Source organism: Haloarcula sp. H-GB4, from assembly GCF_030848575.1.
GTDB lineage: Archaea > Halobacteriota > Halobacteria > Halobacteriales > Haloarculaceae > Haloarcula.
The window spans coordinates 1399666-1626766 of sequence record NZ_JAVDDX010000001.1 but is presented as its reverse complement, the minus strand read 5'-3'; the positions used below and the strand labels follow the sequence as shown (position 1 = coordinate 1626766).

Below are 227101 nucleotides of genomic sequence, written 5' to 3'. Positions count from 1 at the left end.
ATGACCTGCCGCGTGATGTCGGTCACGTCGGCCAGTTCGTCGTCGATTGTGGCCTGAATGTCAGATTCAACATCGCCGACCGCGATACCGTCTTCTGTGATTACTGTCGCGTCGGCGACGTGGGGCTCGTCAATCGGTGACCCGATCTGTGAGAGCAGACGCATCTGGACCTGTCGGATGCCGTCGACCTCATTTGCGACGGACTGTGCGATAGCTGTCGAGAGGAGATTGTAGATCTTCCCGATGTGGTTGACGGGGTTCTTCCCCGATGTTGCTTCCATGCTCATCGGGCGGTTCGGGGTAATAAGGCCGTTCGCGCGATTCCCGCGCCCGACAGAGCCGTCATCGCCTTGCTCGGCACTGGTCCCGGTGGTGGTGAGATAGATGGACTCGGCGTCGTAGTCGTCGGCCGTGTTGACGTGGACCGTTACGTCCCGGTCAGTGTACTCCTCGGCGAGATCGGTGACGAACGCCTGAACGTCCGAAACTGCGGTTTTGTACGCATCGAGGTCCGGAACGTGTTCATCAACCATCGCAACGGCCACGGTCACGTCGATGTGGTCGCCTTCGCGTTTGCCCATCACCTTCACGTCTTGGCCGACGACTGGGTTGGACTCTGCGTATTCGCCGGTCAATCGCTGTTCGGTGTTGCGGACGATCTGTTCAGTTTCGGTTAGCGGAGCGTGGCCGACGCCGTAGCTGGTATCGTTCGCCATCGGAATTGCTGCTTCCTCGCCGAACACGGTCTGGAGGTCGCCCGACCCTTCGCCGAACTGAACGTCGACGATGACATCGGAGCCGAGATCGAGGTGGGGGAATTGCTCGTCGAGGTAGTCGCGTGCGGCCCGGAGGGCGATACTTTCAGCCGGGATGCGTTCGCCGTCGAACTTCTTTGTCGCTCGGCCGACGACCAGGATGTAGATCGGCTCAAGCACTTCGCCGCCGCCGTACGCGGGGGCGGCAGTGCCGGCGACAAGCTGTGTCTCGTCTGTGTTATAGTGCAAGACTGTACCGAACCGGTCAATGTACGTCTGTGCCAGCGCACGCGACACTGTCTCCGCGATGCCGTCACAGATGGAGTCTGGATGGCCGATACCCTTGCGCTCTACGACTTCGATGTCCTGATCTTCTACGGCAAGCCCGCTCGCAGGTTGGACGTGGATGTTCCGCTCGGTCATTGCCTCGACTTCGTCTGGCCGGGTTCTATAACTTACGGGAACAGATAATAACGGAATGATTACTCGTTCGCATCGCTAAGTAGCATGCCGAGATAGGAGGTCCGCTGCTGGTCGTTGGGGTTCAGACCGAGGTCCTGAAGCACCTCGTAGGCTTCTTCTCGGACGGGTTCGATATCGCCGTTGGTTTCGCGCTCGACTTCGACGAACTCGCCGACATCGTCGACAGCGTCGAGCGTGACGTCGTACTCTCGAACTTCGTAGACTCGGCGGTTCTTCCGGACTGTCGCCGCGGGCTCGAAGCCGAGGTGCTGGACGATAGTGCTGATTTCGTCGCCGTCCTCGACGCCCGTTTCGAACTCTTCTCGGCTCTTCGACTCTGCTTCGAGGAGTGGCCCCTTGTAGGTGACTTTCGCGTTCGTTACTCCTTTTCTGGTTTCACGGCGAACCCGGAACGCCTCGTCTGTCTCAGCGAAATCCCGGTGGGGCGCATCGTAGTACGTGTCCGTCTGTATCACCGTATCGACCTGCTCGGATCCGAGTTCGTCGAGTCGCTCCGCGACAGCCTCGATATCCGCTGGCACTTTCACCTCGACTTCGTACATACTGTGGGGCTGGGCCGGGCTGCTGAAAAACGCTCCCGTCGACCGCGCCCTTTACTGTGTCCGCTCTCCCGGGTAGTAGTATGGCCGGTCGCTACGAACCGATCGACTCCCCGGATGAGACGACCCTCTTTCCGTATCACGACCTGACACCGCCGACAGTTGCAACGGTCGCGCGCGCCCGGCAACGCATCCGACAGCATCTTCCAGAGACACCCTTGGTCCGCAGCGAAGCCCTCTCAGAAGCCCTCGACGCAGATGTCTTGCTCAAGCGCGAGGACACGCTCCCGACTGGCGCGTTCAAAGTCCGTGGCGGCGTGAACCTCGTTGCGTCCCTTGACGAGGAGTTCCACGACGCTGGACTGCTCGCTGCGAGCACGGGGAACCACGGGCAGTCTATCGCGTGGGCTGGCCGCGAGTTCGGCATACCAGTCACCATCGGTGTCCCCGAAGAAGCCAATGCAGGAAAGGTCGATGCGTTGGAGCAACTCGGTGCAGAAGTTATCCAGTACGGGGAAGACTACGACGAGGCCCGCGAACACATCGAGGACTTGGCGACCCAGCGTGCGGCGCGCTACGTCCACTCGGGTAACGAACCGAAGTTGCTCGCCGGCGTCGGCACAGCAGGCCTCGAAATCCTCGATGAACGACCCGACGTTGACCGCGTGTTCTGTCCTGTCGGTGGCGGTACCGCCGCAGCCGGGTACTGCGTCACGCTCGGGGCGATGACCGACGCCGCTGTCGTCGGCGTGCAGGCCGCTGGCGCGCCCGCGGTGTACCACGCTTGGCAGGACGAGACGCTGGAGGCTCTCGACAGCGTCGACACCATTGCCGAGGGCGTCGCAACCCGGGTTCCGTTCGCGCTCCCGACCGAAATCCTGCAGTCGGGACTTGCCGATTTCCGGCTCGTATCCGAAGACGCCATTACCGACGCCGTGGCACGCCTGTTCGAGACAGACCGCATCGTCATGGAAGGGGCCTGTGCGACCGCTGTCGCCGCAGCGCTTCAGGCTGGTGACGAACTACGGGGCGAGACAGTCGTTCTCCCCATTTCGGGACGGAATATCGACCGAGAGAAGTTTGACCGACTGCTGGCAGAGAGCGAGTACTAGCTGGTCACTTCGGAAGTCTTTCGATCGCTGCTGACCGGGAAACGTTGTCCTTAAGAGTGCCACGACTGACGAACAGGGTATGAGCAACGAGTCTGAGACTGACGTAGACGAGGAGACCGCAGACGAAGAAGAACAGGCGGAGGGACTTCAGAAAGGCGATGTCGTCAAGCTCGCCTACACCGCCCGCACCGTCGACGGCGGCCAGCTTGTCGACACGACCGACGAAGAAGTCGCCGAAGACGACGGTATCGACACCGAACAGCAGGAGTTCGGCCCGCGCACCATCGTGCTGGGCGAGAACCACATCTTCCCGGATGTTGAGCAGGACATCTACGGCAAGGAGGTCGGCGACGAGGGCGACGTGACCGTCGCGGCTGCCGACGCCTTCGGCGAGTACGACGAGGAAGAGGTCCGGACGGTCTCGAAAGACAAGATCCCTGAGGACGACCGCTACCCTGGCGCACACGTCGACCTTGAGGGCGAACACGGCCACGTCGAGACCATCATTGGCGGCCGCGCGCGAGTGGACTTCAACCACCCGCTGGCCGGAGAGGACGTCGAGTACGACTACGAAGTCCTCGAAGAGGTCACGGACCGCGAGGAGAAGGCACAGGGCATCATCCAGATGATGCTCGACATGGAGCTCGACGTGTGGTTCGAGACCGACACCGTCGAAGAAGAACAGGTCGTCGAGAGCGAGGACGACGAAGACGAAGAGTCCGAGCCCGAATACGAAACCGTCGAAGTCGAGAAGGAAACGCTCTACATCGAGGCGACGCCGCAGTTGACGATGAACCAGCAGTGGATGATGGGCAAGCAGCAGATCGCCCAGCAGCTCACGCAGCTACTCGATATTGACCGCATCATCGTGCAGGAAGAGATCGGTGGCGGCGGCATGGGCATGCCCGGCATGATGGGCGGCATGGGCGGTGCCGGCGGCGCTGACATCGAAGATGCGCTGGAAGATGCCGACGTTGACGCCGAAGAGATCGTCGAAGAGATCGAAGGCGCCGAAGAGTAACTGCACAGCGAGCACGCGAGCGGTTCTACGGTGCTGAGCGACAGCGAATGGGGTTGCGGTATCGAGCGGTAGCGGGCGGTTTTACCGTTCTAGGCGCTAGCGACTGCCACTTTCTGACGGCCAATACGGGAGAACCGTTATACGCACGACACGTCATCACTACGCATGCGAGTGTCGTTGGTGTACCCGTCACTGCTCGCGCTCCCGCCGGGAATTGCGTTTGGCGTCGGCACGGTCGTGCTGACTGGAAGCACCGGCGCAGGATTGGCAGCAGGCGTCGGCGTTGGTCTCGGACTATTCTTGTTGATACTCGTCGGCACTGAGTTCGGCTCGACGGACAGAGAGCCACGGCCCGGCGGCGAATAGACTCAGGCGATGTCGCGGCTCGTATCGATGCTGACCTCTTCGACGAGATTGAGCTTGATGATGTCGGTGGGGGCGCGCCCGCCGCGGAACTTCGGAATCGCGAGCCGGTTTTCGACCTCATCACCGTTCGTTGTGGTGTTGAGCTGGAACACCACGTCAGCGAAGTGCTCGGTCGTATCCCGGAGCGGTGGCACGTCACGGCCATCGAGACAGTGGACAATAGCGAGGCTCCCAGTGTTGACGATGTGGTTCTGCAAGTCGTTCATGAACGCGCGAAAGCGCGAGTGTGGCTCCTGAGCTTCCAGCACGTCGAGTGGGTCGACGATGAGGTTCGATGTCTCCGGCAGCGCCGAGACGAGCTTGCCGGCGTTGTCGAGGGGCGCCTCACCGGAAATGTGCCGTACCGTCGGGTCCCCGGTGTTAGCCGGCGTCTGCTCAATGCTCGCAATGACTGATTCGGCGGTCCGGTCGAGCGACAGCCACAGCGTCCCGCGCGTGGCGGTAAGTTCGTAGAGGAACAGTTCCGCCTGGCTAGCCGGCTGGGCAGAGAGCACGACGATGCTCCCTGCAGGGATGCCACCATCGAGTTTTCTGTCGAGGACATCGATCCCCGTTCGCAACCGGTTGGCCATACCACCGAGAGATTATTTTCCCACGAGATTAAGTATTCCGCTTGGCGAGAACGTTCGCCATCTCGACGTATTTTGCTGCCGCCCGGTCCGATTCCAGTGGCTTCGACACCGACGGCACGTGAATTGTTTCTGAGCAGGACAGCAGGTCCGATGGGTCCACGGACCCGTCACTGCCAACAAGGACCGTGAGCGCCGGCGGTGCATCAAGCGCACGGGCCATCGCCGCGGTCTTGGCTGTGTCGGTGAGGCTCTGGCGGGTTGGTGCACTCACGAGTACTGTCCTGTCAGCCGCCCGTAGCGGCCGCGCGGCGTCCGGGCCAGCGCCGGCCGGACAGTCGAGTACTACAGGGCAAGCACGCCGGGACAGGCTGTCGATGGCATTGTCAACAGCGGCTTCGGTTGCGCTCTGACAGGGAAGCACCTCGACGTTTTCGACGGTCATGGCGGGCTGGGCAACTGTGGTCGGCTCAGCCGAGGTTGTGATATCAGCGATTCCGGGTGTCGGAGTGACCCCAGCGCGACGGTGGAGGTTCGGCATATCGCGATCGGTGTCTACGACCAACGACCGCTTGGTGGGCGTCCCCAGTACCTGACCGAGCCCGAGGGCGATGGTCGTTTTGCCACAGCCACCCTTGCCGCCAGCGATTGCGAGCATAGTGAGTGTGGCCTGTCTATCGGTTTTGAATCCTTGTACTATGAATCACGAACAGTGACCGCAAAACTGGGCCGGAAGGTCTGACTTACGTCGGTTGGCTGTTGCCTACTCTTACACGCTGGGTTCCGTTGCCGGGCATAGTTCGAGACTGTGACCGCTGTCAGCCGGTGTTAGCCCGGCTATAACAATACCGATGTACCCGAAGGGCTGGGACATGAACCTACACCACGAGCGCATCGAAGCGTCGCCGCCGGCGAGTACGATGAGCTTCTGTCTCACGACCGACCTCACGGGAAATGGTCGACCGGACGTCGTTGTCGGGGCGCTCGGCGACGAGCACGAGGTCCAGTTCCCACTCGTCGACAAGTCAGTCGACTTGCTGTCCGTGTTCGGCATGGGGCCACTGGCCCGCTGGCTCCAGACGAACGTGTTCTGGTATGAAAACCCCGGCTGGGAGCGCCATGACGTTGCCAGTGCACCGGAACTCTCTGTCGGCGGCTCGCTCGGCGACATCACGGGGAACGGCCGACCGGACATGGTTGCCGGCCAGAACATCCACCAGCACAAACTGTGGTGGTTCGAGATACCGAACGATCCGAGAGAACAGTGGACGCGTCGGCTCATAACCGACGACTTCGAGAAGTATCACGACACCGCGGTGGCGGACGTGGACGGCGACGGACAGAACGAGGTCGTCGGACTGTCTCAGGAGTCCAAGACGGTGTTCTACTACGATATTCCTGAGGACCCAACGAGCGAACCGTGGCCGGTGGCGAACCGCCATGTCGTCGCTGAGGACCTCGATGTCGAAGGTGTCGCTGTCGAAGATGTCGACGGGGACGGCGAGGTCGAAATCGTCGCCGGCCCCAACGTCTTCCACCGGACGGCAGACGGGTGGGACCGGGAACCAATCGTAGAGGACTGGCAGTGTACTCGTGTCGCTATCGAGGACGTCGATGGCGACGGCGACCTGGAAATAATCCTCGTCGAGGGTGACGAACCGTATCTCGACGACCGTCCGGCCAGGCTGGGCGTGTTCGACCCGCCCGAGTGGGACCTGACTCTGTTGCACGACGACCTCTCGAACCCACACAGCCTCGACGTGGCGGACTTCGACGGCGACGGCAGTCCTGACATCTTCGTCGCGGAAATGGGTCTGGAGGAAGGGCATGAACCGCGACAGCTCGTGTTCCACAACGACGGCGCGGGGAATTTCGAGCAGAAAGAACTGAACACCGGTATCCCTACCCACGAGGCGAAGGTCGTCGACCTCGACGGTGACGGCATCCCAGACATCGTCGGCAAGGCATACACCGAGCCCCGCGTCGATGTCTGGCAGAGCAATCCCTGACGAGTCGCCTCGTTCTGTTATTACGACCGCTACGCGCCTTCTGACACCGCTTTCGAACCCAGTTCCGCTGCTCTCGAAGCCGAACCTGACGATGTACGTGATTGTTCAATTCCCGTGTCGGGGGATTCAAGAGCGTCCGGAGCGCGGTATCGAGTGAAATGCGGCACGACCACATCATCAGCGCGAAACAACTCTCGCGGGGCGACATCGAGACGGTGCTCGACCACGCGGCTGACATCGCGGCTGACCCGGGAGCGTTCGCGGACCGGCACAGCGACACGCTGCTTGGCCTCCTCTTTTTCGAGCCGAGTACCCGGACAAAGATGAGCTTCACAACGGCGATGAAACGCCTCGGTGGCGACATCGTCGACATGGGCTCTGTCGAGTCCTCAAGCGTGAAAAAAGGCGAGTCACTAGCCGACACTGTCCGCGTCGTTGAGGGGTATACCGACGCGCTCGTGCTCCGGCACCCGATGGAGGGCTCCGCGAAAATGGCGAGCGAGTTCGTCGACGTGCCGCTCGTCAACGCCGGCGACGGGGCCGGCCAGCACCCGACACAGACGCTGCTTGACCTCTACACGATCCGTGAGAACGCGGGCTTCGACGACTTGACTATCGGCATCATGGGCGACCTGAAGTACGGACGAACCGTCCACTCGCTGGCCCACGCACTCACGACCGTCGACGCCAGCCAGCACTTCATTAGCCCGGAGTCGCTCCAGCTTCCACGGTCAGTTCGCTACGACCTCCACGAGGCCGGCGCGGGCATCCGCGAGCATACTGAACTCGACGAGATACTCCCGGAACTGGACGTGCTCTACGTGACACGCATCCAGGCCGAGCGATTCCCCGATGAGAGCGAGTATCGTGAAGTCGCTGGCCAGTACCAGATCGACGCCGACACGCTTGCGGCGGCCAAAGACGACTTGACCGTGATGCACCCGCTCCCGCGCGTCGACGAGATCGCCCACGACGTCGACGAGACCACCCATGCACAGTACTTCCAGCAGGCCCACAACGGCGTCCCAGTACGGATGGCCCTGCTCGACCTGATGCTCGGAGGCGACCAATGAGCGACAACGACCAGCAACTCCGCGTCTCGAAGATTCAGAACGGCACTGTTATCGACCACATCGCGGGCGGACAGGCGTTGAACGTCCTGGCAATTCTCGGCATCGACGGCACCAGCGGCGACTCCGTTTCCGTCGCGATGAACATGCCCTCGGACCGCCTGGGCCACAAGGATGTGGTCAAGGTTGAGGGCCGCGAACTTTCTCAAAACGAGGTCGACGTCCTCTCGCTCATTGCGCCCGCGGCGACGATCAACATCATTCGTGACTACGAGGTCGTGGAAAAAGGCCGCGTCGAGCGGCCGTCGGTCGTTGAGGGCGTCCTCGAATGCCCGAACCACAACTGCATCACGACCGAGAACGAACCAGTCGACTCACGCTTTGCCGTCGGCGACGACGGCGTCCGGTGTGAGTACTGCGATACGATCATCCGCGATGACCTGCCGGCACACATCCTCGCAGAGTAAGCTGACCCTGTTGCCGTCTGGCTACTGCAGCCAGATGCTCGCGAACGAGTCGAAGTAGTCTGCACCGGTATCGACCAGTACGTGGTCCGCACCCAGTGCAGTCACGCGGTTCGAAACCGAGTCGATGTGGGCGTCGAGCCGCGACTGGTACGTTTCTGCCAGCGAGCCGCTGAAGTACGACCGGCGTGTCTCGTCGCTTTCCGGGTCAGCGAACAGGACATCACCGACGACGCCGGGGTCTCGTTCCGCCGGAGCAACCACGCGGACCAGCAGCACGTCGGCGTCGTTGCGTGCGAGCGCGGCGATACCGGATTCGAGCGTCTCCGGGTCGGCCAGGCAGTCACTGAACACGACGACGAGCGAGCGCGACCGGATCCGTTCGGCGTACGCCTCCAGCGCGGATTCGAAATCTGCCGTCCCGTCGGGCGTCAGGTCGTTCAACTGGTCGATAAGCGAGAGGAGTTCGCCACGGTTCGACTGACCCGTATCGATACGGTTCACCCGGTCACGGAGGGTACAGAACTGGAAGTCGTTGTTCTCCTCCGCGGTGAGGTAGGCGAAGCCGAGCCCGAGCTTGGCAGCGTACTCGAACTTGTGACTCGCCGCGTCACCGTAGTCCATCGACGCGCTCGTGTCGACAAGCAGGTGGACGGTCAGGCTTCGCTCTTCCTCGTACTGCTTGATGAAGTACTCCTCTGTGCGGGCGAACAGCTTCCAGTCGATACGCCGCGTGTCGTCCCCCGGCGAGTAGCGCCGGTAGTCGCTGAACGTGAGCCCTTCCCCGACCCGCGGGGACTCCTGATCGCCCTGTCGAATCGAGGTCGTCTGGCGGTTCAGTGCCGCGGTGAACCGGCCGAGTTCGTCCAGAAAGTCCGGCTCGATAGTCACAGCTGTCCCCCCCGCTCTCGTTGGCCCGCCGCCGACTGAACCGCGGTCACTGGGTGCCTCATTCCAGCAGGGCCGCGATGAGGTCGTCAGCCGTCCGTCCCTCTCGCTCAGCCCGGAAGTCCACGATAATCCGGTGGCGGAGGACGGGCGCGGCCAGCGCCTCGATGTCCTCGCCGGTGACGTGCGAGCGGCCGTGGAGGAACGCCCGGGCCTTCGCTGTCTGAACGAGCGCCATGCTCGCCCGCGGGCTGGCCCCGAACTCAATGTCGTCGGCCTCGCGCGTCCGGCGGACGAGCTGGACTGCTCGGTCCCGCAGGTCATCCGCGATAGGCATCTCGCGGACCAGCTGCTGGATCTCCTGAATTTCCGAGCGGGTCAGCGAGCGCTCGACGGGGACCTGTTCCGCGCCGGCGGTGTACATGTCGACGATGGTCCGCTCCTCGTCGTAGTCGGGGTAGTCGACCAGCAGCTTCAGCATGAAGCGGTCGGTCTGGGCCTCCGGGAGCGCATAGGTTCCCGACTGGTCGATTGGGTTCTGGGTGGCCAGAATGAAGAAGGGGCGCGGCAGTTCGTAGGTCTCGCCCGCGGCAGTCACCTGTTTCTCCTGCATCGCCTCCAGCAGGGCGGCCTGTGTCTTCGGCGTCGCCCGGTTGATCTCGTCGGCCAGTACCACGTTGGCGAACACCGGCCCTTTCTCGAAGACGAACTCACGCCCGCTGTCGGTCTCGCGGATGATCTCGGTCCCCGTGATATCGGAGGGCATCAGGTCCGGGGTGTTCTGAATCCGGGAAAACTGGAGGTCAGTCACCTCTGCGACGGTCCGGACCATTGTCGTCTTTCCCAGCCCTGGGTTCGATTCGAGCAGGGCGTTACCGTCGGCCAGGATACAGATGAGCAGTTGCTCCAGTACCTCCTCCTGGCCGACGATCCGGGTGCTGATCTGTTCACGTGCGTTCGCGATCTTCTGCTGTAGTTCGTCGATGTCTTGCTCTGGGCTCATGGGTCGGTGTCCTCGTCGTCTGTGTCCTGATCTCGAATCCTGAGATTGTACTCGCGGATGAGGTCCGCGTCCTCAACGTCTTCCTGGCCGGCGAACCCGGCCTGCTGGCTGTCGACTGTGCCACTGCCGCTCCCCGGCCCCCCGGTGTCCGACGACGGGAACGACTGACTCCGGTCGATTTCCTCGTCGCCACCCGTCGAATCGATCTCAGCGGTAAGGTTCTCGTCGCCCGCCTGCACGTCCTCACTGTCACCGAGTATCGCGTCGCCGTCTTCGAGCCCCTCGTACTCGCGGGGACGGTCGTTTGGCGATTCCGTTTCGACTGTGCCGCGGTCGAGCAAGCCGATGTCGACGACGGCTACCTGTACTGTCGCCAGGCTCAGCAGAATAACAACGACGAGCGTCCCGAGCAGTCGCCGGCTATCGACAAGGGCGACGCTTGAACTCTGTTTCAGCCCATCAAGGACGTCCTCGTAGAGCCGGCCCGCCATCCGCGTTTCGGCTCCGTCTTCTACCGCATCCCGCGCCGTTCGGAGCGCGTCAGTGACGTTCGCGTTCGCCGCCTCGAACTGCTCGACGAGCGGCTGACGGACTCGGTACAGATACTCGCCGATGAGCCAGCACACTCCGACGACCATGCCGACAACTGCGCCCGTGGGGAAGGACAGCTCCGGTATCGAGCGGCCGACAGCCGCCCCGACCGGGTCCGTCACCGCCGTGGGAACCGACACCTGTGTCGGGAGTTCGGCCGGCGAAAGGACAGTCAGGAGGATGTTCGCCAGAAGAAAGACCAGCACCGCGTCGACGACGGCGTAGACGAACGCCGCTTTCTTGCCCTCGCGTCTGATCTCGTCGAGCGCGCTCGCCATCCGACGGCGCGAGTCTGACCTACCGGAGTCTCCCATAGACGTTGCCTCACTCTCGCTGCCGGCTGTTCCAGACGTGTCGGATGCGACTTCGTCTTTCATGGTCAGACTCCCTCGCAGGCGCTGGAGGTCTCGTTCGTGTTGTCCAGCGCGTTACAGGCCCGGTTGAGCCGGTTCCTGAGTTCCTGGTTCTCCGATTCGAGAGTATCGATCTCTTGGTTGAGGTCGTCAATCTCATTTTCTAGATTATCAATCTCTGTGTTGAGGTCTGATACCTGCTCCTCAAGGTCTTCATTCTCGCCTTCGAGGTCGTTGATTGTCGACTCAAGGTCATCGACTTCGTTCTCGAGCGTGTCGCGCTCATCCTGTAGGTCATCGACCGCCCCCTCCAGCTCCTCGACGCGGTCCTCGCTCTCGCGGAGCGACCGCCGGGTCTCTGCTAGCTGGCTCTCCGTGGCGTTCAACTGCTCCTCTGTCTGGTTCAGGTTGGTCGCGACCTGATCGACGTCCTCAGATCGCGTCTCTAGCTGGTCTTCGAGTTCCTCAACGCGGGTCTGTGTAGATTCCAGCTCACCTCTGGTGTCGTCCAGATTCTCCCGGAGGTCGGCGTTTTGTTGGCGGAGCTCCTGGTTCTGCGAGCGCAGTTCGCTCGCGGAGTCCTGATACAGCACCGTTGTTCCGCCGGTACCGACCATCGAGAGGACGACAAACACCACGAGTCCGAGGTTGATCCGACGACCGATTGCGCTCACGGGAGACCACTCTCCAGAGAGGTCCGGCCGCGGTATACTTGAATACGCCGGGCGACCACCTCGCCGGTGAACAGCAAGAGTGCACCGAGCAGGGCAATCCAGTCCCAAGTGTCCCGAACGGTGCGGACCCGGGCAGATTTTTGGCGTGCCTCACTGGCTATCTGCTCGCCCTGGTCTGGGCTGAATGTCTGCCCGCCCGTCGTTTCGACGAGCGCTTCAAGGCTCTCACTCGGGCCGAAGGAAGCGTATTCGACTGGGTAGTTCGCCGCGTATTCGGTGTCGAGTGCCGTCTGATACCCCGATTCTCTGGGCGTGAACTCGCCGCGATACCGGCCGTCGCCGACCTGACGGAAGGAGATATTCGCCGCGTCCGGGCGGCTATCGCCTTGGTAGGTCAGCGTCGTTGGACGTCCGACGCGGGCATCGCCGACCGCTATGACGCCGGTCTGGGTGCGCATGGGGTCACCCACCGCGTAGTTGACCGATTTTGTGACGACCAGCGAGTCCGGCCGGTCGAGCAGGCCGCCCATCGTGTTATCCGAATCGTAGGCGGTGATAGAGACCACGCGGCCCAGCCCGAACCGCCAGGAGGCGATGGCCGGCTTCCCGTCCGCGGTGGCGACCTGATAGTCTGCCCCGGGCTTGACCTGAACGTTGTTTGCTTGGCCGGGGTTTGCTGTCAGCTCCACACCCGAGGTGATGAACGTGTCTTCCGTGACAATGGTGAGGTTTTCACCCTGATAGCGCCGCGATGAGCCGCCAAAGAGGAGCCGAAGCCGCTCGGTTTCGTCGGCCGCGAAGTACGAGCCGCCAGACTCGCTGGCAATCTGGCGCATCGTTGCGACACCGACGCGCTTGCCGACACCGACCGAGACGACGCGGGTCCCCTCACGGCCCAGTTGGTTGGCAACGGCCGCCGGCGGGCCGAGCCGGTCCTGGCCGTCACTGAGGAGGATGATCGTCCCCTCGCGGTCGCCCAGCAGTTCGTCGGCGCCCTGAAGTCCGACAGCGATATCCGTCGCGCCACCGCTTTCAAGCCGCCGTATCTTATCGGCAGTCTCCGCCCGGTTCTGACCGAGTGCTTGCATCTCCGAGACGCGGTACGCGTTCTGGTTGAACGCGACGACACCCACCTGATTCTCGTCGCCGAGCTGGTCGAGTACGTCAAGCGCGACAGCTTTCTGTATCGAGAGGCCGCTTTCGGCGCTGCCGGACACGTCGACGAGGACGACGATGTTCGACTCGCCGCCGGTCGCGTTCCCGACGCGGACCGGAAGCATCGAGCCCACCGACGACGTTTCGTAGCCGCCGTTCTCGTAGGCGTTGTCGCCGCCCGCGACGACCAGCCCGCCGCCGTTGATCACGAAGTCCTGCAGTGCGGTGGTGTTCCCCATATTGCCCGACGGCGTGTCTTGCATGACGACGGCGGCGTAGTCATCGAGGTCCGCCGGAACCGACGAGGCCGTCGAGACATTGTACAGCGAGTCGAGATAGCCCCGCAGCGGATACTCGCCCTGTGAGACGTACAGCACGTCGGGCTGCTCGACAACGCGGACGCTCTTGTAGAACACGTCGTTTCGTGCGTACTCGTCGTCGCCAGACAGCGTCGCAGTCACCCGGTGTGACCCGAGCGCCTCGAACGTGTGGTCGACAGTGAGCGTCCCATTCGGTTGGAGTTCGCCCTCAGTGACTGTCTCGCCGTCGATGGTCACCTCGACGGGCACTGGCTCGAGGACGCTCACGCCCTGCATCGAGACGGTGTACTGCGACTGGACGCCGCGGCTCACTGTCGACGGCCCGGCTATCGCCACGGCGCGCTCGGTGCGTGGCGACTGGGGAGTGACGCTGTGGACGGTTGCGTTGAGGTCGGTGGCGTCCTCGGCGGCCATTGAGAGGCTCCGTCCCTCCGTGACGCGACCGTCGGAGACGACGACGACCGTCCCATTTTCTTGAAGGTTCGCTGCCACGCCGTCGCCAAGCCGCGAGTTCGAGCCGCTACCGATTGTCGCCCGCGTCACCGGGACGCCCTCGGCCTCGATGCTCTGTACCAGCGCGTCGGTCGTGTTCGGATAGATACACATGCTCGCGGAGTCATCTGTCAGCAGTGTCACGCCCGGTTCGCCAGGCGTCTCTCTGGTCTGGACGGTGTACGGTCCCATCGCGCCGAGGACGAGCAGGCAGACGATGAGCACGCGGCTGGCCAGCAGGAGCCGGCGGCTCCGGTTTGAGGCTGACCGCGGCCCGCCGTCGCCACGCCGGATGAGATACGCGAGGAGGCCGACGGCGACCGGCAGAACCACCAGCGGCCACAGATGCTCGACGCCGACGGTGAGTCCCTCCGCGAGGGTGTAGGAGACCGCCATCAGAGGTCACCCCGCCGGCGGAGATAGCCGACTTCGGCCAGCGCGAGTACCAGCCCAGCTAGCGCGAAGTACTCGGTCAACGGCTGTGGCACCGACCGTCGTTCGGTCCGGGTGAGGTTCCCAGCCGTCCCGGCGCGCTGGTCGAGTGCCTCGACGTTGGTGTTTGACTCGCTCTCGTCCAGCAGCGACGCACTCACCTGCCGGCTTTCGCTCCGGTAGAGACCGGCCCGCTGGAGCGGGACTGAGTTCCCGGAGATGGTCCCGTCTGGCCCCTCGACAGTGGTGTTGCCGAACCGGACGGTTTCGCCGGTCTCGTGGTTCAGCGCCGGGAGCGGTTCCCTGTCCGCGAGGTAGTACACTGCGCGCTTCCAGAACACGGGGTACTGGTAATTGAACTTGAAGCTGGACCGGTCCTCCATGTAGCCGTAGTACATGACGCGGCCACCGCTCCGGTCCTCAGTCGCGATGAGCGGCGTCCCGTCGCTCAGTTGTACCTGTGCTGACCCGGAGCGCAGCGAGCCCGAAACGTACTCATCGGGTGGCTGGAAGTCGATGCCGCGGGTGAGCTGTGTCTGTGCCGTTTGACCGACTGTCGCGCCCGTCCGAGTCTCGCCGGGTTCGATGAGGAGGAGGCTTTGGTACCGCTGTGGGAGATTGTCCTGTGCCAGCACCGCGACGCCGCCACCGTCTTCGACCAGCGCGCGCCCGCTCTCGACGTTGCCAGGGAGCAGTGAGTTCGGGTCGACGTTGCTGTACAGAATGACGTCGTAGTCGCCCTGAATCGTCGTCGGCGGCTGCCTGACCGTCACGTTCACCCGATCGACGACCGACAGCGCGGTAGTCAGGTACCGGTTCCGGTCGTTTGTCAGCACCAGCACGTCGACGGCTGCGTCCGCCGGTGCGGCGACGTAGACGCTATCATCCGTCGCGAAACTGTCGCCCGGGCTAAGCCGGGCTTCGCTCCCGCCGGCCGGGACTGGGAGCGTCACCGAACCCACGTCGTCGGGCCCAAGCTGGAGCTCTTGCTGGGTGTTCCCCAGCCGGACAGTCCGGGTAACAGTCGAGTCGCCGTAGTTTTTCACCGACAGCGTCACCGCCGAGCCGGAGAACCGGCGGTCAATGAACCCAACGTTCCCGTCGCCCCCGCCGTCGAACTGCTGGAGGTCGACGGAGAGCCCGCGCCCGCGAGCCGTCGTGACCGCAGTGGTCCATTCCTCACCAGCGAAGTCACTCAGAACGACGATTCTGGCGTTTTCGCCGGTCAGCGAAGCCGCCTGCGAGATAGCGCCGCTAAGCGCTCCCGGCGCATCCGTTGGGCTGAGTCCGTCCAGCGTTCCCTGGGCCGCTGTCGGCGTGCCGCGCTGGAGCACTACCTCGCCGCCGTTGGTCGTGGTGACGATAGAGGTCGTCCCCGTCACCTCCTCTCGGGCGGCCGCGACGGCCCGCTGGAAGCGTGTCTGGCCGTCGGCGTCGGTCTGCATGGAGGCGCTCGTGTCGACGACGATGACTGTCTCTTCAACCGTCGCCCGCTCGGAGACGGTAACATACGGTGTCGCCAGTCCGACCGCGAGCACTAGCACGACCAGCACCTGCAACAGCAGTAGGAGGCTCCGTGAGATCCGTTCGAGAAACGGCGTCGCTGACTGCTGGCGTTCTCCGGCGACGAGAAACTGGAACGTCGGCAAGGTGAGTTCTTGCGGGTCCGGTCGAATGAGATACAGCACGACGATCGGCACCGCAAGGAGGAGGGCGGCCAGTCCCAGGGGGGCAAGCAAAACGTCCGAGAGGACCATTGTCGATGTATCAGGCGGAGGCGGCATTTATCTTGTGAATCTGATGACACCATTGTGCGGGCACCAGACGACGCCGTCTATTTGCTTCCCGGCGTCGAATTCCGCGTATGCGTTTCAGTCGCGTCCGCACGGAGGAGGTTCTGCGGGCTCTTGTTCACGAAATCAGGGCGGAACGACTCACGTTCATGGCTGGTTCGATAGCCTACCACGCCTTCCTGTCGATTCTCCCGCTGCTATTGCTGGTGTTGACCTTCGTCCAGCAAACGGAGAACGTCACGCTACGGGCCTCTGTCGTTGGCATCATGGAGGCCGTTTTGACCACACAGGCCAGCGGCATCATCCAGCAGGGGCTGACCGAGGCCGACGCATCCGTATCAGTGCTGGGCGTTGGCTTCCTCCTCTGGGGCTCCCTGCGAATTTTTCGGGGGCTGGACACTGCGTTCTCCGACATCTACGAAACAGGCGCGTCGAACACCTTCCTTGACCAGCTCGGCGACGGGCTGGTACTGCTTGTGACCGTCGCGGTGGTGATACTCAGTGCCAGCGCGCTCGGCAGCGTCCTGCCCGAGGCCGGGAGCGGCCCGCTGTGGGCAGTCGCAAGTGGGCTGGTCCGGGCCGCCGGCCTGTTCATCGTCTTCTATCCGATGTACTACATCTTCCCGGACACGGACATCTCGCCGCTTGAGATCGTGCCGGGTGTGGCCTTTGCTGCCGGTGGCCTCACGATTGCACAGGTTCTCTTCACGGCGTTCAAATCCGGCTCAACGGGCGGGAACATCATCGCCAGCATCCTCGTCCTGCTGAGCTGGCTGTACATTATCGGCCTGCTGATTTTGCTTGGGGCGGCCATCAACGCCGTTCTCTCGAATCGCTCTGCGGACGTGGATATCGACCCTGTCGTTGGCGACCATAGCCAGCAGCACACCGCTCGGGAGACGACGATGTCCCGTGAGGCGTTACTGGAAGAGATCGATACACTTGCCGACCGTTTCCAGCAGGCACAGGGGACAGTCACCGTCGAAGTCGCAGATGAGCGTACCGAAATCGACTGCCCGGAAACCGCGACTGTCGACCGTTCGTCTGACGTGTTCGGTCTGGACCAGTCGGTCGCGCTCACGCTCAGATGGTGGCCGAACGAGAAATAACGCCGTCCTACTGTGCGTCGCGTCGCTCCCATGCCTGTACCGTCGGGAGCGACCACCCGCGGCCGATGCCCAGCCCCCGGGCCAAAAGCACCGCGAGTGCGCACCCGGCCGATGCCACGCTGACGCTGACGCCAATCTGTGCCAGCGCCCAGAAGGTGAGGCCGCCGATAACCGCACATGACGCGTAGAAGTCCTCGCGGAGGATAAAGGGCGTCCGGCCCAACAGCAGGTCCGAGATCGCGCCGCCGCCCGCCGCGTTGACTGTCGCCAGCGCGACGACGGCGAACACCGGGAGGCCGGCCTGCTGACCCAGCAGTGCTCCAGTAGTCGAGAAGGCCGCCAACCCGATGGCGTCGGCCGTCAGGACGACGGGGTGCTGGTGGCCGTCGTCGAGGAAATGCACGAACAGCACAGCGGCGGTGACACCAAGCAGCGACAGGGCGACTTCGCCGGGTGACTGCAGGGAGTTCGGAACCCTGTTCAACAGCAAGTCCCGCGTCGTCCCGCCCCCCAGTGCCGTCATCACGCCGACAACCGTGACGCCGAACACGTCGTAGCGTTTTTCGATCGCCTTTGCCGCGCCGACGAACGCGAACCCGATCAGTCCGATAGCGTTCATCACGGCAAACGCGTCGGTCACGCTGCCCCTCCGACTCGCCTGGACCTGACACGTACGCGACCGCGCGCGAGTCGACCCGCCGCCACGAGTATAGCGGTCATTACCGTACTACTACGGGTGCGGACAATTATGCCTTTACTCCTGCGCTGGCGGCATGCTACTATCTGTCACTGCTTACTGCCAGCGACCATACCTACGGCTTGATTGTCTCCAGCACCCAGGCCTCGGGCGTTTCCCGGCGGACCTCGAACGGGTCGAAGGCCTCGCGTGGGGCTTCCGCGAGCTGGCCTAGGAATTGTCCGACCGGCGTCGGATCGCGGTCGCTGACGAGGACAAACGGCTCGCCGCTGTCCAGCGCGATGAACCGTTCGCGAACCCGATCTTTGCGCTCCTGTGGCGGCAAGTCCCGGATATCAGCGGTTGGGTCGACACGTACCTCGCCGGCGGTGTCGAGGGCGGACTCGACGGCGTCCCCGAGGTCGCTGACAGTATCTGGCACGTCGCCGGGTGCTGGTGTTCCCTGCAGGTCGTGTGAGAACGGGAGTTCGGCCAGCACTTCCGCATCGAGGTCCCCCAGCGCGTCGCCGGTGAACAGGTCGTTCGGTTCGCCACAGCAGTCACAGACGTACTCGGCCATGTTGACGACGGTTCCCAGGACCGGAACGTCGTTGTCACGGAACAGTTCGACGGTTCGGCTGGTGTCGCTGACGCTCGCGTGAAACGGCGTCGTGACGACGACCACGCCGTCGACGGGGACCTCCTGCAGCGTCGTCAGTACCACGTCACCCGTCCCTGGCGGCAGGTCGAGCACCAGTAGTTCGTCGTTACGCCAGGCGGTGTTCTCGAATAAGTCATCGAGCGCGTCGTGGGCCATCGCGCCGCGCCAGGCCAGCGGCGCGCCGCTCTCCATCAGGCCGACGCTCATCACGTCCATCGGGCCGGTCCGGACCGGGAGCGGGTCGCCCTCTTCGCTGGAGTGGACCGGCCCGCTCACCTCCAGCAGTTCGGGCACGTTTGGCCCGTGGATGTCGGCGTCGAACAGCGCCACGTCGTTGTCCGCGGCCAGTGCACAGGCCAGGTGAGTGGCGACTGTCGACTTGCCAACGCCGCCTTTCGCGCTGGCGACGGCCACGATGTGGTCGAACGACGCGACACCGGCGTGGTCATCGCTCGTCGGTGTCGTCCGCTCGACGTGGACGCTCTCGACGCCGTCCACGTCGTCGACCGCGTGGAGCATCGCCTGAACGACCTGCGTGCTCGTCTGGCCGTCCAGTGCGGTCAGGTCGGCTTCGATTGTTACCTCGCCATCGGCCGCGTCGATGTTCTCGACGAACCCTGCGTCGAACACGGAGAGGTCGGCGTTCGGGTCGCGCACGTCTCGCAGTGCGGCTTCGATACGGTCGGTCAGTGTGGTGGGCGTTCCGTCAGTCATCGTCAGAGGTCGGGCATCCGATTGAGTCTGTCTTCGCCGGGCAAGAGCCGTGCGTCGTTCTCCAGCGCGCCGCCGAACTGCCTTCGGAACCGTCCGGGGTCCGCTTCGAGTGACCGCTCGGCGGTCTGGCGGACTACCGTGGCCGGGTCGTCAGCGAGTTCGCGCAGTCGCTCGCGGGCGCGGTCCTCGTCGACGCCGCCGAGCATGTGGGCGGCCCACTCGCGGACCCGCTCGCTGTCGTCGCGGCTCTGCTCCAGCAACAGGTCGGCCATCGCCTCGCCGCGGAGTTTGAACAGCGAGATGGCCGCGTTGCGCCGGACTGCGTGGTGGTCGTCGTCGATAGCGGCCGCGATGTCGTCCTCGTGGGCCTCGCGGTCGACATTGTCGAGCGTGACGACGGCTTCCGCCCTGACCCACGGGTCGGGGTCGTCAAGCAGTTCCACCGCCACCGCTGCGGCCCGCTCGCCGCCGTGGGCCGTCAGTGCCTCGACGGCGAACTGCCGCACGTCGCTGTCGTCGTCGGTCGTTGCAGCACGGGCTAGCGCCGCCACGATTTCATCCGTCGTCGCCCGGTCTTTGAGTTCGAGGGCGGCGCGTCGGCGGTCGGTCTTCTCGCCGTGTTCGATGTCCGAGAGCAGCGACGCCACCGCGTCGTCCTCGACCGGTTCCGTGTCGCTGGCGGCCAGTTCCTCCGGCGTGGCCTCGCCGATTGTCACGTCCTCGCGGGACACCTCGATGTCTTCCAGCGCTTCGATGTCGGTATGTAGACCCGGACTGCGCTCTGGGTCCAGTTGCGGGTCCGGGTCCTCTTCGAGGTGCTTCTCGAACTCATCGTCGTCGTGACAGCCCGTCATTGCGCTCCCTCCTGTGCAGTGAGCACGGCGATACCGAGTGCGAACGGGAGCGCCCGCGGCAGCGATGCCGGAACGCCGGCGAACGCGACCAGCGCAACGCCGGCGAGCAGCGGCCATTGCCGCGTTCGGCTGGCCGCGCTGGCCGTCGTCACCGCACCAGCAGCGGCCAGTGCGACGACCGGCAGGCTCGTCCCGACAACGCCGGTTCCCGTGAGCGTGACCGCGCCAGTGACGAACGGGACAGCGCGACCGACGCTCAGGACGACGGCGAAGGCGGCGAGGCCGCCGAGTACCGCGCCCCAGTCCGCCGTCGACAGCGAGCGCCAGTCCGTCGCGGCGAACGCCGGCGTCGACGCGATCCCGAGCAGCGCCACGGTCGAGGCGACCGGCCGGAGGCCCGTCAAGCCGCCGACGCCGCTTGCCAGCCCGATGCTCAGCGCCGCGACGAGCAGGGCGACAGCGGCGGCCGAGACAGGAACCAGCCGTCGGCCCGCGACGGCGGCGACAGTCGCCGTCCCGAGGACGATTGCGGCGGCCGCCGGGAGCGCCGCTGCACTACTGAGTAGCGACAGCAGGCCGAACACGCCGACGAACAGCAGGCCGATGCCGGTGAGCGGATCGGCGTCAGTGACGGCGACGACAACTGCTGCGGCGGCGACGACGGTCGTGGACACGCCTGTCGCCAGCCCGGGTGAGACCGGGACACCCGCGTATCCCGGCGCGTTGACGAACAGCACGGCGAAGTACCGGGCGGCAACCGCGACGGCCGCAACGCCGACCGATATGTTCGCCAGCGAGTGGCTTCCGCCGGCCAGTAGCGGTCTGACCCGCTGCTGTAGCGCCGCAGTCATCGCTGCTCCTCCAACCGTGTTGCGAGGTCGTTGCGGTCAGCTCGGACGAACGCCTCAAGCAGTTCGCCGAAGCCGCCGTAGATGTCGGTTCCCGGTTCGTCGGCCAGTCGGTCGGCCACACCCGTAGCCGCGTGGCCGAGGTGTCGATCGTGGAAGTCCAGCCGAGCGATCGCGGCGTCCTCGCCGACGGCGGCTTCACGGCGGGCCAGGTAGCCCGCGAACTCCAGCTCGTAGGTCAGCGCGTCGTGGTTGTCCCGCTGGTCCTGGTCGATCTCCAGGCCGTAGTGGCTGTAGGCCCGCGAGAGGTCAAGGTTCACGTCGTTCCAGGAATGGTCCGGCCGGTATTTGGACTCGTACAGCGGGACCGGCGGCCCCTCCGCCTCTAGCGAGCCGTCTGTCCGGTCCGTGTACTCGCTGTAGCCGAGTTCGAAGATGTCGTTGTAGCGGGCCGCGAGCGTCTCGTAGTCGTCGTCAGTGGTCAGCGCCGGGGTGGCCACATCAAGGCCTGACTGGTCGAGACACGCTCTCAGGTCAGCTTCCAGCGTCCCGTCGGCTGCCGCGCTATGGAACGATTCCTCGGGGTACTCGAACGCTTTCGCGAGCGTCGCGTACACTGCACCGCGGGCGGCGGCGTCCTCGTCGAGGTCGTCCATCGGGTCGGTTGGCGTGGTTGCCATTACTCAGCCCCCCGCGTGCGGTAGATACCAAAGCTGGTGACGCCGACGACGCCGACGATAGCGATGCCGGCGAGGGTCCACAGCAGCGTCTCGTAGGGCGGACCTTTCGGGCCGCCGCTGAACGGGTAGTAGTGCCACTCGCTGACCGCCTTCTGTCCCGACCGCTCGCCGTTGGAGCCGTTCCAGACGGCGAAGGCCACGTCGAGGTCGCCGTCGGTCCGCAGGTCGGTCCGGTTCTCGCTTGGTGCGTCAAGTTGGCGCGAGTAGACCACCGCCCAGGTGGCGTTTCCGCCAGTGCCGGTGTAACTCGCGTTCGTCCGGACGGTCGGGTTTTCGAACGGCGTGGTTGAGCCTGCGCCGCCGGCCAGCAGTTCCTGCGTCCCGGTTGATCCGCTCCAATACCAGACGTTGACCCGGTTATCCGGGCCGCCCATCGCTATCGGCGGCCGGGAACTCGTGTTCGCCGGGAACTGGACCGCGACCGCGTCGGCGAACTCCCGTGTGGCGCTGGCGTTCCTGTCCCGTGTCGCGTCGTGCCACTCCAGCCGGACGTACAGCCGCTCGTCCGTGCGAGCCGCTTGCACGTCGACCGTCTCAACAGACGTGTCGTCGGCGTTCGGGACGCTACTCGGGGCGCTCGCAAGCGGCACGTCCGAGGCCGGGACCTCCGCCCAGCCGCCGGCGTTCGGTTCGGCGAGGTCGGCCGTCGATACCTCCGAAACCGGGATTTCGTGTGCTGGCCGGGCGCTCACCATCGGTGCGGCCATCGTCGAAACAACGATGAGCGCCGAAAGCACCGCCGTGAGTGTGAGTGTGCGTCGGTGGTCAGCCATCGTTGACCACCTCCTGAGCACGCTCTGGCACAGTCAACTGGGGCCGCTCGCGGGCATCGCCCGCTCGCGTTTCCGAGCCGCGTAGCGGCTCGCTACTCATCGTCGAAGACCTCCAATCGGTACTGTTTGGCCGGGTTTTTGTCCTGTAGCAGTTCCATCAGTTCGCTGTCACCACCCTGACGAACGCGCTGCCGGTGGGCGTCGATAGTGTCGAGCGCTTCGTCGACGCCGTCGCCGAACAGGTTCCGGAGGTACTGGCGGGGAATCCGGTCGATATCGACCGTCTCTCCGTCCTCCGTGTGCTGACCGGGCGCGAAGGGTGGGATGTAGTAGACGTTGGGCTGGGTGCGGAACTCCGGATGGAGCGGCAGGGCCACTTCGTACTCATTGACGAGCTTGTGGATCGGGCCCTCTTCGTCGTCGAGGAAGCCGACTAGCCGGAGCTGTGGCGGACACTCCTCGGCACAGGCCGGGGCGAACGTCTCCCCCTCAGGGCCCTCACCTTCGATGCGGGGGTAACAGAAGATGCACTTCTCTGATTTCTTCGAGACGGTGTTGTAGTACACCTTCTTGTACGGACACCCCTCGACGCAGTACCGGTAGCCCCGGCAGCGGTCCTGATCGACGAGGACGATGCCGTCCTCCTGGCGCTTGTACAGCGCCGAGCGCGGGCAGGCCTCGACACAGGAGGGGTGGGTACAGTGGTTGCAGATGCGCGGAAGGTAGAAGTAGTAGCTGTTGGGGTACTCGCCGGCTCCCTGGTCCTCGTCCCAGTTCGGCCCCCACTCCGCGCCGTCGCGGGGCCGCAACGGCTCGTCACTGCCCTCGTACATGATTTCCTCGTGGTTGAACTCCCAGGCGCGGCCGTAGTCCTCCTCGTCGGGAATCTCGCCGGGCGAGCGGTCCGAGTGCTCGCCCGATTCCCAGCCACCGCCGGAGTCCTCCCAGCCGCGGGGGTAGCCCTCGCCGGGCTTGGTTTCGACATTGTTCCAGTACATGTACTCGCTGCCGCCGTCCTCCGTCCAGAGGTTCTTGCAGGCGATTGTACACGTCTGGCAGCCGATGCACTTGTTCAGGTCCATCACCATCGCGACCTGGTGGTCGACGCCGTCGGCGACGTTGACCAGCGTGTCCTCCTCGCCCTGTTCGTCCTGTTGGTCGGTACTCATTCGGTGTCACCTCCGCTCGGTCGGATATCGACACGAACGTCGCTGTTGACCCCGGTCGGCCCCCAGTAGTTCGGGAAGAAGTGCAGGTGTTCCCCGGTGTCTTCCGGATACTGGACCAGCTGGGTCGGTTTCATGTACATCGGGACGAGCGTGTTGAAGTTGTCCCGGTCGGGGTACTGGAACTTCTCCCAGGAGAAGAAGTGCCGGACCGTCCCCGGTTCGCTGGAGGGGTAGATCTTCGCCTGCACCTCGACGCTCCCGAGGTCGTTGTACACCTCCACGGTGTCCCCGTCCTCGATGCCCCGCTCCTCGGCGTCCTCGGGGTTGATATACACCACGGGCTCGCCACGCTGGAGCCTGAGCATCTTGGTGTCGTCACGCCACGTCGAGTGGATGGACCAGCGACCGTGGGGCGTGTTGTACGACAGCGGGTAGTCACCGCCGGTGTTCTCGGGCCCTTCCTTGTGGGTCGGCAGCTCCTCGCCGAGTTCGAGGTACCAGTCGTGGTCGATGTAGTACTGCTGCCGGCCGGTGAAGGTCGGCCAGGGGTTCTTGTCGTGGACGTAGTCTTGCCACGGAACGTACGCCTCGCCGTCTTTGATGTCGGAACTCCAGTGGTCGCCAGCTTCGAGGAACCGCTGTGGTTGCTCGTCGATGTCGTCGAAGGTTATCTGCTCGTCGCTGCCCTCGGGATTCGTCTCCTCCGAGTGTTCGAGGATGAACTCCGCCGCGGCTTTGTCCTCAACGAGCCCTTCTTCCTCACCGGTCTCCCAGTCCCGAACGTAGTCGTCGTAGATGGTCGTGAGGTCAATGGTCCGGTCGAACTTCCGGTCCTCGATGGGCTCGACATCGCGCTCTTGGGCGCGTTCCTGTATCTTCTCGGCAAGCAAGCGGAATATCTCCCAGTCGGTCTTGGCCTCGCCGAGCGGTTCGACGGCCGGCGTGAACGGATGCACGTACGTGTGCATATCCGTCTCCGAGAGGTCGTATTTCTCGTAGTGGCTGGCCGCCGGCAGGACGATGTCCGAGTACATCGCCGTCGAGTCCATCCGGAAGTTGATGTCGACGACGAGGTCGAGTTTGGGCCAGAGCTGCTCTTCGAGTGCGACGTTGCCCTTGGCCTGGTTGAAGTAGTTCCCCCGCCAGACGAACATCGTTGACGGGTCCGGTCGGCTCCCGTTGTCCCGCTCCTCGGGATAGACCGGCATCCATCCCTTATCGATGGACTCGCGTATCTTCTCTGCGGTGTCCGGGTCCGTGTTGTCGAGGATGCCCGCGTGGAAGTAGGTCCACAGTGTCGTCGGCACGCCGCGGACGTTCCCGGTCGGGAACGAGAGCACCTTCCAGCCATGGAACGACCAGATTTTCTCCTGTCCCACGTAGTGGTCCAGCCCGGTGCCGGGGTCGCCGAGATTGCCCGTCAGCGTCACGAGCAACTGGATGGCACGGTTGCCCAGGTCGTTGTGGTACCAGTCGTTGACGCCCTTGCCGTGGATGATTTTGGCGGCGTCGGCCTCGGCGAACTCGCGGGCGATCCGCTGGTAGGTGTTCTCGCCGACGCCGGTTTCCTCGTGGACGACTTCGGGCGTGTACTGGCTGAGTTCGTCGGTGAGGTTCTCCCAGACCGAGCGGACCGCGATACTACCCTCGTCGGTGTCGACGCTCCGCTCGACCGATAACTGCGGGTCGAAGTCGAGTTCGATGCTCTTCGAGTGGTCGTGCTGTCCGTCCCGCTCGCCCAGCGAGCCGGGCGCACGACGGAGGTTCCCGTCGGCGTCAACCATGACGAACACCTTGTCGGGGTCGTCGGCGTCCTCGGCAAGGCCGACCTCGCTTGCTCGGAGGAACTTGCCGGTGTCCTCCCGGACGAGCAGCGGCATGTCGGTCTGTTCTTTGAGATGATCCTCGTCGTGCAGTCCCTCGTCGACGATTGTCTGGGCCATACCTAGCGCGAGTGCGGTGTCGCTGCCGCCGTGGGGTGAGAGCCACTCGTCGGTGTGGATAGCCGTCTGTGAGTAGTCAGTGAAGATACCGACGCGCTTTGCACCCTCGTAGCCGGCGTCGAGGAAGTACTTCGCGTCGGGGATGCGCGTGACGTTGATGTTCGACCCCCAGGCGATGATGTAGTCCGAGTTGTGCCAGTCGGCGGATTCGGCGTTATCCGTCTGGGTGCCCCACGTAATCGGCTGGCCCGGCGGCAGGTCCGAGTACCAGTCGTAGAAGCTGTGTGAGACCCCGCCCAACAGGTTGACGAGCCGGCTCCCGCTGGCGAAGGAGACCGGTGACATCGCCGGAATTGGGGTGAACCCCGAAATCGCGTCGTACCGGCCCGCCTCCACCTCGTCGATGACGTGGTCGGCAATCTCGGTGAGCGCTTCGTCCCAGCTAATCCGCTCCCACTGGCCCTCGCCGCGCTCGCCGGTGCGACGCAGAGGGTGGAGCACGCGCTGGTCTGCGTTGACGTAGTCCGTGTAACAGGCCCCTTTCTGGCAGCCCCGCGGGTTCGGGTCCGGGAGGCTCTCGTCGAACGTCGGGTAGTCGCCGGCCTGTTCCTCGCGCCAGACCTGGCCGTCCTTGACGTAGACGTTCCACGAACAGGAACCGGTGCAGTTGACGCTGTGGGTCGAGCGGGCGACGGAGTCCCAGTCCCACTCGTCGCGGTAGAGGTCCTCCCAGTCCCGGTAGGGGTAATTCCCGATGGGGTCGTCGACCGCTTCGAGGCCGTCCATGCCGTCGTCGGCGAAGGACAGCCCCGTCGCACCCAGTAGCGACGCGGCACCGAGGCCGCGCACAAAGTCGCGGCGACTGATTCCCGCACTGTTCGTTTCGTCGTCGGTCAGGTCGTTTCTACTCATTGGTGATGAACACTGTCGCAGTCGCGCAGGCAGTGCCGGCCACGGCCAGCGCGATGCCGGCGAGCGTGCTACCCCCGACTTCGAGGCCGGCGGCGACCAGCACGAGGCCGACCAGCTTGCTCGTCGTATCCAGCAGGCGATACTGTCGCTCAGTCAGTTCGACGTTCGCAGTCATCCGTCTCCCTCCGAATCGGTTCGCTCCGTTTTAGCAGCGGCCGAGCCGCCGTCGGCGGCCACGTCGCCCTCCTGTGACGGCGTGGGCTCGCCGTCGCGCAACAGGAGGTACGTGATGCCGCCGAAGATGGGTGGGACGATGAGCAACGCGGCCGTCAGGATGGGGTTGACCACGTTCGTCGTCGTCCCAAGCACTTGGTCCGCGAGGATGTTGTTCATCCCCGCGATGGAGGCAATCATGATGAACGCGACGGCGGCCACGCCCACACCGGTCTGCCAGGCCCGATCCAGTGGGTCTGCGGTGAAGTGGACCGGCCCGGTCCGGTCGATGAACGGCCAGACGGCGACTGCGGCAAACACCAGCCCCGGGAGGACGATGCCGCCGATGAACTCCCCGTTGATGTGAGCCGGGCCGATGCTGAAGCTGATCTGTGGCAGGAGCTTCAGGAAGCCGTACACCCACATCAGGAACCAGTCTGGCATGATGAGTTCCGGCGTGGACGCGGGGTTGTTCGGGCCGTATTCGGCGACGTTGTGGACCGGCAGCAGGCCCGCAAGCGCCGATAGTGTCGCCGCCGTGACGAAGAACACCACCGCGGAGACGGCGGCTTGATTCGGGAACGCCGGCAGGCCGATGATGATGTCGTCGTTCTCTTCGTCGACGGACTGGCGGCCGGTCGTTACGTCCCCGTCCCGCGGGGCCTCGGTGTGTTTCTGCCGGATGAGGATGGCCATGTGGACGGCCAAGCCCACGGCGATGGCCGCTGGTATCACGAGGATGTGCAGGAAGTACAGCCGTGGGATAGTGGCACTAGACGGGAACTCACCCCCGAACACCACTTGGCCGAGGAAATCACCTAACAGGGGGATGGATATCGTGAGGTTGTAGCCGATGCCCGTCGCTGTGGCAGCGAACTCGTCGAACGGTAACGCGTAGCCGGTGTAGGCCGCGCCCATCGAGAGGGCCGCCAGGCCAGTGCCGACGATCCAGTTCGGCTCCCGCGGGTTGCGGTATGCGCCGGTGAAAAACACCCGTAACATGTGCAACCCTATTGAGGCGACAAAGAGGTGGGCCGCCCAGTGGTGGAGCCGGCGAATGAACATCCCGAAGGGCACGTCGTAGGTGATGTGCAGCACCGAGACGAACGCTTCGGGCATATCCTGGCCCTGGAACTTCTGGACGCTGCCGTCGTACTCTACGTCGGAGGTCGAGGGTTCGAAGAAGAACCCGAGGAAGACCCCCGACAGGATCAGGAGGAGGAAACAGAACAGCGCCACCTCGCCCAGCAGGAACGAGTCCTCTGCCGGGAACGCCTTGCCGAGGAACCTCTGGCCGTTCTCTAGGTCGAGACGCGTGTCGAACCAGTCGTAGACGGCTTCGGCGCGGGACATCACTCACCCCCCGGGCCGATTGGCCCTTCGAAGTCGCCGGTGGCGACGAGGAATCCGTCGCTGGTCACCGTAATCGGAAGCTGCGGGAGCGGTCGTCCCGGCGGGCCGCCGCTGACCGCCGCCCCTTCCAGAACGTTGAATTTCCCGAAGTGGCAGGGACAGACGACCAAGTCCTCCTCTCGGTCAGAGACCATACAGCCGGCGTGGGTACAGACCTTCGAGAAGGCGGCGTAGCCGCTGACGGTGAACCCCTCCGAGATGTCGCTGCCGTACTCGGACTCGGGATAGCGCACCAGCAGCGTCGGCGCGTCTTCAATGCCGGGCCGGGGCTCCGGGAACACGGTCATGTGCTCGCCTTCGGAAAGTCGGCTTTCCGTGATTCGCTCGCCCTTGCCGTCGACGAGGTGGATGCCGTCGGAGTACACCGGCCCCTTGTACCCTCGCTCGAACACCTGTGTAGTGCTGGCAAGCGGTGCGGTGAGGCTGGCGACGGCGGTCAGACCGCCGACGGTCGCGAGGAACTTCGCGAAGTCACGGCGGCGGAGTTCTGCGCGGGCGTCCCCATACAGTGTGGGAGACGTCCCGGTTGCCCCGTCACACGAGCAGTCGTCGCCCTGTTCCTCGTCGTCGTCGGGTTTCGGATACTCTATCATTCGTGCCCCCTGAGTTCGGCGACTTCGACGTGTGGCATGAACCAGGCATAGTACGCGACCGTCGAGAGCGCGAGCGAGAGGAACATCCCGGTCGCGTACAGCCCGAAGTACTGGGTGCGAGCGAGCGTGAGGTACTCGCCGGTGAACAACGCCGCGAAGACGATAGAGAGGACTGTCAGCCCGCTCATGGCGACGAGTCCCTCTATGGCGTCCGAAGCGTCGTGGTACTCGACAACCCAGCGGTGCTCCGTGTTGAGCCACGGCAGCGAAACGGTCCCGCCGTCGGTGACCGGCTCGGCCTCGTCAGGCGGCCGGACAGCTCTGTTCATGAACTGATGGGCGGCCGTCAGCACGCCCACGAGACCGAACAGGGCGACCCAGACGACGACACCGACCTGGCTCGGTGACAGTTTGTTCGGCGTCTCTACCGGGCTATCCAGCGGCCGGATGTCGCTGACGCTCTCGTCGATAGCGATCTCCTCCGACGGTGGTTCGCCGTGCAAGGCGACGTACCACATCGGCAGCAACACCGCTGTTATCAACAGACCGATGAGTATCGTGTTGCGTCTCATAATCTTGTAGTATCTCGGTTCGCCAGCGATTCGAACGGCTATCTGTGTCGCTGTATTCAGGGTTTGTCCCAGCACCCCGATGAACTGCCAGCCCGACATCTTAGGCCCATTATATGGCGGTTTTTTATACGAACATGTTCGCACAGACCTTCTTATGTCAGCCGGGGCAACTCTCAGACATGTCGGGCCGAATGCTCGCCGAGGTCGAAGTGTTCGGCCCCCGGTCCTGCCACGTACAGCCACACGCCGACGAGGAGTGGTCAGTGTCGTCGGTCTCCCGGAGCGTAACGAGTGTTGATGCTGACCCCGTTATCGAAGAGTTTACCCTCAAAGGCGGCGACGAGCCGCCATCAGTGCTACAGACTGATGAGTTGAACGTCGACCACGTGTTCGCCTACGAGCAGCGACACGTTTTCCAACTGTCCAGAGCGGCCGGGCAGGGCTGCGTGTGTGAACGTATCGAAGCAGCCGGTTGCGTTGTTCATGAGTTCTCGGCGGACACTGAATCCATCGTCGTCACGTTTCTCGTCGACGACGTTCCAACCCTGCGAGAGATTGTTGACGACCTCCAGTCGGAAGGTGATACTGTCAAACTCCGGCGGCTACTGGAAGACACGTCTACGGAGACGGACCGGCCGGTCGTGCTCGACCGCGCGAAACTGACTGGCCGCCAGCGCGAGGTACTGACTCGTGCCCATGAGATGGGCTATTTCGAACATCCGCGCGATGCGACCGCCGGTGACGTGGCCGACGCACTAGATATCTCCACCTCGACGTTTACCGAGCATCTCGCTGCGGCTCAGCGAAAACTCCTCGACGACCTGCTTGACTCCCGCTGATACGGACATCGCCGCGACTCACTGGTATGTGTCACTAAGTCTGATATATTTCATAGCAGTTATTCCAGCCGGAACGCGAGGTGTCACCGCCGCCAATGACACAGGAACTAGGTCCCCTTGCTCGAACACTGTCGCTGCCGTACTACGAAGACGCCCTCCCAGCGCACGACCAGTTTCACGCCAAGCGAGTTCGAGATATCGCGCTTCGCCTCGCGGGCAACTGCGACGGCTCGGTCGACCGAGATATTATCGCCGCGTCGGCGTGGCTCCACGACATTGGCCGGCCCCGAGAGCGGGCCGGTGAAATCGATGACCACGACGAATGGGCCACGCTGGAAGCCGCGCAACTACTCGCGGCCGAAGGCGTGGCACCCGACCGAATCGACCGTATCAAACACTGCATTCGAGCACACAGTATCCGCGCAAGTTCTCCGGAGCCGAAAACACTGGAGGCGAAACTCCTCTTCGACGCAGACAAACTCGACGCCGCCGGAGCACGCGGACTCGTCCGACTGGCCTGTATCGTCGGCGAGCGGTCTGGGCGGATGGGTGAGAAATACGCCGTCATCGATGACACGTCAGCGACCGACCTCGAATCGTCGGCGTCTCCGGATATCGCACTGCTTCAGAACTGGGCGCAGGAACGGTTAGACACGCTGTACACCCAACCCGGCCGGCGTCTCGGCCGGACGCGTCAGGAATTCATGGACGAGTTTTTCACGCAATTCGCCAATGAAATCGGGGTTATGGGGGAGTCGTAATCGGCGTCCACGGAGTCACAGAACCCTTTACCCTCGCCCCGACGACACTGCACCCATGACCGAGTTCCACGCCGAGAAGTTCGACGAGAAATATGTCCACTACTTCGAGGAGCTCGAAACGGCGTACTCGAACGCGTATCAAGAGTTACACGGGCAATACGACTCCGAGGTCCTCCGTGGGATCGACCGGCAGATTCTCAGCGAGAGCGAGCCGGTGTACGAGGGCGACGGGACGTTCAGCATCCGGCTGCCCGACGACACTGCGGCGCGTGCGCAGTCATTGCCGGGGGACGAAGCGACGTTCGACACAGTGCTGTCGGCGTTCACTGACGCTATCGAGCGCGAACTCCGTCGGCTGTTTGAATTCGAGTAATCGCCTCGTTCTGCTCGACGGCTTGCTCGATAGCGGGCGTGTACAGCCTGTTTACCACTCCTTCCAGCAGCGCTTGGTCCGGCGAATCGAAAACACCAGAATCAATGCAGTTCCGGTACTAGCCCAACCAATTATACTAATGGCGACCGATTCAGATCTTCACTGTCTCTTTACCGCACCCGTTGAGGAGCAGCATGACTCGTACGTGATCGAAATTCCGAAACAAGAGGTCGAACTGGGGACGCTGGCCCCTGAGACGCTGTACCGGATCGCACTGTTCCAGTCGGCGGCTGAAGCACCCACGTCCCAGTCACAGTCAAGTTCCCAATCCAGGCCTGATCCGCAGTCCAGTTCCAACTCCAAGTCAGAGCCACAGTCCGGTTCACAATCCGGGTCGCAGTCCGATTCGCGGTCCGACGAGCCAAGCAGGGAACCGGAGTTCGGACCGTCGTCCCCGCCCGTTGCCGAGGGTGAGACGCGCGTGGTCGAAATCGAGAACATCGGCGACAAAGGCGATGGGGTCGCGCGTATCGACGGCGGGTACGTCGTCATCGTCTCCGACGCGGACGTCGGCGAGCGCCTCCGCGTCGAGATGGACCAGGTCCGCGAGAACGTGGCCTTCGCGGAGATCGTCGAACGGCTCCCGTACTACGAGTAAGCTGCCGGTCCCGTCGGCCGGCTCCTGCCTTCGCACGCTGCCGGAGTTAGCGCGACTGTCGGTCACGCAGCCGAGGGTATATTTTTCCGCCGCCTATCATCTCCCGTATGGGACACGACCACGATGAAACGACCGGCCACGACGAGCATGAACACGGAGAGTCCGGCTACGACCATGAGGAACATAAACACGACAGTGGCCACAATGACCATCACGCCCACGACGCCGAAGGGGTTGACATAGGGGTTCTCACAGTTTCTACCTCCAGAACACTCGATGATGACCCGGCGGGCGACATCATTGCCGCGGCCTGTGAAGACGCGGGCCACGAGATCGCCGAGCGCCGCCTCGTCGCGGACGAGGTGGACGCTATCGAAGATGCCGTCGCCGCCCTACTAGATGAGGGTGTCGACGTGGTTCTGACGACCGGCGGGACGGGGCTCACGCCCGACGACGTGACCGTCGATGCTATCGAACCGCTGTTCGACCGCCCGATCCCCGGCTTCGGCGAACTGTTCCGCTGGCTCTCCTACGAGGAAGTCGGGCCGATGGCGATGGCGTCACGCGCTACCGCCGGCATCGTCGACGACCGTCTGGTGTTCTGTCTCCCTGGCAGCGAGAACGCCGCTCGGACGGGTGCAGAGAAACTCGTCGCGCCAGCCGTGGGCCACCTGCTAGGGCTCGTCCGACGGTAACGCGGACCCGCACGGTTTTGGGCCGGCGTCGGCTACGGACAGCTATGTCCGAGGAGTTCACGCACGTCGACGAGGATGGGGACGCACAGATGGTCGATGTCGGCGACAAGGCCGAGAGCCAGCGACGCGCAGTCGCGCGCGGACAGATTCGGCTCACCGAGTCCACGCTGGCGGCCATCGACGCCGACGAGGTGGAGAAAGGCGACGTGCTGGCGACGGCCCGCATCGGCGCGATTCAGGCGGTGAAACACACCTGGGAGACGGTGCCGATGTGCCACCAGATCCCCATCACCAACGTCGAAGTCGAGTTCACTGTCAACGACGATGCCGTCGAAATCACGGTCGCCGTCGAAACGGTCGGCAAGACCGGCTGCGAGATGGAAGCGCTGGAGGGTGTGACAACCGGCCTCAACGTCGTTTGGGACATGGTGAAGGCCAACGAGAAAGACGACAACGGCGAGTACCCCACGACGGCAATCCAGAACGTCCGCGTCGTCGAGAAAACCGTCGACCGCTGAGACGGGGCGACTGACGACAGCTGCGCCGCTGCTATGAACAAGGTCTATCTACGTCGCCCTGCTACTGGCGTGTATGCAAGTCCTCGGTATCGTCGGCCACTCCGAGTCGGGGAAGACCACGCTGGTCGAGCGGTTGACACAGCGGCTCTCCGGGACCGGCCGTGTCGCGACGGTGAAACACTGCACGCATCCGCCGGATGTCGACACGGACGGGAAAGACACGGCTCGACACCGCGACGCCGGCGCGGGCGAGACGGTCGCGCTTACCGACGACGGCGAGTGGTACGCGACGGGACAGTCGCGGACACTCGATGAGACGTTGGACGCGCTCGCGCCCGACTACGACTACGTACTTGTTGAGGGATATTCAGACGCGAGCATCCCCAAAGTCGTCCTCGGCGACCGCGAGGCCGCCGACCCGGTCGTCCATCGCGCGCCCCATGGCGCGGACGCTGACCTCGACGAGATCGTCACTGCGATGGAGGAGCGAGACCCCTACATCACGCTGGAAACACTCGTCGCCGACGTAAAGCGGGACCCGGACGAAGTCTACTCCGGCGCAATAGCGACGTTCACCGGGCGTGTCCGCGCACAAGAGGGGCCGGAGGACCCGCCGACGGAGTTGCTGGAGTTCGAGCGCTACGACGAGGTCGCCGCCGAGAAGATGGCCACGCTTCGCCGGGACCTCGAAGCGCGGGACGGTATCTACGCGGTCCGGCTTCACCACAAAACCGGCGTGGTCGACGCTGGCGAGGACATTGTTTTCGTCGTCATCTTGGCCGGCCACCGAACTGAGGCGTTCCGCGCCGTCGAAGACGGCATCAACCGGCTGAAAGAGGAAGTGCCGCTGTTCAAGAAGGAGGTCACTGTTGACGAGGAGTTCTGGGCACACGAGCGGTAAGCCGGCGGTGCGACTTTTTCTGCGGTGACCGCTATCGCCATGGCGCCGCCCGCAGTGCATGGACCACCAGCAGCGTGCCGAGTGCGACGCCGAGCAGCACTACTGCCACGGGCAGCGCCGCATCCAATCCGTCAGAGATGAACGAGGCCCAGATCTGCACGGGGAGCGTCCGCGGGTAGTACGCCAGCATCATCGTCGCGCCGAACTCCCCCATTGCGCGTGCAAAGGTCAGTACGAGTCCGGCGAGCAGCCCGGGCTTTGCGAGCGGGACCGTCACTGAACGCATTGTCCCGACCCAGTCGCGTCCGAGTGAGCGTGAGGCTTCTTCGAGTCGGTCGTCAATGCCATCGAAGGCGGCCTTAGCGGTGACGACGAAGAACGGCGACGCGACGAACGTCTGGGCGGCGACGACGCCAAGCAGCGACCGCGTCAGTGCTAGGTCGGTAAGTCCCCCGAGTCCGTTCGGGCCGACGACGGTCAACAGCAACATCCCGCTGACGACCGGCGGGAGGACGAGGGGGAGGACGACGACGCCCATCGCTGCGGTCGCCAGCACGCTGGTGTTTCGCGAGAGCCAGTAGGCAAGCGGGAGGCCGAACACGACAGCGATGGTCGTACTGCCGAGTGCGGCAACGAGAGACGTGATTGCAGCGTTGATGACGTACGTCTCTGTCAGACTCGTCAGCAGCGCTGTCGGGGAGTACGTGATAACGAGCACCAGCACCGGAACGACAAAATACAGGAGCAGCACCGCTCCCAGCACGGGAACGAGCTCGCGCACGCCGACCGTATGGCCGGCTCTGGTCTCACCGCGTGACAGTGCTCGGGACATCTCCCACTAGTCGAGGATACGCCTGGCGGAGGGTAAATCCGTGTGGTGCGAGCCAGTCACCGGACAGGACTGCCTCGAAGGCTGTACGCGTCGCTTCTTGATTATCTCGGCGGACAGCTCCGTACTCGATAGGGCTGCCAGTAATTGTCGTGCCGTTCGGCAGCTCGTAGCTGGTGGTCTGATACTGTTCGGCGTATGCGGGGTCGCCAAGATGTATCTCCGGCGGAAACTCCCGGAACGGGTAGTCCCGTTCGACCGCCATGCTCCGGTAGACGAAGGCGGCGTCGACGGCCCCCGTCTCGAACTGCGCGAGCAGTTGTGTCTCGGGATACGTCTGGTCGGGGGATAGGGCCGCATCGGCAAGGCCGGGTTCGTCGTAGTAGTCCGCCGCGAGGGACAGCACGAACAGCGTTCGATACCCAAGCGGGTCAAGCGCCGGGTCAGTCCGGCCGAGCGAGACACTGGCACGTTTGAGCGGGGCGTACCACGGCTCTGCGTCCGCGATGCGGGTCCCGGCGTCCGTCTCTGGGTTGTACGCAAGCACCATCTCGTTGCTGGCAATCACCGCGTGCCAGGTGGTATCCATGACCCGGTCGAACAGGGTCGGGTCCGCCAAGGCGACAATAGCCGGGTCGCGTTTCCCATCGGCGACCAGCCGGGCGGCCTGCACTGACCCGCGGGCTTCGACGGCGAGTTCGACACCCGTTTGGGGTTGAAGCGTCTCACTGGCCGCTTTTTGCAAACTCCCCGCGACCAGTACGTCTACCCGTTCCTGACCGAATGCCCCACACCCTGCGGTTGTGGCGACACCACTCCCCAGTGCCGCGAGTACTGCACGCCGGGTTTGCCGGGCCATTATTCGCTCATTTCTCGTTCGGGTACATCGGTGTTGGGGTTGTTCCCAGTATTGACAGGGTGTCTTTCACGCGTTTGACCACAGTGTTTTATAATCCGGTAGTATAACCTAGTGATTATGACGCAGATGGCAGCAGCGCGGAACGGAACTGTCACCGAAGAGATGGAGCGAGTCGCAGCGCGCGAAGGAGTCGACCCGGCGTTCGTCCGGCAGCAAGTCGCTGACGGACAGGCGGTGATCCCTTCAAACGTCGGCCACGACTCACTTGACCCGATGATTATCGGCCGGGAGTTTGCGACGAAAGTCAACGCAAACATCGGCAACAGCGAAGAGACAAGCGATATTGAGGGCGAACTGGAGAAGCTCCACACAGCTGTTCACTACGGTGCGGACACGGTGATGGACCTCTCGACTGGGAGTAACCTCGACGAGATACGGTCGGCCAACGTCGAGCATTCGCCGGTCCCCATTGGAACAGTTCCCATCTACGAGGCGGTCAAGCGCGCTAGCAACCCGAGCGAGATCACCCACGAACTGCTGCTTGACGTCATCGAGAAGCAGGCAAAGCAGGGCGTCGACTATATGACCATCCACGCCGGCGTCCGGATGGAACACTTGCCGTTGACTGACGGCCGCAAAACGGGGATTGTCTCCCGTGGTGGGTCCATTCTCGCCCAGTGGATCGAGGAGAATGGGATGGAGAATCCACTGTACACGAAATTCGAGGATATCTGTGAGATATTCCACGAATACGACGTGACCTTCAGCCTCGGCGACGGCCTCCGGCCGGGCTGTCTCGCCGATGCTGGCGACGACGCACAGTTCGCCGAACTGGATACGCTCGGGGAACTCACGCGGACCGCTTGGGAGCACGACGTGCAGGTGATGGTCGAGGGACCCGGCCACGTCCCGATGGATCAGGTCGCCGAGCAAGTCGAACGTCAACAGGAGGCCTGTGACGGCGCACCGTTCTACGTGCTCGGCCCGCTCGTGACCGACGTTGCGCCGGGCTACGACCATATTACGAGCGCTATCGGCGCGACGGAGGCGGGCCGTGCCGGTGCGGCGATGCTCTGCTACGTGACTCCCAAGGAGCATCTCGGCCTCCCGGAGAAATCCGATGTGCGAGACGGACTTGCGGCCTATCGTATCGCTGCGCACGCCGCCGACGTGGCAAACGGCCGCGAGGGGGCACGGGACTGGGACGACGCTCTCTCGGAAGCCCGGTACGCCTTCGACTGGCGAGAGCAGTTCGACCTGGCGCTGGACCCAGACCGCGCCCGCGAGTACCACGACCAGACGCTCCCCGGTGACAACTACAAGGAGGCGCGCTTTTGCTCGATGTGTGGCGTAGAGTTCTGTTCGATGCGTATCGATCAGGATGCACGATCTGATGGCGACATGGAGTCGATTGAGGCCGACGCTGACGACCGGACTGCGATTGAAGACTCGCCAGCGGCAGAAGTAAACCGGCCGCCGGTCGGTACCCATGATGAGGCCGACATCCCCGGCTCTGACGCTGATATGCCCACTGATACAGAGGGGAGTGCTGACGATTAGCACGGCGGTAGTTCTTTATAATCGGTGTTCGTTTATTGAAACGATGTCAAAGAAAGTCATCGCCCTCGTCGCGGTCATGGCACTTGCCCTCGTGTACGTCGTCAAGCGGTAACGCTGCGCGAATCGGCTGTATCGCCCTCTGAACCTACTACCGGCCGCCCTGCCCACTGGTCCTCAACGGCATTGTATTGGGTCGGGTCCCATGATGGTCGGTAGTATTTTTTGGCTTCTGCGCTGTCAGCGGCAGCGCCGTCGCTTTCCGAACCCTTACCCGGCGAACCGCCGTACCAGCGTGCATGTACGGCGTCGTCACCCGTAACGAGGAAGAGACGGAGTGGTCCGAGTTCGACCGGGCGTTCTATGAGGTCAAGGATGTGACCGGCCGCGCTGTCGAACCGATTACGGGCGCGGTAAACATGGTATCCTGTTTCGGCGACAATGCAGTCGAAAGCGAGGAGGACCTGCTTGCGTTCGACGACGAGGGGACGCCGGCGACACGGAATCAGCCCTACTTCGACTGGACGTACGTCTGCCCGACCCACGACCGCTACCGTGAGGGCCTGCTCGACATCATTGAGGAGGCCGCCGCCGTCAATGAGGACGTCCGCCTCGACGACGTGGGCTTTCCCCGGGACGAGTACTGCCACTGTGACCGTTGCGAGCAGCGCTTCGCCGACAGCGAGTTCGAGGACTGGTCGGCCTGGCGCAGCAACGTCATCACGGAGTTCGTCGCCGAAGCTCGCGAGCGCGTGCCCGGGAAGATGTATCTCACGCTGTATCCCGACCCCTACCCCGGCCACCTCGAAGCCCGCTCGGGCGTCGCGGTCGACGATATCGCTGAGTACGTCGATGAATTTGTCGTCCCTATCTATGACATGGCGTATTCGACGACCTACTGGCTAGAGATTCTCGCGAAAGGCTGGCAGGACCGCCTCTCGACTTCGTTCAGCATTGAACTGTACGCTGTCGACGTGGATGTCGACGACCTCTCGAAGGCTGTCGAGGTGGCCGATGAGTACGCCGGAACTGTCCTGTTCGGCTATGACGCCAGCAACGCCCGCGCGACCATCCGCCGGATGAACGCCGACGCTCGCGACGGGCAATCGTTCGGGCCGGAGTAACGGCCCCGCTTCGGTGGCTTACGCCCCGTCGCCAAACCGCTGTCCGCGCCACTCTAAAATCTCCTCGCGGTCGCGCGTGTCGGCCGGCAGTTCGTCGAACCACCGGGCCTCACTGATTTCGTGGTCCGGGTCGTCGACGGCAATGTCGGTCGTCTCTGCGTGCGCCTCGTACACTGGCAGCACGCCCCAGGCCATATTGCCGTCGCAGTAGAACTCGATCCGCCCGAGCATCCCAAGTCCCTTGATAGTCGCCTCGATACCGCTCTCCTCGCCTAATTCCCGTAGTGCGGCCTCCTGCAGCGATTCGCCTTCGTCGAGCTCCCCGCCGGGCAGAACCCACAGGTCGACGCCCTCGTGGCGGACGAGCAGGAGTTCGCCGGAGGGTCTGTAAGCCAGCGTGTGCGCGCCGTATGGTGCGCCGTGGTCCCGGGCGACGGTAGCCACGTCCCGGAACCGATTCCGCGGGACGTTGCGGTGGCGCGTGAACTCGACAAAATCCGTGTAGCGCTTCCGGAGGTCGTGATACGTCTGTTCGGCCGTTTGACAGGCCTTATCGGAGAGGAACCACAGGTCGTCGACACTCGTCATCTGTGTCCTATCTGTGTCTGACACCTCGACGAAACAAGCGTCTCGATGGGGGAAAGCGGTGGATTGATCATGTCGATTGGTAGTTTCGAGAGTCCCATAACAGTTGTTGTGACAGATCGGCTGTCGTGGCGGATCTTGGACGGTTTCGCCACCGTATCCGTTGCGCTGCTGACACTGGTGGGGAAGTTGCAGACACGGATACACGTCTGGTCTGGCTCATTCGAAGCGAAACACGGGAAGAGGTCCGAACAAGGATAGCCACGCTCCCGTGTAGCAGGAACTCTTTGGCTATTGCGACGACCTGACGGTTCGTCTAACCATTCGATCTGTACGCCTTTGCGTTCCGTGGTTGACGGAACGCATACGAATGTGGAGCTCCCCGGTACTTAATTCTATTCCTCTAACAAAATATTTAGACCAGTCTAATAAACGCCGGGCCTTTCGAAGCGGAAGCGATAGAGAACAATGTGAACAGTCATCGCTGCCCGACACACCGCCCAAGCTACGCTGTCCGTGGATTGTCGCTGTCCCGATTTGTCCATACAGGACGTGTCACAGGTACATTCTCTGACTACGTCCGCGGTTGGGCCGAGCAAACCCGAATCAGTCCCTTTTTGACGAGCCACCGAGTACCGCCGGGTATGGCATTCGAAGAGGACGACAGCGTTATTCTCCACGACGAGCACAGCGACTACGACGGCGAGGAAGGCACCATCACGCAGGTCGTCGAAACGATGTTCGGCGACGCCAACTACACGGTTTCCTTCGAGGACGGCCAGGAACAGGGCGTCCCCGAGGATAACCTCGAAGCCGCCGAGGACGAGTAGGGCCACAATGTCGTCGGTTCCGTTCCACTACGTCGACCTCCGGACTTTCTGCTACGCAACAGAGGACGACAAGCGTATCGAGGAAGCGCTCCGGACGTTCCTCCCTGAGGACTACCCTATTGAGCGCGCACAGAGCGAGGGGCACTACGGCGACCGGATCATCGTCCTTTCGGCTCGCGTCGAGAACGCCGACGACATCCGGCACGTGCTCACGCAAGTAGCGTCAGCGCCGGACATCGACGCGGTGCGTGCGGAACTTGACGACCGGGTCGACGACAACTGCTCGTTTTTCCTTACCTTCGACAAACAGGCCGCGTTCGGCGGGAGCGTGGAACGCGGCGACGGCATCACGCTCCGGGCGAAAGTCGAGGCCTACCCCGCAAAGCGGGAGAAGGCCGTCGAAAACGCCCGCGAACTCCTAGAGGAGTTGTGATGTACGAGGCCGTCTACGCTCACCCTGACGGCGACAGCACTGTCGCCCGACACGCGCTGACGGCCGCCGATTCAGAATACGACGGTATCGTCGTCAGGAACCACGGCGACGAGCAAGCGGACTACGACGCCGAGGCCATCAGCGACGCCTACGGGGTCGATATCGCGGTGGGCGTCGAGGTCCGAGCGGACGACCCCTCACGGGCCAGCGGTTTCGTCGGAAACTACCGGAGCGACCGAACGGTCGTCGTCGTTCACGGCGGCAACCGCCGAATCAATCGGTTCGCGGTCGAGCAACCGTCCGTCGACGTGCTCGCCCATCCGATGCGTGAGGACGGCGATTTCAACCACGTGCTGGCGAACGCGGCGGCCGACAACGGTGTCCGCGTCGAGTTCGACTTCGGCCCGGTGCTCCGGGCCTCCGGCGGCAGTCGCGTTCGGGCTATCAAGGAACTGCGGAAACTGCGAGAACTCATCGAGGACGCTGGTGCACCCTTTGTCGTTTCAGCGTCGCCGAGCTCCCATCTCCAGATTCGTGCCCCACGGGACATCATCGCCGTCGGGGAGACAATCGGATTCGACGCTGATACCGTCCGGGAGGGCCTTGCAGAGTGGGGCCGCGTCGTGGAGCGCAACCGGGAACGCCAAAGCGACGCCGTCATCGAACCGGGTGTCCGACTCGAACGCGACGGGGACGACACTGAGTAACCGGCGCTGATACCACTCTCACTGGACGGTATCGGTTCTGTGTAGGATGTCGCGGGTGTAGCTCGCTTCCGCTTTTTGTCACGGCACGTCAGCCGACTGACTTGACCCGAACGCGTTTGCATTCGACCGGAGTACACGAGACGTATGAAAGAACGACAAAAGCACAAGCTCGCGGACACGGCTCAACAGATCGTCGGCGGGTTCCTGCTGTCCGGTCCCTTCGTCGTGACCCAGGAGGTGTGGGCGCTGGCGCTGAACATGACCGTCTTCCACAACGTATTCCTCGTCTGTATTGTCGCCGCCATCGGATACGGCGGGCTGTACGGCGCTGACAACGACCGTAACCCCAGACGCGAAGCCGCGGTCGCCGGCGTCCCGGTCCGATTCATCTCTGTCCTGGTTGTCGCGTTCGGCTCCGTCGGAACGCTCGCAATCGCGGTCACGGCTCCCGACCAGTTCCTGGGTGACCTTCCCCTGGCTGACCAGATGGTCGTCACGTTCCGCGCCGTCAGCGTCGGGGCTGTGTTCAGCGTCGTCGGCGCGGTGACGACCGATAGCCTGTTCTGACACGATGCCGGACCGACTCGTCTCTCGGGGTACTGTGCTGTGTGACCGGGGCTGACTACTGCCGACTTCCACACCGCACTGCTCATTGTTCTCCGCGCTAACGCTGGCGTATGAAACACCTCCCAAAGCATCTCCGGCCCCGGTGGCGCTATCTCGCCGTCGGTATCGAGACGTGGCCGAATGCCTCCTTCGGTCGCCGGGCGTTCCAGCGCGAGGTGTGGTACGCCGCCCAGAACCTGCTGGGGGACACCGGCAGCGCCGAGACAGATATGACCGTCCTCCAGTTCCACGGCTACGACGGCACGGCCGAAGCTATCGTCCGGACCAGACGCGGCCAGACGGACCCGGCACGGGCCGCGCTGACCTGTCTGGACAGCGTCGATAACGATGACGTTCGGGTCCGTGTCCGGGGGATTAGCGGCACCGTGCGTGCCTGTGAAGAAAAGTATATACGCGGGCCGCCGGAATCCACTGAACAGAGACACGTCGTGTTCGAGAACGCAGACCGGAGCGCTACTGTTCGGCCTCCGCGCTACGATGTCGAAACGGCCTCCGACGTTGCGTTCGTCGGCGCGACAGCACTCGATTTCCGATAACTATGCAGGGACAAAATCAACAGCAGGCCTACGACCGCGGGATCACTATTTTCTCGCCGGACGGACGCCTCTACCAGGTCGAGTACGCCCGCGAAGCGGTCAAACGCGGCACAGCAAGTATCGGCGTCAGAACAAGCGACGGCGTCGTTCTCGCCGTGGACAAGCGCATCCGATCGCCGCTGATGGAGCGCTCCTCGGTCGAGAAGATCCACAAGGCCGACGACCACATCGGCATCGCCTCGGCCGGCCACGTCGCTGACGCCCGACAGCTCATCGACTTCGCCCGCCGACAGGCGCAGGTGAACCAGCTCCGCTACGGCGAGCCGGTCGGCGTCGAGACCCTCACCAAGGAAATCACCGACTACATCCAGCAGTACACGCAGGTCGGTGGCGCGCGCCCGTTCGGTGTCGCCCTCATCATCGGCGGCATCGTCAACGGCGAGCCGCGCCTGTTCGAGACCGATCCCTCCGGGACGCCCTACGAGTGGAAGGCCCTCGCCGTCGGGGCCGACCGCGGCGACATCCGGGACTACCTCGAAGAGCACTACGACGAAGGGATGGACCTTGACGAGGGCGTCGACCTCGCACTGGCCGCCCTCGCGTCGGTCAACGAAGACGGACTCACGCCGGAAGGCATCGGCGTCGCTACGGTTGACGTGGAAACGGAGACATTCGGTCAGCTGACCGACGAGGAGAAAGAGACCCACCTCGCAGAGGCTGATCTGCTTGATACCGGCGAAGACGTGGACGACGAAGGCGAAGACGAAGACGCCACCGAAGAGTAACTCTTCCGGCGGCCCTCGCGGGCGACTGGACTTTTTTGTCCGACCACGCAGTAAGGCCTTTAACTGGCCCACTGCTACCGACGGGTATGATATCGCTTGACGAGGCGGTGACGGCGCGCCTCGAATCCCACGGTCAACGGTTCGAGGTACTGGTGGATCCGGACGCTGCGCTGGCGATAAAACGTGATGACTTCGACGACGACCTTGAGGACGTTATCGCGGCGGAGGACGTGTTCGAGGACGCCTCGCGAGGGGACCGACCGCCCGAGAATATGCTCGAAGAGGTGTTTGACACGACCGATCCGATGGCTATCATTCCCGAAGTTATCAAGCGGGGAGAGATTCAGATCACGGCCGACCAGCGCCGTGAAATGCAGGAACAAAAGCACAAACAGCTCATCCAGCGGATTACGCGTAACGCGGTCAATCCGCAGATGGACGACGCGCCACACCCGCCGGAGCGAATCGAGTCCGCCCTCGAAGAAACGGATTTCAGAGTTGACCCGATGGAGCCCGTCGAGGCGCAGGTCGACGACGCCCTCGATGCGCTCCGACCAGTCATCCCAATCCGGTTTGATGAGGTCACCGTCGCCGTGCAGGTCCCCGCGGATTACGCCGGGAGCGCCCAGGCACAGATCCGTCAGTTCGGCGACCTCGAACGCGAGGAGTGGCAGTCCGACGGCTCGTGGGTCGGCGTCATGACGTTCCCGGCCGGCCTGCAGAACGACTTCTATGACGTGGTGAACGAGCACACAAGCGGCGAGGCGGAGACCCAAATCATCAAAGACGAAGACGATATCAGTACACGCGGCTGACGCCGCGACGTCGCGTTACCCCTTCTTGAATCCGACGAGAAACCCGGCCGTAAAACCGGCGCTGACCGGCAGGGCCGAGAGCAGCGACGTGATCCAGGACGGTGGTTGTGTCGCCGTCGCGTTCCCGGCAGTGCCAGTTGCGTTCTGTGCGGCCCCGCCTATTGCGTCCCAGTTCACCTGCAGGATGCCGCGTGTCTCAAGGAACTTGAACAGCGCCAGCTCAATGCCGACGATGACGGCAATGAGTTTTGCGATCTTCTTGGCGGCGAACCCGATGATCCCGCCGATAAGGCCGCCACCACCGAATTCGAGGCCCATCTGCTGGAGGCCCAACCCATCTAGTTGGAGTACGAACTCACCCATACCGCGTACCTGACCGCCTGCTTTTAAATCCTTTGTGCTCCCTTTGGCGCATTCACTGTTATACACAGCTTCTGCTACAGAGATGTGGCATCGTTGCTACCCGGGTGTCCCAAAGAACTCAGGGAATTATTTTTCACACGGTGCTATTTCTTTACTCATATCCAAAGATTTGTATTCGAGGGACGAATCCTTCTTACTGTTAAGATGGCAGAAACACCGAATTCCGATATGAGCAGTGCCGCAGGCGGACGTTCGAAGCGACCAAAATCTAACCAGGACTGGTGGCCAAATAAGCTGAACCTCGAAATCCTCGACCAGAACACCCGGGATGTCGGCCCGATGGAGGATGACTTTGATTACGCCGAAGAGTTCCAGAAGCTCGACCTCGAAGCGGTGAAGTCGGATCTCGAAGAGCTGATGACGTCCTCCCAGGACTGGTGGCCGGCTGACTACGGCCACTACGGGCCACTGTTCATCCGGATGGCCTGGCACAGTGCCGGGACGTACCGGACCGCCGACGGTCGCGGCGGCGCGGCTGGCGGTCGACAGCGCTTTGCACCGATCAACAGCTGGCCGGATAACGCGAACCTCGACAAGGCGCGACGGCTGCTCCTGCCGATCAAACAGAAATACGGCCGCAAGATCTCCTGGGCCGATCTGATGATCCTCGCAGGGAACGTCGCTATCGAGTCGATGGGATTCAAGACCTTTGGCTACGCTGGCGGCCGCGAGGATGCGTTCGAGGAGGATAAGGCTGTCAATTGGGGGCCAGAAGACGAGTTCGAGACCCAGGAGCGCTTCGACGAGCCGGGCGAAATCGAAGAAGGGCTCGGTGCCTCTGTGATGGGTCTCATCTACGTGAACCCGGAAGGGCCGGACGGCAACCCGGACCCGGAGGCGTCGGCGAAGAACATCCGGCAGACGTTCGACCGGATGGCGATGAACGACAAAGAGACAGCCGCGCTCATCGCCGGCGGACACACGTTTGGCAAAGTTCACGGCGCTGACGACCCCGAGGAGAACCTCGGTCCCGAGCCGGAAGCGGCCCCAATCGAGCAACAGGGCCTCGGGTGGCAGAACAAGAACGGCAACAGCAAGGGCGGCGAGATGATTACGAGCGGTATCGAAGGCCCGTGGACCCAGTCGCCGACTGAGTGGGACATGGGGTATATCAACAACCTGCTTGACTACGAGTGGGAACCGGAGAAGGGTCCCGGTGGCGCGTGGCAGTGGGCCCCCAAGAGCGAGGAGCTGAAAAACAGCGTGCCGGACGCCCACGATCCGTCCGAGAAGCAGACGCCGATGATGCTCACGACGGATATCGCCCTGAAGCAAGATCCGGATTACCGAGAGGTCATGGAGACCTTCCAGGAGAACCCAATGGAGTTCGGGATGAACTTCGCGAAGGCCTGGTATAAGCTGACCCACCGCGACATGGGGCCGCCCGAGCGATTCCTCGGTCCGGAGGTTCCTGACGAGGAGATGATCTGGCAGGACCCGCTCCCGGACGCTGACTACGGCCTCATCGGGGACGCAGAAATCGCCGAGCTCAAGGAAGAAATCCTCGACTCGGATCTCTCCATCACCCAGCTCGTCAAGACCGCGTGGGCGTCAGCATCGACCTACCGCGACAGCGATAAGCGCGGCGGCGCCAATGGCGCTCGTCTCCGACTCGAACCCCAGAAGAACTGGGAAGTCAACGAGCCGGAGCAGCTGGAGACGGTTCTGGAGACGCTCAAAAACATCCAGACAGAGTTCAACGACTCACGCTCCGACGGGACGCAGGTCTCGCTTGCTGATCTGATCGTGCTGGGCGGCAACGCGGCCGTCGAGCAGGCAGCAGCGAACGCCGGCTACGATGTCGAAATCCCGTTCGAACCCGGCCGAGTGGATGCCGGGCCGGAACACACCGACGCCCCCTCCTTCGACGCCCTCAAGCCGAAGGTCGACGGGGCTCGAAACTACATCCAGGACGACATCACGCGACCAGCCGAGGAAGTGCTGGTCGACAACGCGGATCTGCTGAACCTGACGGCCTCGGAACTGACGGCGCTGATCGGCGGCATGCGTTCGATCGGTGCGAACTACCAGGACACCGACCTCGGCGTCTTGACCGACGAACCGGAGACGCTGACCAACGACTTCTTCGTGAACCTGCTGGACATGGGCACGGAGTGGGAGCCCGCAGCGGACTCGGAACACCGGTATAAGGGCCTCGACCGCGACACCGGCGAGGTCAAGTGGGAAGCCACACGCATCGACCTCATCTTCGGCTCGAACGACCGGCTCCGGGCCATCTCGGAAGTCTACGGCTCTGCCGACGCGGAAGAGACGCTCGTCCACGACTTCGTGGACACGTGGAGCAAGGTCATGAAGCTCGACCGCTTCGACCTCGAATAGGCCGGAGCGAACGCCACCGCCGTGGTGGCTGTATCCAGCTATCGCGAGACAGAACGGTCAGAAGGTAGTAACCAACCGCCGCTGCCCTTCAGTATCTGCCATTTTACCGCTTTCCGCCGGCGCACTGGACGTTACTGCGAGCCGCCCGGGGGGTTAAATAATCGGACGCCGTATCTTCACAACGAGTGACGGCGACACACACCACCGAACGAGCGGTCATCGCGAAGCGCGTCGACAGTGGCACCGCCGACACGACAGAAATCCGGGACCTCGCCCGGGCGGCCGGGTACGATGTCGTCGGCGAAGTGACACAGACCAGAACGGAGGACCCGGCGTACCACCTCGGCGAGGGGAAGGTAACCCGACTGAGCAACGCGGTCGCCCGTGAAGAGGCTGCTGTCGTCATCTTCGACAACCAGCTCGGCCCGTACCAGACGTACAACATCGGGAACGAACTCCCCGAGCGAGTGCGCGTCATCGACCGTTTCCGGCTTATCCTCGAAATCTTCGGCCAGCGAGCCCAGACTCGAAAGGCCCAGCTGCAGGTCGAACTCGCGGAGCTACGCTACGAACTCCCGCGTGCCGAGGCCAAGGCGAGCCTGGCCAAACGCGACGAGCGCCCGGGGTTCATGGGCCTCGGCGAGTACGACGAGTCCCGCGAAGAGGACATCAAAAAGCAGATCGCCAACATCCGGGACGAGCTGGAATCCATCGAGGAGACCGAGCGACACCGTCGGGAACAGCGCCGGGAGTCCGGCTTCGACCTCGTTGCCCTCGCCGGCTACACCAACGCCGGAAAATCAACACTCCTGCGCCGCCTCGCTGACGACCTCGACGTTGACGAGAACGACGACCTCCATCCTGACCTCGACACCACGGCAGAGAGCGAGGACCGCCTGTTCACGACGCTCGGGACGACCACTCGCCGCGCCGAAGTCGGGAAGCGCGAAGTGCTGGTCACCGACACGGTTGGGTTCATTCAGGACCTCCCGCACTGGCTCGTCGAGTCGTTCAAGTCCACGCTGGGGTCGGTGTATCACGCCGATCTCGTCTTGCTCGTTGTCGATGTCTCCGAATCGGTCGAGGAAATCCGGGAGAAACTGGTGACGAGCCACGATACGCTGTACGAGCGCAACGAAGCCCCCATCGTCACGGTCCTCAACAAGACCGACATGGTTGACGACGAGGAGGTCCGTCGCAAGAAAGACGCACTCTCGTCGCTGGCCCCGAACCCCGTCGCCGTCAGCGCCAAACAGGGGCTCAACATGGATGACCTCACGGACCGCATCGACCACGAACTGCCGGACTACGAGCACGAACGGCTCGTCCTCCCGATGACCGACGATACGATGAGTCTCGTCTCGTGGATTCACGACCACGCCAGCGTCGAGACGGTCGATTACGGCGACCAGGTAGTCATCGAGTTCGAGGCGCGGCCGGCAATCATCGAGCAGTCCCGGGCGAAAGCGGGGGACTTGGTCGGTGCGTCGGCCTGATTACGATCTACGGCTCTGCTTCTCGCTGCCACAGAACACTTGGTATCTCGTCTAGCAAGTCCGTCGCAACCAGTCCGTAGCCGCGGTCGTCAACGACGCGGTCACCGACACTGCCGACAGTGTAGGCGGCGATGGCAGCCGCATCAAGTGGATCCTGAACGGAGGCGAGTGCGCCCGTCACACCTGCGAGCACGTCGCCGGTTCCGCCGACCGTCATTCCCGGATTGCCCGTCCGGCCCACGCGGGTCCGCTCCCCATCGGAGACGATGTCGTACGGACCTTTGACTAGCAGCGTCTGGCCGACCTCCGCCGCGAAGGACTCCACTACGTCCGCCCGTTCCTGCCAGTCCTCGGCTGTCTCACCACCCATACCGAGCAGTTCGCCCTGATGGGGTGTGCAGATGAGTTCCGCGTCCGTTTCGATGTCCGGGACTACCGACAGCGCGTCGGCGTCGACGACGGCCGTTCCTTCGAATCCGGACAGCAGGTCCGCAACAGCATCCAGCGTCGCGTCGGCATCTCCGAGCCCCGGTCCAACAATCAGCGTGTCGTGGTCTGCCGCCAGTTCGGCGAGGCGGTCGACGTGCGGCGGCGCGAGGTGATCCCCGTCGAAGGGTCTGAGGATGAGGTTCTCGCTGTAGGACTGGATCTCGCGAGCGACGACAGCGGGGCAGGCGACTCGAACGAGGTCGGCCCCGCTTCTGAGGGCGGCCTGTGCCGTGAGCGCCGGTGCACCGGTGTACGGGCCGCCACCGACGACCAGCACCTCGCCGTTGTCGCCCTTGTGGCTCGCCGGGTCACGTTCGAGTCGCGTGAGGTCACCTCGCTCAATGAACAGCTCCGCCGCGTCGGGGATGCCGATGTCGGCAACGGTGACCGGCACGTCGAGGGCGGGCAGGCCGGGCTTGGTGTCATGAAACGTGACGACGTGGTCGGCGTCGACAGCGTTCTCGGCCAGCCGCCCTGTTTCAGCGTCGAGGCCGGACGGGACATCGACAGAGAGGACGGTCGCGTCGCTCTCGTTCATGCTTGTGGCAGCCGTCGCCGCCGGTTCCCGGAGGTCGCCGGTGATACCCGTGCCCAGCATCGCGTCGACGACGACATCGGGGGTTCCAAGCTCTAGCGCCGAAGAATCTCTGACCGTCTCTGTCGGGTACTCAGCGTGCTGGAGGGCTTCCCAGTTCTCTCTGGCAATCGTCGTCGAGATGGCACCCGGACGCCCAAGTAACAAGACGCGAAGGTCGTAGTCGTCGAGGAAACGGGCGGCGACGAGCGCGTCCCCACCGTTGTTTCCCCGTCCGGCGACGATAGTGACCTGTTCGCCGGGATCAGCGATGGAACCGACCGCCCGTGCGACGGCGTGGCCGGACGACTCCATCAACTGCTTACGCGGGACACCGAGCGCGGCAGCGTTCTCATCGACGACACCCATTTCGGAGCCGGTGAGCATATCCGCGGGTTCGCCCGCCAGTGAAGTAACTCTACGGGACGGCGGCCTACCAGCGGACCTCGAAGCCGTCGACACCCTCCGGGTCCTCGTACTCGACTTCGACGTCGGTCACGTTCGCGCGGTCGCTCCCCTCGTGGCAGAACTCGATCATCGCCTCAACGTCGGCTTCAGGGCCTTCGAACACTGCTTCGACACAGCCGTCGTCGAGGTTCCGGACCCACCCGTTGACTCCTTGGTCCTGTGCGCGCTCCCGTGTGGTCGCTCTGTAATAGACGCCCTGAACACGACCGGAGACGAACACGTGTGCTCGCGTGCGAGTCATATCCGAGGATTTGCCGGCGGCCTCCGTTATACTGTCGCCTTCCGCCACGCGTGTCAGTCTTCGTTGCTGCCCGTTCGGAGGTAATGGAACAGATACGTCTGTGTGTAGCCGGCGTACTCACAACCCAGTGCTGCCCGGATAGCCCGCGACGTGTCGGTGTAGTTCCCCTGCTCGCACTCCGGATAGTACTCCTCGATTGTTGTCCGGATCCAGGTGTCTAGCGGGACCGCTTCGAGGTAATCAAGCGAGAACAGCAACACGCAATCTGCGACCTTGTCGCCGACGCCGACGAAGCGGGTGAGCGATTCTCTGGCGTCCTCGTAGTCAAGGCCGACAGCTTCCTCGGGGTCGGCCTCGCCGCTTGCGACCATTTCCGCGGTACGCTGGACGTACGGCGCACGATAGCCCAGTCCGAGGTCCCGGAGCCGTTCTTCTGTCGTTTCAGCCAGCGCCGATGGCGTCGGATAGGCGTTGTACGTTCGCCCGCTGAACTCTATCTCTTCGCCGAACGTATCACGGAGCGCCTGCTGCATACTGTGTATTCGGGCGACACGCATCTGGGCTGAACAGATGAACGAGATGAGGGACCCGAACGGGGAGTCCTGAACCAGTCGCAACCCCCAGAACGTCTCATAGGCCGACTGAACCACGTCGTCGTCCGGTGCTGTCGTCCGAATCGCGGTGAGGTCGTCGTCAAGCCGAAGGAGTCGCCTGAGGTCCACTTCGGCATCAATCGTCGATTCCCATTCGAGCATCCCATCCCGCTGCCGGACACGGATGACCTCTGGTGACCCATCCCGGCGGACTGTCGTCCAGTACCAGGCGTCCCCGCCGGTTGCGCCCTCGCGCTGGTACATCTCGCCGTCGTCCCGGTTCCAGAGATAGGACTGCCCGCTCTCGACAGTTGCCTGCAAATCGATACCGCCTGCCAGCGACCCAACATCAATGACGCCCTGTTCCATTGTCTGTGTGTACGGACCCGGAGGTAATGGCGTTACGAGTTTCGCTCGTATTGGGTTTGTACGTGCACCACCAACACAGGGACCGTCGTTGTCTCACTTGTCACTGGTTTTGTCGTCGTGATGTTTTGGAGCGCTCGTACGTCTACCACTCGATTGGGCGCTCCGACTCTCTCACCCCGGATATCGGTACCGTATGGTACACACTGGTTCAGGGCTAACCTTCATTATATTGGGAAACAAACATACTGGCATGAATTGCCGAGTTGTTGTCGAGGCCGCAGTCCCAGTATACGACGTGGCATCTGCGGACGAGGCAGTTCGTATCGCCATCTCGAAAACGGGGGAGATGCTGAACCCCGACCTCAACTACGTCGAGATCAACATGGGGGATCGGCACTGTCCACACTGCGGCGAGACACTGGAACCCGCGTTTCTCGCAGCTGACGAGAGTCTCGTCGCACTCGAACTGGAGATGACCGTCTTCAACGTCGAACGAGACGAACACGCCGCCCGAATTGCACGCAAGGAGATCGGGCAACGGCTCGAAAACATCCCGCTCGATGTGCTCGAAATCGAAGAGATTCCGGAGGAGTCTGACGAGACGACAGAAGACGAGTCCTCGTCCGCAGAGTCGGAAGCCGACACCGATGACCTGTCGTCGGACCAATCCACGGACGAATCGGACGACGTGTTACCCGAGTTCGAGGAATTAATCGATGAGTAAGCCCGGCTCCTGAGCAGCAAGGGCAGATCTGTGCTACACTCTCGAATTATAGAACTTCTAACATATATCTGACAGCTGTTATATAGCCACTAATTGCATTGCTTGGCGGCAAAACTGCGGTAGAAACTACGGAGTTTCGTTAGTCCGCGGCGGCAGAAACAGGCTCTTTGGTTTCGTCGGCCATCTCAGAGGCAATACCGTCAGCAATCGCAAAGACAGCGGCCTTGTGGTCTGTTTTCGACTTGTGAATCGATGTCGGCTTAACGCCCAGTTCCGCGTATTCGTCGTGGTCCACTTCCGTCCCGGATTCGGCTTCGTAGTGGTTCTGTACCTGTGCAAGCAGGCCGTGAAGGTGGATGAGCTCCTGCTTTTTCATAGTCAACCCAAGGTAACAACTCGAAGGTTATAGTACTACTCTGATGAAGGTTAACACACGTCTCTGCTAGTAATACGTAATAGTTTATGCATAATTCTCCGCTCGAAGTATATTCTGAGTATTTTACACTAAATTTTATCAATTCTCCAAAGACATCGCTGTATGCTAGCAAAGATCAATATCTCGATCATGAACTGCGGTAGGTCGAACACTGTTGCCTCAAACTTATTGTGGGTATCTGTGGCTGGCACCCAGGATTATGGGCTGTCTACACCTACTATCGGTATGGATCAGGCGACTCTTTCATCGGAAGCCGAGATCGGCCGGGTGGCCCTGACCGTTGCTGACCCCTCTCCGGCCGTCGATTTCTACCGTGATGTTGTTGGCCTGCAGGTACTAGACTCGGGCAGCGACTGGACGGTACTCGGTGCGGGAGGACAGGCGCTTCTGGTTCTGAACCATCGGCCGGACGCACCAGCGAGAGATGCTTCAGAGACTGGGCTGTATCACGTCGCGTTTCGCGTTCCATCGCGAGCGGCACTGGGTGATGCTCTCCGTCGCATCGACTCCGAGTGGACACTCGACGGTGCATCGGACCACGGTGTCAGCGAGGCGCTGTATCTGTCGGACCCGGCCGGTAACGGCGTCGAGATCTACCGTGACTTTCCGCAGGCATCGTGGGGTGAGACACCGTCGGGGCACGTCGAAATGGTAACTGAACTCCTCGACACGCAGTCAGTCGCGGCTGCTGCGACCGGCGAACAGTCGATGCCCGCCGACTCCGACATCGGACACGTACATCTAGAAGTCTCGTCAGTGGAGACAGCCCGGTCGTTCTACGCCAACGCACTCGGACTGCGCGTCAGGGCCACGTACGACGGCGCGGTGTTCCTGGCGGCCGGTGACTACCACCACCACATCGGGGCCAACGTCTGGCAGCGGCGGTCCAGACCCCACACCGGGCAGGGGCTGGCGTGGTTCGAGATTCGACTCCCCGACGAAGCGACTCTTGAGGCGGCAGAGAAGCGCCTCCGTCAGTCCGACTATACTGTCGCGGAAACCGATGCCGGTCTCACAGTGCACGACGGCGACGACATCGAACTCCGCCTGCGAACTTGAATACGGGACATTTCGACCGATTGACCGATGTGCCAAGTCAAGTGTCTTCGCGCGCTATCTGGAGTATGCACACGACACGGTGGCTGACTACGGTGACCGGGCGAACTGGAAGAGAAACCGACTGCACGGGCGTGACAGGACGAAGCCAACGACCGGAAGGAGAGCGATGAGCGGCCCCCACCAAGGTCAGCAACTCGTGACCGCCGGAACCGCGCTGTCGGAGGCGAGCGCGGCAGCGGTGCTGGTCCACGGCCGGGGTGCAACTGCCCGGAGTATCGTCCAGATGGGCGCCGAGTTCCAGCAGGACGGGCTGGCCCTGCTTGCGCCCCAGGCCGCGCGGAACACCTGGTACCCCAACTCCTTCCTCTCGCCAGTCGAGCAGAACGAGCCCGGTCGGTCATCGGGGCTGCAAGCTATCGAGGACGCCATCACGAAGGCAGAAGAAGCCGGGATTCCGACCGATAGCGTGCTCGTTCTCGGTTTCTCACAGGGAGCCTGTCTCGCGAGCGAGTTCGTCGCTCGAGACCCACAGCGCTACGGCGGTCTTGTAGCCCTCAGTGGCGGTCTCATCGGCGAGTCTATCGACGAAAGCGAGTACGAGGGCGACATCGAGGAGACGCCGGTGTTCCTGGGCTGTAGCGACGTCGACCCGCACATTCCCGAAGAACGCGTACACGTCACAGCCTCGGTCTTCGAGCAACTGAATGGGGACGTGGAGGAACGCATCTACGAGGGGATGGGCCACGGGGTGAACGAGGACGAACTGGCGTACGTCTCGTCGCTGGTCGCTACTCTCGTCGATTAGGCGGTCCGACCGCTGGCACGCTCGCCGAAATTCCCTCAATGAGTGGCTGAACAGGGAGTTACCGCCCCCTCACCGCGAGACTTAGTGGTTGGGATTCCCACGCATAGTATGGACTTTTCCCGCCGACGGTTTCTCGCTACGACTGGAGTTGGTGTGGCGCTCGGCGGCGCAGGCTGTGTTGGGAATGACAGTTCTACTACTGAAGCTGGCTCGGCACCCGGATCCAGTACTGGAACCAGCGCGGCGTCAACGGCAACCGACCGAAGCGACGGGTCAAAGCCACCGACAGCTGATAGCCGCCTGTATCTGGACTACGAAATCGGGACACTCGAAGAAAATATCGTCAGTGGCGGCGTTCCCAAAGACGGTATTCCAGCCATCGATGATCCGACGTTCGCCGACACGCCCCCGGACGGACTGGCTCCGGACGACCCGGTGTTCGGCGTAGTCCGGGACGGGGAGGCGAAGGCCTATCCGCAGTACATTCTCGTCCATCACGAAATCGTCAACGACACCATTGCCGGCGACGCCGTCGCTGTGACGTACTGTCCGCTGACGGGTACTGCACAGGGGTTCGAGCGCGGCCCGGTGGAGTTCGGCGTCTCCGGGCGGCTAGTGAACTCGAATCTGACGATGTACGACCGGGGCACCGATAGCTGGTGGCCCCAGATGCTGGCGACAGCGATTACAGGCCCACTAACTAGCGAGTCGCTACGGGAGTTCCGGGTCACCTGGACGACGTGGAGCCACTGGTCTGGCGTCTATCCGGAGACCCGCATCCTCACCGAAGACACCGGCTTCTCGCGGCGCTACGGTGTCGACCCGTACGGTCAGTACAACGAGAAGCGCGGCTACTATTCGAGTACGCGGACGCTGTTTGAGCCCCTTCAAGGCGACAGTCGCGCTCACCCCAAGGCTGTCGTCATCGGAACCCGGACGGACACAGGGGCGCTCGCATTCGACAAGGAGACACTGCTGAGTCAGCGCGTGCTGACTGGCCATATCGACGACACGCCGTACGTCGCTGTCGCTGATACCGACCTCGCAACCGGCTATGTGTACGCGAACCCAGAACCGATGTCAGTTGTGGCGTCGGACGACAGCTACACGATCAACGGGACGGCATATGATGCCGATTCGCTCCCGCTGGATCGAACGCTGTCCTTCGACGCGATGTGGTTCGCCTGGGCCGGCTTCTATCCGGAGAGTGGGTATGTCAGCTGACAGCCCGACCGACGGGGCAGGTGTGGTTGCCAGCACCCAGCGCCTGTTTCGGAACACTGTAGTTGCGGTCAGCGGGACGCTCAGCCGCCGTGACGGACGGGTGTCTCTGGGTGTGTCCGGACTGGCGTACTTCCTGCTGTATCTCGCTGGCCTCAGGCATCTCGGCTTCGGCCCATCCGGCTACAAAGTCTCTGTCGTCAGTAACCCGCTTACCCGTGCGTTCCGACAAGTCGGCCCGTTTCAGTGGGAACCGATTGCATTAGTGGTCGTCGGCCCAGTTGAACTGCTCGTCGCGCCGCTGAATATGCTTCTTGGGGCAGTTCTGGCAGCGCTGGTCGGACTCAACCTCGCTGTCTCCGTCGTCGCGTGGCGCGGCCCATCGGCCTGCCGTCTCGGCCCGGGTGCAGGGGCTGTGTCGGGACTACCGGGACTGCTCTCCGGGTTCGCCTGCTGTGGGCCCACTATCCTGCTCGTTGTCGGTGTTCAGGCAAGCGCTGGGCTTCTCTCGCTGTTCCAGTGGCTCCTCCCGCTCACTGTGGTGGCACTGTTTGGAACCCTCCTCTGGGTCGGGAGTCGAGTCGAGACAGCGCAACAGGTGGCGTAGATAGTACCTACTACTGGGGGGACAGATGGTAGCTACAGGCTACCGGCCTGGGTAGCAGGTGGAACTTTTTTCCTCGATTTGAGGGAAACATATAATTACTCCGTACGACCCATCTACCAGTATGACCGCTACTGTCGTGAGCGAGGTCAACCGACCCTACGTGCCGACGGGCGGGGCGAAACTGACCGCTGAGATCGAAGTCGAGCCCGGACGGCTGGAGGAACCACCCACGCGACAGATTGCCCTCTGTATCGACGCCAGTGGGTCGATGGCCGGCGACGACATCGAGCAGGCACGCGCCGGCGCTGAATGGGTCTTCGGGCTACTCGACGAAGACGATTACATCTCGATCATCGCCTTCGACAACGAGGTTACGACGGTACTTGCGCCGACGCGGTGGGGAACTGTTTCGCGCGACACGGCAGTGGACGCGGTCGCTGACATCTCCGCTGGTGGGGGCACTGATATGTACAGCGGCCTGCTGGAAGCGAAGGCGTCCCTGCAGGATTTACCGACCGACGAGAACACGGCCCGTCGAGTCCTGCTCCTCTCTGACGGGAAGGACAACTCACATGCCCCGGAAGCGTTCGGGACGTTAGCGCGCGAAATCGACACCGAGGGTATCAGAATCAAGGCGGCCGGCATCGGGAGCGACTACCGCGAGGAGACGATCCGGACGCTCGGGACCGTTGCCCGCGGCGAATGGACACATCTGGATGCCGCCGGCGACATTGAGTCGTTCTTCGGCGATGCAGTCGAGGAGGCCGGGACCGTTGTCGCTCCCGACGCTCGTCTCGAACTCGACGTGGCTGACGGTGTCGAGGTGAGCGAGGTGTACCGTTCGCTCCCACAGACTCAGTCTGTGAACCCCGATTGGGAGGACAACACGGCCGTCGTGCCGCTGCCCGACCTGCTTGACCGAGAGACCCAGCGGGTCGTGCTAAAGATACACGCTCCGGCCAGCGACCCGCAAGACGCCGTGTCACTGGCGGATGTCACGCTGCACGCCGGCGGCGAGACGACGCGGGAATCAATCACCGTTGACTACACCGACGACGAGACGAAACTGGCCGAACACAACGAACAGGTCGACGTGGACCACCGACAGACCGTTATCAAGACGGAACTCGGCAAGGGCAACGTCGCCGAAGCCCAGACCCAACTGGAGCGGATGACGCGCATCCACGGCGAGGACACTGAGGCCGTCCAGACAGCCGAGCGGGAGACGCGTATCGTGATGGAAGGCGGGCGCAAGGAGCAAAACAAGGCGACGAAAATCGTCACCGACGAGGGCATCCAGAAGTGACCGTCCTAATCTGCGGTGTCGGTAGGACCGCTACCGGTCGGGGAAACGGGTAAGTCATGACCTGGGAACCTGAGAGCGGTGATGTCATCACCGGCCAGTACAAACTCGAGGAGTTCCTCGGCAAAGGGGGGTTCGCAAAGGCGTTCCGCGCTACAGACATCGACAGCGGCGAGTCCGTCGCCGTGAAATATCCCAACTACACCGAATCCCAAAACAACCCCGACATCATCGAGGAGTACTTCAAAAAGGAGGTCGGCTCACTGGAACGCATCCGCCGGGCCGGCGGCCACGAGAACGTGATGGACTACTACGACCAGGTCACAGAGCGCGACGTTCCGTTTCTGGTCGTCCAGCTAATCGTCGACGGGATCGAACTCGACGAAGTCATCGACCAGCACGGTCCAATCGACGACAGCGAACAGGTCCGTCAGATTGGTATCGACCTCTGTGACGCGATGGGCTTTCTCCACGAGAACGAGATCGTCTACCGGGACCTGAAACCGGAGAACGTGATGCTCACGCCCGATATCACGCCTACACTAATCGATTTCAATACTGCGACGGGCTTCGATGCGACCGAGGATCCGTCCTCCGGGAACACCGGGACGACGATTCTGGGGCCGTTCAAGCCCCGGGAAGTCGCAGAGGCCAGTCGAACCGACGTTCGGCAGGGCCCCTGGTCGGACGTGTATTCTATCGGCAAAATACTCTTGTTCCTGCTCAAGGGGAGCGTCCCGAAAAAGGACGGCGTGAACCCGCAGGCGTTCGGAGCCAACTGCGACGATTATCTGGCTGAAATTGTCGAGCGGGCCACACAGTCACACTATCGTGACCGATACCGGAACGCGACGGTTCTCAAAGAGGTCCTCGAACGGCGAGACCCAACACCGCCCGCGACGGCGTCAGTGACATATATTCAGGCAGACAGGCAGTTCACTGTCGAACCGGGCGACACTATCGGGCGACAGGGCGCGAGTGGTCCCCCGGCATCGATAACAATCGAGGACCCGCAGGGAGAGTACATCTCCTCAGTACAGGTACAGTTTGATATCGAGGACGGCGAGTGGTCCCTCCACGACCGAAGTCTCAATGGGACGTTCGTCCAGAAAGGGGCGGGCTGGCAGCGGGTCCTCTCCGAACCCGGACGCAACCGTCTGCGCTCCGAGGGAGAGGACCCGACTGACAGACACGGCAACGTGCCCCCCGAGTCGGTGACACTCACTGACGGCGATCTGGTATCGCTGGTTCATCCGACCTACGGGGTTACGTTCGAGTTCCATCCGGAGGAGTCATGAGATACAGCACGAACTACGACATCGGCGACAGGAAGCGAGGGCAGGGAATCAACGAGGACAGCGTCTCTCTGACGGTGTTCGAGGAGGGCCATCGGGACGGCTACCGCGGGCAAGACAGACCGCAGTCGCAGGACACGGCCACAGCAGACGGCGACGAGACGGCGGACGTGACAGACGAGACAGCCGGTACTGAGACGGCGGCGTATACGGCTGCCGACACGGACGGCGCTGACATTGACGACGGAGATACGTCCGAACCCGATGGCACCGAACAACCGATGAACCGCTCGGCCGGTGTGTTCGTGGTCGCTGACGGGGCCGGCGGGCACGACGCCGGCGACATCGCGTCGTACATCACGACGACCATCGTGGCTGAACACCTTGCTCCCGTGGCGATTCGAACGGCCCGGAGCTATCCCGGTGACTTCGATGTCGATGTCGCCCGTGATGTCCTCCCGGACCCGCCCGGTGAGCGGGAACTCGAAACTGCCGTGGCAGAGGCGATTACGGCTGCCCACCGTGAGATCATCCGGTACGCAAACGAGACCGGGACACAGTCCTACACGACGGTTGTCGCAGGGATCTACGCCGACGGCAAACTCCATTATGGCTGGGTCGGTGATAGTCGGGCCTACGTCGTCAACAGTGCCCGTGAGACGATCTCGCCGCTGACCAGAGACCACGCCGTCGTTCAGGAGTGGGTCGACAGCGACGAAATCGACCCTGTTGAGGCACATGTCCATCCCAACGGGAACGAAATCACACGCGCGCTGGGTGGGTCCGGCTATGAGGACCCCGACGAGGCGACTGTCGGGGTGGACACGCGAACAGTCAGGCTGTACGCAGAAGACACGGTGCTGGCGACCAGCGACGGACTCATCGATGCACAGACCGACGCGCCGGAACTGTACGAGGAGTACGTCGATTCGGACCACGCCGATTCAGTGGCCGAGCGTATCCGCGAAGCAGCCGTCACCGACGACGAGATCCGTGACGTGATCCTCGATGCATCGTCCCTCGACGCGGCGAGTCAGGAATTCATGTCACTGGCAAACGACCGCGGTGGGAAAGACAACATCTCGGTGCTCCTGTTTGCCGACAGTGCGCTCCCAGAAACACCGGAAAGCGGTGGGATGCCAGTTCGAGACATTGACCCTGACCTCGATATTTCCGAACGTGACACCGTGATTATGACAGACGAGTAGAGAGAAAGTTTCGTGGGACAAGTATTTTATTTCTCGACTCTGTAGGACCTAACGAAACCCATGCCTGAATCCGACCGTACGGTAAAATGCCCCATATGCGACGAGGACTTTGATCCGACAGTCGCGGGCGGATGGTGCACAAATCCGGACTGTGGTGAGTGGAAACACACTGACGAAAGCGCTGCTGATTTTGACACCGATGATGGGGTGCCGGACGATGCCGACCTGATACCGGAAGGCACGGACAAGGCGGACCCGATGGATGGCCGGTCGGTGGAGGCTAGCGACGAAACCGAGTCTCAGGACGGGCACACTGTCGACGATGATAGCGTCGACGAAGTCTCGGAGGATGAGGTCTCGGACACTGGGGCAGCCGAGGCCGGAGACGAGACGGCGGAGACAGCGGAGACGGCGAAAACTGCGGAGACAGCGGAGACGGCGGAAACCGCGGAGACAGCGACGGAATACGAAACTGAAGCCGACACTGGTACCGAGGCAGAACCCGGTGAGGCCGACGGCACCTCGGACCAATCCGGCAGTGACTCCGATGTGGACGACGAGCTATCCGACGAAGCTCAGGAGGCAGATAACGACGGGGCGACGATTAGCTGTCCGGACTGTGACTGCGAACTCGACGCCGACGCGAATTTCTGTGTCGCCTGCGGTGCCGACGTACAGGACATTACACCGGGAGACGACGACTTGCTTGACGCGTGCCCGTCCTGTGACATCGCTGTCGACGACGATGCCAGCTTCTGTGTCAACTGTGGGGAAGATTTAGACGCGCATCGCGGCGGACGTGACACGTCGACGGCTGATTCGACAGAAGGGTCGTCAACCGACGACGAGACAGAGCGTGAGTCAGCAGCCACGGGCAACGCCGTCGACACGCTCGCGTCACAGTCCACCGACGACGCGACTGTACCGGACAAACTTGTCCTCTCGGTCGAAGGTCGAGACATCACCGTCGAAGACGGGGACCGCATCGGTCGGGAGATCCGGGCCGCGCTACTGGACGCCGGGCGACCGGAAGACGAGGCGGTTCGGATCCACCGCGAACACGTCCGGTTCGACCGCCAATCAGAAGGATACTATCTTGTTGACCTTGGGGACAACCCGACGCGACTGAACGAGACCCAGTTGCAGAAAGGCGACCGTGAACCGATCCAACCGGGCGATGAACTTGAACTATCGGGTGTCGCAACGATGACAATTCAGGCGGCATGACCACCCACAGTTAAGCGGTCGGTCGGAAAATATCAGGCTGATGGAGCGTGGTCGACTGGGGTTGGAACTCCGCGAGTCCGCCGCACTACTGCGAGCTGAGACCTGGCTGTTTGTGGGTGTGGGCTTGGCATGGCTCATCTACGGTGGCTGGGTGCTCGCGACGGGGCTGCTGCTGGCGCAGTTCCCCGGACTCGAACGTACTGTTTTTGCGACACTTACTGGCCAAACTGTCTCGCTGCGAACTGTGCTTGCCGCGGGTCTCTGGCTCGTCGGTCCGTCACTGGCGACTGTCGTCCTTGTCAACCGACGGCTTCGGAACAGCTACGGCAACCTCGCCGACGCGTATCGACTGGACCACCCAAGCCTGTTGCTCACTATCCCCGGCAGTGTGCTCCTCGGCTGCCTGCTGGTGAGTCTCACTCTCGGGCAGCGGCGTCTGCTCACGGTCATTGCGCTCTTCGGAACAGTGCATTTGGTCGTCCGGACCGTCGCCTACGGCCATCGCGTGTACACAGTTTCGGTCCCCGCATTCCTGTCGCTGCTGGTGTTTGTGAGCGCAGTCTCGCTTAGTACTGGATGGCTGGTCCAGACGGTCACCGCACCCGGCGTATCGTCGGCACTGTCCCCGTGGCTGACTCGGGCCGGCGTTGGTCCTGTGGCTGAGACAGCGCTCCAACTGACGGGCGTCCAGCCATCGCAGGCCACACCCCTCTTCATTGCCGTCCCCGGCGTGCTGGCGAGTGCATATCTCTTCCTCCAGTTGCTCGCCGGGACCACTGTCAGAATCCGCGCGCCACTTTCGAACCCACAGCGCCGTCCGGACCAGCGGTTCCCGATTATGCCACCGGTCGGCGGCTCACAAAACGGCGGCGAGAGTCCGACTGCCGAACGGGCTGCGGACGCTGCCCCGGACTCCCGGGAACAGACTGGGGAGGGAGCCGACACCGTAGATACTGGTAGCGACGAAGAGCCATCGGGACACACCGGGACTCGAGTGTTTTCGCCCGACGAGGTCCCAGCGGCGGAGCCGCCCGCTCACGAATCGGTACAGGACAACGCGCAGTCATCGGGAGATGGCGAAGAACCGGAGATGGCAGTCGACGACAGCGGGACAGACACGGACTCGGAGGCGGCCGGGACCGACGATACGAATGAGGGCGCCTCAGCAACCGACGAAGCGTGGATGGACGACACGTCCGTCTTCACGCCGGGCGGCCGCGATGCCGGCCAGTCGTACTGTAGCGAATGCGGCGAGTCGCTGTCGCCCGACGCTGACACCTGCCCGTCCTGTGGCGACCCCGTTGACGGGTGAGGCGGTCAGCGGTTCGAAACGGGGATGTCACCGAGCGCGACGGTATACTGTGTCGACTGCACTGATTCCCCGTCTGGATACACGAACACCGTTACAGCGACGGTATCCGGGCGCTCGCCAGGCGGGAGTAGCCACGACTGCGTTACGTCGTCAGTTCCTCCCACTGGTAGCTGTCCTGTGCTTGCGGTGTCCGCAACCGTCTCTCCGTTGCGGGTGGTAACGCTGTCAAGACGAACTGCTGCGGGGTCTAACCCAGTGTTCGTCACGTTCACTGCGAGCGTGAACCGCCACCCATCGTCAGCGGTGACGACAGACGCCGCATCGATGCGGGCTGAGACGTTGGCGGATTCCAGAATCGGGTCACCGACGCCGGCACCGGCCTCTGCCGCTGTCGGCGTTTCAGGGACTGCTTCACCTCCGGTGTCCCCCATCAAGTGATGCCCCATCATACTTCCGAAGGTAACGACCTCGATGAGGATCGGCAAGCCGATTCCAACGATGATGAGGAGTCGTAGCAGCGTTTTCTGCTCCGGACCGTCGATGTCGTCAAACATGATGAGAGAGTAGTGAAGTGGTGTTAGACCGGGATCGGTGGGCTACCGGGCGCGAATAGGCCATCAGCGACCATGCTGGCGAGTGGCGGCCCGTAGGCGATGGCGATGAGCAGCAGTGCAATCGCCGTCCAGAGCTTGTAGTTGTCCAGAATACGCGGGCTGTGGTCCGCGCCGGATAGCGGCTCCGGGATGTTGCCGTTGACCGATAGCGTCCCACCACGGCGAGCGAGCAGGGTGTCGGCCATGACGATGAGGAACATCGCCGCGCCGACGAACAGTAGGAAGCCGCCGATGGCAATCTGGATTCGCATCTCGCCGACTGTCCCGGCGACGGCCTCGAACGCGAACTCGTCGTACGTCGGTTCGGCAGTCCGTCGTGGGATGCCGGCGAGGCCGGCCCGGTGCATGGCGTTCGACATCACTGCCATACCCACGAACCAGACATACGGCTGAGCTGAAGCAAGGCTCCGCTGTCGGAGTTTCTTCCCGGTGATCTGTGGGACCAGCCAGTAGCTGATCGCCATCGCCGTCAGTGCGAACGCAGTCCCAACGGTGAGGTGGAAGTGGCCGGGCACCCAGATGGTGTTGTGGATGAGGTAGTTGATGTTCATCCCGGCGTTGATCATGCCGGAGAACCCACCCGCTGCGAACATCAGGCCGGCGAGCATACAGCCAGCAAAGGCCGGCTTGCCCCACGGCAGATTCCGAAGCCAGGAGAGGTAGCCCTTTGCACCCCGCTGGCGAGCCCCGTGTTCAACCGAGGCGACCACGGTAAACGCGGTCAACAGCGAGGGCAACAGCAAGAACATCGTATTCGTCATCGCGATGAACTTGTACCCTGATGGAATACCAGGGTCGGTGTACTGGTGGTGGAAGCCGACCGGGGTTGAGAGCAGCAGGAATGCGACGAAGACCACGCGAGCCAGCGGGTCACTGAACAGTCGCCCGCCCGCCAGCTTCGGTAGGATCGTGTACCAGACGAGGTACGCCGGCATAAGCCAGAAGTACACGACTGGGTGGCCGAAGTACCAGAACAGCGTCCGCGTCAGCAGCGGGTCGACATTCTGGATGAGCCCGAGCGACCACGGAATGAGGAAGGCGACGACCTCCACGGCGACGCCGATGGTGGAGACGTACCACATCAGCATTGTCGTCAGGACCATGAACGTCTGCAGGGGAATGCGTTCGTCCGGGTTCTCAGACCGCCAGTCCCACAGGGACTTGAAGTACGCGAGGCCAGCAACCCATGAGCCGACGATGATGAGCGCGGCGCCGATGTAGAACGCCGGATGTGCCTTCATCGGGGCGTAGAAGGTAAACAACACATCCGCTTTGAGGTCGTGACCCAGAATCGACGGCGCACCGACGAGACCGCCGATGATGGACACGGCCGCAAGCACTGTCCCCGTGAGCATTATCCAGAAGGCTGACCAGGCGATGCGCTGTGGCAGCTCCCGTTCGAGGCTGCTAGCGACAGCCCATGTGAACAGCCCCGCGATGAAGAACGTCGTAAATACGAGCGCCAGCAAGACACCGTGGCCCGTCAGAATCGTGTAGTAGTCCGCAGAACTAATGAATCCGCGGAACACGCCGGTTCGATGGAGCGCCTGAATGACGCCAAATAACGCACCGATCCCAAGGGCGACAAACGCCACAATGAACTCGCTCCGGACGAGTTTCGACGTTTTCGGATAGGAGTCGACGAACACCATTACTGATCCGCCTCCTCCTGCGCCTGTGCATCAGCTGCGGACTGGTCGATGTTCTCCTGTTGCATATCGTACTCCTCTGGCGGAACGACTTCGACGGAGCCACCCATCGTGTGATGGGCCGCCCCACAGTATTCGTGACAGATAAGACCGTAGCTACCGGGCTCGTTGAACCGGGCCGTGACTTCTGAGACCTGTCCCGGAATGACCATCGTGTTGATGTTGGTCTCGACTACGGAGAAGCCGTGGACCACGTCTGCACTGGTCACCCTGAACGTTACGTTGGCCCCTGCGGGCACTTGGATCGGATTGTCCCCGCTCCCTGGAGCGAACTGGAACTGTCGGGCGACGACGTACACGGTGTACTGATCGTCGCCCGTTTTGACGACACCGGGGTCGTCAAACTGGGTGCCAGTGTTCCCGTTCTGTACCGCTTGCGCACTTATCTGTCCGCCCGAATCGTCAACCATCCCGACACCGACGCCGACCGATCCGTAGGCGATGGTCGCAATGAAACCGACGATGAGCAGTATCGCTGCACCGAGCCAGATCTTTTCGAATCTATGAACCTGCATGGTATCAACCCATTATCGAGACGCGGCCGAGGAACTCGACGAAGTACATGAACACCCACAGCAGGCCGATCAATACGAAGTAGAAGGCGACCAGCGCCGCCGTTCCCTTCGGGTCGTACTCGTCGTGGCCCAGTTCGACAGCCGGTTCAGTTTCTGCAGCCTCTTCAACCGGCTCCGGGCCGGTCGCCCGCTGCAGTTCGCCACCTTCACCCGTCTGTGGTGGCCGCCCGTTCTGGCGGCGTCGCATCGCGACGGCAAACAGCAGCGGCGAGAAGAACGCCAGCAGGACCGAGCCTGAGAGAAGCCACTGCGGGCCCGAGAGTTCGATACCGCCACCCTCCTGTCCGCTTTCGCCCCCACTGCCGCTCCCGCTGCCATCGAGCGGGCCACCGACAACGACAGCGCCCTTCATCCCGAGCGTTTTGTGGGGGGCGCAGACGTACTTGTACACGCCCATCTCTTCGAATGTATGGCTGTAGGTGGTCCCCGCTTCGCTGACTGGGTCACCGGAGTTAAGCGGGCCGTCACCGTCCGAGACGACGTTGTGGCCGCCGCCTTCGCCGGTCCAGGACCACGTCACTTCGGTTCCGGGTGTCACCCGAACCGCGGGCGGGTCGAAGGCGAACGCGCCGTTGTTGCCCTGTGCACCGACCGAGATTTCGACGCTGTCGGCGTCGGTCCTGTCGACGGTCGTCCCGTCGTAGTTCGAGACGTTATCGAACCAGCCGCCGTAATCAGGGTTCTCGGGTGGGCCTTGCTGCTGTTGCCCGCCGGAGCCGCCGTCACCGGAGCCACCGGGCCGAACGACGACTGCACCTTTCATCCCGAGGGCTTCGTGGGGGATGCAGACGTACTTGAACATCCCCTCTGACTCGAAGGTGTGGCTGTAGGTCGTTCCAGCTTCGCTAACTGCGCTTCCAGAGTCAAGCGGGCCGTCACCGTCCGAGACGACGTTGTGTCCGCCGCCTTCGCCGCTCCACTCCCAGACGACCTCTGTGCCCGGGCTGACCATTACTGCGGGCGGGTCGAAGGCGAACGCGCCGTTGTTCCCCTGCGCGCCGACGGTGATCGTAACGGTGTCTTGGCCTCGCTTGTCGGCGGTCCCGTCGTAGTTCGAAACGTCATCGAACCAGCCGCCGTAGTCCGGTTCCTCCTGTGCTGTCGCCGTGCCGGTCGCGGCCAGCGCCGCTGTCCCGGCCGCGGCACCGACGAACTGTCGCCGACTCAGCGCCATTGTCGCACCCCCACCGCATCGTGCGAATCTGGCAGCTGGCTGCTTCTAGCTTCGTGCCGTACCATATCTGGGAGAATAGCAGATTACCTAAAAAAACCCCTGATGGTGTTTTCAGTCGTCAGGAACGACCCACTCGTTTTTATAACCCCTCCAACGTACGGCCATGTATGTCTGCGTCAAGCCCTCGGCTCGTAACGTTGCTGGCGCTGCTCGGACTCGCGCCGGTCGCGTACTATATGCAGGGAACCGGCCGCTCCATCGTCGCGCTTTCGCTGCTCAGCGTCGTCATCATCGCCGGCAGTCTGTTCCTGATGACAAAACCAACAGAGTCGAATCCCGTCTGATATGCAGTTCGGGACGGCGGGGCTGAGTTCCGGTGAGACGGCCGGCCTCGCAGCGTTCGTTGGACTCGGGCTCGTCGGGAGCGTCCATTGCCTCGGGATGTGTGGACCGCTAGTCACTACCTACGCCGATAGACTTGACGATGGCGGGCCGGTGTCCGGCCACGAAATACGCCAACACGCGCTGTTCAACGCCGGCCGGACGCTGAGCTACGCGTTCGTCGGGACCGTGCTTGGCGCTGCCGGCAGTGTGTTGTACGATGTCGCCGGCCTGGCACGCCTCGGGACCGCTGTCCGGGGGACCGTCGGGGTGTTCGTCGGCCTCGCTATCATCACCGTTGGGCTGGGGTATCTCTCCCGTGGCCGCGCCGTCGATGTGGCCCGGTCGCTCCCGCTAGTCGGGGACCTGTTCCAGCGGCTCTCCGCCTCGCTCGTCGCCAGGGTCGATCGGTGGGTCGACGGCCCGGGGATGGTCGCACTGGGCGCGATGCACGGCTTGCTCCCCTGTCCGCTGCTCTACCCGGCGTTCCTCTACGCGTTTGCGACCGGCTCTGCGTTCACCGGCGGGCTCTCGCTGGCCGCGCTTGGCCTCGGGACGTTTCCGCTAGTGTTCGCCTACGGGACCGCATTCGGCACGCTGTCGCCGGGCCATCGCGCAACGCTACACCGGGCGCTCGGTGTGGTTTTCATCGCGCTGGCGCTCGTCCCGCTATCGAACGGGCTGGCGGCGTTCGGCATCGCCATCCCGAAACCACCCCTGCCGATGCCCTGGACATGACTCACTGTACGCTCTGTGACTTGCCGGTCGATGCGCCGGTCACTGACGACGCGGTCGAGGGGACGTTCTGCTGTCGCGGCTGTCTGGAAGTCGCACGGACGCTCGACGACCCGGCGACGGAAACCCGCGACGCCGCCGACACGGGCCCCGACCCGGACGACGCCGACGGCGAGACGGCTTTCGTTTCTGTCGACGGGATGCACTGTGCGACCTGCGAGACGTTCCTCGAAGCGCGGGCCACAGACCACGACGGCGTCGCCGCCGCGGCCGCCAGCTACCCGACAGGGACGATGAAACTCACCTACGACGCCGACGCGCTCTCGGAGTCGGACCTCACCGAGGTAGTGGCCGGCACCGGCTACGACGCCAGCCTGCAGGCCACGGAAACCGACGACGAGTACGAACTCGAGGGGCGTCTCATCGTCGGCGGCTTCTTCGGGATGATGACGATGCTGTGGTACATCCTCTTTCTCTACCCGGCCTACCTCGGCGTCGATTCGTCCCTGTTGCTGTTCGACCCCTCAGGGCAGGCGGGGGACTACCTGCTGTGGAACATGGCCGTGATGACCGGCGTCGTCGTCGGCTACACCGGGTGGCCATTGCTCCGTGGGGCGTACGTCAGCCTCCGCGCTGGTCGGCCGAACATGGACTTACTCGTCGCGATGGCTGCTGTGACAGCCTTCCTCTACAGCGTCGTCGCTGTCATTCTGGGACATACAGAGGTGTACTTCGACGTGGCGACGGTCATCGTCATGGCCGTCTCGGTCGGCGACTACTATCAGGACCGGGTCCGGCGACGCGCGCTGGACCGCCTCACGGAGTTCACGACACAGCGGGCCGATAGCGCTCGGCGACGCACCGACGGTGGTCATGAAGAGGTCGACGTGGGGGCACTGTCGGCCGGCGACGATGTCGTCGTCCGCTCCGGCGAGCGAATCCCCGTCGACGGGACTGTACTTGAGGGGACTGCTGCTGTCGATGAGTCACTCGTCACCGGCGAGTCGCTGGCCGTCAGGAAGACCGACGGCGACGAGGTTATCGGGGGGTCGCTGGTGACGCAGGGCGGCATCGTCGTGCGAGTCGGGCCGGACGCCGAGAGCACTGTCGACCGGTTAACGAACCTGCTGTGGGAGGTCCAGAGCACGCGCGGCGGCGTTCAGCGGCTGGTCGACCGCATCGCTGCCGTCTTCGTTCCACTGGTGGTCGTTCTGGCTGTACTCGCCACCGGCGGACACCTCGTCGCTGGCGCAAGACTGACGGACGCGATGTTGACCGGGCTGGCGGTGCTCGTGGTCTCCTGTCCCTGTGCGCTGGGGCTGGCGACGCCGCTTGCAACCGCGGCCGGAATCCGTCGGGCGCTCGACGGCGGAACCGTCGTCACCGGTGACGCGGTATTCGAGACGGCGACCGACGCGGACGTGGTCGCCTTCGACAAGACGGGCACACTGACGACCGGCGAGATGGAACTGCTGGAGCGGGCCGACGAGGGAGCGATGGCCCGGGCGGCCGCAGTCGAGCAGTTCGCGGAGCATCCCGTCGCCGAGGCCGTGACGGACGCCGTCCCGGTCCCGGACGTGGATGTCTCCGGGTTCGAGCAACATCCGGGTCAGGGCGTCAGTGCGACGGTTGACGGTGACCACGTCGTTGTTGGGACGCAAGCACTGTTCGACGACCTCGGGTTCGACGTGCCTGCCAACCTCCGAAGCCGGTGTGAACGCGCGACCGAGAACGGGCGTGTCCCGGCGCTGGTCGGCTGGGACGGCGAAGCGCGAGACGTACTTGTTGCGGGCGACAGGCTCCGCTCGCACTGGGAGTCAGTCGTCTCGACGCTCGCTCGCGACCGCGACGTGGTTGTCATCACCGGCGACCGGCCCGAAGCCGCCACCCCGTTCAAGCGCCACGACGGCGTCGACGAGGTGTTCGCCGGGGTACCGCCCGAGGCGAAAGCCGAAGTCGTCGAGCGGTTGCAATCTCGCGGGACCGTCGCAATGGTCGGCGACGGGAGCAACGACGCCCCGGCGCTGGCTGCCGCCGACGTTGGCATCGCCATGGCGTCGGGCACGTCACTGGCCGCCGATGCGGCAGACGCGGTCGTAACGACGGACGACCTGCGGGCCGTCCCCGACGTGTTCTCAGTGACGGCCGCAACCCGTACGCGGGTCCGCCAGAACCTCGCGTGGGCGTTCTGTTACAATGCCGTGGCGCTCCCGCTCGCGCTGCTTGGCGTCCTGAACCCGCTGTTTGCGGCCCTGGCGATGACGGCTAGCAGTCTGCTCGTCGTGGGGAACTCCACACGGACGCTGGCAGGCACAGCCTCACACGGCGAGGCGAGTGCCGATGGACCGGCTACGCCACAGCAACCAGCAGCGGCCGACTGACACCGGCTGTCGATTGCTGTCTTGCCAGCGACTGCTGAATGTTTGTTATTTGGTACCGTGTCTGAAACAGATTTAATATATCACCGGTTCTGGTCACATATACGTCGCTTTCACCGACGTGGTGACCCATGACCTACGCAATTCCCGTTCCCGCGCCAACGTCGTTCGCTCGCTGGCTGTACAGCGGGCGGTCGGCCATCGAACGTAGCCTTGACGCTACGGTCGGGTATGCATCCCTTATCGGGGAACGGGCCGCCGCGGACACCCGTCCGGTGAAGATTCCGCCCGTGGCATCATAGACTGGTTCGCCGCCGTGGGACCGGCGTCCCACTCACGGACGTCGCACTGCGGCGGGGATTCGATCGGGCTCACTGTCGAGCGGCGGGGCTCTACCCCCTTTGGCCGCTCCGTCTGAGAGGCCTGCACCGCCCAGTGTGGTCTGTCGGTGTGTCGCCACTCTCCCCTGAGCCTGTACTGTATCGTGACACTCTCTCGCTGTCCAGCCTTTGGGTTCCCCATCGTCTCGGTGTGGGAATCCGCCGGCCGCTCCCGGCCGGACGTACGTGCCCGCCACCCGCGCAGTCCCCGACCGACGCGACTCAATTGGCGAGTGCCCTCTCGGCCCGGTTCGACTCCGGCTGTCGGCGTTATGTCGCTGCAGGCGACTCCCCCGACCGAGGTATCGGCCGACGTATCACTGCGCGTTCCGCGTGGCGGGTCCGAGACCCTCGAAGCCGGTGTCGCCGGCGTCCTCGCGGCCGTCGACGGCGTCGAAGACGTGGCTGTCGACCGCGTGACTAGCGTTCGACCCACCTGGACGGATATCCGGGTCGACGCCGACGTGTCGCTGACGCTGCAGGTCGACGACGATCGGAACACAGCGGACGGCCGCACCGAACTCCTGCAAGCAGGGTTCGGCGTGATGGCAGTCAACCGTGTCGACGTGACTGGTGACGCGTAAGCGAAGCCCTCCACTCCGCCCTGCCTTCCCGAATGTCCCAACCGGACCCGGGCTCTCGCCCGGCGCTGGTTCAATTCCTGCCGGGAAGTCCACACGTATGCACGGGATATACCTCGCCGCTGTCATCGGTAGGCGGCGACGCGACTCGAAGAGCCGAGCACAGTCACGCCGCACTCGGCGGCTGTAGCCGCCGGGATCGGTCGCAGTCGTTCCTGATCCCGGATTGGTCTGCCGTCACCGTGTGGCCGAGACTGTAAGATACTGAAGCGCGAAGCACGAGGCATGACGTTCCATACGTCCGACGACCGCTGGCTTGATGTGCCGGTCGAGACGGTGTTCGCGTTCATGGACGAGCCGTCGAACCAGGCGGCCGTCACGCCGAGTCTGTCTCGCGCCGAACGTATCGAACGCCTACTGAACAGTGGCAACCGCGCCGCCTACGAGTACGAGATGTTCGGGCTCACCTTCACCGGCGAGGTCCGCGCGACGACCTACGAACCGCCCGAGCGCATCGTCTACGAGATGCGCGGCGACCTGACGGGGCGGATCGCTTGGCGGTTCGAACCTGAGGACGGTGGCACACGGCTCACGTACACGGCCGACTACGAGGTTCCCGGCCCGCTTCCGGAGTTCCTCCTCGCGCCGCTCATCCGCTGGTATAACCGCCGAGAGGTCCGAAAACTTCTGGAAAACGTCGCCGAGGCAGTCGAAGGGGAGGAACAAGTCGTCGCTGGGTCGCTGTCGTAACTGCGCTACTCGTCGGTCCAGAGCGCGTCCGAAAGCGTCCGCTGGACCGCCTCTTCGCCGACAGCTGTGGCAAGCGTCTCGAAGCCGCTGCGCTCAACGGGGTCGTTCGAGTTCGCGACCAGTCGGGAGACGATGAACTCTGGCGTCGATCTGCCAACAGTGCCAAACCGGGGCTGATAGTCGACCTGGAGTTCGAGATCCTGATTCAGCCCTTCGGCGAAGATGCCGTCGGTTCGGGCCTCAACAGGCAGCGGTTCGAGGTCGTCCGCGAGGTGGGTGACGAACACGCCTAGAGCGTCACGGTCGACGGTCAGCGTCACGAGCCCGTGGAGCAGGTCGGCGGCGGAGCCGGGCTCGGTGATGGCCTCGAACTCGTCGACAAGCATCAGCGTCCGGTCGCTCTCAGTCAGCGGCGGGACGACCGAGCGCAGCGTCGATTCGAGGACGCCGGCGTTGAACGATGCGTGCCGCCGGTGGAAGACGACGGTGTCGACGATGCCCACCTCTGCGGCCTCGGCGGGGACCGGCAGCCCCATCTGGGCCAGCAGTTGCACCTGACACAGCGTCTCCAGCAGGGTCGTCTTCCCGCCGGAGTTTGCGCCAGTCAGGACAGCCACCCGGTCGCCGCTGGGCGGCTGGTTCGCCCGGTCCAAATCCAGCGTGTGGTCGCCGATAGCGTAGGTGACCGGCTGGACGCTCTCCACGTCCGCGATGGTGAGGTTCCTGGCCTGTTTCACCGCAATCGTCTTGCGGTCCTCGACAAACTCGGGCCTTGTCAGGTCGAAGGCAATGGCAAAGCGGGCGAGCGAGACGGAGAACGCGATGTCGTCCACCGCTTCGACTGCGGCGTCGATGTCCCCACGAGCGTCCGCGAGGTCGTCTTCCAGCCGGTCGGCGACCGCCTGCTCGCGGTCTTGAAGGTCGCTCCGTAGCGTGCTCCGGAGTTCCCGGAGTGCCACGTCGACGAAGTCCCGCGCGTCAGTCGCCTCTCGTGGCATCGCGTCTCGGATTCGAGCAGTGTCGATGCCTGTCTCGGTCGTGACGTGCCGGACGAGCGCGTCCTGAAACTCGTCGGGCCGCCGCGCACCCTCCTGCACAGCTTCGACAACCTCCATCGATGCCGCCGCGAGATCCTCGATTTGTCCGAGCTGGTCGCGCAGGCGGTCGAGCTCATCGTCAGCCCCTTCGCCGACAGCGTCGCCGTCGCCCGCGAGGCCAGCGAGTGCTGCCCGGCCAGCCGACAGTGACTCCCCGTCGATGGCCGCTAGCGGTTCGAACACGCCGCTCTCGATGCCGGTGTCCCGGAGGGCGAGCGCCACGTCGACCGCGGCCAGTTCTCCCCCGCTAGCATCGTATCCCTCAAACGCATCGAGGACGGCCCCCTGGTCCGCGCCGGAGAGGTTGGCCCATGTGTCCCGCGCTTCGAGTACGTCGTCCAGCCGCTCGTCCATCGCCTCGCGGGTCGGCAGCGGCGTCAGCACCCGGATGCTGTCCGCCGCATCCGCCGTGACCGCGTACTCCTCGGCGAGGTCGAGCAGTTCCTTGTACACGTCGCGGGTGTCTCTGGTGGCGAGCAGGTCCATCGACTCGGCTCCGGTCGCCCGCCGGAGGATACGCGTCGCTCGCCCCCGGGAGAGGCCAGCCGTAGTTAGCGCTCGTGTATCCGCCGACTCGATGGCCTCGATGGCCCGCTCGACGCCCAGCTCCTCGGTGAGCAGTTCGGACGTCTTCGGGCCGATGCCCCAGTACTCCTCCAGTCGCATGCACGGGTGGAGAACGGCGGCCCGCTTAGGCGTTTTCAGTTGTCGGGCTCGTCGTCGTCGATACCGAACCGCTCGTGCAGCGGCCCCGGCTCCCCGCGGGCCTGCCGGTCAGCCCGCCGGGCGGCACGGCGTGCGATGAGCGCTCCCAGTGCCGCCGGAATCGCCAGACCGAGCGACACAAGCGCAGTCTGCTCGGAGACGACTGATGGGCCATCCGACAGGAGGACTTCGTAGCCAACCACAACTACGACCACGGCTACGCCGGCGACGACGAGGTATAGCCCGCGGGCAAGCACCTCACTGGGATTGCGAAGCCGCGAGAGATACGCAGCTGGGCCGAGCCAGCCGGTCAGCAGGACGCCGACGGCCACGGGAAGTGAGAGGTCGCCGACGAGGATGACGACGGCGTACAGCACAAGCGGCGCAATGGCGATACCGAGGGAGAGTCCAGTGAGTGCGACCGCCCACGTTGGCGTACCGGAATCCACCGAATCCAGCGTCTCGGTCAGGCGCTCGTCAAGCATTTCGGTCTGTTCGTCGGTCAGTAGCGATGTGTCACAGTGTGGACAGGCCATCGCTGTGGGCTCCAGCGGCTCGCCACACTCCGGGCAGGCAGGGTCAGACGCGTCACGCCACTCGGCCATATCCCCTTTTACGCACCGAACGGTTTGAGTGACCCGGATAATATCATATAAACAGAATATCGCCCTCAAGGGAGTTGATACTGCACCACAGCGCAGCATGACCCATGCGGCCAAATGCACTGTCGCTGCAGTGGGGTTCCGGCTACTGAGTGTGACCTGAGTGATAGAAAGAAATAATCCTGTACAGGCCCACCATGACATATGGGGGGCGTTGACATTCTACACGTTGATGACGACAAGGGGCTTGCTAGCCTGACTGCCGACCTACTCGAACGCAAGGACAGTCGGTTCAACGTGGAGACTGCCGCAACCGCCACAGAAGGGCTGCAGTTGCTCGATGATCTCTCACCTGACTGCATTGTGTCCGACTTTGAAATGCCCGGAATAGACGGACTTGAGTTTCTACAGGCCGTCCGGGAGGAACACTCCAAACTCCCATTCATCCTGTTTACTGGCCGGGGAAGCGAAGAGATCGCAAGCGATGCGATTTCTGCCGGCGCAACTGACTACTTACAGAAACAATCCGGGACTGAGCAGTACGAGCTACTGGCCAACCGCATTAACAACGCTGTCACTCGGTATCACTCAGAAAAACAGCTGCGCGAGACCAAAGAAGAGTATGCCGCTGTTTTCGAGAACGCACGGAATGGGCTCTTACTTGTCGACGTTGAACAAGAGGGGTTTCGCTTCCGGCGGTGTAACTCACGTGTTCTGGAGTTTACGGGACTTGCAGAGTCGGAACTTATCGGTAAGACCCCACAGGAGGCACTCGGCTACGAGAATGCCAGAGCGGTCGTCGGCGCGTATCGGAAATGCGCCGCCATGCGCGAGACAATTACTTACGCGGTGACACTTACTCACCCAGTTGGCGAGGTCGTTCATGAAGCCAACACCACGCCGATCATCAGAGACGGTGAGGTCGAGCAACTCGTCGTCGCGTTTACCGATATCACCGAACGGCACGCCCGTGAGCAGAAGTTACGTGAAGAACGGGCCGTCATTCAGCAAGCGCTTGATGCACTCGATGAGCCGCTGTTCGTTACGGATATAAATGGCCGCCTCAAGCACTGTAACCATCGCGCACTCGAGCTTACCGGGCATACCGACCAAACAGCCGTCGAAATGCCGATTACTGACCTGTTTCCCGACGACGAGCGGGAGACAATTACTGACGCGGTTGACGACGCACTCCGTACTGGCAGAACTACTGTCACGGCCAGCCTGCGCCTCGACAGCGGTCAGCAACAGCCGTACGAGTTCCGCGCTCACTCTTTGACTGATCTGGATAACAACACAGCGGGGCTGGTCATACTCGGTCAGGATGCCCCTGATACCTGATCGAGTGTACATCTGTTGCGGCTGCCGGTCACTATGGCCGGCCCTGTGTGCTGAACTGTGCTGACCGGCCGCCACACGCAGACGTGTCTGTGTCCGCCGACAGACAATTTGTTCGCCCCGCCACTCCCTGAAGCTTATACCACATGACGGTTGAATTGCACAATACCAATGAAAGACGTGCTCTCCAGAATTGGTATCGGGTCCGCTACAGTAGACACGGTTCTGCCGACAGATTCCGTTAGAGCCGGTGAATCCGTCCGGGCCGAAGTCCACGTTGAGGGCGGATCGACAGACCAAGACATCGATGCGGTCTACTTCGCGCTGGAAACTGAATACAAGTCCGACGAGGGGTACAAAGACGCTATCATCGACCAGTGGCAACTCACCGAGCCGTTCACTATCGAAGCCGGCGAGGAACGACGTTTCGAGACGACTATCGATATTCCCCGACAGACGCCGGTGACCACACGCTCGACGGCCGTTGAAATCGAGACCGGCCTCGATATCTCGATGGCGGTTGACCCCGGCGATGAGGATTACATCGAAGTCGAACCGACACACCGTATGCAGGCAGTGTTCGACGCGCTCGATTCGCTCGGCTTCTCGCGCCACGCCTCGGCCTGTGAGGCGACAGCCGGGAGCCTGTTCACTACTTCGGCGAGCTTTGTGCAGGAGTTCGAGTTCCGGCCTCAGCGCGGCGAGTTCTCCGGTCAGGTCGACGAGGTCGAGATTATCCCAGTGTTCGACGACGACCAGCTTACGGTGTACATCGAGGTCGACCGCAGCGCCGGACTACTCTCGGAGATGACCGATGCCGACGAGCGACACACGCAACTCACGATAGACGCTCCTGACTCTGACGCTATCGAGCCACGACTCGTGGACGCGATTCGGGAATTGAGCTAGTCTGTCGCCATGCACTCCTGTGCCAAGCCCCAGTCCGCTCCTGTCCTCAACCCCAGAACGACTGCGTCCGTGCGTACTCCCGTTCCTGCCGGAGGATGTCTCGGTAGAACTCGTCTTCATCCTCCCGCAGGCGGTTGATGATGCGGGCGGCGTTGTGCGGTCCGACACCGCGGGCGGCCAGCGCGACCACTGCTCGCTTCCCGTGGCTCTGGACTAGTGAGGCCGCGCGGTAGGCCCGTTCGGTCATCTTCTCCTGCTCGTCGTCCTTGTCGTCAGTCCGGACGGCCGAGACGACTTCCTCAGCCCAGGGGTTCAGCGCGGCGATGCGGGTGGACCCACACTGCGGACACGACGGCTGCTCCCGAACCCGCTTGACCTGCTGTTTCCGGTCCCAGTCCTTGCAGTGCAGACACATGAGGATAACGCGGTCGCTCTGGATGCGCTCCTTGACAGTCTTGATGACGCTCGCGTCGGCGTTCTCCGGGGAGAGGAGTTCCCGCCCGGAGGAGCTACCGCCGGTCCCGATTGGCGTGTGCTCGCCCACTGTTTCGAGAGCCACGTCCCCACTCTGGATATCCCGCAGAAGGTCAGCCGTTGCCTCGATAGCGAGGTCTTCGTGGCGCACCTCGCGCAGGGCTTCGTCGTACATCGGCGTGTCCTCCAGAGCAGCAAGTAGACGGTCGCGGCCGAAGTCCGTCGACCCGCGACCGCGCCAGCGCTTGAGCGAGCCGAACTTTGTCGCTACCTGCGCGAGTTTGAACTTCAGCGCGTCGGCGTTTTTCAGACTGAGTTCGATCAGCGCCAGGAGGTGGTCGGGGTCAGTGTCCTCGATGACTTCGATGACATCGCCGGCGGTGATCCGGCGCGGGACCTCTAGCGTAATCCGGTACGGGTCGACATCCATCGCGACTGACGACCCTGCCCGCTGGCCGAGCAGCGCCGAGAGGACCCGCCCCAGCGTCTCGTTGATTTTGTGGCCGTAGCAGGCGTTGACGACGACTTCCCGGCCGTGGAACTCCACCAGAATGGTCGTATCATCCGGAATCGGTCCTTCGTGTTTTTCGACCTGTGAGAGACCGTCTGCGACGGTTTCCGGTCCAGCGGCGTAGCGAGTCGCCACGTCTCTGGCGACGGCGTCGGTGTTCGCGCCGTCCTGAAGTTGCCGACCAGCCACGCGACGGAGTTCGCCGACCTCAGCGGCGACGGCTCTTGGCACTGGGATCTCCTGTCCGACCCATGAGGGAACTTCGCCAGCGGGGTCCTCGATGGGTGAGACAGTCACGATTTCGTCTTCCTCGTCGATATTCGTGATGCGCCACATCTCTCCACGCTGGACGAACACCTCGCCGGGCGTGGCGAAATTGACGACGAACTTCTCATCGAGGGTTCCGACCTGCTGGCCCGAGGCGACATCTTCCACGTCGTAGGTGGCCTCGTCGGGGATCATCGAGAGGTTCTGATAGAAGTACTGCCAGGTCCCGCGGCGCTTCTCTAAGGTGTCCCGGTCCTCGTCCAGCCAGATGACGTTGTTCGACGCGAGTTCCTCAATGACCTGCTTGAACTGATCCTCGTCGAGACCCTGGAACGGGTACGCTCGGGTCAGTATCTCAAAGGCCCGCATCGCCCGGATTTCGCCGGTGTCCATCACCAGTCCGGCGATCTGGTTGGCAACTGTGTCAAGGCTCCCGTCGTGGATTTCAGCCGGTTCGACATCACCGCCTTCGGCCTGTCTCGCAATCGCCAGCGCCTCCAGCGTGTCGTCGGTGTCAGTCGTCACGACCGTCCCCGAGGAGACGAGGTCCCGGCGGTGGCCGGCACGGCCGACACGCTGGACCAGACGGGACACCTGCCGGGGGCTGCCGTACTGGACGACGTGGTCGACGTGCCCCACGTCGATACCCAGCTCCATCGAGGACGTACACAGCAGCGCATCGAGGTCGCCGGCCTTGAAGCGGTCCTCCACGTCGATGCGGGCCTCCTTCGACAGTGAGCCGTGATGGACGCCAAGGTCGGTTCCCAGCTCTTTGAACCGCGAGCCCAGTGCCTCGGCAGTCTGACGGGTGTTGACGAACAGCAGCACGGACTCGTGGTCGTCGATGAGGTCGGCAATGTAGCGGACGTGACTGGCCGTTCCGGCGTCGGTGACGAGCGTGCTCGACAGTTTCTCGTCGCGGTCGGTGATCTGAGGTCGAACCACCTTGATGTCCAGCCGACTGCCGATGTCCACTTCTACGATGGCACACGTCCGGCCGCCGGTAAGAAACCGACCGACTTCGTTTGGATCGCCGACAGTCGCCGAGAGGCCGATTCGCTGGAACCGCCCGGACAGCTCCCGGAGTCGCTCCAGACCGACCGTCAACTGCGCGCCGCGCTTGGCCGCAGCGAGTTCGTGGACCTCATCGATAACGATATGCTCGACATCCTCTAGCGCTGTCCGGAGCTTCGACCCGGTGAGCATCGCCTGTAGCGTTTCCGGTGTAGTCACCAGCACGTCCGGCGGGTCGTTAGCCTGCTTCTGGCGCTGGTAGTCAGTCGTGTCGCCGTGGCGAACGTCCACTTCGAGGCCAAGCGTCTCGCCCCACCAGTCGAGACGCTGGCGCATGTCGCGGTTCAGCGCCCGGAGCGGCGTGATGTACAGCGCGCTGATGCCAAAGCGGTCCTCGGCTTCCGCCAAGGCGTCGAAGACCGGCAACATCGCCGTCTCCGTCTTCCCGGTTCCGGTCGGAGCGACCACCAGCGCGTCCCGCCCGGCGGCCAGAGTCGGAATCGCCTTTCGCTGTGGGTCGGTCGGCGTCGTGAAGCCGCGCTCGGAGAGCGCACTGCGGACGGCCGGCCCGAGCGCAGTGAAGGCGTCATCGCCGCGAGCGACCCCGTCAGTCATCGCCCCTCTCTAGCGACTACACCGGGTTAAACACGTTGTGTCACATTCTCTCGTCCCCCATCGGTAACCAGAGCACTGCGGGCGTTGCGGGGGAGCAACGGGTACAGCCTTATGTCGTTGCCCTGGGATATGTGGAACCATGACTGACGCCTGTGCAACTGCGACCGGTGATGGCCTGTGAACACGCTCGACGAGATCGAACGGGCGGTGAAGGACACGGCCCACTACGTTAGCGGGAATCTGGCGAACTACGCCAACAGAGCCGCCGGCGAGAACCCGAGCGGGGAACAACAGGTCGGTGGCGACGTGTGGGCCGACGACCTGTTTTTCGACGCACTCGCGTACATCGACGGTATCGGCGCGTACGCGAGCGAGGAACGTAGCGACGTGGTCGACTGCGGTGACGGCTACAGCGTCGCTATCGACCCGCTCGATGGCTCTTCGAACCTCGCCTCGAACAACTCCGTGGGAACGATAATCGGAGTTTACGACGCCGAGCTGCCCGCTGCGGGCCGAGAAATGGTCGCGTCGTTGATGGTCTTATATGGCCCATACACGACGCTGACTATCGCCCGGTCCGACCGCGATGTCGTTCAGGAGCACCTTCTCCGGGACGGGCACAGCGAGCGCTGGGGTCAGTTTGAACTGCCAGCGGAGGCGACAGTCGTTGGGTTAGCGGGTAAGACCGGCGAGCGCAGCGACGAGTTCAACGAGATTGCCCAGTCTTTCGAGCGAGAGTTGAAACTCCGCTACGGCGGCGCGACCGTCGCCGACTTGGCCCAAGTGCTCGAGTACGGCGGGCTGTTCGGATATCCGGCGACGTCGGGGTATCCAGACGGAAAGCTCCGGGTCCACTTCGAATCAGCGCCGCTCGCGTATCTCGTCGAGGCGGCCGGCGGGGCCTCTAGCGACGGCTCACAGTCCTTACTCGACGTTGAACCGGACGGTATCCACGACCGGACGCCGACGTTCCTCGGTAACACCGAACTGGTCGAGGAACTCGAAGCGGCGCTCTCGGAAGCATAGGCGGGTGCAGCCAGCCGGCTCAGACCTGCCGGTAGGCCCCTAATCGCGTGCCATCGAGCAGGAACGCCTCGGTATCCGTCATGCCCTCGGGCAGGAACGGGGCGAGGAACTCCTGGCCGTCAACGTTGACCCACGTCCCCCCGGAGCGGTCGTTGAATGCCGGGAAAACGACGATATCCAGCGCGTCCTCGACCGGTTGGTCGAACTGTTCGGAAAACGGCTCAGTCACCAGCGAGCCGCGGAGCCAGGCCCGCTCCTTCTGGGCACCGCCGACGCTGTCCTCCAGCCGGACGACGGGATGTTCGTGGCCGACACAGACGACATCCGCTTCGAGTACGTCCGGTGCAGGCCAGGTGTGGCCGTGGACGAACCCGACCGAACCGATACGGATTCCGTGTCCCGGCGTCACCTCGACATCAGCGTCGAGATCAGACAGAATCGGCTCCAGACCGCCGTCATGATTCCCTTTCACCAGTGTCACGGGCACGTCAAGGGCGTCGAACAGCGTTTCGAGTTCCGCCCGCTCGTCTGCGAACGGGTCGCCGATAGCGTGGCCTAGGTCGCCGATGACGACAAGCCGGTCGGCGCTGGAACGGTCAAGACACGCCAGTAATCGCTCTCTACGGGCCTCGGCGGCCGACTGGAGTTCGACCCCCTCGTACCTGAGTCCCGCTTCGATGCCGGCGTGATAATCGGCCACCGCCAGCAGTCGCTCTCCGTCGGTGTCGACTGTGGCCGCTGGAACGCCGGGAAGCGGTTCGACACGCATCTGCGCTCGGTTGGGTCGCAGGGGAGAAAAGGACCGCGGCTCGGCGCGTCAGATGGGTGTGAGCTTGCCGTCCTCGGGCTCGTAGCAGCGCCCGCCCATCAACGCGTCTTGGATGGCGTCCTCGACGGCGTCGGCGTCCGCGCCGTGACGGCTCACGACCGTTGCGCGGAGTTCCTCGCGGTCGGCCCCACTGCCGTCGTCGAGGTCAGCCATGACCGCCATGACGGCGTCTTCGAGGTCCACGTCTTCGGCGGGCGCGTCCTCGCTCGCCGACTCGCCGGGCGAGGCCTCATCGGCTGCGGCGTCGGTCGCTGTTTCGGGCGTCTCGACGGGTGCATCGCTCGTGGCTGCGTCAGCGTCTGGCTCGGGGGACTCGTCGCCGGCCGGTGCGCCGGGCGAACCGGGTGCGGGCTCGGCGTCGGCGGCGTCTGCGGGCGCGCCCTCCTCGGCCACGTCGGCCAGTTCTTCGTGGTCCGGCGTCTCGATGTCAGCCTCGCCGGGCTCATCCACTTCCGTCCCGCTCTGGAAGTCAGTGCCGTACTCCTGTTCGATTTCCTCGCGTTCGTCCTCGTCCAGTTCGAACTCGGTGTCGAAGTCGCCGAGGTCACCGCCGTCGTCGGGTTCGGACGACGACTCCGGTTCGTCCTGTCCCATCGCGTCGGCGTCGGTCGCCGGCTCACTCGACACTGGTGGTTCGTCCACGGGCTCGCTCTGTTCGGGCGTCGAAGACACGTCTTCACCCACGGACTCACCCGGCGTGGTTTCGTCGGCTGCGGCGTCGGTCGCTGTCTCGGGCGTCTCGACGGGTGCGTCGCTCGTGGCCGCGCCGGCGTCTGGCTCTGTCGACTCGTCGCCGGCCGGTGCGCCGGGCGAACCGGGCGCGGGCTCGGCGTCGGCGGCGTCTGCGGGCGCACCTTTCTCGGCCGCGTCGGCCACGTCCTCGTCTGTCGTCGGCTCAGTAGCTCCGGAGTCGGTTGCCGTCGCATCTCTCTCTCCCTCCTCAGTCGCCGTCTCCGGCGTGGAAACATCAGTATCGAGGTCGAGAGAGGCAAGGAGCGGAATCGGGTCATCAGTCCCGTCGCCCGGTGACAGCGACAGCCCTTCTGCCTCGTCCGTGTCGCCGGCGACGACACGAGCGGCGCCGAGCGCTGTCGTCCGGAGTGCATCGAGGTAGTCGCCGGTCGTGCCGTAGTGGTCCAGCGCGAGCGTGATACCGGCCGCGGCGCTTTCGTCGATGCCCCGGTCGAGCAACGCAAGGCGGAGTTCGTCGCCCGCCAGATCAGCCTGTTTCGCACTGGCCATCTGCCCGATTCGCGAGACGGTTTGCTCGGCGGCCTGGACGACCCAGCGGTCCCGCGTGTCCGCGTCGACTTCGCTGATACTCTCGGGTCGAACCGAGGTGAACACCCGGTCGCTGTCGTCGGGCTGGAAGGTGCGGGCCTTGCCCGTGACGGCGACGAACATCGGCGGGTCGGCGGCTTCGAGGAAGGCCAGTTCGTCGGGCTGGTACTGGCCGGCGTAGATGACGAACGGGCCGGTCGGGTCCACGACGCGAGCGCGCAACACGTCGTCGTTGACCTGTTCGAGTTCGGTGAGGACGCCGACGAGGAACAGGCGGTTGACCCGCGCGCCGGTCGGCGTGACGACGTAGTTCGGCGCGCGTTCCTCATCGGACTCGGAGTACGAGAAGTCGGCGTCGTCGAACTCCGCGGCGAACAGCCGATGGGCGACCTCTCGGCGGCCGGGGCCGCTATCTCCGGACTCGCTCATGTGTCTGCCTCCTGTAGAAGGGCCTGCGCACGCGTCGCCGGGTCGTCGTCAGCCTCGGCAAAGGTCGAGGCAGTGAGGTTCGCGCCGTACTCGTCGACCGACAGCGACCCGCGGACGACGTACTCGCGGCCGACGATACGGTCGCTGATGCGCTCGGCAACGACCTCTTTATCCATCGCATCGCGGGCGTGCTCGCGGGCATCATCGAGGTCGCCACCGTACACGCGGGCGGTGAGTTTATTATCAAGCACTGCGGTGACGGTGTCAGTTCCGTCGTCGAGGATGGCCTTCGTCCGCAGGTCGTCCTCGCCGTCGACCGCGCCGTGGGAGCGACACTGGCCGTTCTGAATGACGCGGCCACACTCCGGACAGCGCTCGATGAGGCCGGAGCCGTCCCGCACCTCGATGACGTTGCCGGCCAGTTCCACGTCGAACAGGCCACCGCTCTCGACGGCCTCGCGGATCGACAACCGGGGTGCGTCTTCGGTGACATCGACCGTGCGGTCCAGCGCGGTCACTGCCGAGAACTCGGAGACGTTCACCGATGGCGCGCCACGGAACTCACGGACGAACGTCTCGTCGAGGCGCACGGACGCCCCTTCCTCGATTTCGTCATGGGGCTCCCAGTCGGTGAACGGGAGCCGGCCGCTCTCGTCGCCGACGACGCCGCTGAGAATCGTTGTCTCGCCGTCGCGGCCGTCGATGACCTTCTGTTCGCATTCCAGCACCTGCACCTCGACAGTGATGCCGCGGTCACCCGGTGCGAGGTCCTGTAGCGCGGCGCGGCCGCCAACCTCGTAGTCGATGTCGAGTGTTTCGTCGACGACCTCGGGGTTGGTGCTATCGCCCAGATTGAGTTCCGGCTGGCCGTCCCATTCGCGGACGCCGGCGTTGCCGAGCCGGACGGTCTGGCCGGGCTGGAGGTCACCAGAGAATCCGTCCCATGCCGTGTAGGATATCTTGCCCGTTTCGTCGGCGAGTTCGCCCTCGCGGATGACGTGCTGTTCCCCGTTGTACTGGATGGACCGGCGACCCGACGTGAGCACCACGGCGGTGACTGTCACGTTTGAGTCGTCGGTCGACACCTCGTTGATGGCCTTGCTTGACGGCGTGCTGTCGCCGCCCGAGCCGCCATCACCGTACTTCCGTCTGAGGCTCTGCTTGGCCTCGTCCATCGGGACGGAGTAGTTCACGAGGTTTTCCAGGTCGCGTGTGACCTCCTCTTTGTCAACGCCGAGGTCGGAGGCGAGCTCCTCGGCATGATCTTCGAGAGACATCGACTGACGGTTCGATGGGAGCACTCAAAAGCGTTTTCGGCCGGCCGTATGGGATACAGCTGTCGCTACCTGTTTGAAATCGCCCAAAATTCTTATTTATGATACTGTAATCTCTCAGCATATGCTCTCTGACCGAGTTAGTACGTTTCAAGCGGCCGAATATTCCGCTACTGGCCATATCAAGCTAACTGGGCAGAAAAATATCGAGATTGATAACGCATGCGGACCTCGGGGGGCCTGACAATGGGGAGCGTGTTCGGGTCGAAGCCGTCAGAGGCTCACGTCATCTGGCGGAGTGGCCGGAACAACGACGGCAAGAAGAAATTCGATTTTGAGTATCTGGAACTGTGGGCCGCTCATTTCGGCGTCGACTTCGAGCAGTGGTCCCGCGTCGACCACGACCGTGCGGACGAACCCCGCGAGCAGTTTGCCTGCGTGTTCTGCTGGTCAAAAGACGGCGGACAGGAACTCTCCGTCGGTGACGAGGAGTGGACGATGGGGTCTCAGCGCAAGCCCCGTACATTCGTTGAAATCGACGAGGAAGGGATAGTTAGACTCCGTGGCTGGACCAGTGAGACCACGCTTGACGTCGATGAGCTGGTACTGAAAAAGACGGTGCTGAAGCTGCAAACCGCCGACGGCACGGTAAAGAAACTTGACGCCCGAAAACTTTCGAAGCGCCCCGAGACGCCTTCCTCCTGAGCGTAACCCAAAAGCCGTTTGACGCATCGCCGGCACGGACGAGTATGCACGTCGTCGTTAACGCCGCCATGAGTGTCGACGGGAAGCTCTCCTCCCGCCGCCGCGAACAGATCGCTATCTCCGGCCCGGACGACTTCGACCGCGTCGACCAGCTCAGAGCCGACAGCGACGCGGTGATGGTCGGTGTCGGCACAATTCTCGCCGATGACCCTTCGCTGACCGTCGACAATGCCGACCGCCGCGCCGACCGGGCCGATCGCGGCGACCCCGAAAACCCCGCCCGCGTCATCGCCGACTCCCGTATCCGCACGCCACCGGACGCCACAGTGCTTGACGGCCGCGCTCAGACCTACCTCCTCGTCAGCGAAGCCGCGCCGCCGGACTTCATCGAGGAGATGGAAGACGCCGGCGCGTACGTCATTGCTGCCGGTCAGGACCGGGTCGATCTGACGACGACGCTCGCGAAGCTGGAAGGCGACGGCATCGACCAGCTCATGGTCGAGGGCGGCGGCGAACTCATTTTCGGCCTGTTAGAGGAGGCGCTGGTCGACGAACTGTTCGTCTACGTTGGTCCGAAGGTCATCGGCGGCCGGGACGCGCCGACGCTGGCCGACGGCGACGGCTTCATTGAGGACTTCCCGGAGCCGGAGCTGGCCGACGTCGAACGGGTCGACGACGGCGTAGTGCTTCACTGGCAGTTCTGAGAACTGGCCGGTAGAATTAGTGGTCGTGACCGGTCAGCTCGGCGAAGGACTGGCCGAAGCGCTCCTCGAACAGCTCGCTGGTCTCTTCTTCGAGTGCGACGATCTGCTCGTCCGGCTCGCCCTGCGCGTGGTGGACAGCGCTGTGAATCCGCTGGGTCATGCCGAACATCGCGATGTCGCCGACGACCTGCGGGTCCGTCTCGTCCGGCGACTCTCGGAGGATGTCCACGAGTTCGCTCGGAACTGTGAGTTCGTCGGTCTCTTCGCCGTCGTCAATAGTCAGCGTGACAGTGTCGGTTGCCATGCCATCGACTCCGGGGGCTATCCTAAAGGGTCTGTGGATGTGAGAACGGAGAAGCAGCTGCGTTAGTCGTCGGCTTCCGCGGCGGCTTCGGACTCTGCCTCTGCGGTAGCTTCGGCCTTTGCTTCGAGGTACTCGTCAGCGTCGATGGCGGCTTTACAGCCCATCCCGGCAGCGGTGACGGCCTGCTGGTAGTGGTAGTCGACCACGTCGCCGGCACCGAAGATACCGTCCACGTCGGTGGCAGTCTGGTCGCCGCCGGTGCCGCCGTGGGTCTGGATGTACCCGGTGTCGTCAAGTTCGACGCCGGTGTCTTCGAGGTAGCCGGTGTTGGGCGTGTGACCGATGGCGATGAAGACGGCGCCAACGTCGAAGTCGAAGGTTTCGGTCCCGTCGTCGTCGAGCTTCTCGCTGGGATGACCCTCGTCGTTCTGTGCGAGGGTGACGTGGTCGACTCCGTCCTCGGGGGAGCCGTGCATTTCCAGCAGTTCGGTGTTGCGCATGATCTCGATTTCACCCTCGTCGACCTTCTGCTGGACACGGTCGATCCAGTAGTCCTCGGCGCGGAACTCCTCACGGCGGTGTGCGATGTAGACGGTGTCGGCGAACTTCGTGAGGAAGTGGGCCTCCTCCATGGCCGCGTCGCCGCCACCAACGACGAGCATGTCCTCGCCGCGGAAGAACGCGCCGTCGCAGGTCGCACACGTCGAGACGCCGTAGCCCATTAGCTCGTCCTCGCCGGGGACGCCCAGCGTCCGGGCGCTGGCTCCGGAGGCGGCGATGAAGGCGTCACAGGTGTACACGTCGCCGTTCGACAGTTCTACGCGGAACGGCCGCTCGCTGTCGTCAATATCGGCGACGATACCGTGTTCCAGCTCAGCGCCGAAGCGCTCGGCCTGCTCTTTCATATTGTTGATAAGGTCCGGCCCGGAGAGCCCCTCGGGGAAGCCGGGGAAGTTCTCGACTTCGCTGGTCAGCGTGAGTTGCCCACCGGGTTCGTCGCCTTCGAGAACGAGTGGGTCGTTGTTGCTCCTGGCGGCGTAGATGGCCGCTGTCAGTCCCGCTGCGCCCGTGCCAGCGACGATGAGTCGTCGGTGTTCGACCGGTTCTGTCATTAGCCAAGTTAGACTACCAGGCCGTATTTAGCTTGTGTTGTCGTGCGCCGAACTCACGTTGGGACGACACGCTTAGGCCGCTGCCACCGTTCGCTGAGGGTATGGCCGCTGATCTCGAAGAGAAGACTGACCGCTACGAGGGACTGCTTGCTGAGGCACTTGACGCGGCATCAGTCGCACCGCCTGACGGAACGCCGATGCACGACGCCGCTCTAGAGTGTGAGGAGATGGCGTCGGCGTATCTTGAAGATGGGCGTCACTTTAGAGACGACGACGACCTCGTGAACGCGCTGGCGTCGTTCTCGTATGGACACGCGTGGTTGGACGCGGGCGCGCGTATCGGCCTCTTTGATGTCCCAACTGAGGGGCACCTATTCACTGTCTGAAACCCGGTCCGATGGATATCGGGTTGGCCCTCCCAGAGAAATGTCTGTCAGTCTACTACTATCTGTTCGACCGATGGGCTGCTGCCCTACTGCGAACCGCAGCCTCTTTCAAGTCGCTGGATGCCGTTCGTTGCGGTACTTGAGTTCGGTGGCACCGTGGTCCGTACGCCTCCAATTAATCCGTCGCTGGCCGCTCCCGTGACAGGGCGTTATCATCACTGTCTGTACTTATCTGGTATGTAATCATAACCAAACTGCATCAGATGGTAACATCGCTTTTTACATCATATCACTCCCCCACGATGTGCGGAACCACACTGTGACTCCCGCTGACCCGGTAATTCCGGGACCCACTCGCCGTTCTCGACCGAACTGGAGTGACTGTTGCGGGGTGTGGACTGGTCGTTCAGCGCTGCACCGACGGAGTCACATGGCGTTGCAGTCCCCCGATTATGCGGTATGTCTGGGAGTTGGCGGTAATCGGCAAGGTTATATATCTCTACAGCGGGCCATGCTATACCCTATCACGCCGCTGTCCCGCGGTTTGTGCCGAAAGACGGCGAAAGATTTATATACTTTATGGACTAACTATAGGGTAAGACAAATCCCCAAATAGTCTTAAAATTTCTGCACCCGGCAGAACAGGACTTCCAATCATGAGTGAATCAACAACGCGGACAAGCACACGAGAACGAGACGAGAAAATTACTGAGTCGACGGAACAGGAGGCTGTAGAGACCTGTCCCGAATGTAGTGGCAATGTAGTTACGGACACTGAACACGGCGAAACAGTCTGTGAAGACTGTGGGCTGGTCGTCGAGGAGGACGAGATTGACCACGGTCCGGAATGGCGTGCGTTCAATTCCGCCGAGAAGGACCGCAAGTCCCGCGTCGGCGCGCCGACGACGAACATGATGCACGACAAGGGCCTCTCAACGAACATCGGCTGGCAGAACAAGGACGCCTACGGGCGTTCCCTCTCCAGCGAGCAGCGCCAGAAAATGCAGCGACTCCGGACTTGGAACGAGCGATTCCGTACCCGTGACTCCAAGGAGCGCAATCTCAAGCAGGCGCTGGGCGAAATCGACCGAATGGCCTCTGCGCTGGGGCTCCCCCAGAACGTCCGCGAGACATCCAGCGTCATCTACCGCCGCGCGCTCGGTGACGACCTCCTCCCAGGTCGTTCCATTGAGGGCGTCGCGACCGCTGCGCTGTACGCGGCCGCTCGCATGGCCGGGAACCCCCGGTCGCTGGACGAGATGGCCCGTGTCTCCCGCGTCGAGAAGATGGAGCTCACACGAACCTACCGCTACATCGTCCGCGAACTCAGCCTCGAAGTCCAGCCGGCGGACCCGGAACACTACCTTCCACGGTTCATCTCCGACCTCGGACTTAGCGAGGAGACCCAGCGACAGGCACGAGATCTCATCGAGGGTGCTCGCCAGTCTGGGATGCTCTCCGGCAAATCACCGGTCGGTATCGCCGCTGCAGCCGTCTACGCCGCCGCGCTGCTGACCAACGAGAAGGTCACACAGAGTCAGGTTAGCGACGTCGCTGACATCTCTGAAGTGACTATCCGAAACCGATACAAGGAACTCCTCGAAGCCGAGGACCTTCCGGCCTGACGCCCGGGTGAAGGCAGACTAATGGGGAGACGACAAGGCTTTTTATCATTGGCTATGTGTGTGAGTAACATACATGGAGGAAGCGTACGTGCGATTGCTCTGTCCTGAGTGTAAGAAAGACTGGGAGTCGACGCCGACAGACTTGCCGCGACACGACACGACGTTCCACTGCCCGAACTGTCATGCGAGCCATCGGCTCGCCGTTTTCACCCGTACGGAAAACGACTTGCAGACGCTGAAAGGGCTGCAGTAACTACTCGCTCGTCGCCGAGCGTGCGCCACACGCCTCACAGCGAAGCAACAGCGCACCCTGTTCCCGTTCCAGTTGCGTGTCTGGCAGTCCACACTCTGAGCAGAGCACGAACTCGTCGACGTAGTCGTCGATGGACGCCTCGATACGGTCGGCATCGAACTCACCGGTCAGGCGCGCTCGACCGCTCTCGTCGATGTGGCCGCTCGTCCCGAGGTCGTTCTGGAGGAACTTCATTACGTGGTCGTCCTCACGTCCGAGTCGGGAACACGTCGACTGGAAGTTCTCGTAGACGGTGGCGTTGCCCTCCTGTCGGACATCCGGGTCTGGGACCTCGAACCGCTCGCTTGTGCCGTCGATCTCGGGCGTTTCTTCCATCGCCCGGTCAAGCATGTCGTCGTATTCCATACTCTTACGTCACAGAGCAGCCAACAAAAACTTTTCAGCCGGTGGTCGTCAGTTATCGCCAGGCTGTAAGTGTACAGGTCTCGTCCGCTACCATCGAAATCCAGGTGTCATCGTGGGCAATATCGGCGATGACGAACCGCTGCTGGCCGTCGACATCGTCGACAGCACACATCACATCAGGCGCAGTTCCCGACCGACGGGTGGGACGTTCAACCTCGTAAGACACGATTGTTCATCTAGGATGTGCGGTAATGAATGTGTCGTACTCGTTTCGTCTTTTGATACTCTGAAGCCCGGCCATTTATGCAGCAAAACGAGTTGTGTCTTCCTATTGCCGTTGTGAGTATCAAGGTCGATTCAACGATTGTCGATGGTTGTGGCCGGAGATAGCCGCTCTGAACGTTGGAAAGAGTGCCGGACCTGTCAGGGAGCGAGCCGGTTCTTGCGCCCCTTCATCTCTTCGTCGTAGTACTCGAAGGTCTTGGGACACCAGTCGGCTGCCAGGTCAAGCATCTCCTCGGTCATCTCCCGGATCTCCCACTGTGCGTCCGCCGCAGCCCGCATATCCGCGACGTGCATCAGCATCCGGGCGTTCATCGACATCACGATGTTCACCTTGGTCCCGATTGGCAGCACGAACCGGGCGTCCTCCGGCGGCATTCCGAGTTCAAGCAGCTCCTGATACGATTCGACCGCCTGCTCGATGGTGTCTTTGAATATCTCCGTTCGCTTCTCGAACTCGTCGTCAGAGACGCTCGCTTTCTGTTGGTTCCGGCCGATCCAGTCCGGGTCCGTTGCGGACGGTGGCGTCACGACAAGTTCTCCCTCGCGGACGGCTTCGGGGTCAATATCGTCGAAGGAGACGTACCGCATCGACTGTACATCAAATGAGACGTGTCGGTGACGGGTGATCTGGGCCATACAGGAGCGGGAGACGCCTTCGACGGCGAAGGTCGCCTGCGCGTGTTCGAAGGGGCCGAAGTGGCCGTGGTCGAGTAGATGCCCGATGAGCGTCTCCTTTTTGTCGTCAAGAGTATCCCCGTCGACCTCAGCCATTGTCGCTTCGAACGACTGGCTGCCGACGGAGGTGTCGCTGTAGTCGTTGCGTGCTGCCTTGCAGATGAGATCCTCAGGGTCGTCTGTCGCTTCGAGCAGCTTTACGTCCATATCGGGAGGGTGTCCCGGAGCGGCAAAATACTTCCTTCCCGGACCGACACGGAGTTCGGACCGCCTGTGGATAGCCTCGTACTCAGATATCCTGCCAGTCGGTCGGTTCGCCGGCAAGGCCGAGCACGCGGGCCTCTCGGCCGCCGCCCTCGGCGTCGCGAACGTCAATCATCCCGTCGAATGCCTGCTTGATGACCTGCAGGGTCTGGTCGTCGTGGGCTCCCGAATCGATAGTAAACACACCGATGTAGCCCGCGGAGTCCAGCCGCGAGGACAGCACGTGACAGAACTTGAAGACGGTCTTCTTGTCCGTGTAGGTCAGCATCGTCGACAGCGAGACGAGGGCCAGACGGCCCTGTTCGTTACCGGCGTTGTGCAGCCCTTCCAGCGCCTTCGTGATGCCGATACCGATGCCGGTGAGATCACCGGGCGAAGAGACGTGGTGCGCGTGGGCGTTACCGATTGCCTCCTCGTCCGTGCCACCTTCGCCCCGACAGTCGATAACACCGAGTTGGGAGTCGTCGAGGTCGGGCACGAGCGACCGGAACTCCTCGACGACGCTGCCCGCGCCGTCACCGGTCGTCACGACCACCGCGCCGTCACCCTTGTCCAACCCGTCGGCGAGAATATCGTATGCGAGTCGTTCCTTCCCGCTCATTGCTGGACCGGATATCAGGATGCTAGACCCTGGCCGGACCTCACTGAGCGCATCGAACTCTAGTACTGAGGTGAGATCATACATTGTTTGTCGCTCAGTTGTCTTCATCGTCGCTCAGTCCGCGAAGCGTTGCGATGAAATCGGAGTCGTCTTCGATGCCACCGAGTGTATCTGAGAGGTCGTCTCGCATCTCCGCGATTCTCTGGCTCAGCTCGTCGTACTGGTCGCTTTCGGCCAGTTCCGCGCTCGATTTCGTCGCTTCGAGCGTCGCCTGCTTCTCGACGAGTGCGTAGTATTCCTGCAGCAGCGAGTCATATTCAGAGCGGTCAAGCAGATTGTCGACCGTCTCGTGGAGCTGTTCGCTCCGGATCGGCTTCGAGAGGTATGCGTCAAAGCCCATCTCCAGAATATCGAAGTCCGGCTCGACGGCGGTGACCATCGCTACCCGACAGCCTAGGTCACGCTCGCGAATACGCTCAAGCACCTCGTCTCCAGAAAGTCCGGGCATCATCCGGTCGAGCAGCACCACGTCGACATCCGCATCCAGTTGCTCTAGGCCCTCGTCACCGTTCTGTGCCATGCGGACCTCGTACTCCTGTTGCAGCCACAGTTTGTACGTCTCGGCAACATCTGGTTCATCTTCGACGATAAGCACCACAGGTAGGTCCGAATCTGACATAATGTTCTACTATCCCTCGTTTGCATATCCACGTACATAGCCCTGTGGGTGCGGGCGTGCAGCGCGTCTCGATCGATGACAGAACGATACCCACATCCGGGACGACGGCAAATAAGCGGGTAATGATTCGAAATCTCGCCCGTGGGCAACAGGCCTTCACGAGCAATGTGTTCCTCGTCACTGGGGACCGAACCGTGCTGGTGGATGTCGGCAACGAGTTCGACGTGGTGTCAACTGTCGAAGAGCACGTTGACGATATCGACGCTGTCGCTGTTACCCACACCCACTACGACCACGTTGAGAACCTCGACAGCGTTGTCGACGCCTTCGACGTGCCGGTGTATGGCTACGATACGGATCAGGATGGCATCGAACACGCTATCGCCGACGACGAGACGATACAGCTGGGTGGCCACGACTACCGGGCGCTGCACACGCCAGGCCATAAGAACGACCATCTCTGTTTTTACTCGGCCGACGCTGGCGTCCTGTTCGCTGGCGACCTCGTGTTCGCCAACGGGAGCTTCGGCCGGACAGACCTCGATGAGGGTAACCGAGACCTGCTTGTCGACAGTATTGAGCGAGTTCTGTCGGTCACAGACGAGGACTTACAGGAGATGCATACCGGCCACGGACCGAGCGTTACCGACGCGCCGTATCAGGACATCGAACTGGCATTACAGGCCGCGAAGTTCTGAGGGCAGGCCGGCACACAGTTCTCAGTCGAACGCACAGGCCAGCAGCGCGTCGTAGGCGTGGTCGTACGCATTCGCGACAGCCGCCGGGTCACTGCGCTGCTCGCCGTCGAGCGCGGGTAGCCGTACTGCCGCGACCTGCTCGATGAGGTCGACGACGTTCGGCACCCGTTCCTCCAGTTGCCCGTCACCGGGGCCGCCGGTGGCGATCTGACAGGCCTTGCTGTACCGGTCGCCGTCGTAGATACGCGCTCGGCCCGGCTCGACGACGGCCACGGCGTCTGGTTCGATACCCGACAGCGGCCGAGCCACGTCGCCGTATGACTCGATGACTGCCCGGTCCGTCGTCTCGATATCTGTGGCGACTGACTCCAGCGCCTCGACGTGCATCACCCGCATCAGGTCGTTGAAATCAGCGATCGAGGTGACTCGTGGCGCATTGGCAAGCGGGAGTCGCTCGGCAGCGGACTCCGGAATGTCGACGGTCCCGTTGACGACATACTCGACACCCGTTTCGGCACTCGGGCGGCCGACCCGGTCGACGACGAACTGCTGGTTTTCCTTCCCGAGCAGCCCCGTTTCGGCCCCCGGTGAGGGATGCCACAGGCGGTGAATCGGATTGATCTCTTCCGGCGCGACGTCGCTCGGTGACGCGGCCGCGAGGCGCTTTGCGTCCTTGCCGTACAGTCGCCTCTCGTCCGTTGCTCGCTGATAGTCGTCGTGGTCGAACCAGTAGTTGTTGCCCGCCCTGGGCTTGAATCCTTGAGCGCTGGTTCGTTCAAGCAGGCCGACGCTGAACGTGGTCTTGCCCGCGTCGACGCGGTCACTGCCGGCGACGAGGAGCTTCATGACTCGGCGAGACCGTACAGCCCGACAACATCGTCGTCCTGCGGATCGGCGATCACGAGGTCGTCCTGATTGAAGATCATCCACGGGATGGCCCAGTCGATGAACACCGACTCGTTGGCCTCATTGAGTTCTGCATCTGCCGGAAGGCCCTGCAGGAGGCGAGCGATTTCTGGGATGGTGTACAGTTTGTCGGCGTCAAGAATGTCCGCGGGTTCGTGAAGCTCGAACGACAGTATCTCGTCGAACTCTTGCTTGTCGACAGGCATACGCGCCGGTATGCCGAGCGAGTGTGTAAACCCCTCGAACTGGGCGGAACCCATTTACTCGCTGGGCCGGATTATACAGTAATGGCCACGCTGCTCGTTGCGTACGCCTTTCTTCTGCTTGCCGTGGCCGTTGTCCTTGGGACGCTATCGGTGTACGCGTGGGGGCGGCGCGACTACAGCGGTGGGACCGCACTCGCGGTTCTGCTTGCCGGGCTCTCGATATGGGACCTCTGTGCTGCGGCCGGTGTTTTGACGCGCGGGACTGAGTTGGCTCTGTTCTTCGCGTACGGCGTGTTCGTTGGTGTGATGCCCGCGATGGCCGGCCTGTTCGCGTTCGCGCTGGCCTACACTGACCGTGACCGCTATCTCGGCCGACGGGCCGTCGCGCTACTGACCGTCGAACCCCTCGTGTTCTTTGCTACGCTGTTTGTCGGCCCTGATGGCGTGATATACCGGATTTCCGGTCCGGCAGATGCCGGTATGTACGGCTGGGAAATCACTGTCGGGCCTGTTTTCTGGGGACATTTGGTGTACTCCTACGCACTTATCGCCGTATCAAGTGCGCTCATCATCCACTACGCACTCGTTTCCGGCGGTCTGTACCGAAAGCAGGTGTACGCTGTCCTGCTGGCAATCGGCCTCCCGTGGTTCGGGAGCGTCCTCAGCATCTTCGGCGACACCAGCATCGAACTCCCACCACTGTTGCTGGCGGGCACTGGGCTCACCCTCTCGTGGGCGTTCTTCAGGGGGCGATTGCTGGATATCTCACCGGTCGCCTATCGAGAGGTCGTCGAGTCGCTCAACAGCGCTGTGTTCCTCGTCGACACGAATGACAGAATAATCGAGGCCAACGACGCTGGCCGCCAACTACTCGGAGGCGAACCCGTCGTCGATCAGTCTATCGAGGACGTGCTCGAAACGTCGCCCGATTTACTCGAAAAATACCGCGGTCTGACCGACTATGACAAAGAGACACAGACCGTCATCGAGCAGCGCGATCGGTTTTTCGATGTCCAGCTGACTCCGCTGTATGACTCCCATGACACACTGGTCGGGCGCGTGTTTCTCGTCCACGAAATCACCGACCAGAAGCAGCGGGAACGAGAACTCGAACGCCGGAACCAGCAGCTCGACCAGTTCGCCGCTGTCCTCTCACACGACCTACGGAACCCGCTGAACGTGGCCTCGGGACGACTGGCACTGGCCCGAGAACGCAACGACCCCGACGAGTTCGACCGTGTCGAGGAAGCTCACGAGCGAATGAGCAGCCTCATCGATGAGGTCCTGGCCTTTGCCCGCGACGAGAAAACAACCGAACTGGTCGAACTACAGCTCTCGGCGCTGGCGAAGGCGGCCTGGGGGCACGTCGATACCGGCGAGGCAACGCTGCAGATCGCCGGCGACAGGGAGATTATTGGCGATCGTGACCAGCTACTGCAACTGTTCGAAAACGTGGTTCGGAACAGTGTCGAACATGGTTCCACAAGCAGTCAGCCAGGAGCCAACGACAGCATGGAACCGGCGGGTACAGGGGTAACGATACGTGTTGACGCCACTCCGGACGGGTTCACGATCAGCGACGACGGCCCCGGTGTCCCACCCGAGGAACGAGAGGAGATATTCACACACGGCGTCACCAGCTCCGAGTCGGGAACCGGCCTCGGACTGGCAATCGTCCAGCACGTAATCGAGTCTCACGGGTGGACTGTCGAGATGACGGAAAGCCGGTCTGGCGGCGCTAAACTCGTCGTTTCGGGACTCGAAACGCAGCCGGCGAGGCCGTCCGAGACGGCGTCCTGATCAGTCGACAGTCTAAGGCCCGCCCGGCCGTGAACTTCGGTATGGCTGACGACGACTACACTGAAGCGTTGCTTGCCCGACTGTCCCGCGCCCAGAAACTCGCGCTTGTTCGCGGCGCAACCGATCCAGAGGGCACAGCAACGGGGTACATTTCGGGTGTCGACGAAGCCGGGATTCCGCCGTTTCGACTCGTTGACGGGCCGCTAGGCATCCGTGCCGAAGGACAGCGTGCGACCGCCTTTCCGGCGTCAATTGCGACGGCGGCGACGTTCGATCCCGATCTGGCTCAGCAACAGGGGGCGGCCATGGGCCGCGAAGCGGCAGCGCTTGGACAGGATGCGCTACTCGCGCCCGGCGTGAACATCATCCGGGTCCCGCATTGCGGCCGCAACTTCGAATATCTCTCCGAGGACCCGGTCCACGCCGGTGCTGTCGGGGCTAGCCTTATTGACGGCATCCAGTCCGCTGATGTCGTTGCGACGGTGAAACACTTCGTCGCCAACAACCAGGAAACACATCGCACGACCGTCAGCGCCGAAGTGGACGAGCGGACGCTCCGAGAGCTGTATCTCCCACCGTTCCGTTCGGCCGTTGACGCTGGTGTCGGGTCGGTGATGACGGCGTACAACCGAGTGAACGGCACGCACATGAGCGACCACGAGCGCCTCGTCGGCGGCGTGCTCAAACGCGAGTGGGGGTTCGACGGCTACGTCGTCTCGGACTGGTACGGGCTGGAGAGCACTGTCGGTGCGGCGAACGCAGGCATGGACCTAGAGATGCCCGGGGTGGCGGCTCCCGGAGCAGCGGAAGCCGCCGACAGCGACACCGCGGATGGCGACGAGGAGGTCGAGTGGCCCGACGGGATTCCGGACGCGACCCGTGCAGGCCTGTTCGGCGACCCACTGGCCGAAGTCATCGACAGCGGCGAGGTTCCGACCGAACGCCTTGATGACATGGTCCGGCGGATTCTCGGTCAGATGGACCGATTCGGGCGACTGGACGGCGGCCGGGCTGCCGCCGAAGACGGTGAAAGCGACGACCAGGCTAGCGAACTCGATAGCCAGCGACACAGAAATATCGCTGCGGATGTGGCGGCCCGCGGAACAGTGCTGCTTGAAAACGACGGGGTCCTGCCGCTGGACGACGGGGCTGACGTGGCTGTCATCGGACCGAACATCGACGAGCCGAAACTGGGCGGGGGCGGCTCTTCCGAAACGACGCCGGTCCACTCGGTTACACCAGTCGAGGGAATCGAATCCCGCGCCGAGGGCGCAGTCAAGACGGCGTTTGGCGTGCCAGAAATCGAATCCGTCTCACTGTTCGACCTCCTGCCGTTCGTCGGTGAGGACGATGAGGCCGACAGTGCGGCCGAGGACACCGCCCAACGGGAGCCGTCGCTTGACGACGCCATCGACGCGGCCGCGGCAGCCGATGTCGCCGTCGTGTTTGTCCGCGATGCAACGACAGAGGCGCGGGACCGGGATTCTCTCGCGCTCCCGGGCCAGCAAGACGAACTCGTTTCGGCCGTTGCGGCCGCCAACGAGAACACTGTGGTCGTCGTCAGGTCCGGCGGCCCCGTGGAACTCCCGTGGCGCGAGGACGTGGCTGCGGTTCTCGAACAGTGGTATCCCGGGCAGGCGGATGGGGACGCGGCGGCTGCTGTCCTCTATGGTGACCGGGATCCAAGCGGTCGGCTCCCGGTCACGTTCGCCCCGGAAAGCCAGTATCCGACTGCAGGAGCCGAACGCCGCTACCCCGGAGTCGACGACGAAGTCCACTACGACGAGGGCGTCTTTATCGGCTACCGACACTTCGACGACGAAGACACGGACCCGACCTATCCATTCGGGCACGGTCACTCGTATGCGACGTTCGAATACGGCGAAGCCGAACACACAGGCGAGCGGACGGTCGCAGTTCCAGTCGAGAACGTCGCTGACAGGTCGGGTCGCGAGGTCGTTCAGGCCTACGTCCGGCCGCCGTCCGTGGACGGCGTTGACCGCCCACAGCGTGAACTCGCCGGGTTCGAGGCTGTGCAGTTAGCCGCCGGCGAACGGCAGACGGTGGAACTAACGCTGGACGATCTGGCGTTCTCACGGTACGATCCGGGTTCCGGCTGGACGGTCGATGCTGGGACCTACACCGTCGAGATCGGCCGTTCGTCGCGGGACATCCGGACGACTGTGACGGTCGACCAGTAGCGTGTCTGGTCTTTGCTTCGGCTGAAACACCGCTTTTTCCGCTAAAGCCCGTCTGAAGCGGGAAATTTACGGCCGGGGATTTCAAGCCCCCTGAATACATATAGCCGGTCATGAGTCAGACGCTCGAAACCATGGAGCCGAATCCGGTATGGGTCGAAGACGCCTATGCCGACACCGTCGACGTTCTCACACGCTACGCTGACGAGTTCGAATACAAGATCTGGGGCGGTGACTGGTGCAAGGACTGCCGGGCGCAGCTCCCAGACTTCGGGGCAGCCCTGGAAGCCGCCGGCGTTCCAGCCGAGCAGATTCACCACTACCCCGTCGAGAAGGAAGACGACGGCTCGAAGACCGGACTGGAGGTCGAAGCGTACGGCATCGACCTCATCCCGACGGTTGTCGTCGAACACGACGGCGAGGAGATCGCCCGGTTCGTCGAGGAAGAGCCGGTCCCTATCGCGGTGTATCTCGCCGACAAAATCGAAGACGCGATGGCGTAACCTTACTCTGCGTTATCGGGCGTTTCGCCCCAGTCTAACGCTGCTCCGAGGTCGTGTTTCGGCGGCGAACAGGCGAAGTTTCGGCAGGCGTACACTGTCGGCTGGTCGTCGACCTGCGTCCGGCCGGCCCAGATTGGCGGCGACTCGTCAACTTCCAGCGTGTCGATCCACTGCTCGAAACGGCCCTCCTCGGCCGGCCGGTGAGCCAGCAGGCGCCGCGGGACGTACCGCTCGGCGAGGGTCTCCGTCCACTCGCTCGGGTAGTCTGACTGGTCGCCAACCAGCGTGAGTTCCAGCGCGCCCTGCTCGTAGGCGTCCGTCGCCAGCGTGAGCGAGGCGTGTTGCAGCGGGTTTGAGGAGACGCGGTCGGCGTGCGTCCGGATGACCCGCTCGGCCACGCTTTCGAAGCGGTCGTCCTCGCTGAAATGGGACAGCGACAGCAGGAGGTCGACGGCGACGCCCGTACTCGACGGCGTCGACTGGTCGGTCAGTTCCTGCGGCCGCGCGACCAGCGATTCGCCGCCCGTCGGGGTAAAAAACAGCGTGCCCTGCTCGTCGTCCCAGAACGCCTCCGTGATAGCCTGGCCGAGTTCCATCGCGAACGCGAGGTGGTCCACGTCGCCGGTCGCCTCGAACAGTGTCAGCGCGCCACGGCCGAGGAAGGCGTAGTCCTCCAGATAGCCATCGATGGCCACGTCGCCGTCCTTGTACCGGCGATTGAGTCGCCCCGTGTCGGCGTCCCACAGGTGCTCACGGACGAACGAGAGGGCGTCGGCTGCCACGTCTGCATACTGGTCGTCCAGCACGATCGCCCCCTCGGCCAGCGCCCGAATCATCAGACCGTTCCAGCCGGCCAGCACCTTCTCGTCGCGGGCCGGTCGCGGTCGGTCCTCTCTGGCCTCGAAGGCCTCGTTTAGCGCCCGCTGGAGGCTTGCCGTGATTTCGTCCTCAGTTTGGTCGTACTCCTCGGCCAGCACAGCTACCGGCTTCCGGACGGCGAGCACGGTCGCGCCCTCGAAGTTGCCCCGCTCCGTGACGCCGAAGTAGTCACAGAACACCTCGGCGTCCGTCTCGTCGTCGACGGCCTCGTGGACCTGCTCGGGCGTCCAGACGTAGAACAGCCCTTCCTCGCTGTCACCATCCGGGTCATCGGGAGGTGCGCTCTCGGCATCCAGCGTGCTGAAAAAGCCACCATCAGGGTGTTGCAGTTCGCGCTGGACGAACTCGAATGTCTCCCGGACGACCGACGCGTAGCGCTCCGAGCCGATGGCCTGATAGCCGGCGAGGAAGGCCCGCGGAATCTCGGCGTTGTCGTACAGCATCTTCTCGAAGTGCGGGACCGCCCACTGCTGGTCCGTCGCGTAGCGGTGGAAGCCCCCGCCGACGTGGTCGTACAGCCCCCGGTCGGCCATCACATCCAGTGTCTCCTCGACGACGTTCAGGTAGTCCTCTTGACCACCGTCGGCATGCGCCCGAAGCAGCGCGTGCAGTCGCCCGTTCTGGGGGAATTTTGGGCCGCCGGAGCCCCAGCCCCCGTCCTGTCGGTCCGCGCCGCGGTGGGCGATGGTGCCGGCGGTCTGAATGATATCCTCGGCGGGATCCTCGGGGTCAGCCGGCGTCGCTTCGAGGTCGCTCTCGATAGCTTCGGTCCACTGCTGTGCGCGATTCTCCATCTCCTCGCGTTGTTCGGGGTCCGACCACGAGTTCGCCAGCCGCTGGAGCAGGTCGCCAAAGCCCGGCTGCCCGCGCTTTTCCTCTGGCGGGAAGTACGTCCCGACGTAGAACGGCTCCCCCTCCGGCGTGAGCCAGGCCGATAGCGGCCAGCCGCCGCCGCCAGTCACCTGCTGGCAGATACTCATGTACACCGAATCGAGGTCCGGGCGCTCCTCGCGGTCGACCTTTATCGGGACGAAGTGCTCGTTGAGTTGGTCGGCGATGGCCTCGTCCTCGAAGCTTTCCTCCTCCATGACGTGACACCAGTGACACGCCGCGTAGCCAATCGAGAGGAAGATGGGCACGTCCCGCTCTCTGGCGGCTTCCAGGGCTGTCTCGTCCCAGGGCTGCCAGTTGACAGGATTGTCCGCGTGCTGGCGGAGATATGGGCTCTCCGCCTCGTCGAGTCGGTTTCGGGCCGTCGGGTCCGTGGCGTCGCTCATACCCGTGGCTGGGAGCGCCGCGGTGAAAAGGAACGCGACGCCGGCAGCGACGCCTCACTCGCCAGCCAGCCGGATTCCACGGGCAATGACGTACATAAGGACGACACCGGCTCCGACGGCGAGGATGAACTCACCAAGCAGGGCCAGTACTACACCCAGTGCGGAGTTCTCCGCACCGAAGAACGCGATTGCATAGAGAGGGAGGCTCCCAGCGACGAACACGCCGATGAGCTTCGCGAGTGGCACGGCCTCCGAGAGTATCTGGGCCCTGTCTATCTCTCCTGTCGCGGGGTCGATGAATGGGCGGGGAGGGGACATATGTCTGTGTGTCCGACAGTTGGGTAAAGTAGCTCCCGGTCTCCGTCCGGCGGACCTGCATACGAGCGCGCTCGAAACAGAAACGGCCCAGAAACGGCCCAGAAACGACTGCCACAGTCAGCGAAAACCGGGGAAAAGACAATACTTACGTGAGAGCCCATCCGGCCTTCGGGTATGTCAGAGACAGTGCTGCTCGTGGGTGGCGGCGGCCGGGAACACGCGATTGCGCGCTCGCTCGCGGACTCGCCGGGGGAGCTGTACGCCTGTGCCAGCAACCGGAATCCAGGCATCGTCGCCCTCGCCGACGGCTTCGAGGCACTTGATACGACCAACCCGACAGCCGTAACGACCTACGCACGGGAGGTCGACGCCACGCTGGCGGTCATCGGACCTGAGGCGGCCCTCGCCGCAGGTGTCGCCGACGCGCTGGACGACGCTGGTATCTACACTTTCGGGCCACAGGAGCAGGAAGCCCGCATCGAGACGGACAAGGCGTTCCAGCGTCGGTTCATGCGGGAACACGACATCCCCGGCTGTCCGGACTTCGAGACGTTTGAGGACATGGACGACGCCTGCGAGCACATCGACGAGTACGACGGCGACCTCGCGGTCAAGCCTGCTGGGCTGACCGGCGGCAAGGGCGTCCGCGTCATCGGCGACCAGTGTACTGCTGAGGAGGCCAAAGAGTACCTCCGGAGTTCCGACTACGACCGCGTCGTCCTCGAAGAGCGCCTCGTCGGCGAGGAGTTCACCGTGCAGGCGTTTGTCGCAAACGGCCAACTGCGCGTCACGCCAGCAGTGCAGGACCACAAGCGTGCCTACGAGGGCGACGAGGGACCAAACACCGGCGGGATGGGGAGCTACTCCGACGCCAGCCTCCACCTGCCGTTCATGGACGAGGACGACTACATGGACGCCGTCGACGTGCTCCGGGCCACCGTTGAGGCCCTTGACGGGTACAAGGGCGTCCTCTACGGGCAGTTCATGCTCACCGAGACTGGGCCACGCGTCGTGGAGTTCAACGCTCGCTTTGGCGACCCCGAGGCGATGAACACGCTGCCGGTGCTCAACACGGACTTCCTCGACGTACTGACCGCCGCACGCGACGACGACCCCTTGCCACAGCTCTCCTTCCGCCCGATGGCGACCGTCTGCAAGTACGCCGTCCCGGACGGCTATCCGACCGACCCCGACGCCGGAGCGAAGGTGACCATCGACGACGATGTCATCGCGGAGGTCGTCAACGACCACCGCGAGCAGTCCGGTGACGACACGGAGACGGCCCCGGAGGCGCTGCTGTGCTACGCCAGCGTCGACGACCGTGAGGACGGTATCTATACAACTACCTCTCGCTCGTACGCTGTCGTCGGTCTAGCAGAGACGATTAGCGATGCGGAGGCCATCGCCGAGGAAGCGCTGCAGCGGGCCGGTACGGAGGGCCTCCGGGTCCGCCACGACATCGGCAAAGCCGACCTCGTCCAGCAGCGTATCGACCACATGGACGACATCCGCGGCGGTGCGGACTGAGCGCGCGGCATCGGAGCCGCCGGGTTTGATTACCGCGGCCCCGTACACGACGAACGTGAGTGGTCCACGACACGACCGACTACGCCAGCACCCGACGCCCGGCCCGCACAACTCGCTGTTCCCGTGGCCGGACGCCAAACACCCGCTCCGGGTGATGGTCAACTATGTTATCATCCTCGTTTGTCGCATCTCGCCGAGCCTCCGGCTGAAAAACTGGCTGCTCTCGCGACTCGGTGTCACCGTCGGTGACGGCGTCGCCTGGGGGCTGGAGTCGACACCGGATGTGTTCTGGCCCGAACTCATCACCGTTGAGGACCACGCTATCATCGGCTACGACGCGACGCTGCTGTGTCACGAGTTCCTGCAGGACGAGTACCGGACCGGCGAAGTCGTTGTCGGCAAGCGGGCCATGATCGGTGCGGGTGCGATTGTGCTGCCCGGTGTCGAAATCGGCCCGGGCGCACAGGTCGCCGCGAACTCGCTCGTAACTGCCGATGTGCCGCCAGAGACGACCGTTGCCGGTGTCCCGGCTGAGCCGCTGGGCTCGGACGACGAGACGACCGAAGAATCGTAACCTCACTTAGCCCCGAATACGGACGATACCGGTATTGAAGACGCGCTTGTTCGGGATGATGTACTCCTCACCGTCGCTTTCGATACGCGTGACGAGGATGTCGACTTCTTGAACGATCCCGCTCTGGTCGCCGATAACGATCTCGTCGCCGATGCTGTATGGCTCTGTCAACAGGAGGTAGATGCCGGCGGCACCGGCTTGCAGGATGTCCTTCAGTGCCAGCCCGCAGACGAACACCAGTCCGAACGCGTACGCCCCGAGGAGAATGAGCAGGGCGAGGGTTTCGACGCCCAGTTGCCCGAGCGCGATGAGCACTGCCAGGTAGAAGATGCTGTACTTGACGAGTTCGGGTAGGACCGTCGCCTCGGGCATCTTGACGCTGCGCAGTCGCTCTGAGACGACGAGCTTGGCCTTGTCGCCCGCAATGAGGCCGATGATGACGGCGAACAGGGCGATAAACAGGTCGGGCAGAAATGACGTGAAGCGGGCCCAGTATAGTTTCGGGTCTGTCAGTTGCGCGATGTTGAGGACGGCGGTGACCGTCGTGATGTAGATGAACAGTGCTGCCAGGTTCGAGACGATGCCGACGGTCGATGTGCCGAGACCCCTCGCCGTCCGCTCGAACGGTGTGCCCTCCACGGTTTCTGGCACACCGAGTTCGCGCATGAACCGCCGCGACGAGCGCCAGACGAGATAGCCGAGCACGATGCCCACGGCCAGTACCACAAGCGAAAAGACGAACGTTCCCTGTGGCGAGAACACCTGCCGGATGATCGTCGCCCAGTCGAAGCCAAACTGCATCCTCAGTACTCCTCTGGATCGATCTCGAGGACCAGCTCCCCGCCTTTGAACGCCCGCACGAGCCCGTCGCTCTCGGAGAGAACGATGGCAGTCGCCATGGTGTCACGGGTGACCGCGCCGGCCGCCATGTGCCGAGCCCCGAGGCCCTTTGGGATGTCGACCCCCTCCGCAGAGGGTTCGAGATACCGGTACGCGGAAACGATCTTCCCGGCGTCAGAGATGACGAACGCCCCGTCGAGCCGCGAGAACTCCTTGAGCATCACGTTGACGATTGGGTCGCCGACGTGGACGTGCGATTTCTCGAAGGGGTTGTACGACAGCGGCCGGGACTTGTTCATCACTTTGCCAGCGTCACCGACAACGAACAGAGCGCCGACGGGCTTGCCCTTCTGGCCTTTCTTCCCCAGTTCGATGGCGACCTCGAAGACATCACGGACGACGCTTGCGTCCGCTCTGGAGTTGACGAACATGTCGTACACGCCGGAGGGCGAGAAGTCGTTGGTCTGGACCCGCACAAGCGTGTTTTCAGCTCCATCAAGCACTTCAGTCACACAGAGCACCTCGTCGCCCTCGTCGACGATGCCCTGCTCCAGCGCGCCCTCGATACCGAAGCGGAGACGGCCTTCAAGATCGGTGAAATCGATTGGTAGCTCGACAAACGGCTCCGCATCGAGGGTATTCTCCGGACCAACGACAACGATTTCTTCGTCGACGTCGCCGAACTCCTCGAAAAACGACGCGTTCGGGGAAAACAGGAACACGGCGTCGACGTCTGCGACCAGGTCTCCGAGCAGGTCGCGCAACTCGTTCATTATCAGAACGACGCTGTCTGTCGAAAAAAAGGTTGCGGGCAGTCAGCCACGCGTCCGACGACGGGCCGCACGTCAGATATCCTTCGAGGGCATCGAAAGCAAACGGTCGAACGCGCCGCTTTCTCCGTGGCAATGACAGTACGTGCCGACGGTGTTGTACTCCGTGAGGCCGTCGTGGTCGCCGTCGATACCGTCGCCTCGAACCATGTCGAAAGCGAACGACGCATCGTTGCCGAGGGTCGCAGCGGAGTAGTGGAACTCGTGTCCACGGCGGTGCGCTCCGGACGCGGCCACGGTGGTGTCCGTCCGGGCCTCTAGCTCCACATGATCGAGTGCCTGATACCGGTCCCGCATCTCGATGTCCGCGGGGAGGACCCCGGCCATCTCGTAAGTGTCGCCATCAGCCGTCGTTAGCGACTCCGACAGCGCCATCAGACCGCCACACTCGCCGTAGATGGGGACCCCCTCGGCGGCACGACTGGCTATCTCGCCGAGCGTGTCTCCTGTTTCGAGCGACTCGCCGTGGAGTTCCGGATAGCCGCCGGGCAGATAGATTGCATCGGCATCGGGAACCGGGTCATCGGCGACTGGTGAGAACGGTTCGACGGTTGCCTCGGACCGGAGTCGTTCGAGCACCGAAGGGTAAATGAAACAGAACGCGCTGTCCTGTGCAACGGCGACCCGGCGGTCGGCCGGCGAGTCCCCGGTATCTCCCTCCGTAGTCGCGACGTCCGGCGGTGCCCGTGCTGTCTCGACCAACCGCTTGACGTCGATACTCTCCGCGGCTGTCGAGAGCGCGTCGCGGTCGAGTCCGGCCTCCGAGCCCATATGTAGCCCCAGATGGCGGTCGGGAATCTCAAGGTCCGACATCGGCGGAATCCGACCGAAGTAGGTGAGGTCCTCGGGGAGCGCGTCCCTGATGCCGTCGGCGTGTCGACCGCCGTGAGCGCGCTGTGCGAGGATGCCGGCCACCTCGATGTCGACACCAATGCGGTCGGCATACTGTGCGAACCCGAGCGCCGTCGCGGCGACGCTCTCCATACCGGCTTTCGCATCCACGACCAGAACGACCGGGAGGTCCAGCCCCTCGGCAACTGCCGCCGTCGATGTCTTCGTCCCGTCGTAAAGGCCCATTACACCCTCCACGATGCAGATGTCGCCCGTGCCGCGCCAGTAGGTCCGGCGCATACCGTCCTCGCCCGCGAGCCAAGGATCGAGCGTCCGAGAGGGCGTGTCGACGAGCGCTTCGTGGTGGCTCGGGTCGATGAAGTCCGGGCCTGCTTTCGCGGGCTGGGGCTGATACCCCGCATCTTCGAGCGCTGTCAGGGTCGCCAGCGTGGCAACGGTCTTGCCGACGCCGGAGCTTGTGCCGGCGAGAACGACCCCGTCCATCGTCACTTCCCCTCCTCAGCCGTCGCTGTGGGCGCGTCGCCGATCAGTTCGTCGTAGATGCCCGCAAAGCGGTCCCGAACCTCCGCCATCGGAATGCCGGCGCGGTCGGCCAGCGCCAGCGCGCCGCCCATGCCGACCCCTTCCTTGGCCTCCCCAGCGACGAACCGCTCCATCGCGACGTGGTCGCTCCGGTCGAAGCCGGGGTCCGTTACCGTCAGGTCGAGGTCGAGTTGGGCAGCCGACGCCCGCACGTCGGCACTCTCGTCGTCAGCCACGTAGCTCGTCGTCGCCAGTCCAAGCGGCCCCTCGTAGCCGCCGTGCCTGACCAGCGCGGCGACGGCGACGCACTGGCTCCCGCCGGCCAGTGTCACTGCGGTATCGCTCTCGACGGCCCCCGCGGTCAGGCCCGCAAGCGTTGCCAGAACGGGGTCCCCTATCCGCCGAACCGCTCGCTTCGGTTCGTTTGCAGCGTCGCCCGGTTCCAGTGAACTGGCCTGGAGTCCCTCGGCGACCAGTTTTTCTTTCTGTTCCGTGGGGTTCTCCGGAAGCGACGAAGAGACCATCCCCGTCTCGCCCAGTGCACGAAGAACGCCGAGCGCCGTCGTCGTCCCACCGGGTATCGTCTCGCCCAGATACAGTTCGTCGGCCGGAAGTGCGTGCCCGAACTGTCGGGCGGCCGCGAACGCTCCGTGGGCCGTCGGAACCGGGTCTTGCTCCGCGATGTCTTTTCCCGGGCGTGCGCCGACGGAGACTGTTGGAGCCCCCGTTTTCTCGGCCAGCCCGCCGTCGACAACTGTGACGTCAAATCCCATGACTTCGCGGACGGCCCGCGTCACCAGCGCTGGCGTCGGACAGCCGCTCGGACTGACCGGTGTCACGTCCGTCCGGACTGGAGTGCCGTAGGTAACCAGTTCGGCGTCTGCAGCGGGCGTTACCGACATTAACTCGGGATCGGCTCCGGCAGCACTGATCCCCGCCCGACCTGCGGTTTCCGTGGTTCCTGCGACGAGTGTGAAGCGCGTGCCGCCACCGGATGAAGTCATTGTGATTGTATTACCACAAGTCAACTTTAATACCTTGGTGCTGGGGCGGCGTATGATTTATGCCGTACGCCCGCGGTTGCCCGAACATGGACGATTTCGACGAACTTCGGTCGTCGTTGACGCCGCGCGAGGACAACGAGGCGATTGCTTCCTACCAGAACACGACGGCTGTGGCCTGTCCGTCCTGTGAAGAACCGTTCGACGATATGGTCGTCTGCAAGCAGGAGTTCACCTCCCTCAATCTCGATTTCGAGATGGATCTCTGTACGACGATCAACGATGGGAAGGTCGTGTTGTTTACCCACAAGTAACTGGTCGGAATCCGGACACGTCGTGGCTGTTTCTCCGCTCACTCTCTACGGCGATGGCGTGATGCCCGGTGCTATCGGCCTGTAGAAAAATCAGATTTGATAATTCCAGCGGTGATTTTTTATACAGCTCCTCTCGTTGTTTCTGATAGGCACCGCACTGGTGCCGCACCACCCCCACCCCCCACCCCCACATTCCTTACCTTTCCACTTCCTGTGAGTCGCTGGCTCCTACACCAACAGGGACCCGATAGCTCATAGCCCACCTCTACGATGTTGCAGTAATTCTGGTCAGCCGTCGGGTCTGATTTGTCAGTGTGGCACACGTGAGGCCGGTTGCATCCGCTCACAACGAACCACGGAAAATGGAAGGGGCGGGAGTCGAACCACGCGGAGCCCTTTGCGGGGTAACCACCAACCGATTCTGGCATGTTGGTCGGTAGCGCTCTACCACTGAGCCACCCTTCCAAGCTACCCATAATACGTTCCTGACAACCAAGTAAGTGATGATTGCGGGTGTTTCCGCACACAACGCTCCCGGTATTCTGCTGCGATTTAACCTGACGCTGGTCTGTGTCTCACCAGCGGGAACACCTGAAGTGAGAGCAATATCTCCCTCCGGGCTTTCATTTCGGATCTACAACAACTTATTTTGTGCTGGCTGGCGACACCAGTGGACGTGAGCTACACAAAAGTCAACTACACCGACGTGGAACCGGTCGCAGACGCGATGCACTTCCTCCGAGACCCGCTGGACTGTGAGCAGGTCGGCGTCACTGTGCTGGACTGTGAGGCCGGCTGGACCGGCAAACCGCACGATCATGCCGACGAGGGTCACGAGGAGGTGTACGTCCTCGTTGAGGGGACAGCCACTGTCGAGGTTGACGGCGAAGACGTGTCCCTCGAAGCGGGTGACGCAATCAAGCTCCCGCCGGCGGCTGAACGGACGATTCACAACGGCGATGCCGAGAGTACGTTCGTCCTCGTCGGCGCGCCCTGAAACTCGCAGAAACGGATATCGCAGTCGGTGGTCAGGTCGTCAGTACGACCGGACCTTCGGTTCGTAGGTCTCTTCGTCGCCTTCGAGGATAACGGGCTTGTAGTACAGCTCTGGCTGTCCCTCGTTCCAGGCCAGCATCGTGTGCTTGATCCACTCCTCGTCTTTGCGTTCCTGGTGCTCCGCACGCCAGTGTGCGCCGCGGAACTCCTCGCGGGCAAGTGCGCCGAGCGTGATAGCCTCGGCCACATCGAGGATGTTGCGGGTTTCGATGGTGTGGATGAGGTCCGTGTTGTAGGTGCGGGACGGGTCCTCGACAGCAACGTTTTCGTACTCCTTGCGCGCCGTCCGGAGGTCCCGAAGGGCCTTCTCAAGACCCTCCTCCGTCCGGAACACGTTGACGTTATCAGTCATCGTCTCTTGCACGTCCGCGCGGACTTCGGCGTGGTTGATGCCGTCGGACTCGATGAGGTTCTCGATGCGCTGGCGTTCCTGCTCAACGGTGCTTCCAAGCACCGCTTTCGGTTCGACGGCGGCCCCGTCGGCGGCGACATCGTCGCTGCTGGCGTCGATTGCACCGGGATCGACCGGCGGCTCCACGTCGCCGGGTTCGCTCTTTGCGGAGGGGCCAGTCTGGATTTCGGCGGTCTTCATGTCCTTGCCGGCGGCGTGATGGCCGGCGCGGGCACCGAACACAAGCAATTCCGGCAGGGCGTTGCCCCCGAGCCGGTTCGCACCGTGCAGCGAGACACACGCAGTCTCGCCGGCCGCGTAGAGGCCGTCGATACACGTCTCGCCGTTCTCGTCGGTTTCGACGCCACCCATGGCGTAGTGCTGGCCAGGCTTGACCGGCATCGGTTCGTCGAGGCCGTCGACGCCCTCGAAGTCCTCCGCGAGGTGGAGAATGTTCTCAAGCCGGTCGAGAATGCGCTCCTCGCCGAGATGGCGCATATCGAGGTCGACGTACTCGTCCTCGGCCCCGCGGCCTTCGTTGACCTCCGTCAGTTCGGCACGGGCAACCACGTCGCGAGAGGCCAGTTCCCCCTCGTTGTTGGCGTAGCCGTGCTCGAACATGAACCGCTCTTCGTTGTCGTTGTAGAGGATACCACCCTCGCCGCGGACCCCCTCGGAGATGAGGACGCCCGTAGACGGCAGCGTCGTCGGGTGGAACTGGATCATCTCCATGTCCTCCATCGGGACGCCGGCGCGGTAAGCCATCGCACAGCCGTCACCGGTGTTGGCGACGGCGTTCGTGGTGTGGTCGAAGGCCTGTCCCAGCCCGCCGGTCGCGAGAATCACGCCGTTGTTGGCGCGGAAGCCCTGAATTTCGCCGGACTTGATATCGTAGGCGACACAGCCGTGACAGACGCGGTCCTCGGGGTCGTCGTGGTCGGTGACCGCGAGCTGGGTCACGTACCACTCGTCGTACACCTCAATGCCGCGCTTGACCGCCTGCTCGTACATCGTGTGCAGCAGGTGGTGACCGGTCTCGGCACCCGCGTACGTCGTCCGCGGATAGGAGAGGCCGCCGAACGGGCGCTGGGAGACGCGGCCGTCGTCCTCGCGGGAGAACGGCATTCCCCAGTGCTCGAGCTGGATGACCTCTTCCGGGGCGTCCTTGGCGAAGGTGTCGATGGCAGGGGCGTCGCCGAGGTAGTCGGACCCCTTCATCGTGTCGTACGCGTGGAGATCCCAAGAGTCCCCTTCCTGGAGGGCGGCGTTGATTCCCCCCTCCGCAGCACCTGTGTGGCTCCGAACTGGATGGAGCTTGGTCACGAGGGCAACATCTGCACCCTCTTCGTCCGCTGCAATAGCCGCCCTGAGGCCAGCGCCACCCGCGCCGACCACGATGACATCGTGTTCGTACATTGTGAAAGTGTCTCTTGGCGTGGTTTCGGCTTAGGATTAGCCAAACTTAAGCCTCCCTGTTGCGTTACCAAGAGCTCCGCCATCAGTGGGCCACACCCCGCTTCTGCTATCGGGCCGAAATATCAGAGGAAATGAATTTTGTACTATCCGATGGAATTATATCACGTGCTGTGAATACTTAGGAACCAACTACTGATACCTGACCCTACGGATAGTCCTACTACGGGCGTTGAGCCGTCTCAAACCTGATGCCAGACCAGTATCTCACGTCAACTGATGACTTCGAAGCGGTGTTAGCCGAGGCACCCTCAGTACTGACAGTCACTGATGACGAACTGGTAATACAGTTCGTCAGTCCAGCAATCGAACGCGTGTTAGGGTACGATATGGAGTCGCTCGTTGGCACGAACTGGCTGGATCTCGTCCATCCGGAGGATACAGAGCGCGTCCTCGCCACGCTTGCAGGCGTGCGAGAGGATAATGGGGTTGAGTACCGGTTCCGGAACGCCGACGGCGACTGGGTCTGGCTCGAAACCATCGTCTCAACGGATACTGAGACGGACCGTGATTGCCAGGTGTTTACTTCTCGCGATGTCAGCGACCGACCGCGCTTCGAGGCTCAGTTTCGCCAGTTCGTCACACACACCTCTGACGTGCTCACTGTGTTCGACGAGCAAGGTAACGTCGAGTACATCAGTCCGTCCGTGGAACGCGTCCTCGGCTACGAGCAAGACGAGATGCAGGACTCAGACCTCTTCGAGTACGTACACCCGGACGACCTCCCGAACGCACTCACCGAGTTCGGCCGGATGATAGACGATCCGGGATACGTCGCGGTCATTGAGCATCGATACCGCCATGCAGATGGCGACTGGATCTGGGCGGAGTCCCGCGGCCAGCAGGTCACGACTGGCCCGCTGGAAGACCACGTCGTCGTGACGACCCGCGATATCTCCGAGCGGAAACAGCGCGAACAGGAACTCAAGCGACAGAACCAGCGCCTTGAGCGGTTCTCGGACGCGATTAGCCACGACCTGCGGAACCCGCTGGACGTCCTCGACGGCTCGCTGGAACTCGCACGTGAGACAGGTGAAGAGGCGCACTTCGAGCGCGCCGAGCGGAGTATCGACCGGATGTACACGCTCATCGATGACCTACTGGTGCTCGCTAAACAGGGCGTTAACCCCGCGGAAATCGAGACAATCGACCTCAACACCCTTTCACAGCGAGCCTGGTCGATGGTCGACACCCAGGACGCGACGCTTGAAACCGATGCCGACGACAGCATCAAAGCCGACGAAGGTGCAATGCTGGAATTACTGGAGAACCTCTTTCGGAACGCTATCGAACACGGTGGCGACGACGTAACCGTCACTGTCGGAACGGAATCGTGGGGGTTCTACGTCACGGACGACGGGACGGGCTTCCCCGACGGCACTGCGGACCTGTTCGAACCCGGCTACTCGACGGCCGATGACGGGACCGGGTTCGGGCTCTGCATCGTCGAACAGATCGTCGATGCACACAACTGGGAGGTCATCGCGACCGATAGCGAAAGCGGCGGTGCACGCTTCGAGTTCATCTGTCGGAACTCCTGACCGCTGCGGGGGCGCTCGCGCTTTACGGCGACAGACCCTCCGCAGTCCCTTTGCTCCGGTCCGCTGTAAGCCTACAGAGTATGAAACTCTGTATCTTCGGCGCCGGCGGTATTGGCGGTTATCTGGGCGCACGGCTGGCGCACGCGGGCAACGAGGTCCACTTCGTTGCGAGAGGCGACCATCTAGCTGCACTCCAAACTGATGGGCTGCAGGTCGAGAGTATCCACGGCGATATGGCGGTCGACCTCCCGGCGATCGATGACCCGGCCGAGGCCGGGTTGATGCGCCGATGGACAAGGCCGTGACAGCGATTCTCGCGCCGGCGACGGCCAGACGGGAGTAACAGGCGAGCCCGACCACGACAGTACAGTGTGGAGAACGGACGCACCACGCCGTCATCGTTGTCGGACTGTGCAACTTTACATTATATCCGCCGACTGGAACCGAATGTAGCCGAACCCGAGTGATAGAACGAGCCAGCCCCCAAGAATGGCGAACCCGGCCCACTTCGGAGGGTAGAATGAAGCCGATACTGGGTAGGACATTATTTCGTCGAACGTGGGGATTATCGCCCGTGCCGCGTAGCCGACTGCCGCAGTCGGGTTGAGAGCGTGGACGACAATCAGCCACGGCGGTGCACCGGAATCTGGGGGCGTGTAGCCGACAGTGATGACCTGCAGAATAGCCGTTACAACGTCCCATCCGAGTTGAAAGAGGATGTAAAGTCCCCCCGCACCAATAACCGCCGTGTACTGAGATTTTAGTATCGACGAAAAGCCGATACCAATTGCGACATAGACCGCACCGTAGAAGACCGTCAAGATGGTGTAGAGCACGAATTTGACGGCCGCAAATGACTCGTAGGTGAACAGTGCGAAGACAGCGACGACAAAATAGCCGCTGAGGATAGCGATAGTCAAAACGGCACACCGGCCGATGAACTTCCCGAGAATAACGTCACGGCGCGAGTTCGGCAGGCCGAGCAGAAGCTTGATGCTCCCGCTGTCACGCTCACCGGCGATAGCGGCATAAGAGATGCCTAACCCCAGCAGTGGGACAAAGAAACTCATCGGCTGACCCATACTGTTGAGCAGCGCCAGCGTGCTGGTCGGGACATCGCTCGCCGAAGCCGTCAGCGGGACGTGCTGAATCGCCGCCCAGAATCCGGCGACGAGGACGAACAACAGGGTGGTAGCGAGGAACGTTCCTGAGCGGATTGCGTCGTTGAAATCTTTCCTGATGACCGCAGGGAGGGACATTTGTTGAATAGTTGTCCAGAGTTGCCAATAAATCTTGATAGCTCCTGAACGCACTGTGGTCCCATGTCCTATAGTGACTGTCTCAGGCTACTCTGGGTCACAGCGGGAGCAGCGCGGAAGCCCACGACTTTCGTCGTGGGAGGAAGCGCGTACGCTTTTGAAACAACTGACCAATGACAGGTGGCGACAGACGCAGCGTACCTGACGGCTAGCGGCTTTCTGCAGAAGGAATACTACCCCGAATTCACCAGAACTTGAGGTTGTTCTTGACCGCTTCCCGCTTCAGCTCTTGGATGTGCTCGGTCAGCGGGATGTCTTTCGGACACACTTCGGTACAGGAGAACTGGGTCTGGCAGCGCCAGACGCCGTGTTCCTGTTCGATGATGCGGAGGCGCTCCTGCTTGCGGTTCTCGCCCTCGCGCTCGTCCATCGCAAAGCGGTACGCCTTGTTGATGGCGGCAGGGCCGAGGTACTCGTTGTCGCCAGCGGCGATGTTACACGAGGACATACACGCGCCACACCAGATACACCGCGTCGACATCTTGACTTTCTCGCGGTTCTCCCGGGTCTGACGTTGCTCTTCGAGCTTGTCGTCCGGAGTCTCGTCGGCGTCGAAGTACGGCTCGACGGCCTCCATCTGGTCGTAGAAGTGCTCCATGTCGACGACGAGGTCCTTCACGACCTCCTGGTGGGGCAGCGGCTCGATGCGGACCGGGTCCTCAAGCTCGGAGATCTGCGTCTTGCAGCCGAGGCGTTGTCGTCCGTTGACAAACAGAGCGTCTGACCCACAGACAGCCTGTCGACAGGAGTGTCGGAAGGTCAGCGAGGAGTCGTAGTGGTCGCGTGCGTAGATGAGGGCATCGAGGATGGTCATGCCCTTGTGGAACGGAACACGGAAATCGTCGAAGCGTGGTTCCTGCTTCCCCTCGACTTCGGGGTCGTAGCGGAACACTTTCAGCGTGATCGTGTCTTCGTCGTCGAGCGTCTCCTCTTCGACTTCCCGCTGGGCCTGCTCCTGTGCCTGTCGTTCGTCTCGCTGTGCGCGCCGACGATCGCCCGGGGATTCGACCTCGGGCTCTGTCTCTTCGTCGGCCTCCGTCTCGGTTTCCTGTTGTTCGATTTGCGTACTCATAGTTCAGACGAGGGTCGTCATGGCCAGCGACACGCGGGTCCCCTGCACGACGAGCAGGAGGCCGGCGATGCCAAGCATGTATTTGACTGCGTTTTTCTGGGAACCGGTGAGTCCCTGATTGACCAGCGCGTTGTACACACCGTTGACGCCGTGGAACGTCGCGGTGACGAGGAACAGCCACATCGTTGCGAAGTAGCTGACCTGACTCATCCGGGCTTGCGTGCCGAGGAACGTGATGTCAGAGGCGTGGTTCACGAAGTGCAATAGCATGAAGTGGAACGCGAGCACGCCAATGAGGAACACCGCTGTCAGGCGCTGGAACAGCCAGCGACGCCCGCCGCGGTCAAAGGAGGAGTAGTGCTGTGCCATTAGGCTAGTTTCCCCCCGAGGAACGTCGGCACGCTTGCGATGACGATTGCGCCGGTCAGCAGGAGTGACGCGTAGAAGCTCTTGTCCTGCGATTCCAGCCCCACGCCGAGATCAACCATCAGTAGCCGAATCCCGTTGAGGATGTGGAAGACGGCGACGGCCAGCAGACCGACTTCAAGGAACCGGACGATCAGCAGCGATTCGAGGCCACTGAGCGTGCTGGTGTAGAGGTCGCTGCCTGCCTGCGCGCTCGCCGGATCGACGCCGACCGAAGTGCTCAGCACCGCGATGTGGGTGAACAGGTAGCCCACGAGAACCCAGCCGGTGAACTTGTGGAAGATCCAGGCCCACATCCCGGCCGTGAACTCCCGCCACCGTCCGAAGTCCTCGACGGTGCCGCGATTGTAAGACTGACTCATACACTGGGGGGTTAGTCCGGGGACAGATAGTAGTTTCTACAACGGACGCGTATCGCCGGAATCCCGGCCGAAGACGTTCGTCAATTGACTACTCCACAGTTACCAATCGTCGTCGTTCGTCCGGCGGTTCCACTCGATCGCCCGCTGTGTCCGGTCGTCAAGTCGAACCAGATGGCAGAGGGGGTTGCCGGGATACACCAGTGGGTTCTCAAGGATACCGACCAGCAGACCGGTAAACGGCGCACGCATCAACGTGTTCTCCGTCTTGAACGGGTTCGTGATCGTACAGATCACATCGCCCTCATACACCAGGTCGCCGCGGTCATAGTGCATATCCACCAGGCCGCCCGAGTCCGCACGGATCCAGGTTTTCTCGCCGTTGTCGTCGATGACTGTCCGCCAGCCCGGCCACCGGACGGTGTCGGAGTCCCGGAGGCCGAACTCCGCAAGCACTGACCGTACACTCTCTAGAGCTGAGTCGATGAGCGGCCGCTGGAACCGATGGGCTTCGCCCATCTCTATCGTGATTGTCGGGACGCCCGAATCGCTCAACTCCCGCCGGAGCGACCCCGACGGGCCACTTGAGGAGATGATGACGTTCGACGCGAAGGCGTTCGCGACCCGTGCAACCTCTGGGTCGTCCATGTCCGCCCGGACGTGGAGCATATTCGTTCGCCCACGCGTCGACGTGTGGAAATCGAGGCCTACGTCACAGGGGGCCAGAAAATTCCGGAAAATCTCGTGGGCCATCCGTTTCGCGCTCGTCGACTCGGGGTCGCCGGGGAACGAGCGGTTCAGGTCCCGGTCGTAGATGGGCAGGTATCGCTCCTGTGCCAGAAACGCAGGGACATTCAGCACCGGCAGACAGACCAGTGTCCCCGCCAGCCCGTCGTGGTCCCATTCGTGAGCGACCTCTCGAACGACCTCGATGCCGTTGAGTTCGTCGCCATGTGCCGCTGCAGTGAGAAACACTGTCGGACCGGGCCGCTCCCCGTTGACGATGGTAACCGGCATCCGGACGGAATCCCCCAGATACGTCTCGCTGACCGTGTAGCGAACGTTGCGGGTTTCGCCCGGCGCAACGATTCCCCCATCGTAGGTGAACGGCTCGGCCTCGTCCATGCCATCACAACGAGAGGCGACAGCTAAAACCCCTCCGGCAAGGCGGTCCTCCGGTAGAGTTGTCCCGCATTACGTATCCGTACATCTATACTATGGCCGACAGAAAGCGACAGCATGAGCGACCAGGATATCACGGTTGGCGTTCTCAGCCTCCACTCCAGCAAGGAGTCGAAGGCCATCCTGAACGCGGTCGATGAGATGGGCTACGACACGGAGTGGCTCCGCGCCGAAAACACCGCTATCAGCGTTACCGACGGCGAAATGACGCTTGATCCCAACGTCGATGTGGTCGCAAACCGTCTGCTGCTTTCCAGCGACGAACACCCCGCGGAAGGCATCGGCCTCGGGATGACCATCAGCCGGCTCGCACCGACGTTGAACGAGCCGATGGCTGCGACCACGGCGCTGCACAAGTTCGCAAGCGCCGCCGCGTTGGCCGATGCCGGCGTTCCGGTCCCGGACGCCCTGCTCGCGCTATCGAGTGACCTGCTGAACGAGGAGCGGGACCGCTTCGGTGACCGCGCAGTGTACAAAACGGCTATCGGCACCCACGGCGGCGGGACGTGGATGGTCGACCTGGAAAACCAGGTCAACGCACAGGTTGGCGGCCGCTACGCGTTCCTACAGGAGTACATGGAACACGACGAGCAGCGCCACCACGACCTCCGCGTGTACGTCGTCGGCGACCAGATCGTCGGCGCGATGAACCGCTACGCGCCCGAAGGTGAGTGGCGGACGAACGTCGCGCTCGGCGGCGAGGTCGAGGACATGACGGGCGAACTCCCCGAACGGGTCAAGGAAATTGCTCTCGATTCGGTCGACGCCATCGGGCTGGATTACGCCGGTGTCGATATTGTTCAGAGCGATGACGGATACTACGTACTCGAAGTGAACCCCACTGCCGGGTTCCGCGGCCTATTCAAAGCCAGCGGCGTCAGCCCCGCCCCCTACATCGCCCAGCTCGCCATCGAACGGGCCGGTGGCAGCGTTGACGAAGACACCGTTGAGCGGCTTTCCGACCGGATTGACGACTCAAAGCCCGCGTGTACGCCGAAAAAGCCACAGCCGCAAGCGCAGAAAAACGTCGTCGTTGGCTACATCGAGGAGGTCGTCGTCACCGGAACACAGGGGACAAAGTCCGTCCTTGCAAAATCCGACACTGGCGCGACCAGAACTAGCATCGACGCCAAGCTCGCCGCGGAAATCGGAACGGGGCCGATTCTCGACATCGTCAAGATCAAGTCCGGAAGCGTCAAATCTGGCCGCTCGCGCCCAGTTGTCGACCTCGTCGTCGGCGTTGGCGGGACCCAGCACACCGTCACTGCCAGCGTTGAAGACCGCGGGCACATGGACTACCCGCTGTTGCTGGGACGGGACATCCTCAAACACTACCAGGTTGACGTGAACCGCCGCGCGGACGACGAATCGGAAGTAGACACCGAGGAAGAGGAACAGAGCGAAGAGTAACGGCGCGCCAGTACCAGCTTCCGGCCCGGTTCAGTCTTCGTTCACTTCCGCGACGCTCTCGGCGATATCCTCGCTAGCCCGCCACAGATACAGGCTCGCGTAGCTCCGATACGGCGACCACTGCTCGGCGTACTCTCGCATCTCCGCGCGGCTGTAGCCCTCGCCGACGACGGCTTCGAACCCCTTCCGGATGCCGAGGTCGCCGACCGGGAACACGTCTTCGCGGCCGAACGCGAACAGGAGTTGCATATTTGCGGTCCAGTCGCCAACGCCCGTGATGGCCGTTAGCTCTTCGTGGATTTCCTCGTCAGCGGCATCCTCGAACGCCGCCAGCGAGTAGCCGTGTTCCAGAAACGCATCGGCGACCTCGTTGACGTAGCGGGTCTTCTGCCGCGAGAGGCCGGCATCTCGGAGCACCTCGTTGTCAGCGTCTCTGATGCCCGCCGGTGTCACGGTAACGGCGTCAAACAGCCGTTCCCGTGTCGCGGCGGCCGACGCCATCGACACCTGCTGGCGGAGAATCGAGACGACGAGCCGCTCGAAGAGATCCGACGCCGGGTCGAGCGTGAGTTCGCCGTGTGTCTCGACCAGCGGCCCGATGTCGGGGTCTGCGCGTAACACCTCGTGTGGCGAGTCACTCATCGCTTTGTTGTACTGACTCGACGGAAAAGAACGTATCTGTCGTCGTTAGCCGTCGGCGATAATAGGGTCGGGATTCGGCGAGGCCACACCGGCAGCGCCGACGGGCTCCGCCGGATTGCCCACGACTGTTGCCTCCGGGGCCACGTCATCGACGACAACAGCGCCAGCGCCGACGGACGCGTTCTCTCCAACGGTGATCGGCCCCATTATCGAAGCGTCAGCGCCGATGGTCGCGCCGTCCTCGACCGTTGGATGGCGCTTCTTCCGACGCATGGACGTGCCGCCGAGGGTGACCCCGTGGTACAGGAGCACGTCGTCGCCGATCTCGGCAGTCTCCCCGATGACGATGCCCATTCCGTGGTCGATGAACACACGCTCGCCGATCTCCGCGGCGGGGTGGATCTCAACACCTGTCAGGAACCGCGTGACGTGGGAAATGAGTCTTGCGAGCATGGTCCGGTCGTTCATCCAGAGCCAGTGGGCGATGCGATAGGCCCAGATCGCGTGCAGCCCGGGATATGTGAGCGCGACCTCCACGGCGCTGGTCGCCGCCGGGTCCTTTGTGAGTGCTGTACGGATATCCGCTTTCAGTCGGTCGAACATTGGTGTGTTGTAGTGGTAGCGTATCGTCTGCGCACGAAACAGTCGGTCGCGGTCCGAATCCCCGGACAGAAGTTACTGAGGCCGACAACAGCGACGGGGAGAGCAGCAACTGATCACGGTCCGAAACGGGCGAGTAGCGAGGCATGAGACTTGATCGCCCATCGTTGCTCCGACTACATCGCTCGGTGGGTTAAAAAGCAGTGGTTCGACCACTTTCAACACCCAGCAAGTGTACGCTCGGGAGACAGGCGTCAAACGCCGACAACTGGAGTCTGTTCAGGCCATGCCCTTCCCGAGCAGTTCCCGGGCGATGATGTTCTTCTGGATCTCGGTCGTCCCCTCGTAAATCTGGGTGATCTTGGCGTCGCGGTAGAACCGCTCGACGTCGAAGTCGTTGACGTAGCCGGCGCCGCCGTGGATCTGGACGGCCTCGTCGGCCGTCTCGACGGCGACGCGGGAAGCCTTCTCTTTGGCCATCGAAGCTAGCTGGGTGAGCTTATCAGCGTCGTTGTCGACGCTCCAGGCAGACTTGTGCGTAAGCTGGCGTGCAGCCTCGATTTCGGTGAACATCTCGGCGAGTTTGTGCTGGGTGGCCTGGAACTCCGAGATGGACTGGCCGAACTGCTCGCGGTCCTGAGCGTATTCCAGAGCACGCTCGGCGGCCCCGCGGGCGATACCGACACCCTGTGCGGCCACGCCAGTCCGGGTCTCGTCGAAGAACTGCATTATCTGGAGGAAGCCGGCCCCGCGCGTGCCAACAAGGTTTTCCTCGGGGACACGAACGTCGTTGAGGATGAGCTCTGCCGTGTCCGATGCACGGATACCGAGCTTCCCGGTAATCTTCTCGGCTTCAAACCCGTCGCGGTCGGACTCGATGAGAATCTGTGAGAAGCCGTTGTAGCGCCCCTCCGCGTCCGGATCGGTCTCACAGAGCACGACGAAGTAGTCACCAACCGAGCCGTTGGTAATCCACATCTTGTTGCCGTTGATAACCCACTCGTCGCCCTCCTTCCGCGCCTGTGTCGACACCGATGACACGTCCGAGCCGGTGTCGGGCTCGGAGATGGCCGCGCCCATGATGGCGTCGCCCGTCGCGACTGGCTCTAGGTACTCCTCTTTCTGGGCTTCTGAGCCGAACCCGATGAGGGCGTCAGCGCCGAATGCGGCCGACTGGATGCTCAGACCGATCCCGGGATCGGCCGCGAACAGCTCCTCAGCAATGATGGCGTTCGTCAGTGTATCGTAGCCTGCGCCCCCGTATTCCATCGGGATGTTCGCGCCTGTCAGCCCCATCTCAGCGGCCTTTTCGACGATTTCCTTGGGGAACTTCTCTTCGGTGTCGTACTCGGTCGCGACGGGTTTGATTTCGTTTTCCGCGAACCGGGCGATCTCGTCCTGTATCTGTCGCTGCTCTTCTGTCAGTCCGAAGTCCATATGTGGTGTGTTGACGTGAACTGCATTAATGGTTTGTAATCCGAAATAAACTGGAGAGTGGTTTTCTAATGAGAGAAACGTTGAAGCCTCGGCCGGCAGTGGAACGATATGTCATGGATTTCGAGGATATTGACACTATCGCCGTGCTCGGTGCCGGGAATATGGGCCATGGAATCACCGAAGTGGCCGCGCTCGCAGGCTACGACGTGCGGATGCGAGACATCAAAGACGAGTTCGTTGAGGACGGCTACGACAACATCGAATGGTCGCTGAACAAGCTGGCCGAGAGAGACCAGCTCACGCAGGAGGAGGCCGATGCGGCGCTTGATCGCGTGACGCCGCTGGTCGATGTCGAGGAAGCAGTCAACGACGTCGACGTAGTCATCGAGGCCGTGCCGGAGAAAATGGAGATCAAGAAGGACGTGTACACTGAAGTCGAGGCACACGCACCCGAGGACGCCATCTTCGCCACGAACACGTCTAGCCTCTCCATCACGGAACTGTCGGAAGTGACCGAACGGCCCGAGCAGTTCTGTGGGATGCACTTCTTCAATCCGCCCGTGCGGATGCAACTGGTCGAGGTAATCTCCGGCGCACACTCCGGTGACGACACGCTGGAAGCCATCGAGGCGCTTGCCGAAGACTTCGGCAAAACGCCGGTCCGCGTCCGCAAGGACTCGCCGGGCTTCATTGTCAACCGCATCCTCGTCCCGCTGATGAACGAGGCCGCGTGGCTCGTCCACAGCGATGACGCGACTATCGCCGAGGTCGACTCGACGACGAAGTTCGACATGGGCCTGCCGATGGGGTCGTTCGAACTCTCCGATCAGGTGGGCAACGACGTTGGCCTCCACGTCCTCGAATATATGCACGAAGTACTGGGCGAGCCCTACGCCCCGTGTCCGCTGCTCGAAGAGAAAGTCGAGAACGAGGAACTCGGGAAGAAGACCGGGAAAGGCTTCTACGACTACGAGAACGGCGGCGTCGACATTCCGACCGACGCCGGCCGCGAAGACGTCGAGCACCGCCTCGTCGCCGTGATGGCAAATGAGGTCGGAAAGCTCGTTGAGAACGACGTCGCTCCCGTTGCAGACATCGACCAGGCTGTCCAGCTCGGCGGCGGCTTCCCGGACGGTCCCGCGAAGATCGCCGACAAGACTGGTCTGGAGACGCTCGTCGACACACTCGAGGAAACCCACGATGAGACCGGCGCGGAGCGTTACGCCGTCTCTGACGGCCTCCAAGAAGCCGCCGAGGCGGGCGGCTTCTACGGCAGCGAAGACGACGCACCGGCGGAGTTCGACAACGTCACCGTCGAATATCCCGGTGACATGGTCGGTCACATCGAACTCGACCGCCCGCACCGGATGAACACCGTCAGCCCGGAACTGATGGACGACCTCGCCGACGCCGTCGACCTACTCGAAGACGACGACGAGGTGCGTGCCATCCTGCTGACCGGAGCCGGCGACAAGGCGTTCTCTGCCGGGGCCGACGTGCAGGCGATGGCCTCGAACGCGACGCCGCTGGACGCTATCGAACTCTCCCGCAAGGGCCAGCAAACCTTCGGAAAGCTTGAGGAATGCCCGATGCCGGTTGTTGCCGGAATCGACGGCTACGCGCTGGGTGGCGGGATGGAACTGGCGACCTGTGCCGACCTCCGCGTGGCCTCGGAACGCTCCGAACTGGGCCAGCCCGAACACAACCTCGGCCTGCTGCCGGGCTGGGGCGGCACGCAACGCCTCGCCCGAATCGTCGGCGAAGGCCGCGCCAAGGAGATTATCTTCACGGGCGACCGCTACGACGCCGACGAGATGGCCGAGTACGGCTTCATCAACGAGGTCGTCGACAACGACGCCCTGCACGAGCGGGCGTTCGAACTGGCCAAAGACATGGCCGCCGGCCCGCCGGTCGCACAGAAACTCACCAAGCGCGCGATGCTCGCCGGCCGCGACGACATTGACGCCGGCCTCGAAGTCGAATCGCAGGCTTTCGGCCACCTCATCGGCACCGACGACGTGATGGAGGGCATCAACGCGTTCATGGGCGACGGGGAGCCGGACTTCGAAGGGAAGTAATACCGGACAGTCGCTCACCAAGCAACTACATTACATCTTTTCGTTGGATACGTCTCAGGGTTAGTCTGCTTACGCTAATCACACGCCTGTGGTACGCACCCTCAGGTAGCGTTGATTTCGATGGGGTTAAATTGGTCCACCCGGAACGGTTGAGTACGCTCGGTTGGTGTAGTCCGGCCAATCATCTTGGCCTTTCGAGCCGAGGACCAGGGTTCAAATCCCTGACCGAGCACATTACTGTCGCGAACTACTCCGTGAGCAATAGCGTCCGCCGCCGTTCTGTATGCATGCCTCTGCACAGACACGGTACGTAGCGGGCTCACTCTCCAAGCTTCAGGATGTAGCCGCTCCGTGTTCCGATATACGTTCCGGACTCCGTGACCGTTGGGGCAGTCGTCGTTCCCTGAATGATGACGCGCCACATCGGGTCGCCGTCGAAGGAAAGCGCGTGTACGCCAGCGGCATCGTCACCCTGTGTCCAGCACACAACTGCATCGGATGCCGTCTGCATCTCTCGTAGCGGCCGCTTGAAGGAGTGACTCCAGATGCGCTCTCCGGTGCTTAGGTCAACGGCATGGACTGTCGTCTTACCAATAGGGACGCACACCGTATCGTTGGCGATGACCGGCGGACCTCTCGTGTCATTCGCTGTCGGGTACCGCCACTGTTCGGTCCCGTCCGCTGACTGGAGCGCAACTAGGAGTCCACCGAACTCTGTCGCGTATACCGTCCCATCGCGTTCTGCTGCGCCCGTCACATTGAAGCCGTCCTCAGTGACGTTTCTCGCCTGATACTGCCAGCTGGAATCTCCTGTCGATTCGTCTATCGCAGCGAGTGCAGGCTCCCCCGAATCCGTTTCCTCGCTGACGTACAGCGAATCTCCGTAGTGCGCTGGCGGGTCTCCCAGCAGTCGTCCCGGATATGACCAGCGACGCGTGCCGTCTGTTGTGTCGAATGCACTGGTGCGGTCTGGACCCTCAGAGGCGTACACTGTTCCGTTCTGTACCACTGCTTTGCGGATATCCCCCGTTTCACGTTCGAACCGCCTTCCGCTATCAGCGGTGACAGCAAACAGCGACTCCCCATTGCGGCTGATCTCATCGTCGTGTGTGCTTACGATGGCTGTTCCGTCGGTGGTCCCGAGGACGGACAGGTACGTATCCCGTGGTTCCGTCCCCCACTGTAACTCGCCGTTCTCTATGCGAACCAGTTGCTGCCCAATTCCCAGCATCCTCGTGTTCCAGCCGACGATAGCGTACACCCCGTTGGCTGCGGGAGTCACTACGGGCACGCTCTTGTTCGCCGCGTAGCGCCACTGCTGTGTTCCGTCGGTGCCGACCGCGTAGACGTTCTGGCTTCTGGGCGGTTGCATGCGTTCTTGGGGCGGGGTTCCTCGGTCATTGCTCCCGCCGACGGCGTACACTGTCCCATCCCGTACAACCGGCCGGTTCGTCCCGTACTGAGCCCACTGCCCCGCCATTGGGCCGTTCGTCTGGTACACCCACCGGACTGCGTCACCCTCTGGCGGGTCGGGACGCTTCTCACTTGCTGTCCGCGGGTCCGTCGCTGTCTCTGTCGCCGGGTCAGACTGCCTTGTCGTGCCCGTCGGAGACGTTGACTGTGGTATCTCGGTCTGGCTGCCACCGGGACCAGCGCAGCCAGTGAGCGCGGCCCCGAACGCGACCAGAAACGTCCGTCTGGATTTCATTACGATGGGCTGGCTCTCGGTCCGGGATAAGTTTCGTGTCTATTGTGTCACTGCCCTGTCTGGGTGCTGTACCGTGGACCAATGACTACCGAAACCAGACTGAGTCCCGTCCTGCGAACGACCGCCATACTGGCGGGGTTCTGTTTGCAGTCCAACCAGTGTCACGTGGCATTCTGATGGTTGCTTGCCTCAAAGAAAGACTCGAATAGTACGTTTGAATAGTAGCTCTCTTACATAATTATATCTGACAAGTAACTAGATAAATGAACACATATTTGTATATGTATATAAAGTCAGTAGTATATGAAGCGACGAACATACGTAAGTACAATTGGAAGCAGCATCGCTGCACTCAGCCTTGCCGGATGTAGTGGTAGCGACGGCGGAGACGGTGGAGACGGAAACGAGTCAACGCCAACGCCCGAACCCACGTATGAAGTAGACCAGGAAGCGCCGGCGCGGCTGAAATTGCTCTCGGTGAGTGGGCCAAAAGAGGTTGCCTTCGGTGACACCATCGAGGGTGACGTGACTGCTGTCAATGTTGGTGGCGAACCGATCTCCGGAGATGCAACCATCGAGTTCGTCCATTCAGAATCAGGTGCCACTGAGCCACAGACAGTCACCGTCAACGCTGATGGGCTGGAGTCCGGCGAAGAAGTCTCGCATAGCTATCGTGTTGACGCCGAGTACGCCGGTGCGTGGGCGTTTGAAGCGTCATCCGAGTTCTACGCTGTCGACGATACGGTCACGTCAACCGTGTCGGTCCTCCCGAAGCAGGGGAGCACTGGGGAAACGATCGAGCTTGCGAGTGGGGTTCAGGCTACAGTGTCGGATATGGCCTATGAACAGATGATCGCATACGAGTTGTCTCCTGGCGAACGGACCCTGGGCGACAACACTGCGCATGCCATTCGCGAAACGGTCTCCGATAATATCCTGCTGATTCTGAGCGTTACGTTCGAGAACGGAACGGGTGAGGCAAAGACAGTGTCAACAGATGACTTTGTCATCCCCGAATCGAGCTTCGTGAGCGAGTCTGCCGCAGGTCGTGACGGAACGAATGCGGCAGGGGAGAACATCAACCCGGGGCAGACCTACAGCGGGCATCTGATTTACGCTGTCCCAAAGGCCCAGATTGATGATCTCACATTCGGAATAAATCTCGCTGAAGGGAGTGCGGTCGCTGATATCGAAATCCCGCTACAATCACCCAGTGGCTTCCCCGAGTTTGAACTGGCGAACATCGATGTTCCGCCGGAGGACGTTACGGGTGATGAAGCGATAGTTACGATGGAGGTCGAAAACGTGGGCGACAGCGCCGGAATGTTCAAATCCATCTTTGAGTTCAAGACGCCCGAAGAGCCAGGCTTATTTGCCGGCTATTCCGCAGATACGTGGTACATTGACACTGATGGCCCCTTCACACAGCGGATTCCCGCTGGGGAAACCAGAACGATCGAACTGGTGACGGAACCGGATTCGGACATGCGGTGGGACTACCGGACGACACCCTTTGGGGCGGAGTGGACGTTCGAGGCCGTGGAATAGGTGTAGGTGCAGGTTTCCCAACAACCGTGCCACGGTGACATCTGTGTTTTCCGCTTGCCGAACGAGTCAACAGCGGTAGGTATTTTTCCGGGCCGGGTGACGGGAAGACCATGCAAGCAGTCGTACTCGCGGCGGGGCAAGGGACGCGTATGCGGCCGTTGACTGACTACACACCGAAGCCGATGCTCCCGGTTGGGGACCGGCCGCTGGTGGCACACACTGCCGACACCGCGATTCAGGCGGGGGCCGATGAACTCATCTTCGTCGTTGGCTATGAGGCTGAGGCGGTCCGTTCGTACTTCGGTGAGGAGTACAGCGGCGTCCCGGTCAGCTTTGCCGTACAGGAGGAGCAACTGGGGACCGCCGATGCGGTAGCCGCCGCCAAGGAACACCTCGATGGCCCCTTTGCAGTCCTCAACGGCGACAACCTCTACGACGCCGAGAGTCTCAGTGGCCTTTTTGATGCCGCACCGTCAGTTGCCGCCTACCGCGTCGATGACCCGACGAGCTACGGCGTCCTGTCGACCGAGGGCGACACCATCACCGGCATCGTCGAGAAGCCGGACGACCCGCCGACGGACCTGGCGAACGCCGGCGCGTACGTCTTCCCGGCTGCGGCACGGGACTGGCTGGACGTGCCGCTCAGCGACCGCGGGGAGCGCGAAATCACAGACGTCCTCGCGAGAGTCATTGAGGAGTCGACGGTCACTGCCGTCGAAGTCGACCGCTGGCTGGACGTGGGCCGGCCCTGGGAGCTACTGGAGGCCAACGAGTGGAAACTGGGACAACTGGACCGGCGACTCGCCGGCGAGGTGCGGGGCGATGCAGACCTGCGCGGCGAAGTCGTCGTCGAGGAGGGCGCAGTCATCGAACCCGGCGTCGTCATCGAGGGGCCGGCGCTGGTCCGTTCGGGCGCTCACGTCGGGCCGAACGCCTACATTCGCGGTGCGACCCTCCTGGGCGAGGATACCCATGTCGGCCATGGGGTCGAACTCAAGAACACGGTTTTGATGGCTGGTTCGAACGTCCCTCACGTGTCCTACGTGGGTGACAGCGTCATCGGCCGCGAGGTCAACTTCGGCGCTGGAACGCAGGTGGCGAACCTTCGCCACGACGGTGACCCGGTCCGGATAACAGTGAAAGGCGACCGCGTCTCGACGGGCCGGCGGAAGTTCGGCGTCGTCGCGGGCGACAATGCGAAGACCGCGATCAACACCAGTCTGAACGCCGGCGTTGTTCTCTCATCGGGCGCGACGACGACTCCCGGTGAATCTGTCACGCGAGACCGATAGCGCGGGTTTCACGGTGAGTCTCCGTTTGGCGTAAGTACGCATAGTTGCCCTTCTGTTACCGACTCGACATTCGTGTATGTTCGTGACGTTCAGTGCAAGTATGTGGGATTAAGTGCCGTGAAAGACACTCTCAACTAAGATGGTCGACCCGACATCAGATCACCACGAGGATATCGACGAGGACGAGGCCCCGGAGTGTGCCACCTGCGGTGACGCTATCGCTAACGAAGTGACCCATCGCGTTATTACATGGATCGAGGACGGCAGTGTCGAAACCGCTCACTTTTGCAACGAGGACTGCCGGCTAGAGTGGCAATAACGCGTCTGTTTTCTCCCAGTTCAACGGCAAACGCCCGGATACCGTATTGTCCGCAGTGCGTCTCTGACAGACCACAGGGATGTATCAACGATTCGTCCGTTTACACCGGCTCGATATCGATGTGATGCACTGCATCGGGAGAGAGTAGTCTCCCTGTGGGGAGTTTGACCCATCCGTTTGCCAGGATACGGACCTCACCTTCGTGGAGGACTGTCTCTTGCTCTCTGTCAGCATAAACAATCGCGTTCTGATACTCCTGTACGAAGTCGTCTATTGCGTCCCCCCAGACCGGCTCAGATGAAATTACCATGGGAAGACCACGGACCGTTCCGATAAAAATAATACTGTAATGATGGTTCTGAAGGATTATCAGAGCAGATAATCTGGCCACAATGCGTATAAAACAGATTATGTTGTTGAGACGTGATGGATCGACTCACAAGACGAACTGTTCTTTCAAGTGCTGGCAGTGCCATTTTTACAATTGGTGCGACTGTTGTGAGGGGAAACCCAGGCCCCGGCTCCGGCCGTAACGATACGACTGTGCGGATGAAAGCGAGCGACAGTATCGGCTCTGCGGAGCGATGCCGGCTTCCACAGTCGACGATGGACGCTCTCGGTGTTCAGGCGGACCAGCAGGTTCGACTCGTATATGACGGCGAGGCCGCAGTATTCACTGTTGATATCTCGGACGATACGTTCGGATATGTCAGCAACAGTGGGAGAGATCGTCTGCGAGCGAAAAACGGGTCGTTCCGCGTTGAGGGCCGTTCAGATGTTATCGATTCGAATCTCGATGAAGAAACAGCCAAGGCAGAAGGTGGGTTTATAGAACAGACAACTGAGTCGGAGAAGTCTGAACTGGCAGTTCTTGCGCCACACGGCGGATACATTGAGTGGGGAACTGACACCCAGGCAGAGCGTATGACAGCCCAACTGGACGCAACCAAGTGGTGTAGTTCGGGATGGTCGCCCGGCGGCGGGGCGTTCCGTCGGTGGCACGTTACCTCGACAGCTATCCACCCGGAATCGTTCCCGGCCTTACAAGATATCTCTGATCGGGGGTTTGACCACGCCGTCGCCTTCCATGGCTGGTCAGAGTCTCACGTGGGGATTGGCGGCGCTGCACCCACCTGGCTCCGCGCTGATGTTCGCGACGCCATCTCCGAGGTTGTCGACTGTGACGTTCGCCTTGCTACTGATGGCTCACGGGACGGCGATTCGCCGGACAACGTCGTCAACTGGATTACCGAATCCGGGAGCGACGGCGTCCAGATTGAGCAACCGTGGGCGGTCAGAGACGACCGAAGAGATACTGTTGCTGACGCAGTCGCTGGTGTATTTGAAGCGCTGTAGGAGACCGCATGAGCCCAGCCACCGTCTAGAACCTCTGTCTTCAGAAACTAGGACGGAACGGTTGGGCCCGAACACAGTTTCGTCTTCAGCTGTCGAACAGCGCCGACCCGACAGCATCAGCGATCAAGTCGCTGTACTTTCGTCTGTCGGCGATGGGCTGTCCGATCCAGATTCCGTTCGACTGATTCTCAGTAACCCGATTGACTAACGTCTGTGGGCTGTCTGCTGCGTAGTGGCTCTCACCCAGTTTGACTGGTGACCCGTCGTGGGGCAGCGCGCTGTCAATCGCATCGGCAACTGACTGTCGGATGTTTTCGGATGCAGCGCCACCGACATAGATCGTTTTCTCGTTGATACCGTTGAAACTGACTGCGTAGTCGTATGTTTGCTCGGACAGTTCGGCGAGACGCGGATAGCAGATCGTCGAGAGCTCTGCCGATGGGACGTACCACCGGTAGAAACTCGTGTCCGTCCCGTATCCCTGGAGTTTCCAAGACGTGAGGTTGGTATCAGCGAATTCTGACTGGAGCCGTGTGACCTGCCCGCCCGTGAACGGCTGGATCTGTCCGCCGTGTGGTGCGAGGATGGCGTACTCACTCCCACCCATGTCGAGCGTTTCGATGAGCTCATCATGGTCCTTTGCTTCACTAGGGCTCAAGTCTGGTGCAGGGACTCGTGGATCGATCTCAACGTCAAACGCTTCGTCGGCGAGACTACAGTTATCATCCCCACGCAGGGAACCCCACCGCCGGTCGTCAGCGAAGCTCCCATCCTCGTAGAAGGAAACGCGGCATTTGCCCTCTGATGAGGTCCGAACAGTACTTGGATCTCCACTGATGGTTTTACTGATCGTATAGACGGCAGCATCGTTTCCGCGCGTAACACGCACCTGATCGCCACGGTCGCGTTCGAGCATATTGCGGATCGGCTCCGCAATGTGGAGTTGTCTGTAGCGGTTCGTTGGGAGATTCTGTGCTGTCTGTTCGTCGATCGTGACGGCGGCACTGTCTACTTGCCCAGCCGTCGCAGTACCGTTTCTCGCCTGCTCTAACGGACTGGCAGCCCCGACACCGATTAGAGTCGGCATGCTGGGGATGCCGAATGAATCTACGGCAGCAAAGCCGGCTCCGAACAGAGCGGGGGAGCCGAGCGTCCCAGCGATTACCGCCCGCCGGCGGATTCCACTGTTTCTCTCGCTCGCGTCTGCTGTGGTCTCGGTCGGTGCTTTTTCGTTGGTGGTCGACTGGCTACTGTCGGTGTCGCCAGTGGCAGCAGGGGTGTTCGTCGACTGTGCGCCATCGTTATCGGTAGTCTCGTCTGTCATTGGTACTCGTTATTGCGTGCGTTCGATCGTTCGTTGCTCGTCCACTGACGTGGACTTCTCCGGCATTTCCTGGCTACTGTCAGCCCTCCGTGCCTCGATTTCGGCTTCGAGGTCGCGCATGAAGTCGGCGACAGTGTTCCCCATGATGAAAACCGGCCAGCCCGGTGATAGCGCTGCATCTAACACAGCACTCGCAGATTTCGATGTATCGTGCGTCGCAACCGGGAATGACGCCTGCTTGTCGAACAGTTCCGCGTGTGGCCCAACGGCGTGCGTTACCTCGAACACGTCATCCGAATACAACCCGTCCAGATACGACACAAACGACGCTGTTCTGGCACGGCGGTCTGGACGCAAGTATATCAGCGGCTGAATCGTGTCAATCTCGCTGTCATCGAGTGCCCGACGGACGATTTCGGTACTGTCGATGTCGTTGACTGACGCAGCATTGTATACGCGGCCGTCGCCCAGTGATGTCCATCTGACCTGCATTTCATTGATATAGGCCTCTATTTGTCGGTCAGAGAGCGGCTGTTCACCAAGTGCCTCAAGCACTTCATTCAGCCCGAGTATCGTCTCTGCGCCCGGTACATCTCGCAGTGGCTTCGGAACCAGCACCCAGCGGATCTGAACGTCAGTATCCTCCAGTTCTCGTTTCAGCACTGCGCGAAGGGTCGGACGCTGTTCGCCGACGACGAGCGTCACCCCATCGGGAATCGTTCTGGCGAACGATCGGGCTATCTGTGTAGGGGTATCCCCGAGCCAGTCAAGGTGATCGCTCCTGATATTGGTGAGAAAGATGACATCGGGGTCGGTAAACCGCTGATGGACCGTTCGCGTAGTGTACTCACCAATCGCCTGATTCTCGAAGATCGCTGTTTCGACTGGTGCATACTGGCGCAGTTGGGCCTCGTTTTCGTACAGCGTGACTCGACGCCCTCGCTCAATCGGGTGCGATTCCCCGCCATGCAAAACGAGTGGGCGATTCCCGGTAATCTTCGCGAACGCATCTCGTCCGCGACCGTACAGAATCTCGTAGAGCCAGCGCGTTGCGCCGGACTTCCCACGGGTGCCGGTTACGACGATCTTCTCGTCTATATTCTCTAATCGGGCTTTGTGCGACGGTCCTCGGCTTGCAACGTTGCGCAGCCGCTGGAGATATTTTCTGAGATTCATACTGCGTCCCGCTTGACTGGTCGCCATCGCTTATCGAGTCGTCGTTGCTGTTCAAGCCGGGCAGCTGTTAGCCCGCCCGGGATGAGCACTATACCTGCCATCAGCGCAACCGTTCCGACTCCACCGGGTACTGGCGGGGGCGCCGTCAGTGCTGACACCAGCAGCACAAATACGCCCAAAATGGCTGCTGAAAGACGGGTCGACTGGCGGAGTTCAGTCACAGAGAGACGGTGGATATTGTATGCACCGATTCCGGCGATCAGCGCGGTGAATAAGAGGTAATTGCCCGGAAGCGCGGTAAGCATCTCGGCAGGGACGGACAGCAACACAGCAGTGACGGCTGCCATTGAAAGGAGGACCCGCCCATACACCAATGTCCGCCGATGGATGAACTGAATGATCGCATACGTCGCCAGCAGGAAGGCGGCGTAGAGCAACAACACGGACGGCCTAGCGACAACAAACAGCGCCAGTAGCGGGAGCGCGATAATCCCGTACAGCCGGACGTTCCAGACTGTCTCCACGAACAACGATACCAGGAGTCCCAAGAACAGAACGCTCAGGCCGACTATTGGACCATGTACCATCTCGAAACTACCGCCTGCAACAGCGACATTCCGGAGCTGTGCGACATCAGATGCTGGCGAAAACAGGAGCGTTGCGTCCGTCCCAAGCAGTGCCAGTGTGGTCTCTGAGACCAGTGCAGAACCGAGTATGAGCAGGCCAATGTACGCAGCGACCGTAGCGACGATGTCATCAACTAGTCGCTCAAACTCAAGTCGATGGAGGTTATACGCTGCGACTCCCGGGAGAATGCTTCCGATCGCATACACCTCAATCGAGTTGGTGTAATAGCCGAACGATGCCAGTACGGCGACGGCGATACACGGGATGACCGCGCCGAACAAGATTGCGGTGTATAGTAGTCTTCGACCGTACAACAGCGTCCGCTCGGAAACGACGGTAAGGCACCAATACGCAGCCGCGACACTGACGACCAGCACTGGCAAGGATGAGACGTCATATAGTGTGTACAGTGCAAACAGGGGCACGACAATGACCCCTGACAGCCTGAGGTCCCACAACTGCGTGGCTGTCACGCCGAGTGTCAACCCAGTAATAACGAGTAGGCCGGAGAGTATCATATCGGTCTATGTACACCCAGTGTACACGCGTCTGATCTCTGCAGAAAGCTGTACCTCGGGGGTCATATCGACCTGGTCTGATAGCGTTGGCAGCATTGATTTAAACTCCTCTCGAATACTCTATTAATTGACCTATATTAATTATACACCAGAAAAACATAGCGCTGTATCACAAATCGGCTCAAACCGTCTAATAGTATGACGTTAATATCACGCAAAATGGGGGTATGAGGGCACAGAAAAATGTTTTAGAAGCAAGCCGAACTTACTGCCTTATTTATCAGATTGTCAGACAATATCACTCCTGAGTGCGCACACTGTCACAGAAAATATAGACTATCTGACTTACTTTCGACATCGTATCAGCACTATCGACGAGCTATACGACTTCCGCAAAACAACTCCGACAAACCAACTAGTTGTTAACATCCTACACGTATTTGGGCTCCCACGATGAACAACGACCCATGACATGACTGCGGGCAATCACGCTGGCTGGCGTCAGGCTGAGGAGGAGTACACTGACGAAGTCATCGGTGACGACACACTGGGTGAGATGTTCGCCGCAAGCGCAGCGCGGAACGCCGACACGACGGCCCAGTTGTACAAGGGTGGTGTCTATGATCGGTCACTGACTGACGATGTGATACCGGCGGCTCCTGACGGCGACTACGCCGCTCTCAGTTACGAGCGGATGCATCAGCTAGTCAAATACCTGGCCGCAGGGTTCCGGGACCTGGGTGTCGGCTCGGACGCTCGTGTTGGTATCTTGGCAAACACACGGATGGAGTGGGCGCTGAGTGACTTTGCCATTCTGTCTGCGGGTGGGGTGGTGACGACCGTGTACACGGATTCCTCGTCGAAGCAGGTGCAGTATCTGCTATCGGACCCAGAGGCGAGCGCCGTCGTCGTGGAGAACGCTGAGATGCTGGACCGTGTGCTGGCTATCGAGGACGACCTGTCACTCTCGTTCATCGTCGTCATGGACGACACTGATGTGGACCGAGAGGACGTGTACACGCTCAAAACGGTGTACAGGCGCGGCGAGGAGACGTTTAGCGAGACGGCATACCAGTCCTGGCTGGACGAACGTGACCCCGACGATCTGGCGAGTCTCATCTACACCTCCGGGACAACAGGCCAGCCGAAAGGGGTCCGGCTCACCCACCGTAACTTCCGGGCGAACGTCAATCAGACGCGCAGGCGAATCGGGCCACGACCGGATAAATCGTCGGACCTACCAACCGTTACCCCAGACACGCGTTCGATAGCGTTCCTTCCGCTGGCCCACGTATTCGAACGCCTCGCGGGCCACTTCTTCATGTACGCCTCCGGCGCGGCTGTGAGCTACGCCGAGAGTCCGGATACGCTGGCTGACGACCTCCAGACTGTCAAACCCATGACCGGATTAAGCGTTCCCAGAGTCTATGAGCGGATTTTCGACAATATGCGAACACAGGCCAGCGAATCCCCGCTGAAAAAGCGGATTTTCGACTGGTCAATGGACGTGGCCCGCGACTATGCCCGGACCGACAATCCGGGACCGATACTCACGGCAAAACACTCACTTGCGGACCGCCTCGTCTACAGCACCGTCAAAGAACAGCTCGGCGGGAACATCGAGTTCATGGTCAGTGGCGGCGGCAGCCTCTCAAAAACGCTCTGTGAGACGTTCCTCGGGATGGGGCTAACGATACTCGAAGGGTACGGCCTCACGGAGACATCGCCAGTCCTGACTGTGAACCCACCGGAGGACATCCGGCCCGGAACCCTGGGATCCCCACTGCATGACGTCGACGTTCACATCGATACCGGTGTCGTCGACGCCAGCGAGTTCGACAACGTCACTGGCGATGTGGGCGAACTGCTCGTCAATGGCCCGAACGTCACTCAGGGGTACTGGAACGCGCCCGATGCGACGACACGGGCCTTCACGGAAATCGACGGCACCCAGTGGTTCCGCACCGGCGATATCGTTGAACGAACCGACGACGAGTTCCTCATCTATCACGACCGCCTCAAGGAACTGCTGGTCCTCTCGACGGGCAAAAACGTCGCGCCACAGCCGATCGAAGACCAGTTCGCGACGAACGACCGGGTCGATCAGGTCATGGTTGTCGGCGACGACCAGAAGTTCGTCGGCGCGATACTCGTCCCGAACTTCGAGGAACTCCACCGGTGGGCCGAAAGCGAGGGTGTCGACCTTCCCGACGACCCCGAAGCACTGGTTGATGACGAACGCGTCCACGCGTGGGTCCAGACGGCCGTCGACGCGGTCAACGAGGAACTGGAACGTGTCGAGCGAATCAAGTCGTTTGCGCTCGTCTCCCGCGAGTGGACCGCCGAGAACGACTTGCTCACCCCGTCAATGAAAAAGAAACGCCGCAACATCCGCAGCGCGTACCGCGAGAAACTTGCCGAAATATACGGCGAGCAACAGGTTGAGGCGGCCTGACTGACGGCCACTGGAACCCCGATTTAGTCGGTGACGACCACGTCGACGGCTCGCTCGCGCGGCCCATCACAGTCAACGAATAGCACGGACTGCCACGTCCCCATATCGAGGTCCCCGTCGCGGACGGGAATCGTCTCGCTTGGCCCGACGAACATTGCCCTGACGTGTGAATCCGCGTTGCCGTCCAGTTCGTCGTGGTCCCACCCGCTGTCCGGGATAAGGTCCCCAAGTGCGTCGCCAAGGTCACCCAGCAATCGCGGCTCGGCCTCGTTAACGGTGATGCCCGCCGTGGTGTGACGGACGAACACGGTGCAGGTCCCTTCGGCGTCTTCAGGAATCACGTCCCGAACCCGGTCGGTGATATCAATCACGTCTGTGTGCGTGTCGCTTTTGACGGTGAACCGAGTTGCGTTCATATCGAATCCCACTCCCCGGACCTATGTGAAGATAGGCCATTTATCATATACGATTCGGGTGGCTGCAACGAGAAACTGCCTGTCAGTGTCGCGGGGCGGTTATCTGCCCGCGCCGAGGGCGCCGCGCGGCGCTCAAGCCAGCCATTCGTCCGGCTTGGTGTTGTAATCGATATCGGTTGCGGTGAGGTGCTCGACCTCGGCCCAGTCCACATCAGTGACGGTCACCTCGTCGCCGTCATACCGAATCCGCTTGCCGACTTCTTCGGGTTCGGGTTCGCGGTCGCGCCGTTTGGCGACCTCCACGTCGTGGTCGTCGAACTCTTTGACGATGGTCAGGAGGTTCACCGGGCGGCCCCAGAGTTCGAAGGTGCGCTTGAGCACTTCCTTGGCTTGCCCGATGTCGAGCATCACGCCGTTGTACTGGTGGGCGAGCAGCAGTTCGTTGCGGTTCTGATAGTTTCCGTCCTCGACGACAACGGTGGGTTTCCCGAAGTTGGTGAACTGCAACATCAGCTTCTTCTTGACGTCCTCGTGGTCCGTCGAGGTCACCCGGTAATCGCCCGACGCGTGGGTGTACTCGTAGGTGAAGTAGTCGTTGTCGTCGACGAACTCCTGGGTGAGGAACTCATCGAGGAACGTCACGTCGTTGTGGCTCTCCCGTATCTCCCGCATCCGCTCCCAGCCGCGGGTGTAGTCTACGTCCGAAAGCGCTTCCTCGACGCTGTCGTAGCGTGAGTCATCGAACATGTAGCGAGCGGTCCGCTCCAGTTCCTCTTGCCCGATCCGGGAGACGAAGCCGCGGTACTGGGGCTTGACCAAGGAGTAGTGCCGGTGGGCCAGTCCCTCGTAGGTCAGGACCTTCCACGGGTACTGTTCCACGTCGAAGTCGCCGTCACGGGCCGCTGCCAGCCCCTCGGAATCGACGCGTGAGTCCTCGGGGTTGAGGTCGTCGAGTTGGCCTGGAATGTTGGTGAGCCACTCAGGGGGTTCGAGGTGGTCTTGGACGGTTTCGTAGTCGACGCTCTCGTCGAAGTTCCGCCAAGTGATACCCTCGACCCGGAGCAGACGCTCGATGACCTCGCGGCGGTTCTCCGTGTTCTCGACGTATTCCCAGATTTCCAGCCCAAGGCTGTAGGGGTTCAGCCCGCCCGATCCGAGCACCTTCGACATGTGGTCGGAGTAGAGGATGAACTCGTCGTCGCCGGCGAACTGCTCGCCGGTCATCATCAGGGATTCCCAGTAGGAGGCCCACCCTTCGTTCATCACCTTCGTCATCTTCTGGGGAGCGAAGTAGTAGGCCTCCCGACGAAGCAGTTCCAGCAGCTCCTTCTGCCAGTCCGCCATCTCGGTGGCGCGCTCGGCGTCTGCGTCGTACTGCATGCCGTGTTTGCGGAGGAACCCGAGGACGTCCTTATCAGGTTCGGCGGGGAACGTGACGTTCTCGTCGTCATCGCGCTGGGCGTCCAGCCACTCCTCGTCAAACACCTGCCGTTTGACCTCCTCAGAGAGTTCAAGATCATCCAGTTGGTCGGTCACGTCGGCCCCTTCGATGTCCTCGAACTCCTCGGGAACCGTCTCGACGGGGCTGTAGGGGACGTGCTGGTCGATGTTGTCCTCCAGACAGAGGACGTGGTCGATGAACCGCTCGACCTCGGCCCGCTCGATGTCGGGGTCCTGCATGTACTCTTGAATGGTGTCGCCGTGTCGAGCGAGCATCCCCGCGGCGTCGGGGCCGCGACGACGGTCCTCGCCGGAGGCGTCGGTCGTCGTCCGGGAGGAACCGTCGGTGAACATGCGGAACCACTCGTTGTTGGCGAAGAAGTCAGCGTGGGCCTCGACGTGGGTGATGACGGCCTTTTGATCGGCCAGCGTGTTCGACTCCTGTAAGAACGCGTGGGCCGGGTCGTCGTTGTTGACAATCTCGAAGGCCTTCCCACCGAGGAACTGGCCCTGTTTCTGCTGGCGGTCGTACTGCATCCCCCAGCGCCAGTGCGGGTACCGCTGCTGGAACCCGCCGTAGGCGATGAGTTCGTTCATCTCGTCGTAGTCGACGATCCAGTAGTTCACCGGATACGGTTTCAGGCCGAGTTTTCTGGCTAGATTGCCAGCCTCTTCGACGGGTTCGTCGAGGTCATCGGCTACGCGCTGTTTCGCGAATCTATCGTTGTTCATTGGTCCTCCGTGCTGAGTATGTCGTAGATGGCATCCACCACGTCCTCCGGCGAGGAGACGTACGCGACCGCGACGTTGTCGGCGTCACGGAAGTTGCGTTCGACCTCTTCGGCGTGGGTGGCGTTGATGGCGTTTCCGCTCGGCTGGGTCTCCACGTAGGCGTGGAGGTTCGCCGGGATCTGTTCCATCAGCGGGATGACCTTCTCCTCGGTGTCGTTTGAGGAGTTTTCGCTGTCGCCCGCCGCGAACACGTAGCGGTTCCACTCGCTCCAGGGGTACTCCTCTTCGAGCACTTCGGCGGCGAGTTCGTACGCACTGGAGATGCGGGTGCCCCCGCCCGAGCGGATGCCGAAGAACTCGTTGCGGTCGACTTCCCAGGCGTCGGCGTCGTGGGCAATGTAGACGAACTCGGCGTTGTCGTACTTGCCCGTGAGATACCAGTCAAGCGGCGTGAACGTCCGCTCGACCAGTTCCCGCTTCTTCTGGCGCATCGACCCGGAGACGTCCCGGATGTTCACGACGACGACGTTCTTCTCGCGCTCCTCGACGATTTCGGGGTAGCGGTAGCGCTCGTCCTCGCGGCGGAACGGGATCTGGTTGACCCCTTCCTGACGGATGCGCTGGGAGGTCTCGACCTCCTCGACGTTGTCCTCCATCTCTTCGATGGAGTCCCAGACGGCCTTCTCCTCGCTTGGCAGCTCCTCGTAGGCGTCGTCGATCCACGCCTTCGAGACGGGCATATTCTGCTCGCGGGTCCACTCGTAGACGGTGGCCGGCCCCCAGCCGTCGACTTTGAGCGCCTCGCGGACGTAGTCCTCGTCGAAGTCCATCGCGAGCTTCCGCTTGAGCCCTTTCTTGAACAGCCGCTCGAAGTCAAGCGTCGAGGAGGGACCGGATCGGGTGATGTCCGTAAAATCGCCCTCCTTCTCCTCGATGACTTTCTTGCCCTTCGGTTCGAGGTCGAGTCCCAGTTGTTCGTCGAGTTCCTCGGCGAACTCCTCGGGGTCCATCTCGTAGTACTCGTGCTCGCCGCCCTCCTCGCCGGGTTCGCCGTCCTCGTCACCGTCGTCGCCGGGCTGGGGCTGTGGCTGGCCAACTGGGTCGCCCTCTTCGGCGCCTTCGCCCTGGCCGACGCCACCCTGGTCGCGCTGGTCGTACTCGAACTCAGGAAGGTCGACGATCTTGATCGGGATGCGTACCGAATCGCCCCGAGACTGGCCCAGATCGCCGTACTGGATGAACTCGGAGAGGTCCTGGCGGCGCTCCTCGCCCACGTCACGATACCGCTCGAGGTCGTCTTTTAGTCCCATCTATAACTCACCTGACTCATGACGTGTCGGCTCGTCAACTCGGCCGACGCCTCGGTGTAGTCGAACATCTCGACCATGTTATCTAGCGTCTTCGCCTTGAGGCGGGCCGTCTCGGTTCCGGACGGCGGGTTGTCCCACTGGCTGGGCTCGAAATCCTCGTAGGTCCGCTGGATGTCGTCCCAGTCGTAGCTCCCGAGGACGGTGTTGATGACCGGAATCTCCTTGGGATTCACGTCGCCGACGCGGAACTCCTCGTCGCGGCGCTGCCACGCATGGCGGTTCAGCGCCGTAATGATCTTGTCGGTGCGGAACTGCTCGACGGCGTGGTCGGGCTCGTTGCCGTCGTAGTTCTTCTCGTCGAAGCGGCCCAAGTGCTCGATCTCGAACACCTTCATCTTCAGCGGGTCCGGGTCGACGAGTTCGCCCCGCTCGTTTTCGATCTGGTCGTCCGATTCCCAGGCGTAGACGTGCTCGATGTACTCCTCGACGGTCGCCTCGTCGACGCGCTTGTCCCGCATCATTGCGTCGAGCACGTCCTGTTCCTGCTGGCCGAAGATGTAGTTCTTGACAGTCACGACACGTTCCTCGTACTCCGTGGCCTCACCGGTCGAGAACACAGGCGCGTCTGAAAGCCCTTCAGCGACGGCGTTGAGCACGTCCCTGGGCATCAGGACGTGTTCGACCGGGAGGTCGGGATGGTGTCGGTCCTGTGGCTCGTGCAGCAGGTCGGCGATGATGTCGCGGACATAGGTGACCGGGATACCGTGGTCGCCGTCATCGGCGGTGGTCTCCAGATCATAGTCGTCGATGTCGACACGCTCGTCGCCCTCCATCAGGTAGCCACGGTCGAACAGCAGGGCCTTGTCCACGAGGTCCAGCCCGGTCGGGATTTCGGCACTGTCGAGCCGCGAAACGACAGCGTACAGCGCCGCGGACTCGACGGTGTGCGGGGCCAGTTCCTTCTCGGTCGCCGTTTCGACCCGGTCCCGGACCGAGATAGTCAGTGGCTCCTGAATCCACGTTTCCAGTTCATCCCAGGTCTCGGGGTCCCAGACCCGCGTCTCGTTTGTCAGTTCACGGCGCAGAAGCTGGGCCTCCAGCGAGAGATTCGTCAGATACGTGAATTCGTGTTTGTCCAGCCGGCGTTTCAGTGCCTTCAGTGGGTCCTGTCCCTCGCGGTCGGCGTGCTTGTTCAGTTGGGCCTCTAGGTCCGGGTTCGAGATGATGATGAGCTGCGTGTCCACGTCCATCCCGATGCCCTTGTCGAGTTTGACGTGGGATTCGTCGGGGACGTTCAGCAGCTTCTGGAGCAGGTCGGCGTGCTGGGCCGCGTCCTCGACGACAGTCAGCAGGCCGTTACCCTGCGAGAGGACGCCGTCGTAGCTGAACGCCTGTGGGTTCTTCCGGCCCCGCGAATCGAGTTCGCGGAGCATCCCGTGCATCCACGAGCCGACGAGGCGCTCTTTGGGCGTCCCCTCGTCCTCGGAGTGGAGGATGCCGATGCCCCGGCCCACGTCCACGACGAAGTTCTTCACCCGGAGGTGGGACGGCTGGGTGACCGCCGAGAACAGGTCCGTCTCGCCCTGCCGTCGGTACTGCTCTTCGAGGAAGTCGTAGGCCTCCCGGGAGAACGGATCGAGTTGCCCGTCGACACGGATCGGGATGTGGTCGTCGAGCCGCTCGTTGACCTCGGCGAGCAGGTCCGTCCGCACGTCCTCGGGGAATACCGTCAGCGGGTGGGCCTGGACGGGGCTCTCGTACCAGTCGTCCTCGTCCTCGATGGCTGCGCTCCCGTAGGTCATGCTGGTGGCGTTGCCGCCGGCCCCGGCGACGTTCCACTCGACGGTGTAGCGCCGCCCCTCGGGGGTCTTCGAGTACTCCCGCAGACCGTTGATGAGACAGCGTTTGAGTTCGGACTTCCCCGTGGCTGTCGGCCCCTCCAGCCAGATGATCTTCTCGTCTTTGCCGCGGCCCGCCGCGATAGAGCGGAGGTCGTCGATGAAGGCGTTCAGCACTTCAGTGTTGCCGAGGATGGCGTGTTCGCCGTCGTTGTACGGGTCGTCGAAGAAGCGGTAGCGCTCCTTCTCCTCGCCCTCCTCGATGACCATCCGCGTCCCAGCGTCCTCGATGGCGTCGAGGAGGTACTTTGAGGCGTGGGCCGCGACCTGTGGCGTTTCGAGGACGGTGTCGACGTACTCCGCGAGGCTCATCGGGGCCTCATAGGCGGCGTCGAGTGACTCGTCCGCGCGGTCGATGTACTCCTCGCCAGTCATTACTCTTCCATCTCGCTTTTGGCGACCTCCGCACCGGCGAATTCGAGCACTTCCTTGGCCCCCTCTTCGGAGTAGCCCTGTTCGATGAGAGCGTCGACCCACTGGTTGCGCTCCTCATCGTCCATCTCCGAACTGGAGACCAGTGCGGAGAAGTTGATGTTGTGTTTCTTGTCTTCCCAGAGCTTGCGTTCGAGGGCACGGCGCAGGCGGTCGTTGTCCTGTGGGTTGAACGTGTCACCTTCGCGTGCGCGACGGGACACCCAGTTCGACACTTCCTGTCGGAAGTCGTCCTTGCGGTCCTCGGGGAGGTTCAGCTTCTCCTCGACGGAGCGCAGGAACTGCTCGTCGGGCTCCTGCTCGCGGCCGGTGAGTTCGTCCTCGACGGTCGCATCGTCGATGTAGGCCATGACGTGGTCCATGTACTTCTCGCCCTGACGCTGGATCTCGTCCATATCGTAGGCCAGCGCGTGACGCACGTCCTCGATGGCCCGCTCTTTGTACTCCTCGCGGACGAGTTCAAGGAAGCGGTAGTACTTGCTGAACGACTCCTCGTCGATGGAGCCGTGATTCTCAAGGTTGCCTTCGAGGTGATTGAAGGTCGTCAGCGGTGAGAGGAAGTCGCGGCTGCGGTGCATCGAGTCCATGATGGCCTCGGCGATCTCGTCGCCGATGAACCGCGGGGAGACGCCGTCCATCCCCTCGCCGATGTCGGCCATCTTCTCGGCTTCCTCGCGGAGTTTCTTCACGTCCACGTCGTCGGCCTCATCGATCTCGCCGTTGTAGGCTTTCGCCTTCTGTACGAGGTCGATGGATTCGTTGTCGGGCTCCTCGATGCGAGTGAGGACGCCGAACAGGCCCGCCATCTCCAGCGTGTGGGGCTCGACCTGAATGTCCGGCAGGTCGGCGTTGCGCAGCATCTTCTGGTAGATGTTAGCCTCGGCCTCGTACTGGAGGACGTACGGGAAGTCGATGCGCTTGGTCCGGTCGTTGAACGCCTCCATCTTCTCGTCGCCTTTCTTGTCCCGGTACTCGGGCATGTTCGTCCGGCCGACGATGACCTGATCGATGTCGATACGGGGGTTGTTCTTGGGCTTGATTGTCTGTTCTTGACTGGCATGGAGGAAGTCATAGAGGAACTCCCGCTGGAGTTTCAACAGCTCCTCGCCAGAGAATATGCCGCGGTTGGCGTTACAGAACGCCCCGGAGTAGTCAAAGGCTCGCGGGTCGCTCTCGCCGTAGATGGCGATCTTCGAGTAGTTGACGTCGCCTGTGAGCTCCGTTTCGTCCTGGTTTTTCTTGTCCTTGGGCTCGAACGTCTCGATCCCGCGGCGCTGGTTCTCGTCGGCGACAAAGCGGACGATCTCGATGTGGTTCTCGAGGACGGACTGCAGGTCGTCGTCATATTCGGCCAGCAGGCGGTCCATATAGAACTCCGAGGCGGGGTCCAGCGACTGCTCGTTTCGGATAGTGTAGGGGGCATCGAGTTCAGCGTTAATGTCCTCGATGACCTTGTCCCGCTGTGCCTGCGGGAGGAGCACGAGCGGGTCCTGGTTCATCGGCGACCGAACCACATCGTCAGCGGGATCCTGGTCGTGGATGACGTCACAGAGGTTCGTCCAGCGGAACGTGTACATCCGGCCGTCGTCCCGGCTCGTGTAGTCCTCGAAGTAGCGCCGGACCTGCCGGTCGAAGTCGGACTTCCCCGACCCGACCGGCCCCAGAAGAAGCTTGATCCGCTTCTCGGGGCCGAGCCCGCGAGCACCGGATTTGACCTTGTTGACGAACTCGTGCATCGCCTCGTGGATGACCCGTCCGTAGAAGGTGTTCTCACCGTCGTGGAGCGGGTCCTCGCTCGCCAGTTCGTACTCGACCACGCCGGCCTCCTCGTCGTATGTCTTGCCGTAGTAGTCGAACATGTCCGCCACGCGCTGGTGGGCGTTGCGGGCAATCTTTGGTTCGTCGTACAACTGTTGCAGATACCAGTCGAACGTGTTCGTCTTCCGGAGGTCCGCCGGTATCGTGTCACGGTACTCCTTGCTCAGCGCTTCGAGTGTCTCTTTGTTCTTGCTCATGCTATCTCAGTAGTTCGTCGTGGCTGCAGGCGACCGCCGACTGTCGCGGGCTGGTCTCGGGGCTGTGTCGCTACTCGGTGTCGGTGCTGTCCACTGCAGATGTGACCGCATACAGCCGCTAGCTCACCCTTCACTGCGGGGTGACGCGTGTGCCCTTCCATGGCTGACCTGCCGGACGGAACACGGGGACTGTTCCGACCTGGTGTGGTAACGGGAAGCAGTGTCGAACTGTTTCCGATACTATTTAACGTACGAGTTCTGTTCATATAAGAACTTTGCCCTATTGTGGGTATGCCGCCGATAAATTTCAGTGCGTTGGCCGTCCGAATACGATGACTGCAACCCTCAGTTATGGTACCATGTCTCATTACGTTGCTGTCCTTTTATATACTATGTCGGTTGTCAACTGTTCTCTTTGATGTGTCGGCCAATATTTAGCGCTGGATTGATGTGAATCTGTTGCCGCATTGATTGACGGTTGGGAACGGGACACACAGTATGATAGCTCAGCGCCTCGACGTTGCCATTGTGCAATCGATTGCCGGTATCTGGAGTTGGCAGACGTTGGGACGGACCAGCGGATTCTTGCCGGTCCACGCCAATTCAGCGGTATGGACCTGTCGGGCCTCCCCGAAGACTGGACGGTGTGGAACGAGACCGACGAGAAGCTCATCCTCGCGTACCGCCCGGACGTGTTCGACTCGGAGCAGTTCCCGGCACCGTGCCTGCCGACTATCTACCTCACGCGCGGGAAACGGACCCGCCGCCCCGGCGCTGACCGGACCGGAGAAAGCTGGTACGTCACCTTCTATCTTGAGCCCGAAGTCGAGCGCGACGCCGATTCCTACGAGGGCCGCGGCGCTGCCGTCGAGGGCGCTGTCGCACTCGCCACTCGGTTCGCCGATGGTGAGCTGGACTACCGCTCGCTGTATCAGGTGCCCCGCGAGGCGTATCTGGACAAGCTGGATGACCTAACCGGGCGGACATGAGGCTTTACCGTGGCGACATTCTATAACTCGGTATGACCACTGTCACGCTCGTCGGGACGCGCCTCGCCGAGGTCGGCGCGGAGTTCGTCTACCGCGGCGAAGCCAGCGGCTGTGCTGACTGTCCCTACCGCGACCAATGTCTCAATCTGACGACCGGTAACCGCTACCGGATCACCAACGTCCGACAGAGCGGCCAAACGCTAGACTGTGCCGTGCACGACACCGGCGTTCGGGCTGTCGAGGTTGAGCCCGCGCCGATTCAGGCCAACGTCCCCTCGAAGGGTGCATACGCCGGCAGCAAAGCCTCGCTGATGGGTCCCTGTCCACACACTGAGTGTCCCAGCCATCCCTACTGTGAACCCGCCGGTGCTGAATTTGATTCGGAGTATCGTATATCTGAGATTATTGGTGATCCGCCACATGACTACTGTATGCTAGACCGTGATCTGACGTTGGTGGAGTTGGAAGCCCCTCAGGAATAGCTTCGTGCCACCTCCATTCCCAGGCCAGAGATTCGTAAGGATACTAGATAGTCTGTTCAGGGACCCTAGCTGAAAGTAACACTTTGTGCAGAGTCATATGATACCCTCTATGGTATTCAACTGTGGTGCATACCTGAAACAGATCTATGCTTTCACTTCCAGCGGGTGTGGCACACCCCAGTATCGGTTGATTATTCAACAATAAAACAAATCAAATGATTACCTTCCGTGAATAATCTATGGGATGCACAAACCCCTATCAATATAATCACTCTTATATTAGATCATATTTGGCTCGCGCAATATTGTATCATAAATAAAATATGTCCTATGAGCCGGTCTGACATCACATTGATTGCAATCAAGTTTGCTAGCATACGTTTCTCGTCAGCCTAAATTTGAACATACCCTCTATTGCATCGGGTCAAGATCCTCAATCAGTTCTGGGATTGCTGGCCTTCCACTGTTACCAGCAAAGCCGTTAGCTAGAATGGTTGGACTTATATCATTTTCTCAGTACTGACTACATCTGATGCATCGAACTGCTGGCCATACCAGCATCCAAACTATGGTGTGATAGAAACACACAAGGTAGTACAATTTCAGGTGGAATCTCAATTCAAGAAGCAGGGCTGACCTACCCAGATGGAATAGTGTACCGACCGCGGGATAGGGTCAGTCGCTTCTGGAATTGTGGTGTCGAAGTTGGTTGCAAAATCAAACTACCCTTCGTTTCCGAAAAGAACGATTCAGTTATTGAGCTTCTTCAATACCTGATATATCCACAAAGTTGGTTCCACCAATGCCCGATACAGAGAGAGGTATGCAAAATGAACACCCGAGGTTGCGGAACTGGAATTTCCCAATGCAGCTTTCGCTGGGCAACCTTGTGAAAATCCACCGGTAGAATAAACCAAAGCGGTTCTAGTACTCCCTAGACACCCACCAACAAGCAGACAGAACGGGCAGACGGGCGAAACACGAGGAAAAGCCAGGCGAGCGGGGCGCTCCGTGGGAAATACAGATCGATAACTCGAAATATGACAGATTGATAACTATCTTCAACCTTAGAGAAAATCGCAAGACAGCAACCAAGGTTGGAAATTTGGATGCATCCGAACCCTCAAATTAAAATAACAAACCTGCATGACATGGTAGTTCCAGACTGGCTTCGAGCAGGGCGCTGTCCGACGAATAGAGCCGCGTTGGCCAGTTAGCTACGGCATTCGCCAGCTGATATCCCCACGCATCTAGCCAGGCTCGACAGCGATTAGTCACCTTGTTGCGGGGCTGGAGCCCTGGGTTGGACACCCCCAGATCGACAAAGAACGGTTTTGGCCAGGTGTAGCGGGCCCACTCAACCCAAGCTAGCCTTGCAAGTCACGTGGATCCGGGCGATCGACCCGATCAAGCAGCTGGTTAACCGTGATGATGTCCGAGAAGCCGGGTTCGTCAATGGTGAAAGAACTCGCAGGGGTGCTTTCGGAATACGTTTTCTCGACACGTGGCTCGCCCTCCAGTGGATCATTGAGCGCGGCAAGAATCTCATGAGCGGCGTCGTGCGACATGGCGACCCAGATAGCCTCGTCGGGATCACACGCGGCCATCTTATCGAAATCAGCGGGGACAGCGCGTCGATGGTCGTTGTTGACGCGTTCGGCCTCAAGCGTAATACGGATCTCGCCCTCGGCATCCAGCCCGACAAGGTCCAGCCGATGCAAAGAGTAGGACTCCGAGACTTCCTCGACAGCGTCTTCATCCGTCCCCATGAACGTCGCAGCCGGGAGCGAGCCGTCCTGAATTTCGTAGTAGGGGACGACCTGTGTCACTGGTGACTCCGGGTCCGCGGCGTACTCGTGTTCGAGATAGAGCCGGGCCGCCTCGACGGCAAGGACGTGCTCGCTGGATTCCTCAAGATCGCCACATTCGTGGCCGTAATCGACGCCACGGCGGTACGATTCCCCGATAGCGTCCCTACCTGCAGGGGTCACCGAGTACAGGCGATGGGGGCGATCCGTATCGTGGCGCAGGACATCGGCATCGAGCAAGTCTTGGACGGCGTCGCTCTCGATCCCGACATACTCCTGTAATCGAAGCATCGAATCGGACAGGAGATCGTATTCGAGCGGGTCATATCGGAGTTGCTGGGCGTTGTAGACAGCCTGCAGGAAACACAGCTGTGTCGTCGACCATTCACTGTTTGCGCGTTCCTCGGCCGAGCGCTTCAGATTCAGCGTACAGATCGGGACGTCATCAGGGTCGACATCGGCAAGGGAACCACAGCAGGCGATCACACGCCGCATCCCGTCGATGGACGGATCATACCGGTTTCCACAGTCCTGACAGTGCAGGGCGTGACTCTCCCGGTCGTAGGAAACCGTTTCCGGGAGGCGACGCGTCTGCGGGAGGGCGCTATCGACCCGCACAGGCGTGGACTCGTCGGTCGGATCATCGCTGTCACCGGTTTCGTCGGGAGTGCTCGGTGACGCAAGGGTGAGCCCAGCTTCCGACCGTGTTCGCGCTGTTACGTCCGCAACTATCGGCTCGATATCGTCAGTGGGAATCGATGGGCCAGGCCCGTCTGGATTGCCAGCTGGGAGTGGCAAAGATTCCACCTGAAACGGTCGTGGTTCGGGGTAATCGAAAGGGGCGGGTAACTGAACCAGCCACTCTCCGCGGGGGAGCCACTTGAGCTGATCGGAAATCTCTTGTTCTGACATATCCGCGGTCGTGAACCGGCTGGCCAGTCGATCATCAGTCGGGACATTGCCGGTGACGTACGTCGAGACGTTGTTGAGCAACTCTCGATAGACGGCATCGTCGATCCGACGCAGTTGGTCAGGGAACTGCATCGCGAGTGTGATCCCGACACCGAAGCCACGCGACTGTGAGAGCAAGTCCTGTAATATATTTGAGGTAGCAACCGAGGCGGCTTCTTCGAGATATACATTAACGAGATTATATGATTTTGTCGAGGGTGTCGACTGGGCGCGCCGGCGCAGAGCGGACCAGAGGTTCGACAGAAGTACAAGCGTCATAACACGTTGGGTGTCCGTGCGAACGCGGCCGGTGTCGACGATGATGACGACGTCCTGATCAAGGAACTCACCGAAGTCGAAGTGCGGGTCATCGGCCTCAGGGACGTGATTGAACAGACGGGCCAGTCGACGGTCAACGGGAATCTTCTCGATCCGATTGGCGACCCCTTGCATGATCTCATCGAACGAACGGGCGCTGTTGGCCACGACACCGGAAAGCAGTCGTTCAAGATCCTCGTCGGCTACGGCCGGGGCTGACTGCCGGTCGTGCATCTCCTGGGCGGCTGCGTGCAGGTCACGATGCTGAAAGGCATCGTCACCGTTGACCGGGTCAAACAGCGCTTTCACCAGATAGCGGATGATATCCGGCGACCGGACGGCCTGTTCAAACCGGTCACGGCCCATGATCCCCACGAGCAGTTCGAGGTAGTGATCGGCTTTATCCTCAACAGCGGTGGTCCGAGAAACGCCAGCCTCGAGATCCTTGCGGATATCGAAAAACGAGAGAGCAGGTAACAGTGCGGCACAATCGAAGTACAACACGTCATCAAGGTCACCGTACGTGGCGTAGTGAGCACGCATATACTCGGTAGCCATCCCACCTCCTTTCGGCAGGAACACGATATCCGCTCCGTCGGTGGCCGCGTGGTTCGCGAGGATCCCGTTCGTGAGGCTGGTGGACTTGCCCGACCCGGTTTTGCCAAACCATGCGACGTGTAGCGACTGGAGTGACGGCGGGAGCGTTACTGGCTCGTCCTGGGCCGTCCCGTCCTGTGAGAGCGGACGGCCAAGCGGCAGGCCGTCATCGCGAAACGGGGAGAGATGTGACGGCGGCGGCGGTGGGAGCATGCGTCGCTCACCGGGTGTCGTCGCGAGGGCGCGTCTGGCTGCAGTCGTGAGCGCGCTCCCATCGAGCAGACAGAGGCTCCCCAGTTCGCTCGCGTCGGCGACGATCCCCGGACTGGATGGAGTAGTGAACGGAAGGCGGTACTGCAGTCGGTCGTAGTCAGCGGGCCGGAACACCCGGTCACAGATCTGGGTTCGAAGATCGGTTGCGTCCGTTCCCGTGCAGACGGTGCCGGTAATCTCGTAACAGGTGTGACTCACCTCGGCGAAGGCTGTTGCGAGATCATCGGCGACGTGTTGGTCCGTGTCGTTGCACAGGATGGCGCGGACGTTGACGTCGAAGGATCGTCGAGGGTCTCGTTCGGCGAGTTCTTCGAGGCGTGAGCGGTCTTCGACGGGAATCGGCATGTCGGTGTGGATCCTCTCGGCCGGGCCCAGCAGTGCAGTGATAACCTGTCCGGCCCACGATTCCCGACCCTCTTCGAGCGTTCGTCGGTGGAGATCTCTGTCGGTCGACCAGTCAGTTTTGGGGCGGACGAGTATCTGTAACAGTGCCGGACCGTCGGTGGCGGCCATCGCCTCAACGACGCTTGCCAGTGGCGCGCGGACGTGCTCGCCGTCGTGCTGAAACTCGTGTAACGGCCTGAGTCGGGTTTGCCAGTCCTTGCGGCGTTCAGGTCGCGCTTCGAACTGCACGCCTGCTGCGGGCTCTTCAGGGAGCAGTGTCGGCGCCCACTGGACCGTCTGGAACTCGTAACTGTCCGGGAACAGTGTGCGAAGGATACGCTCGAGTGGTTCCTGGAGGTCCGGGGTGTCGACGCCGACGTAGTACTGGATGGTCTGCGTGTCTTCCGGTGGGGCGACTAGATAGACTTCGATCGTTGGTTGGGACCCGGTGAATCGGTCTAGAAGGCCAGTGTTGGTGTTTTGGGATTCTAGTCTATGCAGGCGTTCGAACTGCGCCTTGACGGTGTCCGGATCCACTGGTTCGTCTGTCGGCGTGATCCGGATGTACTGCCGGGTCTCCTCGACTGGGACCGGTAACTTTTCTCCTGCTTTCATTATAATTTACTTTGTATGTGTTTGGTTTAAAATGTTTGGAGGAGAGGCCATGTTGGCATAGAAAGCCCCCAGGCGCTCCAGTCGAGGGGCTCTCACGGCTCGCTTCGCTCACCGTTCGAGTGATCGCGGCGCGGAGCGCCGCACACTCGCTTCGCTCCAGTCGGTGCTTGCGTCGCCCGTCGTCCCGGAGCGCCCGCCCCCTTTCAGTCCCACCCGTTCGGATGGTCAGGTGGCTACAGATGTGATTGAAAGACTGTTATATGCTCGAAAGCAGCCTCCGAACGATGCGACAGGCCGAGTTGAATCGGTCCTGTTGAAACTCCGCAGTTGAGACAACCGACGTGGCGTAGAGAGAGTGTGAGTCCAGCACGAGAGCTGACTTTATTTCATACCGTTCACTGAAGTACCGAGCCGACAGTTATGTCGATTCGAAGATGGAGTGGGCAATCACGGATGGACATTCGTGAGGCGATACCGGACGATGCGCCAGCAGTCCGCCGGGTTGCACGCCGATCGTGGCACGAAACATATGACGAGATTATGGGAGAGGAAGCTGTGGATAAGATGATTGACGAGTGGTACGATGTAGGCGCACTGAAGCAGTCTATCGAGCGACCGGAGAACCCGATGTTCGTCGCTATCAGTGCCGATCTGGTCGGATTTGTGCAAGGCGGGCCGAGTGAAGACGGTCCCGCCGACGCAGTCCTGAGTCGGATCTATATCTCGCCGGCCAACTGGGGAGACGGAATCGGGACGACACTTCTGGAACGGCTCTGTACTGCGCTCCGAACGGACGGACACGACTCCGTTTGGTTGTCAGTGATGGCGGATAACGACGTTGGAAGAGCGTTTTATGCGAAACACGCTTTCGAGATTCACGAAAGACGAACGGCTGAACTCGCCGGGCAGGATGTAACGGAGCTTATTCTCGTAAAGGACCTGTGAGAAGCCGGATGCTGGTGTAGCCCCAGGGATCAATATGCAAGCGGACCGACCCGTCAGAAGGCATTTGTCTCTCGGATAAGATTACGAATCGATGGCCCTCCATACCAGTAGATACAGGGTCGCGACACTACTCGTCCTGTCCCTGACAGGGGTAGCGACAGTCGCCGCCGTCAGCGGACAGACACCGACAGACCGCACCACGTCGAACGGGAACGTCACTGTACTAGCCGCTCAGGGTGTCGTCGCCGATGGCATCACCGACGACAGCGATGTCCGTGCCTTGCGTGGTGACGGGACGCTCGAAGTGGTCGACGAGGGTGAACCGGTCGTCACAGGCGATACGATAGTCCTCCAGATTCACTCCGAGCAAGTGAATGCGACCTTCACGGCGACCAACGGCGCAAACACGACCGACCGGTTCTACCGGATGCTCGACGAGAGTGACACGAACATGTCGGTCCGGGCGCTGGTCGGCCCGAATCGACAGCCGTACGAAATCGCTCTCAACGAGAGTGATACTCATGTCGTCCACGACCGCGCGAACGCGACGCTCTCGGTCGTCGTCGATTCGAGGACCCTCGCGCTTGTCGAACGCGACACTCACGATCCCATCGCGTTCGAGCCATCGGTCGACGAGTTTGTCGTCGAAGTCGAGACGCACACCAACTCCCGAACGGACGCCTTCGAAGACAAGTTCACGTTCTACTTCCCGGATGCAACTGTCGACTCGACCACCCCTGATCTCAGATTCGACGGGAATGGCCCAGCTCGGGTGTACGCAAATACGACGACACTCGATCTGTCGGGGCAGACGAATGTCCGTCCCGGAACGACGATAACTGTCGAAGCAGTTGACCCGAGCGGAGCAACCCTTGCCACAGCAGCGGTGACTACGAGCGAGACTCGCTCGGAAGGTGCCAACCGGGAAGCCGTCCAATCGGCGTTCTCTGCCACACTCCGTGACGTGCCGAGCGACGAGTACGAGTGGTTCAGGCTCCGGGCGACAGGACAGGACCGGACGGTCTGGGATCGGGACGTCATCGTTGGTCCTGAGCCGCGCTGGTCGAACCTGTCTGCGACGGCACTCGGGACGGACGGTGAAGACTGGACGCTCCGCGTTGACGCGTCATTCCGCCTCCCCGACCAGGGAATCCTGGAGGTCAAACTGCGAACGGATGAGGGCCTCGTGACCCAAGCAGTCCCCGTGCCAGACGGACAGAGCACGCAGACGGTCTACATTCGAAACGTCTCAAGTCTGCCGGACGGGCCGATAGAACTCGAAACCCACTGGGACCGAGCGGGCGACGGGCAAGTCGTGTTCCAAGAGGATCCGCGGTTCGTGACATCGGCAAACGTTCCTCGCGGGACGAGCGACCAACTGTTCGCCCGCCTCTCGATAGACGGAGCCGGTGGACTCCGAGATAGGTCGATGGCAACCACGACTGCACCGCCAACTACCGCACCGCTGACCACGACTGCCCCTCAGACGAACGTGGCCTCGGAGTCTCCGACCACTGCAATCACGGATTCGCCGACTGACAGTACCGAGGTGACCGAGACAACGGGAGAGGATGGCCGCGGCTTCGGTGCGGGCGTCGCCATACTCGGCGTCGCGATCGCTCTCCTCGTGGCCACGTGTCGGCCCTGACGACTACCAGTTCGTGCTTCTCTTATGGATGTTTTCGCCACAGTAAAGTCGGTGAGCGATGCTGAAATCTACTCGGTCCGGAGACTCATCTGAATCCTAGAGGTCCACGATGGCGAGATATGTGATGGCGACTTCCTGCCGTATTGCTGAATATATGAGGTATATATCCGACTGTTGCTGGCAATTTTTGAGGGGATTTGCTGCAAAAGTTATCGGTTGTCCCGCTACTCTCAATGATTACTCGCACCGAAGAGCGCGCTCAGGTTCTCTTGCAAACGCTCCCGGTCGCTTCCACCCGTTCGGCTGGTCAGGCAGCTACAGATATGATTGAAACATCAGTGTCTACGTGAATTGTTGCTTCTCACCAGGGCGTGTGGCGATCGTTCAGCTGATTCACCAATATGTGCACTTCGTAACGCCGACAATAGGTAACTAGTAGGCTTGATAAAACCATATCAGAACGATAAATACACCAATTGAAGCTGAAGTTGAAACGTTACAAACGACGGGTAGACTTTCCAGCAGTACGCTCTGGGTCAGCTCAATCGTCGTCGCTTGTTTGCTCAAGATGCTTGAACGTCGACACTGAGTCCGGGAGGTCCTGAAGCGACCGGTCTGTCCACGTGTACGGGACGTACGGTTCATCATCCACGTCAAGCCAGGTTTTGTGTCGCCGCGTGTAGTTGTCCCACATCGGCCGGAGTCCAGAGTCAAACCTGTTGTCCAGCGACTGTTCGGCTTGATAGCTGAGATCAAACGCGAAGTCTTCTGGGAGGTCCCAGAAGTTCCGGAAGAATCTTGCGAACTGCTCGCTCATCCGCATGCTACTCTCGTAGGTCTTTTTTACGTCGTCGATGAGGTCCTCTTCATTCCGAATACGATCGCGTTGCTGGTCGTACCACTCCGACACCGGTTGTGCTTTCTCGGCGCGTTTGTCCATGCGCTTCTCGCGGAGTTGTTCGGTCGCTTCCTTGTCGAGTTCCCATTCGCCCTGGACAGCGGAGTTATGCTTTGCCTCGCCGTTGACTTTGTTCACCACGACCGCATACGCGTCTTCGGCGTGTCGGGGGAGGACATACCCATCATGGATGTCCGAAAGGACGTCTTCCGGGTCACGTTCGAGCGGGTCGCCCAGTCCCGACCCACCGCGGAGGTAGTTCAGGTACATGTCGTAGTCGTCGAACTCTTTGGGCGTGCTGATACCCTCCGGGCGCCGCGTCACGTCTCCGTCGATTTTGGACTCGAACTCGCCACTTTCCGGGTCAAGGTCGTGCTGTGGGTAGTCCTCGCCGTTCTCGAAGCGTTCCTCGAGGTCCGTATCCTGTGCGTTCAGTATATATCCCGAGGCAGCGGGATACCCGCCGAAGAGGCCACCGTCGCTGGTCATGTAGCCGTTGCCCATCTCATACAGCAGCCACCGGCTCACGTCCTTGATCGTTCGCATCGACTCGAAACCAGCGCCGCCTGCACGGCGTCCAGCACCGCCTGTATTGGGCTTGACTGCACGGCCAAGGAACGGCAGCGGTTCGACCTGTTCCCACGCCTCGGCGTCGCCCATGTCGCCTTCGGGGTTCCAGATAGCTGATGCGTGGGGCTCGCCGTCCGCAACGTAGCGGGCACCCACCCCCTCACAGGCAGCTTCGAACGAATTGACGGCGTGGAGTTTGTCGAACTGGTCGATGCCGCCGCCTTGCAGCCAGTTCGACGTGTTCGCGTTGCCGGCGTTGATTTCCTCCCAGAAGCCGCGTGCGTAGTATCCCCGCGAGAGATGCTGCCAGAGTGGGGCCCAGGCAGAGACCAGGAAGTGCCAGGCGTAGGCGTGCGCTGTCTCAGTGTTCTGTGTGTTGGCCCACGACCCGACAGGTAGATGGAAATCACAGGCGTAGTATGCGCCGTCGTTGACCAGTTCATTCGGTATCACAGTTTGCGTGAGCATCACCCAGATACCGCCCTGTATGGCGGCTGGGGTACAGTTGTAGGGATGCCAGCCCCACTTGTTTGCGCCCTCGAAGGAAACCTGGAACGAGCCGTCCTCGCGGATGTGTAGCTCTGAGGGGGCGTGCATGAGATGATTCTCGTTTGCGTATTCGCGTGTGACGTTCTGTTGCCCCTCATAGAGCGCGTCGACGAAAGATGCGCCGCGATACGTACCAGGCAGCATCGTCTTCTTGATTCTGTTGCGAAAGCCGCGTCGACCGTACTCAATCGCTTCCCGAGAGAGCTGTTTGAACGTCTCGATCCCCGTTCTCTCGATCATCTCCTTGACCGAGTCCCGGATCATGAGACAGCCGGTAATACGGGTTCTCTCGTCGAGTTTCAGGAAGTTCGGCGTCCGCGTCTTGGCAGGGTATTCTTTTTTCCAGGAGTTGTACAATTGGAACTCCTCACCGACTTTGCGGGCCGTGTAGTAGGCACCGTCGCCGAAGCGGGAGGCCTGTGAGACGTTCATGCTGCCGGGACCGATTGCCCCGGTATCGATGACATGGTTGACGCCGCCAGCCCAGGCGACGAGTTCGCCATCGTGAAAGATAGGAATCAGCGTCATCAGGTCACACGGATGCACGTCCCCCACGTGGGGGTCATTGTTGACGAAGATATCTCCCGGTTCGATTCCCGGGCTCTCCTCGTAATCGTGGTTAATCATGAATTTGATAGCTTCGCTCATCGTGTGCACGTGGACAATAATTCCCGTCGAAACGGCGATAGAGTCACCTTCCGGGGTGAACAGGCCGTAACAGAGTTCACCCTCCTGTTCGACGATTGGGGTCGCAGAGACTTCTTTCGAGATCTCGCGTGCAGTTACAAGGTCGCCACGGAGCCGCGAATAGAGCTGTTCGAACCGTATCGGGTCGTCTTCTTTGAGTGAGAGCTCTGTGATCCCGGAGTAGCGGCCCGTCGCCTCCGTCTTGTCCTCTAGCTCGGCCAGTTGCTCGCGGAGCGTCCTGCCGTCCCAGCCAATGCCCTCGTTTCGCTGCCGTTTCTCTCGGACGATCTCTTTTTGTCGTTTCGCTTCCTGCCGGCGTTGTTCGGTCTTGTTTTGGTCAGTTTGACTCATCGCTGGTCTCCTCTTTCGGTGGCCGTAGTGCTGACAGGCGGCCGCAGTTCTCGGCTGAGACGTTACTGCGCATAGTCGAGTTCCTCCAGAATGATGACGTGCTCACCGACCACGAAGTCGCCAGAAATCCGGTCGTGGAGCAACACTGACTCCGTCAGGTCGTCAATTCGAGCTTTGCCGGTCACTGTCCGTTCGGAGATCCCGATACAGATCCGGTCGGCGTCGGTTTCGACTGCGAATTCGACGAGCTCGGCAACGTCATATCCCTCGGGGAGACAGCTAATCGTGTACTCCACATCGTATTCGATCATGGGGTTGACTTCCTGAATGAGCGGGCCAAGACAGCGAACGGTCGGCAATCGGAGAAAATAAACCGTCTCGCCCACGTCGACAACTGAGCTCAGAACCTCCCTGACAGTGGGTTGTTGCTCGACCGAATTGATGATGATGATCGTCGTCATTCTTGTGGCCCGAACAGTAACTCACAGAAGTTGTGCTCGACTCGGCGGAGCCGTTCACTCAGCGTCGACCTGCTGATGTCCAGTTCGCTCGCGATCTCCTCGGCTGTCACCTCCTGTGGAACCTTGAAGTAGCCCATCCGGTAGGCAGTCTCCAGTACCTCGAGTTGTTTGTCGGACAGTTTGCCCGACATGCTCTGTTTTATTTTGTTGCCGCCGAGCGGAAACCCGATCGTCTCGGTCTGTGTCGTCCCGACCAACTCCAGTGAGCCGTGTTCGTCCTCAACGGTGCTTGCGACTTCCTTGAGATGGTTCCAGTCGCGTACGGATGCGACCACATTGAGGTGCGCGTTCCGCCCGACGATTCTGTGTGGAATCGCCTGGTTTTCCGTCAGGAGAGAGAGAACGGATGCGTCCGAGAGCGCTGCAATGACGCCGAGATAGTACGTATGCTGGTTCACATCCGCCTTCGACATATCTATAATCTGTACGCCGGGCAACTTCTCCGCGAGTGTGTCCTGCGAGATGTCGGAGCCGAACTGGGCAGTTAAGGACAGAAAGACCGAATCACCGGCGACTGGTAGTGCGTTGTCTATCTCGACGCTACTGACCTGGCTGTCGATGTCGGCTATCTGCGATGGAATTCCCGCCAAGCGTATCTGAAATTCGATTCTGAGCATCAGTTCAGAGTGTCGGTCTGTGCGTCCAGCCTGGTATCATATCGTGTTTTGTTCCGCTGGCATCCTCTGTTATGGAAAGCTGGCGTGTGAAAGCCCGTAACAGCCAACATCACCAGTCTGCTTGGTGACTAGTACCGGTACCCGAGGTTTCTCCTCTAATTAAGTATTGTCACGAACAATACCGTCATATGTTTTGTTCTTATAACGTGAGTTGCTTCCTGCCGGTTGTTAGCTGAAGACGACGTCCGTCTCTCGCTCGACGAGTTCGACGCGAACACCGTTACCAGCCTGTCGGTCGAGAAACGCGACGCTTGCACCGCCTGCGCCGTCACGGGGTTCCTCGTCCGCGAGTGTCACGCCAGCGTTTCGGAGTTCCAGCAATGTTGTTTCGATATCGTCGACACGGAACGCAACGTGGTGTATCAGTGCTGACTGCGGCGTTGCGTCGAGGTCGGCAGCAATCTCCGAACCCCGGTCGACTGGTTCGACGAGTTCGACCAGACTCTCCCCGACGCGAATGAACGCGATGTCGACCCCAAAGGCCGGGACGTGTTCGACGGTCCCAACATTGAGGCTGAGCAGTTCGAACAGTTCCCTGTTGGTTTCGATATCGTCGACGAGGATACCGAGGTGATCGATCTTCGAGATCATGGGTCAGTTGATCTGGCGTGACTGGTCCTGCCAATATGGTTCTCGGAGTCGTTTCTTGTCGAGCTTTCCATAGGGGGTCGTCGGGAGTGTTTCGACGACATCGATGGATTTCGGCACTTCGTAGTCCGCCAGATGGTCCCGACAGAACGACCTGATATTCGCCCGGTCTACGGTGTCACTCTCGGGGACGACGACGGCCTTTACCGCCTCGCCCCACTCGTCGTCCGGGACGCCGATGACGGCGACGTTCGCCACTTGGTCGTGTTGCTGGACGACTTCCTCAACGGCGACGGAATAGACGTTCATCCCGCCGCTAACGATAACGTCAGAGTCCCGGTCGATGATGTAAAAGTAGCCGTCTTCATCTACCTTCCCGATGTCACCGGTGTGGATCCAGCCGTCTTCGACCGTCTCTGCGGTCTTCTCCGGCATCTCGTAGTACCCTTCCATGGAGTAGGCGGCACGTGCTAGAATCTCACCCGGCTGGCCAGGCGGGACCGTCTCGCCGCTCTCGTTGACAACCTTCACCTCACACATCGTGGTCGGGAGGCCACACGAGGACAGTCGCTCCTCGTCGTCGGGGTCGTGAGCGGCCTTCGGCAGGACAGTGATGAGGTCCGGCGTCTCGTATTGCCCGTACAGCTGGAGAAAGACGCTGCCGAGCTTGTCCAGCCCCTCGCGCAATCGATCCGGCTTCATCGGTGCTGCGCCGTATACGAGCGTCTCCAGCGTCGAGGTGTCATGTGTTTCTCGTTCGAGGACGTCGAGGACGCGGTACACCATCGTGGGAACCATGAACGTCCACGAGATGTCTTCCTGCTCGACGAGTTCGAGGGCGCGTTCGGCATCGAAGCCCTGCGTGATGACGTGGTGGCTCCCCTGTGCTAACCCGCCGGCCATGATGAGACCAGCCGAGTGCGGGAGCGGCGTCATCAGCAATAGCGTGTCCCGGGGCTGGATATCGAGTTCGACGGCGTGTGCAAGTGCGTTCAGCGCGAGGTTCTCCTGGGTGTGTTTTACGCCCTTCGGGTCGCCGGTTGTCCCGCCAGTGTGGAAGACGCCAGCAAGGGTGGATTTCGAAACCGAAACGTCCGGGGCCACCGGTTCGGCCGTTTCGAACAGTTGCTCGAACGAATCGACATGGTGGGTGCGCTCCAGTTTCGAACTGACTGTCGCGTCTATCGAGATGACCCGGTCCAGCGTCGGCACGTTCGGAGCGACTGACTCGACTATCTCGGCGAAAGACGGGCCGACTATGAGCGCGCTGGTATCGCTGTTGTCCAACATGTACTCGATGTCCGCTGCCGACAGCATGTCGTTCAGCGGGACTTTCGCCAAGCCTGCACGGGCAAGTGCGATGTCGGCGACGGTGTACTCCGGGCGATTCGATAGCAAGATTCCGACGCGGTCTTCAGGTTCAAGACCACGCTCCAAGAGTGCATTGGCGAGACGCGCGGAGTCCGTATCGAGGTCAGCGTAGGTCAGCGTCTCGTCGCCGAATGTGACGGCAGGTGCGCCCTCGTATCGACGGAGCACTGACTCGTAGAGCTGTTTCAGCGTCGGCGGACTCTGTTGTAGCATGGGTTTTCACGATTGAATACAGAACGGAAGGAAGCCCGTCGAGGTGTTACGCCGACTGCCCCTCTGGCGTCGGAATCGGCTCGTCGATCCAGTCCTCGTAGAACGTCTCGATGTCCGGCTCGAACTCGTGGATGAGCGGGTACCCCGGCATGACGTTGGTCACTTCGAGCAGCGTCTTGCAGCCCGGACAGAAGAACTCGCGCAGTTCCATGTAATCAGGGTGTGGGTGCATGTCCGCGGGGTAGATTTCGAGATACTCCTCCTCGGAGTCCCGGACGTTGATGAGTGCGTCTGCTTTCCAGTTCTGGTCGTGCTCGCAGAACTCGTGGCCACAGTCGCACTTGATGACCCACCGGTCCTCTGACTTCGCGACGACGTACAGGTGGTCCGCGTACGGGATGACAATCGGGTCGTCCCAGTCGACCCGCTCCTGCAGGACGTCGCGGACTTGCTGGAACCGGTCCGCGTCCTTGAAATCGCTCATCATGTTGTGCAGCTGATTCCACTCTAGGTTGTCGTCGACGAGGTCTTCGATGTGTTCGCGTGGGTAGGATTCTGGCATGTGTGTTCACCTCTGTATCAGTCGTCGTCCATTGCTTTTCCGACCGTCGTGTCGCCGAACGAAGCCTTCGGGGTCGGCAGGTCACGAATCGAGCGATCGGCCGTCCACGTGTACGGCACCTCCGGTTCGTCGTCGCGCCCGACACCGAGCCACGTCTCGTGGCCTTTCGTCGGGTTCTTCCACTTCTTTTTCGTCCCCGACTTGAAGCGGCCGTTGAGAGACCGTTCTGCCTTCTCGCTGAGGTCGAACTCGAAGTCCTCCGGAAGGTCCCAGAACTCGTGGTAGAAATCGGCGAACTGCTTGCTCATCCGCATGCTGCTCTCGTAGGTCTTTTTCACGTCGTCAATGAGGTTCTCCTCGTTCTGGATGCGGTCGCGTTGTTGTTCGTACCACTCCGACACCGGCTGGGCCTTCTCGGCGCGTTCGTCCATCCGCTCTTCGCGGAGTTCTTCAGTTGCCTCTTCGTCGAGTTCCCACTCGCCTTGGACGGCGGAGTTGTGCTTTGCCTCGTCGTCGACTTTGTTCACCACGACAGCGTAGGCGTCCTTCGCATGTCGGGGAAGGACGTACCCATCGTGGATATCCGAAAGAACGTCTTCCGGGTCACGTTCGAGCGGGTCGCCAAGTCCCGATCCACCGCGGAGGTAGTTCAGGTACATATCGTAGTCGTCGAACTGCTTTGGCGTACTGATACCTTCGGGGCGGCGGGTGATCTCACCGTCGATTTTGGACTCGAACTCGCCGCTCTCGGGGTCGAGGTCGTGCTGTGGGTAGTCCTCGCCGTTCTCGAAGCGCTCCTCAAGGTCCGTATCCTGTGCGTTCAGTATATATCCCGAGGCAGCGGGATACCCGCCGAAGAGACCGCCGTCGCTGGTCATGTAGCCGTTGCCCATCTCGTACAGCAGCCACCGGCTTACGTCCTTGACCGTCCGCATGGACTCGAAGCCCGCGCCGCCGGCACGGCGCCCAGCGCCGCCTGTGTTCGGTTTCACGGCTCGACCGAGGAACGGCAGTGGCTCCGTCATCTCCCAGACTTCGGCGTCGCCCATGTCGCCTTCGGGGTTCCAGATGGCGGCTGCGTGGGGTTCGCCGTCTTCAACGTACCGGGCGCCCACGCCCTCACAGGCGGACTCGAAGGAGTTGACCGCGTGGAGTTTGTCGAACTGGTCGATACCACCGCCTTGCAGCCAGTTGGACGTGTTCGCGTTGCCGGCGTTGATTTCCTCCCAGAAGCCACGCGAGTAGTAGCCTCTGGACAGGTGCTGCCAGAGCGGGGCCCAGGCAGAGACTAGGAAGTGCCAGGCATAGGCGTGTGCCGTTTCCGTGTTCTGTGTGTTGGCCCACGACCCAACCGGCAGGTGGAAGTCACAACTGTAGTACGCGCCGTCATTGACGTTCGAGTTGGGGATGACTGTCTGCGTGAGCATCACCCAGATTCCGCCCTGAATGGCGGCTGGGGTACAGTTGTATGGATGCCAGCCCCACTTGTTTGCGCCCTCGAAGGAAACCTGGAACGAACCGTCCTCGCGGACGTGCAATTCTGATGGGGCGTGCATGAGGTGGTTCTCATTCGCGTACTCGCGGGTGAGGTTTCCCTGGCCCTCATAAAGCGCATCGACGAAAGACGCACCGCGGTAGGTACCGGGCAGCATCGTCTTCTTGATGCGGCTGCGGAAGCCCCGGCGTCCGTCTTCGACTGCTTCCCGAGAGAGCTGTTTGAACCGCTCGATCCCGTACTCGTCGATAATGTCGTTGACCGCGTTCCGGATCATCAGACAGCCGGTCATCCGAGTCTTCTCGTCGAGTTTCAGGAAGTCCGGCGTCCGAGTCTTGTCCGGGAAGTCGTTCTTCCAGGAGTTGTAGATCTCGAGGTCTTCGCCGATTTTGCGGGCCGTGTAGTAGGCACCGTCACCGAAGCGGGAGGCCTGGGAGACGTTCATGCTGCCAGGGCCGATCGCTCCAGCGTCGATGACGTGGTTGACGCCGCCGGCCCAGGCGACGAGTTCTCCCTCATGGAAGATGGGAATAAGCGTCATGATATCGCACGGATGCACGTCCCCGACGTGCGTGTCATTGTTAACGAAGATGTCCCCCGGTTCGATACCAGGGCTTTCCTCGTAATCGTGGTTTATCATGTACTTGATGGCCTCACTCATCGTGTGGATGTGCACGATGATACCCGTCGAGACAGCGATAGAGTCACCCTCGGGTGTGAACAGGCCATAACACAGTTCCCCCTCCTGTTCGACGATCGGTGTTGCGGCCACCTCTTTCGAGGTCTCGCGTGCAGTCACGAGGTCGCCCCGCAACTGTGCGAACATCTGTTCGTACTTTATCGGTTCCTCGTTTTTGAACTCGAGTTTCTCGAAGCCGGCGTAGTGGTCCGTCTCCTCCGTTTTCTGTTCGAGTTCTTCGAACTGTTCGCGGAGCGTCTTGCCGTCCCAACCGATTCCATCGCCCTGTGCCTGTTTCTCGTGAACCTTCTCTTTCTCGCGTCGCATGCGGGGGAAGTTCTCCCCAGATTCGTGTTCTGAGCTCATGATGTGGTGTTGTATTGCGGGCATCTGATCGGAGCCAGATGCGGGCTCGTACAGTGCACCTACCTCACCGCCGGAGTGGACCCGAGCGACGGGATAGATGCATCGCTGTACAAGAGCGGGATACCGCTCTTACTCGGTCCTGGTCAGGTGGTGGACACGGTGCTCGTCGAGGTAGGTCTCACAGTCCGGCGGGAGCGCGTAGGTCGTCGCGGCACCCTCCATCACGGCGGGGCCAGTGAGTTCATTCCCTGGCTGGAGCGCGTGGAGGTCGTAAATCTCGGTCTCCATCCACTCGCCATCCCAGTACGCCTCCCGGGTCTCTTTGAACGCCTCCTCGGGCGGTTCCGGACCCTGGGTTTCCTCCGTGGGGATCTCCGGCTTGACAACGTCCCGGACGCCGCGGACCGAGGCCTGCGTGACAGTGTGCCCGAGCTCCGGAGACCGGGCCTCCTCGGAGTACGTGCGCCGGTATTCCTCCTCAAAGGTGTCCAGCAGCCGTTCGAGCTTCTCCGGGGTGTCGACGCGGCTGACCGGTGACTCAATGTCGATGCTGTTGAGCTGTCCCTGATACTGTCCGAGAATGTTGTACTGGAACTCTATCTCGCTCCGGCCGATATTGCTGTTCTCGAACTCGGCTTCGACTTTCTGTTCGAGGTTTTTCCAGACCTCGGTGAGTTCCTGGCCGGCGGTTTCGGCCGCTTCCTCCATCGAGAGGTCCGGATCGACGTCGATACTCGTCGTCTGGTCGTACCGGTACTCGTAGTCGGCAGCGCCACAGCCAAACGCCGAAAAGCCAGCCGCCCACTCGGGGATGAGCACTTCGTCGAAACCCAGGTCTTTGGTGTAGCCGGCGGTGTGGACAGGGCCGCCTCCACCGTACGAGAGACACTTGAAATTCGACGGTGCGTACCCTTCACCGGTCACGACCGCTTCGAGGTCGTTCCGGAGCTTACTCTCCAGAATGTCGATGACACCCTGTGCGGCTTCGTAGACACCCATGCCGAGCGGGTCGGCGATTTGTTCTTTGATTTCTCGCTCGGCCACGTCGCGGTCGATAGGCATGTCTCCGCCGAGGAAGTTCTCGGGGTTGATCCAGCCCATCGCGACGTGACAGTCTGTTACGGTTACCGTCTCGACATCCGTTTCGACCGCGCTGACGCCGACCTGGTCGCCGGCGCTCTCAGGGCCCAGTTCGATTTTGTCGAACGTCGGGTTAACCCGCACGTAGCTGCCCGTGCCCGCCCCGACACTCTCCATGTTGACCATCGGCAGCGATAAGAGGAGACGGGCCATCTCCGGGCTGTAGTCGATCTGCCAGTCGTTCCCGATGATGATGCCCATGTCGAAGCTGGTCCCACCGATGTCGGTACATACCAGATTCTCGTAGTCGAGTTTTTCCCCGAAATAGTTGGCACCGATCATCCCGCCGATCGGGCCCGAAATGAGCGTCCGGGCTAGTTCGTTGGCGTGGATATCGATAGTCCCGCCGTGGCTCGCCATCACACGTACGCCGACGTTCCCGCCCTGTTCGTCAACGGAGTCTTGAATATTCGTTAGCTGATCTCTGGATGGCTCAGCGGCGAACGCTTCTGCAGTGACGGTGTTCAGCCGCTCCGATTCTTTCAGTGTCGGGTAGTATTCGCTCGACAGCATCACCGTCGTGTCCATCTCGCGTTCGTCGATGATCTCCTCGGCTATCTCCTGGGTCCGGTGTTCGTGGTCACCGTTTTTGTAGGAATGGAGGTACATCACGACGATGTGGTCGACATCCTGGTCGAGCAGGTCATTGACCCCCTCTCGAACATCGTCTTCGTACAGCGGAACCAGTGTGTTCCCTTTGACGTCAATACGCTCTCTGACGCCACGGATCTGGTTCCGCGGGATTAATGGCTCGGGGTGTTTGTGGGTGTTGACGTGGAGCCGATCCGAATATGAGTAGCCGGTGTACGACTGCCGGCCACGCCCCATTCGGAGTGTGTCTTCCATCCCGCCGGTAATGAGAATCCCCACATCGACCTCACTCTCGCGTTCGACGAGCCGATTCAGCATTGCGGTGCCCGAGTACACTGTCGACACGAGATTCGGGAACCCCTCCTTGACAGTCAGGCCCCAGTCCTCAAGGGCATCTTGTGAGGACTTGATGAACCCCCGCGATTCGTCATCCGGTGTGGTCTTTGCTTTTCCAACAGTGAACTCACCGTTGGAGTCCATGAGGAACGTATCTGTCATCGTCCCGCCAGCGTCGATTGACAGGATCTCTGCGTTGTGGTGGTCCGAGGGATCGTCTTCTGAACTTGCCATCACCTTGCCCAATTGACCATTGTAGGTTAATCGTTACCACGAACTACGAGAACCCGGACTGACAGGCCGAAACACAGGGAAGACATATGTATAACGTTTAAAAATGTATGATGGGTGGCTGAGGAATCACGTGGCAATATTAGTATCGGATCGAAACCTACGGATACTCTGTCCGAGAGTCGTGAAGCAGCAGGGCTGAGCGCCCAGTCCAGTGGACACACTGACTCCGTTGTATCTCAGTAACCAAGGAATAAAGAGTGCGAGCAAACGGGCAGCCAACAAAGGATTGTGTCCCCTTTCCAGGATTCTATCGGTCCGTTACTACCGCGGAGTTCGTTTGAAGCTTCCGGAGGTACTCTGTACCCGCTTTTCCACTCGTTCGATCTACTCGGTTTCAGGGGAGATTCTCACACGCTTTCCCATCATCGTCACCGTCCAGCCCATGTGCACCACCAGATTCCTCGTAGACATCCTGGGCAGCCGACTGTGATGAGAAATCGTCACAATCGTAGTCACCACTGTATCCGGACGCCCCAGCATTGGTTGTGTCCGTTTTGATCGCACTCGGCTCAGGTGTCGGACTGGGCTCTGTGTCTTCCGAGTCGAGGACATCGCCGGTGTCCAGTGGTGGCACAAGGCCAATAGCGCCGACAATGCCACCCAGTACAACGAGAAGCACAACGAACACAATCCCACCAGCGACTGGGTCTTCGGCCGTCGAGATCTTCAACGAATACCCGAGTACGAGGCACAGGCCAACCGCGAACACGCCCTGACTGATGTTTCCATTCAAGAGACCGGTTACGCCACTCGCTAACGCCACGAGACTGACACCGATAACGAGCAGCCGTCCTTTGCGCATCTATTACAGACTACTTACCAATTACATATACAGCTTGGGTATGGAATGTCTTGGTGACTTCCAAGTCCATCTAAAGGGGGCTCTCTCGACTGTTATCGGCAGACGTGGGTGAATAATTACATACGGGGACTCCAAGCGACTTCTCACCGTTCGCCGGAACAACAAGAAGTTCCACTATATCTGGAAGCTTGGCTGTGATACTGTTGTGCGGAAAGACGATATCCGCATCCACCTCGATTCATATGGCCTCGATATGCCGAAACACGAGGTGTACACCTACTTTGCCGATGAACATGAGCAACTCTGTGTTGAGCTAACGCGGACAATCTTAGACAAAGAGAATCATCGTTACCTGCTTTCGGAACCCGGCCTGCGAAAAGCACAGTTTGCGACGCGGCTAGTGGCGATACCGTAATACTGCAAGAAACAGTCGCTAAGCCGGACGATGTCAGTCCTGTAGCTGGGCAACCGAACGGGCTACCTGTTCGGAATTGATCTGCTCTTCGTACCAGTTTTGGATAGGTCTATACGAGATCTTAGATGCCCTTTCTGGTCGGTAATCATGTGCTCCACCCCTGTGTCCTTATTCAGACTACCTGTCGGCCCTACAGCCGGGAGGCACGACACTCCAATAGAGACTCGGATAGTTCATACTCGTCAAATCCGTCTTTCACTCGGATCGACATTTTCTGCACATCAACTGGTTGTGGCCCGCCCCGCTCGCCTTGCTGCCCTCTGCTGGCGCACGGCTCACTTCGTTCGGCCGTGTCGAGGCGCTCACCGTGTTCGTGCCCCGCTTCGCTCGCGACTGACCATTCCGGGCGTTGGGCGGGTCGGTGCACGCGGCTGGTCAGAGTCCCCACGTCAGCTTCGTGCTCCCCGACGACACTACGGAAGCGACCGCGATCGCAGAGTTCCGGCTGGACTACGACCTCGACCGTCGACACCGTCTCCATCACGCGATCATTAAGGACGGCGACCCGTACGAGACTGTGGCGACGATCAACCTGCGAACGGACAAGGGGTGACGGACGACCCGCTTGGGGCCGGTAAGCACAGACGTTTAGGCGTGGTGCCTAATACCACTACACATGTCCGATGACGAGCCAACGGAGCGACCCTCGCTCGAGGCGGTGACCGAATGGGACGGCGGCATCACCTGGTTCTCGCATCCAGAGGAAGACGCCATGCGCGGGAGTCAAGCGCTCGCGACCAAGAGCGGCGTCTGGGTTGTCGACCCCCTCGACGCCGACGGACTCGACGACCGACTGAGCGACCTGGGTGAAGTCGCCGGCGTGGTCGTGATCCATGACCGCCACACGCGCGACGCCGAAGCAATCGCGGCGCGCCACGACGTCGCCGTGCACATCCCGGACTGGATGGACCTGACCCGCGAGAAACTCGACAACGACCCGGAGCCACTCGAAGCTACACTCCCCGGCACGAACTACGAGATCCACCGCCTTATCGACACAGACGAGTGGGAGGAGGCGGTTCTCGTCGACGAAGCCGGTGGGACCCTAGTCATCATGGAGACACTCGGAACCCTCCCGGGGTTCTGTGAGGGCGACAACGACATCGGCGTCCATCCTGCTCTCGACGAGACACCGGAGGGCCTCGCCGACTACCACCCAGAGCGCATCTTGGTCGGGCACGGCGAGAGTATCTACGAGGACGGCGCGACGAAACTGGCGGCAGCACTCGACGCCGACTGAGCCGACCCCGAACAGGCACGGTTAACGAGCGAATCGAGCACGGTAACGCGGGCTTGTCTCCGTCCACAGATCCTGTCATCGGCCGTGTAGCGTTATCCTGCGCCGTCGTCTGGTATCCAGCAGGATAACCCGCCGACGTCGCCATTGACGAGGGTTGGGCGACAGTCGCGGTGTCGCCCGAGTTCTCCAAGCCTGCCGTCTCCCGGATGATGGACAGCATCCAGCGGGACATCGCGAACGCCGACGACCGGCCTGCCGACGAGGTCGCGCGTGCCGCCGCCCTAACTGTCCAGTACCTCAGCACAGGAACGGCGACCGAGGCGTGCATCTACACGACGGACATCGCGGCCGGCGAGGGGGCTGGAATCGTGCTCGCGAGCGAGGGATATAGGGATTCAGTGACGTTCGTCAACGGCTTCCGGTTCATTGAGGACATAGTCCCCTGAGACACCTGACTGGATTCTGGTCTGATTCGGTGAGAGAGGACACTCGAAAGCCCTCGCCCGTTCTGAATCCGGCAGACAGTGGATGGCTTATCGAGCGTCGCAGCCGGCTGAACAGGTGTGTCCATGACGGCCCGCCCCGCTCGCCTTGCCGCCCTTCGCGTCGCTCGCGACCGACCATTCCGGGCGGTCTGCCTGCAGTAGCGGGCGGACTGCCGGGCTAAAATGCATGTGCCTTCGACGCCAGCGGGTTAGCTTGTCGGTTGCGCCCCTCGCGGGCTTTCGCGTTCCAGTGTTTGGTGCCGACTGCGCCCTCGCGCCACCTGACGGCGCGAGTGCTCGTCGACAGTCACACTGGACACGAACCCGCCCTCCGGGCCGGACACGAGCAAGCTAATCCCGCTGGCCGCTCGCTCCGGGCGGCGTGGTGGCGCGCGGGGCTGGTGTATTCATCGCACGAAAGCGCTCTCGCTCGCGCCCACTGGGGCGCTCGCGAAGGCGCGAGCGAGAGCGCAGTCGGGACTGTCGGGCAGTTGTCGTCGTGAAAACCGCGATGTTGCAGCATCGCGGTGTCGGCGCGTGAACGCCTTCGGAACTGGTGTAAGTTCCAATGTCAAATAAGAAGGTCATTCGTGATAAGCGTACGGTCGCACAGAAGCGAAAAGACGAGAAGCGCGGTTGGGTCGTCGACGAGACACCCGAACTGCGGCGGTCGGTCGAACAGGAGATTCAGGGAAAAGTCGATACGAACCACCCGGACAGTTGTCGGGCGAGCATGACGCTGGCACAGGAAGAGGAAGCGATGGCGCGGGACATCGAGATCGCACGAACTCGGGCCCGGGTCGGCGAGCAAATTGAAATGCGGGAAGCGGGGTCGCGACATGCAGTGCAGGAGGCGAGGCAGCAGGCACGAGAGCGGTTCGACGAGCGGGCCGCGAGCGTGGACCGATGGCAGGATCCAGCGAAGGACGACCCCCGAGAGATGCTCTCGCAGTCGAACCTCGCAATGGTCAACAGGCAGGCAGCGCGGTTGGCGGAGCAACTCGATGGCTGGACGCGGGCGGCGATCAGTCGGCGGCTGGCCGAGCGGGTTGCAGACGGCCGTGGAATGACGGATGCAGTCGTCGATGTCTACGACGAACTGGATCAGGCGGCTGGGACAGTCATTCCCATTGCGAAAGTTGGAGAAGTCAATCGCGGTGAAGTGAGCATCGAAGGCCGGGTGGCACAGTTGTGGGATCCCTCGAGCCCCACAATACAGAACGTTGGACTACTCGAGGATGAGAGCGGCAGAACGCGTGTGACAATCTGGAAGGCCTCAGAAGCTCCCTGGATCGAGGAAGGGGATAAGGTCCGTATTCACGGGGCCTCGGTGAACTGGTACGAGGGACGCGCCTCGCTGGCCGTCACCGGCTGGTCATCCATCCATTTCCCCGAACGCGGTCGGTGGTGGGAGTAACGGGCTAAGGCCTCTCTTTTTTGCTATTTGCCAGACCGGCCCAGACCCCACCGCCCCACCCTCCGCTCCGTGCTCGCTTCGCTGCGCGCGCAGCCACGACCTCGGGTGTGGGTTTTTCCGCCGTGATGGGTGCCGGCGGAACTGGGACGGGCACGCTCCCTGACCAGTCGTCGGCGGTTGAGGGGTTCAAAATGCACATGATCATCTACGCGCTCGTAGAAGCATCGACAGAAAACGAAGCATTGGCTGCAGGGAAAGCAGTGTTCAATCGACTCGTTGGCGCTGATCCCCATTCCCCAGCGGTCTTCGATTACTATTGCACCTTCGACGAAGACGATACGACGGTGGCTGGAAAGGCCCGCTGGGGAGACCTGCCGACGGCAGCACCCATCAACTCGGAGGAAGGCGGCGAACTGCTCGATCGAGCCCGGAACGCCACGAAGGAAGAGTTCCAGCGGAATCTCGACCGGGTGAAGGAGGCGCTTGACGAACTCTCAGATGAGGCGATCATGCGCAACGAGAACCTCGCCCGGCACGCGTTCCGCCAAGTTGGCGCGTACGAAGGGCCGTCAATCCCGATGTACGACCAACACGCACAGGGGATTCGACATCGGGGCCAGCTCGACCGGATTCTCCAGGAAGACGAAGACAGCCAGACGCTCTGGATCGTACCCGCAGACGTCCACTTCTAACAGGATGCCCCGAATCACAAACTGTCGTCGTGAGAATCGCACGCCGACACTCGCGTACCGGAACACCGAGACTGGTGCCTAGGTTGTGCTGCATCGAGCGCCGGACGCCTACCGGTACAAATGGCGAGGAGCGATTCTTGTCGACGGCTACCCGGTCTGGTCACGGGGCTTCGAGACGAAGGCGGCGACCACGTTCCGGGATGTCCTCCGAGACAAGCCGACTCCCAAGCTCACCTGTCCCACCTGTCTGAGCAACGACGTCGTCGTCAGTCAAAAGTCAGCTGCTGGCGCGACGGTACAGCGATGGTTCGACTGTCCGGACTGTGGCTACGACGGGCGTTCGAAGACTGTCTACGGCGCCGAACGCTGAGCCCAGATCCCTAGTGTGGTTTATTTGTGGGCCGAAAGGGGTGGCCCGTCCAAAGCGGGCCAGGTTCAGCAATGAGTCTGGAAGTTATCGACCGTCATAGTGATGTACTGTTCGAGTTCCTCTGGTGTCCAGTCTGTGGACACGAGGTCTTCAGCCACATCCCGTTCGAGGGGGTGTTCTGCAAGAGCTGTAACACGCAGGTCGTACTGCAAGAGTCCCAGGAGACACGGGGCTACGAAGAGGCCATCCTCGCGTGCTTCGACACCGACACGACTTGGAACATTCATGTTGACGAGAAGCTCCGTCGTGATCTGCCCGACGGATCGGCACGCGTGAAGATCTTCGCCACGCGTGATGGCTACGAAATTGATTGGTGGAGTCCGAAGCCGGGTGAGGAGTGGGAGCCGGTTGAACGGGGTGAATTCGACGCCGTCGAAGAGCCAGACAGCGTGTCGCACCTGGCGTAGCAGGGTTCAGTCACATAGCGACTGCGTGTAGTGTTTTTTCCGCCGGGGATAGGTGCCGGCGCACACGCGTCGGAGGGTATCGATGTCGACACGCAGTCAACTCCGATTCGTACAACGAGTCGAACAGACCAATGGAACAGCAGATAACGCCGACCGAGTCGCGCAGGTGTACCGGCATTCGGACGGCTACCCGGAGAGCGTGCTTCTGGATCTCGTTCAACTGAAGCAACTTCTCGATGCGACCCGCGCCGAGCGCGGGCCGAGCTACACGGCGGCGACGTTCGTGTTCCTCGATAAGCTCTCGACGGTCGGGTTGTATCTGGATGGTGATCCAGAGCGAACGATTGACGCAACACAGCCAGCTAACCTCCTCGATCCAGCCAATATGGAGCATCTCGACCAGCCACTATTCCTGCTGGGCCACGGTGTCGAGGATCCAGCAGACGGCATCCACGGTGACGAGGAGTATCTCTACGTCGTGGAACTCCCGACAAAGACCCCGTTCGACGAGCCTGCTGAGTGGACCGTCAGAGTGAGCGGCCACTCCACGTTCCCCCGGTGGGACGGCCCGACCGACGAGGCCTTCAAGCGGGCAAGTTGGCAGTTCCAAGGCGCCCTGAAAGACGCGCGTTCGGAGCTGGTGGCCGAGTCAGCCTGAGAAAGTGGCCATTCAGATGCTCTTGAGACTGGCCCACAACGACACTCCGAGCCAGCCGTACAGCTCTGATCCGCGTCCGCAGATACTCCTGTAACTGGTCGTCACAGCATTATAGACCATTGACCAGTGTCGTCGTTCAGAAGCTGCTGGAGTGAAACCGGTTTCAGTCCGTGAGGAACGTCTCAAAATCACGAGCGGGCGAGTGGAACCCGGCTTCGTCGATCCAGCGTTTGAGATACGTATCTGCAGCCGCCGCGGAGATCAGATCGCTCTCGACAAAACGGACGAGGAGGCCGATCGATCCGGTTAATCTGATGTCTCGTTGGATCGTGGTTGTACGAGCATCGCCGTCGTCAGTGATGACGGTCCCATCGACGGTCTCTGCAACGGCTACGGCCTGTGCCTCACCTGGGTCGAGTCGTTCCAGGAAGGTCGCCTCCAGTGTCTGGGCTTGTGGTGACAGTTCGGCAACCGGAATATCCGCGTCAAGGGCGGTCAGTGCGTTTGTTAAGTAGGAATGGGTTTCAACACCGTCTTCGAGTTCGGTCCGGACCGCAGGGACAGTGACGAGTCGAGGAAGGGTTTCGAGCAGTTCGACGCGCTGGACGTGTGCGAAGTTCGACAGCACGGTAGTGTTGAGAACAATTGCATTACGTGGTGCCGATGTCATTCAAGATTCCGAGCGACATCGATCTCGTCACGCGCAGCGTCCATGTCTTCGGGGCCAAAGCGAAGTTCGATCCCCTCTTCGCGGAGGACATCCCGCATCTCGAAGCGGTTCATACCTGCAAGCCGAGCAGCAGTCCCGAGAGTTATGGCTTCGTCCTCGTATAGTGACACCGCGGCAGCGATTCGTGCATTCTCGTGTTCATCGAAGTATTCGCGTAAGACGTGACGGACCGCGTCGCTCTTGTTCTCGAAAATGCCTGCTTTGATAGCGCCCTCCATGAGATCAGTGAGATCGTCGGGAATGGTGGCGGTGGTCCGGGGCATGGCTTCGTCCGAACATACTCCTGCATACATTATATGAATTGTGCTGGCTCGATTGAAGCATAAAATGTTCACTCGGACACTGTGATGAAAAGACGACTATCGAGGTTGAACGGGGTACCACCCTCCGAGATGCGCTACTGCAGCGCGGCTCCCTTGTATACGGGACTGTCTCGCAGTACGCCAACTGTGGCGGCCGCGGTCTCTGTTCGACCTGTACTGTCGAAGTCGATCCTGCCCCGGAACCGACACACTGGCACGATGCGGCAGCGGTTCGGTTTGGCTATCCGCGGCTCTCCCGCTGTATCGAGGTAGAACGCCCGCTGACAGTCCGCCTACTCGAAAAGCACATTTGGGGGCAGGTCCTCCCACGGCAGATTTCCTCAGAGTAGCTTACGGGACCCCAAACGAAACCAGACTGCTATCATTCAGCACTCTGTCCTGCAACGTCACTCCTGCGGGTTGTTTTTGCCCCCTGAGGGGTGCGGGGCCACACACAGTGCCTCGCGGGTTTCGAAATGGCTTCGAACACGACCTCGCGAGTGGAGTTTCCCTCCAGTGACACTCGCACCGATGAGATGCATCGCACGATCGAACAGTGGGCACAGGACCTGACCGAACAGGTCGACGACGCAAAGGCAAGCGAGCAGTTCCAGGCATGGCTTGACGTCCAGAGTCGCTTCCACGATTATTCGTATCGGAACACACTGTTAATCGCCCGGCAGTGTCCCGAGGCGACGAAAGTCGCCGGCTACCGGACGTGGCAGGAGGAGTTCGACAGACAGGTCCAAGACGGTGAGCAGGCCATCTGGATCTGGGCACCCATCATCGCCAAGCAGTGTCCGGGCTGTGGCAACTCCCCCAACTACCACGCTGACACTGACTGTGAGTACGACGAGACGCCACCCGACGAGTGGTCGGAGGGGCCTGTGGCGTTCAAACCCGTCCCCGTCTTTGATATCTCACAGACTGAGGGCGAACCCCTGCCAGAACTGGACACGGACGCACGCGGAGACGCCACAGATCTGTTTCCAGCAGTCACTGGAGCAGCGGACACGCTGGGGGTGCAGGTAGCTGTCGTTGATGCAGAGGAGTGGCAACACGGCGCTGCCGAAGGCATCTGTCGCTCGGTCGACGATGAAGAAGAGTACGACGCTGCCATTGAGATCAAAGCTCGGGAGAGTGCTGCCGCGATGGCTGCGGTCCTTGTCCATGAATACGCCCACGCATTACTTCATAAGGGCGTCACAGACAAACCTGAGCGGACGAAACGAGAGGTCGAAGCCGAATCGGTCGCCTACGTCGTGGGCCGACACTTCGGACTAGACATGAGCGGGTCAGCCCTGTACCTCGCCGCATGGGAGTCCGAAGAACCTGACACGATTCTGGACCGCCTCGGTCGAATCAGTCGAACCGCGACCGAGGTAATCGAAGCCGTCGAAGAGTGCCAACGCAGGTGAACACGGTCTCATAGAAACGAATCCATCACCGATTCGAGACTAAACTCATCTGTCTGTCTCAGCCTGCATCGTTATTACGTTTGATGACATACTGTTACATATCATTACAATGCCTGTTGATTTTGAGAGTTACCATCCGAACGACTTGCCAGACGAGGACACTAACGGACGTCGCATCCTCGAGTTTCTCGCCAGCCACCACAAACTCGGGTTCCGGGCGAGTGAGCTTGCCGAGGAACTTGATATTCCCCGTGGGAGCGTCGGCACGACGCTTCGCCGACTCGAACAACGGGGGCTCATCCGGCACAAAGGCAAGTACTGGGCGATCAACGTCGAAGCATACGATGCCCATACGGCCAGTGTAATCGGACTACAAGCTGTCGCGGACCAGTTCGAGGGAGACTATTACGACCAGAACTCGGATTGGGATTCGGACCTTCCTGATCTCGATACTGAGCAGACTGACGAGTGATGTACCGACGAGGCACTGTCGTCGTAGCGGGGGATCCATCTGGGGACACACCACATCGACCGTATCTCATCGTGAGCGATGAGTCCCATCCGTTTGCTGGTGAGCAGTACATCGCAGTGGGAATTTCGACAAAAGAGTACGATGAATCGATATCATTGGCGGATGCGTTCGTTGAGGGACGACTCGACCGGGAGTCGTTCGTTGCACCGTGGGCAGTCATCTCACTCAGAAACAACAATATCGAACAAGCAGTTGCTCGGGTTACAGACAGTGTGACCGAAAGGGCAGTACGTCGAATGGCAGTCTTCGCTGGCCATCGAGATCAGTAACAGCACCGCCGAGCGTTTTATTAGCCCCTGAGGGGTGCGGGGCCAGCCAGCATTGGCCTCGGATTCATAGATGGCTTCCAGCGATATCTACGAACGTGGCTTCGATGAATCGAGTGGTCGAACGATTGCTGCGGATACCTGCCCGGAGTGTGGTGGGGCCCTCGAAACGGACGGTGGAGAAATCACCTGTCAGGACTGTGCCGTCGTCATCGAGGGTTGCCGACTTGACCGACGTGGTCCTCGGACATTCCCCGATGACGATACGTCGAAAGCACGAACAGGTGCGCCACTCACAGAGGCACGGCACGATCGAGGGCTCTCAACGGAAATCGGTCACAAGACGGATGCAAACGGGAATGCGCTTCCAGCAAAGAAACAGCGTCAGCTCAATCGGCTCCGTCGTGAGCACTCAAGAGCACGGTGGCGCTCGAAAGCCGAACGGAATCTCGCCACTGGACTCAGTGAGATTGCACGGATCGCCTCGGAGCTGGAGTTAGCCGATTCGCTTCGCGAACAGGCGAGTTCCCTGTTCCGGACTGCACAGGACAATGACCTTCTCATCGGTCGGTCAATCGAGTCCATCGCGGCCGCGAGCGTGTACGCGATTTGCCGACTGAACGAAACGACACGAACTCTGGCGGAGGTCGCAGCCGTTACACCAGTCGGTGTAGGATGCGTCGAGAACGGCTACCGGACGCTCAACAGGAAACTTGCACTGCCCGTGCCACCGCAATCCCCGATCGCGTTCATTCCGTCGGTCGCCGACGAGTTCGAACTGCCTGCCCAGGTCGAACAGCGAGCACGGGAGTTCGCCGCCCGTGCCCACGACGAGGGGGTGAGCAGTGGAACCCATCCTGCAGGCTTTGGGGCGGCCTGTCTCGCGGTTGCCGCATCGTCCATGGCGGATCCACCGACACAACTAGCACTTGCTGATGCTGCAGACGTGTCGGCGGCAACGGTCCGGAATCATCGTGACCGACTCACCGCCTTCCTCACAGACGACGAATGATCGGTGACTGGCTTCGGAGGGTGTTCAAGCGCACGACAGTGTATCGAGAGTGCCGGCGGTGTGGAAAAACTATCACAGGGGACACCGAGATGGATGCCTGTCCCCAGTGTGGGCATACCGGTATTGCTGTCTACAAGCTTCCGTGAGCAGTCAGTACAGCGGGACAGTGTACCGGATCGGCTGGTTTGTTCTACGGTTTCTGTCGTGGGTGGATTGCAAGGCTTGGAGAGTGTATCCACTAATCATAGAGCGTGTAAACGACTACGGCTGTAAGAATTGCAATAGCCACGGCCACCGCGCCTGAAATTGTTTGCAGTGGCCACTCATTTTATTCCCGGTGACGAATAGCCGCGTAGATGTCTGATGTGGTGAGTTTCGGGAGCGTGAATGTCGACCTCGTGGCGCGTCTCGACCAGACGACGGTCAAGGAACTGCCGGCCCGATACGAGTGGTTCCCGTCACTAGACGAGACCAGAGTCGTCGAGTCGGTCCCTGCGGAGATTGATGAGTTCGTCAACCGGACCATGATCGGCGGAAAGGGCTCAAATCAGTCAGTCGCCGCCGCCCGGGCCGGCGCGGCGACGACCCTCTGCGGACTGGTCGGTTCAGATGAGGCGGAGTACAGCGTCCTCTCGACACTGAACGGCCGAGGGGTCAACGTCGACCACATTGAGTCCACCGACGCCGAGACCGGGAAGGCGTACGTCTTCGTGGACCAGGCCGGCGAGAACCGGATTGCGATCATCCCGGGAGCCAACGGGGCTGTCGACAGTGCGTACGCCGACCGTCACCGGGAGGCGCTCCTCGACGCCGAGTGCCTGCTGCTGCAAAACGAGATCCCCATATCAACCATGGAGTCACTGGTCAGCTCTCTCGAGAGCGAGCCCGATCGACCGACGGTCATCTACGACCCGGCGCCGTCGGTCGGTGCGGAGCCGTTGCTCCAGTACGACGCCGTCGATATCATCACCCCCAATGCCTACGAGTACGAACTGCTCCGGGACGCCATTGCCGACTTTGAGGGCACCGTGATTCGCAAGCGCGGCGCCGACCCGGCGATCATCCAGCAACCCGGCCGGGAGTCGGTCAGCGTTACCCCACCAGACGTCAGTCCCGTCGACACGACCGGTGCCGGCGACGTGTTCAATGGCTACCTCGCTGCTCGGCTTGCGGCCGGCGAACCGCTAGTCGGCGCTGTCACCGTTGCTATCACTGCTGCCTCGCTGGCGACCACCGAAGAGGGCGCCCAACAGGCCATCCCCTCGATGGATATTGTCAGGGACTTCATGGAGTGATTCCGTCCAGCCCACCGTGACCCAGTCTAGGGTTCAGTGCGGGTCCCGATCAGGACCACGGTCTCAGTCGACGTGCTGTGATGATCGGCGATGCGAAGAGAGACGCGAACGTGTTGCGTCGCCACACACCATCTAATTGTCCTGCATCGTCGACGAGCAAATGTACCTTCGTGTGGCGGGGGATGTCGGTGAGTAAAATAGTCTCGTTGGGGTAGACCCCAGCTTACCACACAGGCAAGACAGTAATGCCTCTCTGCAGTGTTTTTGTGCGCCCGGAGGGGTGCGGGCGCATTGCAGTGCGCCGCGAGAGCGATTATGCACCCACTCCAAGTACTCACGTTTTCGACGCGAGTCGCAAAGCGCGCACAGTACGAACGGTTCGACATCAGGCCAGTCGGAAGCGGGTTCCAGATTCGCAACGAAAGTCATGCGAACCCGGCCGATCACGAGTATTTCGTCAGGATGGATGGGTCAGTTCCCCAAGCGTGTACCTGTCCAGCCGACGAACGATTTGACGGCGCGTGCAAACACCGAGTCGCAATCGCTATCCGACGGCCAAAAGGGAACCAAACACGCCGCAGCTCTCAGGTTCGGGCCCGTCTCAGAGGCGACGGTGGATCCTCATTGGATTCGGACACTGGGGAGGGGGCTCCCACAGATGGCACAAACCGCCTTACTGACGACTCCAACGCTGACGAGTGCGAGGACTGTCTTCCGGAATTTCCCTGTTGGGACTGCTATCAACGAGGTCGGCGAGACTTTTCGTAACCTCGTCGGAAAATTAATACTCCACCAAAAATAGTTAAATTTAAATCGAAGTGTTTGCTATATTGGATTAGCCACTGAAAACAGTGGGTTCCGGGGGGAGTTCACTAACACAGTGGCAGTGAGATAGGAATGATGGGGGTCACATCTAGTGCCGATAGTTCGGCATCGGAACAGAATCGTATCGCACTGCTGAAACAGTACGGTCGGCAGGTCTTGGTTGGAGTGATAGCACTGGGGTTGCTATGTGTTGAGCCAGCTGCTGCAGAGAGTATCGGCGAGGAATTCTGTCAGACAGATATGGCAGTGACGATCAAGAACATCTTCACGCTGATCCAGTTCGGCGGACCGCTGGTCGGTGGGACGCTCGCCCTTGGTGCGGCGGTTGCAACACCAATGGTGCGACAAGCAGACACGAAGATGGAACTCAAACAGATCCGAACACAGGGGTTGGTGTGGGGCGTCATCGTTGCACCGCTTGCGACGACGATCGTCCAGTTCCTTCTGTCGTCAGTTGTCTCAGGTGGGACCAGTTGCAGTTTCTGAGCAGATGGCTCGAAACACGCTGTTCAGAATCGCCTGCCTCTGGGCCATCATCGGCACGGCACTACCGGTTGCGGGACATCCACCGGAAACGGCCGACCATGGTGTGAATGAATCGGAATTCCATGATCTGTGGAGCGGTGACGAAGAGCGACAGACCGTTGCTACTGCCAATGCATCAGCATCGGAGACGCTCAGACACACGAGTGACGTGCCACTTGATGCGCCGCCTGAAGCGGCTGAAACATGGAATCGGCGCGATATTGCCGAGATGCCCGCAACGAATGCGTCGCGAGCGATCCATCCGACTGGAGCAACTCGGACTAACGGCACATATCTCAAAGACGTGGGTGTCGCAATCGCCGGGGTCACACCGTCGACGAAAGCCATGGTATCGGAACGCCGGCAGCCGTTGTACGTCGCCCCGAACGGAACGGTGCTTGGAACAATCGACTACCGAGTTGCCGTGCCGGCCGGGACAGATGCACCGACACGCCGGACTGAGTGGAACGTTGTCGCTCACGCGATAGAGAACGTGACGTTACGGATGGACGGTGAGACAGTTGCGAACACGACGACGGACAATGTCGTCCGTCTCACATACCGGAACCAACCCCGAAACGTCTCTGGGAGCCAGCCGCTTGTGCTTCAGGCAACAGCCACAGTAGAGCTGACAGAAACCATCTACGAAGAGAAAACTGTCTGCAAGCCCGTCAACGGGAACAGAACCTGTCGAGACTACTGGACACAGCGGGTAGAGACGCACACCGAGACGATCACGGTTGAACAAAAGCGGCAGGTGAGCGTGTACAACCCAACGCTCTCTGGGTATCGAACGACATACCCGAACGGAGATCTGGGTGTTGTGGCCTTCCGGAGCCAGCCCTGGTATGGACTCCAGTTGCCATCCGGAGAGATTCGTGGTATCTGGCGATTCTACGTCGCCCGGGATACCGGGTGGGATACACTCACCGAAACGGACGGCGAGACGACACTAACAGACCACTCACCAGTACATCCGGTCAAAGTGTACGCGTATCCGATCCGAACTGGGACCACACAGGATGCACACCGTGAGATTACAGTCCTTGATTCGTACGGTCGTACGCTCCGGGCACCTACCCTTGACTCGTCGATTGCACTGGATAGCATAACCGGAACCTACGAAGGTAGTTTCGGGATCGCTGCCAGAGCGCCACCGGAAGACACTGACCAGCCGGTTCAAGCAATTGGACTCGTTCGGCGGTCACCGACACGTCTGTCACCAGATACGACGTCGAATCTCTCGGTAAACCGGAGTGATCTGCGTCTCACTGTCCAGAACACGACTGCAGACACCGTGACGGTCACAGTGACGCTCAGAGACGCTACAACGGGTGCGCCTATCGAAACGGTCACTCGTGACGGCTATATCCAGCTTGCTGGGAAGCGAGTCAACACGACTGCAAACGGCACGGTCACAACGACGATCCCACGGCAGGGGAATGCTATCACTGCGACGTACCGGCCAGATGACTGGTGGCGGACGATCCCTGGCTACGTGGGTGACACAACGACTGTGGCGACCGGTGGAACGGTCTTGCGGTACGTCCACCTCCTGTTCACGATTGGGGTTCAGGTCGGCACACTCCTGCTGGCTGGCTTGTTGATCGATCGCATTACCGGATGGGGATTCTGGCCACCATGGAGGAATCTGTAATGAGACACACCCTGTTGTTGGACAGGACAAGACAGCGCAGGTCGACACGGAACCGACGGACAACCAACAGCACCGCGAGAAAGATATGACACAGTCACTGGGGGACGTATTCGTCGACGCACTGGAGCGGTTCCTGAAGAAGCTGGTCGATCCGGTGTTCGGGTTCGTCGGTGACAACGTTGGGGCACTCATCGACCTGATCGTGACGACGCCACGTCCGGATGCAGTGTTCAGTCAACCGTCAAACGGCGGCTGGCCGTCGATTTACACGTACTACTGGGATACGATGGTCCCGCTGACACTCCTGCTGTGGGGACTCTCGCTTGGCGTGATCATCTTTCTAGAATCGACAAGCCACCTGTTCAGCGGGTACCATCGAACGAAGCTCAAAAAGCGGGCATTTGCCGGCCTGCTTGGCATCCTGTCGTGGTGGTGGATGGCCGCACTGTCACTGCGATTCATCGACGGGCTGGTCGATTTTATTGTGCCGAGTCTCGACAGTATCGGCCTGTTCGAGACAGTATCGTTCGGTGCGATGGGGCTCTCGGGATTGACGCTTGCTGCGACACTCGATCTGACGATCTTCCTCGTCCTCGCGCTTATCTATCTCGTCCGGCAGATGGCGCTATACCTGTATGTCCTCCTGATGCCACTGGTTATCGTGTTCTGGGTTCCGGGTGTCGGCCCGTTTGCACCGGTTGCACGGCTAATGTCGCGACTTGCGGGCTTTTATGTCCCGTTCCTGTTCATGACGGTTCCCATCGCGGTACTGTTTCGCCTAGGCGAGTTGCTGGGCGATTCAGTCACGGTTTCGATTGGTGGATTCGGCCAGTGGCTTCTGGCCATCATCACGCCGCTCATCGCAGTTATCGCCCCGTTTGTCCTCTTCTGGCAAGCCGGTGCGCTGTTCTTCATGGCTGACCGTGCGGCCCAGCACAGTTCACGCCGGCGTGCTCACGACCGCAAAGCAACGGTCGAGAACGCAGGTGAACGCGGAACGCTGGGCCTGAAGAACCTCCGCCGTGGGCTCACGGGACAGTCTGCGATCAGAGCCAGTGGCCAGGAAGTGCTCGGATCGGGATCATCCAGCGCACACACTGTTGGCCGTAAAGTGGACCAGACGAAGCGAACGCTTCGCTCCAGGCTCGGTACATCCACGACTGATAGCTCGGAGACGACCGAGCGTAGCAATCCCGCTCAATCTGACGAATCGAGAACCAGTACGGATAGAGACGACGATGACACGCCAGACAATGATCACGAGAACGAGTCACCCGAGTCCGATCCGTTTGACGAGTCGGGGGCCGACGCAGAGTCCGTCGAGACTGACGAGTCGGATGGCGACTCGGACGATAACGATAACCCACGTTACATCTACTAAGAATGGCTGAGAGAACTCCTTCAAAACGAATCCCGAAGTCGCTTGGTACTGAGACAAAGCTGCTTGGATCATACACCCTCGGCGATGCCGTCGTGGTACTGTTGCCCGCCGTTGCTGTCATCTTGCTCGTACAGCTAGTCGTCCCGTCGTCGACACGGATTGCTGGCTACACGATCCAGGCGATACTTCTCCCGATCGTTGCAGTCGCGATCTGTATCGGCGCGGTGTTCGTGTACGTGACACCAGCGTACACGTCAAGCCTCGACTGGCTGGTGACGATGATCCGATTCCACACGACCGCAACGGAGAAATCACATTCGGAGGCACTGGATCACCACCAGCTTGAGCGCGTGTATCCGGATGCAAACGCAATCAAGCGCCAAGACGGCGCCGTTGTCGGTCTTGTTCGGGTGTCGCCACCGTCGATGGCACTGGCAACAGACGAAGAATGGGCCACAACGGCCGATAGCTTTCAGGACTTCCTGAATACGGCCGTTACGTTCCCGATACAGATTTACTCGACAACCCAGCCGTTCCCAGTCGAGACATATCTCGATCACTATCGTGAGCGGCTGGAGGACCCTGACGTAAAGGCAAACGCACAACTCCGGACACTCATCGAGCGGTATATCGAGTGGTACGAACAGGATCTGGCAGCCCGACAGATGACGATCCGAGACCACTACGTGATCGTCACGGTCTCGCCCGAGGAAGTCCAGTTCGAACGGGAGAGTATCCTGACGACGCTCAGTGATATCCCGGTACTCGGCGTGTTCGTGCGTGCGCTGACTGCCCCAGCACCTGAACGACAGCGTGAGGCACTGTTCACGACACTCGAAGAGCGACTGTCTCGTGTTCAGTCCGGAATACGCGATATCGAAGGGTGTGAAGCGATGACCGTCGATGCAAGCGATGGAGCACAGGTCATCAGTGAGTTCTGGGCCGGCCAGACGTTAGAATACGGTGACTTCGAAGAGATACTCCGGACACGTCCGCTTGTGGGGGACCGCCCATGACGTGGGATTGGCTTCCCTTCCGAGGGAACTCAGACACAGCATCAGGAGCGGAATCCTCTGGCGACGACACGCCTGCATTCAATGTCGTCGACAGGGAGAGTGAACAGTCGTTGGATACACCTGCAGATATACATCAGTCACTCGTCGCACCATCGGAAATTGAGCGAACACCGACGACGATACGAACCGGTGAGCGGTGGGCACGCACGTTCTGGATTGGCCAGTTTCCGGATGCACCTCGGGATGGGCTCTTCGAGAAACTGTATTCGACGGCCGAGACACGAACGACAGACATCTCGATACACATCACACCCAGAGACACGCAGACGACGCTGGATTCGCTGGAGAACAAAATCGAGGATCTGGAAGCGGAAATGGAGTATCTCTCGGAGAAGCGCCGTGCAGGCGCCCGGGGAGTCAGCAAGGACCTGCAGGACTACCAGGAACTGTACGATGTGCTTCGGAACACGTCGATGGAAGCGTTCGACGTGTCGATGTATCTCACCGAGCGAGGGAAGACAAACGAAGATGTCACGTCGGAAACGGTTGCGAACGCGGCCAGACGAGCGCCAGCGAATCTAACGCCAGTGTCGCCGCGATGGGCACAACTGGACGCACTCATCTCAGCCAGCCCGGTCGGTGTGGACAAAATGAATCTTGAGCAGGATACGCAGACGCCGATGCTGGGTGGCGCACTGGGGGCAATGTTTCCGTTCGTCTCGGGAGCGATGGCCGAACACGGCATCGAATACGGGACGTACGCACTCAATGAGAGTCCCCTCCTGCTCGATCGATTTGCCAGGGAAACGGGCTACTGTGCGATGGTGATTGGCAAACTCGGCGCTGGCAAGTCCTTCTCGACGAAACTGCAGTTACTCCGGCGTGCGATGCACGATCAGGACACGGTACTCGTGATGCTGGATCCGCTTGAAGGGTTTGCGTCACTCAACGACGCACTCGGCGGTGAGCGTGTCACAGTCGGCGGGTCCCGGTCGTTCAATCCACTGGAGATACAGCCCACACCGACGACTGTGTTAGATACCGTCCCGGATCTGGATCCATGGGCTGAGCAAATCGCGTGGGTCCTCACGTTCTTCGAGACGTTCTTCGAACAGGTAGCTGGGAACCCCCTCGGTGATCGAAAACAGACACTTCGCCGGTGTGTGCAAGAGGCCTACGAGCAACAGGGCATTACCCGGGACCCAGCGACACACGACCAGTCATCACCGACCGTCCGTGACGTGATTGACGTTCTTGAACAACTGCTAGACGATCCGGCGACGTTTGGCTACGTCACAGCTGGTGAACAGGAGAACGTCCGGACGGATGCAGAATCACTGTTGATCGACCTGCGTCCGTCCTTCAGGGACGGTGGCGACCTCGCGAACCTTGCGGAACCTACTGAGTTCGATATCACATCCGATGTCGTGTATCTGGATCTCCACCAAGAGGAGGGGACACGCGGGCGGTCCGAAACGAGTCTGATGATGCAGGTGCTGTTCAACGCGGTGTATGAACGCGCCAAACAGACGGACAAACGAGTGGCGTTCGCTATCGACGAAGCTCACTACCTGATGAATGACGCAACTTCGCTGGATTTCCTCGAAACGGCTGTCCGTCACAGTCGGCATTACGATATCTCCCTGCAGTTCATCACCCAGACCGGTGGTGAGTTCGCACTCACGCCGGAGGCCCGGACGATTGCAAACCTCTGCTCGATGACGATCATCCACCGCGTTGATGAGGCGGCTCAGCAACTGGCTGAGTGGTTCAACCTCAGCGACCGAGAGATCGACTGGGTACAATCGGCAAAAGCCGGGAATGGCGCTGATGGCTACTCCGAAGCACTGCTTGGAGTCGATGAAGAGGGGTGGTTCCCGATTCGAGTGCGAGCGAGTGAGTACGAGGTGGATGTCATTGGAGATTAGCGGTTGAACGTTGTGTTCTAGACCATGTGGTCCGAGCAAAATTTGAGTTAGCAGGGCGTGCGAGCGAACCCCGGCCCAGATAGTCCAGTTCACAAAAAGCAGTCGTGAGCGAGTGTGTGCAGCCGCACGGAAGATCCGGTTGCAGACCTCCGTGGACGCGCCGGTAGTTCGCGATTGGGCGGTAGACCGGGTCGTGACGGCCCCCGGTGAGACTGGCATCGACGTGGAAACAGGGATAGACCTAGTGACGGTCGGCGAACGGTTGCCAGACGTGGCCGATTCAGTCCCCATCGGTCCGGGCACGGCACGAAAGACTGTGGCCGGGCGACAGTCTACGCGGCGGTCGGCTCATGCCGGGGAAGATGCTCACCTAGGCAGACCTGGTGACGGCGGTCAGCGAAACCGTGCCGACCTCGAAACACAAGATCGCACGCTACTCCTAGACGGTGTACTAAGCGGGCGAAACCCATCTCACACCAACTGACTCGGTCGCCGGGCTGGTGGCGAGCGACTAGCGGGGCCCTTCCCCGTTCGTTTCGACCACAGCCCCGCGGCCCCACCTCCCCACCCTCCGCTCCGTGCTCGCTTCGCTGCGCGCGCAGCCACGACCTTACTGTACGGTGCTAGTAAACATGAAATTTCCAAATATAAACCGTCACGCTTATACTTTGTTCAGAATACATCTTATTGTAAATTATACTATGGGACGAAGTCTCTTTTCAGCTTTCTGGTCAGTGGCGTCTGCCCGTGTCATTGTAATGGTCTTGGGGGCGATCTCTACACCGTTGTTAACGAGGATTCTGGGAGCTTCTCTTTATGGGCAATATGCCACTATCCTAGCTGTATTTGGCCTTCTGAAGACACTAATGAGTTCTGGTGTGGTAAATGGAGCACAAAAATATTTTTCTGAGGATCGCGATATAAATAATTGGAAGGATTATGTATGGGCATATTATTCTCGATTAGGTGGACTGCTGGCTTTAATTGTTGCAGCAATATTGGTTTTCGGTTCTGCTAGTGGTGTCGTTGCCTCGGTATTCGGAACTGAGTATACTATTTATTTTTATTTGGTTGCTTTGTGGGCTATAGTTACGCAGTATAGGGAGTTTACCCGGAGAGTTTTAATGGGGCTTCATTTAGAGAACCACTCCGAGAAACTCAGGATCGGACAACAGACAACATTCATATTATTGGCAGTCGGTCTTGCTTATTTCAATTTTGGGGTTGCAGGTGTTATCACTGGGCATATAATTTCAAATATACTCATGTTTACAATCGGAATATTCCTTGTCTGGCAGAAAATCGACATTAAGGCAGTTCTCCGACCCATCCCAAGCACTTTTCCAAAAAAAGAACTGGCGTTTTTTAACCATACTTCAATCGTGTATATTTTTTTACTCACATCGCTTTATCATGTTGATATTTTGATGCTTCAGCGTACGGTAGATGATGCTACTGTCGGATATTATAAAGCGGCACTAGTGCTTGTAGAACTTCTTTGGGTTGCTCCACAGTCTTTACAACAAGTTCTTATACAATCTGTATCAGATTTGTGGCGAACAAACGCCATTGATAAAATCAATAATATGGCGGTTAGGGCAACTCGATACGTCTTACTTTTTACATTACTTTGCGCTACTGGACTTGCTGCATTGGCGGACGTATTTGTCCCATTCTTTTTCGGGGCTGAATACTCTCCGGCTGTCAAGCCCTTGTTGTTCTTACTGCCTGGCACGTTGGGTTTCGCTGTAGCCCGGCCTATTTTAGCTATCACTCATGCAAAAGGGAGTATGAAGCCACTTATAGCTGCTACAGGCTTTACAGCAGTGCTTAATTTAGTACTTAATGCTCTTTTGATCCCTTCGTATGGAACTGTTGGAGCAGCAGTCGCTACAACTATAGGGTACGGGAGCCTCCTGATTACTCAGACATTGTGTGCAAAGTATATCGGATATAATCCAGTGAGTTTAAGAATGTTCTTGCGGGCAGCACTGACTGTTGTTGTGGCCGGTCCAATAATATTTTGGTTGTCTAATTTATTCGATGGAATTATATCTTTGATCATCGTACCCCCGTTAGGTGCACTCATTTTCATAACCACAGCTATACTAGCAGGGGGCATTCCTCGGAACGACCTTCAAAAAATAGCAAACCAACTCCCGGACAATAGATTCTCCAGTCTGTAGAAAATTATAGGTTTGGTGGTATCTAATTAAACGCTCTTGGGGCATAGATTACGGTGAACTAAAACGGGTTTCTGAGGCTTTCTAGCCCAGTACCTGGAAGACTTCATGACGGTGTTGGAACGGTCACAAATCGGATGTAAGTCTCTTCGGGGCACTGTCTAGTTCTGGATCTCCTCAGCTGGCGTTTTTCCGTCAAGAGCTTGGTTCGGCCGTTCGTGGTTGTAGTGGTGTCTGAATCGTCGTAACCACTGTTTCGCGCTTGATTGACTGCCCCTCCAGAAGGAGTGAAAGCGGTCGATGCGCATGGTTACAGTCTGGAACCAATTTTCAATGTGGTTCCGGATTCGGTAGTCGAGACGACCGCTCAAATCATGACGTGAGAGGGCAGTCAGATAGCCGCCAGCATCAACGAGAAACACTGAATCAGCGACATCGTGTTTCTGCGTGAGTCGATGCAGGAACGCCGCCGCGGGGTCAGTCCCGCGGCGGCTGAACACGTCAACTTCAAGCAGCAGTTATGACTCGGTGTCGACAGCGGCGTACAACCACTTCTTTTCGCCGTCAACCTCAATTTGTTTCTCGTCGACTGCGACCCGCGACGGCTCCGCCGTCGGCGGGTCGCTCTGAGCCTCAGACAATGTATGAACCCAGTGCCAGACAGCCCCGTGAGAGCGATCGACACCCAGCAGGTCTAAGATAGCGACCGTCTCCCTGATCGACAGCCCCGCAGTATGGAGACGCACCCCAAATCGCCGGACGGGTGTCGGGGTGCGCTCATTCTCCCAAACGTCTTGGCTGTCCTCATCTAACGTCTCTCTGAGGAGGTCTGCGAGTTGCATGGACACTTCTCGCTACGGCCTCCTCGTTTCTCAAACTCGCTCAACTAGACAGTGCCCAATAAAATGATTGGCTCCGTAGTTTCGCTAGATGGAACCGCTATGACCGCGTTATTGCCGTAGAAAGCGGAGAAACAGGGTATTGTGGTATCAGAATTCCGCCTCTTCACCTCTGTTACGGTGGTTAAGGCTAAATCAGTTGTCGATAACCCGGACGAACCCGCCGACCCCGAAGGGGATGGCGGGTTCGCCGAGTGGGCGATGCTCACGCTGCATGCACTCCGTATCGAACTGGGCAAATCCCACCGCGTCGCTGGGGACGCGCGTGGAATGATGACACCGTTGACGGACTCTGCTCGCGCTTCGGCGGCGGCGGACCGCCCAAGCTCTCGTATGAACACTTTGAGGAACTCTGTACTATTTTCGAAGACGGTCAACCGTGGACACCACAAGCTATAGGGACTTTCATCAAAGACCGCTACGGCGTTACGTACCATCCGGAACATCTCAGCCGCAAACTCCGCGAAGCTGGGATGAATTACGTGAAACCTCGTCCGATGGATCCACGCCGGCCCGACGACGCTGATGAGATTCTTGCCGAGCGCCTGAAGCAGGCGCTCGGCGAGGATCATGACGAGGAGGCTGATCCAATCGTTTTTGGATTCTTTCGATGAGGCGTGGCCACAGCAGTTTGAGAATTCCCGGCGGCTGTGGTCGTTTGACCGGACGGACACGATTGAGAAGCTGCTAGTGACATTCCCATAGCGGTCGATTGGGTTCTATGCGCTGACCGGCCAGAGCGTGATCACGTACAAGAAAAAGCTGGTCAAGGAGACGATTGTCGAGGCGCTTGAAGAGATCCGCGAGCAGAGTCCGCGGGGTCGGATTCTGCTCGTGGCCGACAATTATGGCTCACATCACGCGAGAATCACACAACAATGGGCCGACGAACTCGGTATCGAGTTCGTCTTCACCCCGCTATACTCGCCGACGCTGAACGTAATCGAACCACTGTAGAAGGATCTCAAACGTGAGGTCTCGCCAGAGACCTTCGAGGACAAAGACCACTTTCGAGAGTATCTCACCGAGACATTTCTCTGGTTGAGCCATCGGCTGAGTTTCGCGGTTGACTGGATCCAAATGTTCCTCCCAAATGCTCAAAAGTTGCGCTGATCACTCAACGCCGGCGACCTGCGGAGCCTCGCCGCTGACTGTGGCTATGACAGCAAAAGCCTTCCGCGACGAACTTCATGAAAACGGCATCAGACTGCTGACCAAACACAGGATCATGAACCCGCTCAATCACGTCCGTAGCGCCCGCATGGAGGGTGATCAGTATCACCCAGCGCTCCAATCAGAAACCGTCTTCTCAAGCATCAAGCGCATGCTCGGCGCTACCGTGCGTGCGCGAAACTGTTGGCTGGAGTTCCGAGAGATGCTGCTGAAAGTGACCGTCTACACCTTCGCCGAAGCGTGAGATATCTGTGACATCAACTGCAGTGTGCCGAATCTACAGAGCTGATTATCTACAATCAATGGCGAATGCATCACCAACATCTAAAATGCGGTGTCCGTTAGGTGGTTGAGTTCCGAAAGCCCGCGAATGATAGTCTAAATAATAGAATGTGTTATTACATTCGATTTCTCCTTCGTTATCTATTACCCGGACTTTGTCTGCTTGAGATATTGGGGAGTTATCAACCGAATTATTTTTGGAGTGATTTTTTTCCACGAATAAGTGGGATATTCCATGGACCATGTACCAATCGACGGTTAGTTCAGGGGCAGTTTCACCAATAGTTATCGCACCACTGATTTGACTGTTTGTGACATAATTTCGGTAATGTTCCGGCCGGTCCTCAGTCATAGCAACTGCAGGGCTAAATCCAGCTCCTGCAGCCGAGGTAAGGATTAGACAAGGAATTATTAGTATAACTAAATATATTATGATGGCATCTTCATTTTTATTACTAGCCACTTTATAAAACAGGTAGCCTACAACAGGAGAGATTAAGATGGGTGCGAAAGGAAAAAGTCGCCGAATCTCAGTATCCAGTCCAATAAACACTACGCTGCTTAGGCCAGCAAATATTATTGATACTGTGATATAATAATCTGTTGCCAAGCCGATATTATTAGAGCGCGCCTTATTAATGACATGAATGGAAGTGCCAAGGATAACGGCAGCCCCGAATAACAGACCAAGACCTCTATGTAAAAGGGGACTTTGAATAAAGTTTGGAGCAGCTGCCACACTCGAGGATCCCGATGTCGTCGAAAATAGTGATCCTCCTGCATCAAACAATCGGAATATTCTACTTATCTGAAGAGATATATAATCAATACGAATCCAATATTCTAACAGTAGTATTCCAATTATAGGAATAACAAGTGGGGAAGTTTTATTATGTGACACTGGGAGAGAAATATAATTAGATGAATATCTAGCCAGAATAAGTATGATTCCGAATGTGGATAATACAATACCAGGAGTGTTGTGGGTGAAAATCACAATGATAACAGAAAGAATGCCGATGCTAAGAAAACGTTTATCATCAGAGATGAAAGCAAAAATGGTAAATGGTAAATAAGCGAGTGTCAAGCTCTGAGCGAGAATATGTGTTGAATATCGAATATGGAATGGTGCTAACGCAAGATAGAGACATGCGAAATTGATTGTCTGGATTTCAGCCTCAGAGTTCGTCAAGAGATAAGGAATGACAATGGCTATTCCTAAAATTCCAAATATTATTGGAATACCGATGCCTATGTAATATGCAACGCGCACAGGAACGTCCAAGATATGAGAAACAGCAGTTACAATTGAATGAGCAGTTGGATAATAGTGGTAGTAATTAACAGATGACGGTATTGGTTCACCATATTGTACCATATATTGTGAAAACCTGAGATGTTTAATTGTATCACGTCCAAATGCAGGGGCAGCGTACCAATAGCTGAGACGAATTGTGGTTGCATAGAGTAAGATTGGAAAGACCACCCGCATCTCTGGATACCAGTAGACTCGTGTGAGCAACAAGCAAGCGGTTACAAGCATTAATACATAAAATAAGGTAGGAACACCGATCGGAGTTGTATATGATGATATAATCATAGATGTGATACCCAAATAAACTGATATATCTAAATACCGCCTGTCTAACTTGGCAGATGGTGTAGAGTCGTCTAAACTTCTCCATCCAAGCAAAACTGAAATGCCAATTGAAAATAATACCAGTCCAAATAATTTCGAACTGTTGGAGAAAACAAACAAACCAGTCAATAAGATACAGAAGACTACAGAAAAATAAAAGACTGGCTCAGTATCAGACAAGACGTTTGAATCCATGTTATGTATCTTGTATGATAATTATGCTTGGTACTAAATGTATTATCATAGTTATGCATATCATAGCTCTTCTAACCTCTTTTGTACATTGACGGATATTTTGTTACCCACAACGTTGGAAAAAGGTATGCATAATAAAAACATTTTGCGAATTTCTCTTTGTTTTATTATTCTATATTAGGATTTCTTTTCTAGCTATATTATAGTTCCGCTACGTAGACATCGTCTATTAGCGGGAATTAAGGAACGATCTGTCCGTTGGTTTAATTGTGTTTCGCGCGTTGTGGGGACTGGCACGACCCCTGCGGCCAGCAGGTGGTCATGCCCGTTGAGCGTGTTGTAGATACTGTCACCGACCATCCACATCGGTTTGGCGACGGCGAGCGCGTCACTCGTGACGCGCTCGCCGTCTCTTCTGACGCTTGTTTGCTCTCGGTGAACTCGACTGCAATCGGGATCTTTTGTCCGGTCAAGATAATCGTGCAGCCGTATCCGTGGTAGTACTCGTCATCCTTGGATCGTAACACTTCGATGCGTCTTGATCGGCAGGCATCGTTCTCACATCCGTTGAATCGATGCAATAAGTCAAGTCGAGCAGGCCGCGGCTGCTCGACGAGGTGGTCGAACACCTCGTCAACGACGTGTTCGAGGTCGGTGAGAAAGCGATCGACTGCGTCTCTGGACGGCCGGTCGATCGAACCCACAGCTCAGCCAGACAACCGTGTTCTGGAACTCTCACTCAACGGGACGAATCCCGTAGATATCGTGGTAGTAACAATGAAGGAAGCCACGCATCAGCCCTGGGGATCATGGTCTCGTGTTCACCCCGTCTCCGCCGGGGTGAACACGTCGAACTCTTCAAGAAATTCGAAGGAGAGATGCTCAAACAACGCTAACGTCTCGGTCTCCGCGACATTGAAGAACGTCTCTACCGAAGGATCATCTTGCAGGGTCGCTGGGCTCATACCACCTCAACGTCCACCCTGCTCTTTGGTGTGGTAACCGCCTATGAAAATCCTGCACGCCAAACTAGCCACGCTACCGATGAAAAACTTCGGGTGAGCGGTCCGCTCACCCGTAAGCAGAGTTGTGAATCACCAGACGGCAGCCTGAAACAGGTGGTGAAGCCACCGACAGGCGGAGGCCATCTTCACAGCGAAAGCTGGTGCTACACGTCGAATCGAGCCCGGATGCCTGAGCGACCGGTCCGGTCGCTCAGGCACTCACCTCCGGTGGGTCGTATGGCTCCTTACGCGTCAACATGTGGAAGATCGACACGAGCATCTTGCGGGCCGTTGCGACAATCGCTATCTGGTGGTTCTTCCGTTCTTTCAGCCGCGTATAGAAGTTTCCGAGGTACTCGTCACAGCGAACAGCTATGTTCGCACACTGGACGAGGGCCCAGCGCAACGGCGCTGAGCCCTCTTTGCTGATGCCACCACGGATTTCTTTGTCGCCAGATTGGTGAACCGTCGGATCAAGCCCTGCGTAGCTCACGAGCTCTTTGTCTTCATCGAAGCGGTCAATTTCACCGACCTCGGCAACGATCACAGCGGCAGTGTACTGTCCAACTCCCGGAATCGTCAGCAGCCGTTGGGCTGCTGGCGATTCCAGTACCTTCTGTTCGATCGTTTCCTCGATTGTTTCGATCTGCTCGTCGTACGCGTCGATCACCGAGAGGTGTGCTTCGATGATCGTGCGGTCGGCGTCGCTGAGCGAGAGTTCCGCCAAGAACTCTCGTCCGGTCGGGCCGAATAACTCGCTGTCGTAGGTGTTGTCGGTACGAGTGAGGACTGCTCTGACGCGGTTTTTTCAGCAGTCTGCTCTGTTGAATAGAGGGGCGGCGTCAGGTTCATAGAGCTGAGCAGGCGCGTTCGATGTTGTAGATGGCGAATTTAAGAACGCATTCTTTGAACTCACGATACCATGTCTGCGCTCGCACGGTCGCGCCGTGCGAGCGCTTCACCACCGAAAAGCACGTTTCTGCCATCCATCGTTTATTGTACAGAGAGTCGTCTAACCGCGCGTTATGGGCATAATCGTACCATGTGTACAGGCAGTGCCGGACGAGTGGCCGAACGTCGTTGTCTCGGAGCCACTCACGGAAGACGTTCTTGTCGTACCCTTTGTCGGCAGCCAGACTCAGCAGGTCGCCCGCGTTCCGGCGGGCGACCTGCGGCCCAACATCGGTGTCACGTCTCCATTTTGCCGATGGCTGTAAGTCGAGGACTGTCTTAGTTTGTGAATCGACCAATACTGTCGCTTTCAGCGTCTGTATCTCTCGTCCTGACCGCCGGCGGTAGTGGAACGACGGCTGTGTTCGTTCAAAGTATGTGCCGTCGATCGCTGCGTGACCAGAGGTAGGCAGTTGCTGCGCGCTTCGGCGCAGCAACTGCCGCCACACCCACATTTCGAACCGATCAAAGGATTTGCAGAGCGTAGACGGGTCAGGTAAATCATCGGAATCAAGCTCTAATGCGTCACAAATATCGTTCATCAAGCCAACCCGGTCTATGAGCTCTCTGTAGCTGTATTCATCCTCGATACGAATGCAGTGCAGGACAACATGTTTCCAGCGGGCGAACCGCCCCTGGCGGGCTCGCCCGCACCTTTCCCCAACGCTTCTTTGGCCAGCCGTTTACACTCCTGAACGAAGTCGAGGAGTTTGACTTCCATGGACAGAATCAAATTCCTCGGCTTCATCCTTCTAAATCGGTGAAAACGAACGGATTAGTTGCTCTTCAACAGAGCACACCAGTCCGCTTTTCGACTAACGACTTACGCGTCCGGACGAGATCCCGCAGGGTGCGGATCTCGTCCGGTGGGACGTAACTCTCAGCGAGCATGTCCGCTCGGAGCATGTGCGCGAGTTTCTTCGCATCGACGCGATCTGTTTTGACTGTGGCGTCGGCGATAATCCGGTTCTTTGATGGATTCACCAGGGAAACGTCGAGATGCTCGTTGAGCATCTCGTAGATCGGGCGGTAGTTGCCCGATGCTTCGATGGCAGCGTCACCACCAGCGTACTCTTCGGCGAGCTCGTCAAGGCGGTCGTTTGGCAAGCGAATCTCGTCTTGCAGGTTGCCGTCGCCGTCGACGACGGCAACCTGCGAGTACTTCTTGTGGGTGTCAATGCCGAGGTACATGCAACGCCTCCGTTGGGCTGAGCGTGCGTGAATCGGAAAGGCGCCTATGCGTGGTCTGTGGCACAGTATTCTTCTTCCTTCCACGGGCTAGGACCGGTCGTTCTAGCATGCTTTGAAGCATTGGTTCACACTCGGTCTCTGCCAACCCCTGTTGTCTTGATTCACGCGCCAGGGGCTTCAAGGCAGGATTTTCATAGAGTCATTGTATGACACCCTCAACAACTACTATAGTTCGACACTTTTTTCGCTGAAACAGCTGTTAGTTTAAACTGTGCACGTAGCGCTGGAGGGCATCGCCGGACCACACCGTAGAGGGTAAGGAGCCCGGCAGACCAGTCGAAGATCCCTTCAGGGGTAATTCTATCAACGATAATCAGGTTTTTATGCGAAGTAAACCATGTCACACGTATCACACCATGGGTGGGAAGACCTACCAGGCGGACCTAGAACTCGACACTTGGAGGACGCTGAAAAAAGTGAAGACCGAGCTTGTGGCAGAAACGAATCCAGAACTCGTTGACAAGCTCTTGGAGGAGGCTGGATTCGATGGCAAGTGACTCGCTTGGGATCGTGATTCCAGCGTATGACCCGGATATTCTTACGCTGGAGACGTACATCAAGGACATCAAAGAAGAACTCGGTCCCGAGGTCATTCGCATCGAAATTGATGCACCTCGGCAAGCACATGCCGATCGGCTTGAAGAGATTGCCGAGGTGAACGTCTCCACTAAACGGAGAGGGAAGGGTGGAGCGATCATGGAAGGATTCGACGCGCTGGATACGGACATCGTCGCGTTCGCTGATGCCGATGGGTCGGTCCCCGCGACGTCGATCGACGATATCGTTCGCCAGATCAGAGATGGGACTACAGATGTGAGCATCGCTTCACGCCGCCACCCCTCTTCACATATCGTCGCCCACCAAACGATTATTCGCCGGTTCCTTGGGGACGCATTCGCCTTCGCGGCCAGAAAGATACTACCCACACAGTGCCGGGACTATCAGTGTGGCGCGAAGGCTGTTCGCTCGGAAGCCTGGAAGGCGATAGGCCACCACTGCTACGAACCTGGCTTCGCATGGGATCTGGAGTTCGTCTCAGTCGCAGGGTCGCTCGGCTACGAGATCGCGGAGATCCCGATCGAGTGGGAGGACCATCCGGACTCAACAGTCAATCCTATTTCGACGTCGATCGAGTTGGCAACAGCCCTCATCGACGTGAAGCGCCGAACGGATGCAATCGTGACGAGCCCCCGTCACCGAGACGTCACGAAAACAGACCGGTCGAAGCTAATGAAGCTCGGTGACAATGACGACTGAGTCAACGTTGGTGCTACTTGCACATCGTTCGCGGATTGGAAAGTTTATTTCCGTCGGCGTTGTTGGAGCGACTATCGAGACTCTCCTTGTGGCTGTTTTGACTGCAGGATTTGGTATCGGACCAACCGTTGCGAAAGCGATCGGCGCCGAAATATCCATAACGACGATGTTCACAATCAACGATCGCTGGACGTTTGTTGATGAGGGAGAGCTCGGTGTTATTGCATTCGCTCATCGCTGGATACAGTCACATCTTGTCAGGGTAGTGGGTCTCTCAGTTGCATTTACAATCCTCTACCTATTGACCAGTATCTTGCAGTATTCTCTTTCGATCGGTGGGATTGAGCTCTGGCCAACGGTTGCAAACCTCATTGGGATCGGCGTTGGAATGAGCATCAACTATGTTGCTGAGAGTTTGTTTACTTGGGATGTGGTTGGTTGACGATGTCGAGTGAGATAGATGTTCCATCAGTAGAGCGATCACGGTGATAATAATGGACAACATCATAACCCGAATCCAAGAAGAAGTTTCGACTGACTTCCGAGATTCAGAGACTGTGCGAGAATTCATAGAGAGAATTGCCCGTGAAATCGAATACGATGGAGATCACGAAATCGTAATCAGTGCTATTGAAAAACAGAAATTCTCCGCCTACCCAACCCTCAGCACAGCTGAATTAGAAGGGGTAGAAGATTTCGTCCAAGCAATAGTGCAAGCGGATTTCTCAGGGGATGCGAATCAGTCAAGTTCAGATGATACTCCGGGCGTAAAAAAAAACCATGCACCCCCCTCTACTGACACCAGTTCGCGAAACACCGAACCTGTCGATTCTAAGGAAAGCACTGAGAGAAACCCCCAACAGCCCTCTTTTGCAGACCGAGGATCTTCGAGAAAGACGGAGTATGTATCCGACGATCTCCCTCTCAGAGTATCGCTCCCGAGGCCAGTAGCCCAACTTGATACTCGCCTGCGCGACAACATTCGGAAACCGTATTTAGGCAATCTGTGGTGGATTATCGGTATTGCTATCATCGGTGCTTATGTATATCTGTCATATCTGGGTCACCGCCCACTTGTAAGATGGGACGAAAGTATCTACGCGAACGTTGCCCGGAATATGGTTCAGAATGACCGTTGGGTGATTCCACATGTCTATATCCACCCCCAGAGGCCAGGCTTTGAGCTCCGGGCATTTCTCGAAAAACCACCATTGGTATTCTGGCTCCAGGGTATTTCGGTATCCATATTCGGGATTACCAGATTTGCCATCAGGCTTCCTATAGCTATTTTTGCCATCCTTTCTGGTTTGATAACATATAGATTTGGTGAACAATTATTTGACCGTCCTGCTGGGGTGGCTTCAGCCTGTGTGCTGTTCACGATACCGATGATTTACGCCCAGAATCACGGCGGCCGGACTGGAAGCACTGACGTGCCATTGCTCTTCTTCGGTTCTCTATTTGTGTATTTGACATGGACAGCCTTGGACAACGATCGTCCAGAGCTCCTGCCGTACGTAGGCTTGGTTGCCGGGCTTGCGTTACTCACAAAAGGGTTTCATGCAGGAATATTCGTCATTGCGGTCATACCGGTTGTTTTCTATCATTCCCACACTTTCATGTCAAGGGAACTTGTACCGATGGTGGGAATAACAGCTGGGATCACACTCCCTTGGACATTGTATGCTTGGTTTCGATATGGGCATCAGTTTGTCCATGAAATATTTTTGCAACAGGTTGTGCAACGAGCGACTGGTGAAACGTTGATAGACCAATCTGGAACGACGTTCTCTTTCATGCAATATCCTTACTTCCAGACCTTCCCTGACCAAATTGGAGTATGGTTTTACTTTCTGTTCCCAGCTGCTGCCGTTGCTCTTATTCGAGGATGGCAGAAGCAGTCGATCAAAAAACCCTTGTTCTTGATATGGTGGTCAGTGGTAACGTTTGGGTTCTTTGTCTTTACTGGAAACCACGCTTGGTATATCATGCCGATGTTCGTACCCTGCTCCTTGATAATTGGTGTGGCAATCAGCGGGGCACTGGAGCATGATCCGGTCGCTCTCGTCGGTATTGGAATGAGCGTTTTAGCGGCGATTATCACGGTGGGTCTAACACTCAAATCGGTCGTAATAACTGCAGCCGCTATGCTGGTTGTCGCACTGCCCGTAGCCGATCAACTTGCCAAATCACAATGGCGCCATGATGACTACGAGATCGGCCGTCGAATTGTCCCTATGCTCCTAGCAGCCCTAATCGTTGCAAGTTTGGTTGGTTCAGTTCCCTTGGGTACTGGTGGTCCCTCTTATAGTGGGGAAGAAAAATTAGGACAGTCCGCTGCCAAAGAAGTCCCGGAGGGTGTGCCTGTAGCTGTTGAACCTCGAATGGGGAAGATCTGGATCTTTTCATTTTTCGCACAGAGACCGATAACTGATGGACCACCATCAGCCCTTGAGGGGGACGACGACATCCAATTCGCCCTTGTGACAAATGAGACAAGTGCAAACTTAACAAGAAATTTTTCGATTATGGCTGAGCATAGAGACGTTAAATTAATAGAATTTAGATAGAAACTGAGTCTTAAAAATTTCCACGTCACCACCGCTTACTCAACTGGTCTAAGACTCACTCTTGATTTTATTTTAGTTCCTTGATGTATTTGGCTCTGTAGTTTCGCTAGACGGAACCGCTGCGACCGCGTTATTGCCGTGGAAAGCGAAGAGACAGAGTGTTGTGGTATCGGGATTCTGTCTCTTCACCCGTGTTACGGTGGTTAAGACTAAGTCAGTTGTCGATAACCCGGATGAACCCGCCGACTGAAGGGGGCAGCGGGTTCGTTGAATGACCGATATTGACGATTCATGCGCTCCGTATCGAATTGATAAAATCTCACCGCGTAATATTTAAAATGTTTGACACAGTACATTTCTTCGAGATCGTTTCGGGCGAGCGCCGGCGTCCACGCCAGTGCGCCAATACTGACCTCTTCAGGGGTTCGTGAACGGTTTCCTCAAATTCTTCTTGCTGTGCTTCTGAGATTTTTCGTCTTCTCCCATTTCGCTCCCTAAGGATGTTATAAAAAGGATATCGAAACCAATGAATTCATTAATAACGGAAGACATGTATTACTATATTCATGAGTGTTGAGACCCCAAACGTGCTTTGTATATCTGTAGATAGCTTCCGACGTGATTTTTCCTCTGTATATAACGATTCTGAAAATACTACACCTTTTCTCAAAGAATTTGGAGAACAGAGTGCTGTCTATAACAATGCGATCAGTCCCTCTTGTTGGACACTACAAGTTCATGGTTCAGTTTTCACGGGATTATATCCGCCAGAACATTCTGTTCTAGATGAAGGAGATGTTCTTGGGAATCACCCGACTTTTGCTGAAATATTGAACGAAGAAGGATACAACACTCAATCATTCGGCCATAATGGATGGCTTGAGGCCGGCGGAATTCTGCGTGGGTTTGATCATACTTCCACTGAACCAGTTTTTAATTCGAAGCCTGAAGCGATCCTAGAACTCCTGCGTCAAACTAGGAGAGGAGAACCATTTGCTTCCTGGATCTTACAGAGGGACAATTGGACAATAGAAAACTTTTCACAGTCCATAGGTCAGACTCAATCTCCCTTTTGTCATTTTATCCATTTAAACGGTGCACATTGGCCATATGCACCCCAATCTCCACATTACAAGCAATTCACAAGTAAGACACTCCTGGGTGTGAACCTGAATATCATCCGGCAGAGGTCGATTTACGACAAGCGAGGAGAAATGTATGTTGGCGATTATAAACCGAGTACAGGGGATTTGAAGACGATTAAAGATCTATATCGTGGGTGTCTACGAAATATCGATCAATATGTAGAATCAATTATTGAGATTTTGAAAGCAGAAGACGTTTACGACAACACGATTATTGTGATATTTGGTGATCATGGAGATAACTTTGGAGAAGATAATATACTAGGTCACCAGTTTTCTGTTGCAGATTCACTAATCCGTGTTCCATTGATAATCCATGATCCCACCGACAGAATCAAAAACGGAGTCTTTAGTGATATTGTCCAGTTGAATGACCTCTACGAGACCATTATTGGTTTAACTGGGGCCGATAGCCCAGATACAAATAGTATTGATATTCGAACGGAAACACGCGATACAGCATATACGTACTATAGTGCCTCTACCTCCTTTATAAATAAAATATCAGAAGATATAGACCGGGACCGGCTCCCTCCAAAAAAGCAATTTGTAGCATGGCAATCACCGGATGACAAATTAATCTACTATCCTGACGAGGAAGAATACGCTGGCCCTGGATATGACTGTGATGAGCTTCAAGACTCACTTATGCAACATCAAAGGCAATTACAACGTATTAAACAACAAAAATCAGAAACTTTGAGTGACGATATTAAAGAAAATTTGGAGCAGATGGGGTATCTGTAACTACGGAACTCTCATTCAACCACTTTTCTACACTCATGGAGAATATGATCTGTTACCGCCTTCCAAGAATGCTGATCAACCACCATGTTTCTCCCATCTGTGTTTGTTGAACACCCGATTAGGGTATCAACTACCTTGCTAGCTAATACTTCATTTGATTCGTATTGGAAACGGTGCACTCCCGGCAAACCGTCCATTTCTTCTAATCCATCATCATTCACGACAATCACTTCCCGTCCACAGGCTAAGTATTCGTAGATCTTGAGCGGCGATGCTTTTCGTGACTTAGCAAATGGACCCAGACAAATGTCACTCTCATTAATCAGCTCCGGGACTTTGTCGTGAGACACCCTACCAACAAATGTGACGCTATCTTTGATGCCTTCCGCCCTCGCTGTTTCGGTAAGGGCAGCTATTCTTTTTTTGGTACCGCCAACAACCACAAATTCAATGTCCTTCTTTATTAGAGAGAGGACTCGGATCATCTTCTCGATGTTTTGCCACTCCTGTAGTCCACCAACGTAACACAAGGTGTATGGTTCGCTTGGTGATACAGAAGTAGATATATCGAATTTATTGATATTAACACCATTTGAGACAGTGACCGTTTGATAACCGGAATTTTCTGATAATAAATAGTTTTCCACACTCTTAGAGACAGCAATAATCCTCTTCGCGTGATTTCTTTTTACAGCACGTATTGTGTGGAATGATTTGTTTCTAGCCGTACTAACTATTGAATTCTGGCCCTCATTTTCTGGAACCCCATTCGCTTCGACAACTAGAGGGGTGTCACTGAGAACACTCATCAATAGTGGCGCAAAATATGGCGAATCTCTGGTGTATATGAGGTCTATATTGTTCTGTCGGATAACATTGGAGAAATATATTGCTTGATAGAATTCGCCCGTTGTCTGTCGCAGTATTGAGTTTGTGTGGCCTAATTCAATGATGTTCGGATCACCATCAAATAGGCTTGGGGGTGCATTGCCAATGGCAAACGTGGCTGTTACCCCTTCGTTAGACTTTACATTAGATATGAACTCACGAAGATGGACTTTTCTTCCAAACTGTTCGTTGGCGGAAAAGTCAATCCCTGGAAAATATCCAAGAATATTCATATTCGTCGTACACTGGTCGGTAAAATAAAATTATCCTCATGGAGTGTACTTTGAAGCCACACTGTGATTGTTTTCACCAAGATGCTAGTTTATCACCGGAACATATATAAACCAATTGGAACATGGCTTGCCGAGATGGCAGACAACGAGAGAGGGTGTCATAGAAGAGTTCTCACACCGTGATGATCGTGCTCCCTGGATTGTCTCCGCGTTCGTAGTTGGTGATTGCGACGACGAGGCAAAGGCATAGAGCGAGAATGTACTCGTGTGTGGACGCGGCCTCAGGCGTGCGTTCGCCCGAGGCCACAGTCCTTAATTGATTTGCTGGTTCGTTCAACTCCTGTCCGGCGGTTGTACGTCTCGTCTAGCGTCGATTGCTTCAGTTGTACGTCCTCGCTGTGTTCGTCGATGCGGTCTTCGACCCTGTACTCGACGTCTTTTGGATCGTCGGTGTTTCGCGCGTTGTATGGGGCGACTGGCACGACCCGTGCGGCCAGCAGGTGGTCGTGCAGTCGAGCGTGTCATAAGCGCTATCACCGACCATCCACATCGGTTTGGCGACGGCGAGCGCGTCACTCGTGACGCGCATCGCCGTCTCTTCTGGCGCTTGCTTGCTCTCGGTGAACTCCGTTGCTATCGGGATCTTTGATCCGGTCAAGGCGATCGTGCAGCCGTATCTGTGGTAGTACTCTTCGGCGGTTGGATCGTAGCACTTCGAGGCGTCTTGGTCGGCGGGCATCGCCCTCACATCGGTCGAATCGATACAGTAGGTCAAGTCGAACAGGCCGCGGCTGGCGACCTGCTTGACGAGCCGGTCGAAGACCCCGTCAACAACGTGTTCGAGGTCAGTGAGGAAGCGATCGACCGCGTCTCTCGACGGCGGTCGATCGAACCCACAGCTCAGCCAGACGACCGTGTTCTGAAGTTCGCGTTCAATGGGACGAATCCCATAGATGTCGTGGTAGTAGCAATGGAGGAACCCACGCATCAACTCTGGTGGTTCGTGCTCTCGTGTTCGCCCCGTCTGGGCCGGGGCGAACACGTTGAACTTGTCGAGAAACTCGAAGGAGAGATACTCAAACAGCGCAAGCGTCTCTGTCTCTACGACATTGAAGAATGAGTCTACCGAAGGGTGATTTTGCAGGGTGCTGGGCTCATACCACCTCAGCGTTCACCCTGCTTGTTGGTGTGGTAACCGTTCTATGACACCCTCTCTTATAATGCAAACTGTCTGAATCAGATGTGAAAATGCCAAATCTCGCTTCGATGAGTGGTCGATCTACCACATTTCACGGTCATACTCGTAGTCTAGCAGTCCGAGCGGTCAGTTGTACTGGGGCCGCAGCAGGGCCTACACGAGCGAGTGATCACAGTAGCGTACGAAAAAAATATTTCCTGCTGGTTCGCTTTATCAATTATGACGGTTGAGTAGTGCCCCGATGCAAATTATTTTTGTTTCAATCACACAGAATTGATACTCGATGGTTACAGATGCAAAATAAATATTTTGACTCTCAGATACGTCAAATATTGTGTCGCCTGTATTTATATCTATCCAATTATACAATGTCAACCATGCTTAGAAATGTGATTAAGCAAGTATATTCGTCAAAAATAACCCGAGAAATTTATGCACTATATTTACTACCGTGGATGGCTGTTACTTCGTACCATCCTGTCGGAACTAATGTGTTCGATCTAGAGTGGGACGTACTGATCGTACTCGATGCCTGTCGCGTTGACGCTATGCGAACAGTCGCACCGGAATACGAATTCATTGATGAGGTTGAAGCGGTGTACTCCGTAGGAAGCACCTCAAAGGAATGGATGGTCAATACCTTCACAGAAGAGCATCGGACTCAAATAAATCGAACAACCCAGATCTCCTCTAATGCGTGGGTCGACTCAGTTTTAACTGAGGATGTTGATTTCGGATTTTGGTCACCGACACGGGGGTCTTTTCTCGAATCTCATCCCATATTCGCGAATCTGATGTCCAGACCGACTTTGACAAAAGACGACTTTGCGGAATTTAAATCTCTCTCGCATCTCAACGAAGAGTACGGAGTTGTCCCGGCTGAAACGGTGACTGACCATGCTATCGACACTGGGCGGAAATCATCCCCTGAGAAGATGCTCGTCCATTACATGCAGCCTCACGCGCCGTATCTAAGAAACACAACCCAGAACGGTCAAGAGATAACCTCTACCGAGAAAGACCCTTTCGGAGAACTTCGATCACAAGGAAACAAAGCCGAGATCTTCGAGCTATACCTAGACAACTTACGATATGTTCTGGATAGTGTGGAGTTGCTCCTAAACAACCTTGATCGTGAGCGAGTTCTTATCACTGCAGATCATGGTGAATTGTTTGGAGAGTTTGGTATTAGTAATCATATTGCGGGTGTCCCACATCCGAATCTTAAAAAAGTACCTCTGGTAGAAACGAGCGCCACAGACAATCAAACCTACGTGCCCGATACTTCGGATGAGGTAATTCAGGACTCATCTGTAGAGGACCGATTAGCGGATCTCGGCTATTTATAGCGTATCACACAAAAGTATTCCATATCACTGTAATATCATTCACTCAAGCTTTTTGTGATGCCACACTGGACTTCCGATAATGACTGACACGGCTCAGACGATTCTTATTGGACTGGATGGATTAGGATTCGAGGAGATCGATCCGTGGCTACGTGATGATTCCCTCGAAACCGTCTATTCGCTATTGAAAAGCGGTGCTCGATCAGGATTCGAAAGCACCCATCCCCCCTGGACCCCCTGCGCGTGGCCCTCTTTCCTCAGCGGCCGTAACCCCGGAAGCCACGGTGTGTTCGACTTCTTTACGAACGACGGCTACGAGAAGTCCCTCATCGATCGACCCGCCGTCGACGCCCCGTATCTCTTCGAAACCGCCGCGGAAGCTGGGAAGACGCCGATCGCGATCAACTACCCCGTCACGCATCCTGCTCCCGAGCTCGAACGTGGCGCCGTCGTCCCCGGCTATCTGGCCACCGAAGACGTCGAGTTCTCGCCCCCCGAACTCCGAGACGAGTACGAGTCCGAGCACGGCGAGTATCGGATCTACCCCTCGTACGGCACTGACGACGATCCGGTCGCGGAGTACACGGAGGTCGCCCGTCACCGCCGTGACATGGCCCGCTTCCTCGACGAGCGCTACGACTGGGACCTAATGGCGGTCCAGTTCCAGGTCACCGACTCGATCTTCCACGACCTCGACGACCGCGACCAGATCCGACGGGTGCTCGAAAATGTCGACGAGTTCGTCGGCGACATCATCGATCTCGGCGGGGAGGACCCGCTGGTCCTCATCGCCTCGGACCACGGGATGGGCGACTACGACTGGACGTTCTACGTGAACTCGTGGCTCGCCGAGCACGGCTACGTGGAGACGACCACGGGCGAGGAGCAGTACTTCCGGCAGGCGAAAGACGACCTAAAAGGAGAGACAGCCGACGAAGACGGCTCCACTCCTGTCGCGTCCGTCGCCGATACGACGGTCTTGGCGCTCTCGACGGTCGGACTCTCTCCGCGTAAGATCCACCGGCTGCTCGGAACGGTCGGGCTTGACAAGGCCGTCGAACGAGTGCTCCCCGAGGACTTCCTCGTCGCCGCGCAGAATCAGGTCGTCGACCACGAGAACTCGACCGCCTACCAGCTTCTGTTCAACAGTCTCGGCGTCCATCTCAACGTCGAGGGACGCGACCCACACGGAGTCGTTCCCCAGAGCGACTACGAGGACGTTCGCTCCGAGCTTATCGAGGAGCTCGAAGCGGTCCGTGATCCGGACGGCGAACTCGTCTTCGACGCGGTGAAGCCGCGCGAAGAGGTCTACGAGGGGAAGCACCTCGACGATGCGCCGGATATCGCCCTGTTCCCCCGCGACTACCGCTACGACGTGAGCGGGTCCATCCTCGACACCTTCCGTCGATACCCCCACAAGAACCACAAGCCGGAAGGTATCTTGATCGCCAACCGACCGCTCGATACCGGCGATCAGGCCGAGATCTACGACATCGCGCCGACCGTCGCGGCCGAGCTCGGGATCCCAGTCGACAGCAGCACGGACGGAAAGGTCCTCACGGACACCGAAGAGACGGTCGAACGCCGCGATTGGGACGAGCTCGTCGACGACTACGCCGACACCTCGTCACAAGAAGACACGTCGAGCGTCGAGGACCGCCTCGCCGACCTCGGCTACATGGAGTAACCACAACAAAAGACCGGCTCAGCGGTCCGACGTGATATCCTGATAAATCCGATTCGTTCGGTCCGCGACGCCTTCCCATGAGTACTCGTCGCTGACCAACTCGTACGCGTTCGCGGCCCACGCCCTGCTCTCTTCCGGATTGTCTAGCGCGTACCGGATCGCCTCGCGGAGTTCTTGAGGAGACTCCGAGGGAACGAGGTAACCCGTCTCCTCGTGTTCGACGAACTCGCCGATCCCTTCAACGTCGCTCGTTATCACCGGAACCTCGCCGGCCCACGCTTCGAGTAGCGTCAACGGATGGCCCTCCCACACGGACGGGAGGACGAACAGCCGTGCCCGACGGTAGTACCGCGGGATCGCCTCGTCAGAAACGCGCCCCTCGAAGTGAATTCGGTCGCTGACCGCGGTCTGTGCCGCTTGTGCTTTGAGTTCGTCTCCCTTCGGGCCGGTCCCGACGATGACGAGGTCGGTCTCAGGAATCTCGTCGGCGATCCGAGCGAACGCGTCGATGAGATCGCTCACCCGCTTTTTCGGTGCGAGTCGTCCGAGAAAGAGTATCTCGTCGCGTCGATCGACATCGACATCGAACCGTTCGAGATTGACGCCGTTCGGGACACACGAGAGGTCCTCGTGGTGATCGCCGAGCAGGTCCAAGTGCTCCGTATTGACCGAGATGACGTGATCGTAGTCGAAGTTGAGGACGAAGAGCCGTTCCAGCCGCCGCTTGATGCCTGCGAGCGCGGACTCATCGCGCCCGACTCCGGAGTTCAACGCGGTCCCGTGAACGGTGAAGACGGTCGCCGCGTCAGTGAATGTTCCCGCGGTCCGTGTTGGGACCGCCGGGAGGAACGTGTGGCCGTGAACAATATCGAACTCTTCGGTGAGGAGGTGTGGAATCGGGGTGCCCAGCGACGCGACCCGCCCGATCGGGTTCCAGTACTCCGTCGACGGCTTCAGTCGATGGACGCGAACCTTACCGTTGGCAAACGTTTCGGTCTTCGTGTGAGAGGAACCGTCCTTCTTCAGCGCCCGGGTGTAGATATCGATGGTGTGGTCAAATCGCTCTGCAAGCGCCACTGAAAGCTCCTTCACGTGAACCGGTCCACCACCCGTTCGTGGCCACCAGTCGTCTTGGATCATCGCGATCCGAAGCGACTCACTCATTTATACCCCAACGCGTCCAGCCGCCGTTCGATCTCTTCGTCGACCTCCTCATCATCCTCGACCGACTCGCCGTTCTCGACACGGACCCGCTCGTCGACGTGAGCTTCTAACTCCTCACGCAAGGCCGACCCCGCACACTCCCCGAACTCGATCGTCCCCGACTCCCGATCGCGCTCGCAGAAACACGCACCCTCCGCGGTCCGCGACGCGTACCGCCGGAGGTGGCCGTGCTCGTCCTCGCCGCGCGCCTGACTGAAGACCGTCCGGTCGTCCGGGAGCGTCCCGAGCAGCGAGACGCCGTCGCCCGTTGCCTCGCTGCCGACCGCCGCCTCGATTGTCGCGCCCACGTCTAGCGTACTCGCGGGTGTCTCAACTTCTTCCGCGGCCCCACCGGGCGGACGCACGATCAGGGGTACCCGCGTGATCTCGTCGTGGAGGTACCGCGGGTGTTCGTAGTAGCCGTGCTCGCCGAAGGCGTCGCCGTGGTCTGCGGTGACGATCAAAAGCGACTCCTCCAACAGATCGCGCTCCCGGAGCGCCGCCAGGAACTCGCCGATCCGCGCGTCGTTGTACCGGATCTCGGCGTCGTACAAGTCGATCAGCAGCTCGCGTTCCGCGTCCGTGATCGACTCAGGATCGTCGATCGCGCGCTGGTACAGCTTTTGCGCCTCTCGCCCGGACACCTCCCGGTCCGCGTACCGCGTCGCGTACTCGCCCGGCGGCTCGTACGGCCCGTGGGTGTCCATGTAGTGGTTCCACAGGAAGAACGACCTACCACTATCCAGAGAGTCAAGCCACTCCAACGATCGCTCGTTGATCTCGTCGGCCCGCGCGTAGTGGCGGTTCCGCAGCTTGTCGAGCGCCCGCTGAGCCAGCGCGACCAGTTTGTGCTGGCCGAGATGGAGGTCGTCGTCGAAATGGTCGAACCCCTCGTCGAAGCCGTAGGCCCGCGAGACGAACGGGTTCGAGTGGAACCCGGCCGTCGCGAAGCCCGCCTCCGAGAGCGTCGACGCCACCGACTCCGTCGCGAGCCGATACCCGTCGTCTATCGCGATATCTGGGTACTCGCCCGTCAACAGCGCGGGCACCGCCTCGCGGGTGTGCGAACTCGCGCTGTACGCGTTCCCGAACCGAATCGACTCATCAGCCAGCTCGTCGAGCACGGGCGAGGTCTTGCGGTGATAACCGTACGAGGAGAGGTGGTCCGCACGGAGCGCGTCCGCCGAGAGGAGGATGACGTGTTTCCAGTCCCGATCCGTCATTACTGAGATGGAATCAGTAGACTCTCTTATATTTTGGCTTATTTATATCGATAGGAATCTGATTGGTACCCTCGTCTGAAAATACGCCACGAAATATGTCACAGATCTGCTTGCGGATCGTCGACGAGTTCGTACAATCCAGTGTGGACTTTCCGAACGTACCCATGTTCGACGAGTCGACTGAGTCGGTTTGTGACGTTCTGTCGGCTGTACCCGTGTTCGTCTGCAATATACGACGGTGTACACCGACCGTCACGAAGGAGGTCAAGGATCGCCCGATCGGTCGGATTCAGATCGATTTCGGCCATTATTACGCCGGTCTGCGGCTAGCCACTAAAACGACGGTTATCTTCGAGATGTGTAGTACGATGTATTGATACAATCATAATGTATACAATCCACGGAGACGATCGTAGAGGTATGAGTCACGGGCCCGGAACTCGGTACGAGTGGTTGGATAAGCAGACGGACGAAATCATCGAACGGTACAACGAGGACGGCCAGTCCCTACAGGAGATAGCGGACCACTTCGATGTGTCAGCACCACAATTCGAAAGCGTCTCGTTGAGAACGATGTGTCCACCGAACGAGGGGGCCATCCACACGTCCGGCTCGAAGAGAAAGACGACGAGATCGTTGACAGATACGTTGAACAGGGAGAACCGCTCCAATCGATTGCCACCGATTATGGTACGGTTCCGGAGCAAATTCGGTATCGCCTCCGAGAATCCGGTATCGAACTCCGGTCGACTGACGGGAAAGCTGTCGATGTCGGATTCAGTCCGCACCAGATCTCCGTGATTCAGGGAGAGCTCCTCGGCGACGGCTGTCTGTTTCAACGAGAATCGGGGGGTTGCTTTTTCCGGTTGTCGAACTCGGTCAAGGAACATACGCTCCGAGTCGAAGAGAAACTCCCGGATGGCCTTTTTCCTGAGAACGCTCCCCGCTCGAACACACGGGCAGATACATTCGGACCTGAATATACCATGTGGATACTCAGGTCCCGTTTACAGCCACTTTTCGAAGAGATGTATTCTGACTGGTATAAAAAATACGATGGTAAGCGTCGAAAAGTTGTGCCGGAGGACTTCCAACTTGACCGTACTGCGCTACTTCACTGGTTTTGGGGCGATGGCTGCTGTTCAATTCGAGACAGCGGTGCACCACGCATTATTTTCTCGACTCACGGCTTTCCGGAAAGCTCTGTCCAGACGCTTCAAGCCGAGCTCGAACGATTTGGCTACGATAACCACACAAGCAAACAGGAACACGTAGAGAACGGATCTGGTCTCGGCATTCAGTTAAGTGATATCTCCGCTCGGAATTTTTTGGAAGACACGCGTCCCAGAAACTCGGTGATGGCGTACAACTACAAATTCCCCGTCCCGGATCCGTAGGTTCCGAAACACTGTTTGGGACTGGACTGAATCTCTCAGGTAATGCGTATCGGTTTTATAAGCAATGTTGTCTACCCGTTCGTGCGTGGAGGCGCAGAGAAACGCATCCACGAAATCGGCACTCGCCTCGCCGACGGGGGCCACGATGTCACCATCTATGGTCGCCACTACTGGGACGGCCCAGCGGAGACCACACATGAGGGGATGACCCTGCGCGCGGTCGCGCCTGAAGCAGAACTCTACGAAGACGACCGGCGGTCCATCACCGAGGCAATCGATTTCGCAGTCCGCGCACTCCCACCGCTTCGCCGTCGTCTTAGCGACAATGAACATGACCTTGTCATTGCTAGCGTCTTCCCATATTTCCCAGTCCATGCCACGAAACTTGCTAGTCTCGGGACTAGCACGCCAGTCGTCACGACATGGCATGAGGTCTGGGGCGATTACTGGGAGGAGTACCTCGGACCGCTCGCTCCGGGTGGCAAACTCATTGAACGACTCACTGCCAAGGCACCCCAGCATCCGATCGCTGTTTCAGGAATCACTGCGGACAACCTCGCTGATATCGGCCTGACCCGGAAGCATATTGAGGTCGTACCCAACGGGCTCGACACCGAGCAGGTGCGGACTGCCACACAACCCGACAGTGGGTACGATATCGTCTTCGCCGGCCGGCTGATCGAGCACAAGAACGTCGATATCCTGCTGGAGGCGTTTGATCGAGTCGCCGACAAGCATGCCGTCACGCTCGGTATCATCGGAGATGGGCCTGAGCGTGACCGCCTCGACAGGAAACGCAGCTCACTGACCCACGCCGACCGCGTTTCGATGCTGGGATTTCTCGACGACTACGAGGACGTGCTCGGGCATATGCGCGCTGCTGACATTTTCGCGTCACCGTCGACGCGAGAAGGATTTGGAATTACGTTCGTCGAAGCGATGGCTGCTGACTGTACCGTGATTGCCGCTTCCCATCCGGATTCGGCGGCAGACGAAGTTATCGGTGACGCGGGCTTTCTCGTCGACCCAACCGTTGACTCGCTCACAGAGAGACTCGACGCCGCTCTCGGTGGCGAGCGCCCATCGGCTGACCCTGTCGAACGTGCGGAGCAGTACGACTGGGATGCAGTGGCTGATCAGGCCGAAACCGTCTATCAGCGAGCAGTTGACGGGTCGTGGTAAACCGAATGCAGCGACACCGGCGCTCTGCTTTGTCTCCATCTGCGGCTTTAGTATCGAGTGCGTACCCACACACCTCCTTCCGAGTTGGTCAGTTACCAGGGACAGCCGTGCTGATTGAGGTGGTCATATAATCTCTCCTTGCTCCTCTGACTATCTGTTGTATTTTCAGCCCGTACTCGTGTGCGGTATCGCCACTCTCCCACCCCAGTGTGTCCAGTGTCTTTGTTGATCGGTCTGTGTTCAAATCCTGCCGCTAGGGCAGATATACGCCGCTCACGAGTCAAATAGCACTGTTAGTTAGGTTTCCCTCCAGCATCGTGTAACAACCGTTCAAACCGGTTACGCATGAGTCTCCATACTCGCTCAAATCCCGTGACACTGGACATGATGGGGTGCAAATTCGAAGACATTGGACACAAAAGACACAGTGGTTTTAAATACCATCCCACTGTAGTGTGAGTAAGAAAACACATGGGGTTGTTCGAACCAGACACAGACATTTTCCAGAATCGTGATGCACTTCGTGAAGATTACCAGCCAGAAGAGATTGTGGGACGTGACGAAGAGCTACAGCAGTATATCGCCGCGTTGCAGCCAGTTATCAACGGCGATCAGCCGTCGAACATCTTTCTATACGGAAAAGCCGGTGTTGGCAAAACTGCGTGCACACGTTATCTGCTTGATGAGCTCAAGTCGGATGCGGCTGAATACGACATTGATGTCACGACAATTCGGACGAACTGTGAGGATTTAAGTACGAGCTATCAGGTTGCGATCCAGCTTGTGAATGAGCTACGTGCACCTACAGATCAGCTGAAGCCGACTGGGTACCCGCGCCGACAGGTAAACGAGTGGCTCTGGAGCGAACTTGATTCAATCGGGGGGACAATAGTCATTGTTTTTGATGAAGTTGATCATATAGAGGACGACTCAATTCTCTACCAGATTCCCCGTGCGCGAGCGAATGGAAATCTCAGTGAGTGTAGGGTCGGTATCATTGGAATCTCGAACGATTTCAAATACCGTGAACGACTCAGCTCGAAGGTCCAATCGAGTCTCTGTGAAAAGGAACTTCAGTTCCCAGCGTACGACGCAAACGAACTTCGAGACATCCTCCGTCAGCGCTCCGAGATCGCTTTTTACCCGGATGTTGTTCCACAAGAAGTGATCGCGAAGTGTGCTGCCTTCGGGGCGAAAGACGCTGGTGACGCCCGCCAAAGCCTTGATTTACTGATGGAAGCTGGAGATATCGCGGTTGAAGAAAACGCCACTGAACTCACAGAGGCCCACGTTGACACTGCACGAACCGCGCTTGAACGGAGTCGTATTGCTGAGGGTGTTGCCGGACTTACCCAGCACGGTCATCTGGTACTATATGCTCTCATGATGCTTCATGAGGAAAGCGATACGCCAGTCCGGGCGCGAACGATCCAAGAACGGTATGAGGTCGTCTGCGACCGAGCAGCGACAGATGCACTCGTTCCTCGGCGGATGCGAGACCACCTGAATGAACTCGCAATGTTAGGCATCGCCAGTCGGGTTGAGCGAAATAAAGGCGAGGTTGGAGGACGGTATTACGAGTATGCTCTTGATACAAATCCAGATCTCCTTATTGAGGCGCTCAGCGAAACAGTGGATGTCGTGGGTGTCACCGACGAAATGCAGCAACGTCTTGATCGGAGTCAGTAAGCGGTTCTCGGTATGAGGCCGTTGGACTGCTACCAAAGACACTGGACACAGTGGGGGGAGGGACAGGTAGTTCTTAACATTGGGACAACACCCAAACCGACTGCACTCCCAATGACACTGGACACGGTGGGGTGTGTCCCAGTAATAGCGGTGTGAAAACCAAGTCTGCACGCACAGACCACTCGAAAAGCCACTCGACACAGTGAAGTGAGCGGTGTGAACTGCGTATCTGAATGCACTGGCACGCGCAAACCCTCATCCCACAGAAGAAATTTCCTTGCACACGGCTTCACCGTAACAAACCCCTACATAATGAACTGTATCTCACCTGGGTGAGTATCCATGCCTTCGCTCCAGTTCGCGATACCGTCTCACACACCTCGAAACGAGTGAAATCTTGGAAAAGAATCCAGCACCGAATTTCAGGGGATCTCAGGGTGTTTTATATAGGAACGTGTCGGCTGACACACACCACGTACCGAGTGTAAAGGTCCAGTACTCACACTGGGTTACGCAAGGCTACGTGCCCCACGACACACAGTCCACGATGGAGTACATCTGGATACGGATCTCTACTCTCCTTTCACTATCTACGCGCTGTCTACCAACAGTAAACTCTGAACGACTGCCCGAAGGTCCACGGCTGCCGCTCGGCTCATGATGTGTCTCTGTCGAGCATCCTCTGTCGGCACGGATCAGTGGCCAGTACACTCGGTACGTGGTGTGTGCCTGTGTAAGTCACTCGTCGACTACTGTAAGATACCAGTCTGGTCGGATACTCGATTCAGCTTGCGACTTCGCGGCTTTTGCCAGTTCAAGCCCCGTTATCTGACGTTCATCGGAGCCAGTGGAGAAACCAATCTTCACTCGGTGTGGGGTGTGTCTGAGATGGGCGGCTGTCGTTCAGACACTGACAGCCAGTACACTCGGTGCGAGGTGTGTCTGGGACCGGCTTCTCGTCAATCAGGCAGCGACCACCATACGCTCTATCACGTGTGTCCCCGCCTAACCCATCCAGAACACCACCCACGGCGGCAGCCGTGGAGCCGCTCTGGCAATTATCGTCGAAAGAGAGACACCGTTCCGAACACGGACCAACTGCTACCAGAGACACTGGACACGGTGGGGTGTGTCCCAGCGATAGCGGCACAGAAATCAGGTCTCCATACAACAACTCGAAAGAACACTCATAGCGCTCTCTGTGAAGCGAGCGGTATGGACTGCGTATCTGACGCAATGGCACGCGCAAACCCCCATCCCACACAAGGCATTTCCTCGCACACGACCTCAGCACTACTAACCAGAAAATGGTCCTCCCGAGCGAGCATTTCATCATCGCCCTCCTCCCTGTCGCAGTATACGCACTCCTCCGGGACAGACAGCTCCCGTCGCTCCAGCTAGTCGCAGTCACGTTCTTCGGCAGCCAGTTCCCGGATCTCATCGACAAGCCGTTAGCGTACGAACTCCATCTCATCCCCTCCGGTCGGGTGTTTATGCACTCGCTCCCGTTCGCAATTCCGCTCTCGATTGTCGTCATCGCTTACGCAGTCCGAACGGACCGGGCCCGACTTGGGACGGCGTTTGCGTTCGCCCACCTTTCACACCTGGTGGCCGATAATCAGCAACTCCTGCCGCCGAACCTGTACGTGTCGTCGGACCTGCTCTGGCCGCTCCAGCCGCCCGTTGTGCGCCCGGCAGTCCCACAGTGGGTCGGTGAGGGCGCAGTGAACCTGCATCTCTGGACCGGGTTTTCGGTGCTCGTCCTGACGCTGGTGGCGTACGTGCTGGTCGCGGACCTGCAATCCCAACTCGACGTTAGATAGCGGTGTCTGCACCACGCTAGAGTCAGCGTACTGCATATCAGGTCCGAAATAACGATTCTCCGGGAAGCGGTCCCAAACCTACATAGTTCCAAACGGAGCGGCCTATTCGCTTGCATTCTGTTCTTGTTTCTCTACCTGCTTACTACCCATGCGCGCCAATGTGAAACTGGAGTTACTGACGACGCAGTGACCCCATTCTGCCGGAAGCTTCCCGCGGTTCTGACGTTGGCGCTATTTTCAGCTGTTGGGCTGTCACGAATCGGACCCATGAGCTTTTAGACGGACGGGCGAGCGAGAACACTGTATGCGACGATTGGTCCTCGCCGTATGCATCGTTTCCCTCCTTGCCGGGTGTGGCACATTCATGGCTGATAGCCCGCCACCGAGCGACGAACGAGCCGTCACTGCCGTCGAGGAGGCGAACAGCACTGTTGCCGCCGTCGAAGCGTATCGATTCGATATGGAGATGCATGTGGTAGCATCGGATGGTGAGCAATCGCGGACCGTGAGAGTTGACGGCGATGGTGCGGTAAACGTCTCCGCAAAACGGATGCAAGCGACGACGCGGATGCAAGACCAGACGATCGACTCCTATGTCGACGGGTACAAAGCGTACCAGGGCTGTCAGGACCCTTGGGGTGGCTACGCCGTCGAGAACGTATCGCGTTCCGATCCGTGGGCGACCACGACGCCGCTCCATCGGCAACTGCTGCTCTTCGAACGCTCGAACGTCTACTGGCGGGGCAATGAGACGCTTGACGGCAACCGGACTGTTCTCGTCACGGCCTCCCCGAGCGCTGAGACTATCAGGTCACTCATGAATCGCCGACAGGCTGGCGACATGGATCTAAACCGCGGTTCGCTTGAGAACGCGACAGCGCGACTCTGGGTTAATCCAAACACGAACCGACCGGTACAGTCGGAACTCAGGATAGAAATCTCACAGCGTGGAGCGACTGCAACTGCCACGATCACGGTCCAGTACAGCGAGTACGGTGAACCAACCGCCATCTCGATTCCGCCAGAGGTGTACGACGACCCGCACGAACTCGGGTGTCCCGGCGCGAGCTGAACCCACTCGTTGCAGCAGCGAGAAACCGCTTCAACCGTCGGCGACCACTCGCTCAGTCCGACCATTCCTCGTACAGCCCGCGGCCGACGACACCGAGGCCGACGAGCGTTATGAGGTTGAGGAGGAAGCCGCCGACGACTGGAATCGCGAAGGGAACGGCCAGTAACAGCCCCCCGGCGACGCCGTCTGTTGCGCTAACGGTGCCGTCATCGCCGATAACCGAATTCCCGACCCAGACAGCAGTAATGCCGGTGCCGACGATACTGAGGATGCCGATGAGAAGCAGTCCGGGGATCGATATCAGCGCGCCGATAATCGTCAGCGTGAGTAGTACCAACCCGATGGGGACCAGAATGCCGACGAGAATCCCCCAGCCGATTGCGTCGCCGGGGTCATCCTGAATCTCCCGCACGGCGTTCGTCGTGTACGACGGGCCGATAGCGGCTGCTGCGGCGCCCAACACCGAGAGCATGACGAACCCGACACCGAAACGGAGGACGATATTGAAGCCCGGGCCCGCACTCCCACCCGGGGCTGTAGGCTGTGCTGTTGCGACCCCGGCGAGTCCGAGTACGGCGAGCAGACTCCCGAGGCTACTGACGGCTTGCTTGGAGGGTATCATAGCAGTTGTTCGCTTTCGACTGTGCTTGTAAACCTCTTCTGTCTGTTTGCTATCTGTCATCGCAGCCGGCGACTCTACGTTTGGTTCCAGTTTGAATCGCGATAGTATTCGCACAAGCCGGGACAAAGTATCCGATCTGGTCGGACTGTCTTGCCGGCGAAGCCGTTCACATCCAGCGCCGACATCGAGCGGGAGACGTATCTTTTTGCGGTCTTGGACCTAACTGAGCAGTGTGGACGTGACCGTGTACGGGTCGCTCCGGGCGGCGACAGGGGCGAAGACAGTCGAAATTACAGTCGATGGCGACACTGTTGGAGCCGTGATTACGGCCTTCGTCGACGCGTATCCGCGTGCGAAGTCACAGTTAGTCGATGCGGACGGCGAACTCCGACCGAGTGTGCGAGTGATGGTCGACGGGGACAACGCCTCCCACGACCAGCGGGTCCCGTCCGGCGCGGCGGTCGAACTCTTTCCGGCGATGCGAGGTGGGTGAACGCCACCAGCCGCCGTCCAACTACAGGTCGTACTGTTCGCGGACGGTTCCGGCGAGCCCCTGTTCTTCGAGGAGATCCATCGGCGCGAGCATCGAGAGCTGGACGACGCCGGGTAGTCGCGCGATTTCGACGCCGCCGGTGAACGTACAGCGTGCCCGGACCTCACCCTCTGACATACCGAAGAGTGTCCCAGCCCGTGCGAATGCGTTCTCGGTGGCGTCATTGATAGTCGCACCGGACCCGATGATCTGGAGCGGCGCTGCATCGACGACGTCATCGACATGATGCTCGGAAGCGAGGGCTTCGCCCGCTTCTCGCTCGGCGTCCGTGTACGGCTTGGCGATATCCGGCAGGTCCGACTCGTTCGGAAGCAGAAGTGGGCCATCGATGTCGAGGTCCTTGATGACGCTGACTTCGAGTTCGGTACGGCCGCTCACGTCGGTCGTGTGAAGCGAGAGTTCGCCGTCGCCCTGGTTGGCGTGCAGGTCCCCAACGTAGAGGCCTGCGCCGTCTATCTCGACGGGACAGATGAGCGTCGCGCCAGAGCGGACATCATTCGAGTCCATGTGGCCGTCCGTGCGGGCCGCAAGCGCCGCTTCATCGGCGAGGCCCCAGTCGTGGTCGGCACCGATGAGGAACTGGCCGAAGTCACCGGCGTTATGTGAATCGGGGAACTCGACCGACGGCGTCGTCCCGATGTTCCCGATGAACGGTCGGAGGTGCCCAAGCGTGCCCGGTATTTCGTCGGGCTTGTACAGCAGAATCGGGTGTTGCCGGGAGTGGTCAGGCAGTGCCATCGCCTCGTCGGCGCGCTCCGCGAGGTCCGCCGCACCGTCGGGGCCGACCGTGAGCCCCACCGAGCGGTCCTCGTCGAAGGCAACGGTGTACCCGAACTCGAAGCCAAAGGACGAGGCATTGGCTCCACACTCCGCACAGCGAATCGCGTCTTCGCCGGTCCCCTCGACGACGCTGTCGGGCCATTCGGTGCCACACTCCGGGCATCGATGGTCGACGAACGGGTCGCTCCCGAAGGCGTCCTCCCGTTCGGCCATGCTGCCCGTACTCGTCGCAATACTCGTCACCTCAACATCCTTGATACGGACAACGAGTGCGTCGCCGGGTTCGGCGTTCTCGACCCGGATCGGTCGCGTCACCTCATGGCCGCCGCGGAACTCGGGGGTGACCATCGGTCCCCAGCACGCAGGCGGCGTGTGGGTGCGAACGGTCCCGCCGTCGGCCACTGTGCCGGCCCATTCCTGATCCGGCCCGACGAGTCCAAGCGTAAACCGGCCGACATCGAGTTCCTGCTGGATTTGCTCTGACATACATTCCCAAGCACGGGCTATACGAGAATAAATCATGGTGTGGGTGCGAGTGGCTCCAGCGTCGTCTCTATCCTCGGAAGTGCCCCGTGCCGTCAATTCAACTCTGTTGGGTCGGTGGCATCAAACGGGTCGGTCTGCTGGGCAGAACAAAAATACAGGAACGAGAAAAATTATCCTTCTAACTGTAGTTATGTTATATATCCGCATTTATTGATAAAGGTACACCGATTCCTAAAGTAGCAGTGATACTTATTGATATTGGACACTTCTTGATAGTCAATGTCACCCGAGGACCAGTACCAGGGTGGGCTTTACCGACCGAACAGGCGAGACTTGTTGCACGTACTTGGCGTCGGCGGGGCCACAGCACTCGCGGGGTGTAACGGGTTCCTTGGCGGGGGCGCGGAACAGACGGATCGTGACGGCGATGATGATAGCGGGGGCACAGCCACGGCCGACGCAGCGGAAAATCCGAGTTCGCGGACAGTCTCGGGTGCGTACACGTCCGTCGCCGGGTCTGACGCGAACTCGTTGAACTGGTTGTACGTCAACGACACGGCATCCGGCGCGTACATCGACCTTACGCTGGACAGTGCTTGGGCGGTCGATAACGACCAGAACGTCTTCCCGCTGTGGGCCGAGCCATCGACAGAGGACGGACAGACCTACCGGATCACGCTCCGGGACAATCTCCAGTGGGGCGGTGGCTACGGGCAGATGACTGCCGAGGACTGGGTGTATATGATCACGAACGTCTTCCAGGGCGAAGACAACTGGGCGGGGTACACGAACGCCGGAGACTGGTTCCGGCAGGGCGAACCGATTCCAGTCGAGCAGGTGGACACGCTCACCTTCGAGATCAGGCTCCCGGAAGTCGATCCGACGTTTCCGCTCAAGCCGATTATGTGGGGCCAGTTATGTCTCCCGAAGGGCATCCTAGAGAAGTACGTTCCAGACAAGGATGCAGAGGGGCTCCGACAGGACGAGGAGATTAACACGCTCCAGTACACCGGCAATCTGGGGCCGTACACGTACGAGGAGTGGGAACGAGAGTCCCAGTACGTCACTGTGCGAAACGATGACTACTATCTCCGCAACGTCAACGAACTGGGCGAGGAATGGGACAACGTCCCGTATTTCGAATCATACACGGTCCAGGTGATTCCCGAAGAGTCCTCGCGACTCAACGCGCTCCGGAACGGCGAGGTGACCATCGCGGGGATACCACCGCGAAACGCACAGGGGTTCCAGGAGAACGAAGACATCGACGTGTACGTGCAGCCACAGCCGTTCGTCCAGGCGCTGAAGTACAACATGCGGGCGAACGGCTGGGAGCTATTCCGAGAGATTCCGGTTCGACAGGCGTTCGTCTGTGCCGTCGATAAGACGACGCTCGCGGAGAACCTCTATCGGGGCTTCGCGGAACCGGCGTACACGATGCAGCCGCGGTTCTCGAAATGGTACGCCGAGGACGAAATACAGGAGTACACGTTCGGGACCGATGACCTACAGGGCTCAGGGCCGGCGCGAACGCGGATGGAGCGGGGCATCGAGGGGACCGAATACGAGTACGACGGGGAGACGCTCCTCAACCCGGACGGCGACCCCGTTACGCTGTCGCTGTACGCCAGTTCGGCCAGCAACACGAACCAGACCTTGGCGGAACTGGTCGGCCAGCAGATCGAGTCCAACTTGGGAGTCAGTATCGAGATCGAGACGATCCCCGGGAACACGTTTCAGCAACAGTACGCGTCGAACTCGCCACCGGAGGGCGAAGATGTTTCCTGGAGCTCTGGGCCGTTCAACGGCGGGCCGCGAGACGTCTCCGTCAGTCAGGAACCGTGGGATATGTCGGTCGTCTTGGGATTCAATACGTATCCCAGAACGCCGAGTTCGAGCGTGACGTTCTTCCGGGAGCGAGGGAACGCCAACTACGCGGGCTACGTGCCGGAATCGAATATCCCGGAACTGTATGCGGAGGCGTCCCGAACCGTCGACGAGACCGAGCGCCAGGAGCTGTTCGGCCAGGTATTCCAGCAGATTGCACGGGAGCAGCCCTTCGGGTTTCTGCTGATGGAGTCCGATATCACCGGGGCACAGGACCCTCTTGTCGGGCCGAGCGACACCTTCGCCAGTGGGTGGGACTACCAGCGGTACTATTTCGATAGATGAGGTGGTACGTCGTCCGCCGGTTGCTCTGGGCGGTCGTTGCGACGTTTATTATCCTCTCGATCACCTGGGCGCTGCTGCTGGTGACTCAGGAACAGACGCTCGCCTCAATCCAGTTCCAGGCGGCCGTCTCGGGCGGTGACGCGGAGGCTGCACGGGAAGCCTACGAACAGCGGCGTGGGTTAGACCGCCCGCTGTGGCGACAGTACGTCGATTACATGACGAACATGGCGACGTTCAACTGGGGGTACAGCACGTCCCGGGGCCAGCCAGTGACTGCAGCCATCATAGACGCACTACCGTACACGGTCATGTACTCGGTTCCATGGAGTGTGCTGACCGTCGTGTTCGGGCTGTCAGTCGGGCTGTACTCGGCGACCCACCAGTACTCGAAGTTCGACTACGCGGCGACGTTCGTCGCGTTTTTCGGCTATGCCATCCCGAACTTCTGGTTCGGGATCATCCTGCTGGTCATCTTCGGTGTCCATCTCGACCTCGTCCCCATCGTGTTCGACCCAGATGTCCCCGTGTTCAGTCTGGCCAACGCCAGACAGCTCGTTTTGCCTGTGTTCGTCCTCACAACGGGCTCGATTGCCAGTCTCGCGCGCTACTCCCGCGCGGAGGCGCTGGAGTACGTTCAAGCGACGTTCACGAAGACGGCGAGGGCCAAAGGCGCCTCGGAGCGATGGATACTGCTCAGACACGTCTTCCGGCCGGCCGCTGTCCCGCTGTCGACGATTCTCGTAGCCGACCTGCTAGGGTTGTTCATCGCCAGTTCGTATCTCGTCGAAGTGGTGTTTGGCATCCCCGGGCTTGGACAATTGAGCTTCCGTGCGATACAGAACCAGGACACGCCGCTCGTGCTTGCAACGACGTTAATCGGCGTGTTCATCGCCATCGTCGGCAACCTGCTCCAGGACATCGCGTATACCGTTCTCGACCCCCGAATCGATTACGGTGATCGCTGATGAGCTCGGATACGCCCCGCCGACGGTTCGAAGACATTGACTGGGACGCCGACCGGGGGGTCGGACTCTCCCGGCAAACGACCGGGTTCCTCCTGTCGCTGCTCTTTCTCGCGGCCCTATTCCTCTACGATTACTTCCGTCCGTCACCACTGTTCAAGCCGAACCCCATATTCCGAAATGGCTGGGACATCACCCAGCTGGACTGGCTGTTCACGCTGTCGCTGCTGCTGTTTGGCTTCTATATTCTCGTCCCGCTGTGGACGAATCGGCGGATGGCTGCCCACTACTGGCGGGAGTTCCGGAAGAATCGCGCCGCTGTCGTCAGCCTCGGCTATCTGGTAGTCCTGTTCACGATCGGTCTGTTCGGCCCACTGCTCGTCGGGAAACCATCGGTCGAACTGATACAGAGCTACCAGCCACCGGTCGGCGTGGCCGTCGACAGCTCGGTTCCGTTGCAGTGTGTCGGTCGAGTCGCGGACGGGCAGTGCTACGGGAGCTGGGCGTTCCCTCTCGGAACGACCGGTGAGGGCAAGGACATCCTCGCACTGGTGGTCCTCGGCATGCGGGTCTCCATTCGCATCGGCCTGATCACGTCGTTTCTCATCATCAGCATCGGTGCGACCGTTGGGACCGTGGCTGCCTATCTCGGCGGTCTGGTTGATGAGGTGCTCATGCGATACGTAGATATCCAGCAAGTCTTCCCGTCGTTCCTGCTGTACATCCTTCTGATCTATCTCTTCGGTGGGAGCCTACTGATGTTCATTCTCGTGTTCGGGCTCCTCAGCTGGGGCGGCACCGCGCGACTGGTTCGGAGTGCGGCGCTCCAGCGCTCGGAAGATGAGTACGTCGAAGTGGCTCGCTGCGCCGGCGCGGACGCGAAACACGTCATCCGCCGACACATCCTCCCGAACGTCTCCGGGACGGTCATCACGAACCTGACGCTGTTGATTCCGGGACTCATCCTGTTTGAAGCCGGGCTAGCGTTTCTCTCGCTCGGTGACCCGACGATCCCCTCCTGGGGACAGACCATCGCGGCCGGGCGGTCTGACCTCGGGTCGGCGTGGTGGGTTTCGACCATCCCCGGCGTCTTTCTCTTTCTCACCATTCTGGCGTTCAATTTCGTGGGCGATGCGCTGCGGGACGCCCTCGACCCGCGCTCGGAGGGGAACACATGAGCGACCAGCGCCAGGCCCCACCGAGTCCGTCACGTAACGCCCCGCTCCTGTCTGTTCGGGACCTCACCGTCGAGTTCGAGACGGACGCGGGCCGGCTTCGAGCCGTTGACGGCGTCTCCTTCGACATTGACCGGGGTGAGACGGTCTGCATTGTCGGCGAGAGCGGGAGCGGCAAGACGGTGACTGCAGAAACGCTGACCCGACTGATTCCGATGCCGCCCGGCCGAATCGTCGACGGGTCGGTTACGTTCGACGGCCGCGACCTGGTGACCCTCTCGAAGCAGGAATTGCGGGCGGTCCGCGGGAACCGCATCGCACACGTGTTCCAGAACCCACAGGACGCGCTGAACCACTGTTACACGGTCGGGTGGCAGGTGCGCGAAGCGATTCAGCTACACGAAGATGTCAGCAAAGCCGAGGCCAAAGAGCGCGCGGTGACGCTGCTTGATCAAGTAGATATCCCCGACGCGTCAAGTCATTACGATGCCTACCCCCACGAACTATCCGGTGGGATGAAACAGCGGGTCGCCGTCGCGATGGCACTCGCGGCGAATCCCGACCTCTTGATCGCCGACGAACCGACGACGGCGCTAGACGTGACCATCCAGGCCCAGTTGCTAGACCTGCTCAAGAGGCTTCAATCGGAATTGGGGATGTCGATACTGCTCATCACGCACGATTTGGGAGTCGTCGCTGAGGTGGCCGCCCGGGTCGTCGTGCTGTACGCGGGGGCTGTCATGGAACACGGGAGCGTTTACGACGTGTTCGAGTCGCCGGCCCACCCGTACACGCAAGCGCTGTTTGACTGTCTTCCTGGACGAGGCACTACATTGGACACGATTCCGGGAACGCTTCCCGATCTCCACGACGAATCGGCTGGCTGTCAGTTTTCCGACCGCTGTGCGTACGCCCGAGAGACATGCTTCACTGGCGACCAGCCGCCTCTTTACGACCTCGGTGGCGGCCAAGCGGCATCCTGTATCCACTACGGCCCGGACGGCGACCCGGCCGTAGTAGAAAACGGACACAAAGGTGAGTACACCGATGGGTGAGCCGCCGCTGCTGGCGGTCGAGGACCTCTGCAAGCACTTCCCGATCACCGAGGGCATCCTCAAGCAGGAGGTCGGTCGGGTCAAAGCCGTCGATGGCATCGACCTGATGGTCGACCACGGGGAGACGGTCGGTATCGTCGGCGAATCCGGCTGTGGGAAATCGACAGCCGCCAGAGCGCTGTTGCAGTTGGTCGAGCCGACTTCAGGGTCGATCCGGTTCGACGGCCGGGAGGTGACAGCGTTCGACAACGACGAGCTCAAAGCCTTCCGGCGGAACGCGCAGATGATCTTCCAAGACCCCAGCGCCAGTTTCGACCCGCGGATGTCTATCGGGGACTCGGTCGCGGAACCACTGGTCATCCACGGCGTGACGGACCGGGAGCTACGGCGCGAAGTGGTGTCGGACCTGCTGGAACGGGTGGGCCTCTCCGCGGGTGACATCGACAGGTACCCCCACGAGTTCTCCGGGGGCCAGAAACAGCGAATCGCCCTGGCTCGGGCACTCGTGTTGAACCCAGACCTGCTAATCGCTGACGAACCGACGAGTGCGCTGGATGTCTCCGTCCAGTCAGACATCCTCGCGCTGCTTCGGGACCTGCAGTCGGAGTTCGACCTCAGTGTCATCGTCATCAGCCACGACATGAGTGTGATCCGGGAAATCTGCGACCGTATCGCGGTGATGTACCTCGGCGAGATCGTCGAGACGGCGCCGACCGAGCGGTTGTTCGAAGCACCCTGCCACCCCTACACCGAAGTGCTCGTCTCGTCGATACCGACACTCGACCCACGAGCGCGTGGCGACCGTATCATCCTCTCCGGTGATGTCCCGTCGGCGGCGAATCCACCAAGTGGTTGCCGCTTCCACACGCGGTGTCCGAAAGTCATCCCGCCCGAAGCGTACGATTTCGAACAGTCCGCTTGGCGGGCAGTGCTCGATTTCAGACACCGACTCAACGAGGAGGGAATCGACCACGAAACCGTCCGGGAGTTCGTCGCCGCCGAGACTGGTGTCGCAGTCGAGGAAGTCACAGACAGCCAGACCCGACGGGCGATACGCGATGAGTTCGATATGCCCCAGACGCTCGCCGATAGCCAGGCTGATCGGATTGTCGAAGACTCACTCAATCTCGTGCTTGATGGCGAGGTCAACCGCGCACAAGAACTCCTCGTTGAGGCGTTTCCGACAGCGTGTATTCGTGAAAAACCGCGAACAGTAGCTATCGCGGATGGACACCGCGCTGCCTGTCATTTAGTCGAGACTGATGGCCAGCAGCAGTCTAAGTAAGAGTCAGCCACCACAGAGGACTGGCTTGTCCGTCGGGCTGAAGCACAGTGGGCTGCTGCAGAATGGCATTGATCCTGGGAACAGATTATACGTGAGTGGTGACAGATATCCGAAATGTGACGACAGGATGATAATAAGCATCCACCACTACGAGTTAGCTGACTCGGCAAGCCCTGCCGACTTCCGCGACGCAGTTACCGTAGCAGTCGACGAGGCTCTCTTCGATGACATACCCGGACTGGTCGACTACCGGATCGGACGTGGCATCAAGGGAAGCCGCACAGATCAGTTCGCAGCAGTCTGGGTGTACGAGAGCACAGCTAGCTGGGAGGCTGTCTGGGGCCCTGTTGATGACCCGGTGCCGAAGTCGGCGTATCCGGATGCGTGGCTCCGCTGGGAGGACGAACTACTCGACTCGGTTCTTGCGGACGACCCGGACAGGATTGAGTATACCTCGTATGAAGTTCTCGCGCAAAACCATGACTAATCGACGGTGAAATAACGACTGGGCCGAACCCCGCTACAAACCCGCTCAATCAAGCATCCCGATCCGATCCGCGGTAAAGCCGAACACGTCCTCGTAGCCGTAGGCTGAGAGCAACACCGGGTGGAAGGGCTCCTCCGCAACAACGGTTTCGTCGTCGGCTGCTGCGACAGGGTCGCCCTCGGGGACCGGCTCGAAGTTCCGGACGAACACTTCGTACTGGTCGGCTGCTGCCTTCGGAATCGGCTCGCCGAGCTGGAACACTGGCAGTGATGTCTCCCGTTGCGGCGGTGACTCGGCGGTAACGCCGGTGGCGGCGAGGAACTCTCGGATGACCTGCGCTGCGTTCTCGGCGGCTTCCGCGGAGCCCTGATAGCCGCACTCGACTTCGAGCACGGAGTCCACTGTTGCGATCATTCGCCCCTCGTTTGCACCTTTCGTCTGTACAACGGCGTCCACGGAAAGGACACTACAGAGGTCCTCCATCTCCGGTGTGAGCTCGTCGACAAGGGCGAACATCCCATCGTAGGACTGCGTGGAGTGCAACGAAAGCACGGTGCAATCACGGAGCTCAGACGTGATGGTCGCGGCTAACCGTGTCTCGCGGGACTCACTGTCGGTGTCACCAGGGAACGAGCGGTTGAGGTCCGTATCGAGATACCGCTTGTTCGCGTCAAGGGCGGCTTCGTTCGCGATGATAAATTTGACAGGGCGCTCGACCTCTGGCGGGTCGGCAAGGACGGCTTCGATGCCGTCCCGGCCGCACGGTTCGTCGCCGTGGATGCTCCCCACGACGGCCACTTCTGGAACCCCGTCTCCCAGTTGCTCGATTCGCATCTACCCGTGATAACGCGCCCAGCCTTTAGAATTGTCCGGATTCAGTCAGTGTTCGAGCGACTCCGCGAACTCGATATCCTCCGGGCGGCACGTCGGGTACTCGCCATCGAGACGGATCTGCCAGCCGTGTAGTGCCGACGGGTCCGATAGTGCGTTTGTTACCGTCGTCCGAACATCTAGCAGGTCGACGCCGTAGTAATCGTTGGGGACGCCACGGAAGTACTGCAGTGATGTGCGAAACAGCGACCGCATCCCGTCGTCGTCCTCGAAGTCGAAGTGCTTGTACGCGCCGGCGGCGACTTGCACCATCCCGTGGAGGAACTTGCTCTCCGTGTTCCCGCGGCCGTAGTTGTACCATTCGTCCTCAAAACAGTCGTGTGATTCGTGGAACTCGTCAGAGTTGTACAGGCGGACGCCGTGGACCACGGCCCGTCTGAGCGTCTCGTGTTCCCACTGACCGTCGCTTCGCCACCCCGATGGGTTCCCGTCGGGAGCCTCGACGGTCGGGTCACGCGTGTGGTCGTCCATGCCTACGCTACTGGTTCATGGTGGGTCAAACCACCGGTTCTGTCAGCTATGATTGCCATTGAAACCCAATCTACCCCCGAGCGCACTGCATTGAGGTCTGGTATATTCGGTTCAAGCATTGCCATGTGCCTGGCCGGTCCCGAGTCGCTTCCGTACGACATTTATACCGTACTACCATGTATCTGAATGCAATACGCGTGCGAGGGTAGCCAAGCCAGGAAACGGCGGCGGACTCAAGATCCGCTCCCGTAGGGGTCCAAGGGTTCAAATCCCTTCCCTCGCATCGTATAGGGGCCGCACAACGCGGCGCCGAAAGATGCACACGGAAGAGTTTGAATGAGAGTAGGCGGGGCGGTTGCCCGCCTCCGCGTAGTTCAAATCCCTTCCATCGCACTGTTGGACCGACACGGTCCCTCGCAAACAGTGAGCGGCCGTCGTCACGGTCGCGAGTTCGCCGCCGTCCCCGGTGGTGACTCGCGGAGAAGACGAGGCCGATCGGTGCTGGAAGACTCGCACGGAGCGATCTTCCCTCGCAATTCTCCGACCCAATATACCAGAGACGTATCTTCGCGATGCGGTTCTCCGTGTTCTCTCCCACTGTGGTCTCGTCCCGACTGGATTCCGAGGGGAGTCTCCCATGCCACAATCCGTCCGAAAACGGGCCGATGTCATGCTTTCGGGTATTTCATGAGAGTCAGGTGGAATTGCAGCGCCGCGTGCCTGACAGCCCTCAGTAACTAGCCTATGGCACCTGCCCGATGAAGCGAACTCTCTACTGGATTGTACCAGATTAGTTCAGTAATTACAGTTCTAAACACAGGCTACAGTCACTGGGCTATTATATAGACTGTTTTAGTATCGGTTAATTACCACCTTATTTGCTAGTACCCATCAAAAAGAAATAACTAAAAGAAAACAATCAATTACACTCTAGTTTGTGCGCTATGTGCGTCTAGAGACTCTCTGAAGTCACTCAAATAGTGTCACTGCACAAGAAATATATCACAGGCTTCAGTACTGTTTTGGTAATGGTAAAAACACCAATAGTAAAACCGGCTGTCATCCTCGTGATGGCAGTCACGCTGGTACTCACTGGTCCGTTATCAGTGACGTCCACCGTCGGAGCAACCCCCGTTGCCGAGAGCCAGTCGGTCTCGGTGACCGAAAACGTCGACGTGTGGGAGCGGTCCCCGCTCACGCTTCGAACGACATCAGAAGGGCCGACTACGATAGTGGCACCTCGGACGTTCATCAACGTCGAATCAGCTGCGACTGGCGACTTACCGCTCAACAAGCGGACGCTGACAGTCCATGAGCGCAACGAGTCGATAAATATGTCCTTCGAGCCAAGGATCGGTGCCGGGACGAGGGCACTTGCCGGCGACGAAGCGCAACTACTGGCTGTCAAGTTAGATGAAGCACCGACCACCGAAGGCGCAAACACGAGCGACATTTCGGGCTCACTCGGAGACATCTTCGCAAACAATTCGAATCTCACGTCAGCGGAACTACTTGATGATGCAGATGGCGTTGGAGCGATAAGTGACGAGGGTGAACTAAACGCGTCCTACACTCCTGAATCGGGCGGTGTATACGCCCTCGTCTTGGTGACTGTCGATAGCGGCGAAGAGGGACTGTCGGTATCCGACGGAAACGTGTCGGTTAACGGGAACGTTACTGTTGTCGGTGTCGAGCAGGCGCTTGTGCAGGACAACGCTTCGACCGTCAAGTCGACGCAAAACCCGGTCAATCCCGGTGATAACGTCACGCTAGACGTTGCAACAGAGATGGCGGACGAAAACGTCACGCACGCAGTAATGCTGGTAAGACAGGGTGAACTCCAGCGGCAGTCAAGTACGGTGACGGTGTCCGGCAAGCTAAACGAGAGCTTCAGTCAGGACCAGATCACTGTCGAAAATTCCTTTGACAGCGTCAGCGGTGTTGCGACAGTCGGCGACAACACCGGTATCGCAGGTCTCAATCTCTCCGAAAACCAGTCGATACCTGCAATCGGGGTACAGGGTATATTCGGCACCGTGGTTTCCGAAGCTGAAGCGGATGCCGACGGCGACGTTATCCACGCCTCTGCAACGGTCGTCAGCGCTGACTCTGACGGCAACGTAACGGTCAAGACGCTGGATTCCTGGCCAAATGGCGCGTATCAGTACGTCCACGTCGCGGTCGGCACTGAGTCCGGAACGGTCAACTCGGATACCGGCACGGTGGCACTGAGTCCGGGCGGCGGCCCTGACAACGGCGGCGGTCCCCCAGATAACGCCAGCGGACCGAACAACACTGCGGAGGACGACGAAGACGAGGCAGAATAACTGCTCTGGCGGCCTTCACAGGGCGGGCCCACAGAATAAGTCACTCATTTTATCACCGACCGTTACTGATCCTGACCGCTCCCACGGATATATCATCTAAATGGCCATAAATCCGGGTATGTTGTCAATTAGATAGCGTCGACCAGTCGCTATTCTGTACAGTTCTCACCGATGCGAATAGGGTAACCGTACCGAGACAGGATTCAGGATTCGCCCTGTAAAATCCCGCAACAGTATCTACGTGTCTTGAAACCTTCATATGACACTGTGTAGCGCTGAGTGTCACTGCATAAGAATTATACCGTATCCCTCCGAAAAAATTCAGTAATGTATAAAACACCAAGAGGGAAACACACTGTAATTTGTGCGATTGCAGTGCTGCTGGTGTTAGCCGCTCCCTTGTCGGTAACGTCGGCAGCGGCAACGCCAGTGGATGACGGACAAACGACGGCAGTGACGGAAAACGTGGATGTCTGGGAGCGGTCACTGCTCCCACTTCGGACGTCTTCTACCGGCCCAACGACGATAGCAGCGCCAGAGACGTACATCAACATCGAGTCTGCACAGACCGGTGACGTTCCCCTCAACAGGGATGAGTACACGATTCACGAGACAGGCGAAGCAGTTGATCTTACGTTTGAATCAACTACCGGGGCTGGAACCACGGGACTCGCCGGCGACGAGGCGCAACTGCTTGCTGTCAGACTCTCTGAAGGCCCAGAGTCGGCTGGATTTAGCGAAGGGAGCGTCAGAACCGATCTAGCTAGTATCTTTACGAACGATTCCAACGCTAACTCGGT

At 60.2% G+C, this 227101-nt stretch carries 209 protein-coding genes, 3 tRNA genes and 11 pseudogenes (2 of these 223 running past the window's edge); 120 read left to right on the top strand and 103 right to left on the bottom strand.

Annotated features, from left to right (window positions below):
* Both RBH20_RS08305 and cyaB read right to left on the bottom strand, forming a co-directional pair.
* Nucleotides 1-1178: the 5' portion of a methionine adenosyltransferase gene (locus RBH20_RS08305; protein WP_306707408.1), read on the bottom strand. The gene continues 25 nt to the left of window position 1, outside the view; the window shows 1178 of its 1203 coding nt (coding positions 1-1178); its start codon is at nt 1176-1178; its stop codon lies off the left edge, out of view.
* Between the two features lie 59 nt (nt 1179-1237).
* Nucleotides 1238-1780: a class IV adenylate cyclase gene (gene cyaB / locus RBH20_RS08300; protein ID WP_306707406.1), complete on the bottom strand. Its 543-nt coding sequence runs from the start codon at nt 1778-1780 to the stop codon at nt 1238-1240.
* Between the two features lie 80 nt (nt 1781-1860).
* On the opposite strand from cyaB, the gene RBH20_RS08295 reads away from it, so the two are divergent.
* The 3 genes from RBH20_RS08295 to RBH20_RS08285 all read left to right on the top strand — a co-directional run bounded on the left by RBH20_RS08295 (nt 1861) and on the right by RBH20_RS08285 (nt 4276).
* Nucleotides 1861-2889 (top strand): threonine/serine dehydratase, encoded by a 1029-nt coding sequence (locus tag RBH20_RS08295; protein WP_306707404.1) that lies wholly within the window; start codon nt 1861-1863, stop codon nt 2887-2889.
* Nucleotides 2890-2968: 79 nt separating this feature from the next.
* Complete coding sequence (locus RBH20_RS08290; protein WP_306707403.1) at nt 2969-3910, top strand: peptidylprolyl isomerase; 942 nt, start codon at nt 2969-2971, stop codon at nt 3908-3910.
* 165 nt (nt 3911-4075) lie between these two features.
* Entirely contained in the window at nt 4076-4276 is a 201-nt protein-coding gene (locus RBH20_RS08285) for a hypothetical protein (protein ID WP_004960683.1), read from the top strand.
* 2 nt (nt 4277-4278) lie between these two features.
* On the opposite strand, the gene RBH20_RS08280 is transcribed toward RBH20_RS08285, so the two are convergent.
* Together RBH20_RS08280 and RBH20_RS08275 are read right to left on the bottom strand one after the other, a co-directional pair.
* Complete coding sequence (locus RBH20_RS08280) at nt 4279-4908, bottom strand: hypothetical protein (RefSeq protein ID WP_004960685.1); 630 nt, start codon at nt 4906-4908, stop codon at nt 4279-4281.
* 28 nt (nt 4909-4936) lie between these two features.
* Nucleotides 4937-5563, bottom strand: a complete 627-nt coding sequence (locus RBH20_RS08275; RefSeq protein ID WP_306707400.1) for an AAA family ATPase — start codon at nt 5561-5563, stop codon at nt 4937-4939.
* 193 nt (nt 5564-5756) lie between these two features.
* Here RBH20_RS08275 and RBH20_RS08270 point away from each other — a divergent pair, with 193 nt between their 5' ends.
* The 3 genes from RBH20_RS08270 to pyrI all read left to right on the top strand — a co-directional run bounded on the left by RBH20_RS08270 (nt 5757) and on the right by pyrI (nt 8451).
* Nucleotides 5757-6914 carry a VCBS repeat-containing protein gene (locus RBH20_RS08270; protein WP_306707398.1) on the top strand — a complete coding sequence of 386 codons (1158 nt, stop codon included), beginning with the start codon at nt 5757-5759 and terminating at the stop codon, nt 6912-6914.
* A gap of 158 nt (nt 6915-7072) precedes the next feature.
* Nucleotides 7073-7987 carry an aspartate carbamoyltransferase gene (pyrB, locus tag RBH20_RS08265; protein ID WP_004592402.1) on the top strand — a complete coding sequence of 305 codons (915 nt, stop codon included), beginning with the start codon at nt 7073-7075 and terminating at the stop codon, nt 7985-7987.
* Nucleotides 7984-8451, top strand: coding sequence for an aspartate carbamoyltransferase regulatory subunit (gene pyrI, locus RBH20_RS08260; protein WP_004960695.1), 468 nt, complete (start codon nt 7984-7986; stop codon nt 8449-8451). The genes pyrB and pyrI overlap by 4 nt, the downstream gene beginning before the upstream one ends.
* A 21-nt stretch (nt 8452-8472) precedes the next feature.
* On the opposite strand, the gene RBH20_RS08255 is transcribed toward pyrI, so the two are convergent.
* The 6 genes from RBH20_RS08255 to RBH20_RS08230 form a co-directional block, all read right to left on the bottom strand.
* Nucleotides 8473-9339, bottom strand: coding sequence for a DUF58 domain-containing protein (locus tag RBH20_RS08255; protein ID WP_306707393.1), 867 nt, complete (start codon nt 9337-9339; stop codon nt 8473-8475).
* Between the two features lie 58 nt (nt 9340-9397).
* Nucleotides 9398-10339 (bottom strand): MoxR family ATPase, encoded by a 942-nt coding sequence (locus tag RBH20_RS08250; protein ID WP_306707391.1) that lies wholly within the window; start codon nt 10337-10339, stop codon nt 9398-9400.
* On the bottom strand, nt 10336-11244 hold the full coding sequence (locus tag RBH20_RS08245) for a hypothetical protein (protein ID WP_306707507.1): 909 nt from the start codon (nt 11242-11244) through the stop codon (nt 10336-10338). Before RBH20_RS08245 ends, RBH20_RS08250 begins: the two co-directional genes overlap by 4 nt.
* A 65-nt stretch (nt 11245-11309) precedes the next feature.
* On the bottom strand, nt 11310-11957 hold the full coding sequence (locus tag RBH20_RS08240; RefSeq protein ID WP_306707389.1) for a chromosome partitioning protein: 648 nt from the start codon (nt 11955-11957) through the stop codon (nt 11310-11312).
* Nucleotides 11954-14320 carry a VWA domain-containing protein gene (locus RBH20_RS08235; RefSeq protein ID WP_306707387.1) on the bottom strand — a complete coding sequence of 789 codons (2367 nt, stop codon included), beginning with the start codon at nt 14318-14320 and terminating at the stop codon, nt 11954-11956. Before RBH20_RS08235 ends, RBH20_RS08240 begins: the two co-directional genes overlap by 4 nt.
* A complete protein-coding gene (locus RBH20_RS08230) occupies nt 14320-16113 on the bottom strand; it encodes a VWA domain-containing protein (protein ID WP_306707385.1) in 1794 nt (597 codons plus the stop codon). The genes RBH20_RS08235 and RBH20_RS08230 overlap by 1 nt, the downstream gene beginning before the upstream one ends.
* 107 nt (nt 16114-16220) lie before the next feature.
* On the opposite strand from RBH20_RS08230, the gene RBH20_RS08225 reads away from it, so the two are divergent.
* The gene (locus tag RBH20_RS08225; protein ID WP_306707383.1) at nt 16221-17258 is read left to right on the top strand and encodes a YhjD/YihY/BrkB family envelope integrity protein; all 1038 of its coding nucleotides are present in this window, start codon (nt 16221-16223) and stop codon (nt 17256-17258) included.
* Between the two features lie 7 nt (nt 17259-17265).
* Here the strand turns inward: RBH20_RS08225 and RBH20_RS08220 are convergent, their stop codons facing one another.
* From RBH20_RS08220 to RBH20_RS08165, 12 genes are all read right to left on the bottom strand, one after another.
* Nucleotides 17266-17898, bottom strand: coding sequence for a trimeric intracellular cation channel family protein (locus RBH20_RS08220; RefSeq protein WP_306707382.1), 633 nt, complete (start codon nt 17896-17898; stop codon nt 17266-17268).
* 172 nt (nt 17899-18070) lie between these two features.
* A complete protein-coding gene (locus tag RBH20_RS08215; RefSeq protein ID WP_306707380.1) occupies nt 18071-19309 on the bottom strand; it encodes a P-loop NTPase in 1239 nt (412 codons plus the stop codon).
* Nucleotides 19310-19311: 2 nt separating this feature from the next.
* Nucleotides 19312-20163, bottom strand: a complete 852-nt coding sequence (locus RBH20_RS08210; RefSeq protein WP_306707378.1) for a HEAT repeat domain-containing protein — start codon at nt 20161-20163, stop codon at nt 19312-19314.
* Nucleotides 20160-21014: a phosphate ABC transporter permease gene (locus RBH20_RS08205; protein ID WP_306707376.1), complete on the bottom strand. Its 855-nt coding sequence runs from the start codon at nt 21012-21014 to the stop codon at nt 20160-20162. Before RBH20_RS08205 ends, RBH20_RS08210 begins: the two co-directional genes overlap by 4 nt.
* Nucleotides 21011-21691: a molecular chaperone TorD family protein gene (locus RBH20_RS08200; RefSeq protein ID WP_306707374.1), complete on the bottom strand. Its 681-nt coding sequence runs from the start codon at nt 21689-21691 to the stop codon at nt 21011-21013. The genes RBH20_RS08205 and RBH20_RS08200 overlap by 4 nt, the downstream gene beginning before the upstream one ends.
* The gene (locus tag RBH20_RS08195) at nt 21691-22524 is read right to left on the bottom strand and encodes an ethylbenzene dehydrogenase-related protein (protein ID WP_306707372.1); all 834 of its coding nucleotides are present in this window, start codon (nt 22522-22524) and stop codon (nt 21691-21693) included. The genes RBH20_RS08200 and RBH20_RS08195 overlap by 1 nt, the downstream gene beginning before the upstream one ends.
* Before the next feature lie 92 nt (nt 22525-22616).
* Nucleotides 22617-23693, bottom strand: a complete 1077-nt coding sequence (locus RBH20_RS08190; RefSeq protein ID WP_306707370.1) for a 4Fe-4S dicluster domain-containing protein — start codon at nt 23691-23693, stop codon at nt 22617-22619.
* Nucleotides 23690-26548, bottom strand: a complete 2859-nt coding sequence (locus RBH20_RS08185; RefSeq protein WP_306707368.1) for a molybdopterin-dependent oxidoreductase — start codon at nt 26546-26548, stop codon at nt 23690-23692. Before RBH20_RS08185 ends, RBH20_RS08190 begins: the two co-directional genes overlap by 4 nt.
* Nucleotides 26541-26723 (bottom strand): hypothetical protein, encoded by a 183-nt coding sequence (locus RBH20_RS08180; protein ID WP_007190098.1) that lies wholly within the window; start codon nt 26721-26723, stop codon nt 26541-26543. The genes RBH20_RS08185 and RBH20_RS08180 overlap by 8 nt, the downstream gene beginning before the upstream one ends.
* Complete coding sequence (locus tag RBH20_RS08175) at nt 26720-28114, bottom strand: cytochrome bc complex cytochrome b subunit (protein ID WP_306707364.1); 1395 nt, start codon at nt 28112-28114, stop codon at nt 26720-26722. Before RBH20_RS08175 ends, RBH20_RS08180 begins: the two co-directional genes overlap by 4 nt.
* Nucleotides 28114-28767: a ubiquinol-cytochrome c reductase iron-sulfur subunit gene (locus RBH20_RS08170; RefSeq protein WP_306707361.1), complete on the bottom strand. Its 654-nt coding sequence runs from the start codon at nt 28765-28767 to the stop codon at nt 28114-28116. Before RBH20_RS08170 ends, RBH20_RS08175 begins: the two co-directional genes overlap by 1 nt.
* Nucleotides 28764-29339, bottom strand: coding sequence for a hypothetical protein (locus RBH20_RS08165; protein WP_170096340.1), 576 nt, complete (start codon nt 29337-29339; stop codon nt 28764-28766). Before RBH20_RS08165 ends, RBH20_RS08170 begins: the two co-directional genes overlap by 4 nt.
* Nucleotides 29340-29518: 179 nt before the next feature.
* Between RBH20_RS08165 and RBH20_RS08160 the strand changes: the two genes are divergently transcribed.
* From RBH20_RS08160 to RBH20_RS08130, 7 genes are all read left to right on the top strand, one after another.
* On the top strand, nt 29519-30178 hold the full coding sequence (locus RBH20_RS08160; RefSeq protein ID WP_306707359.1) for a helix-turn-helix domain-containing protein: 660 nt from the start codon (nt 29519-29521) through the stop codon (nt 30176-30178).
* Between the two features lie 95 nt (nt 30179-30273).
* On the top strand, nt 30274-30939 hold the full coding sequence (locus RBH20_RS08155; protein WP_306707357.1) for an HD domain-containing protein: 666 nt from the start codon (nt 30274-30276) through the stop codon (nt 30937-30939).
* Between the two features lie 55 nt (nt 30940-30994).
* Nucleotides 30995-31312: a DUF5783 family protein gene (locus RBH20_RS08150; RefSeq protein WP_306707355.1), complete on the top strand. Its 318-nt coding sequence runs from the start codon at nt 30995-30997 to the stop codon at nt 31310-31312.
* Nucleotides 31313-31451: 139 nt separating this feature from the next.
* Nucleotides 31452-31970, top strand: coding sequence for a TRAM domain-containing protein (locus RBH20_RS08145; protein WP_306707353.1), 519 nt, complete (start codon nt 31452-31454; stop codon nt 31968-31970).
* 107 nt (nt 31971-32077) lie between these two features.
* Nucleotides 32078-32665, top strand: coding sequence for a molybdenum cofactor biosynthesis protein B (locus RBH20_RS08140; protein ID WP_306707351.1), 588 nt, complete (start codon nt 32078-32080; stop codon nt 32663-32665).
* A 44-nt stretch (nt 32666-32709) separates the two neighbouring features.
* The gene (gene moaC / locus RBH20_RS08135; protein WP_306707349.1) at nt 32710-33183 is read left to right on the top strand and encodes a cyclic pyranopterin monophosphate synthase MoaC; all 474 of its coding nucleotides are present in this window, start codon (nt 32710-32712) and stop codon (nt 33181-33183) included.
* Nucleotides 33184-33256: 73 nt separating this feature from the next.
* Nucleotides 33257-34084 (top strand): molybdopterin synthase, encoded by an 828-nt coding sequence (locus RBH20_RS08130; protein WP_306707348.1) that lies wholly within the window; start codon nt 33257-33259, stop codon nt 34082-34084.
* A gap of 31 nt (nt 34085-34115) precedes the next feature.
* On the opposite strand, the gene RBH20_RS08125 is transcribed toward RBH20_RS08130, so the two are convergent.
* Nucleotides 34116-34916, bottom strand: coding sequence for an ABC transporter permease (locus RBH20_RS08125; RefSeq protein WP_306707346.1), 801 nt, complete (start codon nt 34914-34916; stop codon nt 34116-34118).
* Nucleotides 34891-35772 carry an extracellular solute-binding protein gene (locus RBH20_RS08120; protein WP_306707344.1) on the bottom strand — a complete coding sequence of 294 codons (882 nt, stop codon included), beginning with the start codon at nt 35770-35772 and terminating at the stop codon, nt 34891-34893. The genes RBH20_RS08125 and RBH20_RS08120 overlap by 26 nt, the downstream gene beginning before the upstream one ends.
* 117 nt (nt 35773-35889) lie before the next feature.
* Between RBH20_RS08120 and thiC the strand changes: the two genes are divergently transcribed.
* Together thiC and RBH20_RS08110 are read left to right on the top strand one after the other, a co-directional pair.
* Nucleotides 35890-37332, top strand: coding sequence for a phosphomethylpyrimidine synthase ThiC (gene thiC, locus RBH20_RS08115; RefSeq protein ID WP_306707341.1), 1443 nt, complete (start codon nt 35890-35892; stop codon nt 37330-37332).
* Between the two features lie 296 nt (nt 37333-37628).
* Nucleotides 37629-38453 carry a hypothetical protein gene (locus RBH20_RS08110; RefSeq protein WP_306707339.1) on the top strand — a complete coding sequence of 275 codons (825 nt, stop codon included), beginning with the start codon at nt 37629-37631 and terminating at the stop codon, nt 38451-38453.
* A gap of 18 nt (nt 38454-38471) precedes the next feature.
* Here RBH20_RS08110 and RBH20_RS08105 read toward each other — a convergent pair whose 3' ends face one another.
* A complete protein-coding gene (locus RBH20_RS08105; protein ID WP_306707337.1) occupies nt 38472-39041 on the bottom strand; it encodes an NUDIX hydrolase in 570 nt (189 codons plus the stop codon).
* Nucleotides 39042-39682: 641 nt separating this feature from the next.
* On the opposite strand from RBH20_RS08105, the gene RBH20_RS08100 reads away from it, so the two are divergent.
* From RBH20_RS08100 to RBH20_RS08070, 7 genes are all read left to right on the top strand, one after another.
* Nucleotides 39683-39868: a hypothetical protein gene (locus RBH20_RS08100; RefSeq protein ID WP_004515500.1), complete on the top strand. Its 186-nt coding sequence runs from the start codon at nt 39683-39685 to the stop codon at nt 39866-39868.
* Nucleotides 39869-39875: 7 nt separating this feature from the next.
* Nucleotides 39876-40301 carry an RNA-binding protein gene (locus RBH20_RS08095; protein WP_306707331.1) on the top strand — a complete coding sequence of 142 codons (426 nt, stop codon included), beginning with the start codon at nt 39876-39878 and terminating at the stop codon, nt 40299-40301.
* Nucleotides 40301-41008, top strand: a complete 708-nt coding sequence (locus tag RBH20_RS08090; protein WP_306707329.1) for an RNase P subunit p30 family protein — start codon at nt 40301-40303, stop codon at nt 41006-41008. Before RBH20_RS08095 ends, RBH20_RS08090 begins: the two co-directional genes overlap by 1 nt.
* A gap of 144 nt (nt 41009-41152) precedes the next feature.
* A complete protein-coding gene (locus RBH20_RS08085) occupies nt 41153-41575 on the top strand; it encodes a DUF2391 domain-containing protein (RefSeq protein ID WP_306707327.1) in 423 nt (140 codons plus the stop codon).
* Between the two features lie 110 nt (nt 41576-41685).
* Nucleotides 41686-42171: an Rpp14/Pop5 family protein gene (locus tag RBH20_RS08080; RefSeq protein ID WP_306707325.1), complete on the top strand. Its 486-nt coding sequence runs from the start codon at nt 41686-41688 to the stop codon at nt 42169-42171.
* 2 nt (nt 42172-42173) lie between these two features.
* Nucleotides 42174-42956, top strand: a complete 783-nt coding sequence (psmA, locus tag RBH20_RS08075) for an archaeal proteasome endopeptidase complex subunit alpha (RefSeq protein WP_306707323.1) — start codon at nt 42174-42176, stop codon at nt 42954-42956.
* A gap of 86 nt (nt 42957-43042) precedes the next feature.
* Entirely contained in the window at nt 43043-43771 is a 729-nt protein-coding gene (locus tag RBH20_RS08070) for a ribosome assembly factor SBDS (protein WP_058995435.1), read from the top strand.
* A gap of 15 nt (nt 43772-43786) precedes the next feature.
* Here RBH20_RS08070 and RBH20_RS08065 read toward each other — a convergent pair whose 3' ends face one another.
* Nucleotides 43787-44134, bottom strand: a complete 348-nt coding sequence (locus RBH20_RS08065; protein ID WP_306707321.1) for an FUN14 domain-containing protein — start codon at nt 44132-44134, stop codon at nt 43787-43789.
* Between the two features lie 204 nt (nt 44135-44338).
* Here RBH20_RS08065 and katG point away from each other — a divergent pair, with 204 nt between their 5' ends.
* Together katG and hflX are read left to right on the top strand one after the other, a co-directional pair.
* A complete protein-coding gene (gene katG / locus RBH20_RS08060) occupies nt 44339-46534 on the top strand; it encodes a catalase/peroxidase HPI (protein WP_306707318.1) in 2196 nt (731 codons plus the stop codon).
* A gap of 185 nt (nt 46535-46719) precedes the next feature.
* Nucleotides 46720-48030: a GTPase HflX gene (gene hflX, locus RBH20_RS08055; RefSeq protein ID WP_306707316.1), complete on the top strand. Its 1311-nt coding sequence runs from the start codon at nt 46720-46722 to the stop codon at nt 48028-48030.
* Nucleotides 48031-48037: 7 nt separating this feature from the next.
* Here hflX and RBH20_RS08050 read toward each other — a convergent pair whose 3' ends face one another.
* The 3 genes from RBH20_RS08050 to RBH20_RS08040 are packed head-to-tail and all read right to left on the bottom strand — an operon-like array spanning nt 48038 to nt 50764.
* Nucleotides 48038-49480 (bottom strand): NAD(P)H-hydrate dehydratase, encoded by a 1443-nt coding sequence (locus RBH20_RS08050; RefSeq protein WP_306707314.1) that lies wholly within the window; start codon nt 49478-49480, stop codon nt 48038-48040.
* A gap of 46 nt (nt 49481-49526) precedes the next feature.
* Nucleotides 49527-49850, bottom strand: a complete 324-nt coding sequence (locus RBH20_RS08045; RefSeq protein WP_373567952.1) for an acylphosphatase — start codon at nt 49848-49850, stop codon at nt 49527-49529.
* A gap of 5 nt (nt 49851-49855) precedes the next feature.
* Nucleotides 49856-50764, bottom strand: coding sequence for a DNA-3-methyladenine glycosylase (locus RBH20_RS08040; RefSeq protein WP_306707310.1), 909 nt, complete (start codon nt 50762-50764; stop codon nt 49856-49858).
* A gap of 250 nt (nt 50765-51014) precedes the next feature.
* Here RBH20_RS08040 and RBH20_RS08035 point away from each other — a divergent pair, with 250 nt between their 5' ends.
* A complete protein-coding gene (locus RBH20_RS08035; RefSeq protein WP_306707308.1) occupies nt 51015-51488 on the top strand; it encodes a DUF555 domain-containing protein in 474 nt (157 codons plus the stop codon).
* 139 nt (nt 51489-51627) lie between these two features.
* On the opposite strand, the gene RBH20_RS08030 is transcribed toward RBH20_RS08035, so the two are convergent.
* Complete coding sequence (locus RBH20_RS08030) at nt 51628-51864, bottom strand: UPF0058 family protein (RefSeq protein WP_306707306.1); 237 nt, start codon at nt 51862-51864, stop codon at nt 51628-51630.
* Between the two features lie 285 nt (nt 51865-52149).
* Here RBH20_RS08030 and RBH20_RS08025 point away from each other — a divergent pair, with 285 nt between their 5' ends.
* From RBH20_RS08025 to RBH20_RS07985, 9 genes are all read left to right on the top strand, one after another.
* Nucleotides 52150-52983: a VOC family protein gene (locus RBH20_RS08025; protein WP_306707304.1), complete on the top strand. Its 834-nt coding sequence runs from the start codon at nt 52150-52152 to the stop codon at nt 52981-52983.
* Nucleotides 52984-53149: 166 nt separating this feature from the next.
* Nucleotides 53150-53788, top strand: coding sequence for an alpha/beta hydrolase (locus RBH20_RS08020; protein WP_306707302.1), 639 nt, complete (start codon nt 53150-53152; stop codon nt 53786-53788).
* 108 nt (nt 53789-53896) lie between these two features.
* Nucleotides 53897-55012 carry a DUF3179 domain-containing protein gene (locus RBH20_RS08015; protein ID WP_306707301.1) on the top strand — a complete coding sequence of 372 codons (1116 nt, stop codon included), beginning with the start codon at nt 53897-53899 and terminating at the stop codon, nt 55010-55012.
* The gene (locus tag RBH20_RS08010) at nt 55002-55616 is read left to right on the top strand and encodes a hypothetical protein (RefSeq protein ID WP_306707300.1); all 615 of its coding nucleotides are present in this window, start codon (nt 55002-55004) and stop codon (nt 55614-55616) included. The genes RBH20_RS08015 and RBH20_RS08010 overlap by 11 nt, the downstream gene beginning before the upstream one ends.
* A gap of 121 nt (nt 55617-55737) precedes the next feature.
* Entirely contained in the window at nt 55738-56922 is a 1185-nt protein-coding gene (locus RBH20_RS08005) for a VWA domain-containing protein (protein WP_306707298.1), read from the top strand.
* A 56-nt stretch (nt 56923-56978) separates the two neighbouring features.
* Nucleotides 56979-58217, top strand: coding sequence for an FHA domain-containing serine/threonine-protein kinase (locus tag RBH20_RS08000; RefSeq protein WP_306707296.1), 1239 nt, complete (start codon nt 56979-56981; stop codon nt 58215-58217).
* The gene (locus tag RBH20_RS07995) at nt 58214-59422 is read left to right on the top strand and encodes a PP2C family serine/threonine-protein phosphatase (RefSeq protein ID WP_306707294.1); all 1209 of its coding nucleotides are present in this window, start codon (nt 58214-58216) and stop codon (nt 59420-59422) included. Before RBH20_RS08000 ends, RBH20_RS07995 begins: the two co-directional genes overlap by 4 nt.
* A gap of 60 nt (nt 59423-59482) precedes the next feature.
* A complete protein-coding gene (locus RBH20_RS07990) occupies nt 59483-60649 on the top strand; it encodes a zinc ribbon domain-containing protein (protein ID WP_306707292.1) in 1167 nt (388 codons plus the stop codon).
* 40 nt (nt 60650-60689) lie between these two features.
* On the top strand, nt 60690-61961 hold the full coding sequence (locus RBH20_RS07985; protein WP_306707290.1) for a zinc-ribbon domain-containing protein: 1272 nt from the start codon (nt 60690-60692) through the stop codon (nt 61959-61961).
* A 5-nt stretch (nt 61962-61966) separates the two neighbouring features.
* Here the strand turns inward: RBH20_RS07985 and RBH20_RS07980 are convergent, their stop codons facing one another.
* The 4 genes from RBH20_RS07980 to RBH20_RS07965 are packed head-to-tail and all read right to left on the bottom strand — an operon-like array spanning nt 61967 to nt 66033.
* Complete coding sequence (locus tag RBH20_RS07980; RefSeq protein ID WP_306707288.1) at nt 61967-62515, bottom strand: hypothetical protein; 549 nt, start codon at nt 62513-62515, stop codon at nt 61967-61969.
* 23 nt (nt 62516-62538) lie between these two features.
* Nucleotides 62539-64227: a b(o/a)3-type cytochrome-c oxidase subunit 1 gene (locus tag RBH20_RS07975; RefSeq protein WP_306707286.1), complete on the bottom strand. Its 1689-nt coding sequence runs from the start codon at nt 64225-64227 to the stop codon at nt 62539-62541.
* Nucleotides 64227-64799 (bottom strand): cytochrome c oxidase subunit II, encoded by a 573-nt coding sequence (locus RBH20_RS07970; protein ID WP_306707283.1) that lies wholly within the window; start codon nt 64797-64799, stop codon nt 64227-64229. The genes RBH20_RS07975 and RBH20_RS07970 overlap by 1 nt, the downstream gene beginning before the upstream one ends.
* 4 nt (nt 64800-64803) lie before the next feature.
* Nucleotides 64804-66033, bottom strand: coding sequence for a halocyanin domain-containing protein (locus RBH20_RS07965; RefSeq protein ID WP_306707282.1), 1230 nt, complete (start codon nt 66031-66033; stop codon nt 64804-64806).
* 167 nt (nt 66034-66200) lie between these two features.
* Here RBH20_RS07965 and RBH20_RS07960 point away from each other — a divergent pair, with 167 nt between their 5' ends.
* The 6 genes from RBH20_RS07960 (at nt 66201) to RBH20_RS07935 (ending at nt 71238) form a co-directional block, all read left to right on the top strand.
* The gene (locus tag RBH20_RS07960) at nt 66201-66377 is read left to right on the top strand and encodes a hypothetical protein (protein WP_306707280.1); all 177 of its coding nucleotides are present in this window, start codon (nt 66201-66203) and stop codon (nt 66375-66377) included.
* A gap of 1 nt (nt 66378) precedes the next feature.
* Nucleotides 66379-67152, top strand: coding sequence for a sulfite exporter TauE/SafE family protein (locus RBH20_RS07955; protein ID WP_306707278.1), 774 nt, complete (start codon nt 66379-66381; stop codon nt 67150-67152).
* Nucleotides 67149-69530: a heavy metal translocating P-type ATPase gene (locus tag RBH20_RS07950; protein ID WP_306707276.1), complete on the top strand. Its 2382-nt coding sequence runs from the start codon at nt 67149-67151 to the stop codon at nt 69528-69530. The genes RBH20_RS07955 and RBH20_RS07950 overlap by 4 nt, the downstream gene beginning before the upstream one ends.
* A gap of 128 nt (nt 69531-69658) precedes the next feature.
* Nucleotides 69659-69829 (top strand): hypothetical protein, encoded by a 171-nt coding sequence (locus RBH20_RS07945; protein ID WP_306707274.1) that lies wholly within the window; start codon nt 69659-69661, stop codon nt 69827-69829.
* 350 nt (nt 69830-70179) lie between these two features.
* Complete coding sequence (locus tag RBH20_RS07940) at nt 70180-70491, top strand: hypothetical protein (protein WP_306707272.1); 312 nt, start codon at nt 70180-70182, stop codon at nt 70489-70491.
* Between the two features lie 282 nt (nt 70492-70773).
* Nucleotides 70774-71238 carry an SRPBCC family protein gene (locus RBH20_RS07935; RefSeq protein ID WP_306707270.1) on the top strand — a complete coding sequence of 155 codons (465 nt, stop codon included), beginning with the start codon at nt 70774-70776 and terminating at the stop codon, nt 71236-71238.
* A gap of 5 nt (nt 71239-71243) precedes the next feature.
* On the opposite strand, the gene RBH20_RS07930 is transcribed toward RBH20_RS07935, so the two are convergent.
* Both RBH20_RS07930 and RBH20_RS07925 read right to left on the bottom strand, forming a co-directional pair.
* On the bottom strand, nt 71244-73001 hold the full coding sequence (locus RBH20_RS07930) for a DNA mismatch repair protein (RefSeq protein ID WP_306707268.1): 1758 nt from the start codon (nt 72999-73001) through the stop codon (nt 71244-71246).
* Between the two features lie 35 nt (nt 73002-73036).
* Complete coding sequence (locus tag RBH20_RS07925; protein WP_306707265.1) at nt 73037-73645, bottom strand: zinc ribbon domain-containing protein; 609 nt, start codon at nt 73643-73645, stop codon at nt 73037-73039.
* Nucleotides 73646-73846: 201 nt separating this feature from the next.
* Between RBH20_RS07925 and RBH20_RS07920 the strand changes: the two genes are divergently transcribed.
* The gene (locus RBH20_RS07920) at nt 73847-74983 is read left to right on the top strand and encodes a PAS domain-containing protein (RefSeq protein ID WP_306707263.1); all 1137 of its coding nucleotides are present in this window, start codon (nt 73847-73849) and stop codon (nt 74981-74983) included.
* A gap of 168 nt (nt 74984-75151) precedes the next feature.
* Nucleotides 75152-75889, top strand: a complete 738-nt coding sequence (locus RBH20_RS07915) for a sporulation protein (protein WP_306707262.1) — start codon at nt 75152-75154, stop codon at nt 75887-75889.
* A 46-nt stretch (nt 75890-75935) separates the two neighbouring features.
* Here the strand turns inward: RBH20_RS07915 and RBH20_RS07910 are convergent, their stop codons facing one another.
* On the bottom strand, nt 75936-78770 hold the full coding sequence (locus tag RBH20_RS07910; RefSeq protein ID WP_306707260.1) for a DEAD/DEAH box helicase: 2835 nt from the start codon (nt 78768-78770) through the stop codon (nt 75936-75938).
* A gap of 177 nt (nt 78771-78947) precedes the next feature.
* On the opposite strand from RBH20_RS07910, the gene RBH20_RS07905 reads away from it, so the two are divergent.
* Entirely contained in the window at nt 78948-79796 is an 849-nt protein-coding gene (locus RBH20_RS07905; protein ID WP_306707258.1) for a class 1 fructose-bisphosphatase, read from the top strand.
* Between the two features lie 19 nt (nt 79797-79815).
* On the opposite strand, the gene RBH20_RS07900 is transcribed toward RBH20_RS07905, so the two are convergent.
* From RBH20_RS07900 to RBH20_RS07890, 3 genes are read right to left on the bottom strand one after another with little or no spacing between them, the layout of a single operon-like run.
* On the bottom strand, nt 79816-80565 hold the full coding sequence (locus RBH20_RS07900; RefSeq protein WP_306707256.1) for a metallophosphoesterase: 750 nt from the start codon (nt 80563-80565) through the stop codon (nt 79816-79818).
* A gap of 48 nt (nt 80566-80613) precedes the next feature.
* Nucleotides 80614-82335 (bottom strand): hypothetical protein, encoded by a 1722-nt coding sequence (locus tag RBH20_RS07895; RefSeq protein ID WP_306707254.1) that lies wholly within the window; start codon nt 82333-82335, stop codon nt 80614-80616.
* Nucleotides 82332-83612: a Single-stranded DNA binding protein gene (locus tag RBH20_RS07890; protein WP_306707252.1), complete on the bottom strand. Its 1281-nt coding sequence runs from the start codon at nt 83610-83612 to the stop codon at nt 82332-82334. Before RBH20_RS07890 ends, RBH20_RS07895 begins: the two co-directional genes overlap by 4 nt.
* 243 nt (nt 83613-83855) lie before the next feature.
* Between RBH20_RS07890 and RBH20_RS07885 the strand changes: the two genes are divergently transcribed.
* The gene (locus RBH20_RS07885) at nt 83856-84314 is read left to right on the top strand and encodes a hypothetical protein (RefSeq protein ID WP_306707504.1); all 459 of its coding nucleotides are present in this window, start codon (nt 83856-83858) and stop codon (nt 84312-84314) included.
* A 44-nt stretch (nt 84315-84358) separates the two neighbouring features.
* Nucleotides 84359-85018: a 2,5-diamino-6-(ribosylamino)-4(3H)-pyrimidinone 5'-phosphate reductase gene (locus RBH20_RS07880; RefSeq protein WP_306707250.1), complete on the top strand. Its 660-nt coding sequence runs from the start codon at nt 84359-84361 to the stop codon at nt 85016-85018.
* A gap of 16 nt (nt 85019-85034) precedes the next feature.
* Here RBH20_RS07880 and RBH20_RS07875 read toward each other — a convergent pair whose 3' ends face one another.
* Nucleotides 85035-85322, bottom strand: coding sequence for a hypothetical protein (locus tag RBH20_RS07875; protein ID WP_004592488.1), 288 nt, complete (start codon nt 85320-85322; stop codon nt 85035-85037).
* A gap of 62 nt (nt 85323-85384) precedes the next feature.
* Complete coding sequence (locus RBH20_RS07870; RefSeq protein WP_306707247.1) at nt 85385-86434, bottom strand: NAD(P)/FAD-dependent oxidoreductase; 1050 nt, start codon at nt 86432-86434, stop codon at nt 85385-85387.
* A 101-nt stretch (nt 86435-86535) separates the two neighbouring features.
* On the opposite strand from RBH20_RS07870, the gene RBH20_RS07865 reads away from it, so the two are divergent.
* The 3 genes from RBH20_RS07865 (at nt 86536) to RBH20_RS07855 (ending at nt 88698) form a co-directional block, all read left to right on the top strand.
* Nucleotides 86536-86820 carry a DUF357 domain-containing protein gene (locus RBH20_RS07865; protein ID WP_306707245.1) on the top strand — a complete coding sequence of 95 codons (285 nt, stop codon included), beginning with the start codon at nt 86536-86538 and terminating at the stop codon, nt 86818-86820.
* Nucleotides 86821-87476: 656 nt separating this feature from the next.
* The gene (locus tag RBH20_RS07860) at nt 87477-88445 is read left to right on the top strand and encodes a transcription initiation factor IIB family protein (RefSeq protein WP_306707243.1); all 969 of its coding nucleotides are present in this window, start codon (nt 87477-87479) and stop codon (nt 88443-88445) included.
* A gap of 73 nt (nt 88446-88518) precedes the next feature.
* A complete protein-coding gene (locus tag RBH20_RS07855) occupies nt 88519-88698 on the top strand; it encodes a hypothetical protein (RefSeq protein ID WP_004515550.1) in 180 nt (59 codons plus the stop codon).
* Here RBH20_RS07855 and RBH20_RS07850 read toward each other — a convergent pair whose 3' ends face one another.
* The 5 genes from RBH20_RS07850 to RBH20_RS07830 all read right to left on the bottom strand — a co-directional run bounded on the left by RBH20_RS07850 (nt 88699) and on the right by RBH20_RS07830 (nt 91607).
* A complete protein-coding gene (locus tag RBH20_RS07850) occupies nt 88699-89103 on the bottom strand; it encodes a translation initiation factor IF-2 subunit beta (protein ID WP_306707240.1) in 405 nt (134 codons plus the stop codon).
* A 52-nt stretch (nt 89104-89155) separates the two neighbouring features.
* Entirely contained in the window at nt 89156-89329 is a 174-nt protein-coding gene (locus RBH20_RS07845; protein ID WP_306707238.1) for a hypothetical protein, read from the bottom strand.
* 197 nt (nt 89330-89526) lie between these two features.
* Nucleotides 89527-90270 carry an FAD-dependent thymidylate synthase gene (gene thyX, locus RBH20_RS07840; protein ID WP_306707236.1) on the bottom strand — a complete coding sequence of 248 codons (744 nt, stop codon included), beginning with the start codon at nt 90268-90270 and terminating at the stop codon, nt 89527-89529.
* Between the two features lie 82 nt (nt 90271-90352).
* Nucleotides 90353-91012: an ATPase domain-containing protein gene (locus tag RBH20_RS07835; protein WP_005534121.1), complete on the bottom strand. Its 660-nt coding sequence runs from the start codon at nt 91010-91012 to the stop codon at nt 90353-90355.
* A gap of 10 nt (nt 91013-91022) precedes the next feature.
* Nucleotides 91023-91607, bottom strand: a complete 585-nt coding sequence (locus tag RBH20_RS07830) for a response regulator transcription factor (RefSeq protein WP_306707233.1) — start codon at nt 91605-91607, stop codon at nt 91023-91025.
* Between the two features lie 122 nt (nt 91608-91729).
* Between RBH20_RS07830 and RBH20_RS07825 the strand changes: the two genes are divergently transcribed.
* Nucleotides 91730-92305, top strand: coding sequence for an MBL fold metallo-hydrolase (locus tag RBH20_RS07825; protein WP_306707231.1), 576 nt, complete (start codon nt 91730-91732; stop codon nt 92303-92305).
* 21 nt (nt 92306-92326) lie between these two features.
* Here the strand turns inward: RBH20_RS07825 and RBH20_RS07820 are convergent, their stop codons facing one another.
* Both RBH20_RS07820 and RBH20_RS07815 read right to left on the bottom strand, forming a co-directional pair.
* Nucleotides 92327-93151: an ATPase gene (locus RBH20_RS07820; protein ID WP_306707229.1), complete on the bottom strand. Its 825-nt coding sequence runs from the start codon at nt 93149-93151 to the stop codon at nt 92327-92329.
* Nucleotides 93148-93471, bottom strand: coding sequence for a DUF5827 family protein (locus RBH20_RS07815; protein ID WP_306707227.1), 324 nt, complete (start codon nt 93469-93471; stop codon nt 93148-93150). Before RBH20_RS07815 ends, RBH20_RS07820 begins: the two co-directional genes overlap by 4 nt.
* 27 nt (nt 93472-93498) lie before the next feature.
* On the opposite strand from RBH20_RS07815, the gene RBH20_RS07810 reads away from it, so the two are divergent.
* From RBH20_RS07810 to RBH20_RS07800, 3 genes are all read left to right on the top strand, one after another.
* A complete protein-coding gene (locus tag RBH20_RS07810; RefSeq protein ID WP_306707225.1) occupies nt 93499-95217 on the top strand; it encodes a histidine kinase N-terminal 7TM domain-containing protein in 1719 nt (572 codons plus the stop codon).
* A 41-nt stretch (nt 95218-95258) separates the two neighbouring features.
* Entirely contained in the window at nt 95259-97418 is a 2160-nt protein-coding gene (locus RBH20_RS07805; protein ID WP_306707223.1) for a glycoside hydrolase family 3 protein, read from the top strand.
* 110 nt (nt 97419-97528) lie between these two features.
* Nucleotides 97529-97918 (top strand): thioredoxin family protein, encoded by a 390-nt coding sequence (locus tag RBH20_RS07800; protein ID WP_306707221.1) that lies wholly within the window; start codon nt 97529-97531, stop codon nt 97916-97918.
* A 2-nt stretch (nt 97919-97920) separates the two neighbouring features.
* On the opposite strand, the gene RBH20_RS07795 is transcribed toward RBH20_RS07800, so the two are convergent.
* Nucleotides 97921-100074, bottom strand: a complete 2154-nt coding sequence (locus RBH20_RS07795; protein WP_306707219.1) for a thioredoxin domain-containing protein — start codon at nt 100072-100074, stop codon at nt 97921-97923.
* A 54-nt stretch (nt 100075-100128) separates the two neighbouring features.
* The gene (locus RBH20_RS07790; RefSeq protein WP_306707217.1) at nt 100129-100392 is read right to left on the bottom strand and encodes a hypothetical protein; all 264 of its coding nucleotides are present in this window, start codon (nt 100390-100392) and stop codon (nt 100129-100131) included.
* A gap of 174 nt (nt 100393-100566) precedes the next feature.
* On the opposite strand from RBH20_RS07790, the gene purD reads away from it, so the two are divergent.
* Nucleotides 100567-101919 (top strand): phosphoribosylamine--glycine ligase, encoded by a 1353-nt coding sequence (gene purD / locus RBH20_RS07785; protein ID WP_306707215.1) that lies wholly within the window; start codon nt 100567-100569, stop codon nt 101917-101919.
* A 25-nt stretch (nt 101920-101944) separates the two neighbouring features.
* The gene (locus RBH20_RS07780; RefSeq protein ID WP_306707503.1) at nt 101945-102493 is read left to right on the top strand and encodes a DapH/DapD/GlmU-related protein; all 549 of its coding nucleotides are present in this window, start codon (nt 101945-101947) and stop codon (nt 102491-102493) included.
* 6 nt (nt 102494-102499) lie between these two features.
* Here RBH20_RS07780 and RBH20_RS07775 read toward each other — a convergent pair whose 3' ends face one another.
* The 4 genes from RBH20_RS07775 to RBH20_RS07760 all read right to left on the bottom strand — a co-directional run bounded on the left by RBH20_RS07775 (nt 102500) and on the right by RBH20_RS07760 (nt 106541).
* On the bottom strand, nt 102500-103294 hold the full coding sequence (locus RBH20_RS07775; protein WP_306707214.1) for a mechanosensitive ion channel domain-containing protein: 795 nt from the start codon (nt 103292-103294) through the stop codon (nt 102500-102502).
* Nucleotides 103295-103296: 2 nt separating this feature from the next.
* Nucleotides 103297-104106 carry a diadenylate cyclase DacZ gene (gene dacZ, locus RBH20_RS07770; RefSeq protein ID WP_306707213.1) on the bottom strand — a complete coding sequence of 270 codons (810 nt, stop codon included), beginning with the start codon at nt 104104-104106 and terminating at the stop codon, nt 103297-103299.
* A gap of 72 nt (nt 104107-104178) precedes the next feature.
* Nucleotides 104179-105498, bottom strand: coding sequence for a cobyrinic acid a,c-diamide synthase (locus RBH20_RS07765; protein ID WP_306707212.1), 1320 nt, complete (start codon nt 105496-105498; stop codon nt 104179-104181).
* Between the two features lie 2 nt (nt 105499-105500).
* Nucleotides 105501-106541, bottom strand: coding sequence for a nicotinate-nucleotide--dimethylbenzimidazole phosphoribosyltransferase (locus RBH20_RS07760; protein WP_306707211.1), 1041 nt, complete (start codon nt 106539-106541; stop codon nt 105501-105503).
* A gap of 86 nt (nt 106542-106627) precedes the next feature.
* On the opposite strand from RBH20_RS07760, the gene RBH20_RS07755 reads away from it, so the two are divergent.
* Complete coding sequence (locus RBH20_RS07755; protein ID WP_005534142.1) at nt 106628-106852, top strand: hypothetical protein; 225 nt, start codon at nt 106628-106630, stop codon at nt 106850-106852.
* Between the two features lie 363 nt (nt 106853-107215).
* Here the strand turns inward: RBH20_RS07755 and RBH20_RS07750 are convergent.
* A tRNA-OTHER gene (locus RBH20_RS07750) sits at nt 107216-107317 on the bottom strand.
* Between the two features lie 211 nt (nt 107318-107528).
* Between RBH20_RS07750 and RBH20_RS07745 the strand changes: the two genes are divergently transcribed.
* Nucleotides 107529-107849 (top strand): cupin domain-containing protein, encoded by a 321-nt coding sequence (locus RBH20_RS07745; RefSeq protein ID WP_306707208.1) that lies wholly within the window; start codon nt 107529-107531, stop codon nt 107847-107849.
* A gap of 39 nt (nt 107850-107888) precedes the next feature.
* Here the strand turns inward: RBH20_RS07745 and RBH20_RS07740 are convergent, their stop codons facing one another.
* Nucleotides 107889-109715 carry an FAD-binding protein gene (locus tag RBH20_RS07740; RefSeq protein ID WP_306707207.1) on the bottom strand — a complete coding sequence of 609 codons (1827 nt, stop codon included), beginning with the start codon at nt 109713-109715 and terminating at the stop codon, nt 107889-107891.
* A gap of 248 nt (nt 109716-109963) precedes the next feature.
* On the opposite strand from RBH20_RS07740, the gene RBH20_RS07735 reads away from it, so the two are divergent.
* Together RBH20_RS07735 and RBH20_RS07730 are read left to right on the top strand one after the other, a co-directional pair.
* Nucleotides 109964-111313, top strand: a complete 1350-nt coding sequence (locus RBH20_RS07735) for a PAS domain S-box protein (protein ID WP_306707204.1) — start codon at nt 109964-109966, stop codon at nt 111311-111313.
* An 80-nt stretch (nt 111314-111393) separates the two neighbouring features.
* Nucleotides 111394-111618 carry a ketopantoate reductase family protein gene (locus RBH20_RS07730; protein WP_306707202.1) on the top strand — a complete coding sequence of 75 codons (225 nt, stop codon included), beginning with the start codon at nt 111394-111396 and terminating at the stop codon, nt 111616-111618.
* Between the two features lie 114 nt (nt 111619-111732).
* Here RBH20_RS07730 and RBH20_RS07725 read toward each other — a convergent pair whose 3' ends face one another.
* From RBH20_RS07725 to RBH20_RS07705, 5 genes are all read right to left on the bottom strand, one after another.
* Nucleotides 111733-112572: an ABC transporter permease gene (locus RBH20_RS07725; RefSeq protein WP_306707200.1), complete on the bottom strand. Its 840-nt coding sequence runs from the start codon at nt 112570-112572 to the stop codon at nt 111733-111735.
* Nucleotides 112573-112816: 244 nt separating this feature from the next.
* Entirely contained in the window at nt 112817-113704 is an 888-nt protein-coding gene (locus RBH20_RS07720; protein ID WP_004961005.1) for a succinate dehydrogenase/fumarate reductase iron-sulfur subunit, read from the bottom strand.
* Nucleotides 113705-113707: 3 nt separating this feature from the next.
* Entirely contained in the window at nt 113708-114073 is a 366-nt protein-coding gene (locus tag RBH20_RS07715; protein ID WP_004592521.1) for a succinate dehydrogenase hydrophobic membrane anchor subunit, read from the bottom strand.
* Nucleotides 114073-114492 carry a succinate dehydrogenase, cytochrome b556 subunit gene (gene sdhC / locus RBH20_RS07710; protein ID WP_004592522.1) on the bottom strand — a complete coding sequence of 140 codons (420 nt, stop codon included), beginning with the start codon at nt 114490-114492 and terminating at the stop codon, nt 114073-114075. The genes RBH20_RS07715 and sdhC overlap by 1 nt, the downstream gene beginning before the upstream one ends.
* A gap of 99 nt (nt 114493-114591) precedes the next feature.
* Nucleotides 114592-115614, bottom strand: a complete 1023-nt coding sequence (locus RBH20_RS07705) for a succinylglutamate desuccinylase/aspartoacylase family protein (protein WP_306707191.1) — start codon at nt 115612-115614, stop codon at nt 114592-114594.
* A 114-nt stretch (nt 115615-115728) separates the two neighbouring features.
* On the opposite strand from RBH20_RS07705, the gene RBH20_RS07700 reads away from it, so the two are divergent.
* Nucleotides 115729-117081, top strand: a complete 1353-nt coding sequence (locus tag RBH20_RS07700) for a RimK family alpha-L-glutamate ligase (RefSeq protein ID WP_306707189.1) — start codon at nt 115729-115731, stop codon at nt 117079-117081.
* Nucleotides 117082-117111: 30 nt separating this feature from the next.
* On the opposite strand, the gene RBH20_RS07695 is transcribed toward RBH20_RS07700, so the two are convergent.
* The 3 genes from RBH20_RS07695 to RBH20_RS07685 all read right to left on the bottom strand — a co-directional run bounded on the left by RBH20_RS07695 (nt 117112) and on the right by RBH20_RS07685 (nt 119760).
* Entirely contained in the window at nt 117112-117723 is a 612-nt protein-coding gene (locus RBH20_RS07695; RefSeq protein WP_306707187.1) for a DNA-3-methyladenine glycosylase, read from the bottom strand.
* Nucleotides 117724-117768: 45 nt separating this feature from the next.
* Nucleotides 117769-118326: a serine O-acetyltransferase gene (gene cysE, locus RBH20_RS07690; protein WP_306707184.1), complete on the bottom strand. Its 558-nt coding sequence runs from the start codon at nt 118324-118326 to the stop codon at nt 117769-117771.
* 276 nt (nt 118327-118602) lie between these two features.
* Nucleotides 118603-119760, bottom strand: a complete 1158-nt coding sequence (locus tag RBH20_RS07685) for an acyl-CoA dehydrogenase family protein (RefSeq protein WP_306707182.1) — start codon at nt 119758-119760, stop codon at nt 118603-118605.
* A 113-nt stretch (nt 119761-119873) separates the two neighbouring features.
* On the opposite strand from RBH20_RS07685, the gene RBH20_RS07680 reads away from it, so the two are divergent.
* Nucleotides 119874-121838, top strand: coding sequence for a 3-hydroxyacyl-CoA dehydrogenase/enoyl-CoA hydratase family protein (locus RBH20_RS07680; protein WP_306707180.1), 1965 nt, complete (start codon nt 119874-119876; stop codon nt 121836-121838).
* Nucleotides 121839-121995: 157 nt separating this feature from the next.
* Nucleotides 121996-122070 (top strand) — tRNA-Glu (locus RBH20_RS07675).
* Nucleotides 122071-122157: 87 nt separating this feature from the next.
* On the opposite strand, the gene RBH20_RS07670 is transcribed toward RBH20_RS07675, so the two are convergent.
* Complete coding sequence (locus tag RBH20_RS07670) at nt 122158-123546, bottom strand: PQQ-binding-like beta-propeller repeat protein (RefSeq protein ID WP_306707178.1); 1389 nt, start codon at nt 123544-123546, stop codon at nt 122158-122160.
* 303 nt (nt 123547-123849) lie between these two features.
* Between RBH20_RS07670 and RBH20_RS07665 the strand changes: the two genes are divergently transcribed.
* From RBH20_RS07665 to RBH20_RS07655, 3 genes are all read left to right on the top strand, one after another.
* Complete coding sequence (locus RBH20_RS07665) at nt 123850-125094, top strand: DUF4352 domain-containing protein (RefSeq protein ID WP_306707176.1); 1245 nt, start codon at nt 123850-123852, stop codon at nt 125092-125094.
* 110 nt (nt 125095-125204) lie between these two features.
* Nucleotides 125205-126386, top strand: a complete 1182-nt coding sequence (glmU, locus tag RBH20_RS07660; protein ID WP_306707174.1) for a bifunctional sugar-1-phosphate nucleotidylyltransferase/acetyltransferase — start codon at nt 125205-125207, stop codon at nt 126384-126386.
* Nucleotides 126387-126525: 139 nt separating this feature from the next.
* On the top strand, nt 126526-126705 hold the full coding sequence (locus RBH20_RS07655; RefSeq protein ID WP_004592530.1) for a hypothetical protein: 180 nt from the start codon (nt 126526-126528) through the stop codon (nt 126703-126705).
* A 100-nt stretch (nt 126706-126805) separates the two neighbouring features.
* Here RBH20_RS07655 and RBH20_RS07650 read toward each other — a convergent pair whose 3' ends face one another.
* Nucleotides 126806-127015 carry a hypothetical protein gene (locus RBH20_RS07650; RefSeq protein ID WP_306707166.1) on the bottom strand — a complete coding sequence of 70 codons (210 nt, stop codon included), beginning with the start codon at nt 127013-127015 and terminating at the stop codon, nt 126806-126808.
* A 239-nt stretch (nt 127016-127254) separates the two neighbouring features.
* On the opposite strand from RBH20_RS07650, the gene RBH20_RS07645 reads away from it, so the two are divergent.
* Complete coding sequence (locus tag RBH20_RS07645; RefSeq protein ID WP_306707162.1) at nt 127255-128061, top strand: poly-gamma-glutamate hydrolase family protein; 807 nt, start codon at nt 127255-127257, stop codon at nt 128059-128061.
* 85 nt (nt 128062-128146) lie between these two features.
* Here RBH20_RS07645 and RBH20_RS07640 read toward each other — a convergent pair whose 3' ends face one another.
* The 3 genes from RBH20_RS07640 to RBH20_RS07630 are packed head-to-tail and all read right to left on the bottom strand — an operon-like array spanning nt 128147 to nt 131706.
* Complete coding sequence (locus RBH20_RS07640; protein WP_306707157.1) at nt 128147-129385, bottom strand: poly-gamma-glutamate hydrolase family protein; 1239 nt, start codon at nt 129383-129385, stop codon at nt 128147-128149.
* Nucleotides 129386-129394: 9 nt separating this feature from the next.
* A complete protein-coding gene (locus RBH20_RS07635; RefSeq protein ID WP_306707154.1) occupies nt 129395-130561 on the bottom strand; it encodes a Mur ligase family protein in 1167 nt (388 codons plus the stop codon).
* Nucleotides 130558-131706 (bottom strand): poly-gamma-glutamate biosynthesis protein PgsC/CapC, encoded by a 1149-nt coding sequence (locus tag RBH20_RS07630; protein WP_306707149.1) that lies wholly within the window; start codon nt 131704-131706, stop codon nt 130558-130560. The genes RBH20_RS07635 and RBH20_RS07630 overlap by 4 nt, the downstream gene beginning before the upstream one ends.
* A 472-nt stretch (nt 131707-132178) precedes the next feature.
* Between RBH20_RS07630 and RBH20_RS07625 the strand changes: the two genes are divergently transcribed.
* Nucleotides 132179-134161, top strand: a complete 1983-nt coding sequence (locus tag RBH20_RS07625; protein WP_306707147.1) for a long-chain fatty acid--CoA ligase — start codon at nt 132179-132181, stop codon at nt 134159-134161.
* A gap of 23 nt (nt 134162-134184) precedes the next feature.
* Here RBH20_RS07625 and RBH20_RS07620 read toward each other — a convergent pair whose 3' ends face one another.
* From RBH20_RS07620 to RBH20_RS07600, 5 genes are all read right to left on the bottom strand, one after another.
* Nucleotides 134185-134577: a secondary thiamine-phosphate synthase enzyme YjbQ gene (locus tag RBH20_RS07620; protein ID WP_306707145.1), complete on the bottom strand. Its 393-nt coding sequence runs from the start codon at nt 134575-134577 to the stop codon at nt 134185-134187.
* 132 nt (nt 134578-134709) lie between these two features.
* Nucleotides 134710-136749: a SpoVR family protein gene (locus RBH20_RS07615; RefSeq protein WP_306707140.1), complete on the bottom strand. Its 2040-nt coding sequence runs from the start codon at nt 136747-136749 to the stop codon at nt 134710-134712.
* Complete coding sequence (locus RBH20_RS07610) at nt 136746-138059, bottom strand: YeaH/YhbH family protein (RefSeq protein ID WP_306707133.1); 1314 nt, start codon at nt 138057-138059, stop codon at nt 136746-136748. Before RBH20_RS07610 ends, RBH20_RS07615 begins: the two co-directional genes overlap by 4 nt.
* Nucleotides 138050-140332: a PrkA family serine protein kinase gene (locus RBH20_RS07605; protein ID WP_306707131.1), complete on the bottom strand. Its 2283-nt coding sequence runs from the start codon at nt 140330-140332 to the stop codon at nt 138050-138052. Before RBH20_RS07605 ends, RBH20_RS07610 begins: the two co-directional genes overlap by 10 nt.
* Nucleotides 140332-142404, bottom strand: a complete 2073-nt coding sequence (locus RBH20_RS07600) for a PrkA family serine protein kinase (protein WP_306707129.1) — start codon at nt 142402-142404, stop codon at nt 140332-140334. The genes RBH20_RS07605 and RBH20_RS07600 overlap by 1 nt, the downstream gene beginning before the upstream one ends.
* A gap of 611 nt (nt 142405-143015) precedes the next feature.
* Here RBH20_RS07600 and RBH20_RS07595 point away from each other — a divergent pair.
* Both RBH20_RS07595 and RBH20_RS07590 read left to right on the top strand, forming a co-directional pair.
* Entirely contained in the window at nt 143016-143393 is a 378-nt protein-coding gene (locus RBH20_RS07595) for a DUF5820 family protein (RefSeq protein ID WP_306707127.1), read from the top strand.
* A 32-nt stretch (nt 143394-143425) separates the two neighbouring features.
* Nucleotides 143426-143875, top strand: coding sequence for a UPF0179 family protein (locus RBH20_RS07590; protein WP_306707125.1), 450 nt, complete (start codon nt 143426-143428; stop codon nt 143873-143875).
* Nucleotides 143876-145242: 1367 nt separating this feature from the next.
* Here the strand turns inward: RBH20_RS07590 and RBH20_RS07585 are convergent.
* Nucleotides 145243-148821 carry an ATP-binding protein gene (locus RBH20_RS07585; RefSeq protein ID WP_306707123.1) on the bottom strand — a complete coding sequence of 1193 codons (3579 nt, stop codon included), beginning with the start codon at nt 148819-148821 and terminating at the stop codon, nt 145243-145245.
* A 453-nt stretch (nt 148822-149274) separates the two neighbouring features.
* Between RBH20_RS07585 and RBH20_RS07580 the strand changes: the two genes are divergently transcribed.
* Together RBH20_RS07580 and RBH20_RS07575 are read left to right on the top strand one after the other, a co-directional pair.
* Nucleotides 149275-149766: a GNAT family N-acetyltransferase gene (locus RBH20_RS07580; RefSeq protein ID WP_306707121.1), complete on the top strand. Its 492-nt coding sequence runs from the start codon at nt 149275-149277 to the stop codon at nt 149764-149766.
* Between the two features lie 91 nt (nt 149767-149857).
* Nucleotides 149858-151414, top strand: coding sequence for a hypothetical protein (locus RBH20_RS07575; RefSeq protein ID WP_306707118.1), 1557 nt, complete (start codon nt 149858-149860; stop codon nt 151412-151414).
* 541 nt (nt 151415-151955) lie between these two features.
* Here RBH20_RS07575 and RBH20_RS07570 read toward each other — a convergent pair.
* The 9 genes from RBH20_RS07570 to RBH20_RS07530 all read right to left on the bottom strand — a co-directional run bounded on the left by RBH20_RS07570 (nt 151956) and on the right by RBH20_RS07530 (nt 164104).
* On the bottom strand, nt 151956-154469 hold the full coding sequence (locus RBH20_RS07570) for a hydantoinase B/oxoprolinase family protein (protein WP_306707116.1): 2514 nt from the start codon (nt 154467-154469) through the stop codon (nt 151956-151958).
* 62 nt (nt 154470-154531) lie between these two features.
* On the bottom strand, nt 154532-154930 hold the full coding sequence (locus RBH20_RS07565; protein WP_306707114.1) for a hypothetical protein: 399 nt from the start codon (nt 154928-154930) through the stop codon (nt 154532-154534).
* Complete coding sequence (locus tag RBH20_RS07560) at nt 154927-155607, bottom strand: helix-turn-helix domain-containing protein (RefSeq protein ID WP_306707109.1); 681 nt, start codon at nt 155605-155607, stop codon at nt 154927-154929. Before RBH20_RS07560 ends, RBH20_RS07565 begins: the two co-directional genes overlap by 4 nt.
* Nucleotides 155608-155835: 228 nt before the next feature.
* Nucleotides 155836-156258, bottom strand: a complete 423-nt coding sequence (locus RBH20_RS07555; RefSeq protein WP_306707103.1) for a VOC family protein — start codon at nt 156256-156258, stop codon at nt 155836-155838.
* Between the two features lie 3 nt (nt 156259-156261).
* Nucleotides 156262-157839: a long-chain-fatty-acid--CoA ligase gene (locus tag RBH20_RS07550; RefSeq protein ID WP_306707100.1), complete on the bottom strand. Its 1578-nt coding sequence runs from the start codon at nt 157837-157839 to the stop codon at nt 156262-156264.
* Nucleotides 157840-157885: 46 nt separating this feature from the next.
* Nucleotides 157886-158401 carry an acetone carboxylase subunit gamma gene (locus RBH20_RS07545; protein ID WP_007190186.1) on the bottom strand — a complete coding sequence of 172 codons (516 nt, stop codon included), beginning with the start codon at nt 158399-158401 and terminating at the stop codon, nt 157886-157888.
* Between the two features lie 17 nt (nt 158402-158418).
* Nucleotides 158419-160941, bottom strand: coding sequence for a hydantoinase B/oxoprolinase family protein (locus RBH20_RS07540; RefSeq protein WP_306707090.1), 2523 nt, complete (start codon nt 160939-160941; stop codon nt 158419-158421).
* 129 nt (nt 160942-161070) lie between these two features.
* Nucleotides 161071-163242, bottom strand: coding sequence for a hydantoinase/oxoprolinase family protein (locus tag RBH20_RS07535; protein WP_306707084.1), 2172 nt, complete (start codon nt 163240-163242; stop codon nt 161071-161073).
* 394 nt (nt 163243-163636) lie between these two features.
* The gene (locus RBH20_RS07530; RefSeq protein ID WP_306707080.1) at nt 163637-164104 is read right to left on the bottom strand and encodes an excalibur calcium-binding domain-containing protein; all 468 of its coding nucleotides are present in this window, start codon (nt 164102-164104) and stop codon (nt 163637-163639) included.
* Between the two features lie 205 nt (nt 164105-164309).
* Between RBH20_RS07530 and RBH20_RS07525 the strand changes: the two genes are divergently transcribed.
* The 10 genes and pseudogenes from RBH20_RS07525 to RBH20_RS07480 all read left to right on the top strand — a co-directional run bounded on the left by RBH20_RS07525 (nt 164310) and on the right by RBH20_RS07480 (nt 169908).
* Nucleotides 164310-164519 (top strand): hypothetical protein, encoded by a 210-nt coding sequence (locus tag RBH20_RS07525; RefSeq protein ID WP_306707073.1) that lies wholly within the window; start codon nt 164310-164312, stop codon nt 164517-164519.
* Between the two features lie 421 nt (nt 164520-164940).
* Nucleotides 164941-165132, top strand: coding sequence for a hypothetical protein (locus tag RBH20_RS07520; protein WP_306707066.1), 192 nt, complete (start codon nt 164941-164943; stop codon nt 165130-165132).
* Nucleotides 165133-165195: 63 nt separating this feature from the next.
* Nucleotides 165196-165819, top strand: a complete 624-nt coding sequence (locus RBH20_RS07515; RefSeq protein WP_306707060.1) for a hypothetical protein — start codon at nt 165196-165198, stop codon at nt 165817-165819.
* 128 nt (nt 165820-165947) lie between these two features.
* Nucleotides 165948-166265, top strand: a pseudogene (locus RBH20_RS07510) (hypothetical protein); the annotation flags it as partial.
* A gap of 332 nt (nt 166266-166597) precedes the next feature.
* Nucleotides 166598-166807: a hypothetical protein gene (locus RBH20_RS07505; RefSeq protein WP_306707055.1), complete on the top strand. Its 210-nt coding sequence runs from the start codon at nt 166598-166600 to the stop codon at nt 166805-166807.
* 65 nt (nt 166808-166872) lie between these two features.
* Entirely contained in the window at nt 166873-167721 is an 849-nt protein-coding gene (locus tag RBH20_RS07500) for an OB-fold nucleic acid binding domain-containing protein (RefSeq protein WP_306707047.1), read from the top strand.
* Nucleotides 167722-167912: 191 nt separating this feature from the next.
* On the top strand, nt 167913-168413 hold the full coding sequence (locus RBH20_RS07495) for a hypothetical protein (protein ID WP_306707502.1): 501 nt from the start codon (nt 167913-167915) through the stop codon (nt 168411-168413).
* Between the two features lie 4 nt (nt 168414-168417).
* Nucleotides 168418-168783, top strand: a pseudogene (locus RBH20_RS07490) (hypothetical protein).
* Nucleotides 168784-168854: 71 nt separating this feature from the next.
* Complete coding sequence (locus tag RBH20_RS07485) at nt 168855-169250, top strand: hypothetical protein (RefSeq protein ID WP_306707045.1); 396 nt, start codon at nt 168855-168857, stop codon at nt 169248-169250.
* A gap of 82 nt (nt 169251-169332) precedes the next feature.
* Nucleotides 169333-169908: a hypothetical protein gene (locus tag RBH20_RS07480; RefSeq protein WP_306707043.1), complete on the top strand. Its 576-nt coding sequence runs from the start codon at nt 169333-169335 to the stop codon at nt 169906-169908.
* A 163-nt stretch (nt 169909-170071) separates the two neighbouring features.
* Here RBH20_RS07480 and RBH20_RS07475 read toward each other — a convergent pair whose 3' ends face one another.
* Nucleotides 170072-170578, bottom strand: coding sequence for a twitching motility protein PilT (locus RBH20_RS07475; protein ID WP_306707041.1), 507 nt, complete (start codon nt 170576-170578; stop codon nt 170072-170074).
* Entirely contained in the window at nt 170575-170901 is a 327-nt protein-coding gene (locus RBH20_RS07470; RefSeq protein ID WP_306707039.1) for a UPF0175 family protein, read from the bottom strand. Before RBH20_RS07470 ends, RBH20_RS07475 begins: the two co-directional genes overlap by 4 nt.
* 59 nt (nt 170902-170960) lie before the next feature.
* Here RBH20_RS07470 and RBH20_RS07465 point away from each other — a divergent pair, with 59 nt between their 5' ends.
* The 13 genes from RBH20_RS07465 to RBH20_RS07405 all read left to right on the top strand — a co-directional run bounded on the left by RBH20_RS07465 (nt 170961) and on the right by RBH20_RS07405 (nt 184981).
* A complete protein-coding gene (locus RBH20_RS07465; RefSeq protein WP_306707501.1) occupies nt 170961-171290 on the top strand; it encodes a 2Fe-2S iron-sulfur cluster-binding protein in 330 nt (109 codons plus the stop codon).
* Between the two features lie 126 nt (nt 171291-171416).
* Nucleotides 171417-172358, top strand: coding sequence for an ArdC-like ssDNA-binding domain-containing protein (locus RBH20_RS07460; protein ID WP_306707037.1), 942 nt, complete (start codon nt 171417-171419; stop codon nt 172356-172358).
* 109 nt (nt 172359-172467) lie between these two features.
* The gene (locus tag RBH20_RS07455; protein ID WP_306707035.1) at nt 172468-172830 is read left to right on the top strand and encodes a winged helix-turn-helix domain-containing protein; all 363 of its coding nucleotides are present in this window, start codon (nt 172468-172470) and stop codon (nt 172828-172830) included.
* Nucleotides 172830-173159 carry a hypothetical protein gene (locus tag RBH20_RS07450; RefSeq protein ID WP_306707033.1) on the top strand — a complete coding sequence of 110 codons (330 nt, stop codon included), beginning with the start codon at nt 172830-172832 and terminating at the stop codon, nt 173157-173159. The genes RBH20_RS07455 and RBH20_RS07450 overlap by 1 nt, the downstream gene beginning before the upstream one ends.
* Before the next feature lie 70 nt (nt 173160-173229).
* Nucleotides 173230-174168 carry a transcription initiation factor IIB family protein gene (locus RBH20_RS07445; RefSeq protein ID WP_306707031.1) on the top strand — a complete coding sequence of 313 codons (939 nt, stop codon included), beginning with the start codon at nt 173230-173232 and terminating at the stop codon, nt 174166-174168.
* Nucleotides 174169-174524: 356 nt separating this feature from the next.
* A complete protein-coding gene (locus RBH20_RS07440; RefSeq protein ID WP_306707029.1) occupies nt 174525-175463 on the top strand; it encodes a PfkB family carbohydrate kinase in 939 nt (312 codons plus the stop codon).
* 315 nt (nt 175464-175778) lie between these two features.
* Nucleotides 175779-176231, top strand: a complete 453-nt coding sequence (locus tag RBH20_RS07435; protein WP_306707027.1) for an SWIM zinc finger family protein — start codon at nt 175779-175781, stop codon at nt 176229-176231.
* Nucleotides 176232-176528: 297 nt separating this feature from the next.
* The gene (locus RBH20_RS07430; protein ID WP_306707025.1) at nt 176529-176774 is read left to right on the top strand and encodes a hypothetical protein; all 246 of its coding nucleotides are present in this window, start codon (nt 176529-176531) and stop codon (nt 176772-176774) included.
* Between the two features lie 4 nt (nt 176775-176778).
* A complete protein-coding gene (locus RBH20_RS07425) occupies nt 176779-178470 on the top strand; it encodes a hypothetical protein (RefSeq protein WP_306707023.1) in 1692 nt (563 codons plus the stop codon).
* An 85-nt stretch (nt 178471-178555) separates the two neighbouring features.
* Nucleotides 178556-179851 (top strand): hypothetical protein, encoded by a 1296-nt coding sequence (locus tag RBH20_RS07420; RefSeq protein WP_306707021.1) that lies wholly within the window; start codon nt 178556-178558, stop codon nt 179849-179851.
* 2 nt (nt 179852-179853) lie between these two features.
* The gene (locus RBH20_RS07415) at nt 179854-180867 is read left to right on the top strand and encodes a hypothetical protein (protein ID WP_306707019.1); all 1014 of its coding nucleotides are present in this window, start codon (nt 179854-179856) and stop codon (nt 180865-180867) included.
* A complete protein-coding gene (locus RBH20_RS07410; protein ID WP_306707017.1) occupies nt 180864-182795 on the top strand; it encodes a VirB4 family type IV secretion system protein in 1932 nt (643 codons plus the stop codon). Before RBH20_RS07415 ends, RBH20_RS07410 begins: the two co-directional genes overlap by 4 nt.
* Nucleotides 182796-183496: 701 nt before the next feature.
* Nucleotides 183497-184981 (top strand): lipopolysaccharide biosynthesis protein, encoded by a 1485-nt coding sequence (locus RBH20_RS07405; protein WP_306707015.1) that lies wholly within the window; start codon nt 183497-183499, stop codon nt 184979-184981.
* Nucleotides 184982-185139: 158 nt separating this feature from the next.
* Here the strand turns inward: RBH20_RS07405 and RBH20_RS07400 are convergent.
* Nucleotides 185140-185820, bottom strand: a pseudogene (locus tag RBH20_RS07400) (IS6 family transposase).
* A 251-nt stretch (nt 185821-186071) separates the two neighbouring features.
* On the opposite strand from RBH20_RS07400, the pseudogene RBH20_RS07390 reads away from it, so the two are divergent.
* The 3 genes and pseudogenes from RBH20_RS07390 to RBH20_RS07380 all read left to right on the top strand — a co-directional run.
* Nucleotides 186072-186371: pseudogene (locus tag RBH20_RS07390) on the top strand (transposase); the annotation flags it as partial.
* A 247-nt stretch (nt 186372-186618) separates the two neighbouring features.
* The gene (locus RBH20_RS07385; RefSeq protein ID WP_306707011.1) at nt 186619-186834 is read left to right on the top strand and encodes a transposase; all 216 of its coding nucleotides are present in this window, start codon (nt 186619-186621) and stop codon (nt 186832-186834) included.
* Nucleotides 186835-186996: 162 nt separating this feature from the next.
* Nucleotides 186997-187305, top strand: a pseudogene (locus RBH20_RS07380) (IS5/IS1182 family transposase); the annotation flags it as partial.
* A 34-nt stretch (nt 187306-187339) separates the two neighbouring features.
* Here RBH20_RS07380 and RBH20_RS07375 read toward each other — a convergent pair.
* The 5 genes and pseudogenes from RBH20_RS07375 to RBH20_RS07355 all read right to left on the bottom strand — a co-directional run bounded on the left by RBH20_RS07375 (nt 187340) and on the right by RBH20_RS07355 (nt 192312).
* On the bottom strand, nt 187340-189166 hold the full coding sequence (locus tag RBH20_RS07375) for a hypothetical protein (protein ID WP_306707008.1): 1827 nt from the start codon (nt 189164-189166) through the stop codon (nt 187340-187342).
* 253 nt (nt 189167-189419) lie between these two features.
* Nucleotides 189420-190131: pseudogene (locus RBH20_RS07370) on the bottom strand (transposase); the annotation flags it as partial.
* Between the two features lie 250 nt (nt 190132-190381).
* Nucleotides 190382-190966: pseudogene (locus RBH20_RS07365) on the bottom strand (IS110 family transposase); the annotation flags it as partial.
* A 52-nt stretch (nt 190967-191018) separates the two neighbouring features.
* Nucleotides 191019-191842 (bottom strand): annotated as a pseudogene (locus RBH20_RS07360) (IS5 family transposase).
* A gap of 65 nt (nt 191843-191907) precedes the next feature.
* A complete protein-coding gene (locus tag RBH20_RS07355) occupies nt 191908-192312 on the bottom strand; it encodes a transposase (protein ID WP_306707003.1) in 405 nt (134 codons plus the stop codon).
* A gap of 416 nt (nt 192313-192728) precedes the next feature.
* On the opposite strand from RBH20_RS07355, the gene RBH20_RS07350 reads away from it, so the two are divergent.
* The 5 genes and pseudogenes from RBH20_RS07350 to RBH20_RS07330 all read left to right on the top strand — a co-directional run.
* Nucleotides 192729-192869: a hypothetical protein gene (locus tag RBH20_RS07350; RefSeq protein WP_306707001.1), complete on the top strand. Its 141-nt coding sequence runs from the start codon at nt 192729-192731 to the stop codon at nt 192867-192869.
* A complete protein-coding gene (locus RBH20_RS07345; protein WP_306706999.1) occupies nt 192859-193629 on the top strand; it encodes a glycosyltransferase in 771 nt (256 codons plus the stop codon). Before RBH20_RS07350 ends, RBH20_RS07345 begins: the two co-directional genes overlap by 11 nt.
* Nucleotides 193619-194071, top strand: coding sequence for a GtrA family protein (locus RBH20_RS07340; RefSeq protein WP_306706997.1), 453 nt, complete (start codon nt 193619-193621; stop codon nt 194069-194071). The genes RBH20_RS07345 and RBH20_RS07340 overlap by 11 nt, the downstream gene beginning before the upstream one ends.
* Before the next feature lie 52 nt (nt 194072-194123).
* Entirely contained in the window at nt 194124-196199 is a 2076-nt protein-coding gene (locus tag RBH20_RS07335) for a glycosyltransferase family 39 protein (protein WP_306706995.1), read from the top strand.
* Between the two features lie 163 nt (nt 196200-196362).
* Nucleotides 196363-196471, top strand: a pseudogene (locus RBH20_RS07330) (IS5/IS1182 family transposase); the annotation flags it as partial.
* Nucleotides 196472-196537: 66 nt separating this feature from the next.
* Here the strand turns inward: RBH20_RS07330 and RBH20_RS07325 are convergent.
* Nucleotides 196538-196689 (bottom strand): annotated as a pseudogene (locus RBH20_RS07325) (IS630 family transposase); the annotation flags it as partial.
* A 76-nt stretch (nt 196690-196765) separates the two neighbouring features.
* Here RBH20_RS07325 and RBH20_RS07320 point away from each other — a divergent pair.
* A complete protein-coding gene (locus RBH20_RS07320) occupies nt 196766-198091 on the top strand; it encodes a sulfatase (RefSeq protein WP_306706993.1) in 1326 nt (441 codons plus the stop codon).
* Between the two features lie 11 nt (nt 198092-198102).
* Here RBH20_RS07320 and RBH20_RS07315 read toward each other — a convergent pair whose 3' ends face one another.
* Nucleotides 198103-199212: a glycosyltransferase gene (locus RBH20_RS07315; protein WP_306706991.1), complete on the bottom strand. Its 1110-nt coding sequence runs from the start codon at nt 199210-199212 to the stop codon at nt 198103-198105.
* A 172-nt stretch (nt 199213-199384) separates the two neighbouring features.
* Nucleotides 199385-200380 (bottom strand): annotated as a pseudogene (locus RBH20_RS07310) (transposase).
* A 578-nt stretch (nt 200381-200958) separates the two neighbouring features.
* Here RBH20_RS07310 and RBH20_RS07305 point away from each other — a divergent pair.
* Nucleotides 200959-201759, top strand: coding sequence for a sulfatase-like hydrolase/transferase (locus tag RBH20_RS07305; RefSeq protein ID WP_306706989.1), 801 nt, complete (start codon nt 200959-200961; stop codon nt 201757-201759).
* Between the two features lie 79 nt (nt 201760-201838).
* Nucleotides 201839-203446: an alkaline phosphatase family protein gene (locus RBH20_RS07300; RefSeq protein ID WP_306706987.1), complete on the top strand. Its 1608-nt coding sequence runs from the start codon at nt 201839-201841 to the stop codon at nt 203444-203446.
* Between the two features lie 18 nt (nt 203447-203464).
* Here RBH20_RS07300 and RBH20_RS07295 read toward each other — a convergent pair whose 3' ends face one another.
* The 3 genes from RBH20_RS07295 to RBH20_RS07285 form a co-directional block, all read right to left on the bottom strand.
* On the bottom strand, nt 203465-204610 hold the full coding sequence (locus tag RBH20_RS07295) for a glycosyltransferase family 4 protein (RefSeq protein ID WP_306706985.1): 1146 nt from the start codon (nt 204608-204610) through the stop codon (nt 203465-203467).
* A complete protein-coding gene (locus RBH20_RS07290) occupies nt 204607-205872 on the bottom strand; it encodes a sulfatase (RefSeq protein WP_306706983.1) in 1266 nt (421 codons plus the stop codon). The genes RBH20_RS07295 and RBH20_RS07290 overlap by 4 nt, the downstream gene beginning before the upstream one ends.
* A 98-nt stretch (nt 205873-205970) precedes the next feature.
* Nucleotides 205971-206180 carry a winged helix-turn-helix domain-containing protein gene (locus tag RBH20_RS07285; RefSeq protein WP_306706981.1) on the bottom strand — a complete coding sequence of 70 codons (210 nt, stop codon included), beginning with the start codon at nt 206178-206180 and terminating at the stop codon, nt 205971-205973.
* 267 nt (nt 206181-206447) lie between these two features.
* Here RBH20_RS07285 and RBH20_RS07280 point away from each other — a divergent pair, with 267 nt between their 5' ends.
* The 5 genes from RBH20_RS07280 to RBH20_RS07260 all read left to right on the top strand — a co-directional run bounded on the left by RBH20_RS07280 (nt 206448) and on the right by RBH20_RS07260 (nt 213035).
* Nucleotides 206448-207269 carry an endonuclease I gene (locus RBH20_RS07280; protein WP_306706979.1) on the top strand — a complete coding sequence of 274 codons (822 nt, stop codon included), beginning with the start codon at nt 206448-206450 and terminating at the stop codon, nt 207267-207269.
* A gap of 42 nt (nt 207270-207311) precedes the next feature.
* Nucleotides 207312-208451, top strand: coding sequence for a glycosyltransferase family 4 protein (locus RBH20_RS07275; protein WP_306706978.1), 1140 nt, complete (start codon nt 207312-207314; stop codon nt 208449-208451).
* A gap of 471 nt (nt 208452-208922) precedes the next feature.
* Nucleotides 208923-210140 (top strand): orc1/cdc6 family replication initiation protein, encoded by a 1218-nt coding sequence (locus RBH20_RS07270; protein WP_306706977.1) that lies wholly within the window; start codon nt 208923-208925, stop codon nt 210138-210140.
* A gap of 1307 nt (nt 210141-211447) precedes the next feature.
* Nucleotides 211448-211963 carry a metal-dependent hydrolase gene (locus RBH20_RS07265; RefSeq protein WP_306706975.1) on the top strand — a complete coding sequence of 172 codons (516 nt, stop codon included), beginning with the start codon at nt 211448-211450 and terminating at the stop codon, nt 211961-211963.
* A 304-nt stretch (nt 211964-212267) separates the two neighbouring features.
* Complete coding sequence (locus RBH20_RS07260; protein ID WP_306706973.1) at nt 212268-213035, top strand: hypothetical protein; 768 nt, start codon at nt 212268-212270, stop codon at nt 213033-213035.
* Nucleotides 213036-213087: 52 nt separating this feature from the next.
* Here RBH20_RS07260 and RBH20_RS07255 read toward each other — a convergent pair whose 3' ends face one another.
* Nucleotides 213088-213654 carry a hypothetical protein gene (locus RBH20_RS07255; protein WP_306707500.1) on the bottom strand — a complete coding sequence of 189 codons (567 nt, stop codon included), beginning with the start codon at nt 213652-213654 and terminating at the stop codon, nt 213088-213090.
* Nucleotides 213655-213889: 235 nt separating this feature from the next.
* On the opposite strand from RBH20_RS07255, the gene RBH20_RS07250 reads away from it, so the two are divergent.
* Nucleotides 213890-214150: a ubiquitin-like small modifier protein 1 gene (locus RBH20_RS07250; protein ID WP_306706971.1), complete on the top strand. Its 261-nt coding sequence runs from the start codon at nt 213890-213892 to the stop codon at nt 214148-214150.
* A gap of 21 nt (nt 214151-214171) precedes the next feature.
* Here the strand turns inward: RBH20_RS07250 and RBH20_RS07245 are convergent, their stop codons facing one another.
* A complete protein-coding gene (locus RBH20_RS07245) occupies nt 214172-215476 on the bottom strand; it encodes an acetamidase/formamidase family protein (protein WP_306706970.1) in 1305 nt (434 codons plus the stop codon).
* Between the two features lie 279 nt (nt 215477-215755).
* On the opposite strand from RBH20_RS07245, the gene RBH20_RS07240 reads away from it, so the two are divergent.
* From RBH20_RS07240 to RBH20_RS07215, 6 genes are all read left to right on the top strand, one after another.
* Nucleotides 215756-217648 carry an ABC transporter substrate-binding protein gene (locus RBH20_RS07240; RefSeq protein ID WP_306706968.1) on the top strand — a complete coding sequence of 631 codons (1893 nt, stop codon included), beginning with the start codon at nt 215756-215758 and terminating at the stop codon, nt 217646-217648.
* The gene (locus RBH20_RS07235; protein ID WP_306706966.1) at nt 217645-218613 is read left to right on the top strand and encodes an ABC transporter permease; all 969 of its coding nucleotides are present in this window, start codon (nt 217645-217647) and stop codon (nt 218611-218613) included. The genes RBH20_RS07240 and RBH20_RS07235 overlap by 4 nt, the downstream gene beginning before the upstream one ends.
* The gene (locus RBH20_RS07230; RefSeq protein WP_306706964.1) at nt 218613-219788 is read left to right on the top strand and encodes an ABC transporter permease; all 1176 of its coding nucleotides are present in this window, start codon (nt 218613-218615) and stop codon (nt 219786-219788) included. Before RBH20_RS07235 ends, RBH20_RS07230 begins: the two co-directional genes overlap by 1 nt.
* Nucleotides 219785-220840: an ABC transporter ATP-binding protein gene (locus RBH20_RS07225; RefSeq protein WP_306706962.1), complete on the top strand. Its 1056-nt coding sequence runs from the start codon at nt 219785-219787 to the stop codon at nt 220838-220840. The genes RBH20_RS07230 and RBH20_RS07225 overlap by 4 nt, the downstream gene beginning before the upstream one ends.
* Nucleotides 220833-222125, top strand: coding sequence for an ABC transporter ATP-binding protein (locus tag RBH20_RS07220; protein WP_306706960.1), 1293 nt, complete (start codon nt 220833-220835; stop codon nt 222123-222125). The genes RBH20_RS07225 and RBH20_RS07220 overlap by 8 nt, the downstream gene beginning before the upstream one ends.
* Before the next feature lie 91 nt (nt 222126-222216).
* Nucleotides 222217-222612, top strand: coding sequence for a hypothetical protein (locus RBH20_RS07215; RefSeq protein ID WP_306706958.1), 396 nt, complete (start codon nt 222217-222219; stop codon nt 222610-222612).
* Between the two features lie 45 nt (nt 222613-222657).
* On the opposite strand, the gene RBH20_RS07210 is transcribed toward RBH20_RS07215, so the two are convergent.
* Together RBH20_RS07210 and RBH20_RS07205 are read right to left on the bottom strand one after the other, a co-directional pair.
* Nucleotides 222658-223446, bottom strand: a complete 789-nt coding sequence (locus RBH20_RS07210; protein WP_306706956.1) for a succinylglutamate desuccinylase/aspartoacylase family protein — start codon at nt 223444-223446, stop codon at nt 222658-222660.
* 45 nt (nt 223447-223491) lie between these two features.
* Nucleotides 223492-223974: a DUF309 domain-containing protein gene (locus RBH20_RS07205; protein ID WP_306706954.1), complete on the bottom strand. Its 483-nt coding sequence runs from the start codon at nt 223972-223974 to the stop codon at nt 223492-223494.
* Between the two features lie 199 nt (nt 223975-224173).
* On the opposite strand from RBH20_RS07205, the gene RBH20_RS07200 reads away from it, so the two are divergent.
* From RBH20_RS07200 to RBH20_RS07190, 3 genes are all read left to right on the top strand, one after another.
* Nucleotides 224174-224257: transfer RNA gene (locus tag RBH20_RS07200), tRNA-Leu, on the top strand.
* A 787-nt stretch (nt 224258-225044) separates the two neighbouring features.
* Entirely contained in the window at nt 225045-226301 is a 1257-nt protein-coding gene (locus tag RBH20_RS07195; protein ID WP_306707499.1) for a PGF-CTERM sorting domain-containing protein, read from the top strand.
* A 327-nt stretch (nt 226302-226628) separates the two neighbouring features.
* Nucleotides 226629-227101 carry the beginning of a PGF-CTERM sorting domain-containing protein gene (locus RBH20_RS07190; protein ID WP_306706951.1) on the top strand. It continues 1282 nt past the right edge of the window, so only the first 473 of its 1755 coding nucleotides appear in the window; the start codon lies at nt 226629-226631; its stop codon lies beyond the right edge, outside the window.

What these genes read in the sequence shown, in the direction of transcription:
- cyaB (WP_306707406.1), bottom strand. Translation starts at nt 1,780, where the DNA reads ATGTACGAAGTCGAGGTGAAAGTGCCAGCGGATATCGAGGCTGTCGCG.
- RBH20_RS08295 (WP_306707404.1), top strand. Translation starts at nt 1,861, where the DNA reads ATGGCCGGTCGCTACGAACCGATCGACTCCCCGGATGAGACGACCCTC.
- RBH20_RS08290 (WP_306707403.1), top strand. Translation starts at nt 2,969, where the DNA reads ATGAGCAACGAGTCTGAGACTGACGTAGACGAGGAGACCGCAGACGAA.
- RBH20_RS08285 (WP_004960683.1), top strand. Translation starts at nt 4,076, where the DNA reads ATGCGAGTGTCGTTGGTGTACCCGTCACTGCTCGCGCTCCCGCCGGGA.
- RBH20_RS08280 (WP_004960685.1), bottom strand. Translation starts at nt 4,908, where the DNA reads ATGGCCAACCGGTTGCGAACGGGGATCGATGTCCTCGACAGAAAACTC.
- RBH20_RS08275 (WP_306707400.1), bottom strand. Translation starts at nt 5,563, where the DNA reads ATGCTCGCAATCGCTGGCGGCAAGGGTGGCTGTGGCAAAACGACCATC.
- RBH20_RS08270 (WP_306707398.1), top strand. Translation starts at nt 5,757, where the DNA reads ATGTACCCGAAGGGCTGGGACATGAACCTACACCACGAGCGCATCGAA.
- pyrB (WP_004592402.1), top strand. Translation starts at nt 7,073, where the DNA reads ATGCGGCACGACCACATCATCAGCGCGAAACAACTCTCGCGGGGCGAC.
- pyrI (WP_004960695.1), top strand. Translation starts at nt 7,984, where the DNA reads ATGAGCGACAACGACCAGCAACTCCGCGTCTCGAAGATTCAGAACGGC.
- RBH20_RS08250 (WP_306707391.1), bottom strand. Translation starts at nt 10,339, where the DNA reads ATGAGCCCAGAGCAAGACATCGACGAACTACAGCAGAAGATCGCGAAC.
- RBH20_RS08245 (WP_306707507.1), bottom strand. Translation starts at nt 11,244, where the DNA reads ATGGGAGACTCCGGTAGGTCAGACTCGCGCCGTCGGATGGCGAGCGCG.
- RBH20_RS08235 (WP_306707387.1), bottom strand. Translation starts at nt 14,320, where the DNA reads ATGGCGGTCTCCTACACCCTCGCGGAGGGACTCACCGTCGGCGTCGAG.
- RBH20_RS08230 (WP_306707385.1), bottom strand. Translation starts at nt 16,113, where the DNA reads ATGGTCCTCTCGGACGTTTTGCTTGCCCCCCTGGGACTGGCCGCCCTC.
- RBH20_RS08225 (WP_306707383.1), top strand. Translation starts at nt 16,221, where the DNA reads ATGCGTTTCAGTCGCGTCCGCACGGAGGAGGTTCTGCGGGCTCTTGTT.
- RBH20_RS08215 (WP_306707380.1), bottom strand. Translation starts at nt 19,309, where the DNA reads ATGACTGACGGAACGCCCACCACACTGACCGACCGTATCGAAGCCGCA.
- RBH20_RS08210 (WP_306707378.1), bottom strand. Translation starts at nt 20,163, where the DNA reads ATGACGGGCTGTCACGACGACGATGAGTTCGAGAAGCACCTCGAAGAG.
- RBH20_RS08205 (WP_306707376.1), bottom strand. Translation starts at nt 21,014, where the DNA reads ATGACTGCGGCGCTACAGCAGCGGGTCAGACCGCTACTGGCCGGCGGA.
- RBH20_RS08200 (WP_306707374.1), bottom strand. Translation starts at nt 21,691, where the DNA reads ATGGCAACCACGCCAACCGACCCGATGGACGACCTCGACGAGGACGCC.
- RBH20_RS08195 (WP_306707372.1), bottom strand. Translation starts at nt 22,524, where the DNA reads ATGGCTGACCACCGACGCACACTCACACTCACGGCGGTGCTTTCGGCG.
- RBH20_RS08190 (WP_306707370.1), bottom strand. Translation starts at nt 23,693, where the DNA reads ATGAGTACCGACCAACAGGACGAACAGGGCGAGGAGGACACGCTGGTC.
- RBH20_RS08185 (WP_306707368.1), bottom strand. Translation starts at nt 26,548, where the DNA reads ATGAGTAGAAACGACCTGACCGACGACGAAACGAACAGTGCGGGAATC.
- RBH20_RS08180 (WP_007190098.1), bottom strand. Translation starts at nt 26,723, where the DNA reads ATGACTGCGAACGTCGAACTGACTGAGCGACAGTATCGCCTGCTGGAT.
- RBH20_RS08175 (WP_306707364.1), bottom strand. Translation starts at nt 28,114, where the DNA reads ATGTCCCGCGCCGAAGCCGTCTACGACTGGTTCGACACGCGTCTCGAC.
- RBH20_RS08170 (WP_306707361.1), bottom strand. Translation starts at nt 28,767, where the DNA reads ATGATAGAGTATCCGAAACCCGACGACGACGAGGAACAGGGCGACGAC.
- RBH20_RS08165 (WP_170096340.1), bottom strand. Translation starts at nt 29,339, where the DNA reads ATGAGACGCAACACGATACTCATCGGTCTGTTGATAACAGCGGTGTTG.
- RBH20_RS08160 (WP_306707359.1), top strand. Translation starts at nt 29,519, where the DNA reads ATGTCGGGCCGAATGCTCGCCGAGGTCGAAGTGTTCGGCCCCCGGTCC.
- RBH20_RS08155 (WP_306707357.1), top strand. Translation starts at nt 30,274, where the DNA reads ATGACACAGGAACTAGGTCCCCTTGCTCGAACACTGTCGCTGCCGTAC.
- RBH20_RS08150 (WP_306707355.1), top strand. Translation starts at nt 30,995, where the DNA reads ATGACCGAGTTCCACGCCGAGAAGTTCGACGAGAAATATGTCCACTAC.
- RBH20_RS08145 (WP_306707353.1), top strand. Translation starts at nt 31,452, where the DNA reads ATGGCGACCGATTCAGATCTTCACTGTCTCTTTACCGCACCCGTTGAG.
- RBH20_RS08140 (WP_306707351.1), top strand. Translation starts at nt 32,078, where the DNA reads ATGGGACACGACCACGATGAAACGACCGGCCACGACGAGCATGAACAC.
- moaC (WP_306707349.1), top strand. Translation starts at nt 32,710, where the DNA reads ATGTCCGAGGAGTTCACGCACGTCGACGAGGATGGGGACGCACAGATG.
- RBH20_RS08130 (WP_306707348.1), top strand. Translation starts at nt 33,257, where the DNA reads ATGCAAGTCCTCGGTATCGTCGGCCACTCCGAGTCGGGGAAGACCACG.
- RBH20_RS08125 (WP_306707346.1), bottom strand. Translation starts at nt 34,916, where the DNA reads ATGTCCCGAGCACTGTCACGCGGTGAGACCAGAGCCGGCCATACGGTC.
- RBH20_RS08120 (WP_306707344.1), bottom strand. Translation starts at nt 35,772, where the DNA reads ATGGCCCGGCAAACCCGGCGTGCAGTACTCGCGGCACTGGGGAGTGGT.
- thiC (WP_306707341.1), top strand. Translation starts at nt 35,890, where the DNA reads ATGACGCAGATGGCAGCAGCGCGGAACGGAACTGTCACCGAAGAGATG.
- RBH20_RS08110 (WP_306707339.1), top strand. Translation starts at nt 37,629, where the DNA reads ATGTACGGCGTCGTCACCCGTAACGAGGAAGAGACGGAGTGGTCCGAG.
- RBH20_RS08105 (WP_306707337.1), bottom strand. Translation starts at nt 39,041, where the DNA reads ATGACGAGTGTCGACGACCTGTGGTTCCTCTCCGATAAGGCCTGTCAA.
- RBH20_RS08100 (WP_004515500.1), top strand. Translation starts at nt 39,683, where the DNA reads ATGGCATTCGAAGAGGACGACAGCGTTATTCTCCACGACGAGCACAGC.
- RBH20_RS08095 (WP_306707331.1), top strand. Translation starts at nt 39,876, where the DNA reads ATGTCGTCGGTTCCGTTCCACTACGTCGACCTCCGGACTTTCTGCTAC.
- RBH20_RS08090 (WP_306707329.1), top strand. Translation starts at nt 40,301, where the DNA reads ATGTACGAGGCCGTCTACGCTCACCCTGACGGCGACAGCACTGTCGCC.
- RBH20_RS08085 (WP_306707327.1), top strand. Translation starts at nt 41,153, where the DNA reads ATGAAAGAACGACAAAAGCACAAGCTCGCGGACACGGCTCAACAGATC.
- RBH20_RS08080 (WP_306707325.1), top strand. Translation starts at nt 41,686, where the DNA reads ATGAAACACCTCCCAAAGCATCTCCGGCCCCGGTGGCGCTATCTCGCC.
- psmA (WP_306707323.1), top strand. Translation starts at nt 42,174, where the DNA reads ATGCAGGGACAAAATCAACAGCAGGCCTACGACCGCGGGATCACTATT.
- RBH20_RS08070 (WP_058995435.1), top strand. Translation starts at nt 43,043, where the DNA reads ATGATATCGCTTGACGAGGCGGTGACGGCGCGCCTCGAATCCCACGGT.
- RBH20_RS08065 (WP_306707321.1), bottom strand. Translation starts at nt 44,134, where the DNA reads ATGGGTGAGTTCGTACTCCAACTAGATGGGTTGGGCCTCCAGCAGATG.
- katG (WP_306707318.1), top strand. Translation starts at nt 44,339, where the DNA reads ATGGCAGAAACACCGAATTCCGATATGAGCAGTGCCGCAGGCGGACGT.
- RBH20_RS08050 (WP_306707314.1), bottom strand. Translation starts at nt 49,480, where the DNA reads ATGCTCACCGGCTCCGAAATGGGTGTCGTCGATGAGAACGCTGCCGCG.
- RBH20_RS08040 (WP_306707310.1), bottom strand. Translation starts at nt 50,764, where the DNA reads ATGGAACAGGGCGTCATTGATGTTGGGTCGCTGGCAGGCGGTATCGAT.
- RBH20_RS08035 (WP_306707308.1), top strand. Translation starts at nt 51,015, where the DNA reads ATGAATTGCCGAGTTGTTGTCGAGGCCGCAGTCCCAGTATACGACGTG.
- RBH20_RS08030 (WP_306707306.1), bottom strand. Translation starts at nt 51,864, where the DNA reads ATGAAAAAGCAGGAGCTCATCCACCTTCACGGCCTGCTTGCACAGGTA.
- RBH20_RS08025 (WP_306707304.1), top strand. Translation starts at nt 52,150, where the DNA reads ATGGATCAGGCGACTCTTTCATCGGAAGCCGAGATCGGCCGGGTGGCC.
- RBH20_RS08020 (WP_306707302.1), top strand. Translation starts at nt 53,150, where the DNA reads ATGAGCGGCCCCCACCAAGGTCAGCAACTCGTGACCGCCGGAACCGCG.
- RBH20_RS08015 (WP_306707301.1), top strand. Translation starts at nt 53,897, where the DNA reads ATGGACTTTTCCCGCCGACGGTTTCTCGCTACGACTGGAGTTGGTGTG.
- RBH20_RS08010 (WP_306707300.1), top strand. Translation starts at nt 55,002, where the DNA reads ATGTCAGCTGACAGCCCGACCGACGGGGCAGGTGTGGTTGCCAGCACC.
- RBH20_RS08005 (WP_306707298.1), top strand. Translation starts at nt 55,738, where the DNA reads ATGACCGCTACTGTCGTGAGCGAGGTCAACCGACCCTACGTGCCGACG.
- RBH20_RS08000 (WP_306707296.1), top strand. Translation starts at nt 56,979, where the DNA reads ATGACCTGGGAACCTGAGAGCGGTGATGTCATCACCGGCCAGTACAAA.
- RBH20_RS07995 (WP_306707294.1), top strand. Translation starts at nt 58,214, where the DNA reads ATGAGATACAGCACGAACTACGACATCGGCGACAGGAAGCGAGGGCAG.
- RBH20_RS07990 (WP_306707292.1), top strand. Translation starts at nt 59,483, where the DNA reads ATGCCTGAATCCGACCGTACGGTAAAATGCCCCATATGCGACGAGGAC.
- RBH20_RS07985 (WP_306707290.1), top strand. Translation starts at nt 60,690, where the DNA reads ATGGAGCGTGGTCGACTGGGGTTGGAACTCCGCGAGTCCGCCGCACTA.
- RBH20_RS07980 (WP_306707288.1), bottom strand. Translation starts at nt 62,515, where the DNA reads ATGTTTGACGACATCGACGGTCCGGAGCAGAAAACGCTGCTACGACTC.
- RBH20_RS07975 (WP_306707286.1), bottom strand. Translation starts at nt 64,227, where the DNA reads ATGGTGTTCGTCGACTCCTATCCGAAAACGTCGAAACTCGTCCGGAGC.
- RBH20_RS07970 (WP_306707283.1), bottom strand. Translation starts at nt 64,799, where the DNA reads ATGCAGGTTCATAGATTCGAAAAGATCTGGCTCGGTGCAGCGATACTG.
- RBH20_RS07965 (WP_306707282.1), bottom strand. Translation starts at nt 66,033, where the DNA reads ATGGCGCTGAGTCGGCGACAGTTCGTCGGTGCCGCGGCCGGGACAGCG.
- RBH20_RS07960 (WP_306707280.1), top strand. Translation starts at nt 66,201, where the DNA reads ATGTCTGCGTCAAGCCCTCGGCTCGTAACGTTGCTGGCGCTGCTCGGA.
- RBH20_RS07955 (WP_306707278.1), top strand. Translation starts at nt 66,379, where the DNA reads ATGCAGTTCGGGACGGCGGGGCTGAGTTCCGGTGAGACGGCCGGCCTC.
- RBH20_RS07950 (WP_306707276.1), top strand. Translation starts at nt 67,149, where the DNA reads ATGACTCACTGTACGCTCTGTGACTTGCCGGTCGATGCGCCGGTCACT.
- RBH20_RS07945 (WP_306707274.1), top strand. Translation starts at nt 69,659, where the DNA reads ATGACCTACGCAATTCCCGTTCCCGCGCCAACGTCGTTCGCTCGCTGG.
- RBH20_RS07940 (WP_306707272.1), top strand. Translation starts at nt 70,180, where the DNA reads ATGTCGCTGCAGGCGACTCCCCCGACCGAGGTATCGGCCGACGTATCA.
- RBH20_RS07935 (WP_306707270.1), top strand. Translation starts at nt 70,774, where the DNA reads ATGACGTTCCATACGTCCGACGACCGCTGGCTTGATGTGCCGGTCGAG.
- RBH20_RS07930 (WP_306707268.1), bottom strand. Translation starts at nt 73,001, where the DNA reads ATGCGACTGGAGGAGTACTGGGGCATCGGCCCGAAGACGTCCGAACTG.
- RBH20_RS07925 (WP_306707265.1), bottom strand. Translation starts at nt 73,645, where the DNA reads ATGGCCGAGTGGCGTGACGCGTCTGACCCTGCCTGCCCGGAGTGTGGC.
- RBH20_RS07920 (WP_306707263.1), top strand. Translation starts at nt 73,847, where the DNA reads ATGGGGGGCGTTGACATTCTACACGTTGATGACGACAAGGGGCTTGCT.
- RBH20_RS07915 (WP_306707262.1), top strand. Translation starts at nt 75,152, where the DNA reads ATGAAAGACGTGCTCTCCAGAATTGGTATCGGGTCCGCTACAGTAGAC.
- RBH20_RS07910 (WP_306707260.1), bottom strand. Translation starts at nt 78,770, where the DNA reads ATGACTGACGGGGTCGCTCGCGGCGATGACGCCTTCACTGCGCTCGGG.
- RBH20_RS07900 (WP_306707256.1), bottom strand. Translation starts at nt 80,565, where the DNA reads ATGCGTGTCGAACCGCTTCCCGGCGTTCCAGCGGCCACAGTCGACACC.
- RBH20_RS07895 (WP_306707254.1), bottom strand. Translation starts at nt 82,335, where the DNA reads ATGAGCGAGTCCGGAGATAGCGGCCCCGGCCGCCGAGAGGTCGCCCAT.
- RBH20_RS07890 (WP_306707252.1), bottom strand. Translation starts at nt 83,612, where the DNA reads ATGTCTCTCGAAGATCATGCCGAGGAGCTCGCCTCCGACCTCGGCGTT.
- RBH20_RS07885 (WP_306707504.1), top strand. Translation starts at nt 83,856, where the DNA reads ATGGGGAGCGTGTTCGGGTCGAAGCCGTCAGAGGCTCACGTCATCTGG.
- RBH20_RS07880 (WP_306707250.1), top strand. Translation starts at nt 84,359, where the DNA reads ATGCACGTCGTCGTTAACGCCGCCATGAGTGTCGACGGGAAGCTCTCC.
- RBH20_RS07875 (WP_004592488.1), bottom strand. Translation starts at nt 85,322, where the DNA reads ATGGCAACCGACACTGTCACGCTGACTATTGACGACGGCGAAGAGACC.
- RBH20_RS07870 (WP_306707247.1), bottom strand. Translation starts at nt 86,434, where the DNA reads ATGACAGAACCGGTCGAACACCGACGACTCATCGTCGCTGGCACGGGC.
- RBH20_RS07865 (WP_306707245.1), top strand. Translation starts at nt 86,536, where the DNA reads ATGGCCGCTGATCTCGAAGAGAAGACTGACCGCTACGAGGGACTGCTT.
- RBH20_RS07860 (WP_306707243.1), top strand. Translation starts at nt 87,477, where the DNA reads ATGAGTGAATCAACAACGCGGACAAGCACACGAGAACGAGACGAGAAA.
- RBH20_RS07855 (WP_004515550.1), top strand. Translation starts at nt 88,519, where the DNA reads ATGGAGGAAGCGTACGTGCGATTGCTCTGTCCTGAGTGTAAGAAAGAC.
- RBH20_RS07850 (WP_306707240.1), bottom strand. Translation starts at nt 89,103, where the DNA reads ATGGAATACGACGACATGCTTGACCGGGCGATGGAAGAAACGCCCGAG.
- thyX (WP_306707236.1), bottom strand. Translation starts at nt 90,270, where the DNA reads ATGGACGTAAAGCTGCTCGAAGCGACAGACGACCCTGAGGATCTCATC.
- RBH20_RS07835 (WP_005534121.1), bottom strand. Translation starts at nt 91,012, where the DNA reads ATGTATGATCTCACCTCAGTACTAGAGTTCGATGCGCTCAGTGAGGTC.
- RBH20_RS07830 (WP_306707233.1), bottom strand. Translation starts at nt 91,607, where the DNA reads ATGTCAGATTCGGACCTACCTGTGGTGCTTATCGTCGAAGATGAACCA.
- RBH20_RS07825 (WP_306707231.1), top strand. Translation starts at nt 91,730, where the DNA reads ATGATTCGAAATCTCGCCCGTGGGCAACAGGCCTTCACGAGCAATGTG.
- RBH20_RS07820 (WP_306707229.1), bottom strand. Translation starts at nt 93,151, where the DNA reads ATGAAGCTCCTCGTCGCCGGCAGTGACCGCGTCGACGCGGGCAAGACC.
- RBH20_RS07815 (WP_306707227.1), bottom strand. Translation starts at nt 93,471, where the DNA reads ATGGGTTCCGCCCAGTTCGAGGGGTTTACACACTCGCTCGGCATACCG.
- RBH20_RS07810 (WP_306707225.1), top strand. Translation starts at nt 93,499, where the DNA reads ATGGCCACGCTGCTCGTTGCGTACGCCTTTCTTCTGCTTGCCGTGGCC.
- RBH20_RS07805 (WP_306707223.1), top strand. Translation starts at nt 95,259, where the DNA reads ATGGCTGACGACGACTACACTGAAGCGTTGCTTGCCCGACTGTCCCGC.
- RBH20_RS07800 (WP_306707221.1), top strand. Translation starts at nt 97,529, where the DNA reads ATGAGTCAGACGCTCGAAACCATGGAGCCGAATCCGGTATGGGTCGAA.
- RBH20_RS07795 (WP_306707219.1), bottom strand. Translation starts at nt 100,074, where the DNA reads ATGAGCGACGCCACGGACCCGACGGCCCGAAACCGACTCGACGAGGCG.
- RBH20_RS07790 (WP_306707217.1), bottom strand. Translation starts at nt 100,392, where the DNA reads ATGTCCCCTCCCCGCCCATTCATCGACCCCGCGACAGGAGAGATAGAC.
- purD (WP_306707215.1), top strand. Translation starts at nt 100,567, where the DNA reads ATGTCAGAGACAGTGCTGCTCGTGGGTGGCGGCGGCCGGGAACACGCG.
- RBH20_RS07775 (WP_306707214.1), bottom strand. Translation starts at nt 103,294, where the DNA reads ATGCAGTTTGGCTTCGACTGGGCGACGATCATCCGGCAGGTGTTCTCG.
- dacZ (WP_306707213.1), bottom strand. Translation starts at nt 104,106, where the DNA reads ATGAACGAGTTGCGCGACCTGCTCGGAGACCTGGTCGCAGACGTCGAC.
- RBH20_RS07765 (WP_306707212.1), bottom strand. Translation starts at nt 105,498, where the DNA reads ATGGACGGGGTCGTTCTCGCCGGCACAAGCTCCGGCGTCGGCAAGACC.
- RBH20_RS07760 (WP_306707211.1), bottom strand. Translation starts at nt 106,541, where the DNA reads ATGACTTCATCCGGTGGCGGCACGCGCTTCACACTCGTCGCAGGAACC.
- RBH20_RS07755 (WP_005534142.1), top strand. Translation starts at nt 106,628, where the DNA reads ATGGACGATTTCGACGAACTTCGGTCGTCGTTGACGCCGCGCGAGGAC.
- RBH20_RS07740 (WP_306707207.1), bottom strand. Translation starts at nt 109,715, where the DNA reads ATGTACGAACACGATGTCATCGTGGTCGGCGCGGGTGGCGCTGGCCTC.
- RBH20_RS07735 (WP_306707204.1), top strand. Translation starts at nt 109,964, where the DNA reads ATGCCAGACCAGTATCTCACGTCAACTGATGACTTCGAAGCGGTGTTA.
- RBH20_RS07730 (WP_306707202.1), top strand. Translation starts at nt 111,394, where the DNA reads ATGAAACTCTGTATCTTCGGCGCCGGCGGTATTGGCGGTTATCTGGGC.
- RBH20_RS07725 (WP_306707200.1), bottom strand. Translation starts at nt 112,572, where the DNA reads ATGTCCCTCCCTGCGGTCATCAGGAAAGATTTCAACGACGCAATCCGC.
- RBH20_RS07720 (WP_004961005.1), bottom strand. Translation starts at nt 113,704, where the DNA reads ATGAGTACGCAAATCGAACAACAGGAAACCGAGACGGAGGCCGACGAA.
- RBH20_RS07715 (WP_004592521.1), bottom strand. Translation starts at nt 114,073, where the DNA reads ATGGCACAGCACTACTCCTCCTTTGACCGCGGCGGGCGTCGCTGGCTG.
- sdhC (WP_004592522.1), bottom strand. Translation starts at nt 114,492, where the DNA reads ATGAGTCAGTCTTACAATCGCGGCACCGTCGAGGACTTCGGACGGTGG.
- RBH20_RS07705 (WP_306707191.1), bottom strand. Translation starts at nt 115,614, where the DNA reads ATGGACGAGGCCGAGCCGTTCACCTACGATGGGGGAATCGTTGCGCCG.
- RBH20_RS07700 (WP_306707189.1), top strand. Translation starts at nt 115,729, where the DNA reads ATGAGCGACCAGGATATCACGGTTGGCGTTCTCAGCCTCCACTCCAGC.
- RBH20_RS07695 (WP_306707187.1), bottom strand. Translation starts at nt 117,723, where the DNA reads ATGAGTGACTCGCCACACGAGGTGTTACGCGCAGACCCCGACATCGGG.
- cysE (WP_306707184.1), bottom strand. Translation starts at nt 118,326, where the DNA reads ATGTTCGACCGACTGAAAGCGGATATCCGTACAGCACTCACAAAGGAC.
- RBH20_RS07685 (WP_306707182.1), bottom strand. Translation starts at nt 119,760, where the DNA reads ATGGACTTCGGACTGACAGAAGAGCAGCGACAGATACAGGACGAGATC.
- RBH20_RS07680 (WP_306707180.1), top strand. Translation starts at nt 119,874, where the DNA reads ATGGATTTCGAGGATATTGACACTATCGCCGTGCTCGGTGCCGGGAAT.
- RBH20_RS07670 (WP_306707178.1), bottom strand. Translation starts at nt 123,546, where the DNA reads ATGAAATCCAGACGGACGTTTCTGGTCGCGTTCGGGGCCGCGCTCACT.
- RBH20_RS07665 (WP_306707176.1), top strand. Translation starts at nt 123,850, where the DNA reads ATGAAGCGACGAACATACGTAAGTACAATTGGAAGCAGCATCGCTGCA.
- glmU (WP_306707174.1), top strand. Translation starts at nt 125,205, where the DNA reads ATGCAAGCAGTCGTACTCGCGGCGGGGCAAGGGACGCGTATGCGGCCG.
- RBH20_RS07655 (WP_004592530.1), top strand. Translation starts at nt 126,526, where the DNA reads ATGGTCGACCCGACATCAGATCACCACGAGGATATCGACGAGGACGAG.
- RBH20_RS07650 (WP_306707166.1), bottom strand. Translation starts at nt 127,015, where the DNA reads ATGGTAATTTCATCTGAGCCGGTCTGGGGGGACGCAATAGACGACTTC.
- RBH20_RS07645 (WP_306707162.1), top strand. Translation starts at nt 127,255, where the DNA reads ATGAAAGCGAGCGACAGTATCGGCTCTGCGGAGCGATGCCGGCTTCCA.
- RBH20_RS07640 (WP_306707157.1), bottom strand. Translation starts at nt 129,385, where the DNA reads ATGACAGACGAGACTACCGATAACGATGGCGCACAGTCGACGAACACC.
- RBH20_RS07635 (WP_306707154.1), bottom strand. Translation starts at nt 130,561, where the DNA reads ATGAATCTCAGAAAATATCTCCAGCGGCTGCGCAACGTTGCAAGCCGA.
- RBH20_RS07630 (WP_306707149.1), bottom strand. Translation starts at nt 131,706, where the DNA reads ATGATACTCTCCGGCCTACTCGTTATTACTGGGTTGACACTCGGCGTG.
- RBH20_RS07625 (WP_306707147.1), top strand. Translation starts at nt 132,179, where the DNA reads ATGACTGCGGGCAATCACGCTGGCTGGCGTCAGGCTGAGGAGGAGTAC.
- RBH20_RS07620 (WP_306707145.1), bottom strand. Translation starts at nt 134,577, where the DNA reads ATGAACGCAACTCGGTTCACCGTCAAAAGCGACACGCACACAGACGTG.
- RBH20_RS07615 (WP_306707140.1), bottom strand. Translation starts at nt 136,749, where the DNA reads ATGAACAACGATAGATTCGCGAAACAGCGCGTAGCCGATGACCTCGAC.
- RBH20_RS07610 (WP_306707133.1), bottom strand. Translation starts at nt 138,059, where the DNA reads ATGGGACTAAAAGACGACCTCGAGCGGTATCGTGACGTGGGCGAGGAG.
- RBH20_RS07605 (WP_306707131.1), bottom strand. Translation starts at nt 140,332, where the DNA reads ATGACTGGCGAGGAGTACATCGACCGCGCGGACGAGTCACTCGACGCC.
- RBH20_RS07600 (WP_306707129.1), bottom strand. Translation starts at nt 142,404, where the DNA reads ATGAGCAAGAACAAAGAGACACTCGAAGCGCTGAGCAAGGAGTACCGT.
- RBH20_RS07595 (WP_306707127.1), top strand. Translation starts at nt 143,016, where the DNA reads ATGGACCTGTCGGGCCTCCCCGAAGACTGGACGGTGTGGAACGAGACC.
- RBH20_RS07590 (WP_306707125.1), top strand. Translation starts at nt 143,426, where the DNA reads ATGACCACTGTCACGCTCGTCGGGACGCGCCTCGCCGAGGTCGGCGCG.
- RBH20_RS07585 (WP_306707123.1), bottom strand. Translation starts at nt 148,821, where the DNA reads ATGAAAGCAGGAGAAAAGTTACCGGTCCCAGTCGAGGAGACCCGGCAG.
- RBH20_RS07580 (WP_306707121.1), top strand. Translation starts at nt 149,275, where the DNA reads ATGGACATTCGTGAGGCGATACCGGACGATGCGCCAGCAGTCCGCCGG.
- RBH20_RS07575 (WP_306707118.1), top strand. Translation starts at nt 149,858, where the DNA reads ATGGCCCTCCATACCAGTAGATACAGGGTCGCGACACTACTCGTCCTG.
- RBH20_RS07570 (WP_306707116.1), bottom strand. Translation starts at nt 154,469, where the DNA reads ATGAGTCAAACTGACCAAAACAAGACCGAACAACGCCGGCAGGAAGCG.
- RBH20_RS07565 (WP_306707114.1), bottom strand. Translation starts at nt 154,930, where the DNA reads ATGACGACGATCATCATCATCAATTCGGTCGAGCAACAACCCACTGTC.
- RBH20_RS07560 (WP_306707109.1), bottom strand. Translation starts at nt 155,607, where the DNA reads ATGCTCAGAATCGAATTTCAGATACGCTTGGCGGGAATTCCATCGCAG.
- RBH20_RS07555 (WP_306707103.1), bottom strand. Translation starts at nt 156,258, where the DNA reads ATGATCTCGAAGATCGATCACCTCGGTATCCTCGTCGACGATATCGAA.
- RBH20_RS07550 (WP_306707100.1), bottom strand. Translation starts at nt 157,839, where the DNA reads ATGCTACAACAGAGTCCGCCGACGCTGAAACAGCTCTACGAGTCAGTG.
- RBH20_RS07545 (WP_007190186.1), bottom strand. Translation starts at nt 158,401, where the DNA reads ATGCCAGAATCCTACCCACGCGAACACATCGAAGACCTCGTCGACGAC.
- RBH20_RS07540 (WP_306707090.1), bottom strand. Translation starts at nt 160,941, where the DNA reads ATGAGCTCAGAACACGAATCTGGGGAGAACTTCCCCCGCATGCGACGC.
- RBH20_RS07535 (WP_306707084.1), bottom strand. Translation starts at nt 163,242, where the DNA reads ATGGCAAGTTCAGAAGACGATCCCTCGGACCACCACAACGCAGAGATC.
- RBH20_RS07530 (WP_306707080.1), bottom strand. Translation starts at nt 164,104, where the DNA reads ATGCGCAAAGGACGGCTGCTCGTTATCGGTGTCAGTCTCGTGGCGTTA.
- RBH20_RS07515 (WP_306707060.1), top strand. Translation starts at nt 165,196, where the DNA reads ATGTCCGATGACGAGCCAACGGAGCGACCCTCGCTCGAGGCGGTGACC.
- RBH20_RS07500 (WP_306707047.1), top strand. Translation starts at nt 166,873, where the DNA reads ATGTCAAATAAGAAGGTCATTCGTGATAAGCGTACGGTCGCACAGAAG.
- RBH20_RS07495 (WP_306707502.1), top strand. Translation starts at nt 167,913, where the DNA reads ATGCACATGATCATCTACGCGCTCGTAGAAGCATCGACAGAAAACGAA.
- RBH20_RS07485 (WP_306707045.1), top strand. Translation starts at nt 168,855, where the DNA reads ATGAGTCTGGAAGTTATCGACCGTCATAGTGATGTACTGTTCGAGTTC.
- RBH20_RS07480 (WP_306707043.1), top strand. Translation starts at nt 169,333, where the DNA reads ATGTCGACACGCAGTCAACTCCGATTCGTACAACGAGTCGAACAGACC.
- RBH20_RS07475 (WP_306707041.1), bottom strand. Translation starts at nt 170,578, where the DNA reads ATGACATCGGCACCACGTAATGCAATTGTTCTCAACACTACCGTGCTG.
- RBH20_RS07470 (WP_306707039.1), bottom strand. Translation starts at nt 170,901, where the DNA reads ATGCCCCGGACCACCGCCACCATTCCCGACGATCTCACTGATCTCATG.
- RBH20_RS07460 (WP_306707037.1), top strand. Translation starts at nt 171,417, where the DNA reads ATGGCTTCGAACACGACCTCGCGAGTGGAGTTTCCCTCCAGTGACACT.
- RBH20_RS07455 (WP_306707035.1), top strand. Translation starts at nt 172,468, where the DNA reads ATGCCTGTTGATTTTGAGAGTTACCATCCGAACGACTTGCCAGACGAG.
- RBH20_RS07450 (WP_306707033.1), top strand. Translation starts at nt 172,830, where the DNA reads ATGTACCGACGAGGCACTGTCGTCGTAGCGGGGGATCCATCTGGGGAC.
- RBH20_RS07445 (WP_306707031.1), top strand. Translation starts at nt 173,230, where the DNA reads ATGGCTTCCAGCGATATCTACGAACGTGGCTTCGATGAATCGAGTGGT.
- RBH20_RS07440 (WP_306707029.1), top strand. Translation starts at nt 174,525, where the DNA reads ATGTCTGATGTGGTGAGTTTCGGGAGCGTGAATGTCGACCTCGTGGCG.
- RBH20_RS07435 (WP_306707027.1), top strand. Translation starts at nt 175,779, where the DNA reads ATGCACCCACTCCAAGTACTCACGTTTTCGACGCGAGTCGCAAAGCGC.
- RBH20_RS07430 (WP_306707025.1), top strand. Translation starts at nt 176,529, where the DNA reads ATGGCAGTGACGATCAAGAACATCTTCACGCTGATCCAGTTCGGCGGA.
- RBH20_RS07425 (WP_306707023.1), top strand. Translation starts at nt 176,779, where the DNA reads ATGGCTCGAAACACGCTGTTCAGAATCGCCTGCCTCTGGGCCATCATC.
- RBH20_RS07420 (WP_306707021.1), top strand. Translation starts at nt 178,556, where the DNA reads ATGACACAGTCACTGGGGGACGTATTCGTCGACGCACTGGAGCGGTTC.
- RBH20_RS07415 (WP_306707019.1), top strand. Translation starts at nt 179,854, where the DNA reads ATGGCTGAGAGAACTCCTTCAAAACGAATCCCGAAGTCGCTTGGTACT.
- RBH20_RS07410 (WP_306707017.1), top strand. Translation starts at nt 180,864, where the DNA reads ATGACGTGGGATTGGCTTCCCTTCCGAGGGAACTCAGACACAGCATCA.
- RBH20_RS07405 (WP_306707015.1), top strand. Translation starts at nt 183,497, where the DNA reads ATGGGACGAAGTCTCTTTTCAGCTTTCTGGTCAGTGGCGTCTGCCCGT.
- RBH20_RS07375 (WP_306707008.1), bottom strand. Translation starts at nt 189,166, where the DNA reads ATGGATTCAAACGTCTTGTCTGATACTGAGCCAGTCTTTTATTTTTCT.
- RBH20_RS07355 (WP_306707003.1), bottom strand. Translation starts at nt 192,312, where the DNA reads ATGTACCTCGGCATTGACACCCACAAGAAGTACTCGCAGGTTGCCGTC.
- RBH20_RS07350 (WP_306707001.1), top strand. Translation starts at nt 192,729, where the DNA reads ATGGGTGGGAAGACCTACCAGGCGGACCTAGAACTCGACACTTGGAGG.
- RBH20_RS07345 (WP_306706999.1), top strand. Translation starts at nt 192,859, where the DNA reads ATGGCAAGTGACTCGCTTGGGATCGTGATTCCAGCGTATGACCCGGAT.
- RBH20_RS07340 (WP_306706997.1), top strand. Translation starts at nt 193,619, where the DNA reads ATGACGACTGAGTCAACGTTGGTGCTACTTGCACATCGTTCGCGGATT.
- RBH20_RS07335 (WP_306706995.1), top strand. Translation starts at nt 194,124, where the DNA reads ATGGACAACATCATAACCCGAATCCAAGAAGAAGTTTCGACTGACTTC.
- RBH20_RS07320 (WP_306706993.1), top strand. Translation starts at nt 196,766, where the DNA reads ATGAGTGTTGAGACCCCAAACGTGCTTTGTATATCTGTAGATAGCTTC.
- RBH20_RS07315 (WP_306706991.1), bottom strand. Translation starts at nt 199,212, where the DNA reads ATGAATATTCTTGGATATTTTCCAGGGATTGACTTTTCCGCCAACGAA.
- RBH20_RS07305 (WP_306706989.1), top strand. Translation starts at nt 200,959, where the DNA reads ATGCGAACAGTCGCACCGGAATACGAATTCATTGATGAGGTTGAAGCG.
- RBH20_RS07300 (WP_306706987.1), top strand. Translation starts at nt 201,839, where the DNA reads ATGACTGACACGGCTCAGACGATTCTTATTGGACTGGATGGATTAGGA.
- RBH20_RS07295 (WP_306706985.1), bottom strand. Translation starts at nt 204,610, where the DNA reads ATGAGTGAGTCGCTTCGGATCGCGATGATCCAAGACGACTGGTGGCCA.
- RBH20_RS07290 (WP_306706983.1), bottom strand. Translation starts at nt 205,872, where the DNA reads ATGACGGATCGGGACTGGAAACACGTCATCCTCCTCTCGGCGGACGCG.
- RBH20_RS07285 (WP_306706981.1), bottom strand. Translation starts at nt 206,180, where the DNA reads ATGGCCGAAATCGATCTGAATCCGACCGATCGGGCGATCCTTGACCTC.
- RBH20_RS07275 (WP_306706978.1), top strand. Translation starts at nt 207,312, where the DNA reads ATGCGTATCGGTTTTATAAGCAATGTTGTCTACCCGTTCGTGCGTGGA.
- RBH20_RS07270 (WP_306706977.1), top strand. Translation starts at nt 208,923, where the DNA reads ATGGGGTTGTTCGAACCAGACACAGACATTTTCCAGAATCGTGATGCA.
- RBH20_RS07265 (WP_306706975.1), top strand. Translation starts at nt 211,448, where the DNA reads ATGGTCCTCCCGAGCGAGCATTTCATCATCGCCCTCCTCCCTGTCGCA.
- RBH20_RS07260 (WP_306706973.1), top strand. Translation starts at nt 212,268, where the DNA reads ATGCGACGATTGGTCCTCGCCGTATGCATCGTTTCCCTCCTTGCCGGG.
- RBH20_RS07245 (WP_306706970.1), bottom strand. Translation starts at nt 215,476, where the DNA reads ATGTCAGAGCAAATCCAGCAGGAACTCGATGTCGGCCGGTTTACGCTT.
- RBH20_RS07240 (WP_306706968.1), top strand. Translation starts at nt 215,756, where the DNA reads ATGTCACCCGAGGACCAGTACCAGGGTGGGCTTTACCGACCGAACAGG.
- RBH20_RS07235 (WP_306706966.1), top strand. Translation starts at nt 217,645, where the DNA reads ATGAGGTGGTACGTCGTCCGCCGGTTGCTCTGGGCGGTCGTTGCGACG.
- RBH20_RS07230 (WP_306706964.1), top strand. Translation starts at nt 218,613, where the DNA reads ATGAGCTCGGATACGCCCCGCCGACGGTTCGAAGACATTGACTGGGAC.
- RBH20_RS07225 (WP_306706962.1), top strand. Translation starts at nt 219,785, where the DNA reads ATGAGCGACCAGCGCCAGGCCCCACCGAGTCCGTCACGTAACGCCCCG.
- RBH20_RS07220 (WP_306706960.1), top strand. Translation starts at nt 220,833, where the DNA reads ATGGGTGAGCCGCCGCTGCTGGCGGTCGAGGACCTCTGCAAGCACTTC.
- RBH20_RS07210 (WP_306706956.1), bottom strand. Translation starts at nt 223,446, where the DNA reads ATGCGAATCGAGCAACTGGGAGACGGGGTTCCAGAAGTGGCCGTCGTG.
- RBH20_RS07205 (WP_306706954.1), bottom strand. Translation starts at nt 223,974, where the DNA reads ATGGACGACCACACGCGTGACCCGACCGTCGAGGCTCCCGACGGGAAC.
- RBH20_RS07195 (WP_306707499.1), top strand. Translation starts at nt 225,045, where the DNA reads ATGGCAGTCACGCTGGTACTCACTGGTCCGTTATCAGTGACGTCCACC.